This is a genomic window from Larkinella terrae (genome assembly GCF_009668025.1).
GTDB classification, from domain to species: Bacteria; Bacteroidota; Bacteroidia; order Cytophagales; family Spirosomataceae; genus Larkinella; species Larkinella terrae.
Window position 1 is genome coordinate 57,672 of sequence record NZ_WJXZ01000002.1, and the last position, 197,534, is coordinate 255,205.

Annotated in this window: 159 protein-coding genes and 1 tRNA gene (1 of these 160 only partly in view); 85 read left to right on the forward strand and 75 right to left on the reverse strand. The window is 52.4% G+C overall.

The window, feature by feature from the left end; genetic code table 11:
- Positions 1-974, forward strand: partial view of a dihydroorotase gene (locus GJJ30_RS04375; protein ID WP_154173574.1) — the 3' portion only. The gene continues 361 nt to the left of window position 1, outside the view; only the last 974 of its 1,335 coding nucleotides appear in the window; its start codon lies beyond the left edge, outside the window; it ends in the stop codon at positions 972-974.
- A 55-nt stretch (positions 975-1,029) separates the two neighbouring features.
- Here the strand turns inward: GJJ30_RS04375 and GJJ30_RS32280 are convergent, their stop codons facing one another.
- Positions 1,030-1,233: a hypothetical protein gene (locus GJJ30_RS32280; RefSeq protein WP_124874053.1), complete on the reverse strand. Its 204-nt coding sequence runs from the start codon at positions 1,231-1,233 to the stop codon at positions 1,030-1,032.
- Between the two features lie 189 nt (positions 1,234-1,422).
- Between GJJ30_RS32280 and GJJ30_RS04380 the strand changes: the two genes are divergently transcribed.
- From GJJ30_RS04380 to GJJ30_RS04390, 3 genes are all read left to right on the forward strand, one after another.
- The gene (locus tag GJJ30_RS04380) at positions 1,423-2,769 is read left to right on the forward strand and encodes a BatD family protein (protein ID WP_170299121.1); all 1,347 of its coding nucleotides are present in this window, start codon (positions 1,423-1,425) and stop codon (positions 2,767-2,769) included.
- Positions 2,770-2,865: 96 nt separating this feature from the next.
- Entirely contained in the window at positions 2,866-3,954 is a 1,089-nt protein-coding gene (aroC, locus tag GJJ30_RS04385) for a chorismate synthase (RefSeq protein WP_154173578.1), read from the forward strand.
- Positions 3,951-5,006 (forward strand): FAD:protein FMN transferase, encoded by a 1,056-nt coding sequence (locus tag GJJ30_RS04390; RefSeq protein ID WP_310588187.1) that lies wholly within the window; start codon positions 3,951-3,953, stop codon positions 5,004-5,006. The genes aroC and GJJ30_RS04390 overlap by 4 nt, the downstream gene beginning before the upstream one ends.
- A gap of 41 nt (positions 5,007-5,047) precedes the next feature.
- On the opposite strand, the gene GJJ30_RS04395 is transcribed toward GJJ30_RS04390, so the two are convergent.
- From GJJ30_RS04395 to GJJ30_RS04405, 3 genes are all read right to left on the reverse strand, one after another.
- Positions 5,048-5,440 carry an ExbD/TolR family protein gene (locus GJJ30_RS04395; protein ID WP_154173580.1) on the reverse strand — a complete coding sequence of 131 codons (393 nt, stop codon included), beginning with the start codon at positions 5,438-5,440 and terminating at the stop codon, positions 5,048-5,050.
- Positions 5,441-5,517: 77 nt separating this feature from the next.
- Positions 5,518-6,225, reverse strand: a complete 708-nt coding sequence (locus tag GJJ30_RS04400) for a MotA/TolQ/ExbB proton channel family protein (RefSeq protein WP_154173582.1) — start codon at positions 6,223-6,225, stop codon at positions 5,518-5,520.
- Between the two features lie 275 nt (positions 6,226-6,500).
- The gene (locus GJJ30_RS04405) at positions 6,501-7,472 is read right to left on the reverse strand and encodes a zinc-dependent alcohol dehydrogenase family protein (RefSeq protein WP_154173584.1); all 972 of its coding nucleotides are present in this window, start codon (positions 7,470-7,472) and stop codon (positions 6,501-6,503) included.
- A 186-nt stretch (positions 7,473-7,658) separates the two neighbouring features.
- On the opposite strand from GJJ30_RS04405, the gene GJJ30_RS04410 reads away from it, so the two are divergent.
- The 8 genes from GJJ30_RS04410 to GJJ30_RS04445 all read left to right on the forward strand — a co-directional run bounded on the left by GJJ30_RS04410 (position 7,659) and on the right by GJJ30_RS04445 (position 14,058).
- On the forward strand, positions 7,659-8,282 hold the full coding sequence (locus tag GJJ30_RS04410; RefSeq protein ID WP_498071825.1) for a HupE/UreJ family protein: 624 nt from the start codon (positions 7,659-7,661) through the stop codon (positions 8,280-8,282).
- A 232-nt stretch (positions 8,283-8,514) separates the two neighbouring features.
- Entirely contained in the window at positions 8,515-10,923 is a 2,409-nt protein-coding gene (locus tag GJJ30_RS04415; protein WP_154173589.1) for a M1 family metallopeptidase, read from the forward strand.
- A 105-nt stretch (positions 10,924-11,028) separates the two neighbouring features.
- A tRNA-Pro gene (locus GJJ30_RS04420) sits at positions 11,029-11,102 on the forward strand.
- A gap of 285 nt (positions 11,103-11,387) precedes the next feature.
- Positions 11,388-11,723 carry an ArsR/SmtB family transcription factor gene (locus GJJ30_RS04425; protein ID WP_154173591.1) on the forward strand — a complete coding sequence of 112 codons (336 nt, stop codon included), beginning with the start codon at positions 11,388-11,390 and terminating at the stop codon, positions 11,721-11,723.
- An 81-nt stretch (positions 11,724-11,804) separates the two neighbouring features.
- On the forward strand, positions 11,805-12,272 hold the full coding sequence (locus tag GJJ30_RS04430; RefSeq protein WP_154173593.1) for an SRPBCC family protein: 468 nt from the start codon (positions 11,805-11,807) through the stop codon (positions 12,270-12,272).
- A 7-nt stretch (positions 12,273-12,279) separates the two neighbouring features.
- A complete protein-coding gene (locus GJJ30_RS04435) occupies positions 12,280-12,663 on the forward strand; it encodes a DoxX family protein (RefSeq protein ID WP_154173595.1) in 384 nt (127 codons plus the stop codon).
- 9 nt (positions 12,664-12,672) lie between these two features.
- Positions 12,673-13,251 (forward strand): YdeI/OmpD-associated family protein, encoded by a 579-nt coding sequence (locus GJJ30_RS04440; protein ID WP_154173597.1) that lies wholly within the window; start codon positions 12,673-12,675, stop codon positions 13,249-13,251.
- A gap of 240 nt (positions 13,252-13,491) precedes the next feature.
- Positions 13,492-14,058 carry a DUF4256 domain-containing protein gene (locus GJJ30_RS04445; RefSeq protein ID WP_154173599.1) on the forward strand — a complete coding sequence of 189 codons (567 nt, stop codon included), beginning with the start codon at positions 13,492-13,494 and terminating at the stop codon, positions 14,056-14,058.
- A gap of 93 nt (positions 14,059-14,151) precedes the next feature.
- Here the strand turns inward: GJJ30_RS04445 and GJJ30_RS04450 are convergent, their stop codons facing one another.
- From GJJ30_RS04450 to GJJ30_RS04495, 10 genes are all read right to left on the reverse strand, one after another.
- A complete protein-coding gene (locus GJJ30_RS04450; RefSeq protein ID WP_154173601.1) occupies positions 14,152-14,688 on the reverse strand; it encodes a DUF4199 domain-containing protein in 537 nt (178 codons plus the stop codon).
- A 113-nt stretch (positions 14,689-14,801) separates the two neighbouring features.
- On the reverse strand, positions 14,802-15,281 hold the full coding sequence (locus GJJ30_RS04455; protein ID WP_154173603.1) for a response regulator transcription factor: 480 nt from the start codon (positions 15,279-15,281) through the stop codon (positions 14,802-14,804).
- Between the two features lie 61 nt (positions 15,282-15,342).
- Positions 15,343-16,722 (reverse strand): enolase C-terminal domain-like protein, encoded by a 1,380-nt coding sequence (locus GJJ30_RS04460; RefSeq protein WP_154173605.1) that lies wholly within the window; start codon positions 16,720-16,722, stop codon positions 15,343-15,345.
- A 103-nt stretch (positions 16,723-16,825) separates the two neighbouring features.
- Entirely contained in the window at positions 16,826-17,695 is an 870-nt protein-coding gene (locus GJJ30_RS04465) for a sugar phosphate isomerase/epimerase family protein (RefSeq protein ID WP_154173607.1), read from the reverse strand.
- A gap of 114 nt (positions 17,696-17,809) precedes the next feature.
- Positions 17,810-18,571 (reverse strand): SDR family NAD(P)-dependent oxidoreductase, encoded by a 762-nt coding sequence (locus GJJ30_RS04470; protein WP_154173609.1) that lies wholly within the window; start codon positions 18,569-18,571, stop codon positions 17,810-17,812.
- Positions 18,572-18,614: 43 nt separating this feature from the next.
- On the reverse strand, positions 18,615-20,720 hold the full coding sequence (locus GJJ30_RS04475) for an alpha-glucuronidase family glycosyl hydrolase (protein ID WP_154173611.1): 2,106 nt from the start codon (positions 20,718-20,720) through the stop codon (positions 18,615-18,617).
- Positions 20,721-20,818: 98 nt separating this feature from the next.
- Entirely contained in the window at positions 20,819-22,024 is a 1,206-nt protein-coding gene (gene uxuA, locus GJJ30_RS04480; protein WP_154173613.1) for a mannonate dehydratase, read from the reverse strand.
- Between the two features lie 85 nt (positions 22,025-22,109).
- On the reverse strand, positions 22,110-23,594 hold the full coding sequence (locus tag GJJ30_RS04485; RefSeq protein ID WP_205880530.1) for an alpha/beta hydrolase family protein: 1,485 nt from the start codon (positions 23,592-23,594) through the stop codon (positions 22,110-22,112).
- Between the two features lie 3 nt (positions 23,595-23,597).
- A complete protein-coding gene (locus tag GJJ30_RS04490; RefSeq protein WP_154173615.1) occupies positions 23,598-24,866 on the reverse strand; it encodes a mandelate racemase/muconate lactonizing enzyme family protein in 1,269 nt (422 codons plus the stop codon).
- A gap of 127 nt (positions 24,867-24,993) precedes the next feature.
- Positions 24,994-25,944, reverse strand: a complete 951-nt coding sequence (locus GJJ30_RS04495; protein ID WP_154174430.1) for an RraA family protein — start codon at positions 25,942-25,944, stop codon at positions 24,994-24,996.
- A 315-nt stretch (positions 25,945-26,259) separates the two neighbouring features.
- On the opposite strand from GJJ30_RS04495, the gene GJJ30_RS04500 reads away from it, so the two are divergent.
- From GJJ30_RS04500 to GJJ30_RS04635, 28 genes are all read left to right on the forward strand, one after another.
- Entirely contained in the window at positions 26,260-26,637 is a 378-nt protein-coding gene (locus GJJ30_RS04500; RefSeq protein ID WP_154173617.1) for a T9SS type A sorting domain-containing protein, read from the forward strand.
- 123 nt (positions 26,638-26,760) lie between these two features.
- On the forward strand, positions 26,761-27,960 hold the full coding sequence (locus tag GJJ30_RS04505; protein ID WP_154173619.1) for an MFS transporter: 1,200 nt from the start codon (positions 26,761-26,763) through the stop codon (positions 27,958-27,960).
- 538 nt (positions 27,961-28,498) lie between these two features.
- Positions 28,499-29,332, forward strand: coding sequence for a MotA/TolQ/ExbB proton channel family protein (locus GJJ30_RS04510; protein ID WP_154173621.1), 834 nt, complete (start codon positions 28,499-28,501; stop codon positions 29,330-29,332).
- A 42-nt stretch (positions 29,333-29,374) separates the two neighbouring features.
- Entirely contained in the window at positions 29,375-30,001 is a 627-nt protein-coding gene (locus tag GJJ30_RS04515) for an ExbD/TolR family protein (protein ID WP_124874379.1), read from the forward strand.
- 52 nt (positions 30,002-30,053) lie between these two features.
- Positions 30,054-30,581 carry an ExbD/TolR family protein gene (locus GJJ30_RS04520; RefSeq protein ID WP_154173623.1) on the forward strand — a complete coding sequence of 176 codons (528 nt, stop codon included), beginning with the start codon at positions 30,054-30,056 and terminating at the stop codon, positions 30,579-30,581.
- Between the two features lie 36 nt (positions 30,582-30,617).
- Entirely contained in the window at positions 30,618-31,445 is an 828-nt protein-coding gene (locus tag GJJ30_RS04525) for an energy transducer TonB (RefSeq protein WP_154173625.1), read from the forward strand.
- Positions 31,446-31,673: 228 nt separating this feature from the next.
- On the forward strand, positions 31,674-32,615 hold the full coding sequence (locus GJJ30_RS04530) for a PstS family phosphate ABC transporter substrate-binding protein (protein ID WP_154173627.1): 942 nt from the start codon (positions 31,674-31,676) through the stop codon (positions 32,613-32,615).
- A gap of 90 nt (positions 32,616-32,705) precedes the next feature.
- Positions 32,706-34,478, forward strand: coding sequence for a tetratricopeptide repeat protein (locus tag GJJ30_RS04535; RefSeq protein WP_154173629.1), 1,773 nt, complete (start codon positions 32,706-32,708; stop codon positions 34,476-34,478).
- A 159-nt stretch (positions 34,479-34,637) separates the two neighbouring features.
- Positions 34,638-35,228, forward strand: coding sequence for an adenylate kinase (locus tag GJJ30_RS04540; RefSeq protein WP_154173631.1), 591 nt, complete (start codon positions 34,638-34,640; stop codon positions 35,226-35,228).
- A 27-nt stretch (positions 35,229-35,255) separates the two neighbouring features.
- Positions 35,256-36,263, forward strand: coding sequence for a GTPase ObgE (gene obgE / locus GJJ30_RS04545; protein WP_154173633.1), 1,008 nt, complete (start codon positions 35,256-35,258; stop codon positions 36,261-36,263).
- A gap of 138 nt (positions 36,264-36,401) precedes the next feature.
- A complete protein-coding gene (locus GJJ30_RS04550) occupies positions 36,402-39,026 on the forward strand; it encodes a T9SS type A sorting domain-containing protein (RefSeq protein WP_170299122.1) in 2,625 nt (874 codons plus the stop codon).
- A 201-nt stretch (positions 39,027-39,227) separates the two neighbouring features.
- Positions 39,228-41,366, forward strand: a complete 2,139-nt coding sequence (locus tag GJJ30_RS04555) for a sialate O-acetylesterase (protein WP_154173637.1) — start codon at positions 39,228-39,230, stop codon at positions 41,364-41,366.
- Between the two features lie 141 nt (positions 41,367-41,507).
- Positions 41,508-41,879 (forward strand): NADH-quinone oxidoreductase subunit A, encoded by a 372-nt coding sequence (locus GJJ30_RS04560; protein WP_124874397.1) that lies wholly within the window; start codon positions 41,508-41,510, stop codon positions 41,877-41,879.
- Positions 41,880-41,934: 55 nt separating this feature from the next.
- Positions 41,935-42,480 (forward strand): NADH-quinone oxidoreductase subunit B, encoded by a 546-nt coding sequence (locus GJJ30_RS04565; RefSeq protein WP_154173640.1) that lies wholly within the window; start codon positions 41,935-41,937, stop codon positions 42,478-42,480.
- 132 nt (positions 42,481-42,612) lie between these two features.
- Positions 42,613-43,116 (forward strand): NADH-quinone oxidoreductase subunit C, encoded by a 504-nt coding sequence (locus tag GJJ30_RS04570; RefSeq protein WP_154173642.1) that lies wholly within the window; start codon positions 42,613-42,615, stop codon positions 43,114-43,116.
- A gap of 93 nt (positions 43,117-43,209) precedes the next feature.
- Positions 43,210-44,457 carry an NADH dehydrogenase (quinone) subunit D gene (gene nuoD, locus GJJ30_RS04575; protein ID WP_154173644.1) on the forward strand — a complete coding sequence of 416 codons (1,248 nt, stop codon included), beginning with the start codon at positions 43,210-43,212 and terminating at the stop codon, positions 44,455-44,457.
- A 27-nt stretch (positions 44,458-44,484) separates the two neighbouring features.
- A complete protein-coding gene (locus GJJ30_RS04580; RefSeq protein ID WP_154173646.1) occupies positions 44,485-44,925 on the forward strand; it encodes a DUF29 domain-containing protein in 441 nt (146 codons plus the stop codon).
- A 6-nt stretch (positions 44,926-44,931) separates the two neighbouring features.
- Entirely contained in the window at positions 44,932-45,429 is a 498-nt protein-coding gene (gene nuoE / locus GJJ30_RS04585) for an NADH-quinone oxidoreductase subunit NuoE (RefSeq protein WP_154173648.1), read from the forward strand.
- Positions 45,430-45,477: 48 nt separating this feature from the next.
- Complete coding sequence (locus GJJ30_RS04590) at positions 45,478-46,509, forward strand: phytanoyl-CoA dioxygenase family protein (RefSeq protein WP_154173650.1); 1,032 nt, start codon at positions 45,478-45,480, stop codon at positions 46,507-46,509.
- Positions 46,510-46,557: 48 nt separating this feature from the next.
- The gene (gene nuoF, locus GJJ30_RS04595; protein WP_154173652.1) at positions 46,558-47,898 is read left to right on the forward strand and encodes an NADH-quinone oxidoreductase subunit NuoF; all 1,341 of its coding nucleotides are present in this window, start codon (positions 46,558-46,560) and stop codon (positions 47,896-47,898) included.
- Between the two features lie 24 nt (positions 47,899-47,922).
- Positions 47,923-48,354 (forward strand): hypothetical protein, encoded by a 432-nt coding sequence (locus GJJ30_RS04600; RefSeq protein WP_154173654.1) that lies wholly within the window; start codon positions 47,923-47,925, stop codon positions 48,352-48,354.
- 4 nt (positions 48,355-48,358) lie between these two features.
- Entirely contained in the window at positions 48,359-49,444 is a 1,086-nt protein-coding gene (locus GJJ30_RS04605; RefSeq protein WP_154173656.1) for an NADH-quinone oxidoreductase subunit G, read from the forward strand.
- 83 nt (positions 49,445-49,527) lie between these two features.
- Entirely contained in the window at positions 49,528-50,679 is a 1,152-nt protein-coding gene (gene nuoH, locus GJJ30_RS04610; protein ID WP_154173658.1) for an NADH-quinone oxidoreductase subunit NuoH, read from the forward strand.
- 12 nt (positions 50,680-50,691) lie between these two features.
- The gene (locus tag GJJ30_RS04615; RefSeq protein ID WP_154173660.1) at positions 50,692-51,255 is read left to right on the forward strand and encodes a NuoI/complex I 23 kDa subunit family protein; all 564 of its coding nucleotides are present in this window, start codon (positions 50,692-50,694) and stop codon (positions 51,253-51,255) included.
- 73 nt (positions 51,256-51,328) lie between these two features.
- Positions 51,329-51,847 carry an NADH-quinone oxidoreductase subunit J family protein gene (locus tag GJJ30_RS04620; protein WP_154173662.1) on the forward strand — a complete coding sequence of 173 codons (519 nt, stop codon included), beginning with the start codon at positions 51,329-51,331 and terminating at the stop codon, positions 51,845-51,847.
- 144 nt (positions 51,848-51,991) lie between these two features.
- The gene (locus tag GJJ30_RS04625) at positions 51,992-52,408 is read left to right on the forward strand and encodes a BlaI/MecI/CopY family transcriptional regulator (protein WP_154173664.1); all 417 of its coding nucleotides are present in this window, start codon (positions 51,992-51,994) and stop codon (positions 52,406-52,408) included.
- Between the two features lie 5 nt (positions 52,409-52,413).
- A complete protein-coding gene (locus tag GJJ30_RS04630; RefSeq protein WP_170299123.1) occupies positions 52,414-54,039 on the forward strand; it encodes a M56 family metallopeptidase in 1,626 nt (541 codons plus the stop codon).
- A 94-nt stretch (positions 54,040-54,133) separates the two neighbouring features.
- A complete protein-coding gene (locus GJJ30_RS04635; protein WP_154173668.1) occupies positions 54,134-56,584 on the forward strand; it encodes an outer membrane beta-barrel protein in 2,451 nt (816 codons plus the stop codon).
- A gap of 6 nt (positions 56,585-56,590) precedes the next feature.
- Here GJJ30_RS04635 and GJJ30_RS04640 read toward each other — a convergent pair whose 3' ends face one another.
- The 14 genes from GJJ30_RS04640 to GJJ30_RS04705 all read right to left on the reverse strand — a co-directional run bounded on the left by GJJ30_RS04640 (position 56,591) and on the right by GJJ30_RS04705 (position 74,616).
- Positions 56,591-58,078 carry a capsule assembly Wzi family protein gene (locus GJJ30_RS04640; protein ID WP_154173670.1) on the reverse strand — a complete coding sequence of 496 codons (1,488 nt, stop codon included), beginning with the start codon at positions 58,076-58,078 and terminating at the stop codon, positions 56,591-56,593.
- Between the two features lie 22 nt (positions 58,079-58,100).
- Complete coding sequence (locus GJJ30_RS04645; protein WP_154173672.1) at positions 58,101-59,483, reverse strand: exopolysaccharide biosynthesis polyprenyl glycosylphosphotransferase; 1,383 nt, start codon at positions 59,481-59,483, stop codon at positions 58,101-58,103.
- 263 nt (positions 59,484-59,746) lie between these two features.
- Positions 59,747-60,874 (reverse strand): glycosyltransferase family 4 protein, encoded by a 1,128-nt coding sequence (locus tag GJJ30_RS04650; protein ID WP_154173674.1) that lies wholly within the window; start codon positions 60,872-60,874, stop codon positions 59,747-59,749.
- Positions 60,875-60,948: 74 nt separating this feature from the next.
- Entirely contained in the window at positions 60,949-62,028 is a 1,080-nt protein-coding gene (locus GJJ30_RS04655) for a glycosyltransferase family 4 protein (protein WP_154173676.1), read from the reverse strand.
- Positions 62,029-62,055: 27 nt separating this feature from the next.
- Positions 62,056-63,351 carry an O-antigen ligase family protein gene (locus GJJ30_RS04660; RefSeq protein ID WP_154173678.1) on the reverse strand — a complete coding sequence of 432 codons (1,296 nt, stop codon included), beginning with the start codon at positions 63,349-63,351 and terminating at the stop codon, positions 62,056-62,058.
- A complete protein-coding gene (locus GJJ30_RS04665) occupies positions 63,348-64,142 on the reverse strand; it encodes a glycosyltransferase family 2 protein (RefSeq protein WP_498071828.1) in 795 nt (264 codons plus the stop codon). Before GJJ30_RS04665 ends, GJJ30_RS04660 begins: the two co-directional genes overlap by 4 nt.
- Positions 64,143-64,198: 56 nt before the next feature.
- Positions 64,199-65,302 (reverse strand): glycosyltransferase family 4 protein, encoded by a 1,104-nt coding sequence (locus GJJ30_RS04670; protein WP_154173682.1) that lies wholly within the window; start codon positions 65,300-65,302, stop codon positions 64,199-64,201.
- A 16-nt stretch (positions 65,303-65,318) separates the two neighbouring features.
- Entirely contained in the window at positions 65,319-66,275 is a 957-nt protein-coding gene (locus tag GJJ30_RS04675; RefSeq protein ID WP_154173684.1) for a hypothetical protein, read from the reverse strand.
- Positions 66,276-66,350: 75 nt separating this feature from the next.
- The gene (locus GJJ30_RS04680) at positions 66,351-67,163 is read right to left on the reverse strand and encodes a class I SAM-dependent methyltransferase (RefSeq protein ID WP_154173686.1); all 813 of its coding nucleotides are present in this window, start codon (positions 67,161-67,163) and stop codon (positions 66,351-66,353) included.
- Between the two features lie 253 nt (positions 67,164-67,416).
- On the reverse strand, positions 67,417-68,346 hold the full coding sequence (locus GJJ30_RS04685) for a P-loop NTPase family protein (protein ID WP_154173688.1): 930 nt from the start codon (positions 68,344-68,346) through the stop codon (positions 67,417-67,419).
- Positions 68,347-68,691: 345 nt separating this feature from the next.
- Positions 68,692-70,035 carry a flippase gene (locus tag GJJ30_RS04690; protein ID WP_170299124.1) on the reverse strand — a complete coding sequence of 448 codons (1,344 nt, stop codon included), beginning with the start codon at positions 70,033-70,035 and terminating at the stop codon, positions 68,692-68,694.
- A 13-nt stretch (positions 70,036-70,048) separates the two neighbouring features.
- Positions 70,049-71,026, reverse strand: a complete 978-nt coding sequence (locus GJJ30_RS04695) for a GDP-mannose 4,6-dehydratase (RefSeq protein WP_154173692.1) — start codon at positions 71,024-71,026, stop codon at positions 70,049-70,051.
- A 26-nt stretch (positions 71,027-71,052) separates the two neighbouring features.
- Complete coding sequence (locus tag GJJ30_RS04700; protein ID WP_154173694.1) at positions 71,053-72,162, reverse strand: lipopolysaccharide biosynthesis protein; 1,110 nt, start codon at positions 72,160-72,162, stop codon at positions 71,053-71,055.
- A gap of 33 nt (positions 72,163-72,195) precedes the next feature.
- Positions 72,196-74,616: an SLBB domain-containing protein gene (locus GJJ30_RS04705; RefSeq protein ID WP_438821593.1), complete on the reverse strand. Its 2,421-nt coding sequence runs from the start codon at positions 74,614-74,616 to the stop codon at positions 72,196-72,198.
- A 155-nt stretch (positions 74,617-74,771) separates the two neighbouring features.
- Here GJJ30_RS04705 and GJJ30_RS04710 point away from each other — a divergent pair, with 155 nt between their 5' ends.
- Positions 74,772-75,284 (forward strand): gamma carbonic anhydrase family protein, encoded by a 513-nt coding sequence (locus GJJ30_RS04710; protein ID WP_154173696.1) that lies wholly within the window; start codon positions 74,772-74,774, stop codon positions 75,282-75,284.
- 164 nt (positions 75,285-75,448) lie between these two features.
- Positions 75,449-75,964: a Fur family transcriptional regulator gene (locus GJJ30_RS04715; protein WP_154173698.1), complete on the forward strand. Its 516-nt coding sequence runs from the start codon at positions 75,449-75,451 to the stop codon at positions 75,962-75,964.
- Here the strand turns inward: GJJ30_RS04715 and GJJ30_RS04720 are convergent.
- Positions 75,961-76,614 (reverse strand): DedA family protein, encoded by a 654-nt coding sequence (locus GJJ30_RS04720; RefSeq protein ID WP_154173699.1) that lies wholly within the window; start codon positions 76,612-76,614, stop codon positions 75,961-75,963. The two genes, GJJ30_RS04715 and GJJ30_RS04720, sit on opposite strands and share 4 nt — an antisense overlap.
- Positions 76,615-76,717: 103 nt before the next feature.
- Positions 76,718-78,601: an ABC-F family ATP-binding cassette domain-containing protein gene (locus GJJ30_RS04725; RefSeq protein WP_154173701.1), complete on the reverse strand. Its 1,884-nt coding sequence runs from the start codon at positions 78,599-78,601 to the stop codon at positions 76,718-76,720.
- 182 nt (positions 78,602-78,783) lie between these two features.
- Here GJJ30_RS04725 and GJJ30_RS04730 point away from each other — a divergent pair, with 182 nt between their 5' ends.
- A complete protein-coding gene (locus GJJ30_RS04730) occupies positions 78,784-79,779 on the forward strand; it encodes a formylglycine-generating enzyme family protein (protein WP_154173703.1) in 996 nt (331 codons plus the stop codon).
- A 66-nt stretch (positions 79,780-79,845) separates the two neighbouring features.
- On the forward strand, positions 79,846-81,171 hold the full coding sequence (locus tag GJJ30_RS04735) for a Gfo/Idh/MocA family protein (RefSeq protein ID WP_154173705.1): 1,326 nt from the start codon (positions 79,846-79,848) through the stop codon (positions 81,169-81,171).
- A gap of 101 nt (positions 81,172-81,272) precedes the next feature.
- Here GJJ30_RS04735 and GJJ30_RS04740 read toward each other — a convergent pair whose 3' ends face one another.
- The 8 genes from GJJ30_RS04740 to GJJ30_RS04775 form a co-directional block, all read right to left on the reverse strand.
- Positions 81,273-82,394: a mechanosensitive ion channel family protein gene (locus tag GJJ30_RS04740; protein WP_154173707.1), complete on the reverse strand. Its 1,122-nt coding sequence runs from the start codon at positions 82,392-82,394 to the stop codon at positions 81,273-81,275.
- 90 nt (positions 82,395-82,484) lie between these two features.
- Positions 82,485-83,084, reverse strand: a complete 600-nt coding sequence (locus tag GJJ30_RS04745; RefSeq protein ID WP_154173709.1) for a GNAT family N-acetyltransferase — start codon at positions 83,082-83,084, stop codon at positions 82,485-82,487.
- A 3-nt stretch (positions 83,085-83,087) separates the two neighbouring features.
- Positions 83,088-83,486 carry a ketosteroid isomerase-related protein gene (locus tag GJJ30_RS04750; RefSeq protein ID WP_154173711.1) on the reverse strand — a complete coding sequence of 133 codons (399 nt, stop codon included), beginning with the start codon at positions 83,484-83,486 and terminating at the stop codon, positions 83,088-83,090.
- A gap of 237 nt (positions 83,487-83,723) precedes the next feature.
- The gene (locus GJJ30_RS04755; RefSeq protein WP_154173713.1) at positions 83,724-85,172 is read right to left on the reverse strand and encodes a DUF1501 domain-containing protein; all 1,449 of its coding nucleotides are present in this window, start codon (positions 85,170-85,172) and stop codon (positions 83,724-83,726) included.
- Positions 85,173-85,311: 139 nt separating this feature from the next.
- Positions 85,312-88,773: a DUF1553 domain-containing protein gene (locus tag GJJ30_RS04760; protein WP_154173715.1), complete on the reverse strand. Its 3,462-nt coding sequence runs from the start codon at positions 88,771-88,773 to the stop codon at positions 85,312-85,314.
- A gap of 113 nt (positions 88,774-88,886) precedes the next feature.
- Complete coding sequence (locus tag GJJ30_RS04765; RefSeq protein WP_154173717.1) at positions 88,887-90,413, reverse strand: c-type cytochrome domain-containing protein; 1,527 nt, start codon at positions 90,411-90,413, stop codon at positions 88,887-88,889.
- A gap of 178 nt (positions 90,414-90,591) precedes the next feature.
- Positions 90,592-91,659, reverse strand: coding sequence for a 6-bladed beta-propeller (locus GJJ30_RS04770; RefSeq protein ID WP_154173719.1), 1,068 nt, complete (start codon positions 91,657-91,659; stop codon positions 90,592-90,594).
- Positions 91,660-91,700: 41 nt separating this feature from the next.
- Positions 91,701-92,093 carry a contact-dependent growth inhibition system immunity protein gene (locus GJJ30_RS04775; protein WP_154173721.1) on the reverse strand — a complete coding sequence of 131 codons (393 nt, stop codon included), beginning with the start codon at positions 92,091-92,093 and terminating at the stop codon, positions 91,701-91,703.
- A 192-nt stretch (positions 92,094-92,285) separates the two neighbouring features.
- Here GJJ30_RS04775 and GJJ30_RS04780 point away from each other — a divergent pair, with 192 nt between their 5' ends.
- From GJJ30_RS04780 to GJJ30_RS04805, 6 genes are all read left to right on the forward strand, one after another.
- Entirely contained in the window at positions 92,286-92,957 is a 672-nt protein-coding gene (locus GJJ30_RS04780) for an RNA polymerase sigma factor (RefSeq protein ID WP_154173723.1), read from the forward strand.
- A gap of 57 nt (positions 92,958-93,014) precedes the next feature.
- Positions 93,015-94,016, forward strand: a complete 1,002-nt coding sequence (locus tag GJJ30_RS04785; protein ID WP_154173725.1) for a FecR family protein — start codon at positions 93,015-93,017, stop codon at positions 94,014-94,016.
- Between the two features lie 21 nt (positions 94,017-94,037).
- Positions 94,038-97,577: a SusC/RagA family TonB-linked outer membrane protein gene (locus GJJ30_RS04790; protein ID WP_229312961.1), complete on the forward strand. Its 3,540-nt coding sequence runs from the start codon at positions 94,038-94,040 to the stop codon at positions 97,575-97,577.
- 125 nt (positions 97,578-97,702) lie between these two features.
- The gene (locus GJJ30_RS04795) at positions 97,703-99,259 is read left to right on the forward strand and encodes a RagB/SusD family nutrient uptake outer membrane protein (RefSeq protein WP_154173727.1); all 1,557 of its coding nucleotides are present in this window, start codon (positions 97,703-97,705) and stop codon (positions 99,257-99,259) included.
- A gap of 211 nt (positions 99,260-99,470) precedes the next feature.
- A complete protein-coding gene (locus tag GJJ30_RS04800; protein WP_229312963.1) occupies positions 99,471-102,659 on the forward strand; it encodes a DUF1553 domain-containing protein in 3,189 nt (1,062 codons plus the stop codon).
- A gap of 133 nt (positions 102,660-102,792) precedes the next feature.
- Entirely contained in the window at positions 102,793-104,238 is a 1,446-nt protein-coding gene (locus GJJ30_RS04805) for a DUF1501 domain-containing protein (RefSeq protein ID WP_154173731.1), read from the forward strand.
- A gap of 82 nt (positions 104,239-104,320) precedes the next feature.
- On the opposite strand, the gene GJJ30_RS04810 is transcribed toward GJJ30_RS04805, so the two are convergent.
- The 4 genes from GJJ30_RS04810 to GJJ30_RS04825 all read right to left on the reverse strand — a co-directional run bounded on the left by GJJ30_RS04810 (position 104,321) and on the right by GJJ30_RS04825 (position 114,510).
- Positions 104,321-105,868 (reverse strand): SusD/RagB family nutrient-binding outer membrane lipoprotein, encoded by a 1,548-nt coding sequence (locus tag GJJ30_RS04810; protein ID WP_154173733.1) that lies wholly within the window; start codon positions 105,866-105,868, stop codon positions 104,321-104,323.
- 22 nt (positions 105,869-105,890) lie between these two features.
- Positions 105,891-109,127: a SusC/RagA family TonB-linked outer membrane protein gene (locus GJJ30_RS04815; protein WP_154173735.1), complete on the reverse strand. Its 3,237-nt coding sequence runs from the start codon at positions 109,125-109,127 to the stop codon at positions 105,891-105,893.
- 619 nt (positions 109,128-109,746) lie between these two features.
- Positions 109,747-111,198 carry a SusD/RagB family nutrient-binding outer membrane lipoprotein gene (locus GJJ30_RS04820; protein WP_154173737.1) on the reverse strand — a complete coding sequence of 484 codons (1,452 nt, stop codon included), beginning with the start codon at positions 111,196-111,198 and terminating at the stop codon, positions 109,747-109,749.
- Between the two features lie 102 nt (positions 111,199-111,300).
- Positions 111,301-114,510 carry a SusC/RagA family TonB-linked outer membrane protein gene (locus GJJ30_RS04825; RefSeq protein WP_154173739.1) on the reverse strand — a complete coding sequence of 1,070 codons (3,210 nt, stop codon included), beginning with the start codon at positions 114,508-114,510 and terminating at the stop codon, positions 111,301-111,303.
- A 269-nt stretch (positions 114,511-114,779) separates the two neighbouring features.
- On the opposite strand from GJJ30_RS04825, the gene GJJ30_RS04830 reads away from it, so the two are divergent.
- Positions 114,780-116,153 (forward strand): RsmB/NOP family class I SAM-dependent RNA methyltransferase, encoded by a 1,374-nt coding sequence (locus GJJ30_RS04830; RefSeq protein ID WP_154173741.1) that lies wholly within the window; start codon positions 114,780-114,782, stop codon positions 116,151-116,153.
- A 99-nt stretch (positions 116,154-116,252) separates the two neighbouring features.
- The gene (locus tag GJJ30_RS04835) at positions 116,253-117,086 is read left to right on the forward strand and encodes an enoyl-ACP reductase FabI (protein ID WP_154173743.1); all 834 of its coding nucleotides are present in this window, start codon (positions 116,253-116,255) and stop codon (positions 117,084-117,086) included.
- 105 nt (positions 117,087-117,191) lie between these two features.
- Here GJJ30_RS04835 and GJJ30_RS04840 read toward each other — a convergent pair whose 3' ends face one another.
- The 5 genes from GJJ30_RS04840 to GJJ30_RS04860 form a co-directional block, all read right to left on the reverse strand.
- Positions 117,192-118,778, reverse strand: coding sequence for an N-acyl-D-amino-acid deacylase family protein (locus GJJ30_RS04840; protein ID WP_154173745.1), 1,587 nt, complete (start codon positions 118,776-118,778; stop codon positions 117,192-117,194).
- Between the two features lie 3 nt (positions 118,779-118,781).
- The gene (locus tag GJJ30_RS04845) at positions 118,782-119,390 is read right to left on the reverse strand and encodes a CbrC family protein (RefSeq protein ID WP_154173747.1); all 609 of its coding nucleotides are present in this window, start codon (positions 119,388-119,390) and stop codon (positions 118,782-118,784) included.
- A 37-nt stretch (positions 119,391-119,427) separates the two neighbouring features.
- Positions 119,428-119,658 (reverse strand): DUF4926 domain-containing protein, encoded by a 231-nt coding sequence (locus GJJ30_RS04850; protein ID WP_154173749.1) that lies wholly within the window; start codon positions 119,656-119,658, stop codon positions 119,428-119,430.
- Positions 119,659-119,663: 5 nt separating this feature from the next.
- Positions 119,664-119,999 (reverse strand): DUF6883 domain-containing protein, encoded by a 336-nt coding sequence (locus GJJ30_RS04855; protein ID WP_154173751.1) that lies wholly within the window; start codon positions 119,997-119,999, stop codon positions 119,664-119,666.
- 151 nt (positions 120,000-120,150) lie between these two features.
- A complete protein-coding gene (locus tag GJJ30_RS04860) occupies positions 120,151-120,735 on the reverse strand; it encodes a hypothetical protein (RefSeq protein WP_170299125.1) in 585 nt (194 codons plus the stop codon).
- Between the two features lie 346 nt (positions 120,736-121,081).
- Between GJJ30_RS04860 and GJJ30_RS04865 the strand changes: the two genes are divergently transcribed.
- Both GJJ30_RS04865 and GJJ30_RS04870 read left to right on the forward strand, forming a co-directional pair.
- Positions 121,082-121,351 (forward strand): hypothetical protein, encoded by a 270-nt coding sequence (locus tag GJJ30_RS04865; protein WP_154173755.1) that lies wholly within the window; start codon positions 121,082-121,084, stop codon positions 121,349-121,351.
- A 24-nt stretch (positions 121,352-121,375) separates the two neighbouring features.
- Entirely contained in the window at positions 121,376-121,765 is a 390-nt protein-coding gene (locus GJJ30_RS04870) for a DUF5991 domain-containing protein (RefSeq protein ID WP_154173757.1), read from the forward strand.
- A 72-nt stretch (positions 121,766-121,837) separates the two neighbouring features.
- Here the strand turns inward: GJJ30_RS04870 and GJJ30_RS04875 are convergent, their stop codons facing one another.
- Positions 121,838-124,780, reverse strand: a complete 2,943-nt coding sequence (locus tag GJJ30_RS04875) for an excinuclease ABC subunit UvrA (protein ID WP_154173759.1) — start codon at positions 124,778-124,780, stop codon at positions 121,838-121,840.
- Positions 124,781-124,949: 169 nt separating this feature from the next.
- Between GJJ30_RS04875 and GJJ30_RS04880 the strand changes: the two genes are divergently transcribed.
- From GJJ30_RS04880 to GJJ30_RS04890, 3 genes are all read left to right on the forward strand, one after another.
- Positions 124,950-125,579 carry an MgtC/SapB family protein gene (locus tag GJJ30_RS04880; protein ID WP_154173761.1) on the forward strand — a complete coding sequence of 210 codons (630 nt, stop codon included), beginning with the start codon at positions 124,950-124,952 and terminating at the stop codon, positions 125,577-125,579.
- 74 nt (positions 125,580-125,653) lie between these two features.
- Positions 125,654-126,289, forward strand: coding sequence for a hypothetical protein (locus GJJ30_RS04885; RefSeq protein ID WP_154173763.1), 636 nt, complete (start codon positions 125,654-125,656; stop codon positions 126,287-126,289).
- Between the two features lie 161 nt (positions 126,290-126,450).
- Positions 126,451-127,053 (forward strand): RNA polymerase sigma factor, encoded by a 603-nt coding sequence (locus tag GJJ30_RS04890; protein WP_154173765.1) that lies wholly within the window; start codon positions 126,451-126,453, stop codon positions 127,051-127,053.
- Positions 127,054-127,081: 28 nt separating this feature from the next.
- Here GJJ30_RS04890 and GJJ30_RS04895 read toward each other — a convergent pair whose 3' ends face one another.
- The 5 genes from GJJ30_RS04895 to GJJ30_RS04915 are packed head-to-tail and all read right to left on the reverse strand — an operon-like array spanning position 127,082 to position 131,346.
- Entirely contained in the window at positions 127,082-127,792 is a 711-nt protein-coding gene (locus GJJ30_RS04895; protein ID WP_154173767.1) for an outer membrane beta-barrel protein, read from the reverse strand.
- 3 nt (positions 127,793-127,795) lie between these two features.
- Positions 127,796-128,854: a hypothetical protein gene (locus GJJ30_RS04900; protein ID WP_154173769.1), complete on the reverse strand. Its 1,059-nt coding sequence runs from the start codon at positions 128,852-128,854 to the stop codon at positions 127,796-127,798.
- Positions 128,855-128,913: 59 nt separating this feature from the next.
- The gene (locus GJJ30_RS04905) at positions 128,914-129,672 is read right to left on the reverse strand and encodes a LytR/AlgR family response regulator transcription factor (protein ID WP_154173771.1); all 759 of its coding nucleotides are present in this window, start codon (positions 129,670-129,672) and stop codon (positions 128,914-128,916) included.
- Position 129,673: 1 nt separating this feature from the next.
- Positions 129,674-130,789: a sensor histidine kinase gene (locus GJJ30_RS04910; protein ID WP_154173773.1), complete on the reverse strand. Its 1,116-nt coding sequence runs from the start codon at positions 130,787-130,789 to the stop codon at positions 129,674-129,676.
- Between the two features lie 53 nt (positions 130,790-130,842).
- A complete protein-coding gene (locus tag GJJ30_RS04915) occupies positions 130,843-131,346 on the reverse strand; it encodes an anthrone oxygenase family protein (RefSeq protein WP_154173775.1) in 504 nt (167 codons plus the stop codon).
- Positions 131,347-131,684: 338 nt separating this feature from the next.
- Here GJJ30_RS04915 and GJJ30_RS04920 point away from each other — a divergent pair, with 338 nt between their 5' ends.
- From GJJ30_RS04920 to GJJ30_RS04940, 5 genes are all read left to right on the forward strand, one after another.
- Entirely contained in the window at positions 131,685-132,827 is a 1,143-nt protein-coding gene (locus GJJ30_RS04920) for a FecR family protein (RefSeq protein WP_154173777.1), read from the forward strand.
- 380 nt (positions 132,828-133,207) lie between these two features.
- The gene (locus GJJ30_RS04925) at positions 133,208-136,606 is read left to right on the forward strand and encodes a TonB-dependent receptor (protein WP_229312965.1); all 3,399 of its coding nucleotides are present in this window, start codon (positions 133,208-133,210) and stop codon (positions 136,604-136,606) included.
- Between the two features lie 11 nt (positions 136,607-136,617).
- The gene (locus tag GJJ30_RS04930; RefSeq protein WP_154173779.1) at positions 136,618-138,096 is read left to right on the forward strand and encodes a RagB/SusD family nutrient uptake outer membrane protein; all 1,479 of its coding nucleotides are present in this window, start codon (positions 136,618-136,620) and stop codon (positions 138,094-138,096) included.
- Positions 138,097-138,289: 193 nt separating this feature from the next.
- Positions 138,290-139,918, forward strand: a complete 1,629-nt coding sequence (locus tag GJJ30_RS04935) for an FAD-dependent oxidoreductase (RefSeq protein ID WP_170299126.1) — start codon at positions 138,290-138,292, stop codon at positions 139,916-139,918.
- 28 nt (positions 139,919-139,946) lie between these two features.
- Complete coding sequence (locus GJJ30_RS04940) at positions 139,947-141,155, forward strand: sialidase family protein (protein ID WP_205880531.1); 1,209 nt, start codon at positions 139,947-139,949, stop codon at positions 141,153-141,155.
- Here the strand turns inward: GJJ30_RS04940 and GJJ30_RS04945 are convergent.
- Positions 141,150-141,608 carry a hypothetical protein gene (locus GJJ30_RS04945; protein ID WP_154173783.1) on the reverse strand — a complete coding sequence of 153 codons (459 nt, stop codon included), beginning with the start codon at positions 141,606-141,608 and terminating at the stop codon, positions 141,150-141,152. The genes GJJ30_RS04940 and GJJ30_RS04945 overlap by 6 nt on opposite strands.
- A gap of 187 nt (positions 141,609-141,795) precedes the next feature.
- On the opposite strand from GJJ30_RS04945, the gene GJJ30_RS04950 reads away from it, so the two are divergent.
- Entirely contained in the window at positions 141,796-142,602 is an 807-nt protein-coding gene (locus GJJ30_RS04950) for an SMP-30/gluconolactonase/LRE family protein (RefSeq protein ID WP_154173785.1), read from the forward strand.
- Positions 142,603-142,629: 27 nt separating this feature from the next.
- On the opposite strand, the gene GJJ30_RS04955 is transcribed toward GJJ30_RS04950, so the two are convergent.
- Positions 142,630-144,360 carry a DUF885 family protein gene (locus GJJ30_RS04955; protein ID WP_154173787.1) on the reverse strand — a complete coding sequence of 577 codons (1,731 nt, stop codon included), beginning with the start codon at positions 144,358-144,360 and terminating at the stop codon, positions 142,630-142,632.
- 130 nt (positions 144,361-144,490) lie between these two features.
- Here GJJ30_RS04955 and GJJ30_RS04960 point away from each other — a divergent pair, with 130 nt between their 5' ends.
- From GJJ30_RS04960 to GJJ30_RS04970, 3 genes are all read left to right on the forward strand, one after another.
- Positions 144,491-146,680: a M28 family peptidase gene (locus tag GJJ30_RS04960; RefSeq protein ID WP_154173789.1), complete on the forward strand. Its 2,190-nt coding sequence runs from the start codon at positions 144,491-144,493 to the stop codon at positions 146,678-146,680.
- A 56-nt stretch (positions 146,681-146,736) separates the two neighbouring features.
- Positions 146,737-148,221: a glycoside hydrolase family protein gene (locus tag GJJ30_RS04965; protein ID WP_154173791.1), complete on the forward strand. Its 1,485-nt coding sequence runs from the start codon at positions 146,737-146,739 to the stop codon at positions 148,219-148,221.
- A gap of 87 nt (positions 148,222-148,308) precedes the next feature.
- Positions 148,309-150,243: a glycoside hydrolase family 2 protein gene (locus tag GJJ30_RS04970; RefSeq protein WP_229312967.1), complete on the forward strand. Its 1,935-nt coding sequence runs from the start codon at positions 148,309-148,311 to the stop codon at positions 150,241-150,243.
- A 98-nt stretch (positions 150,244-150,341) separates the two neighbouring features.
- Here the strand turns inward: GJJ30_RS04970 and GJJ30_RS04975 are convergent, their stop codons facing one another.
- The 5 genes from GJJ30_RS04975 to GJJ30_RS04995 form a co-directional block, all read right to left on the reverse strand.
- Positions 150,342-152,264, reverse strand: a complete 1,923-nt coding sequence (locus GJJ30_RS04975) for a histidinol-phosphatase (protein WP_154173793.1) — start codon at positions 152,262-152,264, stop codon at positions 150,342-150,344.
- 184 nt (positions 152,265-152,448) lie between these two features.
- Positions 152,449-152,640, reverse strand: a complete 192-nt coding sequence (locus GJJ30_RS04980; protein WP_114409215.1) for a cold-shock protein — start codon at positions 152,638-152,640, stop codon at positions 152,449-152,451.
- 141 nt (positions 152,641-152,781) lie between these two features.
- Positions 152,782-154,644 (reverse strand): glycoside hydrolase family 97 protein, encoded by a 1,863-nt coding sequence (locus GJJ30_RS04985; RefSeq protein ID WP_154173795.1) that lies wholly within the window; start codon positions 154,642-154,644, stop codon positions 152,782-152,784.
- A gap of 91 nt (positions 154,645-154,735) precedes the next feature.
- Positions 154,736-156,424: a RagB/SusD family nutrient uptake outer membrane protein gene (locus GJJ30_RS04990; protein WP_229312969.1), complete on the reverse strand. Its 1,689-nt coding sequence runs from the start codon at positions 156,422-156,424 to the stop codon at positions 154,736-154,738.
- 13 nt (positions 156,425-156,437) lie between these two features.
- Positions 156,438-159,710, reverse strand: a complete 3,273-nt coding sequence (locus GJJ30_RS04995; protein ID WP_154173799.1) for a TonB-dependent receptor — start codon at positions 159,708-159,710, stop codon at positions 156,438-156,440.
- A gap of 135 nt (positions 159,711-159,845) precedes the next feature.
- Here GJJ30_RS04995 and GJJ30_RS05000 point away from each other — a divergent pair, with 135 nt between their 5' ends.
- Positions 159,846-159,983, forward strand: coding sequence for a hypothetical protein (locus GJJ30_RS05000; protein WP_154173801.1), 138 nt, complete (start codon positions 159,846-159,848; stop codon positions 159,981-159,983).
- A 43-nt stretch (positions 159,984-160,026) separates the two neighbouring features.
- Here the strand turns inward: GJJ30_RS05000 and GJJ30_RS05005 are convergent, their stop codons facing one another.
- The gene (locus GJJ30_RS05005) at positions 160,027-161,142 is read right to left on the reverse strand and encodes a FecR family protein (RefSeq protein WP_154173803.1); all 1,116 of its coding nucleotides are present in this window, start codon (positions 161,140-161,142) and stop codon (positions 160,027-160,029) included.
- A 248-nt stretch (positions 161,143-161,390) separates the two neighbouring features.
- Here GJJ30_RS05005 and GJJ30_RS05010 point away from each other — a divergent pair, with 248 nt between their 5' ends.
- The gene (locus tag GJJ30_RS05010) at positions 161,391-162,014 is read left to right on the forward strand and encodes an RNA polymerase sigma factor (protein WP_154173805.1); all 624 of its coding nucleotides are present in this window, start codon (positions 161,391-161,393) and stop codon (positions 162,012-162,014) included.
- Positions 162,015-162,263: 249 nt separating this feature from the next.
- Positions 162,264-163,862: a S8 family peptidase gene (locus tag GJJ30_RS05015; protein ID WP_154173807.1), complete on the forward strand. Its 1,599-nt coding sequence runs from the start codon at positions 162,264-162,266 to the stop codon at positions 163,860-163,862.
- A 33-nt stretch (positions 163,863-163,895) separates the two neighbouring features.
- Here the strand turns inward: GJJ30_RS05015 and GJJ30_RS05020 are convergent, their stop codons facing one another.
- From GJJ30_RS05020 to GJJ30_RS05030, 3 genes are all read right to left on the reverse strand, one after another.
- Entirely contained in the window at positions 163,896-165,422 is a 1,527-nt protein-coding gene (locus tag GJJ30_RS05020; RefSeq protein ID WP_154173809.1) for a T9SS type B sorting domain-containing protein, read from the reverse strand.
- Between the two features lie 765 nt (positions 165,423-166,187).
- Positions 166,188-167,411, reverse strand: a complete 1,224-nt coding sequence (locus GJJ30_RS05025) for a DUF5009 domain-containing protein (RefSeq protein WP_154173811.1) — start codon at positions 167,409-167,411, stop codon at positions 166,188-166,190.
- 125 nt (positions 167,412-167,536) lie between these two features.
- A complete protein-coding gene (locus GJJ30_RS05030) occupies positions 167,537-168,316 on the reverse strand; it encodes a ThuA domain-containing protein (protein ID WP_154173813.1) in 780 nt (259 codons plus the stop codon).
- A 200-nt stretch (positions 168,317-168,516) separates the two neighbouring features.
- On the opposite strand from GJJ30_RS05030, the gene GJJ30_RS05035 reads away from it, so the two are divergent.
- From GJJ30_RS05035 to GJJ30_RS05085, 11 genes are all read left to right on the forward strand, one after another.
- Positions 168,517-169,641: a FecR family protein gene (locus GJJ30_RS05035; protein ID WP_154173815.1), complete on the forward strand. Its 1,125-nt coding sequence runs from the start codon at positions 168,517-168,519 to the stop codon at positions 169,639-169,641.
- A gap of 102 nt (positions 169,642-169,743) precedes the next feature.
- Positions 169,744-170,208: a RidA family protein gene (locus tag GJJ30_RS05040; protein ID WP_154173817.1), complete on the forward strand. Its 465-nt coding sequence runs from the start codon at positions 169,744-169,746 to the stop codon at positions 170,206-170,208.
- Positions 170,209-170,277: 69 nt separating this feature from the next.
- Positions 170,278-171,501, forward strand: coding sequence for an aminotransferase class V-fold PLP-dependent enzyme (locus tag GJJ30_RS05045; protein ID WP_154173819.1), 1,224 nt, complete (start codon positions 170,278-170,280; stop codon positions 171,499-171,501).
- Positions 171,502-171,528: 27 nt separating this feature from the next.
- The gene (locus tag GJJ30_RS05050) at positions 171,529-172,776 is read left to right on the forward strand and encodes an amidohydrolase/deacetylase family metallohydrolase (protein WP_154173821.1); all 1,248 of its coding nucleotides are present in this window, start codon (positions 171,529-171,531) and stop codon (positions 172,774-172,776) included.
- Between the two features lie 129 nt (positions 172,777-172,905).
- Complete coding sequence (locus GJJ30_RS05055) at positions 172,906-174,663, forward strand: PQQ-dependent sugar dehydrogenase (protein WP_154173823.1); 1,758 nt, start codon at positions 172,906-172,908, stop codon at positions 174,661-174,663.
- Positions 174,664-174,775: 112 nt separating this feature from the next.
- Positions 174,776-175,216 (forward strand): c-type cytochrome, encoded by a 441-nt coding sequence (locus GJJ30_RS05060; RefSeq protein ID WP_154173825.1) that lies wholly within the window; start codon positions 174,776-174,778, stop codon positions 175,214-175,216.
- The gene (locus GJJ30_RS05065) at positions 175,213-176,679 is read left to right on the forward strand and encodes a PQQ-dependent sugar dehydrogenase (RefSeq protein WP_154173827.1); all 1,467 of its coding nucleotides are present in this window, start codon (positions 175,213-175,215) and stop codon (positions 176,677-176,679) included. The genes GJJ30_RS05060 and GJJ30_RS05065 overlap by 4 nt, the downstream gene beginning before the upstream one ends.
- A 13-nt stretch (positions 176,680-176,692) precedes the next feature.
- Positions 176,693-177,910 (forward strand): aminotransferase class V-fold PLP-dependent enzyme, encoded by a 1,218-nt coding sequence (locus GJJ30_RS05070; RefSeq protein WP_154173829.1) that lies wholly within the window; start codon positions 176,693-176,695, stop codon positions 177,908-177,910.
- Between the two features lie 101 nt (positions 177,911-178,011).
- A complete protein-coding gene (locus tag GJJ30_RS05075) occupies positions 178,012-179,292 on the forward strand; it encodes an amidohydrolase/deacetylase family metallohydrolase (protein ID WP_205880533.1) in 1,281 nt (426 codons plus the stop codon).
- 157 nt (positions 179,293-179,449) lie between these two features.
- On the forward strand, positions 179,450-180,562 hold the full coding sequence (locus tag GJJ30_RS05080; RefSeq protein WP_154173831.1) for a bile acid:sodium symporter family protein: 1,113 nt from the start codon (positions 179,450-179,452) through the stop codon (positions 180,560-180,562).
- A 238-nt stretch (positions 180,563-180,800) separates the two neighbouring features.
- Complete coding sequence (locus tag GJJ30_RS05085) at positions 180,801-181,709, forward strand: SMP-30/gluconolactonase/LRE family protein (protein ID WP_154173833.1); 909 nt, start codon at positions 180,801-180,803, stop codon at positions 181,707-181,709.
- A gap of 25 nt (positions 181,710-181,734) precedes the next feature.
- Here GJJ30_RS05085 and GJJ30_RS05090 read toward each other — a convergent pair whose 3' ends face one another.
- The 4 genes from GJJ30_RS05090 to GJJ30_RS05105 form a co-directional block, all read right to left on the reverse strand.
- Positions 181,735-182,073, reverse strand: a complete 339-nt coding sequence (locus GJJ30_RS05090) for a PIN domain-containing protein (protein ID WP_310588205.1) — start codon at positions 182,071-182,073, stop codon at positions 181,735-181,737.
- A gap of 65 nt (positions 182,074-182,138) precedes the next feature.
- Positions 182,139-182,375, reverse strand: a complete 237-nt coding sequence (locus tag GJJ30_RS05095) for a hypothetical protein (RefSeq protein ID WP_154173835.1) — start codon at positions 182,373-182,375, stop codon at positions 182,139-182,141.
- Positions 182,376-182,716: 341 nt separating this feature from the next.
- On the reverse strand, positions 182,717-183,772 hold the full coding sequence (locus GJJ30_RS05100) for a response regulator (protein ID WP_154173838.1): 1,056 nt from the start codon (positions 183,770-183,772) through the stop codon (positions 182,717-182,719).
- Positions 183,750-184,967, reverse strand: a complete 1,218-nt coding sequence (locus tag GJJ30_RS05105; protein ID WP_154173840.1) for a PAS domain-containing sensor histidine kinase — start codon at positions 184,965-184,967, stop codon at positions 183,750-183,752. Before GJJ30_RS05105 ends, GJJ30_RS05100 begins: the two co-directional genes overlap by 23 nt.
- A 169-nt stretch (positions 184,968-185,136) precedes the next feature.
- Between GJJ30_RS05105 and GJJ30_RS05110 the strand changes: the two genes are divergently transcribed.
- Positions 185,137-185,457 carry a thioredoxin family protein gene (locus tag GJJ30_RS05110; RefSeq protein WP_154173842.1) on the forward strand — a complete coding sequence of 107 codons (321 nt, stop codon included), beginning with the start codon at positions 185,137-185,139 and terminating at the stop codon, positions 185,455-185,457.
- 586 nt (positions 185,458-186,043) lie between these two features.
- Here the strand turns inward: GJJ30_RS05110 and GJJ30_RS05115 are convergent.
- Positions 186,044-186,508, reverse strand: a complete 465-nt coding sequence (locus GJJ30_RS05115; RefSeq protein ID WP_154173844.1) for a cupin domain-containing protein — start codon at positions 186,506-186,508, stop codon at positions 186,044-186,046.
- Between the two features lie 204 nt (positions 186,509-186,712).
- Between GJJ30_RS05115 and GJJ30_RS05120 the strand changes: the two genes are divergently transcribed.
- Together GJJ30_RS05120 and GJJ30_RS05125 are read left to right on the forward strand one after the other, a co-directional pair.
- On the forward strand, positions 186,713-187,297 hold the full coding sequence (locus tag GJJ30_RS05120; protein ID WP_154173846.1) for a TetR/AcrR family transcriptional regulator: 585 nt from the start codon (positions 186,713-186,715) through the stop codon (positions 187,295-187,297).
- Positions 187,294-187,965, forward strand: coding sequence for an NAD-dependent epimerase/dehydratase family protein (locus GJJ30_RS05125; RefSeq protein WP_154173848.1), 672 nt, complete (start codon positions 187,294-187,296; stop codon positions 187,963-187,965). Before GJJ30_RS05120 ends, GJJ30_RS05125 begins: the two co-directional genes overlap by 4 nt.
- Positions 187,966-187,970: 5 nt before the next feature.
- Here GJJ30_RS05125 and GJJ30_RS05130 read toward each other — a convergent pair whose 3' ends face one another.
- From GJJ30_RS05130 to GJJ30_RS05155, 6 genes are all read right to left on the reverse strand, one after another.
- Positions 187,971-189,347, reverse strand: a complete 1,377-nt coding sequence (locus GJJ30_RS05130) for a sensor histidine kinase (protein ID WP_154173850.1) — start codon at positions 189,345-189,347, stop codon at positions 187,971-187,973.
- A 9-nt stretch (positions 189,348-189,356) separates the two neighbouring features.
- Positions 189,357-189,524 carry a hypothetical protein gene (locus tag GJJ30_RS05135; RefSeq protein ID WP_154173852.1) on the reverse strand — a complete coding sequence of 56 codons (168 nt, stop codon included), beginning with the start codon at positions 189,522-189,524 and terminating at the stop codon, positions 189,357-189,359.
- 111 nt (positions 189,525-189,635) lie between these two features.
- On the reverse strand, positions 189,636-190,313 hold the full coding sequence (locus GJJ30_RS05140; protein WP_154173854.1) for a winged helix-turn-helix domain-containing protein: 678 nt from the start codon (positions 190,311-190,313) through the stop codon (positions 189,636-189,638).
- A gap of 115 nt (positions 190,314-190,428) precedes the next feature.
- Positions 190,429-191,040, reverse strand: coding sequence for an RNA polymerase sigma factor (locus GJJ30_RS05145; RefSeq protein WP_229312971.1), 612 nt, complete (start codon positions 191,038-191,040; stop codon positions 190,429-190,431).
- A 269-nt stretch (positions 191,041-191,309) separates the two neighbouring features.
- Complete coding sequence (locus GJJ30_RS05150) at positions 191,310-194,789, reverse strand: ThuA domain-containing protein (protein ID WP_154173855.1); 3,480 nt, start codon at positions 194,787-194,789, stop codon at positions 191,310-191,312.
- Positions 194,790-194,895: 106 nt separating this feature from the next.
- Positions 194,896-195,051: a hypothetical protein gene (locus GJJ30_RS05155; RefSeq protein WP_154173857.1), complete on the reverse strand. Its 156-nt coding sequence runs from the start codon at positions 195,049-195,051 to the stop codon at positions 194,896-194,898.
- Positions 195,052-195,283: 232 nt separating this feature from the next.
- On the opposite strand from GJJ30_RS05155, the gene GJJ30_RS05160 reads away from it, so the two are divergent.
- Both GJJ30_RS05160 and gloA2 read left to right on the forward strand, forming a co-directional pair.
- Positions 195,284-196,876: a Na+/H+ antiporter gene (locus GJJ30_RS05160; RefSeq protein ID WP_154173859.1), complete on the forward strand. Its 1,593-nt coding sequence runs from the start codon at positions 195,284-195,286 to the stop codon at positions 196,874-196,876.
- A gap of 51 nt (positions 196,877-196,927) precedes the next feature.
- Positions 196,928-197,317, forward strand: coding sequence for an SMU1112c/YaeR family gloxylase I-like metalloprotein (gene gloA2 / locus GJJ30_RS05165; protein WP_154173861.1), 390 nt, complete (start codon positions 196,928-196,930; stop codon positions 197,315-197,317).
- Positions 197,318-197,534: the final 217 nt, after the last annotated feature.

Consider the following 197,534-nt stretch of genomic DNA (forward strand, 5'->3'; position numbering starts at 1 on the left):
TTTTCATGGGCGGTTCCAACGACAATCTGGAAGAAGTCCTGAAAACCGATCCCGAAACCGTCTGCGGTATCAAAATCTTTATGGGGTCGTCGACGGGTAACATGCTGGTTGATAACGAAAAGGTGCTGGATGCGGTATTTCGGGAAAGCCCGATGCTGATTGCGACGCACTGCGAAGACGAAGCCACCATTCGGGCGAACACGGCGCGGTATAAGGAAGTGTACGGCGATAACGCAAACGCCCGGATTCATCCGCTCGTTCGGAACGAGGAAGCCTGTCTGAAATCGTCGTCGCTGGCGGTCGAACTGGCCCGGAAACACAATACCCGGCTGCACATTCTGCACATCTCGACGGCTGACGAACTGCCGTTGTTCGACAATACGATTCCGTTGAAGGAAAAACGGATTACGGCCGAGGTTTGCGTCCATCACCTCTGGTTCGATGCCGACGATTACGACCGGCTGGGCAATCTGATCAAGTGCAATCCGGCCATTAAAGCCCCGCATCACAAACCGCAGCTCTGGCAGGCCCTGCTCGACAACCGGCTGGACATCATCGCCACCGACCACGCCCCGCACACCTGGGCCGAAAAGCAGCAGCCCTACTGGCAGGCGCCTTCGGGTTTGCCGTTGGTCCAGCACCCGCTGCTGCTGATGCTGGAAGCGGTTCAGCAGGGAAAAATCACGCTGGAAAAAGTGGTGGAGAAAATGTGCCACGCGCCCGCCGACTGTTTTCAGATCGACCGGCGGGGCTACGTTCGGGAAGGCTACTGGGCCGATCTGGTGTTGGTTGATCCCAACCAAAAAACCGCCGTTGCCAAAGAAAATATTCAGTACCAGTGTGGCTGGTCGCCCCTGGAAGGAGCGGTTTTCGGTGCAACCGTAACGCACACCATCGTTTCGGGGCATCTGGCTTACGCGGATGGAAAGTTCAATGAAACCGTGTCTGGCAAACGCCTGCGGTTTACGCGCTAACGAAAAAAGGCCGACTGCAAAGTCGGCCTTTTTTCGTTATTTGGTTCAGCCTTGTTCAGGCTAGCTTTCGCCTATAGAAACATCGGTTGAGAATAGAGAGATATAAATTACTAAACTTCTCGTAGCACCAGGATTTTAACTGTTTCACTTCCTCGGGGATGAGGAGACCAATTGCTTTTTTTAATTCCTTCTCAAACAATTTCTTGTCAAAGCTCACTTTCTGAAGGATAGTCTTGATGTACTCCAGCATTGTTGCCATACTACATACTACGTTTTTTTGGTTAGAGTTTTGAGGATCTACTCCACATTAGAAAGATGGTCGGCAGAAAGGAAAACATCCGTCGGCATCTCCAAAATTGTAACGCATTCTGGTTATTTTTGTTGCTCAAATTTAGAGATGAAATTTTTAAGATTCCAATTTTTATTTGTATTATTTTTTTGCGGCCCATTGAGTCTGAAAGTGTTAGCTCAGGAGCCGTCCATTGCTATTGAACTGGGCGAAACTGACATTTCGATCCAACGGCCCTTCACGATTTCGGTCATCATCAAAAACAGCGATTCCCGGCCGATTATTAACTTTCCCTCCATCAAAGGTTTCATTAAAAAAGGCACGGAAACGAGCGTGTCACCCGTCGAAATTAATGGAAAAACCGTTGTTTCACAAGTAATTACCCAATCATATGCGGCAATTCGTCCCGGACAATACCGCCTGCCGCCGTTCGAACTGGTGGTCGGCGAAACGACGATTCAGTCCGAAGAAGTCATAATTACCGTCCAAGCCGACGCAACTACAACCCCCGTTGTGGCTCCGCCGGAAACCATTGCCAAAAACGACGTTTTTCTGTCGCTGAGTACGTCAAAAGGCTCTGTTTACACTCGTGAAGGGTTTTCGGTAAAATTGTCTTTTTTTGTGGCCGAATCCTACCCGTTTGAGTTAACGTTTTATGAACTTGAGCAACAGTTACAACAACTTCTGAAAACACTGCGCCCGGCCAATTGTTGGGAAGAAAACGAAGGAATTACAGACCTTTCCCGCCATGCGGTTTTTTTTAACGGCAAACAGTACGCAGAATACCGCATTTATCAGGCCACGTTTTTTCCCCTGACCCGGCAATCCATCCAACTGCCCTCGGTTAGTCTGAAGTTGCAGCAGTTCCGACCGGCTGCCAAACCGGGTGGTGAGCGGAAAAAAGAGATCGTATCGTACGCAACCCGCCCACTGTCCGTAAGTGTAACGCCCCTGCCGCCCCACCCGCTTCGCGATCAGGTGGCTGTCGGGCAATTCCGGCTGATTGAGACGAGTCTGCGGAAAAATCCGGCCGTCGGGCAGAGCGTTCAATATAATTTCCGGATCACCGGCGAAGGAAACATCGCGTCTTTGCCCGCTCCGGTCGTACCTGATTCCACGACGTTTGATATATTTCCGCCGTCTGAAAAAGAGGTCATCAACCGGAGCGGGGGAGTGGTGTCGGGCTACAAAACATTTTCGTACGCGTTGATCCCCCGGCGGAACGGCACCTTCCCGCTGGCGTCGTATTTTCGCTGGATTTATTTTAACCTGAAACAGCAACGGTACGATACCCTGCGCTCCGCCATCACGTTACGCGTAGGCGGCACGGCTTTACCCGAAGGCGACACGGTCCGGGTCAGTTTGCCGGGTTCGATTTATACCGGAATCGAGAAAACCGACAGCTCAGAACAACCGGTCAATATGCAGGAAACGCTGCGATTACTGGTAAATATCCTGCTGATCGGCATGATTCTGGGAATGATGTATTTATTTTGGAGAAAATGAGTGTAGACAAGAGAGATGAGACAAGAGAATAAAGAAAGGTCAGCTCCGGTTTTTTAATCTCACGTCTCTTGTCTATCCTCTCACATCTAGAAAAAAATGAGCAGTACATACGGAACGCTTTTTAAAATTTCCACTTTCGGCGAATCGCACGGCGCGGCCATTGGCGTAATCATCGACGGTTGCCCGGCCGGTCTGGAGGTAGATACGCAATTTATTCAGTCAGAACTGGATCGGCGGAAACCGGGGCAATCGCGGATTACGACGCAACGGCGCGAGAAAGACGAGTTTCAGGTACTTTCGGGCATTTTTGAAGGAAAAACCGAAGGAACGCCCATCAGCCTCGTGATCTGGAACGAAGATCAACGCAGCAAAGATTATTCGCACATTTCGCAGCAATTCCGCCCGTCGCACGCCGATTATACCTACCAGCAAAAATACGGCGTGCGCGATTACCGGGGCGGTGGCCGCAGTTCGGCCCGCGAAACCGCTGCCCGCGTGGCTGCCGGAGCCCTGGCCAAACTGTTGCTGAAACAGCAGGGTGTTCAGATTCAGGCGTATGTGTCGCAGGTCGGTAAATTGAAGCTCGAAACGCCGTATCAGCAACTGGATATTTCGAAAGCAGAGGAAAACGCGGTGCGTTGTCCTGACCCGGAACTGGCGCAGCAGATGTTCGACTACATCGACGAAACCCGGAAGCAGGGCGATTCGATTGGTGGCATTGTGTCGTGCGTTGTGACCGGAACGCCGGTGGGTTGGGGCGAACCGGTTTTTGATAAATTACATGCCGAACTGGGCAAGGCCATGTTGAGCATCAACGCCGTGAAAGGCTTTGAATACGGCAGCGGTTTTGCGGGCGTCGAACTCCACGGTTCGGAACACAACGACGAATTTTACATTGAACCGGGCGACGAAACCGGTCGCGTTCGGACGCGGACCAACCATTCGGGCGGGATTCAGGGCGGTATTTCCAATGGCGAGGATATTTATTTCCGCGTGGCCTTCAAACCCGTTGCAACCATCATGCAGGATCAGGACAGCGTCGATGTCGACGGCAATCCGGTGGTGGTTTCGGGCAAAGGACGGCACGACCCCTGCGTGGTGCCGCGCGCGGTTCCGATTGTGGAAGCCATGACCGCGCTGGTGCTGGCCGATTTTTACCTGCGGAACAAAGTCGCGAAAGTGTGAGCTTCAAACTTGCCCCCCACCCCCTGAAGGGGGCTTTTGTAAGCATTTTTTTTAAAGCCCCCTTCAGGGGGTGGGGGGCAGTACCGGTTCTAGCCTTTTTTTTCGGGTTATGGGCCGAGAACGCAGCCGCCCAGCCGCTCCGGCGCTACGTCTTCGACCGGGGGCTGTTTGGAACCGAGTTTCGCCAGATTTTTTACGCGCCCGACGATAGTACTGCCCAGCACGTTCGTCGGGCGGTGGATACCCGAATGGATTCCCTCAATGTCGTCATGAGCGATTACCTCGACGGTAGCGAGATCAACCGGTTGTCGGCTACGGCGGGGTCGGGGCGCTGGGTAGCGGTTTCTGCGGACTTATTCGATGTACTCAATCGGGCGGTTTCCATTGCCCGGGCGTCCGACGGTTTATTCGATCCGACCATTGGGCCGTTGTCGCAACTCTGGCGACGGGCGGTTCGGCGGCAAATTTTCCCGACCAAACCGGAGCTCCGAAAAGCGCACCGGCTGGTTGATTACCGGTACATTGAATTTGACGCCGGTCAGCGAAAAATACGGTTGAAAAAACCGGGTATGCGGCTCGATGTCGGCGGAATCGGGCAGGGATACGCCAACGATGAAGCGATGAACGTTCTTCAACAATTGGGTATAAAATCCGCTTTACTGGACATTGGCGGGGATATTCGGCTGAGCGATCCGCCACCGGGCGAACGCGGCTGGCGTATTCTGACCGGTTTTAGGGCCGATACCACCACCTTGTTTTTGAGCCACGTTGGCATAACCGCGTCGGGAGCCACGCACCGGTTTCTCGACCACAATGGCAAACGGTATTCCCATTTGATGAATCCACGAACGGGATTAGGACTGCTCCATCATGTACAGACGACGATTCTGGCCCCCGACGGCACCCAGGCCGACGCGCTGACAAAAGTCTTCAGCGTGGCTGGAATTCGAAAAAGTAGGCGGCTGGTGAAGCGGTTTCCGGGTGTAACAGTTTGGATTACGGAAGAACGAAACGGAAAACCGCTCAAGTGGAGTTCAAAAAAAGACCTGTAAGGTTTTGAAAACCTTACAGGTCTTTGAAACTTCCAGGACTCTTATTTCGAGGTCGCCATGACCATTTTGATGTTCAGTTTGGCACCGGTTTGCAATACATCGACCAGATCCTGAACGGCGAGCGTTTTATCGACCCGCACCACAATCGTTGGTTCGAGAACGTCCTTCAAAACCGACTTCAGCTCCATTTCCAGATTTTCGGGCGAAATTGGAGTTTTATCGATAAAATACCGCTTTTCAGCATCGACCGAGAGCGTAATCTGTTTCTTGCTCAACTGCTGCGACGAAGCGGCTTTGGGTAGCAGTAGTTTAATGACGTTAGGGTTGGCCACCGTCGAGATAATCAGAAAGAACAACAGCAGGAAGAACATGATGTCGTTCAGGGAGGAAGTAGCAACCTCGGCGGCAAACTTGGTTTTTCTTCGGAATTTCATTGTCGGAGATTATAGAGAAAAGACAAGAGAAAAAAGACGGTTTTTGGGTTTGTCTTTCGTCTCTTGTCTAACTTCTTTTATCGTACTCTGGCGGCTTCGGTTGGTTTCTGCAGCACTTCCATGAACTCGAACGAGTTGATTTCCAGCTTCAGCGTGAATTTTTCGATCAGCATGTTGAGGAGGTGATAACCGGTGTAGGCAATGACCCCGACGATCAGACCGGCGCCGGACGTGATCATTTTTTCGTACAGACCACCGGCGATGATTCCAACGCTGATGTTATCGGACAGCGAAATGTCGTAGAAAATCCGGATAATCCCCGAGATCGTTCCGATAAAACCCAGCATCGGGGCAATACCGGCAATGATTCCCAAATAGCCAAGATTCTTTTCCAGCCGGGAAAGTTCGATTTGCCCGACGGTTTCCAGCGTTCCTTCGATTTCCCGGATCGGCGAGCCAATGCGCCCGATGGCCTTTTCAAAAATCCGCCCGATCGAATTCCGCTGGTTTTTACAGAACGATTCAGCCGATTTGATATTTCCCTGCATCACCATATCTTTCACATTGTCGATAAAATTATCGTCGACTTTGGTATTGTTCCGGATGAACAGCCAGCGTTCGATAATCATGTACAAGGCCAGAAAGAATAGGAGTGAAATTGGAATCATGACCCAACCGCCTTTGGCGACCAGATCGAAGAGTTGCATACTTTGGGCCGGGGCTGCGGCTGCTGCCGTGGAATCGACGGCCGGGCCACCAGCCGTTGGAACTTGTAATAGAATCATGTGAGCTATGAATCAGATAATCAGTTTTATACTAGCCTTTAAGCCGGAGCAGGAGAAAGCATCTTCGTTGTTCAACGCCTTCCCCGCCGGATTTATTGTCTTAACCCTGTCAGCGCCGGGCCGTCGATACGGTTGAAAACCCTGACAGCGGTTTTGGTTTCATGATATATTAAGAACTTTTTAAACCGCTGTCAGGGTTTTCAACCGCTGACAGGGTTTCTACCGTTGGTCAAATATAACGAAACAATAAGTAGAATGATTGGAAAAGTTACTGATCAGGCTTTAAGCAAAATCTTCCCGTGCCGACCGGCCTGTTCGCTGTGTTCAACGGCTTTTTTGATTTCGGAAATGGGGTAGGTGGCTTCAACCGGCACCTGAATCTGTCCGCTAACGAGCAGTGTCATGACATTCCGGGCTACGTTTTGCCGCATCTGGCTATCGACCCGGCGCATCCAGTCGGTGAGCCAGAAACCCTTGACCGTCAGCTCCCGGAAAATCACCAAACCAACATTGAACGACGGATTCTGCATGCTTAAGACGCCGTAGAGCAGCATGGTGCCACCTTTTGCCAGACATTTCAATGCATCGGAAGCCGTATTTCCGCCCACGGCTTCCAGCACACAGGCTACTCCTTTGCCCTCCGTGATCGCTTTGACGCGGTTTGTCAGTTTTTCTTTCTCCGTATTGATAATTTCTGTCAATCCAAGCGCTTTTAATTCGTCGTCGAGATCATGGTGCCGCACCGTTCCGATGGTCTGGATGCCTTTCAGCTTGCACAATTGAATCACGAGTTTGCTGAACGACGATCCCGCGGCCGTCAGCAGCACCCATTGGCCGGGCTGTAAACCGGATTCTTCCAGCATGGCGTAGGCCGAAAACGGGTTGACAAACAACTGCGCGGCCACTTCGTCAGACAACGCATCCGGTACCGGAATCAGGCTTCGTTGTTTGGCCAGAACGTACTCCGACCAGGTGCCGATGGCCGTAAAACTCACCCGAATCCCGGTTCGCATCGTAACGCCTTCCCCCAGCGCATCCACGATTCCGACGCCTTCAAAACCGGCACCGGAAGGCAATTCGGGCTGAATGCCGTAAAGGTTCTGAACAAACATCAGATCCGAGGGATTGATCGGGCTGGCGATGACTTTAATCCGAACTTCGCCGGGCCCCGGTTCGGGCAGGGGCGCATCGACGACCTGAAGGACGTCGGTGGGTTTGCCAATGGAAGAAAAGCTGACGGTTTGCATGGATAGAGCAAAGGCTTAAACCGTAAAATACCGAATTGTTCGACAAAAGTACAAGGCAATCCATTGTTACCAGCGGGAAAGTAGGTCTGAATAGACAAACTTTCTAATTTTGCCCGCTTGATGACTTTTTTAACAACTGACCCAAAACCGCTAATTCCCGGAAAACCGCCTTCGTGCGGGTAAGGGATGGGTCTAATCAACACAAACCGCATGAGTGAATTCTGGGCTTACCTCCAATTGGGTTTTTCACATATAACCGATCCGGGTGGCTACGACCACATTTTGTTTGTCATTGCGCTGTGTGCTATTTATAACCTCAATCAGTGGAAACAGGTTTTGATTCTGGTGACGGCGTTTACCATTGGTCATTCCTTCACACTGGCTCTGGCAACGCTGCAACTGATCGACTACAGTACCGAACTGATCGAGTTACTGATACCGGTCACTATTCTGGTGACTGCCATTTCTAATTTTTTCTTCAAAGTACCCAAAAGCCGTTTTAACGAACCGCTGAAACAACCGAAGGGGCGCTACGTGCTGGCGTTGCTGTTCGGGTTAATTCACGGCATGGGTTTTTCCAATTACCTGCGGAGCCTGCTGGGTCAGCAATCCAGCATCTTAAAACCGCTGTTTGCCTTCAATCTGGGGCTGGAATTCGGCCAGATTTTTATCGTCCTGGCGGTTTTGGCCCTTGCTTTCGTGCTGGTCGAACTGCTGAGCGTTCGGCGTCACGACTGGAATCTGATCGTTTCCGGGATTGTCGCCGGAATGGCCCTTTCCCTCATTATCAACAACGGGTACTTCGCCTGACGATAATGTAATTACGGACGATCAGCCCGTGTGAGCTGGTGAACCGTTAAGCTGATATTATCTAATGGATTACAGAAATCGTCACGGACTGACAGTCCGTGGTACTAGAGTAAGGATAAATAGCATCTTTTCCGGGATTGTACGGTCGCTATCCCATTTGATAAAGTAAGTTTACCGGTTTTTAGTAACTTCATTGCTGCATTCATCACAAATTATATTCGGATACCTAACTATGAACCTGAGATTTTATCTCTTGGCTGCGGGATTGACCGCAATAGTATTTGGCACCAGGGCGCAAACGCCTTCAACCACTACCTACAAAGCCAACGACCGCTTCGAACAGATGGGCCAGTTGTTGCCCACACCCAACACCTTCCGGACGGCTTCCGGCGCGCCGGGCCGTGACTTCTTCCAAAACCGGGCGGACTACGATATTAAAGTAGAACTTGACGACGTTAATCAGAAAATTATTGGATCGGAAACCGTCACCTATTTCAATAACTCACCCGATGAGCTGAAGTATATCTGGTTGCAACTCGAGCAGAATTACTTCGAAAAAGGCTCCATCGGGGGTATTACCGGAACCGGAAGTGTCAGCGCAACCGGAACCTCGACGGCCGCATTGGCAGAGCTGACCACCACGGCCGGACACCGACGCGGAAAGGCTTTTGACGGGGATTTTGGCTATAAAATTACGGCCGTGAAGGACAAAACCGGAAAACCGCTCAAGTATACGATCAACCAGACGATGATGCGAATCGACCTGCCCGCGCCGTTGAAACCGGGGCAAAACTTCGTTTTCGGCGTCGACTGGAATTACAACATCACCGAATACTACGGCCGGAGCGGCTACGAATTTTTCCCGAAAGACGGCAATTATAATTACTTTATCGCTCACTGGTTTCCGCGGATGGCGGTTTACGACGATGTCAACGGCTGGCAACACAAGCAGTTTCTGGGGCAAGGCGAGTTCACGCTCATTTTCGGCAATTACAAAGTAGCGATCACAGTTCCGAACGACCACGTGGTGGCGGCATCAGGCGAGTGCCAGAATTATAAGCAGGTGTTGTCGGCGACGCAGGCCCAGCGGATGCAGAAAGCCGCCAATTCCAAAACGCCGGTGGTGATTGTGACGCAGGCCGAAGCCGAAGCCGCCGAAAAAGGAAAACCGACGGGCAGGAAAACCTGGATTTACAAAGCCGATAACGTCCGCGACTTTGCCTTTGCGTCATCTCGCAAGTTCATCTGGGATGCCATGCAAACCGATGTCTACGGCGACGGTCGCAAAATCTGGAGCATGTCCGTTTATCCGAAAGAAGGCAATCCGCTCTGGGGGCAATACTCGACCCGGGCCGTGGAACATACGCTGAAATCGTACGGAAACCGTACCTTCAAGTATCCGTACCCGGTCGCCATTTCCTGCCACGCTACGCCGGGCGGGGGCATGGAATACCCGATGATCAGCTTCAACGGCGGGCGGCCCGAACCCGACGGCACCTACTCCGAAGCCGTGAAAGCCGGGATGATTGGGGTGATTATCCACGAAGTAGGGCACAACTTTTTCCCGATGATCGTCAACTCCGACGAGCGGCAGTGGGCCTGGATGGACGAAGGACTGAACACCTTCTGTCAGTATCTGGCCGAAAAAGAATGGGATTACAACTTCCCGACCCGGCGCGGGGAGCCGTACCAGATTGTCGACTACATGAAATCTGACCCATCGGTTCTATCGCCGATCATGACCTCGTCCGAAAATGTCATTAACCTGGGATCGAACGCCTACGCGAAACCGGCGGCCGCGTTGAACATCCTGCGCGAAACCGTCATGGGCCGCGAGCTGTTCGACTACGCCTTCAAAGAATATTCCCGACGCTGGATGTTCAAAAACCCGACCCCGGCGGATTTCTTCCGGACGATGGAAGACGCTTCGGGCGTTGATCTGGACTGGTTCTGGAAAGGCTGGTTCTACGGTGTCGAGCCTGTTGATCAGGATCTGGTGGAGGTCGATTGGTTTACTTTGAACACCCAGAATCCCGAAGTGGAAAAAGCCCTTGCCCGCGCCGAAGCCGCCGGAAAAGCCAAAACCGTGAGCAAAATGCGGGATGCGGCTACTCAAGCGCAAACCGTGGTGGCGAAGGATTCGACGATGAAGGACTTCTACAACCGCTACGATCCGTACGCGGTAACCGATGCGGATAAAAAGAAATACGAGGATTACCTGTCGTCGCTGACGGAAGACGAGCGTAAAACGCTGAACTCAAAAAATAACTTCTACACGCTGACACTGAAGAACAAAGGCGGTTTGCCGATGCCGATAATCGTGCGGATGGAGTTTGAAGATGGCACGGATTCGGTGGCTCGTTTTCCGGCGGAAATCTGGCGGTTCAACGACTTGCAGATCAACAAGGTGATTGCCACCAGCAAGAAAGTGACGCAGTGGACACTGGACCCCTTCCAGGAGATTGCCGACATCGATACGGAGAACAACTCGTTCCCGCGCGTTTCAAAACCGACGCGTTTCCAGTTATTCAAGCAGCAGGGCGGTGGCCGTGGTGGTGCTCAGGGTCCGAACCCGATGCAGCAACAGCGGCAATCGACGCAACCACCGGCGCGGCAGGGCGGGGCGCCGAAGAATGAATAATGAACAATTGACAATGTATAATGAAAGGAGGTGGAGGATTCTCTGAGATTCTTTCGGGCTCATTCATTGTTCCTTGTTCATTATTCATTAAGTTTGCACCCGATTCGGGATGTAGCACAGCCAGGTAGTGTACTTGCATGGGGTGCAAGGGGTCGTGGGTTCGAATCCCGCCATCCCGACATATGGGACTTCTGCTATGGAAGGCATTCAAACCCTGCACATCAAGTGCAGGGTTTTTTGTTTTGCTACCTTGCATTCACAAAAACCAGCCCGGTTTTCCTTCTGCCTAAATTGTCTTGGCTTGCATTAGCTAACTAGTTTCTTTCTCAATTTCAGGAATTTACCAAACACAAGTAATAAGGTTTTTCATCTGGAGAGCGGTTTCAAACTATCCGGTAAAAATATCGCGGAAAATTTGCGTAGTTAAATGGCTACATATATATTTGTAGCCAAATAGCTACGCAATGAATTTACGACGCGACGTATTCCAGGCCATCGCCGACCCGACCCGGCGGGCGATTCTGCTGCTGGTGGCTTCGCACGCCATGACGGCCGGGGCCATAGCCGCCAATTTCGACACCGCCCGGCCGACGGTTTCCAAGCACCTCCAGATCCTGACCGAGTGCGAACTGCTGAAACAGGAACAAACCGGTCGGGAGATTTACTATCACCTCAATGGTCAGAAAATGAAAGAGATAGCCGACTTCCTCGAACCGTTCCGCAACCTGTGGGACGACCGGTTTAACAAACTGGAAGCCATCATGAAAAATTATACGCAGAAAAAAGAAGAAAGAGAATAGACAAGAGATTAACAAAATCAATGAAATCTTTCATCTTTTCTCTCTTGTCTAACTGTCTGTTATACCAATCCAACAACTAGCATGGAACGCAAAACCAAGATCAACGCCGAGGATGGCAACCAGGACCTGCTGATCACCCGGGAATTCGATTTACCGTTGGAATTGCTGTTTAAAGCGTATGAGGAAGCCGAAATTGTGGCGCAATGGATGAATACAAAGGTGCTGAAACTCGAAAATAAGAAGCACGGAAGTTACCAGTTTGAGACATCCGATGCGCACGGAAACGTAGTGATGCGGGCCAACGGGACGATTCATGCGTTTGTGCCGAACCGGAAAATCATCCGGACCTTCGAAATGGAGAACACCCCTTTTCCGGTTCAACTCGAGTTTCTGGAGTTCGAATCCCTGGCGGAAAACCGCAGTAAACTCAGCATGCAAATCGTGTATCGATCGGTGGCCGACCGGAATCAGATGCTGCAATTGCCTTTCGCGCAGGGTATAAATAGGGCGCACAACCGCTTGCAGGATGTCGTCAGCAACTTAAAATAACCGCATCATGGCAAAACGGAACAAAATCATCTATTGGGTCGCCACGCTCTGGCTGTCCCTCGGAATGGTATCCACGGGGATCGTTCAACTGATCAAAATGAAGGAGGAGGTCGATCTGTTTACGCGCCTGGGCTATCCGATTTATCTCCTGACTCTACTGGGTGTCTGGAAAATTCTGGGCGTAATTGCCGTCCTTCTGCCTAAATTCCCGCTGCTGAAGGAATGGGCGTATGCCGGTTTTTTCTTTATCATGTCCGGGGCGGTTTTTTCGCACGTAATTAATGGAGACGACGCCAAAGAGAATTTTGGCCCGGTTTTATTGCTTGTCCTGACGGCGGTTTCGTGGTATTTCCGGCCGACGGATCGAAAATTGATTCCCGTTACCCTTTAACTGAAAAGCATGAATCCCAAGGTTGATTTCTTTTTTGACAAGGCCAAAAAGTGGCAGGAGGAATACCGGCTTTTGCGAACGATTGTGCTCAGCTGCCATCTGACCGAAGAGTTGAAATGGGGCGTTCCCTGCTACACGTTTGAGAAAAAGAACGTTGTGTTGATTCACGGATTTAAAGAATACTGCGCGCTCCTGTTTCACAAAGGGGCTTTGTTGAAAGATTCCAACGGCATTTTGATCCAGCAAACCGAAAATGTGCAGTCGGCGCGCCAGATCCGGTTTACGAATGTGGACGAAATTCGTCATCTCGAAACTGTGCTGGAAGCTTATATTTATGAAGCCGTGGAAGTGGAAGAAGCCGGTTTAAAGGTGGAATTAAAAAAGACGCCGGAATTTGCCATGCCGGACGAATTTCGGGATAAATTGGACGAAATCCCGGCTTTGAAAACCGCATTTGCCACCCTGACACCGGGCCGACAACGAGCGTATTTACTGCATTTTTCACAAGCGAAACAGGCGAAAACCCGGGCGTCGCGGATTGAGAAATGGATGCCTGCCATTCTGGATGGAAAGGGATTGGAAGACTAAGGCAATGTAGAGGAAAACATGGACCGACTCGAAAACGAGTTGACGAAAATGCAGTAAGCCAAAAACAATCAATGAAGCTGTTTAAAATTTAAATTTACCCGACTACATTTTGCTCTAGTCTGCCCCCAACCCCCTAAAGGGGGCTTTAGCATCCGGTTTTTAAAGCCCCCTTTAGGGGGTTGGGGGCAGACTAGAGCAAAATCGGAAACTCAAAATCACAACTTTAAACAAGTTCAATACATGAACAGTCCTAAAAACGAGTTGTCGCCGGAGCATCGGGAAGACCTGCTCAAGACTCTGAAAATCCGGTTTGAGAAACATAAAAACCGCCATGCCGGTCTGGACTGGGCGGTTGTACTGGAAAAACTGGAATCCAGTCCGGAAAAACTGTGGTCGCTCAGCATTATGGAAGAAACCGGTGGAGAACCGGATGTGATTGGCCATGATCCGAAAACGGGCGACTACCTCTTTTGTGACTGCTCGGCGGAAAGTCCGAAAGGCCGCCGAAGTGTTTGTTACGACCGGGCCGCGCTGGAATCGCGGAAAGAATACAAACCGCAGGATAATGCCGTGGACATGGCTGCTGAAATGGGCGTTGAGCTGCTTTCCGAAGAGCAATACCGGGCGTTGCAGCAACTGGGGTCCTTTGATATGAAAACGTCGAGCTGGGTGCAAACGCCCACTGAAGTCCGGAAACTCGGTGGAGCGCTCTTCTGTGACCGTCGGTACGACACGGTTTTTCTGTACCACAACGGGGCCGAATCGTATTATGCCGCCCGGGGATTCCGGGGTTTACTACGGGTCTAAACCAAACCTGTAAGGTTTTGAAAACCTTACAGGTTTGGCACCTGATAAAGCCGAATCCAACGGCGGTTTCGATGTATGCTGAGGGTGATAAAATTAAGCCGTTGGCGCCAGATTCCGATCATTTCTTTTTAGAATCAACGCACAAATCAGGGAGATAACCAGGCCGATGGGAAACACTTCTGCGTAAGTCAGTAATACAACGAACAACGGGTTTTTATACATCTTTTTATACATGTCCATTTCGCTCGACTTACTGGCTAATTCTTCGGTACTGGCTCCGGCAGTTTTCGCTTCTCTCAAGACGTGAGCGGTGTATTTATCCATAAAATCCGGAATGAATACGTAATACTCGATCAGCCAGGTAATGACGTACATCGTCGAAGCAATCAGCGTAATGTACAGGCCAATTTTAAACGCTTTTCCGAAGGAGATAATTTGGTTGTTATAGGTATCCCGGTAGTTTTTTATCCCGACGAAGATAAGGGAGAATGCGAGCACCATTGACGCATAACCCAGCGCCATGTTGCTTTCAAAATTCTGGTACATGTAACACATGACCGTGGAGACGGCCATCACTGTTGTCAAAACGAAACCGGCAATAAATCCGCAGATGAGGATGATTTTTTTCATGGGCTGCAAGGCTTGATTCGGAGCAAAAGTGAGCAAACCGGTTTGGTTTTCGCTCATTCTTTCGGGTGATTTACCGGTTTTGGCTCCTAAATCACGCTAAAGGAGGAGCGTATTCAGGGAATCAGGCGGAGTCGTTTCGCTTTTTCAACCGCCTGGGTTCGGCGTTTGACGTCCAGTTTTTCCAGCACATTCGACGAGTGCGTTTTGACGGTATTGAGGGAAACAAACAACCGCTCCGCAATCTCCTGATTGCTGTATCCTGCGGCCATCAACTGCAAAACGTCCAGTTCGCGTTTGCTTAAACCGGTTTGACTCAACTCGGCTTCATTCAAGATAAAATCGTCACTTTTTTTGACGATAATCTCTTTTTCTACAAAGACGGTTTCGATTTTTGGTTTGGTTAATTTTTGTGCCAGCCAAACGCCTAAAACCGTAAAAAGAACCGCAATCGCCCCGATATAAATTTCGAAAGCATGATTGATAATTAAAAACCGTAACTCAAGCCATTTGAGTAGAAATAGCAGGAAAGCCAGCGAAATACCGTAAAGGAAGGTGGGCTTATTTCTGGTTAGAAAATTGAGCAATAGTTGCATTACTGTCCGCGAATGGTACTTCTAAACAGAAAAATAATGCTTTCGGACGATAGTTGCCCGTTTATTTATCGGCGAACAGGGCTTCGTAATGAGCCGATGGTTCAAAAATGCCGCCACTTTGTTCGTAAAATGTAGCATCGGTGAGGTAAACGCCCTTTTGCGTTTTGGTCCAGGTAGCACCCGCTTTGGGATGGTACGACATCAGCTTGTCCCAGTTTTTGAAATATTGATGCCCGTTGGTTTCCTGCAAACCGACCGTCATGCCCGGAAAAGGTGGCAGTCGGGCGGCCACAGCCTTGTTCCAGTCGACCAGAATGGGATTCACGGTCAGATCAGCGCAGAAGCAGGGAATCTTTTTCTCGTAGGCTAACTGCGTGATTTTCATGGTCATGCTGAGTGTTTTGGCAATCGCTTTGACGGCAATCGCCGAGTAGCCCTGCTCAATCCGACGGGCGGCATCCTCCACGGTATGCGCGCTTTCGTCGGCGGCCACCCGCACGCCCAGGTCGCCCACAAAAACTTCGTTATTCTCCTCAAACGGTTCTTCAATGACCGCAATCTGGTCGAACGCACCGATTTTTTTGGCGTGATCCAGAAACCGGAGCAGCGTTTCTTTCTTCTCGTAGCGGCCGTTGGCGTCGAAATAATACGGTATTTTGCCGGTTTTCGTGTACGGCGTTTCGTAGTGCCCGATGGCTTTGTGCAGCGCCGTCAGAAAGGCGATGTCCTTTTCGATCATTTCCGGCTGCGTACCCGCCGACCCGGTTTTCAACTTCATGATGAAATAGCCTTCGTCGGCTGCGGCCTTGATCCGCTCAGGACTGGTGCCGACGCTGAACGACGGAATGCTGGCGACTTTCGCGTGCCGGTACGACAAACCCGGTTTGTAGGCCGCCGGAATCATGTCGTCGAAACGAGCCATGCGGTTTTCCTGCGCGTACAGCAGCCAGGCCGCATTGTCGACGCAGACTAACGCATTGAGCGCGAAGGTTTTCCGCAGGTTCGGATTGCCCGTAATTTTCTTCCCATACGCCAGTACTTCCGGCAAAACCGTATCGAGCAACTCGACCGGCGTTGTGAACGACGTGCCTTTGATGAGTTGCAGCGCCCGTTCGCTCATGGCGTACATCAACGCGTTTCCGGCGCTTTCGGAGTGGGCGGCAAACACGCTCGAATCCGACCATAAAACGCCCTGCGTCGCCAGCCCGATTTTCCGGATGCCCGATTCTGACTCCAGCATCGCCATTGTTTGCCAACTGTCGGTAATAGCGCTGCCTTTGAACCGGTACGGATTCAGGGGTTCGCGCTCAAAGTTGGAGCTGACGTTTTTGATTCTAATCGTCGCCAGCGGTTTTTCAGAAGCCTCCGATTGCAGCGGAAAACCGGTGATTCCGGCGGCTACCAGTGCGCTGGTTCGTTCAACAAATTCCCGGCGGTTCATAATTAGTTTACGGTTTTCAGTATTCAGTTTACGGTTGGCTGACGCATTCTACTCGTACAGTTAATCCATGCGTCAGCAATTGAATACCGTAAACCGTCAACCATTAAGCAGTCATTTTCTCAAAAAGCTGCCGTTGCGCGATCAGCGAAGCAATTTTGTCTGCCGGATTGGTGTGGCATTCGAGCAGCACCCAGCCTTTATAATTCGCTTTGGCGAGCAGATCCAGAAACTGCTGATACGGATACGTCGGATCGTTAAATTCGCGGACGTGGCAGGTGTCGCCCAGACGGTTTTTGACCAGATTGAAGTTGTATTCCAGCCCGTTGCCATTCAAATCCTGCTTGTTGCTGTTCCAGCAAACCGTCGCGTTTTTGTTCGGAGCGTGGTCCATGATGGTTTTGATGTTGGGCAATTCCTGCGTTTCGTTGCCGTGGACTTCCAGCCGGAGCTGTTGCCCGAAATCAGCCGCGTATTTCGCCAACTCATCCAGCGAGCGCCCGATCTGCTCCAGCGTTTTTTCAACCGGCACGTCTTTGTGCAACTGATTGGGTTTCACTTTGACGCCCGAACCGCCTACGTCGGCGCTGAGCCGGATAAACTCTTTCGTTCGCTCGATGGACTTCCGCAGCCGCTCCGGGTCCGGGTAGTCGTATTGCTCATTGGTGCCCAAACCCACCAGTTTAACCGGACTGTCGGCAAACCGTTTCTTAACTTCCTGCCGTTCGGCCGCCGACAGATCGGGCATCACCTTGTGCGCATGTTCCACCCGCAGTTCCGCCCCGGCAATGCCGGCGGTGGTGCAGTTCTGAATCAGCGTCGGAACGTCCCAGTCTTTGCCCCACAGATAGGTGACCATGCCGAGTTTCATCTTCGATTTTTTCCGAAGCGCAGCGGAGGTCGGGCCCGCCAGCAGCGAAGCCCCGGTCAGCAATGATAATTCTTCGAGAAAGGTTTTCCGGTTAATTTTATTCATTTATCAAGAGGTTTAGGAAAGTCATTTTTGAACTTTGAAATCTGCCCCCAACCCCCTGAAGGGGGCTTAAAATTGCAGGATGAGAAGCCCCCTTCAGGGGGTTGGGGGCAAATTTTAAAACCCAATCGAATTACCACCATCGACGGGCAACGAAGCACCGGTGATGTAGCGGGCGGCTTCCGACGACAGGAAAACGGCGGCATGGCCGATGTCTTCCGGTTTACCAAAATGGCCCATCGGCGTCCGGCGCATGGCCCGGTCGCGCCGGTCGGGATCACCGCCCATCGCTTTTTTGCTCATTTCGGTTTCGATGAAGCCCGGCGCAATGGCGTTCACCCGGACGTTGTGAGGTGAAAACTCCGACGCCAGCACCTTCACCATACCTTCGACGCCCGACTTGGAAGCGGCATAAGCCGCCACCCGGTCGATGCCGTAATAGGCCGCCATCGACGAAATCATCAGGATCGAACCGCTTCGTCGGGGCACCATCCGCCGGGCACAGGCCCGAGTCAGTCCAAAAACCGCATTCAGATTGGTCTGAATGATGCGGCTGAATTCTTCGTCCGTGACTTCCAGGGCCGGTTTTTTGAGGTTGATACCGGCGTTGTTAACCAGAATATCAATCGGCCCGATGGCCCGTTCGATCTGTTCGACCAGCGGTTCCAGACCACTCAGGTCGGCCACGTCGTTGGTGAAATAATGGGCGTTTTTGCCCAACTCCGCGACAGCAGCCTGTAGCGGTTCTTCCCGGCGGCCGGTGATGACGACGGTGGCACCGGCCTGCACCATGCAGCGGGCAATGTCAAAACCAATTCCGGTGCCTCCTCCCGTAATCAGGGCGAGTTTGCCGGTTAATGAAAATACAGTCTGATCCAATTGATTCTCTGTTAATTGTACGTTTATACGACTTAAGTTTGACTTATCGTAATTGATAAATATCCACCAATTCCTTGACTTCCTTCAAGCTCCGTTCCGGTTTTTTAAACGGGGCCGGAATGGGCTGCCGGGCAAATTCCTGAAGATACAACACCCAGGCATCGCGCCACCAGATGGCTTCTTTTTGCTGTGTTTCCAGGCGTCCGGCAACATTGGCAAACGTCTCGGAATCAACATCTTTCCGAACCGATGCCCATTGTTTTTGCAGCCAGCCGACCGAATCGGCGCCCGTGTAAAACCGGGTGCATAATTCGTCCCAGAGCGTTCGGCCCGTGCTCAGTTTCTGCGTCCACAAAACGTGATGAAACCAGAGCAGATAGGGGAGTGGGCAGGTGGCCGGATTGTTCCATTGCTGCTGCACCTCGGGGCGGTATTGTGCCAGCGCATTGCTACCTTTGGCCGTACGCTCAAAACCGATTCCGAGCGAGTCGGCGCGGTGGTAATAAACCGCCGTCCAGTCGGGCCGCGAACTCCGGTTTTGCCAGGGCTCCGGCGCAAAATGCACGCCCGTCCAGGGCCGCGACAGCCCCAGCGGGGTGTTGTAATTGACGTAAATTTCCCGCGACTTCAGCAGCAAATCCGTAATGGTTTTGGCCGATGATAGCTCGGTAGTCAGCGTCATCTTAACCCACTCATTCGCAATGGCTTCGGATGATAAGGTATGATCCCAGGCCAGCCGCCCGAAGGCGTACCAGTTTGCCTGCGCCAGCGGATGTCCCGTCCAGTTGCGATCCGAACCGGTGTTGGCAACCCCTGCAATGGCTGTCAGCGGATATTGGTGCAAACTGCCGTCAACGACTTTGGCCACGGTCGAACCTTTTCCCGAAACGTACGTATCTGCATCCAAACACTCCTTGAAAATCGGTGCTTCGTACACCAGATGGGTGGCAAAACCGAGGTATTCCTGCGTGATCTGAAACTCCATTCCCAGCGGAGTTTTGGGCATGGTGCCGAAAATGGGCGAAAACGGTTCGCGGGGCTGAAAATCGATCGGACCGTTTTTCACCTGGACGATGACGTTTTTCGCAAACTGGCCGTCTAACGGGTTAAATTCGTCGTAGGCTGCTTTGAAACGGTCGGCTTTTCCGTCTGCTTTGTACACAAACGCCCGCCAGATAACAATGCCCTTGTGCGGAGCCAGCGCTTTGGCGAGCATGTTGGCGCCGTCGGCGTGATTACGGCCATAATCCTGCGGGCCGGGCTGCCCTTCCGAGTTGGCTTTCACCAGAAAACCGCCAAAATCCGGGATGAATTTGTAAATCTCATTCACTTTATCGGCCCACCATTTATTGACTTCGGGATCGAGCGGATCGGCGGTTTTCAGCCCGCCGATGGTTTTGGGAGCCGGAAAATACACGGACAGATACACCTTGATGCCGTACGACCGAAAGACGTTCGCAAGTGCGGCTACTTTTTGTAAATATTCGGCGGTCAGAAACCGCGAACTCGCGTTGACGTTATTGACAACCGTTCCGTTGATGCCGATAGATGCGTTGGCGCGGGCATAATCCCGGTAGCGTGGATCGATGCGCTCGGGCAGCTCATACCATTTCCAGAGCGATTGACCGGCGTACCCGCGTTCGATGCTGCCGTCGGTATTGTCCCAATGATTCAGCATTCGGTGCTGAATTTTCGGGTTACTGGTTAGCGAGAGCCGGTCGATGGGTTGCAGCGTCTGGAACTGGCGCAGCAGGGCAAACGCGCCGTATAACACACCCGCATCGGTTTTGCCGGTAATCGTAATTGTATTTTGCTGGTTACTAAGCTGGTATCCTTCACTGTTAAGTGACGCAGCCGCGTTAGTGGTCAACGTAATACCGCCGGTTTTGCCGCCCGCGCTGGCGACAATCGGGACGGTTTTCCCCAATAAGCCCTGCAAACCGGTTTGCAATTCTTCGGCGGCCGTTTTCTGAATCGGACTGGTGCTGTTCAGGACGATTAACTGCGTCGAACGGGCGTACGCGGCTCGTTTGGTGGCGTCTTTGATCAGGTCATACTTCAGCCACAATCGATAACCGTCGTCGCGGTCCGGCGTTCCGGCTTTGCAGAGTGTAGTGAGCAATAAGAGAAATATGAGTTTGCTGCTCATTTTATAAAAGTTGTTTCGCAGAGTTGAGCGGAGTTTAAAAGAGTTTAGCGGAGCCTCTGCGAAACTCTTTTAAACTCCGCTTAACTCCGCGAAATAATTTAACCCTCCAACGACCGTACAATCCCCAACTCCAACCCCCGCAGTTCTGCCAGCCCGCGCAAGCGACCAATGGCGGAATAGCCCGGATAGGTTTTCTTGTGCAGGTCGTCGAGCATCTGGTGCCCGTGGTCGGGGCGCATCGGAATGGCCGTGACGCCGACGCCGGTTTGGGCCCGCCGGTTTTGTTCCAGCACAATTTCCCTGATCACTGCGTACATGTCCACGTCGCCCGCCAGGTGGTCGGCTTCGTGAAAATTGAGCGGGTTTTCCTCCCGTTTCGTCGTTCGTAAATGAATGAAATGAATCCGATTGCCAAACCGCCGGACGATGCCGGGCAGGTCGTTGTCCGGACGAATACCGAGCGAGCCCGTGCAAAACGTAATGCCGTTGGCGGTGCTATCGCAAGCGGACATCAGTTCGGCCAGATCGGCTTCCGTGCTGACCACGCGCGGCAGACCCAGCAGCGGTTTTGGTGGATCGTCGGGGTGAATGCACAGGTTAATGCCTACCGATTCGGCTACCGGAGCGACTTCCCGAATGAAATAGTACAGATTATCACGGAGTTGTCGGTCGCGAATGGTGGCGTATTCGTTCAGTAATCCCTGAAAAGTCGACAGCGTAAAGGCTTCTTCCGAACCCGGCAAACCGAGCAAAACCGTGTTGGTCAACGTCGCAATTTCTTCCGGTGTCATTTGGGAAAACTTCCTGCGGGCGGCTTCCCGGACAGCCGGTTCGTAATCGGCTTCGGCGCCGGGACGTTTCAGAATGCAGAGGTCGAAAACCGCAAAATCTTCCCAGACAAACCGCAACGCCAGCGAACCGTCCGGCATTTCGTAATTCAGGTTCGTCCGCGACCAATCGAGCACCGGCATGAAATTGTAGCAAACCGTGGTGATGCCACCTGCCGCCAGATTTCGCAGCGATTCCTTGTAATTTTCAATGTATTGCGCCCGCGTGGGTCGGCCTTTTTTAATGTCCTCATGAACCGGCAGACTTTCGACCACTGCCCAGTGCAGCGGAGAATACCGGCCGTTATCGGCTTCGATGAGCTGTTTCCGTTTTTCAATTTCCGCAATCGCCCAGACGTCGCCGACCGGAATCTGGTGCAAGGCCGTCACGACAGCGTTACAACCCGCCTGGCGGATGTCCATCAGCGAAACCGGATCGTGCGGTCCGAACCAGCGCATGGTTTGTAGCATTCCCATTCTTACTTGTTTAGGCCCCCAACCCCCTGAAGGGGGCTTGTTGATCTGGAATCATAAAGCCCCCTTCAGGGGGTTGGGGGTAAAGTTATTTAAAATACTTTTTAGCAAATTCCAGAAAAACCGGCCAGTCGAGGCTGTCCACATGGCCACCTTCGTGGTTCCGAAACGCCACCTCACCCGAAACCAGGGCCACATCCGGCGCGGGCATTTCCCTGGTGCCAATGCCTTTTTTACCCAGCAACTCATACACCGGGCTGGCGGCCACACAGGCCAGAAACTCGCCGTGCGGATCGGCCCACTGGTCTTTGGTGCCACCGGTGATGAAAACCGGGCGGGGCGCCAGCAACGCAATCAGTTCATGGGCATCCACCGGCATGTCCTGCCAATGACCGCCGTATTTCAGGAAATTACCCGCCATCCAGTGGTACAAGCCCGAACCGGCTACATTATCGGGTGTTTCGCCGAAATTACGTTTTTCGAGCGATGCGCCCATTGACCCCGAGCAACTCGCAAACACGATGGCCCAGCGCGGGTCCAGCGCCCCGGCCAGCAGAGCGGTTTTGCCCCAGCGCGAATGCCCCTGAATTCCAATCTGTTTGGCGTTGATCGCTTTGTTAGTTTCGAGGTAATCGAGCGCGCGGCTGAGGCCCCAGCTCCAGGCCGACAGAACACCCCAGTCGTCGGGTTTGCGGTCGTTGCCTTCGTTCATTAGGCCAATAATTCCGGCGTGTAAACCGCCCCCGTTGTCCATCTGAATGGCGCCGGTGTTGAAAAGTGCCACCGCCCAGCCGGTTTCGATGATTTTCCGAATGGTGGCCGTCGGGGTTGGAAAAGCGCCCCAGACAATTACCATCAGCGGCACCGGGCCTGTCGCTTTGGCCGGGGTATAGAGCGTCAGTTCGACGCGAGGTGTGGCACTTGGGAATTTCGAATTGTCGATGCGGCCAGTAACCAGTTTTTTGTTGGCTTGCCCGCCCAGGGCAGTGTCCGGACTGGCGACCTCAAACGTGACTTTGGGCGTGTCCCGGGGCGTTTTGCCGTAAATCTCGGTTTCGTAATCGCGCAGAATTTCGGGTCGGCGCTGTTTCCACCACACGCTGGCGGTTTTGACCGGTTTTCCATTTTTCAGCACCAACGGGTCCGGCAGCGTGTATCGGCTGGCGTTTGTTTCGTCGTAGTTCGTCCAGTTGCCCCAGCCCGACCGTACGTGCGTATTGCCCGCTTCATCGTACCAGTTGGTCGAACCTTCGCGCTGCTTCAGGTGCTGGGGCCGTTTCGGATCATCAGAGGCTGGGGGCAAGGACGGCGTTTTGATTTGCAGCGTCGCCATTGTTTTCTCCCAGTCTTCCTGCGAAGCCGCCCGCATTTTATCCATGTAGGCCTTGCGTTCGTCCGGCGTCATTTTCGAAAAATCCGGACTTTGGGCGTTCGCGGTTTTTGCTGATAGAATTGTGAGCAGCAAAATCGTTGCTATCTTACATACTCCCCACCCCCTAAAGGGGGCTTTTTCATCCGGATTCGAAGCCCTCTTCAGGGAATGGGGGGCACAAGCGACTTTCAGTTTTTTCATCGCTTATACAAAGAAAGGCACATCTTTCGGCGCGTATTTTTTCATCCCTTCTTCGTTGATTTCGACGCCGATACCCGGTTTTTCGGACAGCGGAATAAAACCGTCTTTAACCATCGGCCCGTCGAACGTGACAATTTCCTTGAACATCGGGTCTTCATGGAAATAAATCTGCCATTCCAAAATCATGAAGTTCGGCACCGACGCGCAAACGTGGCTGGACGCCATCGCGCCCAGGTACGACGCCACCATGTGGGGTGCAAACGGCACGTAATAGAGATTGGCGAGGTTGGCAATGCGCTGGCCTTCACCCAGCCCACCGGCTTTTTGCAAATCCGGCATGATGATATCCACCGCGCCAATTTCGAGCATCCGACGGAACCCGTAGGCCAGGTAATGGTTTTCGCCCGCACAAATCGGCGTGCTGGTCGATTCGGAAATGAGCTTGTACGCTTCGACGTTTTCGGCCGGAATCGGCTCTTCCAGGAACATCAGGTTGAGCGGTTCCATCATTTTGGCGACTCGTTTGCCGGTGGTCATGTCGTACCGGCCGTGCATATCGACGCAGATATCGACTTTCGGTCCCACGGCTTTCCGAACGGAAGCAATCTGGTTGTACATCCGTTCCAGTTCGCCGGGGCTGGCCGTCCAGTTGTAGCGGTCGTATTTATTCGGATCGTTCCATTCGTCGATGTCGTATTTCACGGCATTGAAGCCCATCTGGACGGCTTCGGTGGCACTTTTGGCAAAATGGTCGTTGCTTTTGTCCGTGTCGCGGTAAGTGCCGGTGTCGCAGTAAACCCGGATTCGATCACGGTATTTTCCGCCCAGCAACTGGTACACCGGCAGACCGAGCGCCTTGCCAACGAGATCCCACAGCCCGGCTTCGACGGCCGACAGGACGGCGATGTACATCCCAGCCTGCGCACCTTCAAAGAAGCCGGATTTCCGAATGTCTTCGAACAACCGATTGACGTTCAGCGGGCTTTTGCCCTTGATCCGCTGGGCCATCATTTTCACCAGGTGGTACGTGCCGGGTGTGGCATCGACGGCTTCTCCGCAGCCCCAGATGCCCTGGTTGGTATGAATCTTGACGAATAAACTATGGCCGTTGCGGATGTAACCGCATTTAATATCGGTGATTTTCAGGTCGGAAGGGGCCGACGATAGCGGAGCCCGTTCGACGGCGGTTTCCAGGGGGGCGCCGAAACTGGAGGTCGCGGCAAAGACGCTGGCAATGGCGCTTTTGGTCAGGAAAGATCTTCTGGAAGTCATGGGTTTGTGGAGTTTGTGGGGAGGTTGTTTCGCGGAGCTGAGCGGAGTTTAAAAGAGTTTAGCAGAGAAAATTAATTAACTCCGCTTAACTCCTTTTAAACTCCGCTCAGCTCCGCGAAATAACTCCTTACCAGGTTCGGGTTTTCAAATAATCCTGAATTTGTTCTTTCGGAACCGGCAGTTCGTTCAGGTGGGCGTTGAGCCACTGCGAGAAATCTTTTTCGATTTCGTCTGACCAGCGGTTGTCGATCTGGCCGGGCGTGTATTTCTGCTCACGAAGCCGCAAGTGCCCGAACATATCCCGTAACCGCACGATTTCGGAGGTTTTGACCACTTTCTCGACCAGGTGGGGCGGAATGAACGTCACCGCGCCGTCGCGGCCCAGCACTACGTCGCCGGGTATCACCATTACTTTGCCAATCCGCGTCGGGCGGTTGATGCCGACCAGGGTGGTATTCAGCTCGCCGTCGGGATTGTTGAGGTGATGGGAAGGGTGGTAACTGCGAAAGAACGAGGTAAAACCGCCAATTTCCTTCAAACCGGCGATGTCGCGAACGGCCCCTTCGTACACAATCCCGTTACCGGTTTTGGCGTAAATCGAGTTGCCGAGGTTGTCGCCGATGGTCGGGCCATCTTCGTGCATCCCAAACTGATCGACCACATACACGTCACCTTTCGTCAGCATATCGATGGGCCAGGCGTTCTGCGATTTCACGCGTCCGTCTTTTTCGTGCCCTTTCTTATCAGTCACCCGGTGCACATCGGGACGCCCGGGCATAAACGTTGCCGTGAGTGCCCGGCCCACCAGCACGCTGTCGGGGTTGATGGTTTGCCAGCCTTCGGCGTACTGGTATTTGTAATTCGAGCCTTTCATCGTGGCCCAGGCTTCTTCGTGGGTCACCAGTTTCATGCGTTTCAGCAAGGCGTCCGGCACTTTGGGTCGCCCATCGGGGAAGCGTTCCCCCTTCCATTCGGGGGTCAGAAAAATCAATTCTTCGCGGGAAATCTGCTGCCCGAACGACACTGTCGCCCGGCCGAGCAGAAAAACCGCCACGGCTGGTAAAATGATCCATTTCATCATAGTAATCAGGAACCAGAAAAAGATTGAGGATTGAAACGGAAGAAGGAAAATTCGGGAGATATCTACCCGTTTGATTGTGGAGTCAATGTCCGGGTACTATAAAGAAGCGATAGAATTGTCTAATCGGTGTCCACTTTGTTCGCTTGCGGACAAAAATTGTCCGGCATCGTACACTTTAAAAATATACAAAAAAGTTGGTAGCTGATAATCAGTTACTTAACGTATTGGCAATTTGTTGGCACAGCAATTGGCATATAGTAATCAGAACAGTAACAACAACAGAAAGAACAACAACAACAAATACGAACAACCATGAAAGCATTATTTGGTACCCTGATCATCGCTGCGCTGCTGAGCGCCAACACCGCAACGGCCACCCCGAACACTCCCAAAAACCGTTCGTTCGAGACCAACACCTTTATTACGAACCAGAACAAAATCTGGGTGGCCGTTGAAAAGTCATCCTCCGTCCCCGTCACGGTTTCGCTGCGTAACAGCGACAATGAAGTGGTTTTCAAACGCTTTATTGGCAAGAGTGAAAGCAAATTTGCCGCCAAGCTGGACGTGAGCGATCTGCCGGAAGGCCAATATGAACTGGAATTTACGTCATCAGAGGGTAGTATTAAAAAAACAGTTAGCATCAGCAAACCGGTGGTAATTGAAACGACCCGAATGATTTCAATGAAATAAAAGATTCTGTAGGATTAGTTTAGGTTAAGAAAGCGCAGGAAAGCTACTTCCGATTCGGAGGTAGCTTTTTTTTGGTATACCGAAAACCGGAAACCGTATACCGAAAAACTGTTAAGTTTGTAAATGGAACAGCCGCGCACCATCTACACGCCTGCTTTTTTTCTTCTTTGCCTGAGCGCATTTCTTTTTTACGCCAGTTTCAACATGCTGATTCCCGAATTGCCCGGTTATTTAACAAGCCTGGGTGGAGCGGAATATAAAGGGTACATCATCAGTTTATTTACCATAACCGCCGGATTATCAAGGCCTTTCAGCGGCCGCTTGACCGACTCGATCGGGCGCGTGCCGGTGATGGCCTTTGGGTCGCTGGTTTGTTTTGTCTGCGGTTTTTTATATCCGCTTGTGCCGCTGGCGGTAGCGCACGGCGTAGCGGCTTTGTTGTTATTGCGATTGGTACACGGTTTTTCGACCGGTTTTAAACCCACCGGGACCTCGGCTTACGTCGCCGACATTGTTCCCGACGAACGGCGGGGCGAAGCGATGGGCGTTTTGGGATTGAGCGGCAGCATCGGCATGGCGTTCGGGCCGGCCATCGGGAGTTGGTTAACAGCGGCCTTTGGCTTGAATCCCTTATTCTATACGTCGTCGGCGCTGGCGTTGTTATCCATCATTATTTTATTGAATATGAAAGAAACGCTCCTCAAACGGGTGCCGTTTCGCTGGAAATTATTGCGGATTTCGCGTCGCGATGTGTTCGAACCGACGGTTATATCGCCGTCGCTGGTAACATTTCTTAACTCGTTCAGTTTCGGGGCGGTTATTACGCTGACACCCGATTTCAGTGAAGCCCTGAATGTGGGCAATAAAGGCTTGTTTTTTACGGTTTTCACCATTTCCTCGCTGGCCATCCGGTTTCTGGCGGGCAAAGTGTCCGATCAATACGGCCGTCGACCGGTTTTGCGAATTGCGTCACTGCTTATTACCGCAGCGATGGTGTTGATGGCTTTCAGTACGTCAGTGGCCTCCTTTCTGCTGGCCGGAGTTGTATTCGGAATTTCGACGGGAATGTATTCGCCGACGGCTCAGGCCTGGACGGTGGATCTGAGTCATTCCGGAAATCGCGGGCGCGCATTGGCAACGATGTATATCGCGATGGAAGCCGGTATTGGCCTGAGCGCTTTCCTTTCGGCTACGCTATATGACAATAAAACGGAGCGGTTTCCGCTGGCTTTCCTGGTCACGGCGGCTTTTTCATTGATTTCTTTTCTTTATCTCCTGACAGGTCAGAAAAAAAAGAAGGCAACTGTTTTTTTTGAAAAGTAGAATTAAGGTATCGTTTTTAGATCGGTAACATAAAGCGGGTTAACCTAAAATGAGGTCCGCTGGAAGATCGTATAAAAAATTTAGCGGGATGAGTAACTGGTTTTGTAGTTGGTCTTTTGTTACTAATTTGTGGGGTGTGGAATAGAACGAATGAGTAGAAATACAAAAAGTGCATACTTCGTTACAACGCTAGTGGAATAACGTATACAAAACTTTATTAAAACCTGTGCAAAATGTAAATCGAATGGAAACGAATAATATTCTGTATAATGGCGTGAAATTGAAATAGTTAATAAAATTTTATCTAAAATAATTTCAGATAAAAAACTTGGAAAAATATAAAAAACGTTGAATATTTTCTCGAATTAACAAAAAAATGACATACCCATTTGTATAATTTCAGATAGAAAATTGATACTTTTGTTGTAGGCTTCGCGAAAAGTCTTCCGAAATTTTATTCTACCAAAACGTTTCAATTTGAAATTTTCGTTTTCTTTACACAAAAAACCAGTTTCAATTTAACCCTACAGTTAGTCTAATGAAAACACAATCTCCAACTCCAGCACCAGCTAAAGCAGCAGCTCCCAAGAAGAAGTCGAGCGGTCTGAATCCGGTGTTTGTCATTCCCATTTTGTTTGCCATCGCAGTTTGCACGTACATGTTCGTGTTTGGCGATGCTAGTCACTTTCAGGGTGGAAATAACGAAAACCTTCCGGTCGACGGCGATTATTTTGGGATCATTTACAAAGGAGGTCCAATCGTACCCCTGCTGTTTACCTGTTTCTTAATTGTGCTGGTTTTCTCAATTGAGCGTTTTATTACGATCGGCCGTGCCAATGGTTCCGGTTCAATCGACGAGTTTGTTCGGAAAGTAAAAGGTATGCTCGACCGCAATGAAGTAGACGCAGCCATCAAAGAGTGCGACCGTCAGAAAGGTTCAGTTGGTAACGTTGTAAAAACCGCTCTGTTGAAATATCAGCAACTGAGAACGGATGCCGAACTGACGAAAGAGCAGAAACTGGTAGCCCTGCAAAAAGAAGTAGAAGAAGCAACAACGCTCGAGTTGCCGATGTTGGAGAAAAACCTGACCATCATTGCTACGCTGGCTTCGGTATCAACGCTGGTTGCGCTGTTGGGTACGGTATTGGGTATGATCCGTGCATTTAGCGAATTGGGATCGACGGGTCAACCGGATACGGCTGCTTTGTCAACGGGTATCTCTGAGGCCCTTGTAAACACGGCTTTGGGTATCGGTACGGCCGCTATCGCGACGATCATGTACAGCTATTTTACGAGCCGCATTGATGAGCTGACCTACAACATCGACGAAATCGGGTTGAGCATTCAGCAAAACTTTGCTGCACACAATTAATAAGTGGTTAGTAACGTTTTTACATCACAAAAAGATTAAACTATGCCTATCGTTAAGCCCAAACGGTCGCGACCTCACATGGACATGACGGCGATGTGTGATGTAGCATTCCTTCTACTGACCTTCTTTATTTTGACGGCTCAGATCAGAGTACAGGAGGCTGCTGAAATCAATCCGCCGACCTCGATCTCCGGTATAAAAGTTCCTGATACCGATATCATGACCATTAGTTTGGATAAATCCGGACAGGTGTTTTTCGGTATCGATGGTCAACCAAACCGGGTGGCCATGCTCGAAAACATTGGTGAAGTATACGGCATTTCTTTCTCCGATCGCGAAAAGAAAGCCTTCTCACTGCTGCCAAACTTCGGAATACCGATCAACCAGTTGAAATCCTATTTGTCGCTGAAACCGGATCAACAGGGTCAGGTTAAACAACCGGGAATTCCGGTGGATTCAACGGCCAATCTGCAAACCAACCAGTTGTCGCAGTGGGTTTTCAATGCCCGTAAAGCGAACAATAAACTGCGTATTGCTGTCAAAGGCGATAACCTGGCGAAATTCCCGAACTTCAAGAACGTATTGAGTTCATTGCAATCGCAGAACATCAACAAGTTCAACCTGATTACAGGTACCGAAGCTCCACCCGCCGGATGGACAAATGATTAATTAAGGTTAAACCACAAACTCACGCGATTCATCGCCTTAACATTGTAAAAAGATGGCAGATATCGACACCGGTGGGGGTGGGGGTAAGCATAAAGGTGGGAAAGTCCGAAGTAAAAAAGGATCTACACGGGTCGATATGACCCCGATGGTGGACCTGGGCTTTCTTCTCATTACGTTTTTCATTCTTGCTTCCACCTTAAGTAAACCGTCTTCGATGACACTGAACGTGCCGGACAAGACCGAAAAAGTAGAGACGGAGCCTATTAAGGCCTCGAAGGTAATGACAATTTTCCTGGGGAAAGACAACCAGATTTATTACATTTTCGGAAAAGCCGCCAACGAAAATCCGGAGTTAAAAACGGTTCAGTTTGGCCCCGAAATCCGGAATGCAATTCAGGAAAATAAGCGCAAAATCGGAGAGAAGGATTTTGTTGTGGTTATCAAACCGACCAAAGAATCTACCTACAAAAATCTGGTAGATATGCTGGACGAGATGGCTATTACAAAGACAAAACGCTACGCATTAGTGGATCAGATGACTCCGGATGAGAACAAGCTGATTGATCCTAAAATGAAGTAATGAACGGCTAAAAGCCAATTCAATGAATTAATCGCCATGGCAGAAGTAACGACTAATACCGGGACACTTGATGATATAGTGTTCGCAAATCGTAACAAGGCGTATGGTGCGTATGCATTACGGAAAGACTATTCCAGAACAGTTTACCGGGCCCTGATTATCGGGTCGGTACTTTTCCTTCTGGCAATGGCGACTCCTTCGATTATCTCTGTTTTGGCTCCAAAAGAAGACGAACAGGCGATGGTTGAAGTGGACCTGATGAAGTTACCACCTCCGCCGATTGACCCGAATGAACCGCCACCGCCACCGCCACCACCGGTTGAGTTGCCGAAGGTAAACACGGTGAAATTCCTACCGCCGGAAGTAAAACCGGATGAGGAAGTTCCCGAGGAAACCCCTCCGCCAACCGTTGAGGAATTGAAGGAAGCTGTTGCGGCTGAAAAAACGCAGGAAGGAGACCCGAACGCCGAAGAGGTAATTGTGGCTCCCGAAGAAACGGCTGGTCCGACGAAAGTAGAAGCTGCCGTTGAGGCCGCTCCAAAAGAAGATCAGATTTTTACCGTTGTTGAACAAAACCCGGAATTTCCGGGAGGTATGGCGGCTCTTGGCCAGTTTTTGGGCAAGAACATCCGGTACCCACCCGCAGCCTCCCGGGCCAACGTATCAGGCCGGGTGTTCGTAAGTTTCGTTGTTAATACCGATGGCAGTATTCAGGACGTTTCGGTTCTGAAAGGTCTGGGCTTCGGTACGGACGAAGAAGCGATGCGGGTTGTGAAATCCATGCCGAAATGGCGGCCCGGTAAACAGTCCGGTCGTCCGGTACGGGTTAAATACAACTTGCCCATCAACTTCCAGTTGGAGTAAGTTTGGAGTACGATTGCGAATGAAAGAAAAACCATCTGCAGACCTATTCAGCGTATCTATTAGCGTTCTGATGGGATTATTATACCTGGGAGGGGGCATCTACCTGATTGCCTCCTCTCAGTCTTTTGGACTCCTGCCCACGGGAACTTTCCGATATTTGTTAGCTGGATTGCTGATCATTTATGGATTATTCAGAGCATACCGGGGTGTAGAACGATTGCTTTAGTTATGAACAACCTGATAAAGATTGGAATTGGGATTGGGTTGATCAGTCTGGCGGCCTGTTCCTCCAGCCCTCCGCCCGATAATCCAACGCACGGGAAGATCAATATAACGGCCGATGAATCGCTGGAGCCGATGGTCGAGTCCATCTATAAGGCTTATGAAGGGGTTTATCCGAATGCCAAATTCAATGTAGTTTATAAACCTGAACAGGAAGCGATCACAACGATGCTCCGGGACAGTGCGCGGCTGGTGTTTTCGACGCGGGAATTGAATGACAACGAAAAGTCGGTTTTTGCCAAAAACAAGATCAAATATAAATCGGAGTTCATTGCCACCGATGGAATTGCGCTGATTGTGGGGAGGGAAAACCCGGACAGCCTGATTACAATGGCGGAGCTAAACGATATATTTCAGGGGCGGATTAAAAACTGGGAGCAGCTGAAACGAGGAAGCCAGAAAGGCCCGATTGTGCTGGTTTTCGACAATAATAACTCCAGTAACCTAAATTTTGCATTGAAGCAATTCAAAGTCAGTGACTTAAGCCGGATTAAAATTTTTACGGTAAAATCAAACAAACAGGTCATTGAATATGTTCGTAAGAATCCAACGGCACTAGGTTTTATCGGGGTCAATTGGATTAGCGACGGCGATTCACCGTTAGCTGCCGAGTTATCGAAAAACCTGCGGGTGATGGGAGTGTCTGAAGATGCCAGCCCTGATTCCATTGATGATTTTTTTCAACCATTTCAAAAGAATTTAGGTTTAAAGATATATCCCCTGCGCCGTAACGTTTACGTAATAAGTCGCGAAGCCCACTCGGGTTTAGGAAGCGGTCTCATTAATTACATTATTCGGGATGTTGGCGGACTTTTGATCGAGAAAAGTGGTCTTTGGCCCACAAAACCGTATAATCGGGAGGTATTTTTGGAAAAGAAGTTGAATTAATTTCTGTTTCCAATGCAATTTTATAGTTTTGTATTTTGTTTTTTCATATAGTAAACTTTTTTTTCACCCATTTCTCAACCTGAAATTGGCATGAATTTCCAAAAGAAAGCTCTGTTGACAGTGGTAGCCGCCGGTTTGTTTGGCTCATTGCAAGCGGTTGCCCAAGACGCACAATCGGGAGTGAAGGATCTGGAAGCAGGCCGTTATAACAAGGCTATCCAAACGTTTCAAAGTTTGGCCACCAGTGCTCCTTCTGCCGACAACTATTTCTATCTGGGCTATGCCCAGTTGAAATCCGGTAATCCGGACGCTGCCAAACAAGCGTTTGAAAAAGGCGCGGCTGCTGATCCTAAAAGCCAGCTCAATAACGTTGGATTGGGTGCGGTGGCATTGGCCAAAAAAGATCGCGCTACTGCGAAGACTTTAATTGATAACGCTTTAAAGGAAACCAAAAATAAGAATATTGACGTGCTGCTGCGCGCTGGTGAAGCGTACACCATGTTCCGTAAACCCGAAGAAGGATTGAACGATCCGGCGGAAGCGATCCGGATCCTGACGATTGCTGACGAACGGGATAAGAAAAACGAGAATGCCGAAATCGAAATGGCGTTGGGTGATGCCTATACGCTGAAAAACGATGGGGGTAATGCGGTTTCGAAATACGAAAACGCGCTGTCAATTCGGCCGAACGATGCCGAAGCCAAATACAAAATTGGAAACACGTTCCTGCGCGCCAAGAACTATGCCGAAGCGCAGAAATTTTATGCCGAAGCGATTGCCGCTGACCCTGAATTTGCGCCAACGTACGAAGACTTAGCGGAAGCGTACTTCGGTTCGAGAGCGTACAAGAATGCGTCAAAAAACATGGACTTGTACATCCAGAAAAGCCAGACGACGAACATTGACAAACTGTTACGTTCAGCTCAGTTTGACTTCCTGGCGGGCGATTTCAACAAATCCATCCAGAAGCTGGATCAACTGGAAGGCAAAGTAAAAAACCCGGTTATTCAACGGATTCGCGGCTGGGCTTTATCAGGTCTCGGTAAATACGATGAAGCCATTCAGGCACTGGAGAATTTTATTAAAGCCGCCCCGGATAAAGTGATCTACGACGATTATAAATACCTGGGCCGTGCGTATTCGCAGAAAGGTACACCGGAAGGTGATTCCTTAGCGATTATGAATCTGGAAAAAGCCGCACCTCAGGATACGACGGAGAACCTGTATCGTGAAATTGGTAAAACGCTGTATACGGCCAAGCGTTACGATAGAGCTGCTACTGCTTACAAGAAAGCCATTGCGGTGGACACGGCAAAAGCTACGACCAACGATTATTTCCAATTGGGTATGTCGAATTACCTGCTGGGAAGTAGAGTAGGTCGCGATAGTACCATGATGATGGGTGGTGATACGGCCGCGATTCGTCAGGCAAAAGAAAAATTCTACGCAGCTGCTGACTCGGCTTTCCTGAAAGTAAACAAGGTAAGTCCCGACTGGTCGCCCGGTTATTACTTCCGCGCTTCGGCTAACTACTTTAGCGACACGAAAGGTGCCATGACGACGGGTGAGCCAGTTCCCATGTACGAAAAATACCTGGAAGTTTCGGATAAGGAAATTGCAGCTGACGCGGCTAAAAAAGAAGCAAATAAACGATATATGATGACGGCTTATAAATTTTTGTCCTCGTATTATGCGAACAAGAATGATGCCGTGAAGTCAAAAGAATATTTGACGAAAGCCGCCGAGTTGGATCCAACGGATAAAGACGTACAGAATGCGCTGAATCCGCCAGCACCGCAACCCGCTGCGAAACCGGCCGCCAAACCGGCTGCTAAAAAACAGGCTGGTAAGGCTACTAAATAACCGCTATTTTAAAGCTGATTTGCAGAAAGAGGAACCCTTCAACCGGTTCCTCTTTCTGTTGTCAGACACCTATTGATAAATACTTCCCCTGAAAAATGCTGTTTTCCTGACAACAATTGTATTTTTGTGCGCGAACCTGCGTGTATCTTGAAACATTCTATGCTCAATCTTGTACTATTTGGCCCGCCGGGTGCCGGAAAAGGCACACAAAGTGAAAAACTGATTGCCCAATATCAATTGGTGCATTTATCGACCGGCGACCTGCTGCGCTCCGAAATCCGGGAAGGGACAGAACTTGGTCTGCGGGCCAGGATGCTGATGGATCAGGGTATTTTGGTGCCGGATGAGGTCGTTATTGGCATGATTGAAAATAAACTAAAAGAAAATCAATCAGCCGCTGGCTTCATTTTTGATGGTTTTCCAAGGACGGTGCCGCAGGCCCAGGCGCTTGATGAGCTTCTGGCGCATTACAACACCGAAATTAAGGTGATGGTTGCGCTGGTGGTCGATGAGGACGAGTTGACGAAACGACTGCTGATCCGTGGTCAGTCATCAGGCCGTCCCGATGATCAGAATGAAGAATTGATCCATCGCAGGATAAAAGAGTACAATGATAAAACGGCACCTGTTGCCAGTTACTACGAGTCGCAAGGGAAATTCAAAGCCATTGGCGGAATCGGAAATATTGAAGAAATATTCCAGGCCATTTGTGAGAAAATTGAAACCGCCACTGCGAACGTTCGCCAGTAAATACAAGCAACAGGGCCAGGCAGTAGCATGGCTTCATCAAATTTTATAGATTACGTAAAAATAAACATTCGATCGGGTGCAGGGGGTGCCGGTTCCATGCATTTTCGGCGGGAAAAACACGTCGATAAAGGTGGACCCGACGGGGGCGATGGCGGCCGTGGAGGCCACATCATTCTGAAGGGAAGCTCGCAACTCTGGACCTTATTGCATTTAAAATACCAGAAGCACATCAAGGCCAAACCCGGTAACGCGGGTGAAGGCGGCCGAAGAACCGGTGCGGAAGGGGATGATGTCATCATTGAAGTTCCGCTGGGGACCATTGCCCGTCTTGCCGAAACCGGTGAGCAAATGGCCGAGATCACGGAAGATGGACAGAAGATTATTCTGTTACACGGTGGGCGGGGCGGTTTAGGAAATACGCATTTTAAGTCGTCCACCAAACAGGCGCCGGATTATGCCCAACCGGGTGAAGCCGGGCAGGAAGAGTGGGTTATTCTGGAATTGAAATTACTGGCTGACGTGGGCCTGGTGGGCTTTCCGAACGCCGGGAAATCGACCTTGCTATCGGTTTTGTCGGCTGCTAAGCCCGAAATCGCTGATTACCCTTTTACGACGCTGGTTCCCCAGTTAGGCGTTGTGGCATACCGGGACTATAAGTCGTTTGTCATGGCTGACATTCCGGGAATTATTGAAGGGGCGTCGCAGGGAAAAGGATTGGGCCTGCGCTTTCTGCGGCACATCGAACGGAACTCAATTTTATTATTTCTGGTACCGGCCACCAGCGAAGACTGTGGTGCCGAATATGAAACGTTGTTGAATGAACTGCGGGAGTATAAGCCCGAATTGCTTGACAAGCAGCGATTATTGGCGATTTCTAAGATAGATTTAATTACGGAAACAGACTATAAAGAGATTCGCAAACGTTTACCGGCTGACGTACCTACGGTATTTCTCTCAGCCATTCTTCAGCAAGGCCTGACGGAACTGAAGGATAAAATCTGGGAAGCGTTGAACCGACCTGAAAACGAAGTGTAACCAATCCACCAGCGACCATCGCGACGATGCTCAGCTATGAAGAAAATTCGACTCTCTACAACGTTATTACCTTTCTTTTTATTTCTGCTTCCTGCGTTGACTCTGGCGCAGATCCAAATTACATTCCCAAAATCGCGGATGGTTTTTCAGAGAAATGGCGGCAACGAAGCTAGTCTTTGGATTGGCGGCTATTATTCTCTGCCTTTTACCCGGATTCAGGTACGGGCGGAACCGATGGATGGCGGAACTCTGGTTGACTGGACAACCATTCAGGAAAACCCGAAAGGTGGAGCTTTTGCGGGGTCTGTAACCGTGAAAGGTGGATGGTATCGTTTGAAAGTTCGCGGTTTACAGGGCGAACAATACATTGAAGGGGGCGGGGTTGAACGCATTGGCGTGGGCGAAGTATTCATAATCGCCGGGCAGTCAAATGCCCAGGGGTTTGAGAATTACGGCGGACCTGCAGCGAGTAACGACCGGGTCAGTTGTATCAACTTCGGATCCAATACCGATCAATCGCCTTTTGATCCGAATTTTCCGGAATTTTCGCATTTAGACGCCGGAAACCGGGTTTTCCCCCGAGGGTATTCCTCCTGGTGCTGGGGACGACTCGGTGATAAACTCGTCGCGCGGCTGGGCGTACCGGTTTTGTTCTTTAATGCGGGCTGGCAGGGATCATCGTCGAAAAACTGGCGCGAAAGCGCGGATGGTATCCAGACTACCGAAGAATATACCAATACCGCCAAATATCCCGTAGGGCAACCCTATGGAAACCTCCGGACCGCCTTGAATTACTACGTTCAGACTCTGGGGATCAGGGCGATATTATGGCACCAGGGCGAAGCTGACAATCAGTTCAATCGCTCGACTGATGATTATGCTGCCAATGTAACCAAAGTCATTCAGCGCAGTCGTGAGCACAGCGGAAAGGACATTTCCTGGGTAGTTTGTCGGGCATCGTATTTCGATGCCGGGGGGAGTAAAGGAAGCATTATTGCGGGACAGAATAAAGTTATTCAAACCGCTGGCAATGTTTTTCCCGGCCCGAACACCGACGGTATTCAAATACCGCGCGGGGGTTCGGGCAATCCCGATAATGATGGCGTTCACTTTTTCGGCAATGGATTGGTGCAACTCGCCGACGCCTGGGATGCGAATTTGAACGACAATTTTTTTCAGAACTCCAAACCCCAGTCGCCAACGCCCGGAGCAACCATTACCGTAACCTGCGGGGGCAATAATAATCTGTCACTCAAAGTTGACGGTGGATTTAATTCCATTACCTGGGATTCCGGGGGCAATGGACAGTCTATTACTGTCGGCGGTGGGCGGTATATGGCCACCGCAAAAGACGGGCTGGGCAATACCATTTTCACCGCACCTTTCCAGGTACCAAACCGGCCGGTTATTTCGACCAGCGGCCCAACTACTTTTTGCGAAGGAGGTAACTTGACGCTGACTTCTTCGTATGACAATACGGCCTGGAGCAACAACGCCAATGGGAAGAATATTACGGTTTCGACGGGGGGGACTTACCGGGCGGTTTATCGCGATGTAAGCAATTGCGAGTTTACATCTGATGAAGTGGCCGTCAAGGTCAATCCGTTACCGGCTCCGCCAACTGCCCGGAACCTGGGTGAAGCCCGGTTCTGCGACCGGCTTTCCACGACGCTTGAATCCACCGATGCCCTGATTTACAACTGGAGTACCGGCGAAAAATCGAAGCAGATCGTTATCCAGAAAGGGGGCACTTATTCCCTGACCGTTACCGACCAAAACGGCTGTACATCCCGCGAATCCAACCAGATTCCGATTATCGTCGACCCATTACCGAGTCGCCCCACCGTCACGGCCGGTGGCCCAACTACGTTCTGCGCCGACCAAAACGTAACGCTGACGTCAACCGCCGAAGCAGGATACGTCTGGGATGGCGTAGCAAATCAGACGGGACGGAGTGTGACAATCAATCTGGCGGGTAATTACGCGGTCAGAACCCGCAACATCTACGGTTGCCTTTCCGACCCTTCCAATGCCATTCTGATCCGGGTAAATCCGCTGCCGGCTCCGCCGACGCTGACGGCCAGTGGCGCAACGACGTTCTGCGATGGCGAACGGGTAACCCTGACGGCGAGTGGTAATCTGAAAGCCTTCTGGAACGTCGGGGATTCGACGCAAAGTATTGTTGCCACCCGATCCAATACGTATACCGCCCGGGTGCGCGACGCCAACGGCTGTTTTTCACCCGCATCGGCCGGGCTTAAAGTGGATGTAAAACCGGTGCCAACCATTCCCACCGTTCAGCAGATCGGTACGTATACCCTTGAAGCGGCAGGCACCCGGCAGGGCGATTATTACCGCTGGGAACGGGATAATGCCGTGGTTGAACCCCGAACCTCCATCATTAAAGCGAATCAGACGGGATCATACCGGGCGCGGGCCTTCCTGGCTTATGATAACGGGCTCGTGTGTGCATCCGATTTCTCAGCCCCGATTGCCTTTACGCTCATTATCGATAACGATGGCTTGAGCGTTTACCCGAATCCCAGTCCAAATAAAGAAGTGACCATCGAAACGCTGGAAGATATTACCGATGCCACCGTTATCTTAACCACTTTAAGTGGCCAGGTATTATGGCGGTCCAATGTGACGACATTTAACGAACGAAAAAGGTGGAATTTTTCGACGGTTCCGTCGGGGCATTATATCCTGACCGTTCGGTCAGCTACTTTTAAGGTGTCGAAACGTCTGTTAATTGGTTTATAAGGAGTTACTCTCAGAAACTGCCCCCCGGACTACGTTTCGGGGGGCAGTTTTGTTTTCCCGGAAAAAAAACCGAATCTTTGTTAGTTAAACAGCGATAGAATCCCTTTGACAGTCGCTGTTTTGCAAGTTACAAACGCCACAAGAATCAGATATCCAGCGATTAAGAGAGAGTTTGAATTGAGAACGATTACTTGTTAACGAATGAAATCCACCGTAATTACCCGACTGCTTGGCACGGCGGGGCTTTTTCTTTTCTGGTATTCTGCGATTGCTCAACTAAAAATAACGTATCCTTCGAGTCGGGCGGTTTTTCAGCGCGATCAGAGTGATAACAGTACCATTTTTATCTCCGGAACGTACTCACAGCCCATCACGAAGGTCGAAGCCCGTCTGGTAAAAATGAACGATGGGCAGGGCATCGACACCGACTGGCAAACCATTCAGACCAATCCGCAGGGCGGTATTTTTCAGGGTCCTTTGAAAGGTCGGGGCGGTTGGTACCGGCTGGAAGCCCGGGCCTGGCAGGGAAATACCCTCGTCGGGCAGGACAATGTGGTCAAGATCGGAATCGGTGAAGTTTTTATCATTACCGGTCAGTCGAACGCCCAGGGGTTTCAGCAGAAGGGCGCTGAAGGAGCCACGGATGACCGCGTCAATTGCATTACCTACGATAATTCGGTTACAAACTCCCTGGACAATCCACCCTCGCCCAGTTTCCGGCAGCTCGGGGCCGACGCACTCGTGGGTCCGCGGGGCCAAAGCGCCTGGTGCTGGGGGTTGCTGGGCGACATGGTGGCCCGGAAATATAACGTCCCGGTTTTATTCATCAACACGGCCTGGGCCGGAACTGCCATTCATAACTGGACAGAAAGTTTTGACGGAAAAACCACCAAAAACGTTTTTGTGGATCAAAATTTACCCGCCGGAATGCCATATGGCAATTTGTTGATATCGCTGCGGTATTTTAGCTCGCTTCAGGGATTACGGGCGGTTTTGTGGCAGCAGGGCGAAACGGACAACCACTTGCGGCTGCAACAGGACCAATACCGGCTTTCGATGCAGTTGCTCGTCAACAAAACCAGGGCCGATACCCGACGTTATCCGTCCTGGATGCTGGCGCGTTCGTCCTACAACCTGGGTCGCGTGGATGGCGGAATCATTGCCGCCCAAAATCAGGTAATCGGTACATTTAACAACAATGTTTTTGCGGGACCGGAAACCGACCGCATCCAGATACCGCGGTATGATGCCGTCAATGGCGATGGGGGAACGCACTTCGGCGGTGATGGCCTGCGGCAATACGCCGAAGCCTGGTTTGCCAGTATGGATGAGCGGTTTTTTACGGGCGCTATTCCGTTGCTGCCGCTGCCGACTCCGGCCCTGAGCGTTGCCTGCGCTTCGACCAATGCCGGTGTTAACCTGAGTTTGCAAACCGAAGTTCGGGATCGGGACAATACGCCCTTTCAACTCACCAACATTACCTGGAGCAACGGACAGAAAGGGAACACACTGGCCGTGACCGCCCCCGGAACGTATTACGCCATTGCCAAAGATGACGGAGGTACGACGTTTATTTCGCCCTCGGTTACCATCACGGCGCCCTTGGTTCCGGCAACGCCAACCATTACACAATCGGGAACGCAGCAAGCCTGCGCGGATTCGACGTTTACCTTCTCGACCGACAGCCCGGTTGCCAATAACATCATCTGGAGTACCAACGCCACTTCCCGCCAGCTGACCGTCGGAACCGCCGGTTCGTATACCGCTAAAGCCGTCAATCTGTACGGCTGTACATCGCCGGTATCGGCACCGGCCAGCCTGATCATTCAGCCTAAACAGGCCCCACCGACTATTGAGCAGCGTGGCCCATTTTCCCTGCAGGCGCTGCCACCCACGGGCTCACTGCCGCTCAAACGGCAATACGACTGGAAATCGGGCGGTGCTACGGTTCCGGGCAATGCCGACGTCATCAAAGTCACGCAGAACGGGCAATATTCGGCGCGCTCAAAAACCACCTTTACCCTGGGGAATAGCTCCATTGTGTGTTATTCGGCTTATTCGAAGGAAGTGGGGTACGTCAGTAACGAAAACGCCGGGAATGGAATCATTGCGTTTCCGAACCCGTCGACGGATGGAATTGTCCGACTTGAAATAAAAGAAAATATTAAAAATGCGAATGTAACGGTTTCAACGATAAGCGGGCAGGTGGTTTATACCACGTTGTTACCGGTTTTCGATAATCAACTGGCCATCAATCTGTCAACATTTTCACCGGGAAATTACATTATTCGGGTAAAAGCCGATGGTTATCAGGACACCCGGCGGGTTTGGGTGAAATAACCGTCGGTTCAGAACGAAGCGGGTCTTTCATTCCGGTGGAAGACCCGCTTTGTGTTGATAAATCCGCGCTTATGTGGTAAATTTGAAAGATAATTTCGTGTTTGAAATATCATTAACTTGCGGGGCTTTCTGCAACCTTATATGAACACAACCTATTTGCCTTCCGATTACCTGCCGATTTTTATCCAATTAGGATTGGCGCTGGGCTTCATCATCACCACGATGTTCGTGACCCACAACATCGGCCCCAAACGACACAGCAAGAAAAAAGACGAAGCGTTCGAGTGCGGGATTCCCTCTGAGGGCGATGCCCGGACTCCGATCTCCATCAAATATTTTCTGATTGCCATTCTATTCGTCCTCTTCGACGTAGAAGTGATTTTTATGTATCCCTGGGCAGTCAATTTCAAAAACCTTGGCGTGGCCGGGTTCGTCGAAATGGTCCTTTTCATGGGATTTCTGCTGGCCGGTTTTTACTACATTCTCCGGAAAGGAGTTTTGAAGTGGGAGTAAACCGAAACGCAGTAAAAAATGTTAATTTGTTGTTATCAACAAGCAACTCCAAAGCATGGCAAGTGACATCAAGATAGCCGAAGCCCCCGCCAGTTACGAAGGCCCCGGTTTTCAGGCAACTTCATTTGATAAAATCATTGGGCTGGCCCGCGCCAATTCGCTGTGGCCATTGCCGTTTGCAACCTCGTGTTGCGGCATCGAATTTATGTCGACCATGGCATCGCGGTACGATATTGCGCGTTTCGGAGCCGAGCGCCCGAGTTTTTCGCCCCGGCAGGCCGACGTATTGCTGGTGGCCGGGACTATCGCCAAAAAAATGGCACCGGTTTTAAAACAGGTTTATCTGCAAATGGCCGAACCGCGCTGGGTCATTGCCATCGGTGCCTGCGCGTCGAGTGGCGGTATTTTCGATACGTACAGTGTTTTGCAGGGAATTGACCGGATTATCCCGGTTGACGTCTACGTGCCCGGTTGTCCTCCGCGCCCGGAGCAAATTCTGGACGGGCTGATGAAGGTTCAGGAACTCTCGATCAACGAATCCCTGCGCCGACGGAATTCGCCGGAATATCAGCACTTGCTGGAATCGTATAATATTCAATAATTGGATGGTTGTATGGTTTTAATGGCTAAATGGTTAAAATGGTTGCAAATGTTCAGAAAGCCATTTAACCATTAAAACCATACAATCATTAAAGCTATTTTAATCCGTCCAGCCATTTGACGACTATTTTTCATGACTAACGAGGAAGTTGCTAAAGATCTGATCCGCCAGTTTGGGGAAGACGTTTACGATTTTGATGAACCGTACGGAATGCTGACGTTATCGACCACGCGGGACCAAATTATCCCGATCATTCGGTACCTGAAGGATCATTCGCTGTATCAGATCGGTTTTCTGACGACGCTGTGCGGTATTCATTATCCCGACGATCCGAACCCGGAACGGGAGTATTGTATCGTTTATCAGCTTCACAGTCTGGTCAATAATTTCCGGCTTCGGATCAAGGTTTTTCTGTCGGAAGACGATCTGCACATTCCAACGGCAACGACGGTTTATCTGGCCGCCAACTGGATGGAACGCGAAACATACGATTTCTTCGGTGTCATTTTCGACGGTCACCCCAAGCTGACCCGGATTCTGAACATGGAGGACATGGATTACTTTCCGATGCGGAAAGAATACCCGCTCGAAGATCCGACGCGGGAAGATAAGATCGATGCGTTATTTGGTAGATAAGGATTGAATGGCCGAATGGCTAATAAATGGTTAAAAAACAATAAACCATTTAACCATTTTCAACCATTCAGCCATTCAACAATTCAAAGTTACATGAGCACTGTACTTGACATATCGAATAAAAACGTACCCGGTAACGATTTGCCCGCTAAACCGGAGGAAAACGTTCAGTACGTCAACGAGTTAACCACCCTCAACCTCGGCCCTACACACCCGGCAACCCACGGTATTTTCCAGAACATCCTGCAAATGGATGGTGAGAAGATCGTGTCGGGTGAGCAGACGATTGGCTACATTCACCGGGCGTTCGAGAAAATTGCCGAACGGCGGCCTTTCTACCAGATCACCACGCTGACCGACCGGATGAACTACTGTTCGTCGCCGATCAACAACTTCGGCTGGCACATGACGGTCGAGAAGTTGCTGGGCATTACGGTCCCGAAACGGGCGCAGTACATTCGTGTGATCATGATGGAACTGGCCCGGATTGCCGACCACCTGATTTGTAACGGGATTCTGGGCGTGGATACGGGAGCCTTTACCGGTTTTCTGTACCTGTTCGAGGAACGCGAAAATATCTACGAAATCTACGAAGAAGTCTGCGGAGCCCGTCTGACGACCAACATGGGCCGGATTGGCGGCATGGAGCGGGATTTGTCGGCGGAAGCGATTCGCAAAATCCGCGCCTTCATCAAGCGGTTTCCGCCCATCATGCAGGAGTTTGAAAAGTTGTTCAACCGCAACCGGATTTTCATGGATCGCGTCATCGACGTCGGTCCGATTACGGCCGAGCGCGCGCTGAACTACGGTTTTACGGGCCCGAACCTGCGGGCCGCCGGGGTCGACTACGACGTGCGGGTCATGAATCCGTATTCGTCGTATCAGGACTTTGAATTCGATATTCCGGTTGGAAAAAGTGGCGACACCTACGACCGGTTTATGGTGCGGAACGGCGAAATATGGGAGAGCTTGCGGATTATCGAACAGGCAATTGAGAACCTGCCTGAAGGGCCGTATTTTGCCGATGCGCCGGAGTATTACCTGCCGCCCAAGAAAGAAGTGTACCGGAACATGGAAGCCCTGATTTATCACTTCAAGATTGTGATGGGCGAAATCGATGCGCCGGTGGGCGAGGTTTACCACTCGGTGGAAGGTGGCAATGGCGAACTGGGCTTTTACCTGATCAGCGATGGCGGTCGGGCGCCCTACCGGTTGCATTTCCGTCGGCCTTCGTTTATCTATTACCAGGCCTATCCGGAAATGTGCGTCGGAACGACTTTGTCGGATGCGATTGTCATTATGAGTAGCCTGAACGTCATTGCGGGCGAATTGGATTCGTAAATTCCCGAGAGGGAGAAAGGAGGGCTTATGAAACCCGATTGGCAGGATTTAGTCAGTAGTTCGTACCCGGAAACCGTTGTTACAATCCGAAAAATGATTGAGCAAAGTGAGTACGAAGAGGCTATGGCTGGTCTTGATGAACTGGAGGAAAGCATGTCGAAGCATGAACAGCGAGCTGTTAAGAGCCAACTGACGCGCTTAATGGCGCACATATTGAAATGGCGCTATCAACCAGATAAACGATCGACCAGTTGGGCGCTGACTATCGCTAACTCCCGCATTGAAATTGAAGATTCGCAGGAAACAATGCCTTCACTAAATACAGCGTTTATCCAAAGTATTTGGGAGAAATGTTTTGACCATGCAATTACATTGGCCAAAGCCGAAATGAATCTGTCGCGTAAAGATAAATTTGAACCTGCTCCATTAACGTGGCAGGAAGTTTTTGAAGACGAATACCTGCTGTAAACCAATATGACGGAAACTCCAACTACCGTAGAATTTACCCCTGAGAGGCTGGCGACAGCGCAGGAAATGATTGCCCGTTATCCGCAGGGTCGGCAGAAGTCGGCGCTGCTGCCGCTGTTGCACCTGGCGCAGGAACAATGGGGCTGGCTGAGTCCGGAAGTGATGGATTATGTCGCCCGGATGCTGGAGATTCAGGCGATTGAAGTCTACGAAGTGGCGACGTTCTACACCATGTTTCACCTGGACCCGGTTGGTAAACACGTGATTGAATACTGCCGGACGGGTCCCTGCTGCCTGATGGGGGGCGAAGAGGTATACGATTACCTGAAACAGAAACTCGGCATTCAGGCCGGCGAAACCACTCCTGATCAGAAGTTTACGCTGAAGGAGGTGGAATGTTTGGCCGCTTGTGGAATGGGACCGGTTTTTCAGATTCGGGAGAAATATTACATGCACCTGACCCGGGAGCGGGTCGATGAAATTATTGATGAATTGAGTCGGTAAAGAATGGGTAAAAGGTAACTTCAATTCAACAATGCGGAGTACATTCGTATGGAAAGCAGGTTGAAAAATAAACTTCGGCGGTTTTACCGGATAATTAAGTTCCGCATGGGAAATAAACCGCTTGATTTTGAGGAAGATACCTTGCCCTGGATTGATCGGTCAGACGCGGATATCGATTCATTTGTCAGGCAATTTGAAACACCGAAGAACTTTCCCTATGATTTAGGCAAGTTACTCCGGGACTGGCGGGATCAGGGATGCGTTATTCTGGAAAACGCGCTTCCTGTGGAATGGCTCGACGGTTTGTGGCAGGAAGCGGACGAAGTGGTTGACAACAACGAAAAATATTCGGTTAAATCGCTGGTCTATCAGTTTAATGATGGCAAAGAAACGCCCGTTAAAGACGTTCCGAAGGAAAAGCTGAAAGGCGTTGGGTCGCGATTGCTGGACTATCACAATAGTTCGGTGGGAGCAAAAAAGATACTGACGCATCCCCATCTGGCGACTTTTCTACAGGCGGTTTTTAACGAAAGAACGGCGGTTTTTCAAAGTACGATATTTAAATACGGCAGCCAACAGGGCATGCATCAGGATTTTCCCTGGGTAGTTCTGAAAATAGCCAGTCACCTGGTGGCAGCCTGGATTCCGCTCGAAGACGTTAGCCCCGATGCGGGGCCGGTGGTTTATTACCAGGGATCACACCGTTTACCGAAGTTTAATTTTGGTGACGGAATCCTGTTCAGCGGGCACGATGTGGTGTTTACACCCGCCGATTTTTCCCGGTATCTGGAAAAGATCTGCGCCAGAAACGGCATCGAGAAAACGGTTTTGCTATTGAAAAAAGGCGATGCAATGTTTTGGCACGCTGCGCTGGTGCACAGCGGGAGCCGGATCAACAAACCGGAACTGACGCGTAAATCGTTGGTTTGTCATTATTCAACGGTGCGCTCGTACCCGAAACACCGCTTTGAAGAATGTGAGAAGTCGCTGGCAAGTCGGCACAATGATATTACCATTTACGCCAATCCGACAAACCTAGCCGAAGAAGATATTATGACGGCAGGTAAAGACTGGAAGTGATAATTTTGTGATTAATGACTGGGGTTAGACCCGTTTTGAACTATAGCTATGGGCAAAAAAATTCTGCTCGAACATATTAACGTCCCCGGCATCGAAACCTACGATGTCTACCGGAAACAGGGCGGTTATACGGCAGTTGAGAAAGCATTGAAAACCATGAGCCCCGACGGCGTGGTGGAAGAAGTGAAGAAAGCCGGAATCCGCGGCCGGGGTGGTGCGGGTTTCCCGATGGGGATGAAGTGGAGCTTTCTGGCCAAACCGGAAGGCGTTCCCCGATACCTTGTTTGTAACGCCGACGAGTCGGAACCGGGTACGTTCAAGGATCATTACCTGATGAAGAACATTCCCCACCTGCTGGTGGAAGGAATGATTATTTCGAGCTACGCACTGGGCGCCAACAAGTCGTTCATCTACGTGCGGGGCGAGTTGATGTACGTGATTCGCATTCTCGAAAAAGCCATTGCCGAAGCGAAAGCGGCCGGTTTTCTGGGGAAAAATATTCTGGGCTCAGGCTACGATCTGGAACTGGTCGTGCATCCGGGCGGGGGAGCTTACATTTGTGGTGAAGAAACCGCCCTGCTCGAATCACTGGAAGGCAAACGCGGCAATCCACGGAATAAACCGCCGTTCCCGGCCGTGAAGGGACTTTACCAATGCCCGACGGTGGTCAACAACGTCGAGTCGATTGCAACAGCCTCCTGGATCGTGAACAACGGCGGAGATGCCTACGCGGCAATCGGCATCGGCCGGAGTTCGGGAACCAAGCTGATTTCGGCGTCGGGACACATCAAAAAACCGGGCGTTTACGAAATCGAGCTGGGCGTTCCGGTCGAAGAATTTATTTATTCCGACGAATGGTGTGGCGGTATTCGTGATGGTCACCACCTGAAAGCCCTGGTGGCCGGTGGATCGTCCGTTCCCATCCTGCCTGCCAACCTGATTACGAAACTCGCCAACGGCGAACCGCGTCTGATGACCTACGAATCGCTGTCTGACGGCGGTTTTCAAACCGGCACCATGCTGGGTTCGGGCGGTTTTATCGTTTTTGACGAAACCGCCTGTGTGGTACGAAACACCTGGAATTTCTCCCGGTTTTACCACCACGAATCCTGCGGACAGTGCAGTCCCTGCCGCGAGGGAACTGGCTGGATGGAAAAAGTCCTGCACCGGATCGAATACGGACACGGCAGTATGCACGACATTGATCTGCTGGTCGATGTATCCAAAAAAATTGAAGGAAACACCATTTGTCCGCTCGGCGACGCGGCTGCCTGGCCGGTAGCCAGTGCGATCCGCCATTTCCGCGACGAGTTCGAGTGGCACATTACCAACCCCTCCGAAGCAACGAAACCGGGTGCGGTTTTTAAAGGAGATATGGCGCTGGTGTAGTTACAAAGTAATTATTTCGACACCTTGGAAGAGATAATGCTATTGCGGAAATTGGTCGAAGAGCACGATTACAAAGGAGCTCTTGCGTTGATCGATCATATGGACGAAATGGCGAGAGACGATAAAATTAATAAAGTCGGAGCGTACGTTTTTGTGTTGTTGGTTCATTTGATTAAGCAGCAAGCCGAAAATAGGACTGTAAGGTCTTGGAACCACTTAATTGAGAAGGCACTTGATGGTATTCATAGAGCTAATAAACGTCGTAAAACAGGAGGGCAATATTTATCGGCAAAAGAACTAGATGAAACAATTGATGAACGCTTCAATCTGGCTATTAGCGAAGCCGCAAGTGAAGTATTCGAAGGAATGCATTCATCAAATAAAATTGCCAAAATGATTGATGCTGAACAGATTAAAGGAAAGGCTTTAGAGCTGATCGTAACTTACGAGCTATAGCTAAATGGAAGATATAAAACCGCAGTTATTCAAAGTTACCATCGACGGAATTGAGGTCGAAGTAGAACCGGGAACAACCATTTTACAGGCTGCCCGGAAAATCGGTGGCAACGTGGCTCCACCGGCCATGTGTTACTACCAGCCCCTGAAAGGCAGTGGCGGAAAATGCCGGGCCTGTCTGGTGCGGGTAGCGGCTGGTTCGGCCAAAGATCCGCGCCCGATGCCGAAACTCGTGGCGTCGTGCATTACGCCCGTCCAGGATGGCATGATCGTTGAAAACTCGACCAACGAGCAGGTTCTGACCACCCGCAAAGCCATCGTCGAGTTTCTGCTGATCAATCACCCGCTCGATTGCCCGGTTTGCGACCAGGCCGGCGAGTGCGATTTGCAGAACTTCGCTTTCAACCACGGCATGGCGACCACCCGCTACGAGGAGGACCGCCGGACGTTTGAGAAGCAGGACATCGGACCCTACATCCAACTGCACATGACGCGCTGCATCCTGTGCTACCGTTGCGTGTATACCGCCGATCAGATTACGCAGAAACGCGTACACGGCGTGTTAGGCCGGGGTGATGCGTCCGAAATCAGTACCTACATCGAGAAAGCCATCGACAATGATTTCTCCGGAAACGTCATCGACGTTTGTCCGGTGGGAGCGTTGACGGATAAAACCTATCGGTTTAAAAACCGGGTCTGGTTTACCAAACCGGTCGATGCGCACCGCGATTGCCCCACCTGTTCCGGAAAAACGACGGTTTGGTACCGGGGCGATGAGGTGATCCGGGTTACGGCTCGCAAAAACGAATGGAACGAAGTAACCGAGTTCATTTGCAACACCTGCCGTTTCGAGAAAAAGAAAACCAGTGACTGGGTCATCGAAGGCCCAACGAAAATCTCGCGCAGTTCGGTAATTTCGGCCAATAAATACCGCGCCGACACGATCAAACCGGATTTCCAGAAAAAGCTGGCCGCGGCTACGTACACACAGGTCGATGACGAGCGCGATACGTCGCAGTTGGGCATTCAGCAGTTGCCGCCGGAGCGGTTTGCCCCGGTTTTGCCCCACGCCAACGATCCGGAACCTTAAAATAGAGAAAAGATGTGAGACAAGAGAATAAAGACTGATTGGTCGCTTGTCTCACATCTTACTTCTCATGTCTAGATAAAAAAATGAACCTGACAGAACTCATCATTAAAGGCATTCTGATCCTCGTGCTCTTCGGAGTAACGTTGCTGATTGCCATGTATTCGACCTGGGCAGAACGTAAAGTCGCCGGTTTTATCCAGATTCGTTTCGGACCAAACCGGGCGGGACCGGGCGGAATATTACAACCGCTGGCCGATGCCGGTAAAATGTTTTTCAAAGAGGATTTCATTCCCTCGCAGGCTAACAAATGGCTGTTTATTCTCGGCCCCTGTTTAGCCATTCTGACGGCCTTGATGTCGAGCGCGGTGATTCCGTTTGGCGAAAGCATCAAGTACGACGATCTGGTCATTCCGGTTCAGGGCATCGAAATCAACATCGGTATTCTGTACGTTTTCGGCGTTGTGTCGCTGGGCGTGTACGGGCTGATGGTGGGCGGCTGGGCGTCGAACAACAAGTTCTCGCTGCTGGGCGCCATTCGGGCGGCTTCGCAGAACATCAGCTACGAAATCGGGTTTGGTCTGTCGATCATCGCCATTCTGATGATGACGGGCTCGCTGTCGATTCGGGCGATTGTGGAGCAGCAACACGGTTTTGCCTGGAATCTGTTCAATCAGCCGCTGGGTTTCATTATCTTTCTGACCTGCGCATTTGCAGAATGTAACCGGACGCCGTTCGATTTGCCGGAGTGCGAAACCGAACTCGTGGGCGGTTATCACACCGAATACAGCTCCATGAAACTGGGCTTTTACCTGTTCGCCGAATACATCAACATGTTCGTGTCGTCGGCCATCATTTCATCGCTCTATTTTGGCGGTTACAATTATCCCGGTATGGACTGGGTTCGCGAAACCCTGACCGGTTCGCTGGGAGCCGCTACGGGCCACAACCTGGCGACGCTCATCGGAACGCTGGTGCTGTTTGGCAAGATTTTCTTCTTCATTTTCTTCTTCATGTGGGTGCGCTGGACCCTGCCGCGTTTCCGCTACGATCAGTTGATGAATCTGGGCTGGAAAACCTTCATTCCGCTTTCGATTTTGAATGTCGTGGTAACCGGTTTCGGCCTGTTGTTTGATATAAAATACGCCACCTGGGCAATTGTCGTCGTGATGGTTATTCTGGCGCTGGTGTCGTCGGCACGCGCGCCGAAACCCGCCGTTCAGCCACAACGAACTTAACGCATTGATAATATGCAACTAACCAATCGATCTAAAGAGGTCAGTAACAAGCAGATGACGCTGGCGGAGAAGATGTATCTTCCGGCTATTGCGCAAGGGCTGGCCATTACGATAAAGCACTTCTTCGGTAAAAAAGTGACCGTTCCGTACCCGGAAGTGAAGCGGTATCTCGGACCGGTTTTCCGCGGACACCACATTCTGAAGCGCGACGAAGAAGGCCGGGAGCGCTGCACCGCCTGCGGGTTGTGCGCCGTTGCCTGTCCGGCCGAAGCCATTTCGATGGTCGCGGCTGAGCGGAAGAAAGGCGAAGAAAATCTGTACCGTGAAGAGAAATACGCAGCGGTTTACGAAATCAACATGCTGCGGTGTATCTTCTGCGGGTTGTGCGAAGAGGCTTGTCCGAAGCAGGCGGTTTACCTGCGTCACGACAAACTGGTGCCTATTTTCACCGAGCGCGATCAGGTTATTTACGGGAAAGACGAGTTGGTCGAAAAAATGAACGACCGTTACATCCGGACAAACCCCGACGCGCAGGCCACCCCAACCGAACCGTCGTTTTCGCGATCAGCCACTTAGTGAGTTTAGGGTTTATAGTTTAGCGTTTTCAGTCAATGCTAGACTATAAACCCTAGACCTTAAATTATAAAAAATGAAGCCTACTGAAATACTATTTTACGCCTTAACCGCCATCACACTCCTGAGTGCGTCGTTTGTGGTGACGGCCCGAAACCCGATTCACAGCGTACTGGCGCTGATCATGACATTCTTCTGTCTGTCGGGACATTATATTTTGCTGAACGCCCAGTTTCTGGCGGCTGTCAACATCATTGTCTACGCCGGAGCCATCATGGTTTTGTTTCTGTTTGTGATCATGTTTCTGAACCTGAAAACCGACGACGAAGAATCGAAAACCACGATGACCAAGCTGGCGGCCGTGGTGGTCGGTGGCGTATTGCTGGTCGTGATGGTTGCGGTGCTTCGGGTCGGAACGGCGGCCACTTATAATCCGTCGTCGTATAGCTCGAAAGTCGGGTTGGTCGAAAATCTCGGCATTGTTTTATACAAGGATTACCTTTTGCCGTTCGAACTGGCGTCGATCCTGCTGTTGGTCGCGATGGTCGGAGCGGTGATGCTGGGCCGACGCGAGCCCGGAGATCGACATTACTAATAATCAGGTTATTTAGATTTAAACGGGTTGTGCCAGCTGGTACAACCCGTTTTTGTTTTAGCGCAATTTCAGTCCGGGAAAATAAATATTCCTAAAAAATTGGCTACTATTTTGATCGTACGATTTTTATCGTACCTTTGAGGCATGAAACCGGAAAGCCAATCATCATCGGAACGATCTGAACCTACCAAAGCCGAACTGGACATCCTGACGGTATTGTGGAAACACGGCCCGTCAACCGTGCGGTTCGTTCATGAACAGCTCAATACGTTCAAGGAAGTAAATTACACGACCACCCTGAAGCAGATGCAGTTGATGGCCGAGAAAGGGCTGCTGAGCCGGGACGAAAGCCAGATGAAACACATTTACGGCGTGGCTGAAGAGGAGCAGAAAACCAAAAGTTACCTGCTCGATCGCTTCGTGAATCATCTCTACGACGGTTCGGCGGGGAATCTGGTCATGCAACTGCTGGATACCAAAAAAGCCTCGAAGGATGAACTGAAAGCCATTCGGGCGCTACTGGACAAACTGGATGAAGAAGAACCAAATACACAACAATGAACGCCATGAAATTTCCCTTCGATCACCTGATGGCCCAGCCCTGGGTCCCAAAAATCGGACTGACCCTCCTGCATTCGCTTTGGCAGGGCTTACTTCTTGCGGTTTTGGCCGGATCAATCCTGTTGCTGACCCGCACGGCGGAAGCTCGTCTGCGGTATTGGCTTTTCGTCGGCCTGTTGGCGCTGTTCGCCCTGAGCATCGGCGTTACGTTCTGCCTTCAGTTTGATCAGCAAGCGGTTTTGCCGGTTGCGGACCTCCAGAATGGGCCAACTACCGGCGCTGCTGTTGTTTCGGTGGCAGCCAGCCCCGACGTGTTTGAATCGTATGTAACCGGCGGTTTTGCTTTTCTGACGCAGTATTCGTCGCCCATTGTGTTGATCTGGCTGCTGATCCTGGCGCTGAAAAGTGTTCATTTTGTGAGAAATCTCTACCAACTGAGTTACCTGCAACGCCGTCAGACTTTTCCGATGGGTCAGCATTGGGAAAACCGGGCAAAAGACCTGGCCGGGCAGTTGGGCATTACCCGAACGATCCGCGTGATGCAGTCGGCGCTGGTAAAATCACCTCTGGTGCTGGGGCATTTTAAACCGGTTATACTGGTGCCGTTGGGGATCATTACCGCCATTCCGCCCGAAGAAATTGAGCTGATGTTGCTGCACGAACTGGCGCACATCAAGCGGCTGGATTTTATGGTCAATTTGCTGCAACATCTGCTTGAACTCCTGTTTTTCTTTAATCCGGCGGTTTTGTGGATTTCGTCGTTGATCCGCGCCGAGCGCGAAGCCTGCTGCGATGACTTGGTATTGACGTATGCGGGCAGCAAGCGAAAATACATCCGGGCGCTGTTGTCGTTCCGGGAATACGAGCTGGAAGAGTCGGGGTATGCGCTGGCTTTTGCCAAAAAAAGAGGGTTACTCCAACGGATCGAACGGCTGGTTTCGCAAACGAATACAACCTTGAACCTGTCGGAAAAAGTGGTGCTTTCCATCTCGGTTGTTTTGGTTTGCACGCTTAGCTTTCTGTACGCCCAACCCGCTCCGAAGGCCAAAAAACCGGTCGGTATTACGGAGACGAAGCAAGATAAATTGCGCCAAAACCGGATTGAAGTCAAACCGCCAATCAGCGAAAAGACGGATGAAACCGGAGCGAAGGCGGTTCCGGATTTAGCAAAGGACGAAACGCTGCAAGCCTCTAATCGCTCAGAAAATGGTCAGCCTGCCAGCAGTCTCCGGCTGGATAGCAGCCAACGATTTCAGGATGTACAGGACAATTCCAACTCATTTCGTCAGGATTCACTGAATATTGAATTAGCGGGTCTGCAACCGCTGCAATCACCCCTGCGACCGACGGACTCCCTTCAAAAACCGGCACTGAAGCTCAACCGGCTTTCCTATTCGCCCAAGCCGCTCAGCCTCAATACCAAGAAATCCGTTACCGATCAGATTATCGATGAGATCGTTGACGCCGGACTTAGTGCCAAGCGGGAAGGTTTGTCCTTTCACATTACGAACGATTTCCTGATTGTCAACGGCGTCAGGCAGTCCGACGAAGTTCACCGGCAGATCATTTCCAAATTTGTCAAAAAACCGGGCGACACCGTCGATTTTACCTACCGGAATACCAATCCGTAACCAATTTAACGGCTCCATTTCAATCACTTACTTTCGGTAAGCAGGGATTGCTGTGCCTGCTGAAATTCGAACCAACCCTCCAATCACACCTTTTATGAAAACGAAAATTCGGGTGATTTTCACCCTGTGGATAACTATTGCCCAAACGATCGGATTGGCGCAGTCGCGGGGCCAGTTAAGCGGGCAGGTGGTCACCGCCGACCAAAAACCGGTCGATGCGGCTGCGGTTTCGGTGGTTTTAGCGACCGATTCGAGTCTGGTCAAAGCCGAACTGACGGAGGCCAACGGAACGTTCCGCTTCGCAAATCTGAAAACCGGGAGTTATTTCATTACTATCAGTGCCTTAGGGTTTGAACCCTATTGGAGCCAACGGATTGAACTGACGGATTCCGAAACCGTTCGGACGCTGGAGCCTTTTCAACTGCGTACTTCGGCCATCAAGCTGAAGGAAGTGGTCGTAACGGGTAAAAAAGAATTTGTGGAGTATAAACTGGACCGGACGGTGGTGAATGTGGATGCGCTTTTGTCCAATGCGGGTACCAACATTCTGGAAGTGTTGCAGAAAGCGCCGGGCGTGATGGTCGATCAGGATGGTAACATCAGCCTGAAGGGGCAATCCGGCGTTCTGGTGCTGATCGATAACCGCCCAACCTATCTGTCGGCGAACGACTTGGCGGCTTATCTGAAGTCGCTTCCGTCGGGTACGATCGATCAGATTGAGCTGATGACCAACCCGCCCGCGCGCTACGATGCCGCCGGGAAGGCCGGGGTTATTAACATCAAAACCAAAAAGACCACAATTGAAGGCTTTAACGGAAGCCTAACCGCCAATCTGGGCCGGGCGTTTTACTGGCGGCACAACGAAACCGTTAACCTGAATTACCGCAAAAACCGCTTTAATTTCTTTCTCAACGGCGGTTTTAACAGTCAGGATACCTGGCGGAAACTCGCGATTGAGCGACGATACTACGGAGAAAACCAGCAGTTGAACACGATTTTTTCCCAGAACTCGTATTTCTATCCGCACAACCGCACCCCGACGTTCAAGGCAGGAATGGATTTTTATGTCAATTCGAAAACGACGGTGGGCTTCGTTTTTACGGGTTCGTACGCGTTCAACAAGGAAAAAAGATCGGTCAGCAGCGCGCTGCTCGATCCGGAAAACCGTCCCGATTCATTGATTGATGCGGCTAATTCGCAGCGGAGCCGTTTTTGGCAGAACGGCATCAACCTGAATTTTACGCACCAGTACGACAGCACCGGACGTTCGATTTCCGTGGATCTGGACCATGTGAGCTACTGGATTTCAACGCAGCAACAGTTTCAGAACCGGTTTCTGGATGCTAGCGCAATCGAGAAAAACCGGGAAAACATCCGGGCCGATCTGCCCTCCAGCGTCGCGATTTACACGATCCGGTCGGACTATAACCATCCGTTACGCAACAAAGCCAATCTGGCGGCTGGTGTCAAAAGCAGTTACGTAGCCACCGATAATGAGGCCAGTTACTTCACGCAAACCGCTCTGGGAGAAACGCCGGATTTTGAGAAAACGAACCGGTTTCGGTATACCGAAAACATCAACGCGGCTTACCTGAATTTCAATGGAGAATTCGCCCGTTTCTCGTTCCAGACCGGTTTACGGCTCGAAAATACGAGGGCCAGCGGGCATCAATTAGGTAATGCGATCAAACCGGACTCGAGCTTTACGCGGAATTACACCAATCTTTTTCCGACGGTTTATCTATCCTACCGACTCGACAGCAACCAGAACAACCTGATTTTTTCGTACGGACGACGCATCGGCCGGCCTTATTATCAGGACCTGAATCCCTTCGTTTTTCTGCTCGACAAGTTCACCTATTTTGCCGGCAACCCCTTTCTGCGCCCCGAATTCGGCCATAAGTTCGAGTTGAAGTTTACGCACAAAAACCGGCTCAATGTCACGCTGATGTACAATTACGTCACCAATATGAATACCGAAACGATTGAGCAGCAGGGTGCTATTTTCATCAGCCGGACCGGAAATGTTGGCAATCTACAATTTGGCGGTATTTCGGTCAACACCACGCTGAAAGCCGGAAACTGGTGGACGTGTAATCTCTACGCCGAAATCATCAAAAACCGGTTTGAAGGCTTCCCGGGAACCGGCGGATTGGCCACGGGTTCGGTCTACGGGTACATCAATCCGAGCAACCAGTTTCTGTTTAAGAACGGCTGGAGCGCCGAGGTAAGCTGGTTTTATATCAGCCGGAGCCAGAGCGCCCAGTTTGATAAGTCGGCGCTGTTTGCTTTGAATACGGGCGTTCAGAAGAAAGTGCTGGCTAACAAAGGCTCGGTGCGGCTGACGCTGCGCGATGCGTTCCGGTCGCTGCAACCCCAGGGCAAGATTCTGAACATTCCGAATGCGACGGCCAGCTACCACAATCGGTTCGACAGCCGGTCGCTGACGGTTTCGTTTACGTATAATTTCAGTAAAGGAGCCACCGGAAAGCAGAAACGAAATACCAGTGGAGCGGGCAGCGAACAGGACCGGGTCAAGAATTAGAACCTGTCAGCGCGAGGAAATAATCTTCCGAATGCCGAGGTAGCCACCCGCGGAGTTGTAGAGCAACTGGCCGTAATCGGAAGCAAACGACGCGTTGATCTGAAACTCGCCCAAACCGCCCAGATCGACCGGAGCCATCAGGCTAAACAGCGACGACCATTGCGTTGGTTTCTTGTAAAACGGTTCGTTATAGGTGCCGATGTTGCTGCTATACGACAGTTTCCCCAGCCATTCGACGCGGCCAATGCCGCCGGATAAGCCGAAATGCACCAGACTAACCCGGTTGTTGGCGATTGCGCCGTTGGGAAGCCCCGCCCGGACGTCGGTGCCCGGTGTCATGAACGGCGAGCCAATGGTGCGGCCGTTATACTTCCAGCCATCGACGTACTGCGAGTGGTTGAAGTAATTATCCCGGCCCCGTTTCGCCGGATTATCGATCAGGAAGATCGGTCCGCCCTGATTTTTGGTATACAGAAATTCGAACAGAGCTTCATTGATGGAAAAAAACGACCGCTCCGTGCGCTTGTTTTTCAACCGGATTCCGTTTAAGCCGTCGCGGATATTAGTCAGGTAAAACAACGAACCATCGTCGTAAATACTCTGGCGATACATCAGCAGATTAAGGGAGCCCAGTTCCACTTCGAGCGCTAAATCGACGGTACCCAGGTGATTCCCGACCCGGTTTTCTTCAAAGCTGGGCAAGGTTGTGTCGATCTTGTTCGGATTTCGGTGCGAGGTCACCACAAACCAGTAGCTTCGCCAATTGCTGGGCAAATAGCCGTTGTTCGTAAGCGGGCCGTAGATTTTGTCGGAATAACCGCCCCACTGCACCTGGTGGTTAATCCCGGCGTAAGCCTTCACTTTCGAACCCGGTTTTCCCATCCGGCCATACAGGACTTTCTGGTGCAGATACGTATGTTCAACAGTCCGGTTGTTATCGAACCAGCCGTGGTTATAAAAGGCGTAAACGGCCAGAAAATTATTGGTCAGCGGAACCGGCACAAAACCGTGGGTCCCAATCTGAATAACCGGAATGGGCAGGGCGTTGCCGGACCAGGCAAACGAGCCCGAAGTTAGCGTTGTATCCACCAGACCGTAGGTATTCCGACGGCGTCCGGCGTAGAGTTCCACGCTGCCGTAGCGCGCCTTTACATACGCTTCGGGGAGGAGAATTTTGGTATTACCGGCCACATTCGCAACCGCTTCGACGCCGTATCCCCAGTCAAATTTTTTCTGGCGGATGATTCCGCTATCGATGACCGGTTTTCCGTAATCAGACGAAATCCCGAGCCGAAACGTTGCCGCGGGCGTTGTGGTGGGAACGATACCGAATTGATTGGCCCGCAGCCAGAAGGGCGTCCGGTCGCCGGAAGAAAGATAAAGACCTGTCTGAAAATCATACCGCGTTGTTTTGGGAAAATAAGCCCGCTGGGCAACAACCGGTCCAATAAGACAGAAGAAAAGATAAATCGCCAGTCCGGCTTTTAGTTTCATAGATAGTAAGACAGCAACACGATTATTTGCCTCTTCCCTGCATCATGACGCGAACCGTTTGAACAATCAGCCAGACGTCGGTTGAAAGAGAAACGCTTTGCAGATATTCAAGATCATACCACAACCGCTGCACCATCTGCTCCACGTTTTCGGCGTATCCGAATTTAATTTGCCCGATGGACGTGATGCCCGGTTTTACCATCAGCAAGTATTTGTATTCCGGCGATTTCTCGACAATTTGGTTGATAAAATACTGCCGTTCCGGGCGGGGCCCAACCACCGACATATCGCCTTTCAGTACATTGTAAAACTGGGGAAATTCGTCGATCCGGGTTTTGCGCATGAACTGACCCCAGGGCGTAATCCGATCGTCGTTATCGCCCGACGAAAGCGCCGGACCCCCTTGTTCGGCGTCGGGATACATGCTGCGGAATTTATGAATCCGGAAGGGTTTGCCCCACTTACCGATTCGTTCCTGCGAATAAAAAGCCGGTCCTTTCGAGCTGAATTTCGTGATCAGGGCAATAAGGACGAAAAAAGGTGCCCCGACTGCCAGCACGCTCGCCGAGAAAGCAATATCGAATGCCCGCTTGAAAACGTTGACCTGCAAATCGTCGAGATAATGCGTTGACAGGCTGATAACGGGCTGAATGTCGTGGTATTCGACCGTGACGCCTTTCGTCAGGAACCCTTTGAAATCAACGATCAGCTTCACCTGATAGCTGGCTTCTTCCGAAAAATCCATGATTTCCCGGAGTTGCTCGGTTTCGATGTAAGGCAGGCAGCAATAGACACAGTCGATTTCGTTGCGGATAATGTATTCTTTCAGGTAGCTGTAATCCCCCCGCAGTGCGGTGGCATTCTCCGGATTCATTTTATCGAAATAACCGTAAAACTTGAATCCGATTTCCGGGTACATCTGATAAAACGTCTGAATGCTTTTGGAAAGCGGCCCGTAGCCGACTACCACAAACCGCCGGGTATTGTAACCCATCGCCCGGTAGACCTTCAGCAGAATCAAAACGACTGAGCGCCAGAGCGCACCGGCACACAGAAACAGCACGTACGTCAGCGCCAGGTGTTCGCGGGAATAGTAAAAACCGCCCTGTGTAAATACCCAGAAGACGGAAACGAGCGCAATATGCAACCCAATCAGCTTGGCCAGACCCACCAGCAGATTCTGGATCGTAAACGTCAGACGGGAATAATTATAGGGCTTGTTTATCAGCAAAATCAGGAACCAGGCCGCATTGATAAACCAGAACAAGGTAACGTAAGGCACATCGAACAGCGACTCCGTTGTACCAAATTTTAGCCGGTAGGCGAGCGCAAAACAGATATCCAGGGAGATGATATCCATCGTTGCACTGAAAGGCCGCAGTAAAAAAGAAAACCGGTGTTTCATAAACAATTCATTTGGAACGGTTTCTGCACACGCAGGCTGATAAGCTGCTGAACCGCTCCCCCGCTAAAATTCGTAACAAATGGATAGTACTTATTATAAAGAGATACAACAAGTAAGTAACTCTTTAATAACTCCAAGTTCACAGAATTTGTACGTTTTTCGGTCAAAATTTATTGAAAAATAAGCCAATATTTATCCTAAGGACAAATCATTTTCCGGCTTCTTGACATAGTTCTATTTAATAATCAGATAGTTAAAAGTAATTAACGGGTCGCAGACCACTCAGTAACTTTAGCGGTTACATACTGATCGAATTGCCGACGGAAGTTCGCGTGGCTGAACTGCTGTGCGTGCTGATGGATCACCGCCGGGTCAAACCGGTCGGCGGTTTTTTCAAATCGCTGCACGCACTCGGCGAGTGAACCCACGTCCTGCCGGTCGAAAAACAGACCCGTTGTCTGGTCGATCACCGATTCCAGAACGCCCCCTTTTCCGAAAGCCAGCACCGGCGTTCCGCAGGCCTGGGCCTCCACGGGCGTAATCCCGAAATCTTCTTCGGCGGCAAATATAAACGCTTTTGCTTTCTGCATATACGAAACCAGCGCGTCATCGGATTGATAACCCACCAATTCGATGTTCGGAGTGGCAAGCCGCTTGATTTTTTCGTAATCCGGGCCATCGCCCACCACCACCAGCCGTTTGTCGGGCATGGTGGCAAAAGCCTCCACGATCAGGTTGATTTTTTTATACGGAACCATCCGCGAAGCCGTCAGGTAATAATCCTCCTTTTGCGAACCCAGCGTAAACAATTCCGTGTCGACGGGCGGGTAAATGACGTCGGCTGCGCGGCCGTACACTTTTCGGATGCGCCGGGCGATGTAGCGGGAGTTGGCCACAAAATAATCGACCCGCTGCGCCGACTGGTAATCCCAAAGCCGGATGTAGTGCAGAATCAGTTTGGCGATCAACCCGCTCAACCCGGTTTTCAGACCACTTTCGTTCAGGTACTGGTGATACAGATCCCAGGCGTAGCGCATCGGCGAGTGGCAATAACAGATGTGAAGCTGATTGGGGCCGGTCAGCACGCCCTTCGCCACGGCATGGCTACTCGACAAAATGACATCGTAGGCGCTGAGATCGAATTGCTCGACGGCCAGCGGCATCAGTGGGAGGTAGGTACGGTATTTTTTTTTAGCCCAGGGTAATTTCTGGATGAAACTCGTCACGGCGGTTTTATGCTGGATCAACGGCCGTTGCGATTCGGGCAAGAAATCCACCAACGTGAAGAGGTCACTTTGCGGATAGAGTGCCAGGATTTGCTCGACCACGCTTTCCGAACCGGCAAAGGTGACCAGCCACTCGTGAACAACGGCAACTTTTTTCGTAAGCATTTCTGAGAATAAAGAGGTTAGACAAGAGACGTGAGACAAATTCGGGAAACGGGCAAAAGTCTTTTCTCTCTTGTCTAACGTCTCTTGTCTAATTCCGTAATAATTCCGGCGAGTTTTTTGGCCGTTTGCTGCCAGCTGAACTTTTCGACGCGTCCACGGCCTTTTTCAACCAGGGTTTTGCGGAGGTTTTCGTCGCCATAGAGTTTCTTCAGGCCGTCGCGGATGCTGCCGATGTTGTACGGATCGACGTAAACACTCGCGTCGCCACAGACTTCGGGCAGGCTCGTAGTGTCGGAAACCAGCGTCGGGCAACCGCACGACATGGCCTCGAGTGGCGGAATGCCAAAGCCTTCAAAAAACGACGGATACGCGAAAAACAGCGCGTGCTGGTACAGATTGACCAGTTGCTCATCACTGATGTAGCCGGTAAAAATAATCGACGGATCGTTCTGGATCATTTCTTTCAAACCCGTGTCGGCGAATACCTTGTGGGCGGCCCCGACAATTACCAGCTTGGTATCCGAAAATTTAGCCTCCTGAAACGCCTGAATCAGCCCCTTGAAATTCTTGCGCGGATCGAGCGACGAAACCGCCAGGATGTATTTGCCGTACGGGTTTTCGCCTTTCGTGCCGGGCGGATACCGGAAAATATCCGAAATGCTGGGGTAAATAATGTCCAGCGACGACCGGGGAATGTTGTAGCAGCGATGCAGATCATTCAGTGAATACTCGCTGATCGTCAAAACTTTATGGGCGGATTTTACGATTCGGGGAACCGTAAAATTGTAAAGCATTGAAAACTTTTTCGTAAACCATTCCGGGTGGAGATGAAAGGACAAATCCAGCACGGTAACAATCTTATTCCGGTAAACGATGGGGGCTGTATTACACAGATTCAGCAATAACGGACTTCCCTGGCTGCGCAAATACGCGGGCATTTCGAGTTGTTCCCAGATGTAGCCTTTGCTGCGGCCGTAAACCGTAGCTCCCAAATCCTGCGCAATGTCCTGTTGTAAAATATTATGCGGGGTTAAAAACGTAATATCCGGCAACAAATCTTTCAATCGCATCCCGAGTTCAATGCCAACCCGCTGCGTTCCGGTAATGGGCTGGGTGAGAAACCGGGCATTGACAACAACTGATTTATGGTTCATACAGGCTGTAAGTGAGTATTCGTAAAATTAGGAATTGCTTTCTACACTACTGATACTAACTACGGAGTTCCGTTGTTTCGTATCAAAATTCCGCTTGAGCATGTAGATACACAGGGCAATCACCAGCGGCAGGGCGTTGGACGGCGACGTAATGCGGTGCTCGGTGAAACTCATGACGGACAGGTTGAAAAAGGAAACCAGTAAAAATTTCTGGACGATACTGTCGCGACCTTTTTTCAAAAACCGGTACAGGGCGTGCCAGAAAAGCAGAAAAATGCCCAGCCCAATCAGGCCCTGTTCGCCCAGAATGTGCAGGTACGAATGGTGGGCGTGAGCATCATTAAAAACTTTTTTGGGCTGATCGTTGAGGCTGATCACGTACGGAAAACCCTTGTATTTCAACGGAATGTCGTTGACGGAGCCAAAACCGGTGCCGATCAGGGGCGAATGCAGAAAACAGTCGACGGCGCGCGGCCAGGTTTCGACGGCGCGAATGGCAATGTTGGCCGATTTGGTGCTGACTTCGCCAAAGAGCGGTGAAATGTACGTGCTGGCTCCGGCTTCGCTCAAATCGGCATCGCGGACGTAGCGGTCGTAAAGCGGGTAGGTATACGACAAAACCGCACACTGAACGGCAACAATCGCGAAAAGGGCAAGCCGGATCAGGTAAGCGCGGTTGGTGCGGTCAAAAAAGTAAAAAGCAAAACCGGCCACCAGCCCCAGCAGCGAACCGCGCGAGGTGGTGGAGATCAGAAAAACAAAATTGACCAGCATTAGCAGTAGCCATTTCCGTTTGCGTTCCTGCAAAAACAGCACGATGTTGAGCGACAGTACAATGCTGATAAAACCGCCCGCGCCGTTGGTGCTTTTGAAAAAACCGTGGAAGTAGGTTTCCGGATTGCCCCAGTCGGTGATGGCTGCCCCTTTAGTCAGCACCAGATTCAGCCCGAATGCAATGCCGTTGATGACCGTGGCAAAAATCAAAAACCGCTTGAACAGGGAATCGACTGCGACGTTGTAAGAAAAAAACGAAATCAGCAGCAGTGGCAGGTACGAAATGATAAAGTTGCCGTCGTAGCGGTAAAAACCAAAACGGAGCAGCGACTGCGGGTAGTAAATCAGAATTCCCGCCAGCGAATACAGAAAATAAAGGTAGAGGTAGTAAATAAACCGCGGAACAACGATAACGGAATGCCGAAAAAACAGATACGGCAAAACCGCCAGCGCCAGAATCGACGGCAGCGGGCTGATGAAGATCAGGTTGGTGACGGTTCCGAACAAACCGATCAGTAACGCGATATAGAACAGCGTTTTTAGCTTCATCGCTGGCGGCCCGTCAGCCGTTTGGTATATACTTTCAGTTTGTCTTTGTAAAGCCAGGTCAGGTATTGTCGGCGGGTCAAAATCCCTTTTTCGTGCCAGAGGTGCAGGTTTTCCCAGACGGCTTCCGGCCGGTGGGAGGCACCGCCCTGCCGAAAGTTACTCAGAATGGCGTTTAAAGGGACAAACGGCACCTGATTCTTTGCAAAACGGAGCATCAGTTCATAATCGCTCACGTAGCGGTATTGTTCATTAAACAGGCCGTACGTTTGGTAAAACGAAGCCGGAACGAAGCAGGTCGGGTGTTCGATGTTGCCTTTGGCAAGCTGGCTGGCGTGCGTCTGAATCAGAAAGGCTTCCTGCTCGTCGAGAAACGTCCGCTGAATGCCGTGGAAAACCGCCGGTCCCGATTGCTGATACGCCCGTACCACCTGCTCAACGGCGTCGGTTTCGTACCAGTCGTCGCTGTTGATGATCCCGATCAACTCGCCGGATGCTTGCCGGATGCCTTTGTTCATCGCGTTGTAAATACCGGTATCGGGTTCGGAGATAAACCGGATCAGATCGGGAAACTGCCGGGCATACCGCTCGATGATTGCGACGGTCCGGTCGGTCGATTTGCCATCGATCAGAATGTATTCGATTGGCGCATAGGTCTGGTTTACAACCGATTGAATAGTTTGCTCAAGGTGTTTCTGGCTATTAAAACAAACGGTTATAATGGAAACCAATGGCGGCATAAGCGAATCCTGCGGTGACGAGGTAAACAAAAACCAACCGGCAAAGATAAACAATTGGCGGGTGTCGGTACCTGCCGTTCGGGAATTGACGAACCGCTCGGGCCAAAAACTTACTGTAAGTCCTGGTAAAGCGCGAGGGTTTCCTGAACGGTTTTTTCCCAGGAAAACTGCCGGAGCCGTTCGCGCCCTTTCTGAATCAGGTCCTGGCGCAGCTCCGAACTGTTCAGGATCTGGCCGACTGCTTCGCGGATTGAATCCGGGTTTTCAGGGTCGAAATACGAAGCCGCCGAACCCGCTACTTCGGGCAGCGAACTCCGGTTACTCAGAACGCACGGACAATTGCAGGCAAAGGCTTCCAGCACGGGAATACCGAACCCTTCGTAAAGCGACGGGAACACAAAAGCCGTCGCCTGGCCGTACAATTGACGCAATGTATTGTCGTTAATCGGTTTTTGTTCAACGAGTTGCGTTAGTTGAAGCTGCTGAAGAAGGGCGGTTTCCCCGGTTGAAAAAGCACCCCCGCCCGCGCAGATCACCCGAATCTGATGCCCACGCAGCAAGGGCGCCACCGCCTGAATAAACGGTCGGAAATGTTTATACATACCCCGATTGCCCACAAACAGCAAATAAGGAGCCGTTGCGGGCGGGTTGTCCAAACGCTCCTCGACGGCGACCGACGAACCCAGGTAAATAACCCGAACCCGCTCCGGCGGAATATTGTAATAGTCAACCAAATCCCGTTTGGTATTCTCGGAAATGGCAATAACCGCCGTTGCTCGTTCAATGATCTGCTTCTTCCAGGTCATGACGAGATGATCAGCCGCCAGTTCGGGAAAAACCGTATGGTATTTTTCGTGAATCATGTCCAGAAAGGTAACCACCACGGGCCGTTTCTGAATGTGGTCGAGAAAGTACGGTTCGTAATAAGTAGCGTGAAAAACATCGTACGACCGGGTTTGCATCTCCAGGAGACTGAAGATCTTATTGAATCGATAGATGCGCGGCTGGGTTCTGGAAAACGGCTGGCCGGGGAAAAAAGGCCATGCCCGGAGGGATTTTTCTTTTAAATAGGCGTTGTTGGAAAACAGCAGCGACAAATGAGCCTGGTGTTCGTCGGGAGACTGATTGATACCGGCAATTAATTCGCAGAAGTATCGGGAAATGCCGCCGTAGTTTTGTTGAGAGAAGGTTTGATGATCAAAAAAAATCTTCATGCAGTTCGGTTTTCCTTCAGGGAAGCAAATGCTTTTTGAAGGTCGATTTCATGGTTTTTAGCCCGGTTTTGTTGGTAATATTCTCCATTCTTTCCTTAATACCGGTTACTTTCCGAAAAAACTTATTCAGCGAATATTCCGTTGCCTGGCGGTTTTCGATGAAAAACCGGGGATGAACAATTTCCGTCAGCGGTTGAAGCGGACGGTTTGCCGTTAACTCCGTGTCTTTTTTGGTGTGGGTGGCGTTCTCGTCAAAACCGATGTTGGAGATCAGATTCTGGTTGGGGCAGATGCAGAGCCCGTAATTGATCCAGATGGCGTAGCACCACTGGTAATCCCAGGTGTCGATCTGGCCGGAAAAAACGCCGTCGAACGCTTCGTTCCAGTATTGCTGAACTTTCGGGTCCGTAAACAACGATTTGATCAGGTTCAATTGCCGGAATTCCGGGTATGTCGTCATGTTCACATCGTATTTCTGCCAGGCCCGGCTCCAGCCCGCCCAACCCCAGACGTGGCAAATCTTGGAGTAAAAATACGAACCGTCGCCGTGCCACTGACCATGCTGAAAATTGACGCCCGTGATGTGCATAACACCCGGATTGTGCTGGTGGTACAGCAGATTTTCGCGGCAAAACGAAAAGAAAGTCGGATCGGGAAGGCAATCGTCTTCCAGAATAATGCCCATTTCGACTTGCCCGAAAAACCAGTCAATTGCCGTGCTGACGCCCCGCTTGCAACCCAGGTTCCGGGGCTGGATGAGCCGATGGACTTCGCAGGGCCAGTCGATCTCCTCCAGAAGGGCGATACACTGGGCAACTTGTTCCGAATCGGCCGGTCGGTCGGGGCGCGGGCCGTCAATCGCTACGTAGAGCTGTTGCGGCTGCGCCAAACGAATCTGGTCAAGAACCTGGCGGGCATGACGGGGCCGGTTAAATAAAATGAATAGAACCGGAATATCGAGCGGTATAGACACTGGAACAGAGATGGCCTGATATGTAACGCTTAACTGCTAATTTCGCAATTAAGTTACGGAATAAAGACGTCGCTTTCAAATAAGGTCTTTAAGAGGCTGTTTTCTCACGGAATCGTATACTTTTTGGAAGTCATCATTCAACATCGATTTGGCCGGATAGCGGTGCAGGTAGTTGTAGAACGCCACTTTCCGGGGGTGTGTGAACCAGCGGAGCCAGGTCGGGCTGATCGGTTTGGCCGTCATCAGGTGCAGGTCATGCCCGTCGCTGTAGAGTTGCAGGCCAAACCGTTTGGCGAGCCGGTGTAAGGATTCCAGGCTATAGAGGGCAACATGCTGACCGGTTTCGGGAATAAAATACCACCAGGTTTCGGGAGTTACGTTCGGATTGGGCAGCACTTTGGTGGTAAACAGAATACTTTTACCGGCTTGTAACATTTGCTCAACGGTGCCAACCGGATTGGCGAGGTGCTCGAAGACTTCAAAAGCCGTGATTAACTCGTAGTTTTTAACTTCCGGCTGATCGGTCACATCGAAATGTTTGGCAAACAGATTCTCACAATATTGATCCAGACGAATAAAGGGAAATCCGCGGTCGCGCATCATCCGGACAAATAAACCGTATCCCCCGCCGTAATCCAGAAAAGGGCCTTCCGGCCGAAACCACTTCCGGATGACGGCCTCTACCGTCGGTGCCCAGTGCAGATTCCGCGAAACCAACCCAATGTCGAGCGACGTAATGGCCGACTCGTACGCTTCCGGCAGCCAGTAGGGCGTTTCGGTCTGGATAAAACCGCATTCGTGGCACCGGTAATACGTGACATCATATTTGAACAATACTTTCACCTGGAAAGACTCGCTCGAAGGGGTATTGCAAATATGGCAGGTCATAAGTTATCCTTTTGGTCCTGGTTAGTCCGGTTTTTGGTTTATCGTTTCAACATTGTACGCTTTTCGGTTTTATAAGAAACTGTCTGAAATTCAGATCTTCCCTTACTTCGGTCTGCCCCCAACCCCCTAAAGGGGGCTTTGAGACGCCGATTAAAGCCCCCTTTAGGGGGTTGGGGGCAAAGCGGGAAAGGGAAATTATAAAATTTAGGCAGTCGCTAAACCATAGGCTATTAACCCGGAAATCTACTTTCAGTCAAAAATAGAGTAAATTTTTCAGACCAAGCTTCCGTTTCAGGCTTTCCGCTTTGACAGTCACCCAACCCGGTTTTTTAAAATAGTGGTTGGCGGAGTATTCCGTCGCCAGAATGTTTTCGATGATAAACGTCGGATGATTGATTTCGATCAGCGGTTCCAGCGGCAGATTCGCCAGCAATTCGCTGTCTTCACGGGTGTGGGTGGCGTCACCGCCAAAACCGATATTGGAAATCAGATTCTGGTTGGGGCAGATGCAAAGGCCGTTGTTGATCCAGATGGTATACACCCACGGATAAGCCCAGCTATTGACCTGGCCCGTAGCCACGCTGTCGAACGCTTCGATCCAGTATTGCTGCACCTGGGGGTCGGAGAAAAGATCCGCGATCCGGTTCTGCTCGCGAAAAATCGGATACGAAGCCATACCCACGTCGTATTTTTCCCAGGCCCGGCGCCAGCTGGCCCAGCCCCAGACGTGGCAAATTTTGGAGTAAAAATACGAGCCGTCGCCGTGCCAGTTGCCATTCTGAAAATTAACTCCGGCGATGTGCATGACCGTGGCGTCGTTACGGTGATGGCGGAGATTTTCGCGGCAGAATGTAAAGAAACTCAGGTCCGGCAAACAGTCATCTTCCAGAATAATACCCATTTCGACCTGCTGAAAAAACCAGCTGATGGCCGTACTAACGGCCTTCTTACAACCCAGATTCTGCTCCTGAATCAAGCGGTGAACCGAACAGGGCCAGTCAATTTCGTCCAGCAACGCCAGGCATTCCGCAACCTGTTCCTGATCGGACGGACGGTGGGGGCGGGGGCCGTCGATGGATATAAACAATTCACGGGGCTGCACCCGACGGATTTGGTCAAGAACCTGGCGGGCGTGGTGGGGGCGGTTAAATAAAATAAACAGAATAGGGACGTCAAACTGCATCAGCGCATCAATTTTATTGAGTTAATGATATTTGGAATCCGTATACTTCTTAGAAATATCCATTCCAAACGGCATAGCCGATAAAAACGTAGCCTTTGTCGGTCAGTTATGGGTATATAACGTCGCCGTTATACGATTTCATCTGAAAAAATTTTATTTCGACCCCAATCCGCGTATAAGATGATCGAATGGGCCATTGCCAAAAGCGCACGAATCAGGCCTTTTGGTCAATGAAAAGAAAATCTGGTGTTACTGATAGGAGACAGCTATTATTCTGAAATGGTTGTCAATAAGCTGGACGAAGCGTAGTCGCTTTTCGTTGCAGCCGAAGCGGCATTATCAATTTTACTCGTCCTTTTTCAAAAGGCTGCGAATGAAATTTACTTTAAAGGCATCGACGAACGCGGCCGATTGGACAAAGAAAACGGGGCGGGCTTCTTTTACGAAATAATTCATCAGGTAGGACGACATGATGTAGGCCAGCAACGTGGCCACCGAAGCGCCAATGGCCCCATAATCAGGTACTAACACCAGATTCAGAAGAATGTTTAAAAAAGCGCCGGCGATGGTTTTAATCAGCAGGATGCGCTGCTTGTTATGGAGAATAAACCAGTAACTGCTCCCCACGCCGGTAAACACAAAAACCGCCGACCAGATGTGAATGATCAGGATGCGGTCGGCCCCGCTGTACTGTTGCCCGTAGAGAAGCTGCGTCAGAAAAGGGGCGGAGAACGAAATAAAAACCGCAATCAGAATGCTGATGAAACTCAGCAACGCCAGCAGTTTCCGGAATGCCCGTTGAAAGGCGTCTTCGTCCTGGTTTTTCAGCTTGACGATGGACGGGTAAAAAGACGAGGTGATGGCGGTGGCGATAAAATACCAGACTTCCGAAAGCCGCAAAGCCGCTGTGTATTTTCCCAGTTCCAGATCGGTGGCGAGTTCCTTGAGCAGAAACTGGTCGGAGCGCATGTAGAGAAAAATGAAAAAATCGGCGATCATGATCGGCCAGGCCATTTGCAAAAGCCGCAAGGCAAGCGCCCGGTCAAACCGCCATTGGAGTACGTGCTGCCCTTCTTCCCGGTTGTAAATCACGATCAGAATCAGCGCCGAAAGCGCGGCTTCGACGAAAACAATCGAAGAAAACGCCAGCAAACTGAACTGATTGGCCAGGAAATAAACCCGCAGCACCGTCGACAGAACGAACGCAATGGACTTGGCCGTGACCGAAAGGCGGGATTTGACGCGCGACTGGAAATGCAGGTCGATCACGTCCACACTCTGACACACCAGCACCGAACTGGTAAACAGAATCATTGCCTGCAAAACCGGTTGGTCGCTGTAGAGAATACGAACGCAAACCGTAATGATAAACAACGAAACCGTTCCGGCGATCAACCTGAGAATGAAGCCTGTACCGAGCAACTGGTTTTCGGAATACTCGCCTTTGCGCACGATTTCCGTGATCAGAATATTAGCCAGCCCCAGCCCCGCCAGCGACGTCAGCACAGTTGGAAACACATTCGCGAAATTCAGCAGACCGAATTGAGCAGGCCCCAAATACCGCGCCGACCAGACGCCAACCAGCAAAGCCGTGGCCATGCGGAAGATGCGGTCGAAGAAAACCCAGCCCGCATTGGCAAACGCTTTCCGGGCGGTTGTACTCAGTTTTTGGGGACTTATTCCAATCATGGGAAGTGCGTAATCAGGTCGCTTTCGGGTAAAAGCTGCCGTTGAGCTGGGCATCGACCATCAGCCGGGCCACGTCCTCCATTTTGTGCTGCGCCTTCCAGCCGAATTGCCAGTACGCTTTGGCCGGGTTGGCGTTTCCTTCGGCCAGGTCAGTAGGTCTGAAAAAAGAAGGGTCGATCTGGACGTGCTCTTCCCAATTTAAATTGACCCGTTCGAAGACAATCCGGATGAAATCTTTCAGTTTTCGGGTGTGCCCCGTTGCGATGACGTAATCGTCGGGCTGCGGTTGCTGGAGCATGAGCCACATGGCCTCCACGTAATCGGGCGCCCAGCCCCAGTCGCGGGCAATGTCGATGTTCCCCAACGTCAGTTTTTCGGTACTGCCCTGCGCAATGCGGCAGGCAGCTGCCACGATCTTTCGGGTTACAAACCGCTCGGGCCGGAGGGGCGATTCGTGGTTGAACAGAATGCCGGTGCTGGCAAAAAGCTGGTAGGCTTCGCGGTAATTGGCAACCTGCCAGAAAGCCGCTGCTTTGGCGACGCCGTAGGGGCTGCGCGGCCGAAACGGCGTCGATTCGTCGGCGGCCAGTTGGCCGGTATCCCCAAACGACTCGCTTGATCCGGCGTTGTATAACTTGATGGGCAATTCACTAAACCGGATGGCTTCCAGCAGGTTCAAGGTTCCGACACTGATGCTTTCGAGCGTTTCGACGGGTTGCTCGAACGACAAACCGACCGAACTTTGCCCGGCGAGGTTGTACACCTCGTCCGGCCGAATTTTCAACAACGTCTGTAAAACACTGCGAAAGTCGTTGATATTCACCGACACCAGCGACACCTGTGATCGGATATCCAGGCGGGTCAGGTTATTGAAGGACGACATCTGCGCATCGCGCGAACCGCCAAAGACTTCATAGCCTTTCGTCAGCAGCAAGTCGGCCAGATACGCACCATCCTGCCCCGAAACTCCACAAATCAATGCTTTCTTCATGTTTTTATTGGGTTACGGTATTCAGTTTACGCCTGACGCCGGATTCTTCCCCAAACGGTTCGCATCAGCGTCCAGCCCAGACCCGCAACCACCCCGGCCGCCAGGGCAGCAAAAATAATCAGGGTGCGCCGGGGGCCATTGGCTCGGAGCGGTACTCTCGGCGGTTCCAGCATTTTGAAAACCGGCGTTTCTTCCTGCACCCGGATTTTGGCCTGTTCCAGTTGCCGGGATAAGTCGTTGTAAACGTTTTGGGCCAGTAAAAATTCGGCCTGAAGCCGTTGCTCGCTAATCCGGGCCAAACCGCTGTATAAACTCCGGTTGCGGTCGCGGTAACTTTCCAACTCGTATTCAGCCGCCTGGTACCGGCGCCGGGCTTGTTCGACCTGCTGAATCAGAAACCGCTCCTGATTCCGGACTTTCTGCGTACGGTAACTGGTAATGTAATTTGTCAGGTATTCGAGCGACAGGCGGGCAACGGTGGCAGCCACCACCGGGTCGGCCATGATGGCTTCAATGGTTACAATACCGGTTCGTCGTTCGTAGGTAGTGGTAATCCGACTGGTCAGCATAGTGGCCAAGCCTTCCTGTTCAGGCGAAATCTGCAAGGCTTTGCTGTAATTCTTGGGGTCCAGCAGATTGACAGGCGCCGATTTCGGTTCAGTGGTTGTAGGGTCGGTATTGCCAATAAGCCGTTGAAAAGCCGTTTCCCGACTCTGCCGTTTCAGGTAGGTTTGTAACGGGAGTACGGTTTTGTAGTTTTTGGAGTAAACCGGCTGGTTCAATAGTTGGAGGGCAAACGGAATGCTTTGCAAAACATCGGGGTACAGATCGGGCCGAATGACATCACTGGCGGTGTTGTCGACGTTAAGCCCGGCCAGACCCGCCAGTGACCCCAGGTTACTCATGCCCGGCGAACTGCCCGCCGAGGCTTCGGGCATCACGGTAACTTCCGACTTATAATCGTCCGGTTTGGAAAAGGCGTAATAAATACCGGCCAGGACTCCCAGGACGGCAAAAACCAGCACGGCCCGCAGGCTGCGTTGCATAAATTTCAGGATGTCACCCGGCCGGATCTGGATCAGATCATCGTCGTCCATTTCGGAACTGGCGGGCGGTTTTTGCGTTGGTATTGACATGAAGCGACGTACTAAACGTTGCGCTAAAGTTGATTAAAACAATCGGACCAGGTTGATAATAACGGTCGTTAGGGTAACGGTCATTGTGCCAATCACCGAAATAAGCCCAATTCGCTCGCCCGGACTCAGCCTTCGATCTTCGGTAAAAGGTTCAAATGGGATAATAACCCGCGAACCCGGTTCAATTTTCGGGTATTTTCTAAAGAACAAAAACCGCTTCGTTCGGTCCTTTAATCCGTTGGCATACACCACATAAGAACGCTTTTGCCGCGCATTGTCGGTAAATCCACCGGCCTGCGTAATGTAATCCTTGAACTTAAAGCCGGTGGTAAAGCTGACAACTGATGGATTCAATACGGCTCCCTGAATGCTGACGGTTTCGGTTAATCTCGGAATGAAAAGCGAATCGCCTACTTCGAGCAACAGGTTGCCCGATACGTTCGGATTATCCATGATCGCACCCAGATCGGTGGCGATGACCGTGCCGCGTCGGGAAAACCGGGCACCCGGCAGAAAAGCTCCGGTTTTCAGGCCGCCTACCCGTTTGAGAATATCCGAAATCCGTTCTCCCCGCGATTCGATGGCGTAATTTCCGGGATGCTGCACTTCGCCCGATACGGTGACATTCCGCTGGAGTTCATACCGGGGCGACGTTCGCACGTAAACTACATCGAACGGTTTGAGCAAAAACCGGGCATCGGCGGGCAGCAAATGCAATTCGCGATCGATGGAAAACTGAAAAATCTGAACGGTTTCGCTGCCGTTCATCTTGGTCGTATCCTCCCGAATCCGCCGGGCCACTTCGATGCGTGTCGGCGTTGCCCCTTCCTGAAAACCGCCCGACAACGCGATTAAATCGGTGACAGTCAGGTTGGTGACATACGGAATAGTGTCGGGTCGGTTCACGGCACCCTCGATGCTGACAAAATACGGTTCGCGCAGATCGCGGACGGAATAAATGTGTACGCTGTCCTGCCGAAGCAATGGAATATCTTCCGTTTCGTTCCGCATTAATTGCCCGACATCGAACGGAATCGCTTCCAGATCCGTGTTATCGCGTTCCCGGTAGAGCGTTGCCCGGTTCAGAAACGCATCTTTCCGGAGCCCTTCGGCCCGTTTGATGAGCGAGCGAACGGAAGTGATGTCATCGCCCAGCGCATAATCGCCGGGACGCATCACGGCGCCCGTCACCTGAACCCGGTTTTCGTAGCGGTTTAAGATCTCGCCAATGGTGTATTTATCCCCCGACTGCGGAACGAAGGTGGCCAACTGTTCCTGGGTGATGGTCGAAATTCGCAATTCACGGGGCGTGTTCCGGCGCAGCGTGAGCGAAAACGTATAGGCCCGGTCGGTAAAACCGCCCGCAAAGCTCAGGACATTTTTGAGGGTTTCACCGGTTTTTACTTCATAAATGGCGGGGCGTTTGACCTGCCCGACCATTTCGACGCGAACCCCGTAATCGTTGACCCGAATCACATCCTGGTCCAGCAGCCGGATATCGTCTTTTTTGTCTGCCCGCAACAAATAGTCGTATAAATCGATGGTTCGGATGATGCGGTTATTGCGAATTACCTGAATGTCGCGGAACGAACCGGTTTCGGGGTTGGGGCCACCCGCCAGATACAGCGCGTTGAAAGCCGTTGATAGTGAGGAAAGTGTGTAGGTTCCGGGCATAACTACCTCGCCCACCATCGTAACGCGAATGCTGCGGATGTTGCCCAGCGTTACGGATGCGTACGTGCCGCTGTTGGGGCGGTTTAGGCCCTGATAGGCCTGCCGCAGCCGCCCGACAATCCGTTGTTCGGCCTGTTCGATGGTGAGGCCGCTGACGAAAATAGGAGCCAGGTTCAGCATCCGGACCGAGCCTTCGGGACTGACGCGCAGCCGGAAACTCTCGGTCGAATTGCCGTAAATCTCCACAACCAGTTCGTCGTCCGGCCCGACGACGTAATTCCGGGGGGTAGCAATCCGCAGGTTGGGTTCAAACGTGAGCGAAGTACCTTTAAACAATGAAGCGCCGAAGATATTGGGCCGCCGGATCGTATCGCGTCGCAGCAGATTCAGGCTGTCGTAGGCCGAAAAAGGTCGTTGGGAAAGCGAACCCTGCTGCGACCGGCTGATGAGCGTGTCGGCCGAAAATTGCCCGCTGCGGTTCGATTGCTGCTTGATTTTTGCCATGCGCTGCCGCATTTTGGCAATGTCGTTCAGCGTGTAACCCTGCGACATGGCGGCTTGCTCAATCTGCATTTCGGTCAGTCCGCTGCCCTGCGCGCGTTGGTAAAATTCAATGATCTGCTCATCATTCAACTGATCGGCCCGCGAAGGCTGCTGGGAAAAACCGGCTGTAATGACCAGCATAATCAGCAAAAAAGACAGCGCAAACCGTTGTTGGAACAGCAAAAACGAGGAATTGCGGTAGGTGGACAAACAAGATTGTATTCTGCTACGGTTCATGCCGTGAAAATAATCTGACCCACAAAGGTACGAATTGATTGATTTTCTGTCGCTTTTTATAGTCAATGGTCCAAAAGTGGCTTTTTATTTGAAAATACCGCTATTTAGCCGAATAGTTTTTCCGTAATAAACCCAATAAATAGAACTTAACCAAGATGGCATTAATAAAGCCGATTCGCGGTATCCATCCTCAAACTGGCGACGAGTGCTGGTTTGCCGATAATGCGACCCTTGTGGGCGAAGTGATCATGGGCCGCAACTGCACGGTCTGGTTCAACGCCGTGGTGCGGGGCGACGTCAATTCGATTACGATGGGCGATTACTGCAACGTTCAGGACGGCGCGGTGATTCATTGTACCTACCAGAAATTCAAAACCACCATTGGCAGTTACGTGTCGATTGCCCACAACGCCATTGTCCACGGCTGTACGATTGAAGATAAAGTGCTGATCGGAATGGGCGCGATCGTGATGGACGGCGCCGTCATTGGCACCGGTTCCATTATTGCTGCCGGGGCCATTGTGACCCAAAATACCGTAGTGCCGCCGGGTTCGATTTACGCCGGTAACCCTGCCCGGTTTTTGAAAGCCGTTACGCCCGAATTGGGCGAAGTTTTTATGCGAACGGCGAATAATTACGTGATGTATGCGGGTTGGTATGCAGATTAGCTAAAAGTCATGCCCAAACTATTGCATCGGATGAATTGAGTGAGTATATTTGTTTGAAATTAGTCTAAATTAGAAATTTGGTACTACTTTCACATACTTAGTCAGCAGCCGTTTTCCCCAGTGTTCTGCGCCGTTATCCCGGTAGCAGTCACGCCATTATCATTATGCTGAATTCAACTTCATTGATTGCAGAAGCCCGAACAAAACTCGAAGGATATTTACTAAAGAAAGGACTGCGCCGGTCGTCGGAGCGGTTTGCCATTCTGGAAGAAGTGTATTCCCGCGACGATCATTTTGACGCCGAGGAGCTTTATCAGGCCATGCACCAGCGGTCGTTTGCCGTTAGTCGGGCCACGGTTTACAATACGCTTGAGGTGCTGGTCGATTGCCACCTGGTTCGGAAAAACCAGTTTGGTGATGAGGATAATACGAAAAGCCGGTTTGAGAAATCGCTCGGTCGGCAGCAGCACGCTCACCTGATTTGTGTCAATTGCCACCGGGTGATGGAGTTTTGCGACCCCCGTCTGCAACTGATCAAAAATACCGTTGGAAACATGCTTCAGTTTCACGTTGAATCGCATTCTCTGGTTTTCTACGGCGAATGCAGCGACGCAGCATGTGTGGCCCGGACGAAAGCCGCTGCGGAACATGCGAACCTGCAGGAAGGAAAAACCGCTTAATCGCTCACGGGCTCTTTCTCCTTTTTCATGTCTTTCCGGGCGTTGATGTACCCGCGGATGACCGTGAACGTCGTGATGCCCAGGAAGAAAATGATGATGTATTGCACGTAATCGACAATGCCCGGGAATTTTTCCCCGAAATAATACCCTCCTCCGACCAGTGACAACACCCAGATCGCTCCACCGATCACATTGTAGAGCATAAAATACCGGATATCCATGCGGATCAGGCCGGAGAGAATCGGGGCAAACGTGCGAACAACCGGTAAAAACCGGGCCACGATCAGCGTCCGGCTGCCGTATTTCAGAAAGTATTCGCGGGTGGTTTCAATGTATTTTTTCTTGAAGAACAGCGAATCCGGGCGGTTTTGCAGGCGATCACCGAAGTAAATGCCCGTCAGATAGCCCGTCAGCGATCCCAGCACGGCGGCTCCGAAAATACAGATCAGCAGTAGCCACAGGGGCACGGCCAGAATTTTGGTTCCGGCAAAAACACCCGATAAAAACAGCAGATAATCGCCGGGCAGAAAAAAACCGAAGAACAGGCCGTTCTCGATAAAAATGATCAGGGTGATCAATACCAGCCCGCCCGTCCGAATGATTTCCTCGGAATTGAGTAAGTATTGGAAAAATTCGGAAATGGCGTTCATTTGTCAATGGGTGGATAAGCGAATGAGTGATTGAGTGAATAGCTTCGCAGGAAGCAGAAATTGGCGAAGCTAGTCACTCAATCGCTCATTCGCTCATTCAAAATTATAAGTATTCCGCCAGCTCCAGCCAGCGGTCGGATTTTTCAGAAATTTCTTGATCGATTTGTTCGATTTGCCGCGCCCACGTTGTCAATTCTTCGTGGTTTTTGGAACCGGTATTCAACTGATCCAATAAACCGCTTTTTCGTTGTTCCAGTTCCTCAATTTCTTTTTCCAGCGTTTCGTATTCGCGTTGCTCTTTAAACGACAGTTTTCGCTTGCCTGAACTGGCCGGAACTTCGGGTTTATTTTCTGGAACAGAGGTAGTTGGAACCGGCTTGGCTTTTTCGACCGGTTTCCGCTCGGCAGGCTGACTGGCTTTGCGTTCGCGGTAGTCGGTATAGTTGCCCGGGAAATCGCTGATTTTTCCACCGCCTTCAAATATGAAGGTATGATCGACCAGGCGATCCATGAAATAACGGTCGTGGGAGACGAGCAGTATGCAACCCGGAAAATTCAGCAGAAATTCTTCCAGTACATTGAGCGTCGTGATGTCCAGATCGTTCGTCGGTTCGTCGAGAATCAGGAAATTGGGATTCTGCACCAGCACCAGCAGCAACTGTAAGCGTCGTTTTTCACCGCCCGAGAGTTTGTGAACGTAATCGTACTGCTTGTTGCGGTCGAACAGAAAATGCTGCAGGAATTGCGAAATTGTCACGGTTTCGCCCGTTCCGAGCTTGATGACTTCGGCCACCTCCTGCACCACGTCGATCACCCGCTGATTGTCCGGAATCACCAGATCCGACTGCGTATAATAGCCGATTTTAACGGTTCCGCCGGTGCTGATGATCCCCGAATCGGGGCGCAGTTCACCGGTAATCATGTTCAGCAGGGTGGTTTTTCCCATGCCGTTTTTCCCGATGATGCCGATGCGGTCGTTGCGCCGGAAGGTATACGTAAAATGATCGAGCAGCACGTTATCGCCAAACCGTTTGCTGACGTTTTCCAGTTCGATGATTTTGCTGCCCAGCCGCGCCGTCCGGATGTTCAGCTCCAGTTGGTCGTTGCCCAGCTTGGTATGGGCTTTATCTTTCACGTCGTCGAACGCATCGACCCGGTATTGGGCTTTGGTGCCGCGCGCTTTGGGCTGTCGGCGCATCCAGTCGAGTTCGCGCCGGAACAGGTTTTTTGCCTTATCGACCTCGGCCGCCAGAATTGCCTGCCTTTCCGCTTTCTTTTCGAGAAAATAGGCGTAATTGCCCTTGTAGCTAAACAACGTCTGTTGATCCAGTTCGACAATCTGGTTACAAACCCGGTCCAGGAAATACCGGTCGTGCGATACCAGCAACAGCGTTGAGTTGTTGGTCGACAGGAAATTTTCGAGCCATTCGATGGTTTCCAGATCGAGGTGGTTGGTCGGTTCGTCCATGATCAGCAAATCCGGGTTTTCGATCAGCACCTGCGCCATCGCCACCCGTTTCCGCTGCCCACCCGACAGCGTCGCGACTTTTTGCGTTACGTCGTGAATGCCCAACTGCCCCAGAATCTGCTTCATCTGCGTTTCGTAATCCCAGGCCTGAAGCGTATCCATTTGCTGCATGGCGCGGTCGAGCGCATCGTGATTGTCGGAAAGCAGGGCTTTTTCGTACTGGCGGATGGCGGTCAGGGCCGGATTGTCGCCGGTCAGAACCACTTCAATGACGGTCAGGTTGTCGTCCAGTTGGGGTTGTTGTTCCAGAAACCCGACGGTAATGTCTTTCCGGATGCTGACCAGCCCATCGTCCGGGGGCATTCCGCCGGCCAGAATCGATAAAAGAGTGGACTTGCCCGTACCATTGGCACCAACGATAGCGACTTTATCCCCCCGGCTCATTCCGAACGTCACGTTCCGAAACAACCATTTGTCGCCGAAGGATTTGGATAGATTTTCTGCGGATAAATAATTCATTGTACGGCAAAGATACACAGACAGAACCGGATCGCCGAGGTTCTCCGGCCCGGTTCGCAGCGAAAATAGAACAAGGGATGTCGGTACCGTACCAAAGAGGATAGAATTTTCGGACGAAATGTGGTAACTTTCCGATCGAATTTCCTTTAACTTATTTAGAGCTTAATCCATTAACCCCATTCATGCGAAAATTAATTGCTCTGGTTGGCGTAGCGTGTTTCCTTGCAACGAGTGGTCGGGCGCAGGTGTCCGACGATGTAAAAAAATCGTATACACAGCCCATTCCGGGCAGCACCCTGACGTATGACATGGTGGCCATTCCGGGCGGAACATTCACGATGGGCAGCCCGGCCAATGAAAAAGGCCGCAAACCCGACGAAGGACCACAGCATAAAGTGACCATTGAGCCGTTCTGGATGGGGAAAATGGAAGTAACCTGGGATCTGTTCGATCTGTTTGCGTTCAAAAATATGGAAAAGGAGATGGCCAACCGGACGCCCGGTTTTGATCTGGCCAAAACCGATGCCGCCACGCGCCCCAGTCCGCCGTACGTGGATATGTCGTTCGGCATGGGCCGGGCCGGTTATCCCGCCATCAACATGACGCAATATTCGGCCATTCACTTTTGTGCGTGGCTGTACGCCAAAACCGGTATTTTCTACCGCCTGCCCACCGAAGCAGAATGGGAATACGCCTGCCGCGCGGGAACAACAACGCCGTACTCGTTCGGAGCCGATGCCAAACAACTGGGTGAATATGCCTGGTTCAGCGGCAACAGCGACGGTTCGTACAAGCAGGTTGGTAAAAAGAAACCGAATCCCTGGGGTCTGTACGATATGCACGGCAACGTGATGGAGTGGACGCTGGATCAATATTACGCGGATTATTACGCCAAAAAGGCGAAAGGCGAAGTCAAAGAACCGTTCGCCAAGGTGACGCAACTCTACCCGAACTCGGTGCGGGGCGGTTCCTGGGATGATGAGCCAGCGGTTTTACGTTCTGCCGCCCGGACGCAGTCGGCTCCGGCCTGGAAAATGCTCGATCCGCAGGCTCCCAAAAGCGAGTGGTGGCTGACGAGCGCGTCGTTTGTTGGTTTTCGGGTCGTTCGGCCAGCAAAAAAACCGTCGGAAGAAGAAATCAAGGCGTATTATAACCCGCCTTTGATCGAGGAGTATTGATTACCAGTTGCTTATTGAATTCCTGTTAATAGACACTATTTATCGTATTTCTAAACCTTGTTCCTTATGTCAAACGAATCCAACCGCCGGGAGTTTCTGAAACAATCCGGCTTGCTCACGGGCGGTGCCCTGTTGACAACCCTGCCTTCCTTTGCTTCCTCCTACGGTTTTAACAATTCGGCGGATGATACGATTAAAATCGCACTCATTGGCTGCGGTGGCCGGGGAAGAGGTGCCGCGCTTCAGGCCCTGAAGACCAAGCAAAATGTGAAGATTGTGGCGATTGCCGATGCATTCCGCGATCAGTTGGACGATGCGTATAAAATCTTAAATCAAAATCCAGAGCTGGCCAAGCGGGTCGATATTCCGGAAGAACGCAAATTTGTTGGGTTTGATGCCTATCAGAAAGCCATTCCCCTGGCAGATGTGGTGATTCTGGCGACTCCTCCGGGTTTCCGTCCGATGATGTTTGAAGAAGCCGTGAAACAGGGCAAACACATCTTCATGGAAAAACCGGTCGCTACCGATGCACCGGGTGTTCGTCGGGTACTGGCGGCTGCGGAAGAAGCCAAAAAGAAAAAACTGAATGTGGTCGTTGGCTTGCAACGCCATTACCAGCCGAACTACCGCGAGATAATCAAACGGATTCACGACGGTGCGCTGGGCGACATCATCGGCGGATCGGTTTACTGGGTCAGCGGGGGCGTTTGGGTAAAACCGCGTCAGCCGAACCAGACCGAAATGGAGCACCAGATGCGGAACTGGTATTACTTCAACTGGCTCTGCGGTGACCACATCAACGAGCAGCATATTCACAACATCGACGTCGCCAACTGGGTGAAACGCGGTTATCCGGTTTCGGCCCAGGGAACAGGCGGTCGCCAGGTGCGCACCGGCAAGGAATACGGCGAAATCTTTGACCATCACATCGTTGATTACGTTTATGAAGACGGCACACTGATCAACAGCCAGTGCCGCCATTACGAAGGGACTTACAGCAAGGTAGACGAAGCGTTCCTGGGTACAAAAGGCCGGGTCGATTCCTTCGGGCGGCAAAGCGTCCTGAAAGACCACAAAGGCGGTGCGATTTATACCCACAATGGTAAAGGCGACGGCGATCCGTACCAGATCGAGCACGACGAGCTGTTTGCGGCCATTGCCAAAAATGAATATAAATTCTGGGATGCCGAAAACGGCGCCAAAAGCACCCTGACGGCCATCATGGGCCGGATGGCGACGTATTCGGGTAAAGTTGTGAAATGGGATGAGGCTCTGAACTCAAACATCAACCTGTTCCCCGATAAACTGGCCTGGGATGCCAAACCAAAACTGTTGCCGAATGCCGACGGTTTTTATCCCATTGCCGTACCGGGCAAAACGGTAGCAGTTTAATTTCTGAACTGTAATTGTCTTGAACCGGGATTACACGGATTAAAGGATTAAAAGAAAATCATAGTTAATCCTTTGATCCGTGTAATTCCGGTTCAGGCATCTTAGTTAATCCTTGAATCTGCGTAATCCGAGTTCAAGACACTTAACCGGGTTTTCGGCAGACTTTCGGGGTATTCATCCCGGATAAAGGCGATGATGTTTTCCCGGATAAAACAGCGTAAATCGAAACTTTCCGGTGCATTCCGCGAAGAGGTCAGAATGCGGATAACCACGTGACCCGGCTGCGTGTCCGTCACCTGAACGACACAAACTTCTTTGTCCCACAAGGGATTATTTTCCACCAGCGCCTTCGCTTTTTCCCGAATTCGATCCACCGGTACGTTATAATCCAGATACAGCATGACCGTGCCCAAAACCGACGCGTTCGAACGCGTCCAGTTCTGAAACGGTTTTTCGATGAAATAGGTAATCGGTAAAATTAACCGCCGACGGTCCCACACCCGCACGACCACATTTGTCAGGTTAATTTCCTCAATTCGTCCCCACTCACTTTCGACCACCACGGCGTCATCGACCCGGATTTGTTGCGTAAATGCAATCTGAATCCCGGCCAGCAGGTTGGCAATCGTACGCTGAGCTGCGAAACCGATCACCACCGACGCAATCCCGGCCGATGTCAGGAAGCTCAAACCAATTTTACGACCGCCGTTGAACGACAGCAGCAAAACGGAAAAACCGACCACGATGACCACAATGGAGACGAGTTGCCGGACAAAAACAATCTGCGTCACGAATTTACGGAGGTGCAGGTTGACGTCGCTGGCGGTATCGTACCGCCGAATAATAAGCCGCTCCAGCACTTTCAGCGCCTGTACTACCAGCCAGGTGGTGGCAACGGTAAAAGCTACTTCGGCGGTTTTAGACGCGTATGGAAACCGTTGAAAAGACCGCTCTTGTATATTGGTGATAATCAGGAAGAAGAGCGACGGAACGAAGAAATAAAACGCGTTTCGGACGTATTTCCGCAGCGCTTCCAGCACTTCGACGTGCCGTCGGCGGAGCACCATCCGAACGGTCTGCGCGACGACCATGTTGACCAGTAGCCCGGCGCTAACGGCGACCGTCAGCAGCAGCCAGCCGGAAATCTTTCGATTGTGGCGCAGCCAGCGATCAATTTCGGTACCGATCTGGCTAAAATTATCCCAAAAATCCGTCCAGTTCATGGTTTTATAGAGAGGAGTTCAGCTATAAAAACACAGATAGTGGAAATTGTTCTCCACAGCCGGAAAGTTTTTCCCGCCGGAAAAGTCGGTTTAGGGCTGCAACGACCGCACCCAATACACCATCGGTTTAGGCGTCGAAACCGTTTCGCCGGGATCGGGCCATTCCATGTAACTTCGCAACGACGGTTCTTTGTGGTACCCTCTTTTGGTCCAGAATTCATCGTTCGGGCGGTAGCCCGGTGGTTTGGCAGGGTGGTTTTCGTCCCGTTCTACCGAACAAAAGCAAGCGGTTTTGTACGTGCCAAAGCTCCGGGCGTGCGCTTCCCGTTCATCGAAAAACCGGTGACCTAAACCCTGTCCACGAAACGCCGGCAGCAGGATGCTTTCGCCAAAATAGAAAACCGCATCGGTCTCAAAACCAGCGGTTTCAAAAGGCTGGCGGACATCAGCGGTTTCGTCACGAAGGGGAATGCAGGTTGTTGCACCAACCATTTGCGGCCCTTCGTAAACGGCAAACAGAAACGAGCGTTCCGACTGGGCGTAGGTTTTCAGGTATTCTTTTTCGTACGCAATGGTGCCTTCGTAGAGGTACGGGTAATCGCGGAAAACCGCAATGCGCAAAGCCGCCAGATCGTCAAAAACCGTCTCAATTTCCGATCCTCGTTTCGTACTGAACGACAAAGATCGCATGGCTTACGAAACGGCTTTGATCCAGCCGGGCAGGTTGTAATACGTTGTTACGCGGGTGATTTTGCCATCGGCCACTTCCAGAAAAGCCGCTGCAGGAACCACATACGTCTGGTTCGTCGCGGCTGGCAAACCGTCTTCAGCTTTCTTATAAACCCCATTCACGACAAATTCAACCGCAACGCGCCGGTCTGCGGGTTCGGTAAAGAAGACCAGATCGGTCAGCGTTTCATCGTACGACTCGTCCATGTGGAGCACAAAATCCGAGAACTTTTCGATGCCGATACGAGCCTCGCCCTGATTGGGCTCGTGCCGGATGTCGGGGCTGACCAGCGCCAGCATGCCGTTCCAGTCTTTTTGATTGAAGGACTCGTAGTATTTTTTCACAACGTCTAAAGCCGCCATTCCGATAAGTAGGTTGATTGGGCGCAAAGATAGGAAGGATGACGATGTGTCTAAAGCATAGGAAAAATAATAGACCGCGATTTCAAACCGTGGGCTATTACAACCTATCTTCAGATTTCTTCAGCCATTTTTTTAATAGTTTTTCGACCTTCTTCTGTGTTAACGACCGGCCATCGTGATATTGCTGTCGACCTTGTTCAAAACTTTGAAGTAAAATGGGTGATTTCTTCAGGCTTTTCATGCCAACACCGGCTTCACGACTTTGCCGTGCACATCGGTCAGGCGATACCGGCGGCCCTGGTGTTTGAAAACCAGCTTTTCGTGATCGACGCCCATTAAATGCAGAATCGTCGCCTGAAAATCGTGAACGTGAACGGGGTCTTTTAGTACGTTGTAACCGAACTCGTCCGTTTCGCCATAAACCATGCCTTTTTGAACACCCGCACCCGCCATCCAGACCGTAAAGCAACGCGGGTGGTGATCGCGGCCGTAGTTTTCTTTCGAGAGTTTTCCCTGCGAATAGTTGGTTCGGCCAAACTCGCCACCCCAGATCACCAGCGTGTCGTCGAGCAGGCCGCGCTGTTTCAGATCCATGATCAATGCTGCCGACGGCTGATCGACACTCTTCGTCTGAATCTGAATGTCGTTGGGCAAATTTCCGTGCTGATCCCAGCCCTGATGATACAACTGCACAAACTTAACGTCCTTTTCAATGAGCTTCCGGGCCAGCAAACAGTTGGCGGCAAAGGTTCCCGGTTTGCGGGAATCCGGGCCGTACATGTCGAAAATGTAATCCGGTTCTTTCGAAATATCGAGTGTTTCGGGCACCGAGGTCTGCATGCGGTACGCCATTTCGTACTGCGCCATCCGGTTGTTGATTTCCGGGTCCAGTACCTGTTTAAACTGCTCCTGATGCAGTTTGCCGAGGTAATCGAGCATCCGCCGACGGCTGGTTTTGTCAATCCCCGGCGGGTTGTTCAGGTAATAAACCGGGTCGGGACCGGAGCGAAACACCACGCCCTGGTGGACAGACGGCAGAAAACCGTTGCTCCACAATTTGGCATACAGCGGCTGATCACCATTACGGCCTTTCGAGAGCAGCACGACAAAAGCCGGTAAATTCTGATTGTCAGAGCCTAAACCGTAGCTCGCCCAGGAACCGAACGAAGGCCGTCCGGCCTGTTGCGAACCGGTTTGGAAGAACGTTACGGCCGGATCGTGGTTGATGGCTTCGGTATTCATCGACCGAATGAAGCACAAATCATCCGTAATTCGGGACGTATACGGCAGCAACTCGCTGACCCACATCTGGCTGTTTCCGTGTTTGGCAAACTTGAATTTGGAAGCCGCCAGCGGAAACCGGCTTTGCCCGGCGGTCATGCCCGTCAGGCGCTGGCCTTTTCGAATCGATTCGGGCAAATCCTGCCCCCACATCGTCTCGAGTTTCGGTTTGTAGTCGAACAGATCCAGTTGCGAGGGTGCACCGCTCTGGAACAGGTAAATGACCCGTTTCACTTTGGGCGAAAAGTGCGGTTTTCCGGGCGGCCGGTTTTCTTCACTTCCAGCCATCAGTTTGGTCGGATTGAGCAGGGAGGCCAGGGCAATGGCTCCCAAACCGGCACTGGTTTTACCCAGAAAGGTCCGGCGGCTCAACTGATCGTGCAATTCGTCTTCCAGATTGTTCATAGCCTTGAAACCTAAACCCTGTCAGCGCCGGGCCGTCGATACGGTCGCAGACCCTGACAGCGGTCTGAGTTATTATTGAAATAGTAAACTTAAATTAACCGCTGTCAGGGTCTGCGACCGCTGACAGGGTTTGACAGGGTTATCGTTTGATAATCGCTTCGTCGACGTTCATGATGGTGCTGGTGACGACCGTCCAGGCGGCCAGCTCGGAGGCCGGGATCGCTTTGTCGACCGGAAATTCACCCACACTTAACAAGTCGGCGGCCCGTTTGGGATTGCTCCTGAAATCCGCCAGTTCTTCCGCATACAATTGTTTCATCAGCGTCACTTCCGCCGGACGAACCGGGCGACTGGTGACGGACTTAAACACGTATCCAATCAATGCATCATCCTTTAGTCCCATGCCCAGAGCCCGCTGCCCCAAAACCCGGGCGGCTTCCACAAACTGCGGATCGTTCAGCGTTACCAGGGCCTGCAAAGGCGTCGATGTTTTCTGCCGTTTGACGATGCAGGTGTGGCGCTCGGCCGCATCGAAATTGAGCATCATCGGCGGGGGCGACGACCGTTTCCAGATCGTATACAAACTCCGGCGGTACAGGCTGTCGCCGTGGCTCTGTTCGTAATTAATGGCGTTTCGGGTTGCCAGGGCTTCCCAGATTCCGGCGGGCTGGTAGGGCAAAACGCTGGTGCCGCCAATTTTCTGGGATAATAAACCGCTGGCGGCCAGTGCATTGTCACGAACCTGCTCGGCCGACATCCGGTAGCTGGGCCCGCGCGAAAGCAGGGCGTTGTCCAGATCGACTTCCAGTTTTTTGGTATCCGCAACGGAAGATTGACGGTACGTTGCCGACATTACAATGAGCTTCTGCAGGGCCTTGGCATTCCAGATGCCCGAACGCCCGGCACCGTCGCGGAACCGAACGGCGAGGTAATCCAGCAGTTCCGGATGGGAAGGAAGGTCGCCCTGATTTCCGAAATCATCGCTGGTTTTCACCAGTCCCTGACCAAAATATTGCTGCCAGAACCGGTTGACCATCACCCGGCTGAACAGCGAGTTGTCGGGGTTCAATAACCACATCGCCAGCCCCAGGCGGTTTTTCGGATATTCCTCCGGGAACGGCATCAACTGGCCGGGCGTTGCGGCCGTCACTTCCTCGCCGTGGGCGTCGTAAGCCCCGCGTTTCAGCAGGTACGTTTTCCGGGGATATTTCCGCTCTTTCATCACCATCACCTGATCGGAATTGTTGTAGAGCACTAATTCCTGCGCCCGGTTTTCCTGGAATTCGGCAAAGGCTTTTTGGTAGGTCGAGTCCTGCGTAGTTACATAATACGTGTACAAACCGGCTCGCTGGGCTGCCGTTCGTTTGGCGGCAGGCGTAAACAGGGCCGTCGTCAGTGCGTCCGATTGGCCCGCCAGAACGGGAATTTCGAGCGGAGTCAGGCTGCGGTTATAAATCCGCAGTTCGTCGATGGCGTAATCCTTAATATAGTGATCGTGAATCCGGCCAATCAGGAACGGCGAACCAGACCAGTTTTTGCCATTTTTCCCCCGGTCGATGCTGTGAACAAGGTGGTCGGTAATGATCTCCAATTTAGCAGGTTGACCGTTGAGATACAGCTTAATACCGGCCGCCCGGCCCGATCCGTCGTAGGTCATCGTGAGATGAAACCACTGTTTGTAGCGGATTTTGGCGACGGTTTCCACGTCGAGGCTGTTGTCTGGCCAGACGTGATTCATCGTGATTTTGAAACGACCGTCTTCCAGCAAACCAATCTCATACCCCCGGTTTCCGTCAAACGGGCCGTTCGATTTGCCCATCAGCATGCCTTCCAGACCCGGTTTGGCTACATTAAACCATGCACTGACCGTAAACGGCTGGTTTTGCTCATAAAAACCGACCTTTCGGGGTAATTCGATGTTGCTGTCGCCTTTCAGATACCGCGCCATCCCGACTTTGCCTTTGATCTGATACGGGAAACTTTCGGGGTCGCCGGCCAGACGCGCCGGGAGTGTGTCGTTCACCTGATTCCAGAACGCATTGCGGGGGTCTTTTTCTAGTTCTTCGCGGGTCTTCGGAACCACCGGTTTTTTGACTTCCGGCAGCCCAAGTTTTTTCCGGCGCTCTTCCTCCTGCTTCTTGAGTTCGTCTTCTTTTTTCTTCTCCGCGTCTTTCAGCTTCTTTTCCTCCGAATTCTCGTAGGCTTTAAAATCCCGCCGGTCGGCTTCATCGAAGGTGTAATGCACCACCAGACCAACCTTGATCGAAGATTCCGGCTTCCGCTCAGCCTGACTCAGCCACGGCCCGAATGCCCGTTGGTATTCAGGACGGTTTGGGTTTAAGCGCTGCTGTATCGGCTTGATAGTGTGGTGAATATAGTTCAGTTTGGCCTCCGCATCCCGCGAAGTAAGCGTGATCGTGGGGGCGGGTTCGCCGTTGTATGGGATCTGGCCGCGTTCGTTGTTGTTGTTGAAAAACGCAAACAGCGAATAATAATCTTTCTGGCTGATCGGGTCGTATTTGTGGTCGTGGCAGCGGGCGCATTCGACCGTCAGGCCCAGCATCGCTTTCCCGAACGTATTGACGCGGTCGGCCACGTATTCAACCCGGTATTCTTCATCAACAATCCCGCCTTCCTGACTTTGCTGGTGGTTGCGGTTAAACGCCGTTGCCAGCAGCATGTTCTGAGTCGGATTTGGCAGCATATCACCCGCCAGTTGCCAACTGATGAACTTATCGAACCGCAGGTTTTTGTTAAAAGCCGTAATGACCCAGTTACGATACGGCCACATTGTGCGCAAACCGTCGTCCTGGTATCCGTGCGTATCGGCATACCGGGCCGCATCCAGCCACTCGACGGCTTGCCGCTCGCCGTAATGCGGGCTGCTGAACAGGCGGTTAACTACTTTTTCGTACGCATTCGGACTGGTATCGGCCAGAAAAGCATCCACTTCGGCCACGGTTGGCGGTAAACCGGTCAGGTCCAGTGTAACCCGGCGCAACAAGGTCGCTTTATCCGCTTCGGGATTGGGTGTCAGTCCTTTGTCTTCGAGTTTCTTGAGAACAAAATTGTCGATCTCATTTCTAGCCCACTTCTCATTTTTAACCTTCGGAACGTCCGCCATCTGGGGCGTAATCAGCGACCAGTGCGGTTTGTATTCGGCGCCCTGCTCAATCCAGCGAACCAGCAACGCTTTCTCCTCAGTCGTCAGAATCAGGTTGGATTCCGGCGTGGGCATCCGGTATTCCGGGTCGTTGGAAATAATGCGGTGGTAGGCTTCACTTTTCGCCAGATTGCCGGGAACGATGGCGGTTTTTCCACTTTTCGACAACGCTTCGTAGGCATTTTCGGCGATATCGAGCCGCAAACCGGCTTTCTGCTTGGCTTTATCCGGGCCGTGGCAGGCAAAACAGCGATCCGATAAGATCGGTTTGATATGCAGGTTGTAGTCGACTTTTTCGGGCAATTTGCTTTCAATCGCTACCAGTTCCGCCGGTTTTTCGACGCTGTTACCACAGGAACTCCAGACGACCACCGAAAACAGGGCGATGGCCGTACTGAAAAGCAGCGATCGGAATCGTATGTCGGATAAAAGACACATACGAATAAGGGTGTTTAAGAAAAAAGTACAACGAATCTACAAAATTATAGTAAATATTTGAGAAATAAATCAATTTGATTGCCAAAAAGTATACTATTTTGACATCTCATGAATTACTTCGCCTTCGGATTTTCAGCTTTGGCCGAATCGGCTTTGGTAAATGCGGCAATTGAACTTTCGCCCAATCCCATATTGATTTCCAGATTCGGCAAGGCTTTTTTCAGCTCGGCAACGCCGGTTTCGGTTACTTTGGTTTGCCAGAGATAGACGGTTTTCAGGTTTTTGATGCCCGCCAGTTCCTTTAAACCAGCGTCGGTCACTGCCGTGCCGTACAGATTCAGGTATTCGAGATACGGCAGATTTTTCAGGTTTTTCAGCCCGGCATCGGTCACTTTGGTTTGCTCCAGGTGCAGTTTTTGCAGATTCTTCAACTGCGCAACCTGCGCCAGCGTAGCGTCGGAAACTTCCGTATCACCGAGTTTCAGCCAGACAATCTGCTGACTTAATTTCGGCAGCGAAACCGCCTGTGCATCGCTAAACGCCCGCGCATTGACCGCGCTGACTTCCAGTTGGTTCTGTTCTTTCGACAATGGCAAAACCAGCAGACCGGCTTTTTTCAGCTCATCAATCGCCTTTGGATCGGCGGCCGGAAGTTTCATGGTCAACACCGGCGATTCCGGTGCGGGGCCCATTGCCACCTGTCCACCACCGCCGACTGCACTCCCCGTTCCGAGCGACGCCAGGGCCGGTTTTACTTCCTCCGGCACTTTCAGTTCGGCCACTTTTTTGTCGAACGGCGCGCCCTGATTGATCCACCACGTCAGCAACGCGATTTGATTTTCGGTCAGTGGCGTTTTGCCTTTGGGCGGCATGTGGTGATCGTCTTCCTCGGGCAGCAAACAAACCTTGATCAGTTTGCTCTCGCTCCCTTTTCCGGCCACGATAATCGGCCCGTCTTCGCTGCCTTTTTTAATCATTTCGGGCGAATCCAGCCGTAAATCGCCTTTCGATTTTTCCGGATTATGACATTGAACACAACGGGTTTTCAGGATCGGATGCACGATTTGCTGGTAGACCATCGCCTGATTGACGTCAGCAATCGGCTCGATGCTGGCCACTTCCTGCTCGCGGGGCGGAATACCGGCCATCGACCGCAGCGGTTCGGGCGTATATTGCGTCAGAAAATCGGAACCGTGCGTCAGCGATCCTCCCTGGTGTCCGGCGGCCAGCAGCAGCAAAACCGCTACGCCCAGCGCCGGGAAATAGAGCAGCGGACCAAACCGAATCCGGGGACCGATCCGGTCGTGTTTGATGGCCCAGGCCACCCAGGCAAAAACCGCTACACCGATGCCTTCCCACATGTGGTCGCTCAGGGTTTCTTCGTCGTAACCCCCGCCAAGCGAAAGCAGATAGCCAAAAATACAGGCCATCGTTGCGCTCACGGCCGACCAGAACAGAATCAGGGTAATTGTATGCGAACTCACCGTTTGCCGGCGCGTGACCCGGTCGAGTTCCAGCAAACCGGCAATCAGCAGAAAACCAATCGGCAGGTGGACGATCAACGGGTGAAAGCGACCAAAAAACATCGCCCATTCAGAAGGTTGCGGAGACGTAGCTTGTAACAGAATTAGACTATTCATTGAATCAATCTGGTGTTCAATTTTGGGAGAAACTTCAAAGTTGAGCGGTGGATAGCGCCCGAATGATGGACGTATGATTCTAAGCCGGGCCGAAAACGGAATTTCGACCCGGCCTACGGTATTTTCACAGTTGAGCAATCAGAATGCCGTTTTGGAATGTAACAGCCCGCGGATTTCGTCAGCTAACGCGCTGAAGCTTCACCGGATACGTTTTTTGGGAAGCCCACTGCGGCACATACACATTCTCGTCGCTGTCGACCAGTACGTCGTGCGGGTGCAGGAAAGCCGTCGAGGTCATGTCCTTGCGCTGTTCTTCCAGTTTGCCGTCTTTGTAAACCGGTGCCGAACCGCCCGGCGTCGAAACTACTTTGTCGTTTTTGTCCAGAATCTGGATGTAACCCGAGTTCGGGTAGGCATCGGAGGTGCTGCGGAAAACCGCCCCGTAAATCATGTCGTTGTGCAAAACCGGGCGGCAGATGTAGGAACCCGGCAACGCGATCGTGGAAAGGTATTTGCCGTCTAACGTAAAGCGTTTCAGACAGTTGTGCCGCCGGTCGGTAATCAGTAAAGTCGGGTTTGATTTGTTCCGGGTATCGACCAGAATCCCGTGGCAGCAGTCGAACTGACCGTTTTCGGTGCCTTTGCCACCAAAGTGCCGGATGTATTTCCCCTTGCTGTCGTACTGCGTGATGTAGTTCAACCCGTATCCGTCGGCCACGTAAATATCGCCGTTGGCGGGGTTGATGGCGGTTTCGGTGGGCGTAAACTGCGTCGGATAGTCGTATTTACCGGTTTCTCTCGGGTAATCGATTTTCAGCAGTTCTTTGCCTTTCAAATCGGTTTTGATGACCTGGTGGCGGTTGTTGTCGCAGATAAACAGGAATTGCTCCCCGCCCTCGTTCGACAGCGTCAGGCCGTGGGCGCCGGGGTAGGTGGTGCCCCAGGTTTCGAGCAGTTTTCCCGATTTATCGTAAATGATGACGTTATTTTTGGTCTCATTGGTCAGCAGAATCAGGCGACCTTTGGAATCTTCCACCATTTCGTGGCAATCGTTGACCGGGTTTTTGCCCGCATCCAGAACGCCCCAGTTTGGCACAACGCGGTAGCGGTGCGAACCGTGGCCGATCACCTGCTCATCGGCTTTGGGTTTGGCACCGAAATTAATATTGGGAATTGTTAATCCGACAGCGGTTGCGGCTGTAGCCTGGGTGAGAAACGTGCGTCGGTTTACAGATTGAGAAGCCATACGATTAATTACAAAAGGTTTAAGGGAATTAGATGATAGCATTACGACAATTCGAGAAACCGCTCCGGATTGATTCCCCGGTCTTCCAGTTCAAACGAATTGTTTATAATAAGTTGGTGAATATACTGCCAAAATGGGCGATTTGTCAACCAAAAATTCAGATCTACGTTCAGAACACTCTGTAAAAGATCTCCGGGGTAATAATCTCCTTCGGCAAACGGGTTTTTATTGAGCTTTTCGATTGCCAGCGGAATCAGGTAAGCCAGCGAAATTCCGTGCCCGATCAGCAGCCGCAGATCGTCCGTACGGAGCTGATTCAGTGGCGTTTGGCGGAGCGCCTGAATCTTCTGGCTCCGGTCATCGCCAAAATCCGGTTCTTCCCAACGTTCGTTTTCCAGGTCCTCCAGGGTTTTCTGCTGCCAGTTTTCTTCCATCGATGCGCACCTGACGGATTGAGTAACACCGCTTTACCAGCCCTCTCATACCGTCTGTTTGTGTAAAGGTATCTGGAAATTTGTTCTCCAAAGTGAAAAATCAGCCCAAAAAAATATTTTTTTTATCCCATGTGAGGTAATAAAATACAAACTTGTCTATGTTAAATACCACCAGAACAAGCGCCCGTTGGCATGCAGCAAGTACCGCTAGATGATCATGAAAATTCGGAGGGAAAGTCGCCCTGGCTTTCGACCAACCGCCAGCCGCTTCCGCCCGGAAGAGTGACCGATGATGAGCTTATTTTTCGGCAACTTTTCGCACAGGACCCCAAGCGGGGCTGCGAACTATTGTTTCGGCGGTATTACACCAACCTGGTCAACCACGCGGTGCGGTTTGTCTATTCCAGGGAAGTGGCCGAAGATCTGGTGGCCGAAGTGTACACGGCTTTCTGGCAGGAACGCATTTTTGAGCGCGTCACGAGTTCATACCGGGCTTATCTCTACCAAACCGTTCGCTACCGTGCCTATAACTATCTGCGGTGGGAACTGCACCCGTCTGACCCGCTGGAATCGCTGAATACGCAGGGCATTTCACCCGCTCCGCAGCCCGATGAAGTGCTGCATTATAGCGAGTTACATCAGAAAATTGAAGATGCCATTCAGGGCTTGTCTCCGCAGTGCAAGCGAGCTTTTTTATTAAGCCGGATTGAGGGGAAAAAGTACCTGGAAATTGCGAAGGAGATGCAGATCAGCAACAGCGCGGTCGAAAAATTAATGATCAGGGCGCTTAATCAATTGCGTCAGGAACTAAAAAGAGAATGGTTCATCAGCCTGCTGCTGGGGCTTCTGGCCAGCTCTTTCTGAGGCCGAAAAACGAACCGGTTGCGCCACCTGATTAAGGGCCCAAAAAACATACCTATTATGAAATTACTACTTATAAAACGGATTGTGTTCGACTTTTTCGACGGAAAAGCGACGGCAATCCAGCGAAAGTACCTCGAAGAATGGCTCGCGGACGAAGCCAATCAGGAAACTTATTACCAGTATCTGGACGAGTGGGAAAGCCAGCGGCCCCAGTTTGCGGTGGATGCCGACAAAGCGCTGGCGGCTTACCAACTGGTGCTGCAGAACGAACAACAACCGGCTGTTCCGGCCAAACCGCTACCGGTTTCCTCATCCAATTCGTTTCAGCGATGGCTGAACTGGAGCATTGCGGCTTCGGTTGCGCTGGTGGCTTTGCTGGGCACCTACCGGTTTCGTTCTCAGTTGCTGTTTGAAACCCACCGGACGGCTTTCGGGCAAACCAGTACACATCAACTGGCTGACGGAACGGAAGTTACGCTGAATGCCAACTCCGTTCTGCGCGTTCCCCGGTTTGGCTTCGGCTCCAATACCCGCGAAGTGTTTCTGGAAGGTGAAGGTGAGTTTAAAGTAACGCATACGCCTACGAACCAGCGGTTTATTGTCCGGACCGCCGACCGGTTTCAGGTCGAGGTACTGGGAACCGAATTTGTCGTTTATTCCCGAAAAAGAGGCAAACGGGTTTTTCTCAGTAAGGGAAAAGTGAAGCTGGATTTGCCGCAGGGGCAGCAGTTGTACATGCGGCCCGGCAACGTGGTAACCGTCGCGAATTCCGGTCAGTACCGGCTCATTGAGACCAAAACGTCCCGGCAGTATGTCGCCTGGAAAGACCACTGGTTTTATTTCGACAACACCTCCCTGAGCGAAGTGGCGAACCAGATTCAGGAGCAATTCGGAATTAAGGTGGTGGTTTCAGACCCGAAACTGGCCCAACGGCGGATTGCCGGTAATTTCAGAGCCGAGCAGGCCGACGATCTGTTCCAGATTTTAGCCGAGTTGCTCAACCTCAATGTAGTGAAAAAAGACAATCATATTGAATTGCGTACTCCTAAACATTCCTAACCCTTAACAATCCCACTGAATATGTTAATTCCATGTTTACAAAAAACCGCATTGGTTTCGCTGGTTGTGATGAGTCACCAACTGACTCAGGCACAATCGGTTGTGCTGGCCAGACAACAAGCCTACGCCCCGGAACAGGTTCAGACAGCTCCAGTGGCGGGCCAGAAAATGAAAGAAGTGCTGACGGAATTAAGCCGTCAGCACCAGGTCAGTATTTTGTTTGAAGAGACGACGGTCAGTGGCATTATGGTTCCGGCTACGGTGCGTCTGCGTTCCGGGAAGCTGGAAAAGCAATTGGAAACCTTGCTGAAACCCTACGACCTGATGTTCAAAAAGGTAGGCAATCAGGCGTATTACATCATCAAAAATCCGGTAAAAAATACGAGCGAAGCCGTTACGATTCCGGAATCGGTTAATACGCCGATTTCGCAACGGGGAGTAACGGGGTCGAACGGAGCGGTTTTTTCGTCAACCTCCCCGGGCATCGCCATCGCCGATTTTACGGTAAGTGGCAAAGTGACCAGTGAAAAAGGGGAGGGGCTGCCCGGTGTCAGTGTGGTCATCAAAGGAACGACGCGGGGAACGGTTACGAACAACGAAGGCAATTACACCCTTTCGGTGCCGGAAGCCGGCAGCGGGGCGACCCTGGTTTTTAGTTTTGTGGGGTATCTATCGCAGGAGATGAATGTGAGTTCATCGACCACCATCAATGTTTCGCTGAAACCGGACGACAAAGTGCTGGAAGAGATCGTCGTGATCGGTTACGGTACGGCCAAGAAAAGCGATTTGACCGGTGCGGTCGGAACGGTGAAGGAAGCCGAACTGAAAGAACGGCCAACGGCTTCGCTGCAGCAGGCGCTGTCGGGTCGCATGCCGGGCGTCCAGGTCAACACCAACTCGGGTCGCCCGGGTGGCCGGACCACCATCCGCGTGCGCGGTTTCAGTTCCATCAACTCGTCCAATAACCCGCTGTACGTGGTGGACGGCGTGATGCTGCCGCAGGGCACGCAAAACCAGTTTAGCTCGGCCATCGACTACATCAACCCCAACGACATCGTATCGGTGGAAGTCTTGAAAGATGCTTCCTCGACCGCCATTTACGGGGCGCGGGGCGCCAACGGCGTGGTCCTGGTAACGACTAAAAAAGGAAAATCCGGCCAGGGACAGGTAACGTACAACGTCGACTTCAGCGTCAACACCATCGGTCCGAATCCTCCGCACGTGCTGAATTCCGCGCAATACATGGCGGTAGAGGACCTGGCGTGGGCCAACATGGCCAAATATGATCCGGCGGGTTGGGCGGCTGGCAAGTGGGCGTATCTGAACCCCAAACTCCGCCGTATTGACCCACGGGTGTGGAACTCCGACGGTAGCCCGAAATACGATACCGACTGGTTCAGGGAAACGAGCCAGAATAAACTCTCGCAAAACCACCAGCTGGGCTTCAGCGGAGGTAACGACCGAACGCAGTACTCGATTTCACTGGGTTACCGGGACGACGAAGGCCTACTGAAAACCTCGTACATGAAGCGGTATTCGGGCCGGTTTACGATCGATGATCAGGTAAAACCGTGGCTGAAAGTCGGGGGTACGCTGAGCTACAACAACCAGTCGGAAAACATTGTGGACCAGGCTGATGCGGTGGCCCGTCAGATTGTGGAAGACTTCCCTTTCCTGCCCGTGAAATACGATGACGGAAGCTTCGCCAACAACAAGGATTTTCCGTTTGCCGAAGGAACCATGAGTTCTTACCACCGATTGATGGACACCCGGTACATTCTGAATACGCAGACGACCATCGGGAGCTTGTATTCCAACATTACTTTCGCCAAAGGGCTGGAAATGCGCACGATTTTAGGCGCGAACATCCAGACGCAGGAAAACAACATTTCCGTCACCCGAACGCTGAACATCGGCGGGAACGGAAATGCCTCGACCAGCAACCGGAAAGACTCGTTCTGGTCGCTGGAAAACTATTTGACTTACAACAAGCAGATCAACGAGAAACATGCCATCAACGCCCTGTTGGGGATTTCCTGGCAGGAAACGAACAGCTTTGCCATGAGTGCGGCTGTAAGCGGTTTTGCGACGGACTACTTCGGTTTCAATAACTTAGGTGCCGGGGCTACCAACCCCAGCGTGGGTTCCAGTGCTGGGCGGTTTGCGTTTAACTCCTATTTCGGCCGGATCAACTACAGCCTGATGGACAAGTACCTGGTGACGGTAACAGGTCGGGCGGATGGTTCGTCGAAATTCGGGGAAAACCACAAATTCGCTTTCTTCCCCTCGGCGGCTCTGGCCTGGCGGGCATCGGAAGAAGAGTTTCTGAAAGGCAACTCGCTGATCTCCAATCTGAAAGTACGGACCAGCTTCGGTTTGACGGGGAACTCCGAAATTCCGCCTTACTCGTCCCTGTCACTCTTAAGCTCGAACTACGCGACGGTGTACGGCGACACGAAAGTATCGGGAACGGGGGTCAGCCGGTTGGCCAACCCGGATTTGCGCTGGGAGAAAACCGCTCAGACCGACGTGGGTATTGAACTGGGCTTGCTGAAAGGCCGCATCAATCTGGAAGCCGATTATTATTACCGCAAAACGACGGACATGCTGCTGGATGCGCCGGTGCCGCGTACGAGCGGCTATGGCACCATTCGCCGGAACGTAGGCTCGATGCAGAACAAAGGTTTTGAATTTGGTCTGAACACGGTAAACGTCGACGCGGGCGGTTTTCAATGGAACACGACCTTCAACATCTCCTTCAACCGCAACAAAGTGTTGTCGCTGGCAACGCCTTCGGACATTTTTAACGTGGGTGGTCCGAACTTCACCAACCCGACCAACGTCATTCGGGTGGGTGAGCCAGTGGGTTCGTTCTGGGGTTTGACCCGCGTCGGGATTTGGAGCGAAGCGGAACGCGAAGAAGCCGCCAAGTTTGTCAGCTACCGGAACGGGTTGACGATTCTGCCGGGTGACATCAAGTACCTGGATGTGAACGGGGACAAAGCCATCACGGACGCTGACCGGAGCATCATCGGCAACGGCAGCCCGAAGGCCTGGGGCGCTTTTTCCAACACCTTTCGGTACAAGAATTTTGACCTTACTCTGGAATTGCAATACTCGTACGGCAATGACGTCATGGACCTGAATATTTCAACCAGCGAAGACCGTCAGGCGCTGGCCAATAGCTACACCTCGGTGTTAAATGCCTGGACGCCAACGAATCAGAACACGATGATCGCCGAAATTCGGGATACGCGGGCCGGTTACGTCCTGAACGTAGACAGTTACTGGATCAAGGACGGATCGTTCCTGCGGGGCAGAAACCTGCTGCTCGGCTATACGTTTCCAACCAATCTGACGAATAAACTCAAGCTAAACCGCCTGCGGGCCTACGCCACCGTGCAGAATTTTTTCCTGCTGGTGAAAGACAAAATTATCGGTGATCCGGAAGTTACGCCGACCAACCAGGGAGACAGCAACAGCGCGTTCTCGCAGGGGATGATCTGGCATAATTACCCCAAACCGACTACGTACATGTTCGGGTTGCAGATTGGTTTGTAGGTGAATCGGTTTTCGGTATACGGTTTTCAGTTACCGGTGTGCACCAAAGAATGGAATGCGTCAGCCGACCGAAACCGAATACCGTAAACCCTTCTTTTCAAGTGTTCAAAAAACGATTTCAAAACATGAATTATATCGTTCGCAAAGTAAGTAAAGCGGTTTTGCTGAGTGCTATTCTGCTGGGACCCGTCGGTTGCAAGGACTTCCTCAACGAGCAGGCACCCTCCAACCTGACCCCCGACAACTTTTACACCATCCCCGATCACGCGGAAGCGGCCATTGCTTCGGTCTACGCCGACATGCGTTTTATGGGCGATGGTGCCGGAATTTTCTCTTCCAACTGGCAACTGCTGGAAGCGCTCACCGGTACCTCCACCACTGAAACCGCTCAGAACTCGGATTTGAACAACCTTTACGGGTTGGTCCACGACGGCAACACGGTGCACGTGGTCAATTACTGGAACGGGCTCTTCAAAGTGATTGCGCAGGCCAATCAGGTTCTTGATCGCGTGCCGGGCATTACGCCGATGGATGCGGCTCAGAAAACCAAAATCCTGGGCGAAGCTCGGTTTTTGCGGGCCAATGCCTACTTCACGGCGGTTCGCTTGTGGGGGGATGTGCCCCTGATTACCAAACCGCAAACGGCGACATCGGAAGACTTCATGCCCGCGCGCACGCCCCAGGATGCCGTTTACAAGCAAATCGTTGATGACCTGGTAGCCGCTGAAGCCGCCGGTCTGGCCTGGACGGATTTGACGGGCCGGGTGAACCTGGCCGCCGTGAAAACCCTGTTGTCGAAAGTGTATTTGACGATGGCTGGTTTCCCATTGAGCAAAGGCGCTACGCACTACAAACTGGCGGCTGACAAAGCCCTGGAAGTCATCACCTACGCCAATGCCAATCCGACAGCGATTGGCCTGTTCACGAGCTACGAAGACGTGCATAAGGAGAGTACGGAAAACCGTATGGAGCATTTGTTCATGCTGCAATACAACACGCTGGTGGCCGGAAACCCGATGGACAACATGTACCCGAACTTCAAACCGGTGACCTACAACGGACCATCAGGAACGGGCAGCACGGTGCCAACACCATCGTTCTATGCTTCCTACGAAACCGGCGATTTGCGGGCGAAGGACCAGGGTTATTTCTACTCGACTTATTACACCAACGGCAACGGGGCACCATTCGCTCTGGGCGCGAACTACATCTTCAAGCACTTCAACCGAACGGCCAACGGAACTTCGGGAGTTGCCGGCACGCGTCAGAACAACCTGAACGTACCGCAAATCCGGTACGCCGAAACGCTGTTGATCTATGCCGAAGCACAAAATGAATTGGGTGCTCCGACGCAGGTCGCTTACGATGCGCTCAAGAAAATCCGGGATCGGGCGGGCCTGACAACACCGGCTTTGGGCACCTACACCCAGGCGACGTTCCGGGAAGCGGTGTGGCGGGAACGGTGGCACGAACTGTGCTACGAGCAGCTGACCTGGTTCGACATGGTTCGGTTGCGGAAAGTGTACAACGAGAAGACGAACGGTTTCGACAACTTTGTGGGCCACGTCAACCTGAGCTCGAATCAGCCGTTGCAGGAGAAGCACCTGTTGCTGCCGCTGGGCAAGCAGGAGATGCTCAACAACCCCAACCTGAAACCGCAAAATCCGGGGTATCCGAACTAAAAGTAGCTAAATTCTTGTATTGTAATGAAATAGTACAAACCGGTGAACTCCTGCTTTGCGTAAAACACTAATAATAGGGAAGTCTTCTGATTCGTTGGATGTAGAGCGCGGGTTTGCCGGAAAGTTGCTAAATTTAGGGGTAAAAGTTAGTATGATAAGTGGCGTGAAAAGCTTGTTCCGTACGGAGTCGATGGTAAGAATAAAGCATAGAATGACGAGCCGAACTAAGGTGTTGATGATGGGATTGGCGTGCTTTTCTGCAAGCGTGCTGATCCAGAGCTGTGGTGTAGACAAACCGGCCGAAATTGAAGAACTGGCGGATCAGCTTCCGGATCAGGTGGATTATAACCTGCACGTGAAGCCGATTCTGTCGGACAAATGTTTTTTCTGCCACGGGCCGGACAAAAACAGCCAGAAAGGCGGTTTGGAACTGGCCACCCGCGAAGGCGCAATGGCGGCTTTGAAAAAAGCGAAGAATAAAAAACACGCCATCGTTCCCGGCGATCTGGCCGAAAGTGAGGTCTATTACCGACTGGTGACGAAGGACGAGGATGAGATGATGCCGCCCAAGTCGTCGAACCGGGTGCTGACGAATTACGAAAAAGCCGTACTGCTGAAATGGATCGAGCAGGGCGCGGAATACAAACCGCACTGGGCGCTGATCAAACCGGAAAAACCGGAACTGCCCACCGTGAAGGATACGCGCTGGCCCAAAAATCCGATCGATTATTTCACGCTGGCTAAAATGGAGGAAAAAGGGTTGAAACCCGCTCCAGAAGCCGATAAAGAGAACCTGCTGCGCCGGGTAACGCTGGATTTGACCGGTTTGCCGCCGACGGTGGCCGAAGAAGACGCTTTTCTGGCCGATCGTTCCCCGAATGCGTACGAAAAAGTAGTCGACCGTTTGCTGAAATCGCCCCATTACGGCGAGAAAATGGCAGTCGACTGGCTGGATGTATCCCGTTATGCCGATACGCATGGCTACACCGTCGATCGCTACCGCCCGATGTGGCCCTGGCGCGATTGGGTGATTCAATCTTTTAATAAAAACCAGCCTTTCAATCAATTCATTACCTGGCAGTTGGCCGGTGATTTGTTGCCAAAGGCCAATCGCGAGCAACGGCTGGCGACGGCCTTCAACCGCAACCATTCGCAGAACATGGAAGGCGGTATTATCAACGAAGAGTTCCGGGTGGAATACGTCGCCGACCGCGCCAATACCGTCGGAACGGCTTTGATGGGCCTGACGGTGGAATGCGCCCGTTGCCACGACCACAAATTCGACCCGATTTCGCAAAAAGATTATTACAGTCTGTTCGCGTTTTTCAATAACGTCGACGAAGCCGGGCAAATCTCCTGGGACGACGCGATGCCGGTGCCGACGATGCTGCTTTCCCAGCCGAAACACGACAGCCTGCTGACGTTTCTGGATACCAAAATCAGGGCGACGGAAAGCGCGATCAGTCAAACCGTTCAGGCGGAACAAGCGGCTTTTGTCAACTGGCAAAAAAACGCTACCGCCATTCCGTTCGATTACCGGAAAGGATTGCAGGCCCATTTTACCTTTGACAAACTGGTGAACGGTAAGTTCCTGAATGAAGTCAGCAAGAAGGATACCGGCAAGGTCCTCGACCCGGTTTTGGTGCCGGGCAAACGCGGGAATGCGTTTCAGTCCAACGGCGACGACATTCTGACGCTGGGTCAGGTCGGTATTTTCAACCGGTCCGAACCGTTTACGATTGGCGTGTGGGTCAATATTCCCAAAGATGTTTCCAAAGCCGCGCTCGTTCACAAGGGCAACGGCGATATCCTGTACAACTTCCGGGGGTATTTCCTGAACCTGCGCGATGGCAAAGCGGAATTGCTCATGGCGCATACCTGGCCATACAACGCCATTGTCCGACTGAGCAATCAGGTATTGCCGAAAGAAAAATGGATTCAGCTGACGATGACCTACGACGGTTCGAGCAAGGCCAACGGTTTGCGGTTGTACGTCGACGGGAAAGAGGCTGCGATGACGACCGAAAAGGATAATCTGTACAAAGACATTCTGTTCAGCAAAGGCAAGCAAACCGGTTTGATGGTCGGCGCCGACATGCGCGGACCCGGTTTTAAGAAAGGTTCGGTGGATGATCTGGTGGTTTACAACCGGGCGTTGACATCGCCGGAAGTGCTGGCGCTGGCACAATCCGGCCAGCAACTCAACACTTCCAACGCCGATGCGCTGAAGAATTACTATTTGAATACGGTTTCGTCGACCTACCAGCAACGGCGGGATACGCTGCAGAAATTGCGGGCGGAACGAAACCGGGTTACGGAGGAGATTCCGGAGATTATGGTGATGGAGGACATGAAGAAACCCCGGCCGACTTTCCTCCTCAAACGGGGCGTCTACGATGCACCCGGCGAACAGGTTCGTCCGGATGTTCCGGCCAGTGTGTTGCCGTTTCCGAAAGAATACCCGAGAAACCGCCTGGGGCTGGCGCAGTGGCTGCTGCACCCCGACAATCCGCTGACGTCCCGCGTGGTGGTCAACCGCTACTGGCAAACCTATTTCGGAACGGGACTGGTGAAGTCTGCCAACAACTTCGGGAACCAGGGCAATTTGCCCACGCATCCTGAATTGCTCGACTGGCTGGCCGTACAATTTAGAGAGTCAGGATGGAATGTGAAGGCGATGCAAAAGATGCTGGTGATGTCGGCGACCTACCGGCAGTCGTCGCGCGGAACCCCGGAATTGCTGCAAAAAGATCCGGAAAATACGTGGCTGGCCCGTGGCCCCATGTTCCGGCTGACGGCGGAAATGATTCGGGATAACGCCCTGGCCGCGAGCGGGTTATTGTCGACGCGTTTGGGTGGGGAAAGCGTAAAACCGTACCAGCCGGAAGGGTTATGGACGGTCAACAGCGCGACGTATGACCAGGCAACCGGCGAGGGATTATACCGCCGGAGTTTGTACACGTTCTGGCGCCGGACGAATCCGCCCCCGTCGATGAACACCTTCGATGCGCCCTCGCGGAGTTATTGCGTGGTGCAGCGGCAAAAAACCAGCACGCCTTTGCAGGCACTGATCCTGCTCAACGATCCGCAGTTTGTCGAAGCCGCCAAGGTGGTGGCCGCCCGGTCGTTTACCGGAAACAAACCGCTGACGGATCAACTGACGCAGGTCTTCCGGCTGCTAGCGAGTCGAAAACCGACGAACAAAGAGCTGGCGATTCTGACGAAATTATACCAGCAGGAATACCAGAAATTCCGGAAAACCCCCGCCAAAATGGAGGGCTGGATTCAGGCCGGTGAATATAAACTGACACAATCGAGTGCCGAAATGCCCGCTCTGGCGGCTGGCGCAGTCGTCGCCAGTACGGTGATGAATTCGGAAGCGTTTATTACGAAACATTAAAATGGTATTCGGTATACGGTTTTCTGTTTACGGTGGCTGACGCATTTGGACTGCCGTATGTGTAAAAAATGGATGAGAAAGCATGCGTCAGCCACCGTAAACAGAAAACCGTATACCGTAAACCACAAAGCATATGAAAGACAAACTGGCGCAAAGTCTGGCAGATACCTTCAATCGGCGGTCTTTTTTGAATAAAGCTTCGTGGGGGCTGGGGACGCTGGCGTTGGGATCGTTGTTGCCCTCGCAGCTTTTTTCCAACCCGAACGAAAAGATCATCACCGTACCGAACCGGGCTCCGAAGGCCAAGCGGGTGGTGTATCTGTTCCAGAGCGGGGGGCCGTCGCAGCTGGAAATGTTCGATTACAAACCGTATCTGGAGAAAATGCACGGCAAAGACCTGCCCGAATCCGTACGGAAAGGCCAGCGGCTGACGAGCATGAGCGCCCAGCAATCGGCGTTGCCGCTGGTGAGTTCGCCCTATAAATTTACACAGCACGGCCAAAGTGGCGCGTGGGCGAGCGAGTTGATGCCGTATACCGGCAAAGTGGCCGATGATCTGTGTTTCATCAAATCGATGTACACCGAGCAGATCAACCACGACCCGGCGCTGACGTTTTTCCAGACCGGCAACCAACTGGCGGGTCGGCCGAGCATCGGGGCCTGGGTGAGTTACGGTCTGGGATCGGCCAACGAAAACCTGCCCGCGTTCATTGTCATGGTGTCGAAAGATGCCCCGCGCGACCAGCCGTTGTATGCCCGCTTGTGGGGGAACGGTTTTTTGCCGTCCAAGCACCAGGGCGTGCAGTTTCGCTCGGGCAGCGACCCGGTTTTGTACCTGAATAACCCCAACGGCTACAGCTCGGCGGATCGGCGGTCGATGCTCGATGCGCTGAAAGACCTGAATCAGGTGCAGGAAGAAATTTACGGCGACCCGGAAGTGTCGAACCACATTGCGCAGTACGAAATGGCGTTCCGGATGCAAACCTCCGTTCCGGAAGTCAACGACCTGTCGAACGAACCGGACTGGGTTTTTGATCTCTACGGCGAAGAAGCCCGCAATCCGGGAACGTATGCGGCCAATTGCCTGATGGCCAGACGGTTGCTGGAACGTGATGTGAAATTTGTGCAATTGTATCATCAGGGTTGGGATTTGCACGGAAATCTGCCCAAGGGCATCACCAAGCAGTGCAAAGCGACCGATCAGGCGTCGGCGGCTTTGGTGCAGGACCTCAAGCAACGCGGTTTGCTCGACGATACGCTCGTGGTCTGGGGCGGTGAATTTGGCCGGACGAACTACTCGCAGGGCAAGCTGACCAAAGACAATTACGGCCGCGACCACCACCCACGCTGCTTCACGATGTGGATGGCCGGTGGCGGGGTCAAACGCGGAATTACCTACGGCGAAACGGACGAGTTTGGTTACAACATCGCCAAAAATCCGGTCCACGTCCACGACTTTCAGGCGACGCTCCTGCACCTGCTGGGCGTCGATCACGAAAAGTTAACCTACGAATTTCAGGGCCGCCGGTTCCGGCTGACGGACGTGGAAGGGAAGCTGGTGAAGGGAATTCTGGCGTGAGGTTTCCCGACCCAAACCGCATTTCAAAAAAGAAGGCCACCAAACTGGTGGCCTTCTTAATATAACCTAACTATTACACGAATTAATCGACATCCCAGAACAGCCGGGTGCTGAAGGCATCGATCGTGCCCTGGGCCGTGACGTTGGCTCCGTTTGAGCCTGATTCAGTATTCGGATAGTAAAACCGCACCGGACGTTTGTTGTCCGCTACCTGAACACTTTGCGGAAGAACCGGCAGATTCGTCCGCCGGTATTCCGTCCAGGCTTCCAAACCGCTGAAGTTTGTCAGAGCAATCCATTTCTGAATGGCAATGGCCGTCAGCTTGTTCGTCGAGGCATCGAAATCGTAATTTTCGATTTTGCTGCCTTTGTAAGCAGCCGCACCGGCGACGTTGGCACCCAGCACGCGGAACGACTGAACGATGCCTTCTTCAAAGTAGGCTTTCGCCGTCAGCGGCAGGGTGACATCCGAAAACCGCTGTTTGGCTTCGGCCAGCAGGAACTGAACTTCCGATGCCGTCATCAGAATCGCCGGACGGTTGTATTCGCCTTTCACAATCAGGCTGGGCCCCAGCGAGGTCGTGTTGGCGGGCAGGTAACCCGAGCTAACCCCAAACGGCGTACCCGTGTAATTGGCAGCTACTTCTTTCAGGATGCTGGTGCCCGGCACCGTACCGTTTTCGCCACTATTGGCGTAAGCAATCCGCTTCATCCGCAGGGTGTCACCGGCGGCTTTGAGACTATTGATCAAAAACTGCGTGGGACGCGGGAAGTTATTCAACGCCCGTTTAGCGCCGTTGGCGTCATAGCCCCAGCGGTCGTAAACCCCGTTTAGCTTTCCGGCAGTTGCCAGGTAGAAGGAAGGACCGCCTACACCGACTTCTTCGCCTGTGATGAAACCCGAACCTTCGGTCACGATCTTGTTGATTTCCGTCTTGATGTACGTTTCCCGGCCGGTAATTCTCGACTGGCGAATCAGGATCTTCATCTTCAGTGAGTTGGCAAACTGAGCCCATTTGGTGACGCTGCCTTTGAAGATGATATCGGAACCCGTAAACGCACTGGCAAACGGGTTGGCTTTTAAGTCGGCAATGGCTTCGTCCAGGAGGGTAATCAGCGACTCGTAAACGGCTTTCTGATCATCGAATTTCGGAGCTAAAACCGCCCCCCCTTTCAAGGCATCGGTATACGGAATGTTCCCGTACATATCCACCAGCTGCTGATACAGCATGGCTTTCATCACCTTCGCCGGGCCTTTCAGGTACTTCTGGTTGTTGGCGTCGGCGTTGTTGATCACAAACTGGTAGTCCTCCAGGTTATCGTAGTAGGCGTCCCAATAGGTGAAATCACCGTTGGTAAAGTTATAGGCGAAAATGGTTGTGTTGATAATGTACCCATTTCCCTGCGACCACTGGCCCGCCCAGTAATAACCGAGTTCGTTGGGCTGCGTACCGGTCGCGCTGTTCCCGATCAGGTTGGTAGCCGTTGTATTCAGGGCATTCGTGAATACAAAACTCGGCGAGGCCGTTGGCAAAACGTTCGGGTTGGAATTGATGTCCAGAAAAGATTCTTTACAGGCACTTCCAACGAGAGCCACAAAGGCAAATATGAAGAATGATTTTAATTTCATGTCGAGACGATTTCAGTGATTACTAAAATGTAAGGTTGATGTTCACACCGTACTGACGCACTGGCGGAGTCTGGCCGGTCGTGTTGATACCCACACTGTTGGCCGTGGTCATACCGGGAATGGCCGTTGCACCCGGAGCCTGGTTGCCCACGTTACTGAATTCGGGGTCCGTGTAATAATTCAGTTTATCCACGATAGTGAACACGTTCCGGCCGTAGATGGAAATGCTGGCACCGGACAGGAATTTCGTTTTTGTCATCAGTTCCTGCGGCAAGCGATACGACAGGTTGATGTCCCGGAGTTTGATGAACCAGGCGGGGGCAACGAAGTTCTCGGAGATCAGGCGGTAGTTGTCAACCCAGAGGCCGTATTCCGCTTCCCGGACATTAACCGTGGTATTGTTCACGACGGTTTTGCCGTCCGTATCCAGGTAAGCCGAGTTCGGGAAGACGTGCGGAGTGCGGTCTTCGGTCCATTTACCCGTTCCGGTGAAGGTCATCTGGCGGCCCAGATCGCTGAACATCACGTTGCCGCCCCGGTATTCGAAGTTAAACGTAAAGCCAAAGTTGCCGTATTCCATTTTCGAACCCAGACCGGCAATGTGCCGGGGTAATACGCCACCCCGGGTCGACAGAGCCGCGTTCCGCAGCGGATAACCCGTCGTCGAGTTGACCAGCACCCGGCCTGAACCGTCCGGAGCGTACTGATACCCATCGGTTTTCAGCATCGGGAAGCGTGACCCCTTGATTACGTTCGTGTTGGCGTATGCAAACGTGTTGTTGAGCTGGAATTCGTCGACGCCGGGATAAAGGTCAACCACTTTGTTGTCGTTGAACGAGTAGCGTACGCTGGCATCCCAGGAGAATTTACCTCCTCTGGCGATCAGGTATTTCAGTTCGGCTTCGTAACCCCAGTTTTTGGTTTCACCGACGTTGATCAACAGGTTGTTGAAACCGGTCGAGTTCGGGATCTTTACCGTAATTACCTGACCTTGAGATCGCTGCGAATACGCTGAAACGTCGATATTGACGCGGTTGTTGAACAACTGGAACTCGCCCCCGATTTCCGTCGAATAAACAATTTCCGGTTTCAGATTGGCGTCGGGCAAGACGTTACCGACCGACAGACCCACCGTGTTGCCGTAGGGGAAGTTAGCGCCGTTGGTGTACGCCAGATCCAGACCGTACAACGGAATGTTGTCGTTGGCGTTTTTATTGGCGTTCAACCGGATTTTCGCGTAGTTCAGGATATTGTTCTTCAAAGAAGGAAAGGCGTCGGTCGGGATGAACGAGAGCGCGGCACCGTAGTACGGATACGACCAGGTGTTGGCCGGACGATCGGGTTTGTAGAACCGGGAGGTTGCATCGAACCGGAAGGTACCGTTCAGAATCAACCAGTTTTTGTAGTTCGAGGTCAAGTCGGCGTAGTAACCAAACCGGCGTTCTTGCGAGCTGATCTCACCACCCTGCAATTCGCCCTGGCGGTTGGCTACGTTGTAGATGTCGGGAACCACAATGGAACTGGAACCGACGGCAATGGCTTTGGTCGTTTTCTGGTAAACGCTGTTCCCCAGAATCAATTTGTTGGAAAACGGACCAAAGTCTTTCGTCAATTGAACCAGAAATTCGTTGTTGATGACGTTCTCCGTGCCTGAATAATCCAGCACCGAACCCAATTGGTCGGTAATGGCCCGGTAGATTCCCGTTCCGTCGCCGTCGCGGTAGAAGGGGGCCGGAATAAAGGATTTGGTTTTCGCCCAGTCGGAATACAGGAACTTGCCAACGGTGTTTTTGCCCGTCCGTGAGTTGTTCATGACCCCCAAACGTTCGGTAAACATCAACCAGGGAGTCGCCTTGAAGTTCAGGCTCAGGTTTCCGTTCAGGTTGGAATCCTTGTATTTCATCCGGCCATTGTCGGCATTGAAATACGGGTTGTTGTAGTAGTCATTGTAAAAACCGTTCGGGTTTGCAAACTGATTGGTCTGCCAGTCGCGCAGGTCGCTCAGGGGCAGGTTGGCCGGTTGGTTGAGCACGTCGTTGTAAAAATCCGACGACGTGCGGTCGTACGATGCCTGCGTATAAGCCGCGTTGAAACCGGCCGTCAGTTTGCCGTATTCTTTCGTTGCCGATAGCCGGGCACCCGTCCGGTTGCTTTTGTCATGCGGAACAATCCCGTGAACGCTCTGGTTTTCGAGCGACATGTAGAACGAACTCGTTTCGTCACCGCCCGAGAAATTCACCTGATTGTTCATCGATATACCGGTGTCGAATGCCTTCCGGCGGGCATTGGGGATGGCTGAGTAAGGCAGCATATACTGGCCGCCACTTTCCGTTGTCCGGCCCTGCATCCGGACCGAGCCATCGAAGCGATCCCCATACTGCTGGTTTTCGTACGAGCGCCAGTTGTCTTTCATCCGTTCCAGGTAATCGGTTTTGTAACCGGCTCCGCCAAAAGAGGTCGCGTAGTGTGATCCAGAACCGAACTGATCCTGAAGTTGGGGCAGGAAGCTGATCTGCTCAAAGTTCGTACTGTTCGAATACGAGACTTTCAGCTTTCCTTTGGCACCCCGCTTTGTGGTGATAATCAGGGCTCCGTTGATACCGGCTGAGCCGTACAGCGTAGCGGCCTGACCACCTTTCAGAATTGAGATGCTCTCGATATCGTTCGGGTTGATGATCGCCAAAACCGTTGAAGTCGTCTGCATACCGTCGAGAACGACCAGGGCTTCGTTGTTACCGGTCAGGGAACGATACCCGCGTAAAACCACCTTTACGGCCGGGTCAACGCTGTTGTTAACGTTGTAAACCGCCAGACCCGTTACTTTTCCGGAAAGGGCCTGCGCCAGTTGCGGAGAGCGGCCCACGGTAACGTCTTCGGTAGTCACTTTTGAGTAGGCGTAACCAATTTCCCGCTGATTCTTCCGAATGCCCTGAGCGGTTACCACAATTTCCTGTAGTTGTGAAGCGTCTGATTTCATGACCACATCCAGCTTGGTCTGCGTATTGACCGCAATGCTCTGGGTCACAAAACCAATAAAACTGAATTGCAAAACCGCGCCTTTGCTGACACTGATCTGGTACGTACCCTGGTCGCTGGAAGTGGTTCCCCGCGTACTTCCTTTAATGACCACGTTGACACCCGGAAGCGGGGTACCGTCTTCAGAAGCAGTAATTCGACCGGATACTGTAATGTCCTGCGCCAACAGAGGTAAACAGAACACCATCGACAGTAGCCAGCTACTGAGTAGACATTTTTTCATAATAATTGTATTTAGTTTGGTTAATTCAAGAATATAAGGTGGTTGCTTTTTTACTTACAGCCTCATTCACAGCGGTTTGCGTCCAATACACGGTTTGCATACCTGCAAATCGGGAAGAGGTCGTTGGGCTTAGTGAGTAAGCCGGAATTCGAAATGTTGATTAATCAAACAAGCTGCGCCAGTCTCACCCGATACACAGGGAGTTAACTTGTCTGCAAAAACCGTCAGCGGGTCGAGAGTCGGCCGTTCCGGGGGCGAACGAAACCTTCGTAAATCTTGATAGGGGAGGAGAGTCGGCCATCGTACCCAGAAGGTACAATGAGTCAATGCGTAAAGTTTCTTTCATGTTTTAGCCTAGGTTAATGAATATTTTTCCAAAGTAACAAAATATAATATTACGTAGTAGCTGCTTGATGATATTTTATTCTATCATATATACTATTATCATATATAAAAGTGCCTATTTTTTAAATATACGAACTTTTTAAGCTGAATTGATTTAAAAATTGGCTCTTTTAAATTCGATGATACTATTTTCATTTAGGGCAAAAAAAAGAACTTCTACCCTAAAAATTAGAGTAGAAGTTCTCAAAACTGGTGTATTTGGCAATTTAACGGTTTACTGTTTATCCCACCAAATCCGGGTATACGGATCGTCTTTACCCTGGCTGGCAATAACCGCGTTGTAATTGGTCGTGTTCAGTGTTCCTTCGGTGGCAACCGGATACGCCAGCCGACGCGGAATGGCCGTTCCGCCGTTGAGCGGTGAAGCAGCCGGTTTCAGCACCGGGAAGCCCGTCCGACGCCATGAGTTCCAGGCCGAATTTCCTTCATTGAACAGAGCAATCCAGCGCTGGGTGGCAATTTGCTCAATTCCTTTGGCGTCTGCGTAAGCCACATCCGGCTGAGCAATGTAGGCCGTGTAAGCCGCGTCCGTGTAGGCCGTGCCCATCCATTGTTGCAGGGAAGCCTTGATCGCCGATTCGTACAAAGCCTTGGGATCACCCGTGATCCAGCCCAACTTGGCCGCTTCAGCCTGCGCAAACAATACCTCGGCGTAAACCACAATGTTGGCGGGTGCCGCCTGTGCCGCAACCGTCGAAGCCGCCAGTGAGAAGTTCTGGGCCGGGCCAGCCGCCGGGAAAACCGCATACGGAGCACCCACGTATTCGCCTTTCTGGTTGGGAGCGGCCATGTACGTCAAACGCGGATCGTTCACTTTTTTCAGGTAATCGACGAACGTACTGCTCACCGCAAAATCCTTCCGGTTGCTGCGTACGTAGTTGGTATACAGCGGGTTTTCGTTGTTGGCATCGGCCAGAAACGTGTATCTGACGTTATCGGTATTGGATGCCAGCGGACCATCGGCCAGAGCGGCTGCAAATTCAGCTTTTCCTTTCGTGGGGTCAACTTTGGACAATTGCAAAGCTGCCAGCATGCGCTGGGTGGCTGCAAATTTTTTCCAGCGGGCCGCACTTCCACCTAACAGAATATCCCCTTTCACGGCGGTTCCGGCGTCGAACTGGGCAGCAGCCTCCTTGTATTCTTTAAACAGCGCGGTATAAATGTCCTGCTGTTTATCAAAAGCCGGTGAGAAGTTCTGATCGCCTTTTAGCGCCTGCGTATACGGAATGTCACCCCAGCGGTCGGTCATCCACTGGAAAATATACGCTTTCAGAATCCGGGCAATCGCCAGCTGGTTGTTGTTCGACCCGTAGGTGGTCACACTGGCCTTCGTAGCTGCATTGGTATTCTGGTCGATAATGGCCTGAAGATTCACCAGAGGTCCGGCATACAAACCATTGTAGCTAAAATTGATCGTCTTGTAGCGCGAATCTTCGATGTACGTTACGTCGCTGAACTGCTGCACATACAGCGCCGGAGTAATGTTAAAACCGGCTGGCCCTACCTGGCTGTTCATCGTTCCGACGGTCCGGATCGCCCCCGTAAACAGACTGGACGTGTTGGGTAACAACGGACTGTTCGGGTTGACGTTCATTTCTTCAAAGTCCTTGCAGGCAAAAGTCGAAAGCATCAGCCCCGCAAAAAGAATGGATTTATGTAGTTTCATGATGTCTGTTTTTGATAACTTATTTTAACGGAAACTCAGGACAATATGCTCATATTTTATAACGTCAATTTGAGCCGTTTTGATCCAGGTCACTTCCTCTTTTTAGAGACCTAAACGCAGGTTCACACCAAACGACCGCACCGGTGGCAACTGACCACCTTCGTACCAAAGCGTTTCCGATTCCGAAATGTCGATACCGCCACCAATCGCGCTGTAAATCAACAGCGGGTTGCGGGCAATCAGCGAAACGTTGGCCGATTTGATGAATTTACCCAGCATGTTTTTGGGGAAATTGTAACCGATTGAAACCTCCCGCAGCTTGATGTACGATTTGCTGTAGATCCAGTTTTCGTTCAGGGCAAACAACCAGCCTTCATACAGGTTTTGAGCATCCACCCGCGTCGTGTTCGGCTGGCCGTCTTCGGTTACACCGGGCAACAAAATACCGCCACCCGTGGCCGGATCGTCCCGCTTGGGTTTACCCAATTCGTTCAAACCGGCCGTTTCTTCTGAAAGTCCAGAACCCGCGTTGAACATTTTGGTCGTTGAGAAGAATTTGCCACCGGCGATAAAGTCCGCATTGACCCGTAACGTTACGCCTTTATACGCAAACGTATTCAGGAAACCGCCTTTGAATTTCGGCAGCACCGAGCCCAGCGGCACATTGTCTTCTTTGATGTACAGACCTTCGTTCGGTGTTCCTTTGGCATAAACCAACTTGTTCCCGTTCGCATCTTTTTTGATACCCTGACCTACCAGCAAGCCCCAGTCCTGGCCTTCACGGGCGTTGAGGGTCAGCGTCCGCCATTGCGGGCCGTCGATCTGGTAGTTGGTTAAACCTTCGCGCAGTTTGACTACTTTCGAGCGGTTGCGGTCCAGGTTGATGTCAAATTCCCAGGTAAAACCGGAAGCCGACCGAACCGGCGTTGCGTTAATGTGCAGTTCCAAACCGCTGGTTTGAATCAAACCGGCATTGATAACGGCATTGGTGTAACCGCTGGTTGGTGTAACCGGAACCGGAATGATCTGATTTTTATTGTCGTTGCGGTACGCAGTAAATTCAAAACCTAACCGATTGTTCAGGAAACGCAGGTCGATACCACCTTCATACGACGACGACAAACCGGGTTGCAGATTGGAGTTCGGCAGCGTCGTTGGCAGGAACAGGGTTGCGTTGCTTGAATAAGCGGTACCGGAACCATACGCCAGAGCCGTTTGATACGGACCGACATCGGTACCAACCTGTGCATAACCGGCGCGGATTTTACCATACGACAGAATGCGGTTTTGCGGAATCAGCTCCGAGAAAACCAGACCGGCCGACAGGGACGGATACAGGTACGAATTGTTCGCTTTGGGCAAAGTCGATGCCCAATCGTTCCGGATCGAGGCTTCTACAAAAACGAAATCCTTGTAACCAACGCTCACGTTTCCGAAAACGCTATTGACCTGCCGCTCGAACAAAAAGTTGTTGGACAGTGGCCGGTCAATTGAAGCCGCAATATTGTAGAAATTGGGCGCTGAAAGACCACCAACGGTTGCCTGAAATAAACCATCGACCCGGTTGTAACGAATGTTTCCTCCGGCGTTTGCCACAACCGACAAATCTGCGAAATCCTGATTGTAGCTCACCAGTACTTCATAGTTATTCTCGCGGCTATTGCTCGATAACGTAGAGAATGCACCCAGACCACCGGCGTTCAGCGTTCCCTGCGCAACACGGCCTTCTTGATAATAACCGGCCTGATCGCGACGGACCGTAGCCGAAGCCTTCAGCGAAGGCAGAATCTGGTACGTCAATCCAAAGTCGCCAAATAACCGGTCGCCCCGGTTGGTGTTGGTATTTTTGTAGACCTGTGTAAAGGGGCTGTCCCAATATTTTGGACGTGGGTCTGTTGGGCTGCCAATGTTCCAGCTCCGGTAGGTTCCATCCGGATTTTGATAGTTGCGCAAATCATCGATATTGAGCTGGCGCTGGAACCACTGGTTGAACATCCCCGTAGTCTGGTTGTAACCATTCAGGGTCGCATTCGTAACCCCGAACAGGTTGTTACTCGCACCGGTTCCCCCGCTTGAGCCATACCGGTCGGCCGGTTGATTGAGCGTCCGTGTCGAGGTATAGTTGATATTCAAATTGGCCGTTAGCCCTTTGCCAAACTTGATGCTATTCTTGGCACTGATGTAATCGCGGGTCTGCGATGAATTCGGCACAATCCCGTTGTTGATAATGTGCGTATACGAGATCCGGCTCTGGAAAGCCTCGGTACCGCGTGAAAAAGCGATGTTTGTGTTGTTGCTGATGGGTTTGGCGAAGAAATCCCTTACGTTGTTCGGATGCGGAGAAAATGGCGTCAGCTGACCAAATTCCGGCCCCTGCTGCCAGGAGAATGCCGAACGGTGGGGCGAACCATCCATGCGGGGCCCCCAGCTTTCGTCGGCGGAATAATCCAGGATCTTCTGACCGTTGAACGCAGCCCAGTCGGCCGGGTGAAGTTTCGGATCAAACTGGAAAGTATCCCAGGTTTGGGAATAACCGCCACCGTATTCGTTCTGGTATTTGGGCAGCATTCCGACCATGTCGATCGTCGTACTGTGGTTGAAATCGAGCCGGGTTTCGCCCGCTTTGGCGCGCTTGGTCGTGATGACGATAACGCCCGCCGAGGCCCGGTTTCCGTACAGTGCCGTTGCCGAAGGACCTTTCAAGACCGAAAGGTTTTCAACATCATCCATGTTTACCTGGCTCACGTCAGTGGGGGTTCCATCCACGACGTACAGCGGATCGCCACCGGTCAGGGAGTTGACCCCCCGAATCCGGATGCTGGGGCTACCAAATTTCGCAGCCGACTGGCCCAGTACCTGCACCCCGGCAATTTTCCCCGCCAAGGCATTCGCGACGTTCGGGTCGCGGGCGATGTTCAGTTTTTCCTGCTTCAACTCCTGAACTGAGTAGTTGAGTGCTTTCTTGTCGCGCGAAATACCGAGGGCGGTTACTACAATTTCCTGAAGTGTCGAAGCATCAGGTTGTAACGTGAGATCAACCGTGGAGCGGTTTCCAATGGATACATCAGTCGTCTTGAATCCGATAAACGAAAAGGTGAGTGTTTCGGCATTGTCAGGTACGCTGATGGAGTATTCACCGGTGGCGTTGGTGGTGGCCCCGCGGGAGGTGCCTTTGACTACAATGTTAACACCGGGGAGTGGAGAACTGTCTTCTGCGGAAGTCACTTTGCCCGAAATGGTACGGGATTGAGCAAAGGCGGTGCCTATTGCGCCGGATAGGCACAATAGGGCAATGAGTAAACGCTTTAACATGTTTTTAGTTAGGTTAATGAAAGTATGCACTAATACTTGAAAGTAAAATTACTACGAAATTTTCTCTTGCCAATAGCCTGAATGGCAACAAATTCAGTAACGCCGTTGCAAAATGACCTCCTAAATGGAATTCAAATGAAATGCTTGTGTTATTAACTGGCTATAAATCAGTGTTTTATGCTTGATTACAATTCGTTAACAAATTGTTAAAATTTTATTCAATGAGCCGTCTTTCAGTACATTACGTATTGATAAATTATCTTTGTTCGATGAGTAACGCCCCATTACCCCAGCAATTCCAGCAGCAGATGCAACAGCAGCTGGGTGACGATTATCCGGCGTTTCTAACAGCCCTGCAGCAGCCCGCCCCCGTGAGCATCCGGATCAACCCGAAGAAGGCGGTTTTAAAAACGGAAAATCTGGAGCCGGTTTTGTGGTGTGCCGAAGGCTTTTATTTACCGGAACGACCGGTTTTTACGCTCGATCCGCTGTTTCAGGCTGGCGCATTTTACGTACAGGAGGCATCCTCAATGTTGATTGCGGAAGCGTTGCGCCAAACCGCCCGCTTGCAACGCCCGCTGCGGGTGCTGGACCTGTGCGCGGCCCCCGGTGGCAAAAGCACCTTGCTGGCTTCGTTGCTGGCGGCCGACGGTTTGCTGGTTTGCAACGAAGTAATCCGGAGCCGGATACCGGTTTTGAAAGAAAATATGGAGAAATGGGGGCTCCCGAACGTCGTCATCAGCAACCACGATCCGGAGGATTTCAAATCGCTGAACGGTTTTTTCGACATCGTACTGGTCGATGCGCCCTGCTCGGGCGAAGGGTTGTTTCGGAAAGACCCGGAAGCCATGCTCGAATGGTCACCGGACAGCGTGGTGTTCTGTGCCACCCGCCAGCAGCGCATCCTGACGGCGGCCGCTCCGCTGCTCTGCGACGACGGTCTGCTTCTATATAGTACGTGTACGTATAATGACAGCGAAAACAGCCAGAATGCCGAATGGCTCAGCGAACACGGTTTTGAGAACCAGCGGCTGGAACTGCCCGCATCGTGGGGTATTCAGGAACAGACGTTCAATAAAGTGACGGGCTACCAGTGCTATCCGCACCGGGTCAAAGGCGAAGGTTTCTTTCTCAGTATTTTCAAAAAGAAACAGCGGTCGAGCCCGGAAATGGGCGTGCCCCGGACGTTCCGATCGTTAAAACCGGTGCGCAACTGGCAGGTGAAAACCCTGCAATCGTTCCTGAAAAATCCCGACGACTACTCGTTTTATGTGAAACCGAACGAGGAGGTTTTTGCCATTCCGGAGTCGCTCGTGGCCGATTTTCGGCTCCTGGACTCGGCCTTGCACAACAAAGGTTTCGGGCTGGAAATGGGTATTTTCAAGGGCGACGATTTCATTCCGTCGCACGCCCTCGCGCTGAGCACTGCCATTGCTGACACGCTTCCCGGCATTGAGCTGACGAGGGAAGAGTCCATCCGGTTTTTCAAAAAAGAAAACCTGGTGCTGAACGATCCGGTGAAAGGCTGGCTGCTGGCGCGCTACAACGGCCTGAATCTGGGCTGGCTGAAAGGCGTGGGCAATCGGGTCAATAATTACCTGCCGAAAGAATGGCGGATTCGGATGGACATCAAAGAATATTGACCCGGCAACCCGCCCGGCGGTATTGGCATTCCAGCAAAAAAAGTAGTTACTTTGCCGACTTCTGAATCGACACGATCACCGAAAAAAGCAACTCAATTCATGGCTTACGGATTATTGAAAGGCAAGCGAGGAATTATCACCGGAGCATTGGATGAAAAGTCCATTGCCTGGAAAATAGCACTGAAAGCAAAGGAAGAAGGCGCAACCTTCACGTTATCGAACGCACCCCTTGCCATGCGGATGGGGGCTATCAAGCAACTGGCGGAACAATGTGAAGCCGAAATTATTCCCGCCGATGCCACGTCGGTGGAAGACATCGAGAACCTCTACACCAAGTCGATCGACGTGTTGGGGGGCAAAATCGACTTCGTGCTGCACTCGATCGGCATGAGTCCGAACATTCGTAAAAACCGCCCCTACGGTGATATGAACTACGAATGGTACCAAAAAAGTCTGGACATTTCGGCCCTTTCTTTTCATAAAATGATGCAAACTGCCGAAAAACTGGACGCCCTGAACGAGTGGGCTTCGGTGGTCGGTTTGAGCTACATTGCCGCCCAGCGGACGTTTGCGTTCTACACCGATATGGCCGACGCCAAAGCCATGCTCGAATCCATCGCGCGCGGTTACGGTTACCGGTTTGGTAAACTGAAAAACGTTCGGGTCAATACCGTATCGCAATCACCGACCGTAACGACGGCCGGCTCTGGAATTGGCGGTTTTGATGTTTTCTACGAATACGCCCAACTGATGTCGCCACTCGGCAACGCTACGGCCGACGATTGTGCCAATTACGTCATCACGCTTTTCAGCGACCTGACCCGCATGGTAACGATGCAGAATCTTTTCCACGACGGCGGTTTCTCCAGCGTGGGCGTTTCGGAAGATCTGGCCATGAAGCTCATGCAGGCCCACCAGCAGGAGCAGCAGTAAGAAAAACGAAAAACAGGAGAGGAAAATGAGAAGGTAAATCCTGCTTTGTCATCTTCCTCTCTTTTCTTTTAAAATCGCTTCAGAACGTTTTTTTCTGTAGACTTATCACTCCGCTTTTCCCGCATAACCCTTCCCCATCAGGATCTGCCCGGGCCGTTTGCCGGTGTGTTTTCCGCTTTCAATCACCGGAACACCGTTGACCAGCACGTACGAAAAACCGGATGAATACGCGTGCGGCTGATCGTACGTCGACCGATCGGCTACAGTTTTTTCGTCGAAAATAACGAGATCGGCGGCATAACCGGGTTTGAGAATGCCCCTATCGTCGAGCTTAAACCGCTGGGCTGGCAACGACGACATGCGCCGAATGGCTTCCTCCACCGGAATTACTTTTTTGTCCCGAACGTAAACGCCCAGCACCCGGGCGTTCGTGCCGTAGCCGCGCGGGTGCGGCATGCCGGATTGAAAGTTCGCCACCCCCGCGTCCGACGCAATCATGGTGTTCGGATACCGCATGATCGTGGCTACGTCCTCTTCCGACATCGTGTGATAAACCATCTGAATGCGTTTCAGGGCGGTTTTGTCCATCAGTTCCATCACCAGATCGGCCTCGGTCTCGGCGTTGTTTTTTCGTCCGAGTTTCTGATTGATTTTGGTAATGCTCAGGCCGTTGAACGTTGTATCGGCGGGGTAAAACGCCACCACCGCGTAGTCGTAATTCTTCCGGGCGTTTTGCCTGAGACCGTCCAGCATTTCCTTCCGGATTTTGGCGCGGGTGGCCGGGTCGCGGAAGCGGAGCAAGGTCGCCGAGTCGCCGTCGGCCAGTGCCCAGGACGGAACAATGCTCGCCAGGGACGTACTCGAAGCGGTATACGGATATTGATCGACGGTGACATCGTAGCCCTCGCGCCGGGCGGCTTCCACCATCGCTACGGTTTCGGTGCTGGAACCCCAGATCGGTTTGCTGGCGACTTTAAAGTGCGAAATCTCGACCGGAATGTTGGCTTCGCGGCCAATCTGGATGGCTTCTTCAATCGCTTTTTTAACGTCCTGCCCTTCATTGCGCATGTGCGATGCGTAAACGCCCCCGTAACGCGACGCCATTTTGGCCAGATTAACAATTTCGGGTGTGCGGGCATAGGTGCCGGGCGTGTAGATCAAACCGGTCGAAATGCCAACGGCGCCGTCTTTCATAGCCTGCTCCACGAGCGTTTCCATTTCGGTTTGTTCTTTGGCGGTCGGTTCGCGGAACGCCATTTTCATCACCTTCATGCGCACGGTATTGTGGCCGATCATCGACGCCACGTTGGGCGAAAAACCGCTGATACGCAGGGAGTCGTAGAAAAGCCGCAGGTTCGTTGCCGATGCTCCGCAGTTGCCGGTGACGAGAGTCGTGACGCCGTCGTAAATAAAATTCTCCGCCCCGGGGCGCTCCTGTAAACTGCCTTCCACGTGGGTGTGAACGTCGATAAAACCGGGTGCCACGATCTGGTTTTTGGCGTCGATCACGGTTTTGCCATCCGTCGCCGGAATCGGGCCGATGCGCGCAACTTTGCCGTTCTGGATGGCCACGTCGGCGTAGTACCAGGGGTTGCCGGTTCCGTCGACGACGCGTCCGTTTTTGATGACCAGATCGTAGGATTGGCCGGATGCGAAAGTGCTGATGAAGAGTAGGTAAAACAGGTGTTTCATAATTTACTCAGCGTCCCAGATGGTGACGATTTGATCGGAATGAAGACTTTTAAAAACGTAAAAAAGAGTGCTATAATCGCTGCTGGTTTTGTAATCATTAACGGTTTTTTGCGGCACATCCTTCCACAATTCATCGGCGTCGGAGTCGTCGGCCAGGGCGTAATAAATGGATTTTTCGAACAATGTCTGAGCATCGGTTTCGGTGGACAGCTGGGTATAAAACGGTTTCGAGCCGTAGCCAATAAACCGCCCGTAATCGCCGTCAATACAGGGCCAGTCCCAATCCTGCCACGTAATTAAAGGCGGTGTGGTTTTCTCCAGTTCAAGCGTTTTCTGGTCGGCCAGATCGTCAACTTCGGCTTTGGACAAATCCGGATTCCGGTCCTGAAGTTGTCGTTTCAATTCCGCCAGATCACCCTGGCAGGTGTAACTGTCCCGCTCGTAAAGCCGCCCGGTCGCCAGACAATCCGGGCAAATCGACTCAATTTCGTCTTCTCCGTAAAAAGCGTCAGCATTAAAACACAATTTCTGTTGATTACAGAACTCACAGCGCGTTTCCTTGTCTCGCAAGCCCATAAAAACCTCCGGTTTGTCTACGTATTTGAAGGTCATTGGTGGTGGTGTTTGAGCAAGACAGTTTTATAAGAGATCAAGCAGCTCTATCGAATCGAACATGGAGAATCGCATCACGACCGGTAACAAGTTGAATTTGATTGGCTTTCAAAGTTTCGACCGCAATGGTATCACCATCGGCGTTTACAAATTCTACTTCATAGTTTTGGCCGCTTTCATACACATAGGCCACTGTTCCGACATCGCCGACCGATAAACTCAGATTTGGTAAGTTGATCAATAGAGCAACTAGTTCTCCTTCTTTCATACTTTTTAACGATTGGGATAGGCAGTTACTAATCTTGGAAAGTATTGCCTATGTTCTTTAATCCAGATGCTTTTAATGCTGTACAATTTACCATTTGGAGCTGTTAAATTGCCAACAACGACAAATTTTATTCCATCTTCGGAGAAAACGGTTTCAATAACATTCCCTTCGCAGGCCATTCCTTTTAAATCCATTAGTAGTAATTCATACTGTTCTGGATCGTATCCTATGTTTCGGTAAAAAGAAGCTTTCCCTTTGTTTTGCGGATGATTTTCTGCTAAGAGATAGTCTTTAACTTTTGCAAAAGGTATATAGGCATTTTCACAATCTGGTAATGTCATTTTTGAAGCAGATTCTTGAACAAATTGATAAGTTCAATGGGTGATTTGGCCTAAAGAGCACTAACTTAACGAACAAAACCCCAATTTGCCAGTAAAACCGCTCGGCGAACGAGCTGATTTTGAATGAAGAAAATTCTAACGAAGGTGCGTCTCAGTGTTCATGCCGGAACGGCATCGTTTCGCAGGTAATTTCGATCGGGTCGGCGGATTGTAAAACGTGCGTATCCGTGATCTGTATCCGATTGCTGGCTGCGAGGTAGCTATATTCTTTGCCAGCTTGCAAAGTAGCGCTTCCGACCTTAACAACGATGGACTTTTCGATAACTCCTACTGGCAGCGAAATCTCGTAGCTTCTTGCCGAGTCATTACCTGACGGATTTACAGCATGACGTCGGACTAGGGTCGAAAAACGCGGTAACTGTAAAACCGGCTCATAAGAGAAGGAAACCGCTTGTGGCTGATATTTTTGTCTGGAAAACCGGATGGTCTGTTGGGCAGGTATCGAATCGGAAGTGGAAACGAGAGAGGAGAAACCAAACGGGAAAGCTTGCGCTGAACCAATAACGCCCATTAAAAGAATCAATGCAGAGACGGTTTTCATACGAAGACCAAGGAATAAGGTGCGGTTTTGAAAAACAACGAGTTTTCTTGGCTTTTCTTGCTCCCTTTTTATGTATGTGTGATATATCATGTGCGTTGCAAATCGGAAGTATATTCTCTTTTTTTCTGGTCGCATAGCGACAGGATGTTTGTAGAAATGCCGTTTTGTTTACCCATTTGGGTCGCATAGCGACCGAACAAAACACCCCGTCAGATCGCTACGCGACCCCAAAAAGGAGCAATTGGGTTTTGCTACAAACATTAGGTCGCTACGTGACGAGATAACCCACATTAAAAGATGTTTGTATACGTCAAATAGACCACAGACTAAAGAAAAGAAAGATTGACGATAACCAGATGCGACGAAACGGGTTTATATACAATACCTTTCTTCACAAAGCCTGAGCCGGTTTGAGCCGTAAGAGCGGTTTTTAGGAAAGGAGGCAATTGGTTTCAGTGAGATAAAACCCGTTTATGGAATCATGCAGGAATCTATTTCAAAACTGGTCAACATCATCACACCGCTGACGCTGATGGCTTTGATAGGCGTTCTAATGGTCGTTAATGGCATTGCCCACATCAAACAGGAAAATAACGTCCTGAATTTTTTCTTCGGTATTCCCCTGGCGCTGGGGGCTTTCGGAGTCCATATGCTGATTCGTCACCTGACCCGTCAGAAGACGGCTTACGTCTGGGCCATCGAATTTATTCTGGTTGCGCTTTTTTGGTACGCCTTTATGTATGTCTGGTAAGCCCGCTTAAAAGTTGTTCTTTCCATGCACAAGCGATTGATTTTAACAGGATTACTGCTGACGGTTTTAACGCTTTTCAGCTTTCAGCAAACCGACGGCTGGATGGGAAAATGGTCGGGCGAGCACCCGGACGGCGTCACTTACACCATTCAGGTCAACGATAAATACCGGGGGATGAATCTCTGTGAAATCCACGCCGAAGGCATTCAGACGTTCTACACCCTGGAATGCTGGGCCACGGGCGACGCCAACACGTTAAAAGTTTATTACCGTTCCACCAAAGAGGGCGCGTTTTATGCCGGAAACCGGGTGAAGCTAAATGATCCGTTCGTTATTTTACGACGCGAAAAAGGCAAAACCACTTGGCAGTGGCAGCAGATTTTTGATGGGAAGATTGCGGTGCGGAAGATGTGACACTTGACCAGCCATAAACACCACTAGCCGGGCTTACAAGCCCGGCTAGTACTATATAAAATCAAAAACCGCTTACACCTTCCCCCTCAGAAAATCCGCCGTATAATTCTCACCTTCCGGCAATTGCACCAGCTCTTCCGGCGTTCCGGCGAAGGTGACGTAACCGCCCGTATCCCCGCCCTCGGGGCCGAGGTCGATGAGGTAATCGGCGGATTTGATGATTTCGGTGTTGTGTTCGATGATGATCACGCTGTCGCCCTGATCGACCAGCGCGTTGATGGCTTTCAGCAACTTGCGGATGTCGTGGAAGTGCAAACCGGTGGTCGGCTCATCGAAAATAAACAGCGTGCCGCCTTTGTTCGGATTGCCTTTTCCGAGAAACGACGCCAGTTTCACCCGCTGAGCTTCCCCACCCGACAACGTGTTCGACGACTGTCCGAGCGTGATGTAACCCAGGCCGACGTCCTGCAACGGCTGCAGTTTTTCGACCATTTTGGGCTCGGCTTTCCGGAAATAATCAATGGCTTCGTCGACCGTCATGTCCAGAATATCGGCCACATTTTTGTCGTTCAGCGTCACTTCCAGAATTTCCTGCTTAAACCGCTTGCCGTTACAACCTTCGCATTTCAGGAAAATATCGGCCATGAATTGCATCTCGATCTTGACCTCGCCCTCGCCCTGACACACCTCGCAGCGACCGCCGTCGACGTTGAACGAGAAGTGCGACGGTTTGTAGCCCCGCGCCTTCGCAACGGGCTGATCCGCCATCACCGACCGCAGGTAATCGTAGGCTTTGATGTACGTCACCGGATTGGAGCGCGACGATTTTCCGATCGGATTCTGGTCGATCATCTCAATCGACGTGATGCGATCCGTACTGCCGCCGAGGCTGTCGTGCTTGCCCGCTTCCTCCGAACCGTCGCCCTTCAGGCGGGTCAAAGCCGGGTATAACACCTTGCGAATCAGGGTCGATTTGCCGGAACCGCTCACGCCGGTCACCACCGTCAGCGTATTCAGCGGAAACCGCACATCCAGGTCTTTCAGGTTATTTTCCCGCGCGCCGTTCACTTCCAGCCAGTGCGTTCCCTTCCGCCGGAACTTCGGCACCGGCACGGTTTCCTGCCCGGTCAGGAAGGCGATGGTGTGGGAGGAAAGGGCATGGGGCAGAGGGGTTGGGGCTGAGGGTTCAAAACCGCCCTCATTTACCCCAAGCCCATTGCCCATTGCCCTCTGCCCAGAAATATCATCCCACGTCCCCTGAAACACCAGATGACCGCCGTTGACGCCCGCGTCGGGGCCGATGTCGATGAGCTGGTCGGCAGCCCGCATGACTTCTTCTTCGTGTTCGACCACGATGACGGTGTTGCCCAGATCGCGCAGGGTTTCCAGCACACTCACCAGTTGTTTGGTGTCGCGCGGGTGCAGCCCGATGCTGGGTTCATCCAGAATATACATCGAACCAACCAGCGCACTGCCCAGCGAGGTTGCCAGTTTAATGCGTTGATATTCACCACCCGACAGCGAGCTGGTCAGGCGGTTCAGACTCAAATACCGCAGGCCGACGCGCTCCATGTAATCCAGCCGGTTGCGGATTTCGGTCAGCAATCGTTTGCCCACTTCCTGCTGGTGCGCGGGCAATTCCAGGCTCCGGAAAAAACCGGCGGCTTCGCCAATCGGCATCAGAACAATGTCGGTAATGGATTTTCCACCGGCAATTTTCACGTAAGCCGCATCCTTCCGCAACCGCGAACCGCGGCATTCGGGACAGGTGGTTTTGCCGCGATAGCGCGACAGCATCACCCGGTATTGAACCTTAAAGGTCTGACTTTCAACAAAATCAAAAAACGAATTCAGGCCTTTAAAATATTTATTGCCCGTCCAGAGAACGTCTTTCTGTTCCGGGGTCAGGTCTTTGTACGGACGGTGAATCGGGAAATCGAACCGAATGCCGTTTTTAAGCAGCGGTTTCAGAAACTCCTCGTTCATTTTCTCGCTCCGCCAGGGCGCAATGGCGCCTTCGAAAATCGAGAGATTTTTGTCGGGAATCACCAGATCGGGGTCGATGCCCAGTACTTTTCCAAAACCGTCGCACCGGCGGCAGGCCCCGTAGGGGTTGTTGAAGGTGAACAGGTTAACGCTCGGTTCTTCAAACGTAATGCCGTCCAGTTCAAATTTATCCGAGAAAATGCGCGACTCCTTGCCGATGACATCGACCCGGCAAATGCCTTCGCCTTCGTTGAACGCCGTCTGAATCGAATCCGAAAACCGGTATTGGTTGTCTTCTTCGGGCTGTCCGTCCGCGTCGAACTGAACCGTGCTCCGGTCGATCAGGATTTCGAGATCGGCGTCCTTTGCCGGTTCCGGTACGGTTTTTTCCAGAATTTCTTCAATAAACAGCACCTCGCCGTTGGAGACAATTCGGGTGTAGCCTTTCTGGAGCAACACCTTCAGCTCGTCGGCCAGTGTGCGGTCGGTGCGGATGTGCAGCGGGGCCATGATCAGCACACGCTGCCCCGCTTCGTAACTATACAGATAATTGACCACATCAGTCACCGTATCTTTGCGCACTTCCCGGCCCGAAACGGGCGAATAGGTGACGCCGACGCGGGCAAAAAGCAGCTTTAGGTAATCATAAATTTCGGTGGTGGTTCCAACCGTCGAGCGGGGATTGCGGGTCGTTACTTTCTGTTCGATGGCAATGGCGGGAGATACGCCCTTGATGTAATCGACTTCCGGTTTTTCCATCCGGCCCAGAAACTGCCGGGCGTAACTGCTCAGACTTTCGACGTACATGCGCTGACCTTCGGCAAACAAGGTATCGAACGCCAGCGACGATTTACCCGATCCGGAAAGGCCGGTGATGACTACCAGTTTATTACGGGGAATGGCAACGTCGATACTTTTTAGATTGTGTACCCGCGCGCCCTTGATGATGATGTAGTTTTTCGGATCAAGGTGTTCAACGTCGGGGTGTTGAAAAGAGCCGTTCGGCGGCAGACTAACTGATAAATTCATTCTATAAAGTTAACAAAAGTCTATCTTTGGGCTAACGGTTTTTTCGAAAGGATGGTTTCTTTTTTGGAAAGGTTACCCCCAATCCCCTGAAGGGGGCAAAAAATTTCCAGATGCTTAAAGCTCCCTTCAGGGGATTGGGGGTAGAGATCAGGTTAGATAGCAAAATGGAATGAATGATTTTGTTCAGGAAGATATTCTGAAACTCCTGCTGGCCATGCTGCTGGGTGGTTTGATCGGGGCCGAGCGCGAATACCGCAGCAAATCGGCAGGTCTGCGAACCACGATTCTGATCTGCGTGGGATCGGCCCTGTTTACGATTGTTTCGCACCGGTTTGGTTCCGGCGACCGCATTGCGGCCAACATCGTCAATGGCATCGGTTTTCTGGGTGCCGGGATTATTTTTCGGCAGGAAACGAGCGTCAAGGGGCTGACCACTGCCGCGACGATCTGGGCCGTAGCCGCCATCGGAATGGCCATTGGGGGCGGTTTTTACGACCTTGCGGTGGGCGGTTTTTCCGTTATTGGCGCCACGTTGCTGGTATTGCCGTGGCTGGCCGCCCGCATTGTTCGATCGAATCAGGCCCGACAATACCGGATTGTGACTACCTTTAAACAGCAAACGCTGAGCTATTACGAAAAGCAGTTTGAAGCCTGCGGGTTGCGCTACCAGTTGCAGAGCCAGCAACGCGTTGGGAATGACCTGATTGGGAACTGGCGGGTCAACGGGCCGGAGAACGCCCACGAACGTTGCATCAGTCAATTGCTGACTGATCCGGAGGTGAAAGAGTTTGCCTTTTGAGGGAACTACTTACTAAAAACAACCATTTTTTCGTTTACATACTAAGTACTCATTTTTGTTCATTAATCAACTCTATGAACTTCATACAGAAAGGCTTACTGGCAATCCTGCTCGTAAGCAGCAGTGTCGCCTTCGGGCAAATTACGGAAGATCCTGAAGATCGACGCACCGATGGCCGGGACCCTTTAAAAACCAAAACCCCCGAAGGCGATCCGCTGCCGTTTACCCAGCGGCTGCGGTTTGGCGGGGGCATCAGCAACATTTCGATTGGTAATCCGTTCAGCATTGGCGTTTCACCCGTTATCGCCTACCAGGCCTCGGAGCGGGCTATTCTGGGCGTTGGCGTGAATTACGTGTATTACCGGGCCAAATACTATTACCAGGGCGGAGCTACCGAAGTATACCACGCCAATCAGTACGGCGGTCGGGCTTTCGGGATGTATGAAATCATTCCGAACGTGGTCAAGAATCTCTACGTTCACGGTGAATTTGAAAACACGAATGTGGGCTACAACACGAACCAGAGCCTCCAGACGCTGCGCCGGTGGGTGAGTGCCGGATTGGTGGGTCTGACCTATTCGCAGCCGATCAGTCGGCGCTTTGGCGTGAATTTAACGGCTTTGTATAACCTGAGTTACAACGCCAATCCCACGTTCTCGTCCTTCGTCTACGGCGGTAGCCCCTGGGTGATCCGGGTGTCGTTCTTCTAATGGGGAAGATAGAGCAGCGAGTAGAGAATAAAGAGAACCCAACCCTGCGCTTGTCTTTATTCTCTACTCGCTGCCCTTTTCTCTCTTTTAGTACTAATACTATCCAGATTATAAAAATTTCTACTTAATTCGGGTAGATTTTTCTAAACCGGATTGAGACCTTGATTACCGAACGGCAACCCGATGCGCTTCTCTGGACCGCCCTCAAGCAAGGCGACCGGCGGGCTTTTGCCGACCTCTACGAACGGTATTATCGCACTCTCTATAACTACGGTTACAAACTGCTGCCGGATGCGGTTTTGGTCGAAGATGCCATTCAGGATCTGTTTGTCGATCTCTGGCGGATTCAGCAGAATCTGTCCGACGCCGAATCCGTCAAATTCTACCTGTTTCGGTCTTTGCGCCGAAAAATCCACCGCCTGAGCGAAAAAGAAAACCGGTTTTTGTCCGTAAACGATGAATCCGTTCCCCCAGCTTTGATGGATACCTCGCCCGAATACCAATTCACCGAACAGGAGCAGGAACGCCAGTTGACCCGGCAACTCACGCACGCCCTGAAGCAACTGCCTGAACGTCAGCTGGAAGTAGTAACGCTCCGGTTTTACGAAAACTTCTCCACCAGCGAGATTGCCGCCATCATGGGCATTACCGACAAATCCGTTCGGAATACGCTGCACAAAGCGATGACCCACCTCCGCGAACACGCCCGCTACCTCGCGCCCTTTCTGGGGCTGCTGTGGCTTCTTCTAATTGGATCTGATTGAGTATCAGAGTACTGACAGGCTTCGGGACTTAAAACCGTCTGGCTAGTCCGATTGTTACACCTCCTGAGTAGAGATGCTCCCGGACGGCTAAACCTGGCCTGAGGGGTGTTATACCATACTGAAAAACAGGCGCTAGTGTTACGTTTATTCGGGAAGAAATCGGATAGCAAACCCCGGCACCAATCAAGGCGAATAGGCTGAAGCGCGAGACTCCCACTTCTTTACGACTCGCCGATTCGGTTTCCCTTTCAGCGTACCGGGTGATGATCGTAACCCGTTGATCGATAAATACATTCATTGAAAAACCGGCCTCCACTATGCCCCGGAGTTTACCAGTCCCGAACGTATAGGTTGCCTTCCCGGGAATGCTTAGAAAATGATACCCAAAACGAGTCGTGCTGGAAAGCGGAAGATCGCTTACTGTACCGGGCCAGTCCAGAGCCTGCGGGCGGGTTTGGTAGCCACGCGAGACGTAGCCGACTCCCGATTCTAGCGCAATCCGTTTACTTACCGGGACGGATAGGCTAATGCTGGCGGTATAACCCCACCAGGGAATTTCGAGTCCATTTCGGTTAGTAACCACGCGTTGATCAACTGTCGACGTACCGATCGTGCGGTAGCCCAGCAACGGTGAAACTTGGATGCCAATCGACGCGCGGTGGGGCCTTTGGCGGGCAGCTGGCTGGCCAGCCAGCGTGAGGGGCATCAGCGCGGCTAGCAGGAAAGGAAGGGCGTTCATCGTTTAAGGCAAGCTGTTGATATATGATTTAAGCAAGGCCAATCCCGTTTGGTCAACCACCGTCGTTCCCAGCCGGGGCATTTTGCCGGTTTCCATTAAGTGGATAATCTGGCCTTTATGGCGGGCAATCGTCGTCTGGTCATACGGCAGCTCATAGTTAAAAAATAACTTCGTACTCGCTGCGTATCCGGCGGCCTGATGGCAGTGGGCGCAGTTGATCTCGGCGTAGGCACGCGCTCGTGTTTCAAGGGGTAAGTCAGCGTCTGAATAAGCAGGTAAGGCGGATACGGATGAAGAGCTCAGGGCACTCAGTATCCCGGCCTGTTGCAGGTAGTCAAGCTGATTGAGCGTTCGGTTATTTCTCGTTACAGGCCGATTCAGATTTCGCAATTTGGGGCCAATCGGTACGACATCCCCGCTTAGCTGGTGGCAGGTCGTGCATTCCCGCTCACTGGGGACGTGGTAGGCAATCACCTGAGCGGTCCCGTTGCCGTCGACCCAGTTTACGGTTTTAGTGAAACCGCTCGTCACGAGCGTTGCTTCCTGCTGGTCATCCGCCCACAGGTAGGTCGCTACATTCCAGCCCAGGTCCGTTTTAACCAGGAGCCGCGTTTCAATGATCACTTTGCCGTTCGACGGATCGCGCTGATTCTTGTCATAGTAGAATGTCTTCACCAGCATCGTTCCGCTCGGAAAAGCCGGAAACCCATCGCCTTGTGCCGCCAACGAGGTCCCGGGAGGAAGCTTAATCAGCCGTTGCTTCCCGGCGTAATCGGTAAAAAGCGTGGAGGCTAGTTCATAGAGGTGGAAGTCGGCAGACGGGTTCAGGTTGGCGGGATTTCCCTGGAAAATGCCGTACTGCGATAGTTTTGGCAAAAACGAACGGGTATTCCCGATGGCAATCAAACCGTCGTTCTGACAGGCTCCCACCATTTTAATCAACAAAATACCCACCAGGACACAGCATCCTGCTACCCGCTTCCGGGCGTACGGATTCCTGTTTTCAGGACAAAAAATTCTCCGTATCGGCTGGATCAGCCGGTTGAATTCATGCTTTTTCATACGATTGTATTGGTCAGTTTAGGGCGGGACGGGTCGTCATCCGAAGAAATGCGATTGGGTTACAGTAAGTTGAGTCGCCCCAGAATCTCCCGGCCATTCGTACTCGTTTCCAGGGTTGATCGTTTCGCATCGCCAAGTGTCACCAGGTAGCTGCCATTGAGTCGTTTTCGGAGTTGCCGAATCAGAAACGCATTGACGAGGCAACCGCGGCTGATCCGAACGAATTGATCGGGTAGTAACTCCGTCAACTCGGTCAGGGCATAGTCAACGAGGTGCTGACTGCCCTCAAGTGTATGCAGCAAAACGTATTTACCCGCTGCCTGAAAGTAAGCGATTTCAGCCAGCGCGATCAGTTGCAGCGTATCCCCGTTCTTAACCATCATGCCCTGAATGGGCTTCGGGGGCTGTACCTGCGCAAACAGGCTTTGCAGTGTTGGCTGGGTAATCGGGGCAGGCGGCTGCGATTGAGTAATTTTGGCCACGGTTTTGGCCAGGCGGGTGGCATCAATGGGCTTCAGGAGGTAATCCAGTGAATTCTCCTCAAAGGCCCGTAAGGCATACTGGTCGTACGCGGTCGTGAACACGACGTACGGTTTGTAAGCTAGCTGCGCCAGCATCTCAAAACCCGTTAGTCGGGGCATTTGAATATCCAGAAAAATAACCGCTGGCTGCAGTGATTTGATTAAGGCCATCCCTTCAAAACCGTTGGTCGCTTCCCCACAAATCGACAACCTGTCCCGGTAGGCCGCCAGGAGGTGCCGGAGCCGCTCGAGCGCCAGCGGTTCATCGTCGATTAACAGAATGGGTACGGTCGCCATGCTACACTGGAATCCGGATGAGTACTTGTTTTTCCGGCGCATTTTGCAGCGTCAGGCTGGCCTGGCCCTCGTACAGCAGGCGCAGGGTTTCGTTGATACTCATGAGCCCATACCCGTTTACTGCCTGAGCCGGAAACGGTTCTCCATTGTCGCGGACGGTAATGTGCAGATTCGCCCCCTGCCGACGAATCGATACCAGGATATGGCCCACGCCAAGCTGCCTGCTGATTCCGTGCTTAATCGCATTTTCGACGAGCGGCTGAAGCAAAAAACGGGGAATCTCGAGCTGACTGACGTCGGGATCGACCTCAATGGCGTACCGGAGTCGATCCCCAAACCGGTAGTGTTCAATCCGCAGGTATCCCTTGACAAAACGCAGCTCGTCCGCCAGGGGTGCCATCAGCCGGGACGACGCCTGGGTGGTGGCCTGAAATAATTTACTGAGTTCAATGACCATCTCGTCGGCTTTGGCGGGGTGTTTATACACCAAACTGCTGATGCTGTTTAAGGTATTGTACAGAAAATGCGGATTGATCCGGGCCTGCAAAGCGGTTAGTTCGGCCTGCGTTTTGAGTTGCGCTAGCCGGGCGAGTTCGTATTCCTGTCGGCGAATAGTCCGGCTGAACGAATTGGAACGCTGCCAGGAATAAAAGTAGAGACAGGCAGCGATAGCTGGCGAAAACAGGTACAGCGCATTCTGCTGGAAATGAGCCGGGCTCGGGTGCTGCAACAGATGCTTGAAGGCATACACCCACATCAGTTTCTGAACACCCAGCGTGAGCAATGCCGTTATCCCAAAAAGCACCGCATACTTGAGTGCATTGGTAGACAGCCTTTTCTCCGCCCGAACGAATAGGGCTAAGATTCCCAGGGCTAATACCGCACTCAATAAACTGCTCAGGACCCGAATCAAATCCACGTCGTCGAAGGGCGAAACGGACCGGACCAGCGTCTGGGTTAGGAACAGAATAGCGCTCATTCCGTACACCGTCAGGAGCAGGAAAACCAGGGAAAAAGCCATTCCCTGAACCGGATCGGAAAACATTTCGAGCAGCCGACTTTTTTCCGGCGGGGGCGGAGACGGTGACATGGATGCAAGCGGAGCGTACTTAACCATTGAAAAAGTCGATAAAATCGGTTCCAATCAAGTGCAAATGGATGGATTTGTACCTAAGTTAAGGATTTCTGATTGTTAGTCAATTTGTGCTGACTTAGGCTATCGGCCAGAATCAGGCACGCAAAGCCCCCGATGGCACTTATCGTCCGGTAGGCATGAAAACGATCCCAACGGGCCATGATATCCAGCCAATCCGCCGGTGGAGCGGACAGATTCCAGGTTTTGATAATCAGGTTGATTGGTACATTCCCCAAACGGGTGATCAGCAGCGTTGCCAGACCCAGACCGACCGCCAGCAGGGCAAATAACCGACTTAGTGGATGATGCCGGACCGTCCAGCTGAACCAAACGGACATTCCAATAGCGATCGTCATGGCAAGTTGCATGGTGAGCGCATTATGACGCATCAAGGCGGTCCGAAACGCCAGATGAACCGGAAGGGATACCTCCCAGAAGGTGGGCAACACGTTGACGGTAGCGTAAAAAAAGGTGCCTGCCAATAGGCCCGTGGCTAGCAAGGCGCTGCTTTTCGCAATTTGATTCAGCATCATATTCATACACTTGGCGCAAGGTTATCGTCTGTGGTTTTGTGTTTCAACAAAAGTAACCTGCCAGTTTACGGAAAGAAAGCAGCTTCCGACGAGTGCCCCCTTATCGGGCATGATTGAACCCAAAACGGGATTGAGTTCGGTGGATGCGCCATTATTGATCGTTTACGATCCGTTAGAAAACACCTGAAGCACGTCTTCATGTAGGGCCGGTTTTTTTTTTGATTTATTCTATCGCTGACGCAGATCTGCCGGGCGGTCCGTAGGTACGTTTCAAAAAAATTACAATTCGGAGGGGACACTTTCCGGTTTGGAGGCTCTTGGTAAATAAGAATCGCCTGGAGTCTATGATGAATTATGCCGCGTATACAACCGAAGAGTTTGCCGAAGATGATTTCTTCCGCCGGTGGGTGCAGTCGCCCGATGCTGAAACGGAAGCGTTCTGGCGGGATTTTCTGGTTCAGCATCCGGAGAAACAAACCGTTGTCCGGTCGGCCCGGGCGTTGTTGAAGGCCATTTCGGACGTTCAGACAACGCCGACTGAAGTCCAGGGAGCGCGCATGTGGGCCGCCATCGAAAAACGGACGACCGGTTTTGGACAACCCATTCATCAGCCGGACGAAGAAACCGCAAACCGTTGGCGATGGCCAGGACTGGAACGCCCGAACTGGCTTCAACTGGCCGCTGCGGTTGTGTTGCTGATCGGTATTGGCTGGTGGTATATGCTGCGCTCCCGGCTGGTGGAAAAACCGGAGACCTACGCCGGACTGGTGTCAAATTCGACGATTGACCTGATTGAAAAAACCAACAACACCGCCCAGCCTTTGACGGTCCGGTTTGAAGACGGCAGCACGGTGGTGCTCCAACCCGACAGCCGGGTGAGCTATCCGGCGGTTTTTCCGGGCGAAAAACGGGAAGTATACCTGTCGGGGGAAGGGTTTTTTGAGGTGACGAAAAATCCGGAGAAACCGTTTCTGGTGTACGCCAATGGCCTGGCTACCAAAGTGATCGGGACCAGTTTTATGGTTCGTGCGCTGGAAAAAGCAGACAAGGTAACGGTGGTTGTACATACCGGGAAAGTGGCGGTTTTCCCGATCAGGGCCCTGAGTCAGCCGCAGCCGGAAACCGGTCAGCCCGCCGGGGCATTGTTGCTGACGCCCAATCAGCAGGCGTTTTTTGAACCCAACAGCGCCCGTCTGACCCGCCAGCTGGTGGAAGCGCCCGCGCTGATCAAAGCACCCGAACGCAATCAGAACTTCATTTTCGAAGATACGCCAGTAGCCGAGGTGTTCAAAACGCTGGAAAGTTCGTACGGCGTCTCGATTGTCTACGACGCGAAAACGCTGGAAAGCTGCAACCTGACGGCCCCGCTGGGCGACGAACCGCTGTTCCGAAAACTCGACATCATCTGCCAGACCATCGGGGCCACCTACGAAGTGCTGGATGCGAAAGTGGTTGTAACCGGCAAAGGCTGCCAGTCAACGGAATGAATCCTGAAAAGATGATATGGAGCTACTTGAACTTTAAAATTAAACTTTTGCTTTTGCCCCTAAATCCCCTAAAGGGGACTTGGACACTTAAACTCCAGATTCTAAAAGTCCCCTTTAGGGGATTTAGGGGCAAAAAAGCAAAAGTTTCATAACTCATGACTAACCTCCTAAACCCGGACTGAATGACGAAAAACCAACCTGCCTGTTAAAAAAATCGCCGAACCGAAAACCGTACTGTTGCGACCAGTAGCGATTTCCTTGATCCGGCGAATCAGTGCCCCCCCTTGCTTGACCGGTATTGCGACTACCCTGAAAAACGGGGACAGGGATTGTTTTTGCCTCCATTTCTGACTTTGTCGAACAAAAACACAGCTAAAAGTATGAAAAAACTGCGGGATTATTCCCCAACTTTTTACCAGATCATGAAGATTACCTGCGTACAGTTGATGCTGGCCATCGTCTTTGCGGGCCTGACCCTGGCCCGCAACGGGCTGGCGCAGGAATTACTGAACCGGCCCATCTCGGTTCAGCTGGAAAACAAGGACTTACGGACGGTTTTGAACCGGCTGGAAAAAGCCGCCAACGTGAAGTTTACGTACGTTCCGCAACTGATCGCGGTTGGCAACAAGGTTTCGCTTCGGGCCGAAAACGACCGGCTGGAAACCGTGCTGAATCGCCTGCTGAAACCGCTCAACATTGGCTACCAGGTGTCGGGTAGTTACATCGTCCTGAAAAAAGAACCAACCAGCACTATTTTGCCCGATGACCTCACGCTGGAAGCGCCGGTCCTGCTGGCCGAATTGTCCATTTCGGGAACCGTAACCGACGAAAAAGGCGACGGGTTGCCGGGCGTCAGTGTGTTGCTGAAAGGCACCCAGCGCGGTACCTCCAGCGACGGCAAAGGACAGTTTCGGCTGGCTGTGCCCGACAATTCGGCGGTTTTGGTGTTCAGTTTTGTGGGGTACCAGAGCCAGGAAATCGCCGTCGGGGCGCAATCGACGCTCACGGTGCGGTTACAGGCCGACGAAAAATCGCTCAATGAAGTCGTCGTCGTCGGTTACGGAACCGTAAAGCGCTCCGACCTGACGGGTTCGGTAGCAAAAGTGGGGGAAGAAAACATCAAGGCGACGCCCATTGTGGCGCTGGACCGGGCCATGCAGGGTCGGGCCGCCGGGGTGCTGGTGACGACCAATTCAGCCAAACCGGGGGGCGGCACCACGATCCGGATCCGGGGAACGGGCTCGGTCAACGCGGGGAATGATCCGCTGTACGTCATCGACGGTTTTCCAACCGGTAATCTGAATTCCATTAATCCGAACGATATCGAATCCATCGAAATCCTGAAAGATGCGTCGGCCACGGCCATTTACGGCTCGCGCGGGTCGAACGGGGTGGTCATGATTACGACCAAACGCGGCAAGGAAGGACAGTCGGGCATTGCGTTTGAAAGCTATTACGGCGTTCAGTCGGTTCGGCGGAAAATACCGATGCTCAATGCCCGCGAATACGCCGAGTTCATCAACGAAGCCCGCGTCAATGGCGGTGGAAAACCGTATTTCGACGGATCAAGCTCCAGTCAGCCGCTGCCGGAAACACTGGGCGAAGGCACCAACTGGCAGGATGAGGTGTTCCGGTCGGTCCCGATTCAAAGTTACCAACTGAGCTTTACGGGGGGGGAATCCAAAACCCGCTACGCCATTTCGGGGAGTTATTACGACCAGCAGGGCGTCATTCTGAATTCGTATTTCAAGCGGTTTACGCTGCGCGCCAACCTGGATCGCGACGTGAAAAAGTGGCTGAAAATCGGGTTATCCATGCAGGGAGCGCACACCCGTTCGAATAGCTCGCGGACCGAAACCGACGGCGGCACCACCGGGGGCGTGACCAATGCCGCCATCAATTACGCACCGGTTTTTCCGATTCTGAACGCCAACGGAACCTATTACCGCGACCAGAGTTCGCTCAACGGCAGTCTCGTCGATAACCCCGTCGGGCTCACCAACGAGGTGACCGACCAATACAACACGATCCGGTTATTGAGCAATGTCTTTGCCGACATCCGCCTAATGGAAGGGCTGACGTTCCGCACCAGTTGGGGTGCCGATCTGTTCAGTTCCAAGTCAAATTACTACGCCACGCGGCTGATTGCGCTGGGGGCCGGGGCCAACGGCAGCGCGTCGATTACGGATGGTCAAAACCTGAACTGGCTGAATGAGAATACGTTGACGTACACCCGAACGCTGGCCCAAAAACACACCCTGACGGCTTTGCTAGGTTACACGACGCAGGGCTACCACAACGAAAGCGTAACGGCCAACGCCATCAATTTTAACGACGATTTTGCGCTGTATAACAACCTGGGTGGGGGCGCTACGCTGCAAACGCCCGCATCGGGGGCAAGCGACTGGGCGCTGATTTCGTACCTGGCGCGGGTGAATTATGGCTACGACAGCCGGTTTTTGCTGACGCTGACGGCCCGGCGCGACGGCTCGTCGCGGTTTGGCCCCAACAACAAATACGGTTTTTTTCCGTCGGGGGCGCTGGCCTGGCGGCTGATCAACGAAAAATTCATGCAGACCCAGAAATGGGTATCCGACCTCAAGTTGCGGGTCAGCTACGGCCTGACCGGGAATCAGGAAATCGGCGATTACCGGTATTTGTCGAACATTGGCGTCAGCACGGCGGCTCTGGGGGGCGCCACCACGATTCTGCGAACGGGCGGGGTGCCGGGCAGCATCAGCAACCTTGATTTGCGCTGGGAAAAAAACGCTCAACTGGATGCCGGCATCGACCTGGGGTTGTTCAGCAATCGCGTGCAACTGACTGCCGATTATTACATCAAAACCACCTCGGATTTGCTGTTTTCGGTCAACGTGCCACAAACGACGGGCTACAGCACCTCGCTACGGAACATCGGAAAAGTGGAAAACCGGGGGCTGGAACTGGCACTTTCGACGATCAATGTGGATCGGGGCGGTTTTCGCTGGAACACGGAATTCAACATTGCGTTCAACAAAAATAAAATACTCGCGCTCGACGGACGGCCCGAATTTACGTCGGGCGAAGGCAGCGGCCACCTCCAGATTTCGAACACGGTGTTGATGAAAGTGGGCGAACCCCTGGGCAATTTTTACGGTCGCGTCGTGGAAGGTATTTTCCAGAACCAGGCCGAAATCGACGGTTCTGCCCAGAAAACCGCCAAACCGGGTGATCTGAAATACCGCGACATCAACGGCGATGGCTTGATCAACGACAATGACCGCACCGTGATCGGCAACGGATATCCGACGTTTTTCGGCGGCATCAACAATACCCTGAGTTTTCGCGGGTTCGACCTGAACGTTTTCCTGCAAGGCAGCTCGGGCAACGAAATCCTGAATTACGGGCGGTTTGATCAGTACAGCCTGAACGGCAACAGCAACCAGGCGAAGGAAGTCCTGAACCGCTGGACGCCCACCCATCCGAGCAACGACATTCCGCGGGCCAACTCGACGGGCGGCCAGCGAATCCTCTCGACTTTCCACATCGAAGATGGCTCGTACCTGCGCGTCAAAAACCTGTCGCTGGGCTATAATCTACCCGCAGCCCTGCTCAAACGAATGACTTTCCAGAGCGCCAAAGTGTACGTTTCGGCCCAGAACCTGATTACGGTCACCAACTACAAAGGCTACGACCCCGAGGTGAGCCGGTTTGGCACCACGTCCATCAGTCAGGGCATGGATTACGGCGGTTATCCAGCCGCTAAAACCGTATTGGTAGGCTTAAACCTGAAGTTTTGAACCGAAACCCGATGAAATCCGTGAAAATCAACTCGATCATTCTTGTCATTCTGACGGCCCTTTTCGCGGCCTGTTCGCCCGATCTGGATCTGTCGCCACTGGGCTCCCAATCCGTCAGTACGTATTACAAAACCGCAGCCGATGCCGACGCGGCCACGATTGCGATGTATGGCCAGTTGCGGAATATGTACCGCGACGAAATTCTGGTGACACCCAACGTCGTAGCAACCGATGATGGCATTCCGTTCCTGACCGGGAACGCCGACCGCGTGGCGATGTGGCGCTACGGAACCGTGCCGACCAACACCTTTGTGGGCAACATCTGGAGCAATGCCTACACGGCCATCCAGCGCTCGAACATCGTGATCGAGCGCGTTCCGGCCATTCCGATGGACGAAACCACGAAGAAAGGCTACGTTGGCGAAGCCCGGTTTTTGCGCGCTCTCCAGTATTTTACGCTGGCTCAGTTTTTCGGCGGAGTGCCGCTCGTGACGAAGGAAACCACCTCGCTGGAAGGCGTGGAGGTCGCGCGTTCGTCAGTGGATGAAGTCTATAAACTCATCGAGAGTGACCTGAAAGAAGCCGAGACGGTTTTGCCGAAAAATTACACCGGTTCCAACATTGGGCGGGCAACGGCGGGCGCGGCCAAAGGCTTGCTCGCGAAAGTGTACCTGACCTGGGCGGGCAAAAACGCCAGTTCGCCGTATTGGTCGCAGGCGGCTGCCAAAGCCAAAGAGGTGATCGATCTGGGAACCTACGATTTGTGGGCCAATTACGCCGATGTGTTCGAGCTGAAAAACCGGGGCGGCAAAGAATCACTTTTCGAGGTCATGTACATTACCGATCTGGCGGGCAACAATTTTGCTACCGGCTATGCCCCGCGCGGTGCGCCTATCGTGCCAAACGGCGGCAGCGGTATTTTCCGGGTCAGCAAGAGCCTTTTCGACAGCTACCCGGCCGCCGACAAGCGAAAACCGGTTACGTTTCTGACGTCATACATTAATCCAACGACCAAAGCGTCCGTTGCCTTATCGGTCGAGGATACTGATCCTGCCAAAGCCGTATCCTTCTGGAAATTAGCCGATTTGACGTCGACCATTGGCGGCAACGGCGGTAAAAGCTTTTCACTTCTGCGGTTTTCGGATGTGTTGCTGATCTACGCGGAAGCGCTCAGTGAAGCCAGCAACGGGCCGAACGCGGAGGCTTACACGGCCCTGAACCGGGTGCGCAACCGGGCGGGGCTCGACCCGCTGAGCGGGTTGACACGGCAACAGTTCAAAGAGGCCGTGCTGCTCGAACGGCGGCTGGAGTTCTGTTTCGAAGGAAACCGCTGGTTCGATCTGGCACGCACCGGCAGGCTGGTCGATGCCGTCAAAGCCGAAACCTCGTTTGGCCGTGCCCCAACCGTTCAGCCTTTCCACGCGTTGCTGCCGATTCCGCAGCGGGAAATCGACGCCAATCCGGCCTTGAAACAGAATGAAGGCTATTGAACTTATGGGGTGGGTTTGAATCTGTGATTTTCGCCTGCGAACCTATTGAGTTTCACAAGTCACCGCTGACAGGGTCTTCGACCGCTGACAGGGTGTGGCTGCCCTGACAGCGGTCGAAGACCCTGTCAGCGGCAATCTTTTTAATTGCTAATGAAAGTACCACCATCCGATGCAAGTCCAACATATGGCATTTATGAAAATATATTCTTTTCTTTTTTTGTTGTTGCCGATTAGCCTTTTCGCCCAAAAAAACTACGACGTGGTGGTCTACGGTGCCACACCTGCGGGCATCACGGCGGCTATTCAGGTGGCGAAAATGGGCAAAACCGTGGCTCTGCTCGAACCGTCGAAACACCTGGGGGGCATCATGACGTCCGGACTGGGCGGCACCGATGTCGACAATCACCAGGAGTATCAGAACAGCCCGGGAGTTGGCGGGCTGGCGCTGGAGTTTTACCGACGGATCGCGGCTGCGTACGGCAACTCGGCCGAATTTGAAGCGATGCTGAAAAACCGTACCAAGAAAACAATGCTCTGGCGGTTTGAGCCGCATGTGGGCGAAGAGGTTGTGAAAAAGTGGGTTTCCGAACATCCTATTGCGATTTTCTACGGTTCCCGGTTGAGCGAACGGAAAAATGCCGTGCCGAAAACCGGAGCGCAGATTCAGCAGATTCAACTGGAAAATGGGCAGATTTACCGCGCCAGGGTGTTTATCGACGCAACGCTCGAAGGCGATTTGCTGCATGCCGCCGGGGTCAAAACCGCCATTGGACGGGAGGCCAATGCGGTCTACAACGAAACGAAAAACGGGATTCGGGCTGTTACGGAACACGCCCAGTTTCTGGTGAAAGTCGATCCGTACAAAACGCCAGGCGACCCCAAAAGTGGTGTCGTTCCGACTGTTCAGGACGAACCCCTGGGCACACCCGGCGCGGGCGATAACCGGTTGCAGGCGTATTGCTTTCGGATGTGCCTGACCAAAAATCCCGAAAACCGGATTCCCTTTCGCCAGCCCGCCGGGTACGACCGCAGCCAGTACGAACTGTATCTGCGGTACGAAAAAGCCGGGGGGAAACTGTATGCGCCGAAAGCGGACATTCCGAATGGGAAAACCGATCTGGGGGCCTGGCACGATCTGTCGCACAACCTGTACGGTATGAACGTTGCGTATCCGGGCGGAAATTACCAAACCCGGCAACGTGTTTTCGATCAGCACAAAACCTTTACGCAGGGCCTGTTTTATTTTCTGGCAAACGATCCTGAGGTGAGCGAAAGAACCCGGATGATCTGGCGTGAATGGGGTTTGTGTAAGGACGAATTTACGGACAACGATGGCTGGCCCCGGGAGTTTTACGTCCGCGATGCCCGCCGGATGGTGTCGGATTACGTGATTACGGAACACGACGTGCGCCGGAACAATCCCAGGCCGGTGGCCGATCCGGTGGCGGTGGCGTTCTGGCCCCCCGATCTCCACAGTATTCGGCGGATCGTGAAAGACGGTTTTGCGTCCAACGAAGGCTCAGTTTTTGGCGAGATTGACTGGCGGCCTTTCGGGATTTCGTACCGGGCGCTGGTGCCGAAAACCGCCGAATGCACGAATTTGCTGACGGCATCCTGTCCGTCGTCGAGCCATCTGGCCTATGGGGCTATCCGGATTGAATTCACCTTTATGGCGATGGGGCAGGCTTGCGGTACGGCGGCTGTGCTGGCGATTGATGCGAAACAAACGGTGCAGAGCGTGCCGTACAAAGCCTTGCAGGAACGCTTACTGGCTGATCATCAGCTAATCGATGCCGGGAAAACGGAACCAGCGACTAAGTAAAAAACCGTGCTCCCGGTCTTTCTCCGGCATGACCGCGAATCCCATCAAAACCTTCCTCTTTCATAGCATTCTTTTCCTTTCGACGCTTGGGAACGGAGTCGGGCAAACCCCCGACTTCGCCCGGGTGCCGGGAGCGATTGTGGCCCATAGTCCGGCTTCGTCGGGGTTGTACATCGGTTCGCCGAGCCTGTGCGTGCTGCCCAACGGCGATTACCTGGCGTCGCACGACTTATTCGGTCCCCAATCCAATGAGTTTGTCAAACCCAATTCCCGGATTTACCGTTCGACCGACAAGGGTAAAACCTGGACCCAGATTGCCGAAATCAACGGCCAGTTCTGGTCGAAGCTCTACGTGCATCGCAATGGACTGTATTTCTTCGGGACTGACAAACACCACGGCAACACCATCATCCGGCAATCGACCGACAACGGCGTGACCTGGACCAATCCGACCGACGGCGAGAATGGGTTGCTGCTGGCGGGCGAATACCACTGTGCGCCGGTGCCATTTCTGGAACACAACGGACGACTCTGGCGGGCGATGGAAGACGCCATGGGGCCGATCAAACAATGGGGCAAACGCTACGGCGCGTTTATGCTATCGATGCCGCTGGACGCCGATCCGATGAAGGCCGCCAGTTGGACGAGCACCAATGTGCTGCGGTACGATTCGACCTACCTGAACAACGGTTTTGGGGGCTGGATCGAGGGCAACGCGGTTTTAAGCCCCGATGGCGAAGTGCTGGATATTCTGCGCGTGGATCACAAGAAATCGCTGGACGAAAAGGCGGCTTTTGTGCGCATCAGTCCGGATGGCAAAACCGCCAGCTTCGATGTCAACACCGGTTTTGTGCCGTTTCCGGGCGGTAGTAAGAAATTCACGATTCGCTACGATCCCAAATCCAAACTGTACTGGACGCTGACCAACTACATTCCGCAGGAATTCAAGCAGGCCAACGCCGGGAAAAATCCGGCCAGTTTGCGGAATACGCAGGCGCTATGCAGTTCCAGCGACTTGAAAACCTGGAGTCTGCGTCAGATTGTGCTGCAACACCCCGACGTGGTCAAACACGGTTTTCAGTATGTCTACTGGCTGTTCGACGGCAATGACATTATCCTGCTGTCGCGCACGGCATACGACGACGGTTTGGGCGGGGCGCACAACAACCACGACGCCAACTTCCTGACGTTTCACCGGATCAAGAAATTCCGGAAAAAACCGGTGAGCGGTTTATAAACTTGCGAGGTCATTCAGGGCTTTTTTGCGGCTGCTGAAAATCTTGCTGTCGAGCGTTTTGCTGTAAAACGTTTCGATAACGGTGGTGACCGTCGGATGATTTCCCGCCATGACGTTTTGAGTCGATTGTTGCTCGTAAGTAATCACGTCGCCCACGGTAACAACCTCGTATTCTGTTTTTCCGTACAGGCGGAAAATCTTCCCTTTTTTGTTGCTGTAACCCCAGATTTCCTTTCGGGGTATGATTTCAAACCGCCCGTCGGGGTAACGAATTCGAACATTCCGGGCGTTGAGAAAAACCGCTCCGACCGACTTAATGGGCGGGCCGGGTTCGCTGCGGTATAGGTCGCTGCTCTGGCGCAGAAGCTGATTGGGTTCCATCTGTAAACCTTTGCGCGTACCCGGCGAACAGGCAGCCGTCAGTAGGGCGAGAATAAAAACGATCCGGCGCATGGAAAAATGGGTTTAGGAATATTATTTATTTATAAAGTTATAAATAATAAATGTAAAATGATAAATATTAAATGTAAAAGTACGCTCACTGTCTGCACTTTTACATTCGAATTTTTTTGCCTCCGCTTAACCGCACAGGGTCTTTTCTTGTTTAGAACGTACGCCTTTTCATTCATTGGCTCTCAACATGAAAAACATAGATATTATTGCCGACGGTTTGCGGTTCCCGGAAGGTCCGGCGTTTACCTCCGACGGCACGCTCTGGTGCGTCGAGCAGGAGGGAGCCAGTTTGTTCTGGCTGAAACCGGACGGAACCAGCGGTCGCGTCCACGTCGGCATCGGGAGCCGCCCGAATGGACTTTACATCGACGATCGTGACCGGATTTGGTTCTGCGATTCGGGTTTACACGCCATTCGTTGCATCAATTATCCCGACCAGGAACCCGAAACTATTGTTGATCAGATCAATGACGAACCGCTCAACTGGCCCAATGACCTCACGTTCGATCCCGAAGGCAATCTAATTTTCACCTGTCCCGGTTCCCCCGACGAAGATGAGCCCGGTTTTGTCGGCGTTTGTTCGCCCGTCGGTGAAGTCAAAAAAATCTCCGAAAAACTGTTTTACCCCAATGGCTTAGCGTTTTTGCCGAATGGTCGCACCCTCCTCGTGGCCGAAACCCACCGCAAGCGTATTTGGGCCGGGCGCTGGGATGCCGACGGTCTGAACTGGATCAACCCGACGGTTTGGGCCGAAACCGGAGCGGGCGGTTTCGGTCCGGATGGGTTGACACTGGGGCCGGATAATCTGTTGTACGCGGCCATTTACGGCGGCAGTTGCCTGCAGGTTTACAAACCAACCGGCGTGCTGTCGCATTCCATTCAGCTTCCCGGCAAAAATCCCTCCAATTGCGCCTTCGACCCTACCGGGAAGCTGGGATTGGTGGTAACGGAAACCGAAAAAGGCCAGCTTCTTTGCGTCAAAGGATACAGTTGAAATTCAACATCTTGCCCGAAGAACCGCCTATTTTCCTTCTTTTTCGTAAAACCGCCAGGACGTTTTGAAATCCTTGCTGAGTTTCTGGTTAGTCAGGATGGCGCGGATCATCTCGACGGGCATCGCGTTCAGTTGCAGGATGGCGTCGTGGAACTGCTTGTAAGTCATCTTTTTACTGTCTACAAATTCTTTTTTCAGACCGTAAAACTGAAAACCGCCGGTCATGTAGGCCAGTTGGTAGAGCGGGGGATACCCGCCCACGAACGACCGCCGAACCTCGCCCTCGGCGTTAGCGCGTTCGTGCCCGACGCGGTCCACCAGAAAATCAATGCATTGCTGCGGAGACCATTTCCCGAGGTGGTAATTCAGCGAGAAAATGATCCGGGCGCAGCGGTGCATCCGCCAGAACAGCATCCCGATGCGGTCTTCCGGCGACTGCGGAAAACCGAGATCCCACAGAATCATTTCCCAGTACAGCGCCCAGCCTTCCGTCCAGAACGGCGTGCCGAAATTCCGGTACGTTTTGTAGCGGTTGTTCATGAAGCCCTGCAAATGGTGCCCGGCGATAAGTTCGTGGTGGACTGTCGAGCGGGAGAAGTGCGGATTGTTGCCCCGCATGCTCATCAGTTTGTCTTCGTGGCTCATCGTGTTGGTCGGGTAGGAAATCAGGATCGTTTCGCCACCCAGAAAAAACGGACTGACTTTCTGCCGAGCGGGCGACATCATCTGCATCCGCCAGGTTTCCTCCGCAATCGGCGGAATCGTGATCAGGTCGTACTTTTTCAGAAACGCAATCGACTCATTATAAAGCCGCAGGATCAGTTCGGGTTGTTTCCCGGCGGGTACGATCGTGTTTTTGACTTTCTCCTGAGCGGCTTTCCAGTCAGTGCCGAAGCCCATCTCTCTCGTTGCTTTCAGCAACTCGCGATCGCACCAGGCAAACTCGCGGTTGGCAATATCGACGAGATCTTCCGGCGAATACGGAATCATCTCGTACTGCAACTGCCGAAGCAATTCCTCGCGCCCAACTGCAATGCCCGCGATGCCGCTGCCGTCGTCTTTGGTCGGGGCCGCTTCCCGGACTTTTTTGGCCATCAAAGTCGAATAAACCGTCAACAGGCTATCGGTTTTGCGGTACGGTTCGGGCACCCACCAGCTAAATTGCGGGTCGTAGGCGTTGTAGAACGTAAACACACTTTTCAAGGCTGCCTGCAAGCCTTTGGCTGTTCCTTCGGCGCGTCGGGCCACGGCGGGCTCGGTTTTTTCCGCTTTCTCGACCACTTTCTGAGCCGTCACGATTTCTTTGCCAATGGCGTTCAATTCCGACGCGACCTGCTCGGCCACCAGCGGAATGCCGCGCCGACGCTGTTTTTCAAGGGCGTAAATTTTATCCGCAAACGGAAACCAGTTTTTGGTCAGATTTACTTCCTTTTCCTCATTCGTCAGATCGAGCAATTCGTTTTTCAGGTTTCGCTGAAACAACAGGTAATCCACCCGGCTGTCGGTGCTCATTTTGTCGAAATCCAGTTGCTGCAACTGCCGCAGGTAATCGTTGAAAAACGTTCGAAACCGCTCCCGGCGCTCCGGCGAATTCTCGATGGTATAAAACCGGCTCAGGCTGCCCCAATCGGCTTCGTAATTCGTCAGGAGATGATGCACGTCGCTCGTTTGCCGGTAGAGTCCGTTGACTGGTTGCGCCAGAACCGATCCGGTGATGATAAGAAGCAGGAAAAGCAGCGGGGTAAACGGTGATTTCATGAGAGCGTTGGTTCATTCAATTCACTAAAGTAGTTACAGTATGACAAAATCCGGAAACTATTCGGTCAAAATCACTTTCTGCCAACTATTCTGTACCTTATCGGACTGTTAACCTGAATATCCTGTTCTCATGAAGAAACTTTTCCGTTACTCGGCGCTCCTGCTGATGGGAGGCCTAACCACCGGACAAGCCCAGAATTTTACCGGTTTCACACCCGCCCGGCAGGCGACGGAGGAAAAAGCCGAAGCCGAATTCAAGAAACACCAGTCGTCGGCGGTTTTCAAAAAACACCTCGAAAATCTGAGCAGTGTGCCCCACGTGGCCGGGACGCCCGAAAACGAGCGCGTCCGCGACTACATCGCCGAAACCATGCGGAAAGCGGGCTGGCAGGTGGACATTTACCCGCACGATATTTATTTGCCCAAAGGTCCGGGCGACATCGCCGTCGAACTGGTGGAACCGATCCGGCAACCGCTCAATATCCGCGAGTTTCTGTTTCCGGAAGACAAATACAGCAAAGACCCGCGCATTATGCCGGGTTGGAACGCCTATTCCGGTTCGGGCGATGTGACGGCGGAAATTGTGTACGCCAATTACGGACGGAAGGAGGATTTCGAGCAACTGAAAGCGCTGGGCATTCCGGTGAAAGGCAAGATTGTCATGGCGCGCTACGGCGGTAATTTCCGGGGTTACAAGGCGCAGTTTGCCGAAACCGCCGGGGCTGCGGGCCTGATCATTTACACCGATCCGGGCGATAACGGCTACACAAAAGGACTGACCTTTCCGGAAGGGCCGCAACCCAGCGAAAGTATTATTCAGCGCGGTTCGTTGCTGACCGTGCCGTACACCGGTGATCCGCTGACGCCCGGCGAACCTGCTCTGCCGCTGGACGGCAAAACCAAAGTCAAACGGCTGGATCCCAAGGATGTGGCCCTGCACAAAATTCCGGTGACGGCGATTCCGTACGGGTCGGCCATCGACATTCTGAAACGCATGACTGGTGCCAAAGCGGTTCCGGCGGGCTGGCAGGGCGGTTTGCCGTTTACGTACCGGCTGGAAGGTGGTTCGGCCTTGAAAGTGCGGTTGATGGTGAAGCAGGAAAAAGCCATGACGCGGATTTACGAAGTCGTCGGGACGCTGACGGGTTCCGAATTTCCCGATGAATGGATCATTGCCGGATGCCATTACGACGCCTGGTCGTTCGGGGCCACGGACCCCAACAGCGGCACCGCCATGTTGCTGAGCCTGACCGAGTCGCTGGGCAAACTGGCCAAAACCGGTCAAAAACCGCGTCGGACGATCAAAGTAGCGCACTGGGATGCCGAGGAGTTTGGCGTGATCGGGTCGGCGGAATGGGCCGAACAGTTCCGCGACGAACTGACACAGAAAGCCGTGGCGTATATGAATTACGATGCCGCCGTGTCGGGCCGGATGTTCGGCGCCAGCGCGTCGCCGTCGATGAAAAAACTGCTGATCGAGGCCACGCAGGCCGTCGAGTACCCGGATTCAAACATCACCGTCTACCAGCACTGGCTGAAACAAAGCGGTCGGCGGGGTGGCAGCACCGTCGGCATTGCGTCGTCGGCACCGGCCACGGTGGCCAACGAACCGGTTATTGGCAACCTGGGCGGTGGGTCGGATCACATTGCGCCCTATATGCACGTCGGCATTCCGTCGCTGAACGCCGGAACCGGTGGCCCGACGCTCTACCACTCGGCCAATGACGACCTGTTTTTCTACGATAAATTTGCCGATCCGACCTACAAAATGGGGCCAATGGTGGAGCAGGTCGTGGGAACTCTGGCCTTACGACTCGCCAACGCGGATTTGTTACCGTACGACCTGTCGCGCTACGCCAACGACCTGAGCACGCACCTGAAAGCCGCCGAAAAAGCCATTAAAGCCTATTCGCCCAACTATTCGATCGAGCCGGTTTTAGCCGCCGTGGCCGAGTTGAAAAAGAACGCCGATGCCGCCGAAACCGCCCGCCAGGACTACCTGAAAGCCGGTCGGACCGACAAACTGGCCGAACTCAACAAAACGATGTTGCAATTGGAAAAGTCGTTCATCGATCCCAAAGGCATGGCATTCGGGTCGTGGTATCGTTCGTTGTATGCCTCCTCGGACCCGTACAGCGGCTACGCATCATGGATGTTGCCCGGTTTTCTGTACGAAGCCTCCCTGAAATCCACCGCCAACCTGCCCGATCTGGAAAACCGCTACAAAAAAGCGATCCAGACGCTGAGCGAACGACTGGCGACCCTCGTGGAAGGCATTTCGGCCGGAAAACCGGCGAGTTTGGGGGGCGGGAAAAAATAGCGGTTTTTGGTAACTTGGGGCGGTTTTGATTTCCGCCCTTATCCTGACCCGTTATCATGTCCTTTTTTCGCGTACCCACGCTGGTGCTCGTCGGTTTGATGCTGGCGTATGTTGCCGGGTTTGCCCAGAATTCGCCAATTACGCTCCGAAACCAGCGCGAGCTTTTTGTCGATGATTACCTGATCGATACGCTGATTAACCTGGATCTGCGGCTGGGAACCCCGGTCTCGGCCGGAAAAGCCCTGCTATTCGATGAGCCCTGGGAAGGGCGGTTTTGCACGTACGTCTCCGTGGTGAACGCCGGTGACCGCTTCCAGATGTATTACCGGGGACTGACCGGTCACGAAGAAAAAGGCGATCAGCAGGTGACGTGTTACGCCGAAAGCAAAGATGGCATTCACTGGACCAAACCGAAACTCCGGCTTTTCAAGGTAAACGGCACGCTCGACAACAACGTGGTTCTGAATGACAATGCGCTAAAAAGTACGCATAACCTGGCGGTGATGGTTGACAACCGCCCCGGGGTTCCGGCGGAGGAACGGTACAAAGCCGTGGGCGGAGAATCGCTCACGAAGGTTACGTCCAGCGGATTGTTCCGGTACGTTTCGCCCGACGGCATTCACTGGAAACGCTACCCGAAGGACACCACGGCTTTGTTTCACGATTACGCGCTGGATTCCCAGAATGTGTTGACTTGGGTGCCTGCCGAACAAAACTACGCCATTTACCTCCGGGCCTGGACGGGCGGAAAACCGGGTGAATTGTATCCGCCCGGTGGCATCCGGACCATCGCCCGTTCGACTTCCCGCGACTTTATTCACTGGTCCAAACCGGAGATGATGACCTTCGGCGACACCGAACGGGAACATCTGTATACCAACACCACGCATCCGTATTTCCGGGCACCCCAGCTTCTGATTTCGATGCCCTTCCGGTTCTCGCCCCAGCTGAAAGTACTTTCGGATGCCCAGTTGATCGAAAACGGAACGGACAAAACGCAGTGGAAAGGCGTAGCCGACGGTATTTTTATGACCTCCCGGGGCGGAACGAAGTACGACCGAAAATTCATGGAATCGTTTGTCCGGCCCGGTTCGGAGCAGAAGAATTGGGGAGCGCGGAGTAACATTCCGGCGATGGGCGTTATCGCAACCGGCCCGGCCGAATTATCATTTTTTGTCACCCGGGCCTACGGCACCCCATCGGTTTTTCTGGAACGCATGACCTTGCGGACCGACGGTTTTGCGTCCCTCCACGGCGGGTATAAAGAAGGAAGTATCGTGACAAAGCCGGTTTTTCTCCAGGGAAATAACCTGAGCGCCAATTATGCAACCTCGTCGGTGGGCTACGTAAAAGTGGCGATTCTGGACGAAAAGGGACAAATCGTACCTGGTTTTGAGGAGTCAGAACCGCTGGTGGGCGATAAAATCGATGGGCCCATTACCTGGAAAAGTGGCAAAACCGTTAAGGAACTGGGCAATCGGAAAGTACGGCTGAAGTTCGTCGTGCGGGATGCCGATCTGTATTCGTTTGTGATCCAATAACCGGCGCTAAACCGGCTGATCAACGGAAAGAATTTTATCTTTGCTGGTAAAAATTGCACTATTGCACTGGCTCTATTTCTAAACCGCATGAAATACCTGATTCGACGCACCTTCGATCGTGTCTTGTTTAGTTTATCCCTTGGAATCCTTCTTAGTCCGCCCGTTCTGGCGCAAACCACCGCAGCGGGCCCGGCTCCGGCGGCCATTCTGAGTCGCTGGGAAAAGCAGGTGACCGCCGAAAACGCCTGGCGCGAATACCCGCGACCGCAACTCGTGCGGCCCAACTGGCAGAACCTGAACGGCATGTGGGAATACGCCATCCGGCCCAAAACCGAAGGACAGCCCACGCAGTTTGACGGGCAAATTCTGGTGCCGTTCGCCGTGGAATCAACGCTCTCGAAAGTCACCAAAGGACTGAATGCGAATCAACGGTTGTGGTACCGCCGGAACGTCACGATTCCGAGCGACTGGAACGGCCAGCGCGTTCTGCTGCACTTTGGTGCAGTGGACTACGAATGTAATTTGTGGGTCAACGGCGGTTTGGTGGGGTCGCACACCGGCGGCTCGGATGCGTTTGATTTTGACATCACGGATTTTCTGAAATCGGGCCAGAATCAACTGGTTCTGGGCGTTACGGACCCGACAACCGAGGGCGAACAACCGCGCGGCAAGCAGGTGTTCAATCCGAACGGTATCTGGTATACGCCGGTGTCGGGCATCTGGCAAACCGTCTGGCTCGAACCGGTGCCGAATCCGAATTACATTGAGGAAGTGCGCATTACGCCGGAACTGGATTCGGCTCGAATCCGGGTGGAAGTACTGCTGAATAAACCCATCACGAACCCAACGAGCGCCATCCGCCTGACGGCGCTGAATGGCACGCAAACCGTGTCGAGCCTGCTGGTTCGCTCGGGTCGCGTGGCGTATGTTCCGGTCAAAAATGCGAAACTCTGGTCGCCCGACAGCCCGTTTCTGTACAACCTGAAAGCCGAACTGGTCACGGTGACCGATCCGTTTCCGGGGACTGAAAACCGCAACCGCCCGCGCCACAACGACGCCGAGCGTTCGGCCTACGCCAAAGCGACCGTGACCGGAAATCCGGTGGATGCCGTTACGAGCTATTTTGCAATGCGGAAAATTTCGATGGGACCGGGCAAAATTGCCGGGCAACCCGTGATGCTGCTCAACAACAAACCGCTTTTCCAGAACGGCCCGCTCGATCAGGGCTGGTGGCCGGGGAGTTTGCTGACCCCGCCTTCGGACGACGCGATGGTGTTTGAAATCGATTTCCTGAAAAAATCCGGTTTTAACATGCTCCGCAAACACATCAAGGTGGAACCGGCCCGGTATTACTACCACTGCGACCGGCTGGGCATTATGGTCTGGCAGGACATGCCGTCCGGTTTTTTGAGCGGGCAGGACATGGGTCGCAGCGAAGTGGTCGAGCCGCTGCGCCGGTCAAAAGGTAAGGAACAGTTTGAGCTGGAATTGCGCCGGATGATGAACCGCCTGCACAACCATCCAAGCATCGTCACCTGGGTGGTTCATAACGAAGGCTGGGGGCAATACGACAACGTGCGGCTGGCCGACTGGGTGAAAGCCCTCGATCCGAGCCGGTTGACCAATGCCGCCAGCGGCTGGTCGGACCTGGGTGCGGGCGATTTCTACGACATTCATACCTACGAAGAAGTGCCGAACATTCCCGCGCCGAAAAAGGATCGCGTGATTGTGGTCGGGGAGTTTGGCGGCATCGGCTGGCCGGTGACCGGTCACCTCTGGGACCCGAACAAACGGAACTGGGGCTACCAGACCTACCAGGACAAGGATGCGGTTTTGAAAGCCTACCGGACCAAGTACGGCAAGATGGTGGAAATGTACCAGAAAAACGGCGTTTCGGCGGCTGTGTACACCCAGACAACCGACGTCGAAGGCGAAGTCAACGGCTTGCTAACCTACGACCGGGAGGTGATCAAGATTCCGGTGGAAACGCTGCGCGAAATCCACGCGCCTTTGTTCAAATAACGTACCTACGGATTTTAGTCCGTGAGATTTTCAGAAATACGGGCATCTATCTACTATCCCCAGATTCTCACGGACTAAAGTCCGTGGGTACGTAACGTCTATTTCAACAAAAACTCCCGCACCAGTTCCAGTTGATCGGTGCTGAGGAAATCGGCACCGGCTTCGCGGAGTTTGACCCAAACCGCCGGATCTTCGGGGCACGCCCAGAGCCGTAGTTTTTTGCCTTCGGCGTGAACCCGCTGCGTAAGTTGCTTCACCTTCTGAAACTGCTCGTCCGGCATGGGCCCCTGCCCGCGCCAGCTCAACTGGTTGCTGTACGAATCGCTCACCACCGGCATCAGGTCGCGGCTGAATCCTTTGCCCAGATCGGCGGGCCGTCCGTCGATTCCCGCCAGACGCTCCTTTGCTTTTTTCAAGGTTTCAATCGGGCGGTTTCCAGAAATGAAAACCGTTACGGCGCCGGGTTGACAGCGGTTTCCTTTACAGGACGTCAGGATGTTCCGGTATTTCTGCAACTGTTTTTCCAGCGCTTTATACGTGCTGTCGGCTGCGGTTTTGAAGTCGATCATCAGGTAAACCGGGTCGTTGTAATTCGCGTACACCTTCCCGCCGTTTTGCCTGATTCGCTCGGCCAGGGGGCGCAGGTACAGGTTTTCGAGCGACTTGTCAGCGTTCCAGAAGGCCGGACGATTGTGGGCCACGTAGAGCGTATCTTGGTGGGCATACACATCCGCTTCCACGCTCGTAAAACCATTGTCGAGCGCATCCAGCAGCGGCCGCGATTGCTCGTAATCGTTGTGTGCGTGGGCGTTTGGCAGCGGTTTGACCGTCGCTAGCGGCTGCGGAACCTGCAAGGGTGCCAGCGGTTGCGTCCAGGCGGTTTCGACCTCGCCCGGTTCGTACGGATTGAATTTCGGCTTGCTCGAAATCACTTTCGCCCGCACCAGCAACTCGTCAGTTAACGTATAACTGGCTTCGGTGCCGGTCAACTCCCGGAGAATTTCCGCCTTTTCCTGCCCTTTCCGAATCCCGATGAACTGAATCCGGTACTTGATGTCCGGTTCGGCTTTGATCCTAAAGGTTACACTTCGAGCGGTTTGCGTCAGGTTTTCGAACGTAACACCGGTTGTCGCGTAAAACCGCCCGGCTTCCAGCGCTTCGACAATCGTATTCGGTTTCAGATTCGGCGCATTGACCATCACCCAGCCGCGCCCCGAATTGCTGTAGGTGGGCCCAAAAAACGTGTAATTGTGGCTGTCGTCGGTGGCTAACCCGAGCATCAGCGGGCGGCCCTGTTTCAGAAACGTCAGGTTAATTTTATCCCACATCGACTCGGTGCCTTCGCGGGTGCTGTCGCCGTTGTTGTGCACCAGCGGGTGGCCGTTGAAAACCTCAAAAAACCGCTCGTGACGGAGTTGCATGAGGTCGCTGGCCGTGATGGCGTAATAAAAATTCGGGTGGTTGATGTGCGAAAACATGGGTTGCCCGGTTTGCCGCCGTTGCGCTACCACCGCGTCGATGTTGTTTTGCATCACCTCCGCCACGCTGTTGCCCGGCAGCGGTTTCAGCAGGTTCTGGAGGTTGGTCATGTTGATGTGAATCGGTTTACCCTGATAACCGGTCGAAACTTCTTCACTCTTGAAAATCAGGAACTTCTCCGGTTCTTCAAAATGCGTCCGGTATTCGCTCAGGTTTTTCAGCCGTACTTTCAGCGAGTCGTTGGGGCCGGTTTGGTACCTGACCCAATCCGGGCCGAAGGTGCGCAGATACCGCTCAAACGTCCGGCGACGCTCGGGGGCGCGGGGCACTTTGATCCATTTTTCGCCTTCCTGAAACGTGTTATGGTCCGACAAACCGACGAAGTTGTAGCCGTTGGCCTTATACCAGTCCATGATCATTTCGGGATAATCGTCGCCGTCGCTCCAGAGCGAGTGGGTGTGCAGATTGCCCTTGTACCAGTTCTGGGCGTTCGCAATCGGAACGGCAATCAGCAGGAAAACGAGAAGTACGATGGATCGCATGATGGCTAAAAAGAGGTCAACCGGAAAAGTGGCAAAGAAACGGTTTCTAATCAGAAAGAAGATGCGCTTAACAAAAAGTTTACAGCATACCATAGACGGAAAACCGTAAACCGTCCGCCGTAAACAAAAAAAAGAACATGCCCGGAGACATGTTCTTTCAGCGTTTCATTATTATATCTTTCGATTAAATAACCTCTACGTTAACGGCGTTCAGACCTTTTTTGCCTTGTTCTACTTCGAATTGAACTTTGTCGTTCTCGCGAACTTCGTCGATCAAACCTGATACGTGAACAAAGATGTCTTTGTCTGAATCCGAAGGGGTAATAAACCCAAAACCTTTGAGTTCATTAAAAAATTTAACAGTTCCTGTTTGCATTATATTGTATTGTATTTTTAAAATTTCACCAAAGATAACAGGAATAAGTCAGAAACGCATCATGTCCTTTATTTATTTTGAAGCAAGGCACGTTGAATAAAACGGCCCTGTCTGGCTTTTATGATTTTGAAAGCTCATTTGTTAATTTCTTTTCAAGACTACCGCCTGCCCGCCGGAAGCAATCAAGGACGCCGTCAGCCGGTCTTTGGAAGTAACCTTGCGGGTCTGCTTCCGAACTTTTCCCGTGCCATCGTCTTCATATGATTCGAGGGAATAGCTTTTTCCCGGTTCCAGAAAACTCATCGGTAGATCGACTTTCCGGGCTTCGGTATTGGTGACCGTGCCGATATACCAGTCGGTTCCTTTCCGTCGGGCAATGGAGACAAACTGACCGGGCGTTCCGGCCAGCACCTTCGTTTCATCCCAAACCGTGGGTAAATCTTTCCAGAATTCAATTTCCTGCCGGTCCGGGAAGTCGGCCGGTTTGCCATACCAGTACAAAAACTGCAGCGGACTGAAGTAAATAACCGGCAGCGCCAGCTGGTGCCCTTTGGTGTTGGTCAACCGGGGCTGGTTAAAACAGAAGGTGTAATCGGCGGCTCCGTTGATATACCGCGTGAAGGGCAAAATCGTGTTGTGGGTCGCGTCGGGCCAATCTTCGTTGCCGCGCACGCCTTCCTGCGTCAACAGATTGGGGTACGTCCGGTTGAAACCCGTCGGGCTGTATTCGTCGTGAATGTCCACAACCAGGTGGTGTTTGGCGGCTTTGCGAACCGCTTCGTGGAGCCAGACCGTCCAGTGGTGCGAGCCGGTGTGCACAAAACCGAATTTAATTCCGGAAACGCCCCAGCTTTCGTAAAGCGGTAACAACGTATCCAACTGCCGTTCGAGCGCCCGGTGGTTGACGTACAAAATAATCTTTTTGCCTTTCGATCGCGCATACCGGATGGCTTCGGGTAAATCCAGATCGCCTTTCGGATTCCGGCGCGGATCGACGCTGACCTTCGTGGCGTCCGACGCGATTTCGTATTCGTGGCCGTACCAGCCCGCGTCGAAATGCAGGTAATCGATGTTTTGCTCCACCGCAAAATCGACCAGATCTTTGGCTCCGGTGGTCGAAAGTGTCAAGTCGCGTATCACTCTTCCCGGTTTGATCCAGCTTACGTCCTTGATTTCATTCGGCGGATTCAGGCTCTGAATCAGGTAGTTATGTTCGAGTAAGTCGGTGGGCCGGTCGGCCGCCATCACCACCCGCCACGAAGACGCCAAGGGCGAAGCTTCGGTGATTTCACTATAGAGCTGGCTGACCAGTTGATTGGGACCGACGGTTTTCAGCCTCACCAGCGGGTAACTGGTTTGCTCGGCCTGCGTAATGCAGGCCCAGGTGCCGTTGTCGAGCCGGAGGGTCAGCGGCATTTGGGCGGCTTTGTCCCAGTTTTCAATGGCGCGTTCTTCGTACCTTCCCTGCGCGTGATGTGTATAGAGGGCTTTCGTTTTTGGCGGCAGGTTGAAAAACGTGGTTTCCTGCTCCACCTCCAGCACCTGCACGCGCAGATCTTCCGGAAAAAAATAGCGGAACGCCACGCCTTCGTCGTAAGCCCGGGCAATGAGCTGCATCGTTCCGCCCGCTCCCGGCCCGTTTCGGAAGGTGACAATCAGTTCATTGTAGTGATCGGGAATGTCGGCGCGTTCGCCCCAGACCGGTTGCCAATTCGACCGCTGCGTCCGTTTCGTCGCCGAAACAATCCGCAGGTTTTTATTCCAGTTGAGCGGGCGTAACCCGGTGCCACTGTTGCCCATCCCCAGCCGCGACGGTTGGATGAGCGGTTTGTTCCGGTACGTAATTTCGTAAATCGGGCTCTGGGGCGATTGCGGTTCGTCCTGCAGGCGGATCGACCAGGTTAGCAGGCCGTTGGGTGAACTGATGCGTAGGGAGTCCGGCGTTTGGGCCAGCGATTTTCCCGCCAAAACAAGACAGAAAATAAGGGAAAGGAATCGGGTCATTCAGGTTGAAAGGTTAAAGAAGATTCGTGTATCATTGCCGGAAAGTAGTAGGAAGACTTTCCGGCAACGAATTTACTGCCCGGGTTTTCGGTTAGTAGCCCGGATTTTGTTCAATTTTAGCATCCAGGTTCGCGTCGATGAACTTCTGCGGAATCGGAAATAATTCGTGTTTTTCGGCAATGTTGCTGCCGGTTTTGGTGTTGAATTTCTTCACGCGATCGACCAGCACGGGCGAATTGGCCAGAAAACCGAAGCGGATCAGCGTCCGACGGCGGGGTTCTTCCATGATCAGTTCCCGAACGCGTTCGTCCAGCACGTAGTCGAGCGTGGCCCGGTCGGCGGTGACCGGTTTGGCTTTGGCGCGGTTGCGCAGGACGTTCAGATCGTCGGCGGCTTTTTGTTTATCCCCTTTGCGGATGTAGGCTTCGGCCCGCAGCAGATACGTTTCGGCCAGCCGGATTTTGTAAAACTCAACGAAGGTCCGTCCGGTCGTATTTCCGGCCAGCGGGTCGCCCTCCAGTTTGCGGGTGTACGGGTAATACCAGCCCGAGTTAAGCGTATCGATTTTTGCCGCGATGGGATCCACTTTTTGTTTGAAAAACCGGGAGGTGTTGTTGTTGTAGTAGAACGTCCGGCGGATGTTGTACGACGAATTCCGCATATCGTTCCAATCCTCTTTCCAGACGTCATACGTAGCGTAGGGCGTTCCCATCACCCAACCAACCGGGCGGCCCAGACTATCGCAAACCACCATGCCCGATTTGCCTTCCGGGTCTTTGATGTTGTGATAACCGGCTCCCCACGCCCGCATGCTGCTGTTTCCGCCAAAAGCCGTGGCGTTGGTCGGGGTTGTGTAGGTGACGCCCCCGGGCGTCTGGTATTCGAACTGGAGCGCCCAGATGGTTTCGGTATTGGCGGCCAGGTTCTGGTTTTTGTCGCGAAACAGATCCGAGAAAACGTCGCCAGGCTGATCCAGTTTGCTGCCAAACCGCTGGGTCATGAGCTTGTAGGAACCGTCGTTGATCACGGCGGAAGCCGCTTCAATGGCCTTGTCGTAACTGCCCAGCGCCAGGTAAACCTCGCTCAGAAAATGGTCGGCGGCTGCTTTCACGATTCGGCCGGGAACGGACGGTTTTTTGGGGAGCCACTGCGAGGCAAATTCGAGATCCTGCCGGGCAAAATCCAGCACTTCCTGCCGCGTGGCCCGCGTATAATCGGTTTTCGGCGTGGTTTCGACGTGCGCAACCAGCGGCACCCCGCCGTACAGATTGGCCAGAATCGAGTAGGTATAACCCCGGAAAAACCGGGCTTCGGCCACAATGGCGTTCTTTTCGGCTTCACTCGCCCATTTAACGGTCGGTTTGTCGGCGTAGTCGAGCACGATGTTGGAACGCGGCAGCATTTTCAGGTACGCCCATTCCCACCACAGATCGACGGACGCGAGCGTGGGCGTGAGCGAAACGTTGTAGTCGCGCAGCAGCGTCGAAACCGCCCCCGGCATGTAGGCGTCGGTGCCGATGTTCATGGCGTGCAGGTTCTCGGTATCGGTGCCGAACAGTTCGTCGCGGGCCGCTGCGTGAATGGCGATGATGGCGGTTTCAAAACCGGTTTTATCCACCAGCACCACGTCGGGGTTCAGAAAAGCTCTGGGGGTTTCGTCGAGAACCGTGTCTTTGCAGGCACTGCCCCCGAAAACCAGCACCAGCGTGCTGAGGGCGGTCAGATACCGTTTTGAAAGGATCGTAAGAATGTATTTCATGAGTTGGGATTCGTTCAGCATGACGGAAAGGGAATTAAAAACTGAGGTTAATGCCGCCCGTCAACGTGCGGGGCATGGGATAACCGTTGGCTTCGGAGCCAATTTCGGGGTCGAAACCGGGGTATTTCGTGAACGTCAGCAGGTTTTTGCCACTCACATACACCCGAGCGGTGCCGACTTTCCAGCGATTGAGCAGTGTTTTCGGCAACTCATACGCCAGCGAAACATCCTGCACCCGCACGAAATCGCGGGTCACGTAATACCCGTGTCCGTACGGATTGGTGTACACCAGCGACGCCATCGTGTTCGATTTGTTTTCGGGCGTCCACCAGCCGTTGTCCGGGAAATTCGACGCACTCCCCGGAAAATTATTGCTCGGAATCATCTGGTTGTAACTCCGGATCCAGCCCTGCATGGCGTTTAGAAAAACCGATAGCGTAAAGTTGCTGTAGCGGAAGGTGTTGGTAAAACCCCAGCGGTATTTGGGTTCCAGCTGGCCCACCACCGTGCGGTCGTCAGTGGTGATTTTGCCGTCGCCGTTCAGGTCTTTCAGGCGGTAAAAACCGGGTTTGTAGCCGGTCGGCAGTTGTTCGCCTTCCTGGTAAACCCCATCGATCACGTAATCAAACGCAACCTGAACGGGCTGGCCAATAAACCATTTGTTCCCCAGATCATTGTCTTCCAGACCGTCTTTGTTCAGGTCGCGGCTGTAAATATGAACGATGCGGTTCCGGTTGGTCGAAAACACGACATTACTGCTCCACTCAAACGAACCTCGCTGCATATTCAGGGTATTAAGCGTCAATTCGAACCCCCGGTTGTTGGTGGCCCCCAGGTTGGTAATGACCGACGGAAAACCGGTTGTAGAGGGCAACGAACGGTTCAGAAGCAGATTTTTGGTGTCCATGTTATAGTATTCGAGCGTTCCGCCAATGCGTCCTTTCAGGATTTCAAAATCAACCGCAACGTTGGCCGAGGTGGTGGTTTCCCACTTCAGGTCGGTATTGGCCATTCTCATTGGGAAAGTACCGTTATAAGTAGGGCTGCCGTCGCCAAAAACGTACTGCGTTTTATCGGAACGACTCAGGGATTGGTACGGCGAAATAGCCTGGTTGCCGACCGAACCGTAGGAGACGCGCAGTTTCAGCAGGTCGATGAACGTTAATGACTTCATGAAAGACTCATCGGACGCAATCCAGGCCACTGCAGCCGATGGAAACGTGGCATACTTGTTCTGAGCGCCAAACACCGAACTGCCGTCCCGCCGGGCCGTCAGGGTAAACAGGTAGCGGTTTTTGAAATGGTAGTTCAGCCGCAGCATCGACGAAATACCGTCGACGGTGGAGGCATCCGTTGTCGTTTGCTGGGTTTGGGCAATGCCCAGGTTGTTCCAGCCGTTGGCTCCGTTGAAGAAATTGGAAGCCGTGGCGGTGGTCGATTCCCACTGGTTGCGGTTCCGTCCGTACAAGAGCGTTACATCAAATGAATGGTCGTGACCCAGCTGACGGCTGTAAGTGGCGATGTTTTCCAGCACCCAGTCGAACGTTTCCCGGTTGTATTTACTGGCATTGGCCAGGATGTTCTCGCCGAAACGCTGGTAAGCCGGTTCGAACAAGTAGTTGTGTTCCCAGCGGTAATTGGGCGAATAGTTGATGCGGTAACTGAGCCCTTTCACGAAAGGTACCTCAATTTTTGCGTAGAAATTGGAAAACAGATTGTGGTAGATTTCTTCATTCTGACGGCGGATGGAGTTGAAAAGCGGGTTGGGAACGAGCTGCACATCCTGCGGAAAGTGAACCGGATCGGTTTTGGCGTCATCGTAATACATTTTGGCAAAGGGGCTGACCTGAGCGGCCCAGTTGAGGGCCACATCGACACCCGACAAATCGCGCCGGGCGTAGGTGGCATTGACCCCCACCGTCAGCCAGTCGGCCACCTTCGTCTCCAGATTACTCCGCAGTGTCACGCGTTTCGCCATGTCCTTGTAAATCAGACCCTGTTCGTTCACGAATGCCCCCGATACGAGGTAATTGGTGCGGCCCGACTGACCGGCAATACTGAGGTCGTAGGACTGCACACCGGCTTTTTGCGACACCTCATCCCAGGGATCCAGGGTGACGCCATTCCGGTAATTATCGGCTTCGGTGTTCTGGAGGTAACTGGCGATGTTGGCCGGATTGGCTTCCTGCCCGCTTTGCGCCCGGTAGTCCAGCGTTTTTTGCAAATAGCGCTCGGGCGACAGCATTTTGATGCGATTGCTCCAGTTGGATACCCCGTAGTAGCTGTTGACCCGAATGGTTGGCTTGTCGCTTTTGCCGCGTTTGGACGTAATCAGAATGACGCCGTTGGCCGCTTTGGAACCGTAAATGGCGGCCGCGCTCGCGTCTTTCAGGATTTCCATCGACTCGATGTCGTTCGGATTGATTTCGGCCAGGCTCCCGTTGAAGAAAATACCGTCCAGAATAATCAGCGGATCGTTGCTGGCGGTGATGGACCGGCGACCCCGGACGAGAATGCTGCCGCTTTGGCCCGGTCGTCCGTTGTCGATGAACTGCACTCCGGCCACCCGCCCGCGCAACGCCTGGGCGACGTTGGTGTTGGGCAGGTTTTCGGTGACTTTCATATCTACTTTTGCCACGGAACCGGTTACATTCCGTTTCGACTGCGTGCCGTACCCAACGACTACCACTTCGCTCAACGCCTTGGTGTCGGAGATCAGCTGAATGGCAAGCACCTGCCGGTTGGTCACCGTAATTTCCTGCGTCAGATAGCCGATGGAACTAACCACCAAAACCGCCTGACCGTCGGTGATCTGGAATTTAAAATTGCCGTCTTTATCGGTTGTTGTGCCCCGGCTGGTGCCTTTCTGAATGAGGTTAACGCCTGGCAACCCTTCGCCCTTCTCGTCGGTCACGGTGCCGGAGATCGACTGATCGACCCCAACCTGAGTCATCTCATCAGCCGGTAGCGGTTTGAGGGCACCCGAAGGAGCTGCGGTCAGCAAAATCTGTTTGCCTTCTACTTTATAGGTGATTTTCAGGGGCGTTAGCAACTGGTCGAGGATCGTTTCCAACCGCTCATCGACGGCCGTAAACGTTACTTTCCGGTCGGCCTGAATCATCAGCGAGCTGTACAGAAACCGTACCTGAGCCGCTTTGCTGATGAATTTCAGCGTGGTTTTGATGTCTTTGTCGACTACCTGTACGGTCACTTTCTTGTTCAGCATTTCCTGAGCCCGGCTGTCGCGGGCGAAGGAGAGGCTAACCACGCAGGCCGCTAGCAGCACCTGGAGGAGGGAAAGTTTCATAAGCTTGATTAAGGAGGGTGAAATCCAGTCCGGATTTTTCATACATTGGGTTGTTTTTTGAGTCGTTTCGGAAGAAATGGACAAAAAATCCCTCATCGACGCCCTTTTGGGCGTCTTGCCAAACGATGAGGAAGTTTGCAGGACGGGCTGGGTGGCGCGTCGGGAGCCGGAACGATGCTGTTGGAACCATTACCGCTCAGGCAGTCGGGCACGCCAACCCAGGACGTTTTTCGCGGAAGCGAAGAGGAGTGTAGCGGTTTTATTCAGGCATAGGCACGCAGATAAGGGGTTAGAAATGACGTAAAATCGGGTCCGTTCAGGGCGTGCAGCCCGGACTTTGAATGAGCACCCGCCCATCCTGAACTTCATAGGTTGCCCCGATGGCCCGGCAGATAAATTCGAGTTTGTTGGCCAGGGTTTCGTCCGAAAACTGAGCCGTAATCGGGCATTTTTCCAGTCGGGTTTTGTCGTAAACCAGCTCGATTCCGTACGCTTTTTCCAGCTTTTCCAGCACCTGCGTAACCGGAACATCTTCCACATCCAGTTCCTGAACGTGGGTCGCGATGGGCACCAGCTCCGGTTTTTCGACGCGGCCTTTTTGCAACTGTTCGGTTTTTCGGTTAAAAACAACTTCCTGATTCGGGATCAGCAACACGCCCGCAGGCTGCGGACCGGTTTCTGAAGCGGTTTTCCGGAAGGCGGTTTTGGGGTACACCGAAACTTTCCCGGTTCGAACCGCCACGGCCACTTCCGGGCCCGTATCGAATGCGCGAATCCGGAAGCTCGTTCCCAGCACTTTGGTAACGGTTTCGTTGGCGTAGACCAGAAACGGCTTGCCGGGATTGTGAGCCACTTCAAAAAAAGCTTCGCCCGACAGATACACCTCGCGAAACGAACCGGTAAACTGCCTGGGGTAACTGATCCGGCTGTTTTGTTCCAGCGTAATCGCCGATCCGTCGGCCAGCACCAGCGTGAGCGGCTCGCGGCTGGTATTCGTTTTTTCCAGCAATTCCGTGGGGGCTTCGCTGACAAGCTGGCGGTACACCGTCGGCTCCGGCCGGAAATTCTGCCGCACGAGCAGAAAACCCAGCCCCAGAACAACCAGAATGGAAGCGGCCCAGCGCAACCAGACCCGCCGGTTCCACCAGACGACGGGTTCCAGCGGTTCCGTTTCCGGGAGCTCCGTTTGTTTGCGCTCCCGGAACTGCGTCACCAAATTCTGGACTTCCTGCCGCACTTCTTCGTCCGACAAATTGATCGGTTGCCGCCGGACGGTATAGATCAGCGCCTTCGCCTGATCCAAAACCGCCTGGTGTTCGGGATGCTCCCGGCGCCAGACCGTCCAGAAAGCCATCGCTTCCGGGTCGCCGTCAATCCAAGCCTGGAACGAAGGGTCGTTCAGAAAGTCTTCAACGTGTTGGTAATGCTCCATTCAGGGAAGGGATTTGAAAGGCTATTCAATAAGGGAGAAGCAGGTGCCTGATGGAAATAATCAAAAAAATCATTTTATTTTTTTATAAATTCCGGGAGCGCCCTGATTTTTGTGATCCATATCTACCTTTCAACAAGGGTAAAAAGGACTAAACCGTCGCTTTTGCGAAGAGAAGATGGCTGGTCTGCGCTTACCAGAGGCCGTTTACCCGTTGATAATCAGCGCAGCTTTGTTTGACACCGTGTCGTATGTTTCGTTCACCGCCCAATCACCGTCCGCTTGAAGCGATTGCTGATGCCGACCTCTGGCGTCACTTTCAGGAAGGTGATGAACTGGCGATGGGCGAACTGGCCGAACGGTATTACAAACGGCTATATAATTACGGGAGCAAATTCTCCCGGGATCACGAGGTCATCCGGGATTGCATTCAGGATCTGTTTCTGGAAATCTGGGATAAACGCCAGACCCTGAGCCAGCCCGATTCCGTAAAGCTCTATTTGCTGGTGTCGATTCGCCGACGGATTTACCGACGGAAAACCGAGAATAAGTGGCTGGAAGAAAGCGAAGAACTGGATTTTGACTCGGCATTGGTTGGCGATTTGCCCATCGAAACGACCATCATTGAAGACGAAACCAGTCAGTATTACGTCCGGAAACTGCAGCAACTCATTCCGCAACTCTCCCGCCGTCAGCAGGAAATTATTTACCTGCGGTTTTACGAAAATCTGGATAACGAAGCCATCGCCGAAGTCATGTCGCTGAGCCGCGGGGCGGTTGCCAATCTTCTATGGCGGGCGCTCAAGGAGCTGAAAGACTACTGGTATGCGGGCCTGGTTTTCCTCCTGATGGTAGGGTTCGGGCTGTTGAAATAGCCGATCGGCGGCTGCCAGGTGATTACTAGCAAACTCATTAAATTTTCGAAAAAACCGCACAGTTCTCCCCTGAATTGGGTGAAATTTGGCGTTCGGGACCCAATAATCAGTAAAATATACGGTAATTCACCTTCGATTCGTTATACTTAACTGCGACCTGCGCGAACACAGTCTCCGTTTCTGGTGTTAACGGAAATAACTTAACCGATAACTTATTTTTTTATGGCGTTCAAAAAGTTTGTATTCCGAATGCTTAGTCTTTATACATTCCTCCTGCTGGGTCTGGCACCTAGTCAGGCTCAATCCAGGCAATGGTTTCACCTCGACTCGAAAACCGATAGTGTCCTGGGAATCAGCACCGACCGAACCTACCGGGAATTACTCAGCAACCGCAAAGCCACACCCGTTATTGTCGCCGTGATCGATGGCGGCATCGACTCTACCCACGAAGATTTAAAGCGCGTTCTCTGGACCAATCCGAAGGAAATTCCCGGAAATGGAATCGACGACGATAAGAACGGTTTTGTCGACGATGTCCACGGCTGGAACTTTATAGGTGGAAAAGACGGTCGCAATGTGCAGTACGAAACCGCCGAAGTAACCCGGCAATACGTCCGGCTGCGGCCCTTATACGAAGGCAAAAAACGCTCGTCGCTCAAACCGGCGCAGCAGAAAGAATACGACCAGTTTATCAAATACAAAAACGAGGTCGAAAAGAAACGCGCTGAATACAAGGAGCAGTACGAATCCTATACCACCTTCAGCAACCAGCTGGTGACGATCATCGACGGGTTGAAGAAAGCACTGGGTGTTGAGAAACTGGACACGGCAACGCTCAGAAAACCGGCCAGTGACGTTGAATTCGTGAAAAAAGCAGCTGCGGCCATGTACGAAATGACCACGGCGCAGGGCTTTGCGACGGCGGAGGATATTCAGGCGGAACTAAAACGCGGACTGGAAGACCTCAAGGCAAAAGCCGACTACGCCTACAATCCGGAGTATGAAAGCCGCTCGATTGTGGGCGACAAACCCGACGACATGAGCGAAACCGGGTACGGCAATGCCGATATTACAGGCCCCGACGCCCTGCACGGCACGCACGTGGCCGGAATCATTGGCGCTGACCGCACCAACCAGCTTGGCGTTCTGGGCGTGGCCGATCAGGTGCGGATCATGGCCGTTCGGGCGGTTCCTGATGGCGACGAACGGGACAAGGATGTAGCCAATGCAATCCGGTACGCGGTCAATAACGGCGCGCAGATCATTAATATGAGCTTCGGAAAAGACGTTTCACCCCAGCGCAAAGCCGTTGACGATGCCATGCGGTATGCGCTTTCCAAAGGAGTCTTGCTGATTCACGCGGCCGGAAACGACAATAAATTGCTGGACACGACAGCCAGTTTTCCGTCCGACCGGTTTATGGACGGAACGGCGATTCCGAACCTGATTACGGTGGGTGCCATTACGGCCAAAAACAACGAAGGAATGGTGGCCTCGTTCTCCAATTATGGTCGGAAAACCGTCGATGTTTTTGCGCCGGGTGCGGCCATTTATTCCACGACGCCAAGCAATGGCTATGATAACCTGAGCGGTACGAGCATGGCGGCACCGGTGGTGACCGGTATTGCGGCCGTTCTGAAATCGTATTTCCCGAAACTGACTTACGCCGATCTGAAGCGAATCATTGAAAAATCGGCCGTTGTGCAAAACCGGCAGGTGCTCCGGCCGGAATCCAACGATCTGGTTGACTTTGCGGAACTGTCGAAAACCGGTGCGATCGTGAACCTCTACGAAGCCGTTAAACTGGCCGAAGCCGAAGAAGCCGCTGCCGCCGAAAAGAAAGGCTGACGGTTTTTTGAGATACACAACCCGCGGGGCGCCCTATCGGATCAGACTGAGGGCGCCCCGTTTTTGTTCCGCCAGCACGCCGGTACCCTGATTCAGCTGGTACTGGATCAGCCAGCCGTAGACACCAGCAGGGGCGGTTTTTCCGAGATAGGTTCCGTTCCATTCAAACGGCACCACGTCGGTCCGGAAAATCAGTTCGCCCCAGCGATTGAAAACCGACAAGGACTTGATGGTAATATCTCCGCAGCCAAAAGGCTGAAACACATCGTTTTGTCCGTCGTTATTGGGCGTAAATAGATCCGGCGTATACAGCACGCAACCGCAGTCGCTGTACGAAATGCGGATGGTGTCGCTCACGGTTGCGCAGTCGTTACTGACCGATGCCCGGAAAAAACCGGATTTGCCGATGGTTCGTACCACCTCCGCGGTTTGGTCCTGCCAGGCAAATTTCCCTTCGGCATAATCGGGCCGGATCGTGTACACCTGAGCCCCGCACAGGCTTTGATCCAGGCCCAGGTTCAGGCGCGGAGGCCGCACAAACCGAATCTGAATGCTGTCGGTGACAACGCAACTGGCCTGCTCGACCCGCAGACTGTACAAACCCGCCTGCTTGACGGGATACGTGGCGGTGGTCGAACCGTCCTGCCAGCGAAACGACGGCGGTACATTTGGCGGTGTACGGAGCGTAATTGTCTGGCCCTCACAGAGTGTGGTATCGCGGCCGAGGTCGAAATCCAGGGCGTAATCTACCTTGATCGTGTCGCGCAGTGTTTTGCAGGGCGTGGTCACCGTCACCGAATAACTGCCGGGTTTGGTAACCAGAAAAGTGGGCGAGGTGCTGCCGTCCTGCCAGCGGTATTCGGTGGCGCCCGGCGTGGTGGCGTCGAGCAGCAGGGTACTTTTCCGTCCGCAAAGCGTGGTGTCTCTGCCCAGATCCGTTTTAATCGGCAGCAGCGCCACATCGTCGATGAAGAGGTAGAAATACCCCAGAAAAACCGGCAGTTTTTTGAAACTTCCGATGGTCAGGTATTGCTCCCCGCCTTTGGCTTTGATGTAGCCCGAAATTTTCTCCCAGCGCAGGGCCGGAATGTTGGTGGTCAGTACGTTGTCAATCACCTGCGCATCCGCCGTAAACAGTCCCTTTTCCGTCGAATTGAGCGGTTTTTCGGATACGTACGCGCCGATGGTTCCGTTCAGGTATTTGTTCGGCGTGGGAGTGGCGACGTACATCTCGAAGAAATAGCACTCACCGGCTTCGAGCGGTTTTTTGAGCGGAGTGGCGAGGTATTCGGCCCAGCTGACATCCAGAAACAGCCGGGCCAGGCCCTGCCCGGAATGGGGCGGCAATTCCATCTGAACCGTCGGGAAACACTGGTGGTAGAAATCGGGTGTAGCGCCGTTGGGGTTGTACCAGGGCGTCGCTTCGCCCAGCAGATTGTCCTGACGCGGGCAGGAGCGGTAATTCTCAAAACCGCCATTCTGAATCAGGTTCTGGCCCACAGCAAGGCCGGGCAGGAACAGAACCAGCCAATACACCAACCGAACGGCACGACTTTGCATGTTTCAGTACATCTCTTAGGTGATTGGGGCGATGAAAGATACGGTTTTTTTGAGAATTTATTGGTCGTTCTTTAGAGGGAAAAGTTCATGACCTAATAATTGCCAGCTTGCCGCGATCCCTACATCAAGCCATATCCCGGGTCCAACGACGAAGTCCAAAGGACTTCACTGTGGATAACCCCGGATGCAATCCGGGGTAGGGAGGCAGGATGACAAAACGTTGGCCCAACCCCGATAGGGGTTGACTCAGTTCGTAGCTGTTCAACCCCGGCCGGGGTTGGAGTGACCGGGTTTGTGCCCCGGATTGCATCCGGGGTTATCCAGAGTGAAGCCCTTCGGGCTATGCCTATTTATGGTTTCTGCCGATTTTCAGTTTTGGCAGATTCTACAATTTCAGTTGAACGCCGTTAGCATTCGCACTTTTATATCATTAGAGCGAGCCTGGCGTTTTTAGAGTTTCGGTCAAAAATAAGGTATGATTTATAACTGCCAGCTTGCCGCGAACCCTACATCAAGCCATATCCCGATTCCAACGACGAAGTCCGAAGGACTTCACTTTGGATAACCCCGGATGGCATCCGGGGTACGGGTAGGGTGGATGGCAAAACGCTATCCCAACCCCGGTAGGGGTTGAATCGCTACAGTCTGAGTCAACCCCTACCGGGGTTGGAGTGACTGGGTTTGCGTTTGTGCCCCGGATTGCATCCGGGGTTATCCTATAGTGAAGCCCTTCGGGCTATGCGTAGTTTACATTTTCAGTCGATTCTACAATTTCAGTCGGACGCCCGCTTTGCCGAGCAAACCGGTGATCCAGACGCACAGCAACGCGAATAGAAACGATTTCAGCAGACCGATGCCGCCGGTCAGCAGAACGTCCGGGAGATGAATTTTCAGCAGAGCCGTGGTGGCATAGGCAAAATACGGAATCAGGTAACACAGTAGCGTATCGGTTCCGGCGGGTTTGATGAAGCGAAACCAGCGGCCTTTTCCCAGCACATCGACGAGCCCGTAAATAACCGTAAACGCCAGTATCGTGAAGGCACTGCACAGAAACAGCCAGGCCGGTGTTTCATCCAGTTTCGACAAACCCCAATACGGGCGCGTCAGCACCGATAACCCAATGAGCAAAACCGAGATGGCCAGAAAAACGACCGTCATCTGCCGGTTGTCGCCTTTTTTTCGGTAATGCTGAAACAGGATCGCGGTCACTACCCCGCCCATACTCAGGCCCGCCAGCGTTCCATTGCGGATCGCGCCGGGAATAAAATGGATGGCTTTAGGCAACAGATCCGCGTGGGCAACCAGACTTAAAACCGCAAAACCGCACCAGGCCGCGATTAAAACCGCCAGCCGGTTTCGGGCAAATACCGTGACCAGCGCAGCCGCCAGATACGACCAGCCGATGAGCCCCAGAATGCCCCACCAGTGCGGTTCAAAGCGGGTGAGGTTACCGTCTTCGCCACCGCGATACAGAACCGCCAGCGTTACCAATACCAGCAAACCGGTAATTTTCAGACTTGAACTGAGCCATTTCGGCATCGATTTCGGGTACGCGTTCCAGATCAGGATGAAGCAGCTACATGAAATTGTATACCACAGCAGCCGGTGCATGCCCGTGGCTTCGGCGTTGATCGATTCGCCGTTGACCAGAAAAATGCCCATCGTCAGCAGCGCAACCGACCGCTGCAAAACGTGCCCAATCAGCTGAAAATCCGTATCGCCTTTTTTCCGCCGGTTGTCGATCGCGAAGGGGAGCGACATGCCCACGATGAACAGAAAAGCCGGGAAAACGACATCGGCCAACCCGATGCCGTCGGCCCCCTCCGGCACATGTTCGAGCCAGAGCGGAATGTCCTTCAACGACCAGAGGTCATTGACAAAAATCATCAGCACCATCGTCAGTGCCCGCAAAATATCGATGGCCCCGACCCGCGCGGGGCTAATCATCAGTTGGGCGGTTTTGGGAAATACAGTTTCTGTTTTATTCATGGAGTAGGTCAGGTTTTGTAGACAATTGGGACCACTGATTGGGCGGCTTTGAGTGATTAGAATTGAGTTTCGCAGATAAAGAATCAGTTTTAATCCCTTAAATCCGCTCAATCAGTGGTCCTTGATCAATGGTCTGCGGCCCAGAAGATGGAATTTCGGAAGAGGATTTTGAACGCGTCGTTTTTGAATAAATCCGGGTGGTGGCCCATGAAAATGTAAATATTCCGCGCTTTCATCCGCTCGTTCGACCAGATAACCGGGTGATCACCACCCATTTTGACCTCCGAATCGGGTGAATAAGAGGCTTCATCGACCGTTGCCAGCACCCTGACGTTCGGGCGCGGGCTCTTGTTGTAGCGATACCATTCTTCCTTTTCGACCTCGAACGTGGGCGGTAGACCCTTCATAGCCGGGTGCGATTGGGCTTCCACGTGTACCATCGCTTTGGCGAAATTGGGAATGTAATTGACGTACCGGATGCCGCCCATAAACTCCGAAAACCACGGCCACATCGGATAACCGTCGAACTCACCCAGCAGCGTTGCATGGTGAAAACCGATCCAGCCACCGCCTTTTCCGTTCTGAATGTATTTGATAAAAGCTGCTTTAGCCACATCCGTCCACATGTAGGGCGGGTAATTCAACTGAATGAATAACTGGTACTTAGCCAGAAATTTGTCGTTGATCGGCTCCGTATTTTCGATGTAGTCAATGGTGAAATTGTTTTCCGTTGCCAGTTGCTGAAGCCACTCTTTCGCGGCCGCCACAAAAGGTGCGTGGACACCTCCGCCTTTCTCGGCCATCGCCACAACCCGGAAAGCCGGTTTTTTGGTCTGCCCCTGGGCCGGATTGATCAGGATGGGTGCGAAAAGCAGGCCGAAAATCCAAAATAGCGTCTTTTTCATGCGTAATACGTGGTCAGGTTTAAGGGTCATTTCCGGGTTGAAAACCGTATTTAGAACCAAGTTCCGGCGAAAGGTTTTAAAAATCGGGTAACCAATCGAAACCGGTTACAAATCAACTCGAAATATTATTCCGAAAAAAGGAGTATTGGCCGTACACACTTGCATCTTTACCCGTAATCAGCAAAGTATTACTGTTTGGTATGCAAGATTATCGGAATATTGAGCCGGAGGAATTAGCGATAGACCCGTCTTTTCAACGTTGGAAATTAGTTAACGACCCGATTGAAAGTAAATTCTGGAAAGATTGGCTGGCTCAGAATCCGGATAAGGAAGAACTGGTCGACAAGGCTTACCATTTGCTGAGTACGCTGAATGAGGTATATGCGCGTTTTCCGAACGACCGGGTCCCGGTTTCGGATCGGGAAGTAAAACATGAAATTCAACGGCTGAAATTTTCCATTGACCAGGCCGACAGGCCGTCGGTGAAATGGTACCGATTTACACCCTGGCAGTACGGAATTGCCGCCGGAATCGTGCTGGTGCTGGGCTTTTTCCTGCGGTATACGCTTCAGCAACCCGCCCCAAAAAAGGGAACTACGTATTCGGAGTTGATCACGCAGGTTTCAAAACCGCTCCTGGAAGTGGCCAACGCAAACAACGGGCCGAAAACGATCAATTTACCGGACGGCAGTACCATCGTCTTGAAACCGAAAGGCCGGGTGAGTTACGCGAAAGATTTTGGGGGTGATATTCGGGAGGTTTATCTGGTGGGCGAAGCGTTTTTTGAAGTCCATAAAGACCCGAGCCGTCCTTTTTATGTGTACGCCAACGGCCTGGTAACGAAGGTATTGGGAACCAGCTTTACGGTGCAGGCCCCGGAAGATGCGAGCCAGGTGAAGGTATTGGTGAAAACCGGCAAGGTGTCGGTTTTTGCGGGTACGCAGGCGACGGTTTCGCAGCAGAAAGAAGATTATAAACTGGGGGGAATCGTGTTGACGCCCAATCAGCAGATCGTCTTTTCGCCGACCGACACGCGCATCATCAAGAGTGTCGTTCCGAAACCGGCGATGCTGGAAGGGCCCGCTAAGTATCAGCTATTTAGCTTTAAGCGGACGCCGATTGCCGAGGTATTTGCCACCCTTGAAAAATCGTACGGAATCAAAATCGTCTACGACGAAGAGGTGATGAAAGACTGCTACCTGACGGCTTCGCTCGACGACGAACCGCTTTTCGAGAAGCTGGATTTGATCTGTAACACCATCAGTGCGCATTACGAGCAAATGGACGCGCACATCATCATCAACAGCAAAGGCTGCCAGCTTTAAAAAACCGGTTTCTTTTTTAAGCGAAAATCTGGTAAGAGATGTAAAAAAACGCTTATTTACTTAAAAATTTTACTATTCATTTATCCATTCTTCATTTTTCTAATGAAATCACAACGCCGATCCCTCCTCAAACGTCTTTTTGCCTCAGTCGCCGGAATTACTGGTCTGAGCGTCGCAAGTTCGAAAGCGGAAGCCGCTGCTGCTGCTCCGCAAAAAGAAGTCTTCAATGTGGTTACGGAACAGGATGTACCGCTGTTTTCCGGTTCGACCAAAATGGGAAATCTGGTTTTCGTGGCCGGAAAGGGCTACCACAAAGAAGGAGACATCAAAGTGCATACGGATGAGGTGTTGAAAGAATTGGAAAAAGAGTTGATTAAAGCTGGTTCGTCGATGGAAAAAGTGCTGAAAGTGACGGTTTTCCTGCACGACCTGAACGATTACAAAGGCATGAACGAAGTGTACAAAGGCCGGTTTGGCAGCAAGCCGCCGGTGCGTACGACGGTGGCGGTTTACGGCGGTGTTCCCGGCGATTCGCTGGTTGAAATGGACTGTATCGCTTACATCTAATTGAGTATCAGACCGCTCTGCCCGCTTCGGGCGGGCGGTTTTTCAATACGTCTTAGTTAACCCATCGACATGATCAGTAGAAGAACTATCCTTAAACGGTTATCGACCATGCCGCTGCTCGGCGGTTTAGTGGGCAGTGCAGCCCCGTTGCAGTCAGCCCTGGCGGCTACTACTACGCTGGCACCCCGAAACCTGGTGAAAGAGCTGGGAATCAGAACGTTCATTAACGCGGCCGGAACCTACACGGCCATGACCGGTTCGCTCATGCAGGACGAGGTGATGGAAACGATTCAGGCGGCTTCCAAAGAATTCATGATGCTCGACGATGTGCAGACCAAAGTCGGGGAGAAAATTGCCGCGCTGGTTCATGCCGAATCGGCGGTGGTAACAGCCGGTTGTTTCTCGGCCATGACGCTTGGTCTGGCGGGCGTTCTGACCGGTATGGATCAGAAGAAAGTGGAAGCCCTGCCGCAACTGGAAGGCACCGGCATGAAATCCGAAGTGATTGTTCAGAAAGGCCACAACGTCGGCTATTCGCACGCGCTGACCAACACCGGTTGCAAAATGGTGTTTGTCGAAACCGCCGAGGAAGTTGAAAAAGCGATCAACGAAAAAACCGCCCTGATGTGGTTTCTGCACATTCAGTCGGATCAGGGCAAGATCATGCACCAGGAATGGGTTAATCTGGCCAAAAAACACAACATTCCGACGATGATCGACATTGCCGCCGATGTGCCGCCGGTCGAAAACCTCTGGAAATTCCACGAAATGGGTTTTGATCTGGTGTGCGTTTCGGGGGGAAAAGCCATGCGCGGACCGCAAAGCGCCGGGATTCTGATGGGCAAAAAACACCTGATTGCGGCCGCCCGGCTGAGCATGCCACCCCGTGGTTCAACGATCGGTCGCGGGATGAAAGTGAACAAGGAAGAGATTCTGGGCATGTACGTCGCGCTCGAAAAATTCGTGGGTCAGGACCAGCAAAAAGAGTGGAAAATGTGGGAAGACCGCGTGGCGCATATTTCCGATACTGTCAAAAAAGTCAACGGCGTTTCGGTCGAAACGTTCCGGCCCGAACTGGGTAATCACACCCCGACGCTGCGGATCAAGTGGGAACCTGCCAAAATCAACCTGACGACGAAAGCCCTGCAGGAAAACCTCCGTAACGGCGATCCGTCGATCGAAGTGGTAGGCGAACAGGGCGGTATCAGCCTGACAACCTGGATGTTGAAGCCGGGCCAGGAGAAAATTGTCGCAACCCGTTTGAAAGAAGAACTCACGAAAGCGTCGGTCTGATTGTCGTTGTTTATTGCGCCTAAACCCATGCGAAAACTGTATTTTTTGTTTCTTCTGATCGGTTGTGTCGGAGGTTCGCTGCGTGCCCAAACATATAGCATCGTCATTAAGGGCGGGCAACTGATCGACCCGAAAAACAACCTCAATGAGGTGATGGATGTGGCCATTACCGACGGCAAAATCGTTCAGGTTGCCAAAAACATCGACGCCAGTAAGGCCAAGCAGGTGGTCAATGCCAAAGGTCTGCTGGTAATGCCGGGGCTGATCGACATCCACGGTCACGTTTTTTACGGCACCGAACCGAATCACTACCTGAGCAACGGGCTGACGGCGGTTTCGCCCGACGGTTTTACGTTCCGGGTGGGTGTCACGACCATCGTCGATGCGGGCGGAGCAGGCTGGCAGTCGTTCCCGGCGTTCAAGAAAAACATCATTTTCTCGTCAAAAACGCGGGTTCTTTCGCTGCTTAACATCGTGGGCGAAGGCATGCGCGGGGGCAACTGGGAGCAGGATACCACCGATATGGACCCGAAAATGGCGGCCGCGATGGCACTCGGCAATACGAACGATGTGGTCGGTTTTAAGGTAGCGCACTACATGGGCGGCACCTGGACGCCCGTCGACCGCGCCGTGGAAGCCGGGAAGCTGGCCAATATGCCGGTCATGGTCGATTTCGGAATGCACAATCCTCCGCTGTCGCTCGAGCAACTGTTCCTGAAACACCTGCGGCCCGGCGATATTTTTACCCACACCTACACCCTGCTGGATGATAATGTCCGCGAAACCATCGTGGACGAAGCCACCGGGAAAGTCAAACCGTTTGTCTGGGAAGCCCGCAAAAAAGGCATCGTTTTCGACGTCGGTTACGGTGGCGCCAGCTTCAATTATTCGCAGGCCATTCCGGCCCTCAAAGCCGGTTTTTTCCCGACCACGATCAGCACCGATTTGCACACCGGCAGCATGAACGGTTCGATGAAAGACCTCCTGAGCATCATGTCTAAATTCGTTGGCATGGGCGAGTCGGTAGCGGATGTGATCAAAGCCAGCACCTGGACTCCGGCGCAGGTCATCAAACGCGAAATGCTGGGCCATTTGTCGGTCGGCGCCATCGCCGATGTAGCCATTCTGAACCTCCGTGAAGGCAATTTTGGGTTCTACGACAAAACCGGGTACCGGGTGGAAGGCAAGAAAAAATTTGAATGCGAAATGACCATCAAAGGCGGTAAAGTCGTGTACGATCTCAACGGAATCGCCAATCCGTTGGTCGTGCGGTAAAGAGTAAAGAATCGAGACAAGAGATGTGAGACGGCAGACCGTTGGAACAAAACCCAGTGTTATCTCAACGGTCCGCCGTCTCACATCTCTTGTCTCACCTCTCTTATCTATTTATAACCAACGTTTTTAATGTCGAAATTCTACACGAAAAGCTGTCTGCTCATTCTGCTGGCCGCTGTTGGATTTACGCAACGGGATTCCAAGAACAATCTTCCGGCCCGGACGGCAGAAAATGCCGGTCTTTTTTTGCCCGAAGGATTTGAAGCTACTGTCGTGGTCGACAGTCTGGCGGGTCGGGCGCGGCACCTGGCCGTGAACGACAACGGCGATATTTACGTCAAGGCCCGGTTTGTGCGGGACAAAGATGAATCGGTGATTGCCCTGCGCGATACCAACGGCGACGGGCGGGCGGACATCATCAAGCGGTTTGGCGGCCTATCGCGCGAACGAGCCTACGGAACGGCGATGCGGATTCACAACGGCTACCTGTATTTCAGCTCTGAACTGATCGTGTATCGCTACAAACTGACGCCCGGCCAACTGGTTCCGGAAGGTCCGGCGGAGGTGATTCTGACCGACGACCACGCCCACGGCATGCACGAACACATCACGAAACCGGTCGCATTCGATAACAAAGGCTACATGTATGTGCCATTCGGGGCCGGTTCCAACGCGTGTCAGGAGAAAAACCGCATTCCCAGCTCTCCGGGCCTGAACCCCTGCGGTCTGCTGGCCGACCACGGCGGCATCTGGCGGTTCGACGCCAACAAACCGGGACAAACCCAGAAAGACGGAAAGCTGTTTGCCACCGGCCTGCGGAGCATCGTCGCGCTGGACTGGAATCCGGTCGATCAAACGCTGTATACCGTCGGCCACGGTCGGGACGATTTCCTGATGTTATGGTCGCATTTGTATACGCCCTGGCAAAGCGCGGTGTTGCCCGCCGAAGAGTTTCTGCGGGTGAAAGAAGGAATGGACGCAGGCTGGCCGTATTATTACTACGACCAGATTCAGAAGAAAAAACTCCTGAATCCCGAGTACGGTGGCGACGGCAAAAAACAGGGTAAAGGCGCTGATTATGAGCAACCCATCATCGGTTTTCCGGCGCACTGGGCACCCAATGATCTCGTGTTTTATCAGGGAACCGGCGCAAAAAACGGTTTTCCGGCGCATTACAAAAACGGCGCTTTCATTGCCTTTCACGGCTCGACCAACCGCGCACCGTATCCGCAGGCCGGTTATTTCATCGGTTTTGTTCCCGACAAAAACGGCTCGCCATCGACCGATTGGGAAGTATTTGCCGACGGTTTTGCGGGCGTCGATCCGGTCGTTAACGTAAGCGATGCGGTGTACCGGCCGATGGGCATTGCAATGGGCCCCGACGGCTCGCTGTACATTGCCGAAACCGAAAAAGGCAAAATCTGGAAGATTACGTACAAAGGCGATAAATCGAAATTTGGCCCGGCGCAACTGGCGCAGATGGAAAAACGGAAGACGATGTCGACCATCCGGACGCCGGACCAGATCGCCGACAACCTGGACAAAGACAAACCGGTGATGGGCAGCAAAGTCTACGCCGTGTATTGTGCGGCCTGCCACCAGCGCAACGGTCGGGGCGACTCGCAGCGGTTTCCGCCCCTGGCCGAATCGGAATGGGTGCTGGGCGACAAAAAACGCCTGATCGAAGTGTTGTTAAAAGGAATCGAGGGACCGATTGAGGTGAAAGGACAGTCGTACAACAACGTCATGCCGCAGCACGATTTTCTGAAGAACGAAGACATCGCGGAAGTGCTGACGTTTGTCCGGCAAAATTTCGGCAATTCGGCGAGCGCCATTACGGCGGATGAGGTGGGTGACGTTCGGAAGACGATTAAAAAGAAGAAATAACCGGTTTTGCCGCTGTCAGGGTTTTCAACCGCTGACAGGGCGACGAAACCCTGTCAGTGGTTGAAAACCCTGACAGCGGCAAAAGTTGAACCCTCTTACGAGTTTTCAGGAAATGCGATTACTTAAAAAAATAATGGCCGGGGTCCTGCTTCCTGGCGTTTTCGGATTTACCACTTTACTGTACAAGCCGAAAACCGACGACCCCAAACAGGACAGATGGAAAGCCCCGGTTTGGGCCGATACCTTGAAAAGCCACTTCCCGACGGAGCCGTTGACGCTGGCGCAGGGAGAAGAATTATTCATGGAATACTGCTCGTCCTGCCACGGCGAAACCGGGTTTGGCGATGGGGCTGCGGGCCGGTCGTTGGGCTCAAAACCGGCCAACTTCCATGATCCGGAAGTGGCCAAACAAACCGATGGTGCCCTGTTCTGGAAACTGTCGAACGGCCGGGGCAATATGCCGCCTTTTAAAGATGTTTTTTCGGACGAACAACGCTGGCAATTAGTCGCTTACCTACGCAAACTAACTGTTCCCAAGACCAACAACAAATGATAGTGGTAAACCCTTTCCTGAAAAAAATAAGCGCGCTGGCAATAGCGGTTTGCTGTCCGATCCTGCTTCGGGCGCAAGGCCCCGACGCGAAAACGCTGGTTCCGCCCACGGCGCTACGACCGGATATTAAGGTAGAGCATTTTCTGGCCGTCGGCCCCGAAGCCGTGCGACTGATTCAGCATCCGGGGACCGGCGATCTGTATTACACGACATTTACCGGTGATGTATTCCGGATCAAGATGGTAGCGGGGCAACCGCCGGTGGCCGAGAAGGTTTTATCGGCCGAAGATCACGGGATTACGCGGCTACAGGGTGCGGCTTTTCTGAAGAACACGCTCTTCCTGGCCGGTAACATCAGCGTTAATAACAACAAGGGTACGAAAGGCCGGATGGTGCGCTACGATCTGGCGTCGGGCGAAAAGCCGGAAATGACGGTGGTATTCAATACCGTTGAGTACGGAACCAACAAAACGACCTTCGACCACGGCTGGAATGCGCTGGAAATCAGTCCCGATGAAAAATACATTTACGTAAATACCGGTGCGCGAACCGACCACGGCGAGGTGCAGGACAACGGCGGAGTGTATCCGAACGCCCGCGACAACGCCCTGACCTCGAAAATTTTCCGGTTTCCGGTAAGCGTGAAAAACCTGGAATTGCCCGACGACCTGGCCAAACTGAAAGCCGACGGTTACATCTACGCCGAAGGCATCCGGAATGCCTACGACATGGCCTTCGACGGCGACGGCCGGTTGTTTGCGGTTTCCAATTCCGGCGATTACGACCACGCCGAAGACATGTTCTGGATCCGGCAGGGCCATCACTACGGTTTTCCGTGGGTAATGGGGGGCGGTCTCGACAACCCGCAGCAGTACCCCGACTGGCAACCCGATCCCGAGAAAGATCCCTTCATCAGCAAGTTTGCCCACGCCTGGCTCATGCGGTATTTCCGCAATGACCCGGAATTTCCGAAAAAACCGGCCGGTGTCAAGTTCACCGGCCCGGTTTTGAACATGGGACCGGATGCTAACGAATACCGCGATCCGAAAACCGGGAAGGTCTTCGACGGCGATTCAACGGGCGTGGGGGTTGGGACGTTCAACGCGCATAGCTCCCCGCTGGGCCTGTTTTTCGATACCCGAAAAGTGCTGGCCGATGAGTTTAAGGGCGACGGTTTTGTGATCCGGTATTCGGGTCCGCGACGTGGTTCAACGATCATTAATCCGCTGAAAAAACAGGGCCGGGACCTGCTGCACCTCGACCTGACGTACGACAAAGCCACCGATAATTTCACGACGAAAACCACCCGGATTGTCGACGGTTTTACGGAACCGACCGACGCGTTGCTCGTGGATAACACCGTGTATATCATTGAATACGGCGGAAAGGGCGGTAACATCTGGAAGATTACCCTACCCGCCGATCCGAAAGCCGCCAAGAAAAATCGGAAGAAAAGAACCTAACGCTAATAAACTCATGCTAAGCAGAAGAAAACTCATCAAACGGCTATCGAGCGTCCCCCTGCTGGGTGGATTGGTCGGTACGCTGCCCATTACTGCCGAAGCGGCTGTTCTGGCCGCTCCCAAACGCGATCTGTTCAAGGAACTGGGCGTCCGGACGTTCATCAATGCCGCCGGAACGCTGACTTACATGACCGGTTCGCTGATGCACGACGAAGTGCTCGACGCCATCAATTACGCTTCCAAAGAGTTCTGTATGCTGGACGAACTGGAGGACAAAGTCGGGGAGAAGATTGCGAAACTGGTGCATTCGGAAGCTGCCGTCGTGACTTCGGGTGCGTTTTCCGGGATGACGCTGGGTCTGGCCGGGATTCTGACCGGTATGGACCAGAAGAAGATTGAAGCGCTGCCGCACCTGGAAGGCACCGGCATGAAATCCGAAGTGATTTGCCAGAAAGGGCACGAAATTGTGTACAACCACGCGCTGGTAAATACCGGTTGTAAAATGGTGTACATCGAAACCGTTGAAGAACTGGAAAAAGCGATCAACGAAAAAACCGCCCTGATGCACTTTCTGCACATTCAGTCGGACAAGGGCAAAATCATGCACGAGGAGTGGGTGGCGCTGGGCAAAAAACACAACATTCCGACGTCCATCGACATTGCTGCCGACGTGCCACCGGTCGAAAACCTGTATAAATTCAATGATATGGGCTTCAGTTTTGTGGTCGTTTCGGGGGGAAAAGCGATGCGCGGACCGCAAAGCGCCGGTTTGCTGATGGGTAAAAAAGACATCATCGCGGCCGCCCGGCAGCACATGCCCCCGCGCGGCTACAACATCGGTCGCGGGATGAAGGTGAACAAGGAGGAAATTCTGGGTATGTACGTCGCCGTCGAGAAGTTTCTGGCGCAGGACTTTGCCAAAACCTGGAAAGGCTGGGAAGAGGGCGTTGCGCACGTGGAAAGCACGGTTAAAACCGTTAACGGCGTCAAAACCGAAGTTCGCGTGAATCCATTGGGCAACCATACGCCGTCATTGCGCATTTCCTGGGACCCGGCGGTTTTGAAAGTAACCGGCAAACAGGTTCAGGAAGCGTTGCGGGCGGGTGATCCGTCCATCGAAGTCGGTGGCGGTGGTCCCAGCAGCATTGGCGTGACCGTCTGGATGCTGAAACCGGGTCAGGAAAAAATCGTGGCGAAACGGATCAAAGAAGAACTTTCGAAGGCGGTATAAAAGCTGCCCCCAACCCCCTGAAGAGGGCTTAAAGAATCTATTTTTTTAAGCCCCCTTCAGGGGGTTGGGGGCCATTAACGTTCACCCATTAACCTACTCCCATGATGAAACGGTTTCTTTTTGTTCTTGCTTGTGCTTTCGTTGCCGGAAATCTCGCCTTGGCGCAACCGTATCATGTTGTGATCAAGGGCGGTCACGTCATCGATCCCAAAAACAACATTGACGCGGTGATGGATGTGGCTATTCTGGACGGGAAAATTGCAAAAGTGGCCAAATCGATCGACGCGACCGGCGCCCGGCAGGTGGTGAAAGCCAAGGGTTTATACGTCACGCCCGGTTTGATCGACATCCACACGCACGTTTTTTTTGGAACAAACATGGATCAGACGTACAGCAACGGTCCGAATGCGTTGCCGCCCGACGGTTTTACGTTTCGAAACGGCGTAACGACCATCGTTGATGCGGGTTGCTCCGGCTGGCGTGATTTCGAAACGTTCAAGAAACAGACCATCGATAAGTCGCAGACGCGGGTGCTGGCGTTGCTCAACATTGTCGGCAGCGGTATGCGGGGCGGTAAATTCGAGCAAAATATTGAGGACATGGACGCCAAAGCAACGGCGGAGATGGCCCAGAAATACCCCGATCTGGTCGTTGGCGTTAAACTGGCGCACTTCAACGGCCACGACTGGACGCCCACCGACCGGGCCGTGGAAGCCGGAAAACTGGCGAACAAACCGGTGATGATCGACTTTGGCGGTAGCAAACCGACGCTTTCCATCGAAGAGTTGTTCCTTCAACGCCTGCGGCCGGGCGATATTTTCACCCACTGTTTCGGGCAACTGGCCACCCGCGAGCCGATTCTGGACGTGACGACGAATAAAATAAAACCGTTCGTTTGGGAAGCGCAGAAGAAGGGAATCATCTTCGACGTCGGGTATGGCGGCATTAGTTTTGCGTTTTCACAGGCTATTCCGGCTTTGAAAAGCGGTTTTTACCCAAACACCATCAGTACCGACATTCACACGGGGAGCATGAACAACGCCATGAAAGACATGCTGAACGTGATGTCGAAATTTCTGGCGATGGGCATGGACTTGAAAAGCGTCATCAAAGCCAGCACCTACAGCCCGGCCCTGGCGATCAAGCGGCCCGAACTCGGCAGTCTGAGCGAAGGCTCGGAAGCCGATGTGGCCATTCTGGACCTGCAGGACGGCAAATTTGCGGTTCGGGACACCGGTTATTTCGGCTTTTTCGATTACACCGGTCACAAAATTGAAGGCAAACAAAAGCTGAGCTGCGAAATGACCATCCGCAAAGGCCGGATCGTCTACGACCTGAACGGCATCGCGAACCCAGTGATCGTGCAGCAGCGGGCGCAGTAAATGGCAGAGAGGTTTGGGCGTTGGGCAGAGGGCTGTTTCGTAGAAATGGAATGCGTCAGCCACTCATTGCCCCAAGCCCAACGCCCAAACCCCTCTGCCCCAAGCCAAAAAACTGTTATATTTGGAGGGATTTCCTAAACCTCTTGAAAAAATTACCATGCATAAACTGATTTTAGGCCTGGCAGGTATTTGTCTGTTGGTTGCGCTTGGAATGATTGTCACCGGTAATATTCCGATGGCAGGACCTTTTCTGATTGCCTTCTTTCTGGCCGTCGCCATCGGGTTTCGGGGTTTCGACAACCTGAAAGGCTTTTCCTACACGGTGATGATTTTTGCGGCTGTCACCACGGCCTTATTTTATCCGACGTATTTTGTTTCGTATAACGGATTCAAATTCAGTAAGTTAATTACGCCATTGATTCAGCTCATCATGTTTGGGATGGGCACGTCGATGAGCCTCAACGATTTTGTGGGTGTGGTCAAAATGCCGCGTGGAGTATTGATCGGCGTCGTCAGTCACTTCATCATCATGCCTTCCATTGGGTTTACGCTGGCGAGCATCAGCGGTTTGCCGCCCGAAATTGCCGCCGGGATTATCCTGATTGGCTGTTCGCCGAACGGTATGGCGTCCAACGTAATCTCGTATCTGGCGAAAGCTAACCTGGCCTTATCCATCACGATTACGGCCATTTCCACCATGATGGCGCCCTTCGTTACCCCGGTTTTGATGCGGATGCTGGCGGGCGCTTTCGTCGAAATCGATACGCTGGCGATGATGTGGGACATTACCAAAATGGTGATTCTGCCAATCGGCGCGGGTTTGTTGTTCAACCGGTTTTTGAGCGGAAAAGCCAAATGGCTCGACGATGCCATGCCGTATGTGTCGATGTTTGGGATCACCTTTATCATTGTCATTATTACCTCGGCGGGCCGCGATAGCCTGCTATCCATTGGGCCTACGTTGCTGGGTCTGGTACTGCTCCACAACCTGTCCGGTTATTTTCTGGGCTACTGGTCGGGTCGTTTGTTCCGGATGAGCGAACGCGACTGCCGCACCATTGCCATTGAAGTGGGCATGCAAAACGGCGGTCTGGCGTCGGGCATTGCCAACCAGATGGGAAAAATGGCGACGGTGGGCTTGGCTCCGGCCATTTTCGGGCCGTTGATGAACATTACCGGTTCCATTCTGGCGTCGTGGTGGCACCGCCGGATGCCCAAAGAAGAGCGGGATGCTCCGCAGGAAGTCGTGCACGGCCACCGGAGTTTATAGGTTTTATTCTGTTTAAAGATTGTCCAAAAATAGTAAATCATGTTTTCTATGTTGCCCCCAACCCCCTAAAGGGGGCTTTAGGACACCGATTAAAGTCCCCTTTAGGGGGTTGGGGGCAACGCGAAAGAAGGGAAATTATAAAGTTTAGACAGTCACTGAAAGTTTATGGTTTACTGTTTATAGTTGAGATTAAACGATAGACCTTGAACTATAAACCATGAACTAACCAACCCTATTGATGAAAAAAGTATCGCTTGTTGTTGCCACTTCGCTGACGGGACTTGGCCTGTTTCTGGCTTCGGCGAAAACCGCTGAAGACTTGTTCAAATCAGCGGTTTTTACACCGGTGAACGGTTTTACGTCCGGCGTTGAAGGTCCGGCGGTGGATAAATCGGGGACGGTTTATGCCGTTAATTTTGGGAAACAGGGCACCATCGGCCAGATTACGCCGACAGGAGAAGCCAGCGTGTTCGTCGAATTGCCCGAAGGCAGCATCGGCAACGGGATTCGGTTCAGTAAAAAAGGCGATATGTTCATCGCCGATTACCCCAGGCATAACATTCTGAAAGTGGCAGCTGGCACAAAAACCGTCAGTGTTTTTGCCAACGAACCGCGCATGAACCAGCCCAACGACATTGCGATCGACAGCAAGGACCGGCTTTACGCGAGCGATCCGAGCTGGAAGAACAATACGGGCAACATCTGGCGAATCGACACGGACGGCAAGGTAACTGCGCTGGAGGAAAACATGGGGACCACCAACGGCATTGAGGTGAGTCCTGACGATAAAAGGCTGTACGTCAACGAGTCGAACCAGCGGAAAGTCTGGGTATACGATCTGTCGGCGAGTGGTCAGGTCAGCAACAAACGGCTGCTGATCGAGTTCCCGGATTTTGGCATGGACGGCATGCGCTGCGACGCCGACGGCAATTTGTACATCGCCCGGTTTGGCAAAGGAACCGTTGCCAAAGTGTCTCCGGATGGCAAAGTGGTGCAGGAAATCCAACTGATCGGCAAGCGCCCGACGAACATCTGTTTTGGCGGCAAAGACGGTCGCACGGCCTACGTAACCCTCCAGGATCAGGGCAATCTCGAGAGCTTCCGGGTTGATAAACCGGGCCGGGAGTGGGCGATGCGGAAAAAGTAAAACCGCCAACAAGTTACCCTGAAAATTAGTTGATCCAGTTTTCCAATTGGATACGATCCAGATTTTCAAAATCGCGGGTATTGCGCGTAACTAACGTATGATTGTGCGTAATGGCAGTTGATCCAATTAGCAGGTCAAATTCTGCGACAGGCCTTCCCAATCGCTTCAGGAGAGATTTCTGACGGGCGTATTCATCAAAACTCGGGCCGATCAACAAGATCCGGTCTGAAAATGCGCTGCGCAACCAGTTAAGATTTTCCCGGTTTTTGGCACGGCGATCCAGGGCGCTATTTTCGACGCCGTAAACCAACTCGGCAATTGTAATTTCGGAAAGGAAGCAGGAGACAAGGCCGACCAGGTTAATTTATTGTTCCAGATTATATTGCCCTTTGAATAAATGAATGCAAATATTCGTATCCAGTAAATAACTCATAATTCAACATCTCGCGGCTGATCATTACGCGCACTGTAGATCATGTCTACTAGTTCATCACCGGTTTCTTCACCTTCCCAACTTCCGAAAAATTTCTTCAAAGCTTCTTGCTGATGAGCTTCTTTGGGATCAGTGTGCTTCTCAGAAAAGGGTACACCAAGTTGCTTTGCAAATTCTTTGACCTGTTCGAAGACGGTATCATTCTGCGTTTCAATAATGATGGTATGGGTCATAGCGGCCTCCTTTCTGTTGAAATGACCAATGCGATCAGAATTCTAATTTAACGTGAACTATGAGATTTGGTGATTGATTATGAGTCGATTAAGTGCCATAGGCACGACATGTTTGTAGAAAAGCCGTTACCAAATGCCTCCCGCGTGCCTTTAGGTATGCTACAGCCTAAACTGATTGCGTACCTAAAGGCACGCTTAGTAGCTCAAATTGACATTTTTCTACAAACATTCAACCGCTACGCGGTCAAAAATCTCATAGTTGGCGTTAATTTACTGTAAATACAGGGCTTAAGCAATTTTAGCTATCTAGCAAACCGCTCTCAACGGCCTTTGTCGCTCTTTTACCAGCGCGAACGCTTCAGTTTTTCGGGCTGGAGCACGCGGATGTTTGTGCCGGCAATGTCGATCAAACCGTCGGATTTAAACTCGCTCAGCGTTCGGATCAGCGACTCCGTTGCTGTTCCCACCATAGCCGCCAGGTCATCCCGCGAAAATTGAATAACCGGTTGATTATTATCGCTTTGCAGGTTTTCGTGAAGCCGAAGCAGGGTATCGGCCACCCGTCGACGCAACGAACTGTACGCCATGTTCAGCAGTTGTTGTTCGCGGTCAGATACCCGATTGGCGAGCAGTTGAACAAACCGCTTGGCCACTTCGCCGTCGCGCGAAAGCAGATCGATAAAGATTTCCTTCGGAATATAAACCAGTTCGGAATCTTCGAGCGTCACGGCCGAATCCGTGTGATCGGATTGCTCCAGCAGATTGACGTACCCGAAAAAGTCGCCCGGCTGATACAGCCCTGTAATAAATTCCTTCCCGTCGGCATTGGTTTTGAACGTTTTGACCCGACCCGCCTGCACAAAATAGAGCCGCGTCGGTTCATCGCCTTCCGAGTAAATAAACTGCTTTTTCTTGACGAAATGCCCTTTCCGGTCCTCCGTCAGGGCGTCAATGCCGGTCAGGGTATGGGCGTCGTCCAAAAATTGTCCCAAACCGTCTTTGGTCGGTTCGTAGGTGGGTCGCATCTGATCGAAACGTTTGAGCCGGCCTTCCACCGCGTTCAGCAATTCAATTTCGTCGAACGGTTTGGTCAGGTAATCATCGGCGCCCATTTCCATGCCCCGGCGGAAGTCGGCCCGCTCGGTTTTAGCGGTCAGAAAAATGAACGGAATGCCCGACAATTCCGGGTTTTTGTTGAAAATATGCAGCACGCCGTAGCCATCCAGCACGGGCATCATGATGTCGCAAATCACGAGATCGGGCTTCGTTTTCAACGCTTTCTCCACACCAATTTTACCGTTTTCGGCCGTCAGAACCTGGTAACTGGCGAGTTCCAGAATCTCGGCGGTATTTTCCCGAATGTCGTCGTTATCTTCAATGAGCAGAATCGTCTTCATAACTAAATGATAGAATTACGGTGGTTCCGTGGTTGAGCTTACTTTGGAAATCGATGGTGCCGTTCAGCAGAGCTAAATATTGGGCGACGATGTGGAGACCCAAACCGGTTCCCTGAATCGTGGTGACGTTTTTGGCTCGGTAAAACCGCTCGAACAAATGCTTCTGATCTTCCTCCGACATGCCGATGCCTTCATCCTGAATCGAAATCCGAACCTGACCGTCGCGGCACCAGAGGCTGACGCGGATCGGTTTGTGTTCGCCGGAATATTTAATGGCGTTCGACAGCAGATTCACCAGCATCTTGCGGATCAGCGACGGGTCGAGCCAGACTTTTCCGACGCAGTCCCGTTCGATCTGAATTGTCTGACCTTGCTTGAGCATGCTCTGGAGGTCGGCCACGACGTTGTTTACCAGTTCGTTAAGGTCAAAGAGCGAATACGATGCTTCGATTTTACCTTCTTCCAGTTTGCCCACCGACAGAAATTCCTCCAGAATGTCGTTCAGGTGATTGACCGACGCCTTGATGCGCTGGATGTGGCGGGTTCGTTTGTCCTGCTGCTCGGTGGTCGTGTATTTATTCAGCAAATCGGCGGAGGTGAGAATGGCGCTCAGGGGCGTTCGGAACTCGTGCGACGCCATCGAGACAAAGCGCGATTTCAGTTCGCCCAGTTCGCGTTCAGTCGCCAGCGCCTTGGAAAGTTCGTCTTTTGACAGTTCCAGCTGGTGCAACGTCACCATGAGCGCATTCGTCCGGTCGGCCACTTTTTGCTCCAGTTCGGCGTTCAGTTGCTCAATACGGTTTTTCTGTTCGATGAGCGACTGCTCCGCTTCCTTTTTGTAGGTCGTATCGATGATGTAGGCAACAATATACAGTTGCTCATCCTGGTAAAAATAGCTCAGGCTGATTTCGGCCGGAAACAGCGAACCGTCTTTGCGTTTGACGTACAGATCGCGTCCGTGGCCCATGGGCCGTACTTCCGGGTGCGCATTGAATGATTTCCGGAGGTTTTTGTGGAGGTGGACCAGCGAATTCGGCACCAGCAGTTCAATGGTTTGTCCCACCATTTCAGCTTCCGAATACCCAAAGAGTTTCTGGGCAAAGTGGCTCACCGAAATCATCCGCCCGTGGCTGTTGGACAGGATAATACCGATGGTGGCATTGGCAAAAACGGCAGAAAACAGGTCGGTCATCATACGGTTCGATCCGGTAGGCTGCAAAGAAAACCGTATCCCGGAATTTGTCGCAAGGTAAACAGGAAAAAAGACGTAACGACTGATAACGATCAGGTGGCTAGCCAACCGATCTCATGGTCTGGGAGCCGTAAAGGTGGCAATTTTACCGGAAAACGAATCATCTTGTTACATGGAAACGACTCTTTTTCGGCCACTCATTGTTCCGGCCAAAACCGCGGTTCTGCTGGTCTTTGTGCCTGATTCGATCCCGCAGCAGGCAAGGGTCAATCAGGTTCTGGAGCGGGTCGGAGCAGAGTTAGGGGAAAGCATTCGAATTACGCGCGTCGATGAAGTTGTTCATCCTGAGGTAGTTCTGAGCTTTCGAATTCAACGACTCCCTTCCTTCGTCTTATTGAAACACGGAATGGAAATCTGGCGGTATAGCGGTTTGCTTGACGCCCAGGAATTAATCGGGCTGTTGACTGTTCAATTGCAGGAAGTAAAGGAATGAAAAGCAGAATGCAAAAGTGTTTTTATAAGTAAAGTAGTAATCCTGACTAGCTGTTTGGAAACGTAAAAGGCGTGTCGTTAAAACAAAACACTGTCGGAGTCTAAACCGCTCCGGCAGTGTTCCCAGCTTACCATCTTACTCAAAACAAATCCAACGCACCAGGTATCATGCTCCGATAAATACGGTTTTAGCTTCTTTTGGCTATCAAGTGTAGTTTTTACGACTTGGTTGGAAAATTACAATGAGGAACTAAAAATGAGCTTAGGAACACCTTAGAATTAGCTTAGAAAGGGCGTTTTTATCGATTTGTTCGCAGGATTGACAGTTTGAATGCAGAAAAACCGGCTGGCAAGATTTTACAATGTGAATAACTGCAGATAGAGACTGTTTAAAATTTAAATTTACTCGATTGCATCTTACTCCGGCTTGCCCCCAACCCCCTGAAGGGGGCTTTAAAAACTGGATGCTAAAGCCCCCTTCAGGGGGTTGGGGCAAGCCGGAGTAAAATTGAAAGCTCAAAATCACAACGTTAAACAGGTTCATAAAAAAGGGGTAATGCGTTTACACCACCCCCGAAAATTCAAACTCAGGCGTACTGGATTCCGTAGCGCGCCGAAGTTTCCATGATCACATTCAGAACCTCGGCCGGGGGTGGTCCCTGCGGCAAAACGGCCTCCGAAACGTCTTCACTTAATTCATAAAAGAATCCCTCAAAATAACCGGGAGTCAGATACAAAAGGACTTTGGCCGTCGGCGTCACCACCTCAAAAGCGTGCGGAATCATGCGGGGCAGGAAAATCGTATCGCCCGCTTTCGCGTCGATCAGCTGCTCTCCGATGGTAAACCGCATCGTGCCTTCCTGAATGTAAAAAAGCTCATCCTCGCGCTCGTGGAGGTGTTTGGGCGGTTCAAAACCCCGCCGGATTTCCGCTTCGATCAATGAAAAGGTGCCGTTGGTTTGTTCTGTCGTAACGCGAAAAGTCATCAAATGTCCGTGGTGCATCCGAACATCCCCGGCCTGAACACCGGTTTTTGCCTGTGAAGTTGTCATTAAATTAAAAGTAAGTGTGAATAACTGCGGCAAAGTTGGTTCACACGCTGGAAGGAGCAGGGGACAACCGGGGCAAAACGGTAGAAAAAGGACGTGAAACCGGTATGCGATTCCCTGAAACGGAATTGAAATTTAATTGATGCCGCCCGTTGGATGCATTCAATCCCGGCTTATCTTTATTGACTGATCAGTCAATCCGAACGAATGAATAAGTTCGACAAACCCGAAAAAATTCTGGCAACGGCTCTGAAGCTCTTTGTCGAGTACGGTTTTCACGGAACGCCAACGAGCAAGATCGCGAGCGAAGCCGGGGTCTCCAACGGAACGCTTTTTCATTATTTCAAGACCAAAGACGAGCTGGTGGTTGCGCTGTATACGTCTCTCAAAAGCGAACTGAGCCACTTTCTGATTGCGAAAATCAGCGAAACAGAGGTTATCAAAGAGAAATTCAGGAAGCTGTTCACCTGCTCCGTGGAGTGGGCGGTGGAAAACCGGGATGCGTTTTACTTCCTTCAGCAGTTTCATTTTTCGCCCCATCGGGGACTCGTTTCCACCGAAGAAATTCAGCAGCACAGCGAAATTCACCTGACTTTGCTGCAGGATGCCCGACGGGCAAAAGTCCTGAAACCCTTGCCGCCGGAGTTGATTGCCTCGCTTTTCCTGCAGCAAATCAACGGATTGTACCAGTACCTGACTACCCACGCCGAACCCGTCGAGAAGCAACAAAAATGGATCAACGACGTCTTTGAATTAACCTGGACAATGATCTCAAACCCCGAAGCCCAATGACATCGAACAAAATCCGAGCGATTATTACCGGTACGACCGGCATGGTCGGTGAAGGCGTATTGCACGAGTGCCTGATGCACCCCGATGTGGAAGCCGTCCTGATCATCAACCGAAAACCGTATGGACTGAAACATCCCAAGTTAACGGAAATCATCCACAAGGATTTTTTCAATTTCTCCGCCCTTGAAAGCCAGTTGACGGGCTACAACGCGTGTTATTTCTGCCTGGGAGTGTCGTCGGTGGGGATGAAGGAACCGGAATATTATAAAATGACCTACACGCTGACCATGCACGTCGCGACGACGCTGAGTAAACTGAATCCCGACATGACCTTCTGTTATGTTTCGGGGGGCGGCACGGACAGTACGGAAAATGGCCGGACGATGTGGGCCCGGGTGAAGGGTAAAACCGAAAATGACCTGATGAAACTGCCTTTTAAACAGGTCTTTAACTTTCGGCCGGGCTTTATCAAACCGACCGAAGGACTAAAAAATACGCTCAAGCTGTACCGGTATCTGCTCTGGCTCTTTCCCATCGGTCGGGCGTTGTACCCCAACGGTTTTTGTACCCTGAAAGAACTGGGTCTGGCCATGATCCATACAGTGACGAAGGGCTATGAAAAGAGTATTCTGGAGGGAACTGACATTATTGAACTGGCAAAACGATAAGGGTTTTAGCCGTTGAATTGCCGGACCAGCTTCAGTTCAAAAACCGTCGGCTGGCCTTTGTTCGAGGTAACGCTGACGGTTCCCTGGTGAAGCTGGACAATGCGTTTCACCAGCGACAGACCGACGCCATTTCCCCGGACTTCAGCGGTTTGCCGACTCCGGTAGAAGGGCTCGAAAATGTACGGTAAATCGTCGGCCGGAATCGGGTTCCCGACGTTCTCAACGCTGATCCGGACGGTGGTTTCGTTGAAGCGAACCCGAATAAGCGCCCGGCCGTCGCTGGAAAATTTGCAGGCATTTTCGGTCAGATTTTTCAGGGCGGTTTTGAGCAGTGCGGTATTCCCCGGCACGGTCAACTGATTGAAATCGTCCGGTAATTCCTCAAAATTGACAATGACATCGTAGTGAGGATTCGTTTCACTGACTTCCTCCCGAACATCCCACACCACTTCGTCCAGCCGCACCGAATCCGTTAACAAACCGACCGCCGATTCCTGATTGACCTGCGAAAGCTGCAGCAAATCCCGCGTAAGGGTCGACAATTCGGCGACGTCGTCGAGCACCGACCGGATCGTTTCCTCGTAAACCGTGGATTCCCGGCGGTTGAGCAAGGCTACTTCCAGTTGCGAACTAATCTGGGTGAGCGGATTTTTGAGTTCGTGCGAGACGTTGGCCACAAACATCCGCTGCAGCCGAAACGATTCGTCGATCCGGTCGAGCAGGCGGTTGATCGTGATCGATAAGCGGCTGATTTCATCATTTTCGGAATGGACCGGCAACCGTTCCGCCAAGGTATTCGGGAAAATACGGTTCAATTGCTGTTCCATCCGCTGCATGGGGCGAAGCGCTTCGCCCGCGTACAGCCAGCCGGAAAAGGCTACCACGCCCACAATGGCCGCGAACAAGCCGATCAACACGCCCAGCATCCGGCGCAGGAACTGGTCGCCATAGCGATTTTCGGCACTGGCGAGCACGACGTATCGCCCGTCGGCCGTGGCATACCGAACGCCCGTAACAAACGCGACGCCCTGCCGGAATTTCTTCGTTTCCTTTTTCCGGATTTCGTCGAGCACCTTCGTGGAAACGGCCAGCGGAATTCGCTCGTTGGTGATAAAAACCGGGCTGTTATTTCCGTCGTAAACCGCTATTTTCTGGGCCGGAAGCTGATCTTTGCGCAGGCGGTTAAATTGCCCCAGCAGTTGCGGAGACATGCGTTGATGAATCAGCATTTCGCCAACGGTAGCGGCTTTCCGCTCGAGCCGACGGTAAAAATCCGAAGAAATAAAATACGAGCAAAACGCGTAGAGACAGGCAAAAGCGAGCCCCAGAATGGCTGAAACCAAACCCGTGAAGCGGAGAGTCAGTCGGGTGCGGATGGTCATAAAGCGGAGTCAGCGCAGCAGGGCGGGGATGTCGACCAGCCAGGCAATCAGCAACGTCAAAACAAAAAAGCTAACCATTAAAATCAGCAGCCAGTCGGGTTGGCGCGGTTCGCGGATATCCGACGGTCGCAAACTACTCTTCGGCCCGGAGTGGCTATATCCCAATTTAGAAGTCATAAGCTGTGTGGAAAAAACGCTGCCTGACTGCAAAACTGGGACAAGGTTCTTAAGCCGAGGTAAGTAACTGCTTAGAATTTACTTAGAAAACCGCTCCTGCGGAGACCGCGCTCATTCTTCTTTCAAGACATACCCCATTCCAAACTGCGTGTGAATGAGCTTCTTAGGAAAGTCCTTGTCGATTTTCTTCCGCAAATAATTGATATAAACTTCCACCACATTCGTTCCGGCGTCGAAATTCAATCCCCAGACCCGTTCCGCAATATCGGTTTTCGACAGCACCCGCCCCTGATTCCGCAACAGGTATTCGAGCAGGGCAAACTCCCGGGCCGTCAAATCGATCGGTTGTCCATCGCGACGGACGGTTTTGGCATCCAGATTCATTTCAATACCGGCAAACCGGAGCATCTGGGCGGTCATGGCCACCTGTGAACTGCGTTTGGTGAGCGACCGGACCCGCGCCAGCAGTTCAGTAAACTGGAACGGTTTGGTCAGGTACTGGTCCGTCCCCGCGTCAAATCCCATCACTTTATCGCTGGTTTCGCCCAGGGCCGTCAGCAGCAAAATCGGTGTTGTGACGCCCTGCGCCCGCAGTTGGCGAATCAGTTCAAAACCGTTCAGGCCCGGAATGATCACGTCCGTAATGATGGCGGCATACGAATTTTTTAGGGCTAATCGTTTGGCAATCAGTCCATCGTACGCAATATCGACTTCATATTGCGTTTCCTCCAGCCCCTGCCGGATGGCGTTCAGGGTTTTGGGTTCATCTTCAACGACTAATATTTTCATACGCAGCAAAATCGGTCGGTAACTCAATAACCACCAATAAATCAGATTGTTGGAACCCAACCGTTTTGAGGTAAGCAGGCACCGGGCAGATTCTAATGGTGGTCGTTACCGAATCCTAGTGCAGCAGACAGAGGACAATGAGCCAGTATTTGAAAAAAGACACCTGACTTTTGAGCGCCGATAACGCTTTGTAGAGCAGGTTCGCAACAGACTGGCGGTTGATGTCCATTAGTTCCGCAATCTGCTCATTTTCAAGCCCTTTGTAGAACTTCAAAAAAACCACTTCCTGTTGCCGTTTGGGGAGCGAATCAATGGCCTGGCGAACCTTGCGCTGGTTTTCCGACTCGACCTCGTTTTTCTCGATGGTGGTTTCAACCGTTTCCCAATCCGACAACTGATTGATTTCCTGGAAGTAAGGGACCGAAACCGCGTGTTTGTTCCGGCGAAATTCCTGTAAAAGCTGATTCCGGAGTGACTTGAACAGATAAATGGAGACGTACTGGATTGTAATGGTCTGCCGTTTTTCCCAGATCGCAATAAAAATTTCCTGAATGGAATCTTTAATGAATTCGCGATCCGGGGTAAAATTGGTCGCGTAACTGAAGAGCGAGCGGTATTGCATTTCGGCCAATTGGCAAAAAGCCACCTTGTCTCCGGCCTTTGATTGCTGCCAGAGTTCCAGTAAATAGGCGTTCTCCTCGATTATGCGCTGTCGGTGGTCCAACATACCCGATTGTTATCGAATGGTAAAATAACAGCAATAATCGTTAATACATAAATAAAAAACGGACGATTTGCGATATATACAAGTAAAAACCGTTTAAATGCCAAATAGTCAAAATAAAATTGCGCAACCCTGTCAGCGGCCTCAGGCCCTGACAGCGGTTAAATAGCGTTTGACAACAATCTGCCCGAGTTAGAATGAGCAAACTGCTGACAGGGTCTTTAACCGCTGACAGGGTCTTTGACCGCTGTCAGGGTTTGTGCTGTCAGGGTTTACTCCTGAAACTGGATCGTGACCAATTTGAGAATGGCGTCGTTGGGTTTGGTACGTTTTATCGCATAAAAGTAAACATCGTGTTTACCGGTTATCGGCCTGGTTACCGAGCCGGTAACCTCCTTGTTCGTATTCCAGGCGCCCGTTGGCTGATACGCCGTCGTGCTGATGATCGGCCCGGCCTGGGAGTCGATCCGCACCTGAATTTCGCCGGGCTGGTCCTGCGACGCGTACTCGTACGTGAACTGTTTGATGTTGGTTAAGTCGATGTTCTTCAGCAGAACGTACGCTTTATGCCCGCCCTGCGACAGATTGACGCCAAACCGGGGAAAACCGGACTGAACATCCGTATAAACCGCCCGCACTTTGGCGCTCCGGAGCGAAACCGCATCCGTGCCCGTCAGCGGCCCGACTACCTGACCACCTTTGTCGGTATACGCAGCCAGCAGCGTATACTGGCCCCGCAATTCATCTTTCTGGTGATCGTTCAGCGTCAGTGAACCTTGCAACGGTACGGTTTTCTGGGCTCTTGGTTTGTCGGTTAGCGAGAAAATATAACGAACCATTTCCTGCGCATCGGTAACCGAAACCTGCGGGTGGGCGCTCATCACGTGGACCGTTCCCCAATTGCCACCCCCGCCGTTGATGATTTTCGTTGCCAGTTGATCCAGCGCCCCAGTTTGGGCTTTGTATTTTTGTGCTACCGACAACAGCGACGGCCCCACCGACACTTTATCGATCGTATGACAAGCCTTGCAATCGCTGGCGTCCATCAGCATTTTGCCCGGCGGATTGCTCACCAGCACGGACGTCGGCGATTTGGGCGCGTTCGGATCGGCGGTGCTGGGCTGCGGATTATAGGCATACAGCACTTTAATTCGCTTCGGATCGACTTTCCCATCTTCCTGATCCTGCACCTTCACCGAATACGTGAACGGTTTTCCTTCCCAGAAAAAAGACTTGTTGTCGGTACTCGCAATGGTTACTGAAGGCTTGTTATTACCAACTTTAACGATAACCGTATCGCGACTCGTCAGGCCCGCCCGATCGGTCACTCTTAGAATGGCTTTGTAAACGCCCGGTTTGGTGTAGGTGTGATTGGCGTTCAGGGTGGTGGCCCCTACGTTTTTCCCGTCGAACAGCCATTCATAACGCACTTCATCGTCATCGTCGAGATCCCGCGAACCCCGGCCCATGAACGCAACCGACAAGGGCGTCCGCCCGGCGGCTTCGCGCAGAATCGGGAAGTTCCGGCGTTCGGAGGTTAGAAAAACCGTTCGGTCCAAGTGGTTTTCCACCGCCGTGTCGGCCACGCTCGCCATCGCAATCGGCGCCCGGTTTCCGGTATTGTATTCGATCTTTACCAGACGCGCGTCTTCGTTATCAGCCCCGTAAACCGAACCGTATTCCAGCATGTACATAACGCCATCGGGACCAAAATCCAGATCGATCGGACGCCGAAAATCGCCATTGCCCGCCATAAAGGGCTCATTGCGAACGTAATTCTCGTTTTGATCGAAGGTGAGCGCCAGCACCCAGTTGCGCATCCAGTCGAAGACGAACAGCTTGCCGTCGTAGTATTCCGGAAATTGATTGACAGACCTGGAGTTCTTATCGAACGTATAAAATTTACCCGCCATTGCGCTGCGACCACCTTGTCCCAGTTCCGGAAACTCCTCCGAAGCCGCGTACGGATACCAGATGATCGGGGGTGTCGCCGGGGGCAGTTGATTCAAACCGGTATTGTTGGGCGAATTGTTGATGGGCGCGGCCGGATCGAATTTCGGACCGGCGGTTTTGGTCGCAAAATTCCATTTCACGTACGCGTAATTATTGCCGACAAAATACGGCCAGCCAAAATTACCGGCTTTTTTCGCCTGATTGAACTCATCGTAACCGCGCGGCCCCTGAACGCCTTCCTTGCCCGCGTCGGGACCAATTTCACCCCAATACAAAACCGATGTTTTCGGATTCACGGCGATCCGGTACGGATTCCGGCAGCCCATCGTATAAATTTCCGGCCGGGTTCGGCGGGCGTCCCCGTTGGCGCGGTCCGACGGGTCGGTTCCTTTCGGGAACAAATTACCCGCCGGAATCGTGTACGTGCCGTCCGGTTCCGGGTGAATCCGCAGCACTTTTCCTTTCAGATCGTTCGTATTGGCCGCCGACCGCTGCGCATCCAGGCTGTAAAATTCTTTCCCGGGCCGTTCGTCCATCGGCGAATAACCATCTGACGGAAAGGGACTTGAGCTGTCGCCGGTCGACAAATACAGATTGCCGGCTTTGTCCCAGGCCAGCGAACCGCCGTGGTGCGAACCGCTGTTTTTCTCGACCGGCACTTTCAGCAGAATTTTCTCCGATTTCGGATCGAGCGTATTATTGGCATTGACGGTGAAGCGCGAAAGCTGAAATAAAATCGGTTCTTCGGTCTGTCCGGCGGGCGTATAATAGACGTAGAGTTGCTGGTTTTTCGCAAAATTCGGGTCAACCGTCAAACCAATCAGACCGGTTCCACCCACGTACGTAATCGGAAATTTGTGCACCAGCGCGTTCTTTCGCGTTTTGGGATCATAAACCGAGAGGTTGCCCTGAATTTCAGAGAAAAACACCCGTCCATCGGGCGCGACCGCCAGTTCCATCGGCGAAGCGAGGTCGTTGACCAGAATAGTTTTGGTGAAGCGGTTTTGCTCCGGCGTCACTTTGGCGTACGATTTCTTGTAATCCAGCGGTTTGGCGTCGCCGATGGCGTATTTGATGCCGCCCAGTAAGTGGCTGAGAAACAGCGGTTGGCTGTAACTCTCGTCGGTGTGGCCGTTGCCGGTGTAGAACGCCCGCCCGCCGTCGAACTCGTGGTACCAACTGATCGGGTGGTTCGCGCCATTGATTCCACCTTCGTAGGAATTTTCGTCGAGATTGGCCAGCACTTTGATGCCCGAATAGAACGAGCGGTAATTGTACCATTCGTCCGTACGCTCCCAATGGTCGGGTAACATCGTGGTCGAGACATGCGATTTATCGGTAACATCGACGGTCGCTTTGCGGACGTTGGAATTGTGCGGATGGCTGGCAAAATGCGCGCCCATCAGTTTCCCGTACCACGGCCAGTCGTATTCCGTATCGGCAGCCGCGTGGATGCCGACGTAACCTCCGCCCGCCTGAATGTAGCGTTCGAAAGCCGCCTGCTGCTCGCCGTTCAGGACGTTGCCGGTGGTGTTATTGAAAATCACCGTTGCGTATTTTTTCAGATTTTCATCCGTGAACGCGCTGGCATCTTTGGTCGTATCGACCCGGAAATTGTTTTCCTGACCGAGTTTCTGAATGGCCGCAATTCCGAACGGAATCGAGCTATGTTTCCAGCCCTTGGTTTTTGAAAACACCAGTACTCGAGCCGGATCAACCACCCGGACCGTCATGCTCGCATGCAGCAGGAACGCAAGGCCGATGATTACGAGGGAACTGATTCGCATTAGTAAAGTCATAACTCAGGATTTAGGAGGTGAGTTTTATAAATTTCGGGTCTCAAACGGCTCGTGGTCGGATGCTGACCGGTTTGCGGTTTTTGGCCCGGCGGTGTCGGCTATTTTTTCAAACCGGTCGCAACAGCCAGCCGCGCGTTTTTTCGGAGCCGTCGGTCGTCATTTTCTGGCCGAACGTTTGTACATTGAGGGCTTCGGTGGCCGGTGAGGCCAGCCAGAGGCTGGTTGCCATTGCACCGGTTTTGAGTGCGGGTCTTCGTTTCATTGGGATCAAGTTCATCATAGTGGGCCGGTTTCCGGAAATCACGAGCGGTTTTTTCGGAAAACGGGCGTATATATTCCTAAAGCAAATTGTTCAATAAATCTGCTTTATAGTTATAAAAAATGTTTGGAGGGCTGGTTAAAAACGCATTGGAAGCAAAAACTGCCCGGCGTAATTTGTATTTTCAGCCCCAAAAACGGTTCACCCGATTTTCAACTGATCAATCCAATTAAACATGCGTGAACTGGTTTTCCTCGGCCTTACTCTTTTACTGGGAATGGCGCTGCTCGCTACGCTGGCTCATCGACTGCGGATTCCGACCCCCATTTTTCTGGTGATTGGCGGTTTGCTGACCAGCTTAATTCCGGGCGTTCCCCACCTGAGCGTGGAACCGGATCTCATTTTTCTGGTTTTTCTGCCTCCACTGCTCTACGAAGCCGCCTGGTTTATGTCCTGGCGAGAGCTCTGGCGCTGGCGCCGAATCGTACTTGTCCTGGCGTTCGGGCTGGTCATGCTGACGGCCACGGCGGTGGGGTACGCGTCGGCCGCTTTCATCCCCGGTTTTACGCTGGCGATTGGCTTCCTTCTGGGCGGAATCATTTCGCCCCCGGATGCCGTGGCGGCAACGTCGGTGCTCAAAGGCGTCAACATTCCCAAAAGCTCCATCAGCATTCTGGAAGGCGAAAGTCTGATCAACGATGCGGCCAGTTTGATCGTCTTTCAATTTGCCATGTCCACCATTGTTTCGGGCGAGTTTGTCTGGCATGAAGTGGCCCTCAGTTTTGTGCTGGTCACGATCATGGGCGCAGGCATCGGGCTGGCGGTGGCGGGGTTGTTTTACGCTATTCACCGCTGGCTGCCCATTCAGCCGCGCATCAGCATCCTGCTGACTTTCCTTGCGCCCTATATCATGTATCTGGCCGCGGAAGAGTTTCATTATTCGGGCGTAATTGCCGTCGTCAGCGGGGGGTTATTTCTGTCCAAACACAGTTCGCAACTGCTCAATCACACCGAGCGGGTGCAGGGGCTGTCGATGTGGGCCACGGTTATTTTCATCATCAACGGGGTAGTTTTTGTTCTGATCGGGCTCGAATTACCGATCGTTGTGGGCGGGCTGGACGGTCATTCACTAAGGAGTTCCATTGGGTACGGTTTGGCGATTTCGGCCCTGATAATTGCTGTTCGGCTGGCTTTTGTGCTGTTCGCATCCGTCTTTACGGACATCGCGGGGCGGTTCATTACGGTAGCCGTACGAAATGTAGGCTGGCGGGGGCCGATCGTGCTGGGTTGGGCCGGGATGCGGGGTGTGGTTTCGCTGGCGGCCGCCCTGTCGATTCCGCTGGCCCTGCCCAACGGGCAGCCTTTTCCGCAACGCCCCCTGATTTTATTCATCACGTTCGTCGTCATTCTGGTTACGCTGGTGTTGCAGGGCCTGACGCTGCCGCTGATCATCCGCCTGGTTCATCCCAACGAGGTGATTCCGCGTTTGCCGGAAAAGCACCAGGAAGCCGCCATCAACCGGCAAATGCAGGAAGCGGCTTTGCAGGAACTGAATCAGAATCTGACGACTCAACTGGGCGACAACGATTTGCTGGCCAATTTAAAAAACCGGCTGGAAGGCGGTCTGCTGCTCAACCAGCTTAGTACGGCCGACGGAGGGGATTCCCGACTGAACCGCTACAACGAAACCGTTGCCCAACTCCACCGCATCAAGCGCCGGGAACTGGAGCGACTTCGGCATCAGGAGGAATTTGACGAGGATGTAATCCGAAAAGTGGAAGCGCAGCTCGATCTGGAAGAAGAAAAAAGCGACCACGCTATTCGGTAATAGTTAGAAAAACCGCCTGATCGGCGAATTTATCCGTATTGGGGAGATACAATGCTACAACTCAACCACGTTCACCACATTGCCATTATTTGTTCGGATTACGAACGGTCGAAGCGGTTTTACACCGAAATCCTGGGACTAAAAATCATTCAGGAAGTACACCGCGCCGAGCGCGATTCGTATAAGCTGGATTTGGCGCTGAATGGTCAGTACGTAATCGAACTGTTTTCTTTTCCGAATCCGCCTGCGCGTTTGTCGCGGCCCGAAGCCCTCGGTTTGCGCCATCTGGCGTTTGCGGTTTCAGACGTGGAAGAAGGCAAAAAAAAACTGGAAGCCGCCGGAATCGAAGCCGAACCCATCCGGACCGACGCCCAGACCGGACGCCGGTTTACGTTTTTCAGCGACCCGGACGGCCTGCCGCTGGAGTTGTATGAAGGGTAAAGGCAATGTTAAATTTCAAATGATGAATATCGAATGTAAAAGTGTAAGGGGGCTCCAGACACTTTTACATTCGATATTCATCAGTCTTAACTATGCTACTTTTTAAGTCCCAGCGGGACGTAATGTTTGTAGAAAACATATAACCCTCACTTTTAGGCGTGCCGGAGGTACGCAAACCAGCTTTTTAGATTTCGTTCCTCCGGCCCGCCGTTATTTA

Coding starts and splice junctions, on each gene's coding strand:
- GJJ30_RS32280 (WP_124874053.1), bottom strand. CDS start 1,233: ATGGCAACAATGCTGGAGTACATCAAGACTATCCTTCAGAAAGTGAGC.
- aroC (WP_154173578.1), top strand. CDS start 2,866: ATGAGCAGTACATACGGAACGCTTTTTAAAATTTCCACTTTCGGCGAA.
- GJJ30_RS04395 (WP_154173580.1), bottom strand. CDS start 5,440: ATGAAATTCCGAAGAAAAACCAAGTTTGCCGCCGAGGTTGCTACTTCC.
- GJJ30_RS04400 (WP_154173582.1), bottom strand. CDS start 6,225: ATGATTCTATTACAAGTTCCAACGGCTGGTGGCCCGGCCGTCGATTCC.
- GJJ30_RS04405 (WP_154173584.1), bottom strand. CDS start 7,472: ATGCAAACCGTCAGCTTTTCTTCCATTGGCAAACCCACCGACGTCCTT.
- GJJ30_RS04410 (WP_498071825.1), top strand. CDS start 7,659: ATGGGTCTAATCAACACAAACCGCATGAGTGAATTCTGGGCTTACCTC.
- GJJ30_RS04415 (WP_154173589.1), top strand. CDS start 8,515: ATGAACCTGAGATTTTATCTCTTGGCTGCGGGATTGACCGCAATAGTA.
- GJJ30_RS04425 (WP_154173591.1), top strand. CDS start 11,388: ATGAATTTACGACGCGACGTATTCCAGGCCATCGCCGACCCGACCCGG.
- GJJ30_RS04430 (WP_154173593.1), top strand. CDS start 11,805: ATGGAACGCAAAACCAAGATCAACGCCGAGGATGGCAACCAGGACCTG.
- GJJ30_RS04435 (WP_154173595.1), top strand. CDS start 12,280: ATGGCAAAACGGAACAAAATCATCTATTGGGTCGCCACGCTCTGGCTG.
- GJJ30_RS04440 (WP_154173597.1), top strand. CDS start 12,673: ATGAATCCCAAGGTTGATTTCTTTTTTGACAAGGCCAAAAAGTGGCAG.
- GJJ30_RS04445 (WP_154173599.1), top strand. CDS start 13,492: ATGAACAGTCCTAAAAACGAGTTGTCGCCGGAGCATCGGGAAGACCTG.
- GJJ30_RS04450 (WP_154173601.1), bottom strand. CDS start 14,688: ATGAAAAAAATCATCCTCATCTGCGGATTTATTGCCGGTTTCGTTTTG.
- GJJ30_RS04455 (WP_154173603.1), bottom strand. CDS start 15,281: ATGCAACTATTGCTCAATTTTCTAACCAGAAATAAGCCCACCTTCCTT.
- GJJ30_RS04460 (WP_154173605.1), bottom strand. CDS start 16,722: ATGAACCGCCGGGAATTTGTTGAACGAACCAGCGCACTGGTAGCCGCC.
- GJJ30_RS04465 (WP_154173607.1), bottom strand. CDS start 17,695: ATGAATAAAATTAACCGGAAAACCTTTCTCGAAGAATTATCATTGCTG.
- GJJ30_RS04475 (WP_154173611.1), bottom strand. CDS start 20,720: ATGAGCAGCAAACTCATATTTCTCTTATTGCTCACTACACTCTGCAAA.
- uxuA (WP_154173613.1), bottom strand. CDS start 22,024: ATGGGAATGCTACAAACCATGCGCTGGTTCGGACCGCACGATCCGGTT.
- GJJ30_RS04485 (WP_205880530.1), bottom strand. CDS start 23,594: ATGAAAAAACTGAAAGTCGCTTGTGCCCCCCATTCCCTGAAGAGGGCT.
- GJJ30_RS04490 (WP_154173615.1), bottom strand. CDS start 24,866: ATGACTTCCAGAAGATCTTTCCTGACCAAAAGCGCCATTGCCAGCGTC.
- GJJ30_RS04495 (WP_154174430.1), bottom strand. CDS start 25,944: ATGAAATGGATCATTTTACCAGCCGTGGCGGTTTTTCTGCTCGGCCGG.
- GJJ30_RS04500 (WP_154173617.1), top strand. CDS start 26,260: ATGAAAGCATTATTTGGTACCCTGATCATCGCTGCGCTGCTGAGCGCC.
- GJJ30_RS04505 (WP_154173619.1), top strand. CDS start 26,761: ATGGAACAGCCGCGCACCATCTACACGCCTGCTTTTTTTCTTCTTTGC.
- GJJ30_RS04510 (WP_154173621.1), top strand. CDS start 28,499: ATGAAAACACAATCTCCAACTCCAGCACCAGCTAAAGCAGCAGCTCCC.
- GJJ30_RS04515 (WP_124874379.1), top strand. CDS start 29,375: ATGCCTATCGTTAAGCCCAAACGGTCGCGACCTCACATGGACATGACG.
- GJJ30_RS04520 (WP_154173623.1), top strand. CDS start 30,054: ATGGCAGATATCGACACCGGTGGGGGTGGGGGTAAGCATAAAGGTGGG.
- GJJ30_RS04525 (WP_154173625.1), top strand. CDS start 30,618: ATGGCAGAAGTAACGACTAATACCGGGACACTTGATGATATAGTGTTC.
- GJJ30_RS04530 (WP_154173627.1), top strand. CDS start 31,674: ATGAACAACCTGATAAAGATTGGAATTGGGATTGGGTTGATCAGTCTG.
- GJJ30_RS04535 (WP_154173629.1), top strand. CDS start 32,706: ATGAATTTCCAAAAGAAAGCTCTGTTGACAGTGGTAGCCGCCGGTTTG.
- GJJ30_RS04540 (WP_154173631.1), top strand. CDS start 34,638: ATGCTCAATCTTGTACTATTTGGCCCGCCGGGTGCCGGAAAAGGCACA.
- obgE (WP_154173633.1), top strand. CDS start 35,256: ATGGCTTCATCAAATTTTATAGATTACGTAAAAATAAACATTCGATCG.
- GJJ30_RS04550 (WP_170299122.1), top strand. CDS start 36,402: ATGGTTTTTCAGAGAAATGGCGGCAACGAAGCTAGTCTTTGGATTGGC.
- GJJ30_RS04555 (WP_154173637.1), top strand. CDS start 39,228: ATGAAATCCACCGTAATTACCCGACTGCTTGGCACGGCGGGGCTTTTT.
- GJJ30_RS04560 (WP_124874397.1), top strand. CDS start 41,508: ATGAACACAACCTATTTGCCTTCCGATTACCTGCCGATTTTTATCCAA.
- GJJ30_RS04565 (WP_154173640.1), top strand. CDS start 41,935: ATGGCAAGTGACATCAAGATAGCCGAAGCCCCCGCCAGTTACGAAGGC.
- GJJ30_RS04570 (WP_154173642.1), top strand. CDS start 42,613: ATGACTAACGAGGAAGTTGCTAAAGATCTGATCCGCCAGTTTGGGGAA.
- nuoD (WP_154173644.1), top strand. CDS start 43,210: ATGAGCACTGTACTTGACATATCGAATAAAAACGTACCCGGTAACGAT.
- GJJ30_RS04580 (WP_154173646.1), top strand. CDS start 44,485: ATGAAACCCGATTGGCAGGATTTAGTCAGTAGTTCGTACCCGGAAACC.
- nuoE (WP_154173648.1), top strand. CDS start 44,932: ATGACGGAAACTCCAACTACCGTAGAATTTACCCCTGAGAGGCTGGCG.
- GJJ30_RS04590 (WP_154173650.1), top strand. CDS start 45,478: ATGGAAAGCAGGTTGAAAAATAAACTTCGGCGGTTTTACCGGATAATT.
- nuoF (WP_154173652.1), top strand. CDS start 46,558: ATGGGCAAAAAAATTCTGCTCGAACATATTAACGTCCCCGGCATCGAA.
- GJJ30_RS04605 (WP_154173656.1), top strand. CDS start 48,359: ATGGAAGATATAAAACCGCAGTTATTCAAAGTTACCATCGACGGAATT.
- nuoH (WP_154173658.1), top strand. CDS start 49,528: ATGAACCTGACAGAACTCATCATTAAAGGCATTCTGATCCTCGTGCTC.
- GJJ30_RS04615 (WP_154173660.1), top strand. CDS start 50,692: ATGCAACTAACCAATCGATCTAAAGAGGTCAGTAACAAGCAGATGACG.
- GJJ30_RS04620 (WP_154173662.1), top strand. CDS start 51,329: ATGAAGCCTACTGAAATACTATTTTACGCCTTAACCGCCATCACACTC.
- GJJ30_RS04625 (WP_154173664.1), top strand. CDS start 51,992: ATGAAACCGGAAAGCCAATCATCATCGGAACGATCTGAACCTACCAAA.
- GJJ30_RS04630 (WP_170299123.1), top strand. CDS start 52,414: ATGAAATTTCCCTTCGATCACCTGATGGCCCAGCCCTGGGTCCCAAAA.
- GJJ30_RS04635 (WP_154173668.1), top strand. CDS start 54,134: ATGAAAACGAAAATTCGGGTGATTTTCACCCTGTGGATAACTATTGCC.
- GJJ30_RS04640 (WP_154173670.1), bottom strand. CDS start 58,078: ATGAAACTAAAAGCCGGACTGGCGATTTATCTTTTCTTCTGTCTTATT.
- GJJ30_RS04645 (WP_154173672.1), bottom strand. CDS start 59,483: ATGAAACACCGGTTTTCTTTTTTACTGCGGCCTTTCAGTGCAACGATG.
- GJJ30_RS04650 (WP_154173674.1), bottom strand. CDS start 60,874: ATGCTTACGAAAAAAGTTGCCGTTGTTCACGAGTGGCTGGTCACCTTT.
- GJJ30_RS04655 (WP_154173676.1), bottom strand. CDS start 62,028: ATGAACCATAAATCAGTTGTTGTCAATGCCCGGTTTCTCACCCAGCCC.
- GJJ30_RS04660 (WP_154173678.1), bottom strand. CDS start 63,351: ATGAAGCTAAAAACGCTGTTCTATATCGCGTTACTGATCGGTTTGTTC.
- GJJ30_RS04670 (WP_154173682.1), bottom strand. CDS start 65,302: ATGAAGATTTTTTTTGATCATCAAACCTTCTCTCAACAAAACTACGGC.
- GJJ30_RS04680 (WP_154173686.1), bottom strand. CDS start 67,163: ATGACCTGCCATATTTGCAATACCCCTTCGAGCGAGTCTTTCCAGGTG.
- GJJ30_RS04685 (WP_154173688.1), bottom strand. CDS start 68,346: ATGCAGTTTGACGTCCCTATTCTGTTTATTTTATTTAACCGCCCCCAC.
- GJJ30_RS04690 (WP_170299124.1), bottom strand. CDS start 70,035: ATGATTGGAATAAGTCCCCAAAAACTGAGTACAACCGCCCGGAAAGCG.
- GJJ30_RS04695 (WP_154173692.1), bottom strand. CDS start 71,026: ATGAAGAAAGCATTGATTTGTGGAGTTTCGGGGCAGGATGGTGCGTAT.
- GJJ30_RS04700 (WP_154173694.1), bottom strand. CDS start 72,162: ATGTCAATACCAACGCAAAAACCGCCCGCCAGTTCCGAAATGGACGAC.
- GJJ30_RS04705 (WP_438821593.1), bottom strand. CDS start 74,616: ATGAACCGTAGCAGAATACAATCTTGTTTGTCCACCTACCGCAATTCC.
- GJJ30_RS04710 (WP_154173696.1), top strand. CDS start 74,772: ATGGCATTAATAAAGCCGATTCGCGGTATCCATCCTCAAACTGGCGAC.
- GJJ30_RS04715 (WP_154173698.1), top strand. CDS start 75,449: ATGCTGAATTCAACTTCATTGATTGCAGAAGCCCGAACAAAACTCGAA.
- GJJ30_RS04720 (WP_154173699.1), bottom strand. CDS start 76,614: ATGAACGCCATTTCCGAATTTTTCCAATACTTACTCAATTCCGAGGAA.
- GJJ30_RS04725 (WP_154173701.1), bottom strand. CDS start 78,601: ATGAATTATTTATCCGCAGAAAATCTATCCAAATCCTTCGGCGACAAA.
- GJJ30_RS04730 (WP_154173703.1), top strand. CDS start 78,784: ATGCGAAAATTAATTGCTCTGGTTGGCGTAGCGTGTTTCCTTGCAACG.
- GJJ30_RS04735 (WP_154173705.1), top strand. CDS start 79,846: ATGTCAAACGAATCCAACCGCCGGGAGTTTCTGAAACAATCCGGCTTG.
- GJJ30_RS04740 (WP_154173707.1), bottom strand. CDS start 82,394: ATGAACTGGACGGATTTTTGGGATAATTTTAGCCAGATCGGTACCGAA.
- GJJ30_RS04745 (WP_154173709.1), bottom strand. CDS start 83,084: ATGCGATCTTTGTCGTTCAGTACGAAACGAGGATCGGAAATTGAGACG.
- GJJ30_RS04750 (WP_154173711.1), bottom strand. CDS start 83,486: ATGGCGGCTTTAGACGTTGTGAAAAAATACTACGAGTCCTTCAATCAA.
- GJJ30_RS04755 (WP_154173713.1), bottom strand. CDS start 85,172: ATGAACAATCTGGAAGACGAATTGCACGATCAGTTGAGCCGCCGGACC.
- GJJ30_RS04760 (WP_154173715.1), bottom strand. CDS start 88,773: ATGTGTCTTTTATCCGACATACGATTCCGATCGCTGCTTTTCAGTACG.
- GJJ30_RS04765 (WP_154173717.1), bottom strand. CDS start 90,413: ATGAATAGTCTAATTCTGTTACAAGCTACGTCTCCGCAACCTTCTGAA.
- GJJ30_RS04770 (WP_154173719.1), bottom strand. CDS start 91,659: ATGGCTTCTCAATCTGTAAACCGACGCACGTTTCTCACCCAGGCTACA.
- GJJ30_RS04775 (WP_154173721.1), bottom strand. CDS start 92,093: ATGGAAGAAAACTGGCAGCAGAAAACCCTGGAGGACCTGGAAAACGAA.
- GJJ30_RS04780 (WP_154173723.1), top strand. CDS start 92,286: ATGCAGCAAGTACCGCTAGATGATCATGAAAATTCGGAGGGAAAGTCG.
- GJJ30_RS04785 (WP_154173725.1), top strand. CDS start 93,015: ATGAAATTACTACTTATAAAACGGATTGTGTTCGACTTTTTCGACGGA.
- GJJ30_RS04790 (WP_229312961.1), top strand. CDS start 94,038: ATGTTAATTCCATGTTTACAAAAAACCGCATTGGTTTCGCTGGTTGTG.
- GJJ30_RS04795 (WP_154173727.1), top strand. CDS start 97,703: ATGAATTATATCGTTCGCAAAGTAAGTAAAGCGGTTTTGCTGAGTGCT.
- GJJ30_RS04800 (WP_229312963.1), top strand. CDS start 99,471: ATGACGAGCCGAACTAAGGTGTTGATGATGGGATTGGCGTGCTTTTCT.
- GJJ30_RS04805 (WP_154173731.1), top strand. CDS start 102,793: ATGAAAGACAAACTGGCGCAAAGTCTGGCAGATACCTTCAATCGGCGG.
- GJJ30_RS04810 (WP_154173733.1), bottom strand. CDS start 105,868: ATGAAATTAAAATCATTCTTCATATTTGCCTTTGTGGCTCTCGTTGGA.
- GJJ30_RS04815 (WP_154173735.1), bottom strand. CDS start 109,127: ATGAAAAAATGTCTACTCAGTAGCTGGCTACTGTCGATGGTGTTCTGT.
- GJJ30_RS04820 (WP_154173737.1), bottom strand. CDS start 111,198: ATGAAACTACATAAATCCATTCTTTTTGCGGGGCTGATGCTTTCGACT.
- GJJ30_RS04825 (WP_154173739.1), bottom strand. CDS start 114,510: ATGTTAAAGCGTTTACTCATTGCCCTATTGTGCCTATCCGGCGCAATA.
- GJJ30_RS04830 (WP_154173741.1), top strand. CDS start 114,780: ATGAGTAACGCCCCATTACCCCAGCAATTCCAGCAGCAGATGCAACAG.
- GJJ30_RS04835 (WP_154173743.1), top strand. CDS start 116,253: ATGGCTTACGGATTATTGAAAGGCAAGCGAGGAATTATCACCGGAGCA.
- GJJ30_RS04840 (WP_154173745.1), bottom strand. CDS start 118,778: ATGAAACACCTGTTTTACCTACTCTTCATCAGCACTTTCGCATCCGGC.
- GJJ30_RS04845 (WP_154173747.1), bottom strand. CDS start 119,390: ATGACCTTCAAATACGTAGACAAACCGGAGGTTTTTATGGGCTTGCGA.
- GJJ30_RS04850 (WP_154173749.1), bottom strand. CDS start 119,658: ATGAAAGAAGGAGAACTAGTTGCTCTATTGATCAACTTACCAAATCTG.
- GJJ30_RS04855 (WP_154173751.1), bottom strand. CDS start 119,999: ATGACATTACCAGATTGTGAAAATGCCTATATACCTTTTGCAAAAGTT.
- GJJ30_RS04860 (WP_170299125.1), bottom strand. CDS start 120,735: ATGCGACCAGAAAAAAAGAGAATATACTTCCGATTTGCAACGCACATG.
- GJJ30_RS04865 (WP_154173755.1), top strand. CDS start 121,082: ATGCAGGAATCTATTTCAAAACTGGTCAACATCATCACACCGCTGACG.
- GJJ30_RS04870 (WP_154173757.1), top strand. CDS start 121,376: ATGCACAAGCGATTGATTTTAACAGGATTACTGCTGACGGTTTTAACG.
- GJJ30_RS04875 (WP_154173759.1), bottom strand. CDS start 124,780: ATGAATTTATCAGTTAGTCTGCCGCCGAACGGCTCTTTTCAACACCCC.
- GJJ30_RS04880 (WP_154173761.1), top strand. CDS start 124,950: ATGAATGATTTTGTTCAGGAAGATATTCTGAAACTCCTGCTGGCCATG.
- GJJ30_RS04885 (WP_154173763.1), top strand. CDS start 125,654: ATGAACTTCATACAGAAAGGCTTACTGGCAATCCTGCTCGTAAGCAGC.
- GJJ30_RS04895 (WP_154173767.1), bottom strand. CDS start 127,792: ATGAACGCCCTTCCTTTCCTGCTAGCCGCGCTGATGCCCCTCACGCTG.
- GJJ30_RS04900 (WP_154173769.1), bottom strand. CDS start 128,854: ATGAAAAAGCATGAATTCAACCGGCTGATCCAGCCGATACGGAGAATT.
- GJJ30_RS04905 (WP_154173771.1), bottom strand. CDS start 129,672: ATGGCGACCGTACCCATTCTGTTAATCGACGATGAACCGCTGGCGCTC.
- GJJ30_RS04910 (WP_154173773.1), bottom strand. CDS start 130,789: ATGGTTAAGTACGCTCCGCTTGCATCCATGTCACCGTCTCCGCCCCCG.
- GJJ30_RS04915 (WP_154173775.1), bottom strand. CDS start 131,346: ATGAATATGATGCTGAATCAAATTGCGAAAAGCAGCGCCTTGCTAGCC.
- GJJ30_RS04920 (WP_154173777.1), top strand. CDS start 131,685: ATGATGAATTATGCCGCGTATACAACCGAAGAGTTTGCCGAAGATGAT.
- GJJ30_RS04925 (WP_229312965.1), top strand. CDS start 133,208: ATGAAAAAACTGCGGGATTATTCCCCAACTTTTTACCAGATCATGAAG.
- GJJ30_RS04930 (WP_154173779.1), top strand. CDS start 136,618: ATGAAATCCGTGAAAATCAACTCGATCATTCTTGTCATTCTGACGGCC.
- GJJ30_RS04935 (WP_170299126.1), top strand. CDS start 138,290: ATGAAAATATATTCTTTTCTTTTTTTGTTGTTGCCGATTAGCCTTTTC.
- GJJ30_RS04940 (WP_205880531.1), top strand. CDS start 139,947: ATGACCGCGAATCCCATCAAAACCTTCCTCTTTCATAGCATTCTTTTC.
- GJJ30_RS04945 (WP_154173783.1), bottom strand. CDS start 141,608: ATGCGCCGGATCGTTTTTATTCTCGCCCTACTGACGGCTGCCTGTTCG.
- GJJ30_RS04950 (WP_154173785.1), top strand. CDS start 141,796: ATGAAAAACATAGATATTATTGCCGACGGTTTGCGGTTCCCGGAAGGT.
- GJJ30_RS04955 (WP_154173787.1), bottom strand. CDS start 144,360: ATGAAATCACCGTTTACCCCGCTGCTTTTCCTGCTTCTTATCATCACC.
- GJJ30_RS04960 (WP_154173789.1), top strand. CDS start 144,491: ATGAAGAAACTTTTCCGTTACTCGGCGCTCCTGCTGATGGGAGGCCTA.
- GJJ30_RS04965 (WP_154173791.1), top strand. CDS start 146,737: ATGTCCTTTTTTCGCGTACCCACGCTGGTGCTCGTCGGTTTGATGCTG.
- GJJ30_RS04970 (WP_229312967.1), top strand. CDS start 148,309: ATGAAATACCTGATTCGACGCACCTTCGATCGTGTCTTGTTTAGTTTA.
- GJJ30_RS04975 (WP_154173793.1), bottom strand. CDS start 152,264: ATGCGATCCATCGTACTTCTCGTTTTCCTGCTGATTGCCGTTCCGATT.
- GJJ30_RS04980 (WP_114409215.1), bottom strand. CDS start 152,640: ATGCAAACAGGAACTGTTAAATTTTTTAATGAACTCAAAGGTTTTGGG.
- GJJ30_RS04985 (WP_154173795.1), bottom strand. CDS start 154,644: ATGACCCGATTCCTTTCCCTTATTTTCTGTCTTGTTTTGGCGGGAAAA.
- GJJ30_RS04990 (WP_229312969.1), bottom strand. CDS start 156,424: ATGCTGAACGAATCCCAACTCATGAAATACATTCTTACGATCCTTTCA.
- GJJ30_RS04995 (WP_154173799.1), bottom strand. CDS start 159,710: ATGAAACTTTCCCTCCTCCAGGTGCTGCTAGCGGCCTGCGTGGTTAGC.
- GJJ30_RS05005 (WP_154173803.1), bottom strand. CDS start 161,142: ATGGAGCATTACCAACACGTTGAAGACTTTCTGAACGACCCTTCGTTC.
- GJJ30_RS05010 (WP_154173805.1), top strand. CDS start 161,391: ATGTTTCGTTCACCGCCCAATCACCGTCCGCTTGAAGCGATTGCTGAT.
- GJJ30_RS05015 (WP_154173807.1), top strand. CDS start 162,264: ATGCTTAGTCTTTATACATTCCTCCTGCTGGGTCTGGCACCTAGTCAG.
- GJJ30_RS05020 (WP_154173809.1), bottom strand. CDS start 165,422: ATGCAAAGTCGTGCCGTTCGGTTGGTGTATTGGCTGGTTCTGTTCCTG.
- GJJ30_RS05025 (WP_154173811.1), bottom strand. CDS start 167,411: ATGAATAAAACAGAAACTGTATTTCCCAAAACCGCCCAACTGATGATT.
- GJJ30_RS05030 (WP_154173813.1), bottom strand. CDS start 168,316: ATGAAAAAGACGCTATTTTGGATTTTCGGCCTGCTTTTCGCACCCATC.
- GJJ30_RS05035 (WP_154173815.1), top strand. CDS start 168,517: ATGCAAGATTATCGGAATATTGAGCCGGAGGAATTAGCGATAGACCCG.
- GJJ30_RS05040 (WP_154173817.1), top strand. CDS start 169,744: ATGAAATCACAACGCCGATCCCTCCTCAAACGTCTTTTTGCCTCAGTC.
- GJJ30_RS05045 (WP_154173819.1), top strand. CDS start 170,278: ATGATCAGTAGAAGAACTATCCTTAAACGGTTATCGACCATGCCGCTG.
- GJJ30_RS05050 (WP_154173821.1), top strand. CDS start 171,529: ATGCGAAAACTGTATTTTTTGTTTCTTCTGATCGGTTGTGTCGGAGGT.
- GJJ30_RS05055 (WP_154173823.1), top strand. CDS start 172,906: ATGTCGAAATTCTACACGAAAAGCTGTCTGCTCATTCTGCTGGCCGCT.
- GJJ30_RS05060 (WP_154173825.1), top strand. CDS start 174,776: ATGCGATTACTTAAAAAAATAATGGCCGGGGTCCTGCTTCCTGGCGTT.
- GJJ30_RS05065 (WP_154173827.1), top strand. CDS start 175,213: ATGATAGTGGTAAACCCTTTCCTGAAAAAAATAAGCGCGCTGGCAATA.
- GJJ30_RS05070 (WP_154173829.1), top strand. CDS start 176,693: ATGCTAAGCAGAAGAAAACTCATCAAACGGCTATCGAGCGTCCCCCTG.
- GJJ30_RS05075 (WP_205880533.1), top strand. CDS start 178,012: ATGATGAAACGGTTTCTTTTTGTTCTTGCTTGTGCTTTCGTTGCCGGA.
- GJJ30_RS05080 (WP_154173831.1), top strand. CDS start 179,450: ATGCATAAACTGATTTTAGGCCTGGCAGGTATTTGTCTGTTGGTTGCG.
- GJJ30_RS05085 (WP_154173833.1), top strand. CDS start 180,801: ATGAAAAAAGTATCGCTTGTTGTTGCCACTTCGCTGACGGGACTTGGC.
- GJJ30_RS05095 (WP_154173835.1), bottom strand. CDS start 182,375: ATGACCCATACCATCATTATTGAAACGCAGAATGATACCGTCTTCGAA.
- GJJ30_RS05100 (WP_154173838.1), bottom strand. CDS start 183,772: ATGAAGACGATTCTGCTCATTGAAGATAACGACGACATTCGGGAAAAT.
- GJJ30_RS05105 (WP_154173840.1), bottom strand. CDS start 184,967: ATGATGACCGACCTGTTTTCTGCCGTTTTTGCCAATGCCACCATCGGT.
- GJJ30_RS05110 (WP_154173842.1), top strand. CDS start 185,137: ATGGAAACGACTCTTTTTCGGCCACTCATTGTTCCGGCCAAAACCGCG.
- GJJ30_RS05115 (WP_154173844.1), bottom strand. CDS start 186,508: ATGACAACTTCACAGGCAAAAACCGGTGTTCAGGCCGGGGATGTTCGG.
- GJJ30_RS05120 (WP_154173846.1), top strand. CDS start 186,713: ATGAATAAGTTCGACAAACCCGAAAAAATTCTGGCAACGGCTCTGAAG.
- GJJ30_RS05125 (WP_154173848.1), top strand. CDS start 187,294: ATGACATCGAACAAAATCCGAGCGATTATTACCGGTACGACCGGCATG.
- GJJ30_RS05130 (WP_154173850.1), bottom strand. CDS start 189,347: ATGACCATCCGCACCCGACTGACTCTCCGCTTCACGGGTTTGGTTTCA.
- GJJ30_RS05135 (WP_154173852.1), bottom strand. CDS start 189,524: ATGACTTCTAAATTGGGATATAGCCACTCCGGGCCGAAGAGTAGTTTG.
- GJJ30_RS05140 (WP_154173854.1), bottom strand. CDS start 190,313: ATGAAAATATTAGTCGTTGAAGATGAACCCAAAACCCTGAACGCCATC.
- GJJ30_RS05145 (WP_229312971.1), bottom strand. CDS start 191,040: ATGTTGGACCACCGACAGCGCATAATCGAGGAGAACGCCTATTTACTG.
- GJJ30_RS05150 (WP_154173855.1), bottom strand. CDS start 194,789: ATGACTTTACTAATGCGAATCAGTTCCCTCGTAATCATCGGCCTTGCG.
- GJJ30_RS05155 (WP_154173857.1), bottom strand. CDS start 195,051: ATGAAACGAAGACCCGCACTCAAAACCGGTGCAATGGCAACCAGCCTC.
- GJJ30_RS05160 (WP_154173859.1), top strand. CDS start 195,284: ATGCGTGAACTGGTTTTCCTCGGCCTTACTCTTTTACTGGGAATGGCG.
- gloA2 (WP_154173861.1), top strand. CDS start 196,928: ATGCTACAACTCAACCACGTTCACCACATTGCCATTATTTGTTCGGAT.